This is a genomic window from Novosphingobium sp. BL-A-41-Hi4B-X5A (genome assembly GCF_055521705.1).
Map to the genome: position 1 here is coordinate 1360009 of NZ_CM145500.1, position 221882 is coordinate 1581890.

Genomic DNA, 221882 nt, shown 5'->3' on the forward strand with positions numbered 1-221882 from the left:
AGCAGGCCGAAGCGCTGGCGAAGAAGAACGATGCCGAAGTGACGATGGAGCTGACGATCGTCGGCCCGGCATGGTGCGACGGATACTTCTACAAGGGCTATGCGCTGATCGATCTTGGCCGTGGGCGCGAAGCGCTGCCGTGGCTGCAACTGGCGCATGACCGAGCCCCGCTCAACGCGCACTACACCAACGAACTCGCGGAATGGTTCAAGGCGCAGCGCGATTGGAAGCGTTCGTTCGGACTGTTCGAAGAAGCGCTGAAATCAGCCGACACCGCACCGGAGGGCCAGCGCGCGCCATACAAGGCGCGGGCACTGCGTGGCATGGGCTTCAACAAGATCGAGATGGGCCAGCTCGACGATGCCGAAAAGCTGTTCAACGAGTCCCTGACCTACCAGCCCGACAGCCCGGCGGCAGCCAACGAGCTCAAGTACATCAAGCAGATGCGCGGCGAGCCCAATACCTGATCAGGCAGTACGGCGGTTTTCCATTGCTGCTGGCTCCAGCAGGGCGCGCGCTTCCTCCAGCGGCATGGCCTGCCAGAACAGGTGGCCCTGGATCATCTGGCAACCGGCCGCCTGAACCAGCGCGCGCTGCATCGGCGTTTCGACGCCTTCGGCCACGACTTTCATGCGCAAGGTGTGCCCCAGAGAAACGATCGCGCGCAGGATCGAGTGCGCATCAAGATCGGCTTCGATGTTCTGCACGAACGAACGATCGATCTTGATCCGGTCAAACTGGAACGAGCGGAGGTAACTGAGCGACGAGTAGCCGATCCCGAAGTCATCGAGGGCGATGCGGAAGCCGCGATACTTCAACCCTTTGAGCACGTCGACCACATGCTCGCTGCGATCCAGCATGACCCCTTCGGTGACTTCGAGCACGAACCGGCGCGGATCGGCCCCGGTTTCGCGGACCAGTCGGTCGATCTCCGGCAGGAAATCGCTCGCCATGATCTGCAGCGGCGACAAGTTCACCGAGATGTCGCAATCCGGCCAGTCGCGGCAATCCTCGAAGACCCGGCGCAGGACCCATTGCCCCAGCGGCATCATCAGACCCGCCTGCTCGGCAATCGGCACGAACAGTCCCGGACGGATCGGTCCGCGCTCGGGATGCGACCAGCGCAGCAGCGCCTCGAAGCCCTCCACTGCACCATCCGTGGCGTTCACGATCGGTTGATAGGCCAGCGCCAGTTCATCGCGATTGATCGCGCGACGCAGCTCCATCTCCATGTCGCGCCGCAGCTTGACCGAAGCATCCATGTCGCGCGTGAACCTGCGGTAGCGCGCCCGGCCCCGCTGCTTTGCCCGATAGAGCGCGATGTCGGCACGGCGCAGCAACTCGCCGGGATCCTCGCTCTGCTCCGGCCCCCAGCTTATCCCGCAGGACAGGCTGACTTCGAGATTGTTGCCCGAAATCACGAACGGTTCGAGGGCCAGCGCCATCAATTGCCGCCCGAGCATGTCGGCTGCGGCGCGCCCGCCCGTGGAGCGCCGCAACAGCACGAATTCGTCGCCCCCGAAGCGGGACAGGAAATCGCCCGGTGGAAGCGAACGGCGCAAGCGCAGGGCCACCTGCCGCACCAGCTCATCGCCGACATGGTGGCCAAGCGTATCATTCACGACCTTGAAGCGGTCGATATCCAGATAGGCGATGAAAACGTCGCCCAGTTCCGGCCGCTCGATACAGGCCGACAGTTCCTGTCGCAGCCGCTGCATGAAATGGGCGCGATTCGGCAGTCCCGACATCGCATCGTGCAAGGCGTTGTGCTGCGCCTGCGCTTCACTGGCAATGAGTTCGCTGGTCGTCCGCCGCATCCGGCGCACGATGATCGCGCCGCCGGCCACGACACCCATGAAGAACAGGATATAGACTGCAAGCAGCGGAGCCGTCTGGCGCAGGATCGCCGGCCCCGGGGGCTTTGCGATCCACGAAAACCATCCGATGCTCTCGCCCTCCAGGTTCGTGACTTCGAGCGAGTTGCGCTTGGCGTCCTCATCCGGTGCCTGGTCGAACCGGACATCGTCGAGCAACAGCGCCGATTGGAGATCGGCAATCATGCGCGCATCGACCTGGCGCACAAGGACAATGTAATCCGGGGGACCCTTGAGCAACGAGGCCGTCACGTCCGGCACTATCGAGGCTACCGCTATAAGTGCGGGCTGCTTGTCAAAATTGTCCATCGAAGCTGCGGCGCGGCCGATCGGCAGGCCCTTGTCAGTGTACGGCCAGCGTACATCGCCCAACTGCCGCCATTCGCCGACTTTCTCTGATCCCGGATCGTCCTTCAGGGATTGTCCGATCAAGCCTGCAACCTTTGACCCGATCTGTTGGTAGCGGCAGTCTTGCGTGATCTTGCCGGCCTTCCAGCAGCGCACCAGCGTGCCGTCGAACCTGACATGGTAAATCCGGTCGATGCGATGGCTGCCCCAGAAGTAGCCCGCCAGGTAGTTGCGCGCCCAAGCCTCGGCGTCGGGCGAGTTGAGCTTTACAACGGCCTCGTCCCACATGATCTGAAGCCGATCGGCTTCCATGATCTGGCGCTCGCTCCGCTCGATAAAGCGATGGACCAGCCGCTGCTCTTCCTGGCGGGTGAAAACATCGGCAATGTTGGTCGAATTGACGAAAGCCGCAACCAGCGCGGTTGTCAGCGCGACAAGCGCGAGAAAAGTGCCCACGACGATCCATACGGCGCCGCGTGCCCCGGTGTGGCGATGCCGCGGCGCGGCGCGACTGAGGGTAGGTCCCGTCCCCATCCGACCTTCTCTAGAGGCCGCTTCCGAAGAAATCGTTATCAATCCGGAAGTTCGTTCTCGTAGACGCCATCGGAAGCGCTATTCGGAACCCGGCGCGAATTGGCGGGTTGGGATATCAGGCGGGCGCGGGCGGGAGGAACGCAGCGGAGATCGTCACATGCTTCTCACCCTTGCCTTGATTCTCTTTGTCCTTTGGGCGCTTGGCGTGTTCGCCTTCAAGGTTACCGCAGCCTTCATTCATGTCGTCCTGGTCATCGCCATCCTGATCGGGCTGGTCCACCTCTTTCGCGGGCGCAGGATTTGACGCGGCAATTTGACATGATCCGGCAGGCCTGACCGGTTGCGGAATGCAACGCACGCACCTACTTTTCCGAAGGCAAAGGGCCGGACGATCGCTTCGGCCCGCTCACTTCGGGAGAGACGGCAATGCGCGAGAGGCTGCAGCACTACATCGATGGCAAATGGGTCGACAGCGAAGGTGGCACGCGCCACGAAGTGATCAACCCGGCAACCGAAGAGCCGATTTGCGCAATCACGCTCGGGACGCAGGCCGATGTCGACAAGGCAGTGGCCGCTGCACAGCGTGCGTTCAAGACCTTCAGCAAGACCACGCGTGAAGAGCGCCTTGCCCTGATGGATCGCATTGTCGCCGAGTTCAAGAAGCGCGCACCCGAGCTTGCTGTCGCAATGGCCGAGGAAATGGGCGCTCCGGTCAGCTTCGCCGGCACGGCACAGGTCGGCGCGGGAATCGGCGGATTTCTGGGCACGATGGCTGCGCTCAAGAACTTCAACTTCATGGAAGACAACGGCGCCTACAAGGTCGCTTACGAGCCGATCGGCGTTGTCGGCATGATCACCCCGTGGAACTGGCCGCTCAATCAGATCGCGCTGAAGGTTGCACCTGCGCTGGCGGCAGGCAACACGATGATTCTGAAGCCTTCCGAAGAGTGCCCCACCAATGCGGCCATCTTTGCCGAGATCCTTGACGCGGCAGGCGTTCCGCCCGGCGTCTTCAACCTCATTCAGGGCGATGGGCCGGGCGTAGGCACGGCAATCAGTTCGCACCCCGGTATCGACATGGTCAGCTTCACGGGTTCCACCCGCGCCGGCATTCTCGTCGCCAAGGCAGCCGCTGACACGGTCAAGCGCGTGCATCAGGAGCTTGGCGGCAAGTCGCCCAACCTCGTCCTGCCCGACGCCGATTTTGCCAAGTATCTCCCGTCGACCGCTTCGGGCCCGTTGGTCAACACCGGCCAGTCGTGCATCTCGCCAACCCGCATCCTTGTGCCCAAGGAGCGCGAGGCCGAAGCCGCAGCGTTCGTTTCGGCGATGTATTCCGCAACGCCAGTCGGCGATCCGCTGCAGGAAGGCCAGCACCTTGGCCCGGTGGTGAACAAGGCGCAGTTCGACAAGATCCGCGGGCTGATCCAGTCCGCCATCGACGAAGGCGCGAAGCTCGAGACCGGTGGGCCCGACCTGCCTGCGAACGTCAACCGTGGCTACTACATCAAGCCGACCGTGTTCTCCGGCGTCACGCCGGACATGCGCATCGCGCAGGAGGAGATCTTCGGCCCCGTTGCCACGATCATGACCTACGACGATCTCGAACAGGCCATCGAGATTGCCAATGACACCGCCTATGGCCTTTCGGCCTGCATCACCGGTGACCCGGCCAAGGCGGCGGAAGTGGCCCCTGCCCTGCGCGCCGGCATGGTCGCGATCAACAACTGGGGTCCGACGCCGGGCGCTCCGTTCGGCGGCTACAAGCAGTCGGGCAATGGCCGCGAAGGTGGCCTCTACGGCCTGAAGGACTTCATGGAAATGAAGGCGATCAGCGGTTTGCCGGCCTGATCCACCACAATAAACGAAAAGCTGGAGGGGCTGCTCGCAAGAGTGGCCCCTTTCGCTTTGTGGGTATCAGTAGTCCTTGCTGACCTTGAGGTTGAGGCTTTCGTCGCCAATCGTCGAAACCGTACCCAGCAGGGCTAGCCAGCGGGTTATCCGAAATTCGACGGATGTCGCGTTGTAGCCCGCGCCATCGGTCACGAGTTCGACGAAGAAGCGGCGTCCGATGTACTTGCCCACGGCAATACTGGTCCCCGATCCCACTGTCGGGTCGGCGCCGACAATACGCAGACGGTCGAGGCCAATCGCGGCACGCAGCTTGTTGATCGGGTCTAGCCCGCCACCACCGCGCAAACTGGCCAGGGCCGAAGCCAGTTGCACAGCTTCGGGCGCGGAAATCTGCGAGATCGAGCTGCCGAACAGAATGCGGCTGAGCAGTTCCTCCTCCGGCAGCGAGGGTGTCGACGAGAATGCGATGATCGGCTTGTTGCCGGTGCCGGTGATCGAAATCTTGGCGTTGATATTGTTGGCATCGCCCTCGGCGACGATGTCCAGTTGCGGGTCTACCGGGACTTCACCGGTAAAGCGGATGCGCCCGCGCGTCAGTTCAAAGCGCTTGCCGGCAAATTCATAGCCACCTCGCACCAGATCGGCGGTGCCGATGATCTGCGGCGCGGCGGTCGTGCCGCGCAGGCGAATATCGGCGCCCCACTCGCTTTCAAGACCAAGCCCGCGCACATCGATGCGATTGGCGCCCGATGCGTCGATCAGGAAGCGCCAGGGCGCTGCGGCAGCCCTGGCCGGGGCGGCATCGGCAGGGGCATTGATCTGGCGCGTCGCGATGACCGGCAGTTCCTGCACCGCGCTCGCCCGGCCCAGTGCCCAGCGCGCACTTTCGATCCGCACCCGGCCAGCAATGGTTCCGCCCACGCCATTGCTGACGATGCGCAAGGGCCCGGTGACGGTCGCCGCCATGTCATCACGCGAGATCAGTTGCGCGTTACGTGCAGAGAGCTTGAGATCGATCGTCGGACCATGTTCGGATAGTTCCGCAAGCCCGATCGTGCCACTTCCGCTGACCCTGCCGCCATTGGTGGTTACCCCGGAGAAACTCGCCAGTTGCAGGCGGGAATCGGTAAAGGTGCCCGTCACTTCGACCTGCCGGAGATCGGTGCCGGTAAGCGTGCTCTGCACACGCAACCCTTTCGAGGCGACTGCGCCCTGCAGTACCGGCGCGGTAATGGAACCCGAGATATCGGCCCGCACGCCCAATGGCCCGGTAAGATCGAAAATCTCCACGCCTGACAGGCGCCAGAGCGATTCCGCTGGTCCGGAATAGCGCAGTTGCCCGGCAAGCCGTCCGCTCTCGAGCCGGTCCATGAAACCGCCGCCGCGCGGCAAGCCATTGACCACGGCCTGCAGGCGACCGCGAATGTCATTGCCCTCGCGGATCACGGTTCGCATCTGCAAGGTTTCCGGATCGAGCTTGGCGACAAGCGCCAGATCGACGGGACGCGAGGTGAGGACCAACCCCGAGCGCGACAGGCCCCGCACCATCAGCGCAGCATTACCCGAAGGCGCGCCTTGCCCGTCATTGTTGTATTCAACGATGCCGGACGCGACGCCGCCAAGGCCAAGATCGGCCACGACGATGTCCGCCACTGAAAGCGGCATGCGCGAAAGCAGAAGACGCAATTGCGTCGGCCCGCCCAGAACGTGGCCTTCGGCAATCAGGATACCGCGCCCGAAGCCGATCTGGGTGGGGGAAAGACGCCAGCCGTCACCCTCACGCGTCAGGATCGCACGGCGCGGCATGCTGACTTGGCGCCCGGCGTATTCGCCCGAAACATAGGTCACGATCTGGTCGGGCGAGAAGGCAGCAGTGCCTTGCAGCGCGAACTGCGTACCTCTCCGGCCCGAGACCGAAGCGGTTACCGAACCACTCCCGTCCTGCAGATAGGCCGAGGCGGCAAGCTTGCCGATGAAGACCTTGCCCATGCCGATACCTTCGGCAAGCAGCGTGCCCTCGATGGTCGAATGCCCATCCTTGATCAGGCCGGTTGCGTCGATCTTGGCGTTACCGATGGACAAGGGCCGCGCCCCGCCGAACCGCGCATTGCGGGCGATGACGTTGGCATCGAAGCCTTGTCCGCCTTCACGCGGGCTGAGCAGCACCGTACCATTAAGTCCGCCGCCTGCCAGCGCGATCTGTCCGGCGACGCCGTCATTGCCAAACGTGACACCGCCGGTCACGTCCGTCTGCCATACCCGGAACTGCTGGATGTCTATCCGGGTGCCCTGCCCAGGTGGCATGAACAGGCCCAGTGTCCCGGTGAACGGCCCCAGCGTGGAATCGCCTGCCGTCTCGATACGGAACCCGTCCGCAATGGGCGAGAGCGCCACGCGCACGTCTTTCAAACCAGCAGCGGGAAGCGGGCTCGCGAACACCAGCACGGCGTTCGGACCTTCGTTGGTCATCGCCGCCTGCACGGTGAACGCCCCGTAATCGGCATGACGGCCACTGCCGGCCAGCGATGCCGCGCCGCCCGGCAACACCTTGCCATCCAGCGCCATCTGCAGCTTGGCCGAACTTATCCGAGCCTTGCGGAACGTCACTGGAATGCGCTCCCCCAGCGCAAGGCCGCCGGTGAAGCGCACTCCACCACCGGTGAGCGTCTGCAATGTCGCGTTGTCGATCCGCGTCATGCGCCCGGCGAGGTTTGCCTGCAGGGTCCACGGCACGCCATTGCCGATCTTGAACAGGATCTTGGCCGTGCCGTCGACTGCGCCAAGGTTCTGAATCGCGAATCCTCGAGCCACAACCGGCCCTGCCAGGGCATAGCCGCCGCGGGCCATGTCGCCGCTCAGCGCAAGGCGCGCGGCCAAGCCCTTCATCGTCAGCGCCAGATTGTCCGAAGTCAGGCGATTGCCGGCAAACACCAGATCACCATTGACGCGCGCGCCGGGGAAGCGCGGATCGATCATGGCATTGCCGGTGACGACCCGCTGCGCGCTGACATTCAACGGCAGTACAAACCGCTTGCCGTCCCATGTCGCCGTGCCGGACGAGCGCAGGCCCTGCGCATCGAGAGTGCCGAGCCGCAGCCGCTGCACCGCCACTTGATGTTCGATGGCAAGATCGGAGAACGCACCATCAAGCGTTGCGTCGATCGCCACCCCAGCAAGCTGCGGGGCAGAAACCAGCCGTTCGGGCCTGAGCACCAATGCCCTGACCTTCAGATCTTCAGCCTCGTTGTTCGCAAGATCAAGCTTGCCCTCGGCCCGGACCTTGAAGGCATCACCTGCGGCGCGCAGCGTGCCGTTAAAGGTCTTGTCGGCAAAGGTTCCGTCATACAGCAGCGAGAGCGTCTGCCCGACCGCTTGCCCCGCCGTGCCCTTGAGCATCTCGCCCGGCCAGACCTGGCCACCAAGGCTGTAGGCACCAGCGCGATTTGCGAGTTGAAACGCGGCCAACCGTTCCTCGCCAATGGTCGCGTAAGCCACGCCGTCCCAGCGCGTCCAACCGCCCTTGCCGCCAACACGCGCACGAATGTCGCTATCCGCGCCCAGCATCTTGGCCATCATGCCGTCGCGTGGCGCGTCGTAGGCAAGCTGGAGATCGAACTTGTTGCGATCAGGCTCGCTGTCGAGCCTGAACACCACGCGATCGCCCGCGACCTTTCCGTTGACGTCGACGATGGCGTGGCCCCCGCGGATATCCGCCTTGGCAAGCACATCGACGCGGCGCTTCTGCCCTGCCATGGCCGGAGATAACGTGAGGTTGTCGATGACCAGTCTATCAACACGGATGTCGAAGTTCGGGAGAATCGGCGCGTCAGGATCTTCGCTGGGCCGCAGCCGGGGCGCCCGGCGCAGCACGCCGCGATGCAGGGCAAGCAACCGCACGTCGAGCCCGGTCTTCAGCCAGGCAAGCGGTCGCCAGTCCAGTTCAGCCTCGGGCACGGTCAGGAAAACGCCTTCCGGATCGCTCACCCTGATGTCGCGCAGCTTCGCGGCTCCGTAGATGGACCCGTCGATCCGGCCGATCTCGATCCTGAGACCCGAACCTGGCGTGATGGCGGCAATGCGGTCCGCAAGCAGCCGGTGGCCGAGCGAGGAATCGAGAATGACCAAAGCAGCCAGCACCAGCGCGATGCCCGCCACGAACAGGATTGCCAGCCGCCGCGCCGCGCCGCGCACGAAACGCGACCTGCGCGATGGTATCGGCTTTGCCGGCTCGGCTGCAGGCTGGTCTGGCAGAGGCACTTCGTCCGCCATCAGAACGCCTGACCCAACGCGACATAGACGCCGATGCGGCTGTCGCCCTTCGACGGATTGAGCGGCGTTCCCAGATCGATGCGGATCGGGCCGAAGTTTGTTTCATAGCGCAGGCCGATGCCCGCGCCCACCTTGATGTCCCGCAAGCGCGGCGTCGTCGTCGTGTCCACTGCACCGGCATCAACAAACGGCACCAGGCTTACCGCGCCGCCCAGCAGTCCGGTTTTCACGCGCGCTTCAAGCGAGAATTCGCTCAAGGCGCGGCCTCCGCTCGGTTCGCCCGCCGTGTCGCGCGGGCCGATGAGCTGGAAGCCATAACCTCGCACCGACCCACCGCCGCCGGCATAGAACCGGCGCGATGGCGCGATGTTGGTGATGTCGGTTCCAAGGATCGTGCCGAACCGCACGCGCCCTGCCACGACCAGCTTCTCGCCCACCGGTTGGTAATAGCTGGCATCAAGTTGCGCCTTGCCGTAGCTCGACTTCACGCCATTCTGCACCGAGATTTCCGGAGAGACGCGCAGGCCCACGCGGAAACCGCGCGTCGGATCGAGCAGGTCGTCACTGCCGTCATAGGCTGCCCGCATCGGCAATGCGCCGATGAAATAGGTCTTGCGCGCCTGGCGGGCGAGGATCGCCGCAGCATCGCGTTCTCCCGTGGCCAGTATCTCGAGGCCTGCCGAGAACACCCATGGCTTCTGGAACAGCAGGGTCTGCTGCCGCTCAAGCCCGGCGGTGAACGAAACCGTCCGCGCCTCGAAAGCGCTGCTCGTCTGGTTGCGCGCATAGAGATCGGCATTGAGCACGAGATCGCGCGTCAGGAAATTGTTGCGGCGGAAGGTCAGGCCGGCAAGCTGCTCCTGCGTGCCTGCAACCCCGCGTACGCGCACCATGCCTTCGGGCGGGAAGAAGTTGCGGTGCTCCCAGCTGGCCTCGACACGGAAGCCCTCCCCGCTCGAATAACCGATCAGCCCGGCAATGGTCCTCAAAGGCGCAGGGGTGAGCGTTACATCGACATCGACCGTGCCGGGAGTTTGCCCGTCAGACTTCGCCACCTCACGAGCCTCGACCGTCAGCGAGGAAACCAGCCCGGTCGCCAGAATTGCCTGCCGCAGATCGTCGACTTCCGACCGTTTGAAGCGTTCACCCGGATCGAAGCGCGCAATCCGCTGCAGATGCTTGGCACTCAGGAAGCGATCGCGCGAGGAGTTGATCTTGCCGAACTGATAGACCCCGCCCGGCGTCACAGGCACCGTCAGATCGCCCTCGCGCCGTTCATGGTCGATCAGCAGGTCAGGGTCACCCAGCTTGGCGAAGGCATAGCCTGTCTCGCCCAGCGCCGTCTGCAACGAGAGGCGTTCGGCCACGATCCTGTCGCCGTTGATCGCGTCGCCGGGCTGGATCTTGAATGCCCCGCGCAGGGCCTCGTAATCGGGACCTGTCGACGAAAGCTCGCCCAGCGCAATCTGGCCGACCTTGTATTGTGGCCCCGGTTGCACGTCGAAGCGCACGATCACCTTCTCGACATCGATCGGCCCTGCAGCTTCGCCCTCGGCGCGATCCCCAAGTCCCCCGAGGGTCTGGTAGATCTGCGCATCGTAATAGCCGTAGACGCGCATGACCTCGGCCAGCGTCTCGCGATCGGTCCGGGCGCGCCGGACGATCTGGGCAAGGTTGTCCTCGTCGTCGTCGAAGGATTTGAGGCTCGACAAGCCGGCAAACCGGTCGACGATGTCGCCTGCATCGGCAATGGCGTCCGTGCCGCGCGGGAACGCGACCTCCACCTGCTTACCCACGCGCGATACATCGGCATCGGCCAGCCGGACGCTGGCGGGCGCGTCACCCTCTTCCTGCCCCGGCAGGGCGTCGACCGCCGCATCGGTGGACTGCTCGGCCACGTCGATATCGGGATCGGGCGTGAGAGGCTGAATATCGGGAATTTCACTCCCGTCCGGCCACGGAATGGTCATGCCGGGAAGGTCCGGCATGGCGGTATCGGTCTCGATCTGCTCGATCACGGTCGCAGGCGGCGCACCCGTGCGCGCGGCTTCGGTATCAAGCGCCCAGGCATCCGCATTGTCGAGCGCGGAATCGGGGATCAGCGCCTCAAGCTCCTGATCCGCATCGCGCGATTGGGCAAAAGCCTGCACCGGCAGGGCCAGCAGCAGGACCGCCGCCAGGATGCGCGCCAGCGAAAGGTCAGGTGTGGGCGTAGCGCTCCTGCGCGCCATGAACCCCATCCTTGAGGCTGCCTTCGATGCCGCTTCGGGCAAGCTCGGCATCGGCCCCCTGCCGTGCAGCGACGGCGCGCTCGATGGCGCTGGCCTGTTCAGCAGGTTCGAACCGTTCCCAGCCATCGCGGCCCAGTTTCTCCATCGGGCGGAAGCGCACCTTGTATTGCATGCGCTCCGATCCTTCGACCCAGTAGCCGAGATAGACATACGGCAGGCCGACCTGGCCTGCTCGCTGGATATGGTCGAGGATGATGAAAGTGCCAAGCCCGGACCGCGTCTCGTGTTGTGGATCGTAGAAACTGTAAATCATCGAGAGGCCATCGCCCTGCTCGTCGGTCAGACAGGCCCCTACCAGTCTGCCCTGCGAACCGTCGGTGGTCGGCTCCCTGTATTCGATCACGTAACTCTTGACCGGGGTGTGTTCCACCATGTCCGCGAAGTCCATCTCGTCCATGGCTGCCATCCCCCCGCCCGGGTGACGCACGGCGAGATAACGCTGCAACAGCTCGAACTGTTCCGGAGTTGACCAAGGTTTGCACACACTTACGACAAGATCGCGGTTGCGCTTCCAGATCCGCTTCTGCGTTGACGAGGCGGTGAACGAACCGGCCACCACTCGCACCGAGATGCACGCGGTGCATTCGACGCAGCTGGGACGGTAGGCAACGGTCTGGCTGCGACGGAAGCCGATGCGGCCCAGCGCATCGTTCAATTCATCCGCATTGGGGCCTTTCAGCTCGGTAAACACCTTCCGTTCGCTTCGCCCCGGCAGGTACGGACACGGCGCGGGGCTGGTTACGAAAAAGCGCGGGAAACGGACGGGCGCGGTCACGGCGGGGCTGATGCTCCTGAGGCCGGACTATCCGGCGTGTCAGCAACAAACATGCCTCAGCCGGGCAAATCCTAAAAGCCCGTTAACTACCTTTTCCTGCACAAATCCGCGCCATTTCCCGACCGGAATGGGGATTTGACCAAGGCCGAAGGCACGAGTCCCCGGTCAGGACAGTCCTCGCTGCAAAAGTTAACGCCGCCCGCCGCAGCTGCGCAAGGTCAGCCCAGTTCGACCTGCTCGAGATCGTAGCCCTTGGCACGCAGCCCTGCGACCAGCCTGTCGATCTGCTCGCGGTCCCGCGCCTCGCACTCGATCTCTGCCGTGAGCCCCTTGGCGGGCAGCGAGGTGAAGATGCGCTGGTGCCAGACTTCGAGGATGTTGACCTGATGCCGGTTGAACTCCTCGACCACCTTGAACAGCGCGCCCGGGCGATCCTGCAAGGTGATGCGCAGGCGGCCAAGTCGGCCGGACCGTGCCAGATCGCGCAGCAGCACGTTGGCCAGCAGGCGCGTATCGATATTGCCGCCGCACAGCACGATGCCGACCTTGCGCCCGGCAAACCGCTTCTTGTGCGTCATCACGGCGGCCAGTCCGGCTGCGCCGGCGCCTTCGACAACGGTCTTTTCGATCTGCAGCAGCACCGCAACGGCGCTTTCCAGCGCGGCTTCGCTGACCAGCACGACATCATCGACGATGCTTGCCAGAACCTTCGAGGTAAATTCGCCCGGCTCCTTCACCGCGATGCCTTCGGCCAGCGTATCGCCACCGCAAGGCAGATCGAGATGCTTGAGCTTGGCATACATCGACGGGAACAGTTGCGCCTGCACGCCGACCAGCCCGATGCCCGGCTTGATCCCGCGCGCGGCAGTGCCCATGCCCGAAAGCAGGCCGCCGCCGCCGATCGGAACCACCAGCGTCTCGATTTCCGGCGCGTCTTCCAGCATTTCCAGCGCGACGGTGCCCTGCCCGGCCGCGACACGCGGATCGTCGAACGGGTGAACGAAGGTCAGGCCCAGTTCGCCTTCCAGCTTGCGCGCATGCGCGTAGGCTTCATCGAAGGTTTCACCCTCGAGCACGACCTTGCCGCCCACGGATTCGGTCTGCATCACCTTAACCGTCGGCGTCGTGCGCGGCATGACGATGGTGACGGGCATTCCCAGACGCGTGCCATGATAGCTCAGGCCCTGGGCGTGGTTCCCGGCCGAAGCCGCGATCACCCCGCGCGAACGCTGCTCCTCGGTCAGCTGCAACAGCGCATTGAGCGCACCGCGCTCCTTGTATGCGGCCGTGAACTGCAGGTTCTCGAACTTGAGCCAGATGTCGGCCCCGGTGATGTTGCTGAGCGTCTTGCTGTAGAGCGTGGGCGTCCGCACTACCTGGCCCGAAATTCGCTCCGCCGCCGCACGAACATCGGCGAGGGTCAGCAGGGATGATCCCTGGGTTTCGGGTTTGAGCGCTACGTTTTCCATGGCCGCGCCCTAACGGAAAGCGGCCTCCAAGAAAACCTCAAGCTTTGGCGGAATCGGACCCCAACTCTGTCAGCCAGCGAAAACCGGCCACTGGAATCATGGCAACGAGGATCGCCGCGCTGTCTGCCACCCAGTCACGCCAGTCCGAGTCGCGGTGAAGGAAGGGGATCAACTGCACCACTTCGATGCCGGCCCCGACAACCGAAAGCCACACCGTGGCACGCAGCAGCGATGCCCTCGGCCAGCCCACGCCAGCGAGCAGCGAGAGCGTGAAGAACGCCAGCATATGTGCGAACTTGTCGCCAAGATTATCGATCGGCAGGCTCGGCGGCTTGGGCAAGACTGCCATGACCAGCGCGAACACGAACGCTGGCCAGAAGGCAAGCCGGGCGACGCGGGAGAGGAGGTCGATCAGGCGCTGCATCGCCAACAGGTATGCTTTGCCCTCGCCCGGCAGGCAAGCAGCCACTCTCGCTCAGCCACTGGCGCTCAGCCACTGGCGCTCAGCCACTGGCACTCAGCATCTGGCACTCAGCATCTGGCACTCGGCAGCAAACCGGATATGAATGCGTATCATGAGCGACCAGACACCAGCATCGACCGGGGCAGCAACCGCCCCCGCAAACGTTTCCTTCCTCGGCCTTGGCGTGATGGGCGGCGCGATGGCGCGGCATCTCGGCCAGGCGGGACACACCCTCACGATCTACAACCGCACCACCGCGCGTGCCGAAGCCTGGGCGGCGGCCAATCCCGGCATTTCCGTCCGCATTGCCACCAGCCCTGCCGAGGCTGCTGAAGGCGCCGATGCCGTCATCACTTGCGTCGGCAACGACGATGATCTTGCCGATGTCGTGCTCAGCCCCAACGGCGTGTTCTCGACCCTGAAGCGCGGTGCGCTCTACATCGATCACACCACTGTCTCGGCCCGCATCGCCCGTCAGATTGCGGTCGAGGGGCGCGACAAGGAGCTGCTCTGCGTCGATGCCCCCGTGACCGGCGGGCAATCGGGTGCCGAAGCGGGCACGCTAGCCATCATGTGCGGCGGCAGCGCCAAGGCGGTCGATGCCGCGAGGCCCATCCTTGCAGCTTATGCCAAGCGCGTCGTCCATGTCGGCAAGTCGGGTGCCGGGCAGACCGCCAAGATGGCCAACCAGATGTGCATCGCGGGCACGCTTGCCGGCCTGTCCGAAGCGATCCGCTTTGCCCAGATCGCCCATCTCGATCTCGAAAAGGTGTTCGAGGCGATCTCCGGCGGCGCTGCGCAGTCGTGGCAGATGGACAACCGTTTCCACACCATGGCCAAGGACGAATTCGACTTCGGCTTCGCGGTTGATTGGATGCGCAAGGATCTCGGCCTTGCCATGGACGAGGCGCGGAACCTTGGCGCCAGCGTGCCGGTCACGGCGCTGGTCGACCAGTTCTACGTCGACGTGCAGGCCATGGGCCATGGGCGTGAAGATACCTCGGCGCTGATCCGTCGCCTCCCGCGCCGGGCCAAGAAAGCATGAAGCGCCTCACGCTCGCCGCTCTTCTTCTTGCCACAGCTCCATCCGCCTATGCCGACACCCTGATCGACAACGTGCGCGGCACCACGATTGGCGCCGATGGCAAGCCGGAGCAATTCACCGGCCTCCTGTTCGACAGCACAGGCATCGTCACGCGGGTGATCCACGCCGGGGACAAGAAGCCCAAGCCGCGCAAGGAATACCAGTACCACATCGACGGCAAGGGCAGGGTCATGCTTCCGGGCATGATCGATGCGCACGTCCACGTGATGGACATCGGCTTTGCTGCGTTGAGCCTCGACCTTTCCGACACCACCTCGCTTGCCGACGCTCTCAACCGGATTGCCAAGTTCAGCGCCGAACACCCCGATCGGCCGTGGATCATCGGACGTGGCTGGAATCAGGAAAAGTGGCAGCTTGGCCGTTTCCCCACCGCTGCCGAACTTGACGCGGTTACTGGCGGCAGGCCGGTCTGGCTGCAGCGCGTGGATGGTCACGCTGGCTGGGCCAACAGTGCGGCGCTCAAGGCTGCAGGTGTCACGGCTGCAACCAGCGACCCGGCAGGCGGCAGCATCGATCGTGCCCCCGATGGTGCCCCGCGCGGCGTGCTTGTCGATGCCGCGATGGAGCTGATCGAGGCAAAGGTCCCCGCACCGCGCCCCGAAGACCGCGATCTGGCGTTCGCCAATGCCCAGCAGATCCTGTTCAAGCGCGGCGTCACCGCCGTGGCCGACATGGGCACCGGGATCGAGGACTGGCAGGCCTACCGCCGCGCGGGCGATGCCAACAAGCTCTATGTCCGGATCATGGCCTATGCCCGCGGACCTGAGCAGATGGTTCTGATCGGCGGCCCCGGCCCCTCACCGTGGCTCTATCAGGACCGCCTGCGCCTCAACGGCGTGAAGCTCTATGTCGATGGCGCGCTCGGGTCGCGCGGCGCCTGGCTCAAGGCGCCCTATGCCGATGCACCCGCCACGCGTGGTCTCCCGCAACTGAACCAGACCCAGCTCGGCAACCTGATGAGCCGTGCGGCGATGGACAACTTCCAGGTTGCGATCCACGCCATCGGTGATCAGGCCAACGCCACTGTCATCGGCGCAATCGCCGACCTTTCCGAAACCTACAAGGGCGACCGGCGCTGGCGCATCGAACATGCCCAGATCGTCGATCCGAAGGACATCGCCCGTTTCGCGGCGAGCGGCGCCATCGCCTCGATGCAACCGACCCACCAGACGTCCGACCGCGTGATGGCGCAAGCGCGGCTCGGCCCTGATCGCCTGGCCGGCGCCTATCCGTGGAAGTCGCTCAAGGCCGCCGGCGTGCGCCTTGCCTTCGGGTCTGACGCTCCGGTCGAACTGGCGGACCCGTGGGCCGGGCTTGCCGCAGCCGTCAGCCGTCAAGGGGTGGACGATCAACCCCCGGGTGGCTGGCAGCCACAGGAGCGCGTGACGCCTGCCGAAGCACTGGCGGCCTACACCGCCGACGCGGCCTATGCAGGATTTGCCGAAAGAAAGTTCGGCCGCCTTGCGCCCGGACTTCGCGCGGACTTCGTGCTGGTCGATACCGATCCGCTCACCGCAAATCCTGCACAGCTCAGGGCGACGAAAGTCATGGAAACGTGGATCGGCGGGGGCATGGTGTGGTCTGCCGAAAAAGGGCTGGAAACCGAAACGCCTTCAAAGCGTTAGGGTGGCGACGCGGAAGGCTTGGGGGGCGCTCTTTCCGGATGCTGCCCAACGGCTGCGTCGCGGAACCCGCCCTCTCACCCAAGGTTTCGCGAGTCCCGATGGGCTCTGATTGCCGATTACCGAAACGGGGGCCTGACCGCCCCCGTTTCTTTCTGTCAGGGCAGGAGAGGCGGTGTCTCGCCCGCGGCCAAGGCCGCAGCTTCAGCTTCTTCCTCGGCCCTGCGCTTTGCATCGGCCTTTTCGGTGAAGCGCATGAGCAGCAGCGTCCCCTCGAACAGGATCAGCAGCGGAATCGCCAGCATCAATTGCGAGACGACATCGGGCGGCGTCGCCACCGTTGCCACGGCAAAGATCACCACGATGGCATAGCGCCGCGCCTTGACCAGCTGGTCACGGCTAACGATGCCCGCGCGGTTCAGCAGCATCAGCAGCACTGGCAGCAGGAAGCTGATCCCGAAGGCGAGGATGAACTGCATGACCAGGCTCAGATAATCGCCCGTGCCCGGCAGCGCCTCAAGTTGCAGGCCACCCTTGTTGCCCTCAAAGCCCAAAAACCATTTGAACGCGGTCGGCATCACCACGAAGTAGGCAAGACTCGCCCCCGCCGTGAACAGCACCGGCGTTGCCAAAAGGAAAGGCAGGAACGCCCGCTTCTCGCGCGCATAGAGGCCCGGTGCGACGAACGCCCAGAGCTGGTTGGCGATCACCGGGAAGCTGACGAAGAACGCCGCGAACATCGAAACCTTCAGCTCAACGAAGAACGCCTCGTAAAGCTTGGTGTAGATCAGTTTGCCCTGCCCCGGCGGGAAGGCATGGACCAGTGGTTGCGCCAGCAGCGCGAAAATGTCGTCGGCAAAGTAGAAGCTGACCGCAAAGGCAATCGCCAGCGCATAGACACAGCGCAGCAGCCGGGTGCGCAATTCCAGCAAGTGATCGAGCAGCGGGGCCTGCGTCTCGTCGATGTCCGAGATCATGGCAGCGGCGCTTCCGGTCTGGCGGTCTTTTCCTCAGGCGGCATCGGCCCGATCATCACCGGATCGGCGGGCGCATCAGAAGGCAGCGGATTCGGGAACGGATCGTTCTGATCCTCGGCGGCAGCCACGGTCTGGCCTTGCGCGGCGGCGGCGGCTTCCTGGGCCGCGGTCTCACGCATGATCCGCTCGTTCTGTTCCTTCCACTTGCGCTCCATCTCCTCCATTTCCGCCTCGCGGATCATGGTCTCGATGCCGGACTTGAAGTGGTTGGAGACGCGCCGCATCTTCGCCACCCACCGCCCTGCGGTGCGCAGCGCCATCGGCAGGTCCTTCGGGCCGATCACGACGATCGCCACGATGACCAGCACCAGAAGTTCGGACGCGCCGATGTCGAACACGGCCCTGTCGCCTTGTCTTACAGGAGCTTACTGGGCCTGGTCGGTGGACGTCGGCGTGGGCGCAGGGGCAGGAGGCGGCACCTGCTGCTGCTGGATTTGCGCAGGCGGCGGCGTGACCGGCTTGTTGTCCTCGTCGTTCATGCCCTGCTTGAAGCTTTTGATGCCCTTGCCGAAATCGCCCATCATTTCGGAAATGCGGCCACGGCCGAACAGGATCAGCACGACCAGCGCAAGCACGATCAGGTGCGGAAGGGAAAGACCACCCATGTCACTAACTCCTTTGCGTTCCCTAGATAGGGACCGCGCGCCCCACATGCCAGTTTTTCCGTCGCGTCAGTCGGCGTCTTCCCCGCCTGACGGATCAATCGCCCCCGTGTCCCCATCCTCGCCCCCCGTCAAGACGGCAAACGCTTCCTCGACCGGGTCAAGCAACCCGGCAGCACGCAATTCCTCGATTCCGGGCAGGTCGCGCCGCGAACTCAGGCCGAAGTGCGTGAGAAATTCCGGAGTCGTCGCATAGATCGTCGGCCGCCCGGGCACCTCGCGCCGCCCGGCGATGCGAATCCAGCCCGCCTCCAGCAGCACATCCAGCGTGCCCTTCGCCGTCTGTACGCCGCGAATCGCCTCGATCTCGGCACGGCTGACGGGTTCGTGATAGGCAACGATCGCCAGCGCCTCGGTCGCCGCCCGGGAAAGCCGACGCGGCTCTTCCTTTTCGCGACGCAACAGATGGGCAAGATCGGCTGCCGTCTGGAAGTGCCAGCGCCCGCCGCGCTCGACGAGATTGATCCCGCGCTCGGCATAGGTCTGCGCCAGCGTTGCCAGCGTATCGCCCACCGCCGCGCCGCCCAGATGCGCAGAGATTTCCAGCGCGGTCATCGGCTGCTCGGCGGCGAACAGCGTTGCTTCCACCGCACGTTCCAGATCGTCGGGCTGCCCACTCATGCCGCTCGTCCTGAGCTTGCCGAAGGGGCGGCCCTCAGCATCAACGGCCCGAACGCTGCATCCTGCGCCAGTTCGGCGCGGCCCTGCTTGGCCAGCTCCAGCGCCGCGAGAAAGCTCGAGGCCAGGGCAGACTTGCGCAAGGCAGGATCGGCCTCCAGCGGCAGGAAAGCCCGCAGGTCGGTCCATTCCACCGCGATGCCCAGCATCTGCGACACCCGCGCCAGCGCGGCGTCAAGCGTCACCACCGCCCGCTCGCGCACCATGTGAACCACGGGCTGGCTGCGCAGCTTGATCGCCCCGTAGGCCTGGATCAGCGAGAACAGATCGGACTTCCACAGCGCCTTGCGGTCAACGCGAAGGCCCTCGGGACGGCCCCGCAGGAACACGTCGCGGCCGGTGCGGTCCCGCCCCATCAGCCGCGCGCCTGCCTCGCGCATCGCGCCCAGGCGCTGCAGCCGCAACTGCAGCTTGAGCGCCAGTTCCTCGGGACTCGGCTGCACCTCGGGATCGCGCGGCAGCAGCAGCAATGACTTGAGATAGGCCAGCCACGCCGCCATCACCAGATAGTCCGCCGCCAGCTCCAGCTTCAGCGCCTTGGCACGATCGATGTAGTCGAGATACTGGCCGACCAGCTCAAGGATCGAGATCGTGCGCAGATCCACCTTCTGCCGTCGCGCCAGTTCCAGCAGCAGGTCAAGCGGCCCTTCCCAGCCATCAAGCTCGAGATAGAGCGCCGCGTCGCCGGTTGGTGCAGTGGCAATGCCGTCCCAGACCTCGTCTCCGTCAAACAGCGCGGGGGCGACGTCGCCTGCCATCACGCAAGTTCCAGCAGCCGGTCACGAGTGGCAAGGAGCGCAGTCTGGGCCGAGATATCCGCAGGTCCATCGAACGCTGCCGTGCCCTGCAAGGCGCGCTCCAGCCGCTCTGCCGTCTTCGCACTCATCGGCGCGAGACCTGCGGCAATGCCGATCATGTCGTCCATCTTCGCCCAGCAATTGAGCGCAAGGTCGCACCCCGCCGCCTGCGCGCGCACGGCCCGTTCGGGCACCGTGCCGCCCAGCGCCTGCATATCGAGATCATCGGTCAGCAGCAGTCCGTCAAAGCCGATCGCCTTGCGGATCACCTCGCCTATCACGAAAGACGAAAGCGTTGCCGGGTTCTCGGCATCCCACGCGGTGAACCGCAGATGCCCGGTCATCGCAATCGGCGCATCCTTCAGCGCGCGGAACGGCGCGAGGTCCAGTTCCAGCTCCTCGGCACTCGCCGTAACAACCGGAGTTTCCTTGTGGCTGTCGACCATCGACCGGCCATGGCCCGGCATGTGCTTGACCACCCCTGCAACCCCTGCCCGCGCCAGTCCGTCAAGCGTTGCCCGGCCCAGCGCTGCCACGCGCATCGGCTCGGAACCCAATGCACGGTCGCCGATCACGTCATGCGCGCCGGGCTGGCGCACATCGAGCAGCGGCAGGCAATCGACGCTGACGCCCACCTCGGCCAGATCGAGCCCCAGCGCATGGCCATTGGCCCGCGCCGCCTCGATCGCGCTGGCAGGAGCCACGTCGTAAAGCCGGTCAAAGCGCTCGCCCGGCGGGTAAGCCGCCCAGACCGGAGGCTTCATCCGCGCAACGCGCCCGCCTTCCTGATCGATGCAGATGAAGGTACGGTCCCGCCCGTGCAGCGCGCGCAGGTCATCGGTAAGCGCACGGACCTGCGCCCGGCTTTCGACGTTGCGCCCGAACAGGATGTATCCCGCCGGGTCCGCATCGCGAAAGAAGGCGCGCTCGTCATCGGTCAGGGTCAGGCCCGAAAGCCCGAAGATCGCTGGCAGCATGGCTTTGAACTTGCGGTTTTCAGGCACTTTGACAACCCTTCCCGGCGCACTCACCGGGGATAATTCACCGGCTTGCCACCGGCATGAGTACAGGCCCGATCATGTGTGAGATGGCGCGCTCGATCCAAGCCTCGTCGGATGGCTCGGCTCCGGTCATGCTCCGCACAAGCTCGCTATTGCCAAATGTGATGAGCGCGGACCCGATCAGGCTGAAATAGGCCACCTCGGGTCCTGCCCCGGCCAGCCGCCCCTGCCTTGCCAGCGCTTCGAAAAGCGGGGCAAGCAGTTCCCAGACTGGGCGCCCGAATGTATCGACAAGCCATTCGTGGCGCTCGGACGCGACGGAGAATTCCTGCAACATCAGCCGCGTCAGGCGTGGCTCCTCGGCGAAGGTGCGCAGGAAACCGGGCAACACGCGATGGGCGGTGGCAACCGCATCGATCAGCGTATCTCCCGACAGATTCTCTCGCAGATGGGCCTCACCCTTGCGCGCAAAGGCGTCCAGCACCTGCCGCCATAACATGAGCTTGGTGGGGAAGTAGTAGGCCAGATGCCCCTGCTCGATCCCGGCAGCCGCGGCAATCGCCCGCGTGCTGGCGGCGGAAAACCCGACCTCGGAAAACACCCGCAACGCTGCCTCGAGCACGACGCGACGGTTCTCCTCCCCATCATAGCGGGCAGGCTTGAGAATCCGGTTCTGCGCATTGTGCTTCATGGCCCTTGGCATGGCTGGTGGCGGGCAGGTTGGCAAGACGTGTTTGTCGCTTGACAAATATCCTTGTCGAGCGACAAACAAAGCATAGCAAAAGCCGATTCATGGGAGCCAGGAATGTACCCGCTGACCACCACGCAGCACTATCCCCGCAATCAGTGGTGGGTCGCCGCCTACTCGGCCGAGGTCGGGGAAGCGCTGATGATGCGCGAGATCCTGGGAGAGCGCGTGCTGCTCTATCGCACGCAAGCCGGAGATGCGGTGGCGATGAGCGCGATCTGCCCGCACCGTGCCTATCCGCTGGAACAGGGCCAGCGCGTTGGCGATGCGGTACAGTGCGGCTACCACGGCTTCACCTTTGGCCCGGATGGCACATGCCTGCGCGTGCCGAGCCAGACCGGCGTGCCGCAAAGTCATCGCTGCGCCGCTATCCTGTGGTCGAAACTGCTGGCCTGGTCTGGGTGTGGACCGGCGATGTTGACATGGCCAGTTCCGCCCAGCTTCCCGACCTTGGCGCGATGGGGCTTGGCCGCAACGACTGGGCGGTCGAACAGCATGCACTTGTGACGATCAATGCGCGTTACACCCTGCTGATCGAGAATCTTCTCGATCTGAGCCACGTCAGCTTCATTCACGCCACGACCATCCCGGGCGGTGAAATGGTTGCCTCGATCCCGGTGTCGGTCGAGGAAACCGCGCAAAGCATCACAGTTGTCCGCAAGGGGCAGAACCTGCCCGCCAATCCCCTGATAAAGATGCAGTTTCCGGGTCAGGAAGATCCGGTCAACCAGGACTTCGACGCCGAATACATCTCACCCGTGCTGGTGCGGACCGGCGGCGCCATGTCCGATGCAGCCAGTGGCCGGTCGCTCGGCACGCAGAACTATATTCACCTGATCACGCCCGCATCGCCAACGCGCGTGCACTACTTCGTGAACACCGCCCGCGACTTTGCCGTGAACAACCCCGCGATGGGCCAGATGCAGATCGCCATGGGCACGAAAATCCAGCCGGAAGACATTGCCGCAATCGAGGCAATCGAACTGGTCCTGCAATCGGACGCGACGCTGCCAACCGAAATCAGCGCCCGGGTGGACAACGGCGCTTTGAAAGTGCGCCGCCGCCTCGAAATGCAGATCAAGAGCGAGCAGGCGACCGCCTAGCGCCTGCAGAAGCGCTGGCAGGGGGACACGATCAGCGCTTCACCTGGCACTTCAGGCCACCGGCCTGCAACCGTGAGCAGAGCGCGCTGGCCGAGGCGAGATCACCGGCTACGGCCTGAAGGCGATAGACAGTGCCGATGTCGGCCTTGCCCTCGACCACGCGGTGCGAGAGGCCCTTAAGGGCTTCATGGTTGGCAATGAGCTTCTGCCAGCCGGCTTCCGCCGCTGCATTGGACGAGAACGCGCCAACCTGCACGCCGACGCCGCCGGTCGCAGCGGCCTGTGTGGGCTTTCGCGCCGGCGTCGCACCAGCGCTCGGCTTGGCCGAAGGAGTAGGCGACGGAGCGACCGCCGGGGTTGGCGAGGCGGAACCGGCAAGGTTGGCGACGGGCTTCTCACCCTCGCTGACCTTGAAGCTGGAATCGCCGGTGCCTTCGAAAGTCTTGCCGCCGGGGTCCTTGGGCGCGACCTTGTAGGGTTCGCGGCTTGCCTCGATCAGGCTTCCGTCAGCTCCGGCAGGCCCTGCCGTTCGGTTGCTGGCATACCAGATCCCGCCGACCAGCGCCGCGAGCACAAAAAGGCCCATCACGGCAAAGCCGATCAGGCGACCGTTGCCGCTGTCTTCGTCCTCACCATCGATATCGTCAGCGCTTTCGAGCCAGGGAAGGCGCTCCTCGTCACCCAGGGCAAGACGATCCCCTGCGGGTTCCGCCATCTCGGCAGAGACATCGAACGGTTTGCCCGGCTCTTCGTCCCACGAATTCTGCCCGTTTTCCCCGTTCATGCCAGACCCGTTCATGAGTGACCTGCCCCGATTGACGTCAAAGTTCTTGCGCTGCCTCAACGCCCAATAGCGCCAGACCGTTACGAATTACCTGCCCGATTTGTTGGGCGAGGAAAAGGCGGGCTGCAGTCATTGCGGAGTCTTGTGCCACAATGAAGCGCTTCTCGGGCCGGTCATTCCCGAGATTGTAGTAGGAGTGGAACGCCGAGGCGAGATCATGGAGGAAGAATGCGATGCGGTGCGGTTCGCGCGCAACGGCTGCGGCTTCGACCGTGCGCGGGAATTGTGCCGCCAGCTTGACCAGCGCCAGCTCCTCCTCGCCCAGCAGCGACAGGTTTTCTCCTGACGGCGCAAAGCCTTCGTCGGCGCCCTTGCGAAGGTTCCTGCAGATGCGCGCGTGGGCATACTGCACGTAGAACACCGGGTTGTCCTTGCTGGCTTCGACCACCTTGTCGAAATCGAAGTCCATCTGCGCGTCGGGCTTGCGGGTGAGCATGGTGAAGCGCACCACGTCCTTGCCGACCATCTCGACAACATCGGCCAGCGTGACGAAATTGCCGGAACGCTTGGACATCTTGAAGGGCTGGCCCCCCTTCATCAACTGCACCATCTGCACCAGCTTGACCTCGAAGGGCTTGGCCGTGCCGCCCTCGGCGCTGGTCAGCGCGGCGACGGCGGCCTTGATCCGCTTGACCGTGCCGGCATGGTCAGCCCCCCAGATATCGACGAGGGCATCGGCCGTCTGCGCCTTCTGGAAGTGATAGGCGAGGTCGGCCCCGAAGTACGTCCAGGCGCCGTTCGACTTCTTGATCGGACGGTCCTGATCGTCACCGAACTTGGTCGAGCGGAACAGCGGCAGTTCGACCGGCTCCCAGTCCTCCAGCGTCTTGCCCTTGGGTGCTTCGAGAATGCCATCATAGACCAGATCATGCGCACGCAGCCATGCTTCGGCCGCGTCCACCTTGCCCGAGGCCTGAAGCTCCGCTTCGGATGAGAAAAGGTCGTGATGGATGCCGAGCGTGGCAAGATCGGCACGGATCATGTCCATCATTGCCGCCACGGCGCGGGTGCGGAACAGGATCAGCCAGTCCGCTTCGGGCGCACCGACATACTTGTCGCCAAACTCCTCGGCCAGCGCCTTGCCCACCGGGACAAGGTAATCACCGGGGTAGAGGCCTTCGGGAATCTCGATGCTTTCGCCCAGCGCCTCGCGGTAGCGCATGTGCACCGATCGGGCGAGGACATCGACCTGCGCGCCGGCATCGTTGACGTAGTATTCCTTGGTAACCTTGTGCCCGCTGAACACCAGCAGGTCCGCCAGCGCATCGCCGACCACCGCGCCACGGCAGTGGCCCATGTGCATCGGGCCGGTGGGATTGGCCGAGACATATTCGACGTTGACGACCTTGCCGCCGCCCATGGTCGAGCGGCCATAGTCCGCCCCCGCCGCAGCGATCAGCGCGAGTTCGCCGCGCCAGGCATCGTCTGTCAGCCGCAGGTTGATGAAGCCAGGCCCGGCGATCTCGGCGGAGACGACGCGCGGTTCCTTCTCGAGTTCGGCAACGAGTGCCGTCGCCAGAGCGCGCGGATTGGTGCCCGCAGGCTTGGCCAGCACCATCGCGGCGTTGGTGGCCAGATCGCCGTGGGAAGGATCGCGCGGCGGCTCGCACGTCACCGCGCCTTGGTTCAGGCCGGCGGGGAGAGTCCCTGCGGTTTCGAGCGCGGTCAGCGCGGTGTCGATTACCGAGGCGAAGTCGGCGTGGAGGTTGATCCGGGCGTCAGTCATGGGCGGGCGGTTAGCCCAATCGCGGACAAAGCGAAAGGGCATCGATTTGCCTGCCGTTCAGCGCGCCGAGTTGCCGCTCTGCCCCCGAGACTTGACCGAGAGTTGGGGGAGAGTTGCCCCTCTGCCCCCGAGAGTTGGAGACTTACTTGCGGACGTTGTACTGCAGCTGCGCCTCGGTCAGCTGGAAGCCCACGAGCAGTTCAAAGTTGGCCTTGGCCAGGGCAGCCTTGACCTCGGGCTGCGACAGCGGATCGACCGCGGCGTCTTCGTCGCCGGCGCGACGCTTGCGCGAGATGCGCTTGACGATGTCTTCAGGCAGCGATGCCTCCGCCTTGTCCACATCGGCGCCGGCCTGCGCCCGCCCGGTGGCGCGGTCCTGCCCGTCGGCGAAATCGATCACGACCTTGCCTACGCGCTTGGCGACGACGATGTTGCCGCCGCGCATGACGGTGGAGAAATAGGGCAGTTCCACACGGCGTGCGCCGACTTTGCTCGACCGACGGGCAAGTACGTCGAAGCTGGCGACAGAGTGGAGCTTCGAACCATCGGTGCACTGGGCGCGCAGGTTGGTGATGGTCGCCTCGATATCGATAGCCGCCGAATCGGTGCGGGACGGATCGCTGAATACCGTGACGTCGCCCGTGTAGTCAGGAATGCCGACGCGCGGGCAAGGATCGCGCAGCGCCGTGACGCCTACCGCGTCATCAACGACGAGTTCCCCTTTCTTGCCGCCGCAGGCCGAAAGCGCGAGGGCTGCCACGAGCGGGGCGCCCAGAATTGCGATACGGCGGGCACTTGCGTTCATGGGCACTCGATCCTCGATACTTGCAGCGTCTGATCGACCGGAAACCGAACTCCAGCCAACATTTCGGCCACCTCTACCCACCCCGGCCGCTTTCGGCAATGGCGGTAGGGCGCGGTTGCTGCTAAGGGCCGCAGGATGAACGCCAGCTTGCCAGATGTCGCTGCCGAAACGGCCCCGTTACGCCTTCTGATTGCCGCCCCGCGCGGCTTCTGCGCCGGGGTCGACCGGGCGATCGAGATCGTTGAGCGCGCGCTGCAGCGCTATGGCGCGCCGGTCTATGTCCGGCACGAGATCGTGCACAACCGCTTCGTCGTGGACGGCCTCAAGGCCAAGGGCGCGATCTTCGTCGAGGAGCTGGACCAGGTGCCCGATGGCGCACCGGTGGTGTTTTCCGCGCATGGCGTGCCCAAGGTCGTGCCGCAGGACGCAACCGCGCGCGGGCTCGACTGGCTGGATGCCACTTGCCCGCTGGTGTCCAAGGTGCATCGCCAGGCCGAGCGGCAGGTGGAGGCCGGGCGGCACATCCTGTTCGTGGGCCACAAGGGCCATCCCGAAGTGATCGGCACGATGGGTCAGGTTCCGGAAGGCGCAATCTCGCTGGTCGAAACCGTGGAAGACGTCGCCAAGCTGGCGTTCGCGGCTGACACGCCGCTGGCATTCCTGACGCAGACGACGCTTTCCGTGGACGATACTGCCGAGATCGTGGCCGCCCTGCGCGCCAAGTTCCCGCAGATCACGGGCCCCAAGGCCGAGGACATCTGCTATGCGACTTCCAACCGACAGGAAGCGGTCAAAGCGATTGCCGGCGAATGCGATCTGCTGCTGGTGATCGGCGCGCCGAACAGCTCCAACTCGCTCCGCCTGGTCGAAGTGGCCGAGCGCATGGGCACGCGCTCGCGCCTGATCCAGCGCGCGAACGAGATCGATCCTGCATGGCTTGATGGCGTGAACACGCTGGGGCTCACTGCCGGAGCTTCCGCGCCTGAAGTGCTGGTGCGCGAGGTTGTTGCCAAGGTCGGTGAATTGCGATCCATCACGGAAGAAACGGTGACCACCGCCGAGGAAAAGATGGTGTTCAAGCTGCCGCGCCAGCTGCTCGACTAAGGCGCAAGAAACATGGCGGTCTATACCCAGATCGGCGCGGAAGAAATGGCCGCGCTTGTCAACGAATTCGACGTGGGCGCGCTGGTTTCGGCGAAGGGCATTGCCGAGGGCGTCTCCAACTCCAACTGGCTGCTGGAAACCACCGGCAAGGACGGAGGCGGTGCGCGCTTCATCCTGACGATGTACGAATTCCGCATCGAGCTGGAGGACCTGCCCTACTTCCTCTCGCTGCTCGATCATCTGGCCGCCAAGGGCTGCCCGGTGCCGCGCACGATCCATGATCGCGAGGGCGCGCTGTTCCGGCGGCGAGGTGAAAAGGCGCTGGCCCTGATCGAGTTCCTCCCCGGCATTTCGGTGAGCGAGCCGACCGTGGGGCAGGCCCGCGCGGTGGGAGCCGCTCTGGCGCAGATGCATGCAGCTTCGGCGGATTTTGCCGGCTCGCGCGCGAACGGCATGGGCCTTGCCGAATGGCAGCGGCTGTTCGACGCTTGTGGTCCTGACGGGCTGGCGGCGATCGATCCGGAACTGGCGGGGCTGGTGGCCGAGCACATGCCGAAAATCGCCGCAGGTTGGCCACGGGACCTGCCCCGCGCGGTGATCCATGCCGATCTGTTCCCCGATAACGTGCTGATGCTGGGCGACACGGTTACCGGGCTGATCGACTTCTACTTCGCCTGCAACGACCTGATGGCCTACGACGTGGCGGTGACCCACGCGGCGTGGTGCTTCGACGCGACGGGCCGGAACTTCAGCGCCGAGCTCTCGAAGGCGCTGCTAGATGGGTACGAAGCGGTGCGGCCGCTTTCGGCAGAGGAGCGCAGCGCCCTGCCCTTGCTGGCGCAGGGGGCGGCAATGCGCTTTACCTCGAGCCGCGCCTACGACTGGCTCAACACGCCTGCCGATGCGCTGGTCGTGCGCAAGGACCCGATGGCCTTTGCCCGGCGGCTGCAGTTCTATGCCGCAAATCCCGCCATATTCGACAAGGGGGTCTTCGCGTGAAGCACGTCGAGATCTTCACCGACGGCGCGTGCAAGGGCAATCCCGGCAAGGGCGGTTGGGGTGCGCTGCTGCGCATGGGCGAGCATGAGAAGGAAATGGCCGGCTCCGAAAAGGAGACGACCAACAACCGCATGGAGCTGATGGGCGCGATCATGGCGCTGCAGGCCTTGAAGCAGCCCTGCCGGGTGACGCTCCACACTGACAGCAAGTACGTGCTCGACGGCATCACCAAGTGGGTGTTCGGTTGGCAGAAGAAGGGCTGGAAGACGGCCGATAACAAGCCGGTAAAGAACGAGGATCTGTGGCGCGCGCTGGTGGAAGCCGTACGCCCGCACAAGATCGAATGGGTCTGGGTCAAGGGCCACGACGGCCACCCCGAGAACGAGCGGGTGGACAAGCTCGCCAGCGACGCGGCAGTGGCGGCCTGAAGGTTCCACGGGAACGCACCATACCGTTTGCCCGCCCCCGGCATCTGGCACGCGCGCTGCGGCCTTCGCGTTACCCGAGGCTGGACGCCATTCTGCTTCTGTCCGCAACGTGGCCAGTGATGATCTCGAAAGCACGGGCCGCCTGTCCAATGACCATGCCGATACCATTGATGGTGCGGCAGCCCCGCTGTCTGGCCAGGCGCAGCAATTCCGTCTCGGGTGGGAAGTAGATGATGTCGGCGACCCAATGCCGTGCTTCGACGGCCGCTTCGCCAATCGGCATGCCAGGTTTGCCGTTCATGCCGATGGGCGTGGCGTTGACGATACCGTCGGCAACCGCCGTCTCGACCGCATCGGGAGTACGGGCGATGATCCGGGCCGAGATGAAGCGTGACGCCAGATCCTCGGCCAGAAGCCTTGCGCGGTCCTCATCCACATCGACCAGTTGCAGCGTGCCGACACCCAGCGAGAGCAGGGCATTGGCGACGGCGGCCCCTGCCCCTCCTGCGCCTAGCTGGACCACGTTGCCCAGAGCAACGCCCGGCAATCCCTCGGCAACGGAATCCCGGAAGCCGGCCATGTCGGTATTGAAGCCGTAGAGCTTGCCATTGCGGATGGACACGGTGTTGACTGCGCCCACGGAAACCGCAGTCTCGTCAAGTTCGTCAAGCAGCGAGACGACGGCCTGCTTGAACGGATAGGTCACATTGAAACCGCTGTAGCCCTGATCCTGCAGGCGCTTCAGGACCAGCGGGAGATCGCTGTCAGCCCATCCCCGCGCGGAAAAATCGTAAAGATCATAGCGCAAGGCCATGCCCTGCGCCTGTGCTTCCTTCTCGTGCAGCTCGGGCGAGCGCGAAGCGAGGATCGAACGTCCAAGAAGGCCGGAAAGGATCATTTGTGCCTTCGAAAAGTGTCCCGGCACCACGGGGATGCCGGGACATAGGGTGGATCAGAAGTTTACGCGGGCGCCAAGGTAGAACGAGCGCCCGATCGGATCGTAGAGCGCAACGTCCGTTCCGTTCTGCGAGCTCGCCACGAAGGGCAGGCCGCGGTCGAACAGGTTGTTCACGCCGGCGCGGAATTCGATCGACTTGTTGACGCGGACGGTGCCGAACATGTCCCACAGCGCATAGGCACCCACGCCGACCTGGGCAGTCGCCGGTGTCAGGACCGAGGTCGTGTCCTTCATCGCGCTCTGGTAGCGCCAGCGCAGGCCCAGCGTGGTGGCGTCAGAACGGTAGCCGAAGCTGGTGACCGACTTCCATTTCGGCGTTGCGCGCGGCGGAAGGCTGCTGACGCCTGCCGCACCGTTGCTGATGCCGGTGTAATCAAGTTCTGCCGCACCGGGGATCAGCTGCAGCTTGTACTTGTGCAGCCAGCCCACGGCAGCGTTGACGAACAGACGACCGCTGTCGCCACGCAGGATCGGTGAGGGCACCGTCCAGTTCACTTGCGCCTCGACGCCATCAGTCTTGACCGAGCCGAGGTTGAGGAACGGCGTGGCGACGTTGACCAGCTGACCCGAGTTGTCACGCGAGAGCAGGCCGCAATAGAGGTTGGTCTTGTCGTAGCTGGGGTTCGAGCCATCGAGGTTGAAGCACTTCGACAGCACCGTCAGGCCCGGCACCGTCGAGATCACGTTCTTGACCGAGATGTTGTAGTAATCGACCGACAGCGTGAAGTCGGACAACAGCCCGCTCTGGAATGGCGAGTTGAGCACGAAGCCGAAATTGTAGGTATCGGCACGCTCGGGCGTGAGGTTGGTGTTGCCCGAAACGAGCTGACCGGTGGCTGTGGTCGGGAAGGTGTAGCTGGAGATTGCTGCCTGCGGGATGCCCTGCGCCACGCAGAGATCGGCCACCTTTGCACCGTTCGCCCCGGTGCGGGCGGTGGAGCGGACGTCGCACGGATCACCGAGCGCACCCGGGGGCGTGCCGATCACCAGCTGGTTGCCCTGCTGCGGCGAGAACAGCTCGCCGATGTTGGGCGCACGCACCGCGCGCTGGTAGCTACCACGGAACAGCAGCGGTTCCACCGGCTTCCAGCGGGCATCGACTTCATAGCTGGTAACGCCGCCGGTGACCGAATAGTCCGAGTAACGGACCGCGCCGCCGATGCCGAATTCCTGGATGAACGGCTTGTCGGCGATCAGCGGAACGTCAACCTGCGCAGCAAATTCCTTCACGGAGATGCGACCCGAGGCGGGCTGCGAGGCAATCACGGATTCAATGTTCTGGGCGCGAAGATCGCTGTCGGGAATGTAGTTGTAGTTGTTCTTGCGATACCCGGCGACGAAAGCGATCTGGGCTGGCCCGGCGCCGAGATCGAACAGCTTGCCGTTGACCTGCAGCTGGGCCTGCGTCTGCGAGAGCTTCTCCTTAGAGAAGGCGGTCTTGGTGATGTAATCGACGCAAGCCTGCGACAGCGAGCGGGCGTTGGCATCGCCGAAGATATTGAAGCCGCCGGTGCACAGCGAACGACCGCCGTCTGCTGCGTTCAGCAGGGTCTGGACGCGGCTCTTGACCACGGCATCGTTGAGCTGCTGGTCATGAACCGACTGGTCGTAGGAAGCATAGAGATCGAACGACCAGCCCGAGGTGATGTCCCCCTTCACGCCGGCCATGTACTGCTGGACGACGTAGTTCTCGTCCCAGTTCTTGTAGGGCACGCCAACGTAGCGGCCGTTCCAGGTGAACGGTGCGTTCGGGTTCGGACGCGAGGCGAGAATCGTTGCCAGGTCCTGCGGAATGAACGGGTTGGTGACCGGGATGGTAGTCAGCGAACCGAACTGGGTAAGGCTGCCGCCCGATGCAGTCTTGACCGAAAGGTCGACGTACATGAACTGGCCATAGGCGGTCAGGCCGGGGGTCAGTTCGTAGTCCGCCTTGACGAAAGCGGTCTTGCGCTTGAGGCCGTTGGCGAAATCGATCTGCTGGCCAACCGGCATGCGCACATTGTTGCCGACGATCAGATAACCGTTCGAGCCGTTCGGACCCTTGTAGTTGCGCGCGCCGGTCTGGGTGAACAGCGTACGGTCGTTGTTGAAGCCGAGGTTCAGCAACTGGAAGTTGGCGGGCAGATTGGTGACGCCATAGCCCGCGAATACGGCCGAGACGACCGCCGCGTCAGGAGCATTGGTCGCGCTCGGCACGAAGGTGCCGTTGCCGATGAACGATGACGGGGTCTTGTCGAAGAAGAAGTCGCGCGTCGAGCCGTTCACCTGGTCCTGATGAGCATAGCTGAAGGCGGCCATGACATGGCCGCGGTCTTCGGCAAAGCTGGAGCCAAAGGCGAGCGAGCCGTTGAACTTGTAGGCATCGCCGCGGTCGCTGATTGCGTTCTGCACGTCCATACGCACGCCGTCGAATGCACGCTGGGTCTTGAAGTTGACTACGCCCGAAATCGCGTCGGAACCATAGATTGCCGAAGCGCCGCCGGTGATGATGTCGACCCCGCCCATGATGGATTCGGGCAGGATGTTGATGTCGACGTTGCCGTTGATGTCGGACAGCGGCAGGCGCTTGCCATCAAGCAGCACGAGGTTGCGGTTCGTGCCGAGGCCGTGGAGGTTGACCGACGCGCGGCCACCCGTGCCCTGCCCGCCGGTGTTGGCATTGCCTGCCGTGGTGAAGCTTGGAAACTGGTTCAGCGCGTCCTGCAGGTTGACCTGCCCGGTCTCCTTGAGCGCGGCCTCGCCAACCGAGACGATCGGGCTGACGGCGGTGTTGTTCGGGCGCGCGATCAGCGAGCCGGTAACAACGATCTCCTTGGCATCGACCGGCGCTTCAGCAGCCTGATCGCCTGCACCATTCTGGGCCGCTTCCTGTGCGAGCGCAGGCGCGGAGAGCGCAGCAGCTACGGTCAACAGGGACGCGGAAAACGCAAGGCGAGTGCCCCTCAAATTCATGGTCATCCTCCTCCAGGGGCAGCTGGATTCGCCGCCCTTCACCGGGGGTCCATTTATGTGACGAACTAGTCCCTGTCAAATAACTTGTGACTGGTTAGTTACACTTTGTGTCGTTCAACCAGAAAGGCAGCGGCCGCGCAGATCAGCAAGGGCACGCAGTATGCCGCGAAAAGTGCAGGTAATGGTGCGTTTGCCGCCATGAGATAGCCGCCGAGCATCGGGCCGATCACGGCACCGCCACGGCCGACGCCGATGGCCCAGCCCACGCCGGTTGCGCGCACCTCTCCGGGGTAGGCGCCTGCCGCAATCGGCCAGACGCCGTTATATCCGCCCTGCAGCAGGACCCCGATCAGGAAGGCGACGACCAGCGTGAGCCATACCGGCATCGTGACAGACCCGAACACGACCATCGCCACGCCTGCCCCGGTCAGCATTGCCGGAACGAGCTTTCCCAGTGGTACGCGCAAGGCAAGAAAACTCATTGCCATGGTGCCCACGAACGCACCGAGATTGTAGAGCGCGCCCGCATAGATACCGTTGGTTTCCGAAAGCCCCGCCGCGATGGCGAGCTTGGGGATCCAGCTGACGATGAAATAAAGCACCATCAGCCCGAAGAACACCGCGCACCACAGCGCGACGGTCCGCGCGCGCAGTTGGTCGGCAAAAAGGTGGCCGACCTTGCCCGCCGATCCTCGCCCTTCTCCGGCACTGGGCTGCCCATGCGGGAGAACCAGCCACGCTGCCGGGAGCAGTGCAACAGTGAGCAGTGCAGCGCCCAGAAGCATGGCCTGCCAGCCATGGATCGGAAGCGCCTGTGCCACGATCAGTCCGGTAAACACGGCCGCAAACGGATACCCCGCCTGGACCACGCCGACCGCGAGATTGCGTTGCGTGGGCGGCGCACTTTCGGCAGCCAGCGCCGCCATCGCCGCAAGGACCGTGCCGATTCCCGACCCGACAATCACGCGCATCGCAAAGAGCACAGGCACGCTTGGCGCGAAACTGCTGGCAAACATGCCGAGCGACATCAGGCACAGCGCGGCAAGGATGACAGCGCGCCGCCCCAGCTGGTCCGCAAGCGGAGCGATGAACATTCCGCCGATCGCCATCCCGATCAGCCCGGCGCTGAACAGGTTGCCCATCGTTGCGGAATCGATGGCCCATTCCGCCTGCAAGCGGGGCGCGATGAACGACAGGATCGTGACGTCAACCCCATCCGCCATATTGATCGCAAAGCACAGCGCGACGATTCCGAGCGCCTTTCGCGTCCACGATTCAGGGCCATCCGCGCTCTCGGCGCCAGTGGGGGGAAGTGCCATTCGTCCTCTCCTTTTAGCGCAAGGGCAGACGTCCGGCCGATCCATGGGTGAGCAGCAAAGTGCTGCCCAGCAGGTCAGTCCTTTTTCGTCACCCAGGCCAGAATGATGTCCGCCACCTGCCCGGCCCGACGCTCGATTGCATCGGGGCTGGTCATGTCCACCCCGAAGTTGTGCGCGAAGGTGAACTGGTTGGAGACGTTGTAGAAGCTCAATGCGGTCAGGTTGAGGTGGAGGTCGACCGGGTCGATGCCCTCACGGAACACACCCTCCGCCTGCCCACGCGCGATAATGCTCTCGAGAATGCCGATGACCTTGCGGTTGCCCTGCGGCAGGCCCTCGATCTGCTTGAGATGTTCGGCGCGATGGATGTTCTCGTTCATCACCAGCCGCACCAATTCGGGATGGCGTGCGTGATAGCGCACGTCATGCTCGATCAGGCGGCGCAGGGCATCGCTGGCACTGCCGCTCTCGATGTCGACTTCGGCCTCGCTCTCGCGCACGCGGGCATAGGCGCGCTGAAGCACCGCACGGTAGAGCTCGTCCTTGCCCTCGAAATAGTAGTAGATCTTGCGCTTGGTCGCCTTGCCCGCAATTTCGTCGATCCGCGCCCCGGCGAGGCCCTTTTCCACGAACTCGTTGGTCGCGATGTCGATGATCTGGTTGATCGCCTGCTCGCGGCTTTCCGCGCGGCTACGGCGGGCCGGCTTCGCGCTCTGCTCTGCGGTGGCATCTGTTTCGGGCAAGGTGGCATTCTCCGCGACTGGCGTCGGGTGCAGCAGCTTCGCCTGAAGCGCCCGCCCCGTATCGCGCGATGCTAGCGCCATTTCCGACTGCGGTCTGCCCATGACGCGGCGCGCGCGCGGGTTTTCCCCACCCGTCACCGCCGCTCCGGCCGCCGCATCGGAATTTCCTTTCACAATCCTCCCCTTGCGCCCAAACCGCATTTGTGTAACGAACTAGTCCCTAACATTTAGATATGTCAACCTCGCAAGAGTCGGGGCGCCGGAGAGCCTGAAGCCGCCATGAAGACGTCAATCGCCACGGTTTCGATCAGCGGCACGCTCGATGCCAAGCTGCAGGCCATCGCTGCTGCCGGATATGACGGGGTCGAAATCTTCGAGAACGACCTGCTCTCCACACACTTCTCGGCGCGCGACATCTCGAGCATGATGGCCGACCTCGGCCTTGCCTGCACCATGTTCCAGCCGTTCCGCGATCTCGACGGCTTGCCCGAACCGCAGCGCACCCGCGCCTTCGATCGGCTCGAGCGCAAATTCGATGTCATGCAAGAGCTTGGCACCGACCTCCTCCTGCTCTGCTCAAGCTGCTCACCGATTGCTTCAGCCGACAGAGCCATGACCATCGCCGACCTTCACGAGGCAGGAGAGCGCGCTGCGGCGCGCGGCCTGCGCATCGGCTACGAGGCGCTGGCGTGGGGGCGCCATGTCAACGATCACCGCGATGCCTGGAGCATCGTTCGCGATGTTGACCACCCCTCGATCGGCCTGGTCCTCGACAGCTTCCACTCGCTTTCGCGCCGCATACCCTCCTCCAGCATCGGCGATATCCGCGCCGACAAGCTGTTCATCGTGCAAGTGGCCGACGCCCCGGTGCTCGACATGGACCTGCTACAGTGGAGCCGCCATTTCCGCTCGATGCCCGGCCAGGGCGATTTTCCGCTGGACGAGTGGGCCGATGCCATCCGCAAGATCGGCTACCAGGGCTACTGGAGCCTCGAGATCTTCAACGACCGCTTTCGCGCCGGTTCGGCGAGCGGTGTGGCGCTGGATGGCTATCGCTCGCTCCGCCTCCTTGAAGGCGGCATCACCAAGCCGTCCGCCTCTGCGTCGGCACTGCCTGCGCGCGTGAGCACAACGGGCGTCGAGTTTATCGAATTTGCCGCAAGCCACGAAGAAGCCGAAGCGCTGGGCGCGATGCTCCGTCCCCTCGGCTTCCGGCCCGCCGCGCGGCATCGCAGCAAGGATGTCACCCGCTGGACGCAAGGCGGGGCGAGCATCGTCGTCAACTGCGAACCCGAAGGCCTCGCACACAGCTTCGACATGGTCCACGGCGCTGCCGTTTGCGCACTGGGTCTAACGGTGCCCGACGTTTCCGCCGCCCTCGCCCGCGCCGATTTCCTTCGCATCCCGCGGTTCGAGCAGGCAGTCGGCCCCGATGAGTGGCCCATCCCGAGCGTGCGCGGCGTTGGCGGCAGCCTGATCTACCTCGTCGACAAAGCCAGCCGAGAGGCAATGTGGGCACATGAGTTCCCCCACGCGCTCGAACCCGAAGCCGCGCCGCTGCTGACTGGCATCGACCACATCGCACAGACCATGCAGTACGAGGAATTCCTCAGCTGGCTGCTATTCTACGTCGCCCTGCTCGATGTCGAGAAGACACCGCAGCTGGAGATCGCCGATCCGATGGGGCTCGTGCAAAGCCAGGCTGTGGAGAATGCCGACCGTTCAGTGCGCTTCACGCTCAACGGTTCTCTCGCCAGCCAGTCGCTCACTTCGCGCTTCGTGCAGAACTACTTCGGCGCAGGCGTGCAGCACATCGCTTTTGCCACCACGGATGTCTTCGCCGTGGCCGAAGCCGCCCAGGCCGATGGTCTGCCGATGCTGGAAATCCCGCGCAACTATTACGACGACCTTGAAGCACGCTGGGGCCTCGATCCCGCTCTGATCGAGCGGATGGCCCGGCTCGGCATACTATACGACTGCGACGGCGAAGCGGAATACTTCCAGTTCTACAGCCGCGCCTTTGCCCGCCGCGTGTTCTTCGAAGTGGTCGAGCGCCGTGGATACGCGGGATACGGTGCAGCCAATGCACCGATCCGCCTTGCCGCACAAGCCCGGCACAAACCCGAATATCTTGGTTGAGGACTCCGATGCGCCCGATCGCCCTACTCGCCGCTCTCTCGCTCATTGCACCAGTCAGCGCCCAAGCCACGGAACCTTTGCTTGCATTCGCGTTCGAGGAAACGGTGACGCTCGATGCCGACGTGCCTGTTGGCCAGACCTCGCTTGGCACGCGCAACATCGTACCCATCACCGGGGGCACGTTCGAAGGGCCCGGTCTTCGCGGCACGATCATGGGCGGGGGCTGGGACTGGCAATTGCGGCGGGCCGATGGCTGCCTGCAGATCAAGGCGGACTATATGTTGCGCACCGATGATGGGGCAGTCATCAATGTCGTCAACACCGGCGTCAGCTGTCGCGCCAAGGACCCCAAGGCGGTTGTCCGCACCCACCCCGTCTTCGAGGCACCGCAGGGCAAATACGACTGGCTCTCGCAAGGCTGCTTCATCGGCACGCTCGATCCGGTGAGCCTTCCCGGCGGCAAGCGCGCGGTGCGGATCCGCTTCTACCGCGTCACCTGATCGCCCAACGACAACAAGATCAAGGAGAGGACAAGATGGCCCGTTTCACCCCGCTGCTGGCGCTCGCCTGCGCCACACTCGTCACCGCTCCCGCCTGTGCGAAGGCGCCCAGCGAGCGCCAGGTCCCGGTCAACCCCGAGCCCTCGATGGCCGACAAGTTCCCGCAAGTGCCCGTCGCCTTCCCCGGCGGGGTCAAGGCGTGGCGCGACGTGACCTATCAGGTCAATCCCGGCTACCGCCCGCAGATCGTCGACATCTATGTGCCCGCCGGCAAGGGCCCGCATCCGCTGGTGCTTTACATCCATGGCGGTGGCTGGATGGGCGGCCACACCCGCCAGTCTGGCGCCTTCGACGACTTCCCGAAGATGCTCGCCGCCTTCGCCGCCGAAGGGTTTACCGTGGCCAGCGTCGAATACCGCCTCTCGGGCGAAGCCACCTTCCCGGCGCAAGCGAAAGACGTCTTCGCCGCCGTGCGTTTCCTTCGCCAGAACGCCGGGCAGTATCACATTGACCCGGCCCGCGTCGGTGTGTTTGGCGGTTCTGCAGGCGGTCATCTGGCAGCGCTTGCCGGCCTTGCCTGTACCGGTGGCAAGATCGACGCCACGCTGGATCCCGCTTCTGCCGAGGATCCCTGCGTCCAGGCCACCGCCGCATGGTACGGAATCTACGATTTCGCGACGATGCCGCGCATCACCCAGAAGGATTCCGCCGAACAGCGCCTGCTCGGCTGCAAGGACGGGGCGTGTGCTCCCGAGGCAATCCGCGCCGCCAGCCCGATCACGTACGTCGATGCGAAGGATCCTCCGTTTCTCCTGCTTCACGGTGTTGACGACAAGGTCGTGCCCGTCGCGCAGTCGCACCAACTCGAGGCCGCGCTGAAGTCTGCCGGCGTGCCGGTCAGCGCAACCTATTACTCGGCCACCGACCACAGCTTCATGGGCCAGACGCCCGACGACACCCGCAAAACTTCGATCAAGGCGATGAATGCCACTTTCGATTTCTTCCACGACAAGCTGGGAGTGGCGCGCAAGTGATCCGCAAGCTGATCGCGGCGCTGCTCCTCGCCGTAGCACCTCCGGCTCTGGCCGAACCAATCGCCGTCGACGGGGGGCAGATCGAAGGCGTCACCCTTGCCTCCGGCGTCGAGGCCTGGCTCGGCGTGCCCTTTGCCGCGCCCCCCTTGCGTGACCTGCGCTGGAAGGCGCCGCAGCCGGTGCAGCCGTGGCAAGGCGTGCTCCACGCTGATCGCTTCGCGCCGGAATGCCTGCAACCCTTGCGCGGCGCATTGCAGAACCACTACTTCGGCAACGAAGCGACCAGCGAGGATTGCCTCTACCTCAATATCTGGGCGCCGAAGAATGCCGCCAAGGCTCCGGTCGTGGTGTGGATTTACGGCGGCGGATTCAATATCGGCTCGGCTTCGATGGCCAACTACTCCGGCGAGCCACTGGCACGCGATGGAGTGGTCCGGGTCAACCTGGCCTACCGCGTCGGTGCGCTGGGCTTCCTGGCCCATCCAGGCCTTACCGCCGAAGCCGGGGCTTCGGGCAACTATGGCCTGATGGACCAGATCGCGGCGCTGCAATGGGTTCAGCGCAACATCGCCAGGTTCGGCGGCGATCCTGCCAATGTCACGATTGTCGGCCAATCGGCCGGGGCGATGTCAGTCTCGTTGCTGCAGGCGTCGCCGCTGGCCAAGGGCCTCTTCGCGAAGGCCGTGGCGATGAGCGGCAGCGCCTTTGGCGGGATGCTCGGCCCGGTGTCGCTGGCCAAGGCCGAAAAACAAGGCCTTGCCCTGCAGCAGGAATTGGGAGCGGCCTCGCTCGCCGAACTGCGCGCCCTGCCCGGTGACCGCATTGTCGCCGCGACGACACGGCGCGATCCCGTCGTCCGCGATGGCAAGGTCGTCACCGGCTCCAACGAAGAGGTTTTCGCCGCACGTCAGCAGTCCGACATCCCAGTACTGATCGGCTACACCCGCGACGAGAGCTTTCGTCCCTTCGCACCTGTGGAGAACAGCCTTGGTCTCGCTACGGCTGTGCGCGAACGCTATCCCGCGAGCGCCGATGCAATCCTGAAGGCATATGCTGCAAGCGGTCCGCGCGCCGCCACCGACATCGCGCGCGATGGCACGGTCGGCCTGCAGATGGGCGACTGGGCGCTGGCACAGCGCAAGTCCGGCACCGCGCCTGCCTACGCTTACCTGTTCACGCGCCGGCAGCCTTATGCACCGGGAATCGTCTTCAGCGATCACGATCCGGCCACGGCCGGTGCTTACCACACCGGCGACGTGCCCTATTGGCTGCGCACGCGCGATGCCCTGAACCTGTTCCGCGCCACCCGCATCTGGGAACCGGCCGACCAGTCTCTCGAAAACGAAATGGCCGGCGCGCTGCTGTCCTTCGCCCGCACCGGCGTGCCACTTAGCGCCACGATCGGCGCCTGGCCTGCCTTCAACCCGGACCGCCCGCAACTTGTCTGGCTGGGGGAAAAATCGTCGGTGGTGACCTGGCCGCATCTAGCGGACTTCACCTTGCTGCGGGGCGGCAAGACGCCAACCCGCCCGGCAACCTCTCGGCCAAGGGACTGATGCGCCCATTCTTCCGGTCCTTCTGCGCGGCGATCGCGGCACTGCTCGCCTCCGCATCCGCGCGGGCGCAGCCTGCTGACTGCAGCGCGGATGCAGAACTCACCTATGTGTGCGGCCTGCAGAAGCCGGAGGATTTACTGGCCCTGCCCGGCACCTCATGGCTGGTCGTGAGCGGATTTGCCAAAGGCGGCGGCCTGAAGCTTGTCGACGCCCGGGCACGATCCTACCGACAATGGTACACCGGCGACGAAAGCCAGCTTGCCCACGACGCGGAAGCCTTCCCCGATTGCCCGGGCCCGCCGGACCCTGCATTGTTCAACACCCGCGGTCTGTCATTGCGCCCCTTGGCGGTCGGCCATTTCCGCCTGCTTGTGGTCAACCACGGCGGGCGGGAATCGATCGAGGCATTCGATGTCTTGATCGAGCAGGGCAAGGAGCCCAACCTGCAGTGGCGCGGTTGCGCGGCCATGCCTGCAGGACAGGTCGGCAACAGCGTGGCGCAGTTCGCGGATGGGACAATGCTGGTCACCGTCCTCACGCGGCCCGGCACCTCCATTGGCGATTTCATGCTCGGTCGCAGGACTGGCGCCGTCTGGCAGCGTAGTCCCGGCAAACGGAATTTCCGGCTCCTGCCCGGCACGGACCTTCCCGGCAACAACGGCATAGAGATCGATCCCGACCAGCGCCGCTTCTATGTCGTGTCCTTCGGATGGCACGCCGTGGTCGTCTTTGACCGTAAAGACACCCGCCGCCCCCTCGCCCGCATCACTGCGCCCGATTTCATGCCCGATAACATTCACTGGACCGGAGGACGCCTCCTGCTTGCCGGAATGCGGCTAGACGAACCGGCCTGCGGCGGCTTGCGCAAGGTCGTGAACGGAGAGGCAGACCCTATGCTCTGCAAGCGAGGCTGGGTCGTCGGCGAGGTCGACGCAAGCGCCGGACGCATTGCCAGTTTCGCCTATGGCACTCCGCGCCAGTACTTCAACGGCCTGTCGGCAGCCGCCTTGGTGGGACAAGAACTCTGGCTCGGTTCCTTCCAGAGCGAACGGTTGGGATTCACAGAAAGGTCCCAGGGCCCGAGATAGATGTGAGCTGTTTTTGCGACAGCCAGCCTGACCGCATCACATCTTGCAATGGCCCATTTGCACCTTGCCGATGATTTTCCTTGGGAAAGCACCTTAAAGAAGGTGGTGCCGCTTACGTGACTCGAACACGTGACCCCATCATTACGAATGATGTGCTCTACCAACTGAGCTAAAGCGGCGTGCCTCTTGGGCAGGGGCGCCGTTTAGCCAGCACCTGGGTGCTAGGCAACCCTTTTTCGCCGGTGCCGGATCGATTCAAGTTGCCCGGTCGGCGCTCCATTCGCTGACAGCCGAAACCATGGCGTTGGCGATGTGCGCAACATCCTCCTCGCTGGCGATGAGCGGGGGCGTGGTGTACAGGATATCGCGGAACGGACGAAGCCAGACACCGCTTGAAATGCAGCTTGCGGACAGGCGATCGGCGGGCGCAGGACCATCCAGCTGGATCACGCCGATGGCACCGCGCACACGCACGTCCCTTACCCCAGGCAAAGCGCGGGCAGGTTCGAGCAACGTCTGGAGTTGCCGACCGATCGCGCTGGCTTGAGCCAGACGCGGCTCCTGTTCGAAAAGATCAAGCGAAGCATTGGCGGCAGCGCAACCCAGGGCATTGCCCATGTAGGTCGGCCCATGCATCAGCGCATGCATCGGATCGTCGGACAGGAAACCTTCGTGAATGCGCCGACTTGCGATCGTGGCGGCAAGCGGCAGGCTCCCGCCGGTCAAGGCCTTCGACAATGTGACAATGTCAGGCTGCACGCCGGCGATCTCACAGGCGAACATCGCATCGCCAAGTCGCCCGAGCCCCACGAAGATTTCATCGAAGATCAGCAGGAGTTCGTGCGCATCGGCAAGGCGACGCAGCGCGTGCAATGTAAACGGATCGTGAAACACCATGCCGCCCGCGCCCTGCACCAAGGGCTCGACAACAATGCCGGCAAGATCATGGCCATGACGATCTAGCAGTTCGCCAAGCGCAGCCTCTTCCGCAGGATCTGTTGGGAGGTTGACCACGATCTGATCGAGCAATGCCCCCTTGAACAGGCTGTGCATGCCTTCATCCGGATCGCAAACGCTCATCGTTGCAAAAGTGTCCCCGTGATAGCCGCCTTTGAAGCAGAGGAACTTCACTCGGCGCCGTCCGCGATTGAGCCAATATTGCGAAGCCATCTTCATTGCGACTTCGACTGCGACCGAGCCGGAATCGCTGAAGAACACGTGGTCCAGATCGCCGGGCAGCAATGCAGCGAGCCGCCGCGCGAGGGTATAGGCCTGCTCGTGGGCCAGACCGCCGAGCATGACATGGGGCAGCGTTTCTAGCTGGCGGCGCACCGCTTCTTCGATGTGGGGATGGCGGTAGCCATGGACGCAGGCCCACCAGCTGGAAATGCCATCTATCAGTTCCCTTCCGTCGGACAGACGAAGTCGAGTACCGGCCGCCGAAGCCACCGGAAGCGGCGCTCTGGCAGTTTGCATCTGGGTGTACGGGAGCCACACATGCTTCCGACCCGTGTCGAACCAGTCTGGGGCGGTCATGTGACTGTCCTTGTCCTCTTGAGTCTGTGCTGAGGGGCCGCTCGGAAGGGCCAGCGTCCGGTCGCCTCCCATGGCCCGCCCAGATAACGGTGCAGCGCCAGTCCGGCAAAGGCAAAGCGGGACGGCTCGAAATTGCTTGTCAGCAGCTTTTGCAATGCGCGCGCTTCGCCTTGCGAGACCTTGTTCTGGACGGTCACATGGAGACGGGGGCGATGGCTGTCCTGCAACGTCAGCATTCCATGAAAGTGCTCGGCAATCGCATCGCGCAAGGCGCTCATGGCAGGGCTTTCGATCAGGAACGCGGTGCCTGTGCCAAGATCCATGACCTGCCGCACCTGCGCATCGATTGGCGGCGTGGAGCTTGCCATCCGGGACAGCAGATCGCGCGCCTCCGCCTCAACCTGCGGGGGCAGGGAATGGAACAACGTGACGTGCGCTGCGATCCAGTTGCGCTCTGCGGGAAAGTGGGCGCGGCGCAGACGGTCGAACCGGGCCTGCAAGTCTGGCGGCAGGGTAGCTGTCACCACCAGCGGAGCTGTTCGGAAAGAAGGCGAGACCACGTCGTCTGCCTGAGCAACATTCACAGTTATTTCAAGTGGATTGGAGAAGTGGGAACATTCGGCAAAGTCGAAACGGCGGCATGCGCCCGCTGCCCGGCACAGCCGGAATGTTCCCTGGATACTGGAGAAGCAAGCTCCTCCCGTGCCTCCGGTGTGTACACCTAAGCGATGTCACTTAAGAATGGAAGAACCCATGACTAACGCAAATCCTGCCGGAATGGCGCGGTATCACAGGTCGCCGCGTGCCTTCCGCAGGGCGAACCATTTGGCAACATTGGCATTATGCTGTTGCAAGGTGTCCGCAAAGACGTGACCGCCGGTCCCATCGGCAACCATGAATAAAGCATCCGTTTCGGCAGGATCCAGCACCGCAGCGATCGAATCGCGTCCAGGATTGGTGATCGGTCCCTTTGGCAGGCCTACCATCGTGTAGGTGTTGTACCCGTTCACCGCCTGGATTTCGGATTGGCGAATACGCCGGCCGAGCGGCTTGCCCTTCGTGATCGGGTAGATGATCGTCGGATCGGCCTGCAGCAACATGCCCTTGCGCAAACGGTTGGAGTAGAGCCCGGCAACCATGCGACGCTCTTCAGGCTTGCCGGTTTCCTTCTCGACGATCGAGGCGAGGATCAGGGCTTCCTGCGGCGTCTTGGCGACAGTCCGTGCAGTGCGCTTGGCCCAAAGCTCGGCCAGCGTCTTGTCCATTGCTGCTTGCATCCGCTTGAGCACTGCGGCGCGTGGTTCGCCCTTTTGCCAATCGTAGCTGTCCGGCAGGACCGAGCCTTCCTCGGGAGCCGAAATCTCGCCGGTCAGGTCCTTGTTGGCTGACAGGCGCTCTGCCACGAGGATCGACGGCATGCCTTCTGGAATGGTGATCAGGCGGCGGATGACCTTGTCACCCTTGAGGATTTCGAGAACCGTCGCTTCGCTGGCCCGCTTGGGGATCAGAAAAGAACCCGCCTTGATCTCAGTGCCGCCGCCGAGCAGCTTTGCCCGCAGCTTGAACAGCATGGCCGAACCGATCGCGCCTTGTGCCTGCAGATCATCGGCCAGCAGGCTCAGTCCCTCGCCTTCGCCGACATCGAATTCGAGCTGCTTCTCGAGCGGGCCGGACGCATACCAGCCACTGACCAGCCACGCCGCAGCGGCCAGAAGGACGAAGGCTGCCGCAAACAGCGGCAGCCTTGATCGACGACGGCGGGCCATCGCTTGCGTCCTTAGTCTTCGATCGCCTTGACGATCACGCTGGCATTGGTGCCGCCAAAGCCGAACGAGTTGTTCAACGCCGCGCGGACCTTGCGCTGGCGGGCCTTGAGCGGCACGAGGTCAACACCCTCTGTGCCTTCGTCAGGATTGTGCAGGTTGAGCGTAGGCGGAACGATCTGGTCGCGAATCGCAAGGATGCAGAAGATCGTCTCGACCGCGCCGGCGCCACCGAGCAGGTGGCCGATGGCCGACTTGGTGCTGCTCATCGAAGCACCCGCGAGGTCGTCACCCAGCACGCGCTTGACTGCGGCGAGTTCGATGGTGTCGGCCATTGTCGAGGTGCCGTGGGCGTTGACATAGTCGATGTCGCCCGGCTCCATGCCCGCCTTGCGCATAGCCATGCGCATGGCGAGTTCGGCGCCCTTCCCTTCCGGGTGCGGCGCAGTGACGTGATAGGCATCGCCCGACAGACCGTAACCGACGACTTCGGCGTAGATCTTTGCACCGCGCGCCTTGGCGTGCTCATATTCTTCAAGCACGACGACGCCGGCGCCTTCGCCCATCACGAAGCCGTCGCGGTCCTTGTCATAAGGACGGCTCGCCTCTTCCGGGCGGTCGTTGTAGCTGCAGTTGAGCGCGCGGGCCTGGGCAAAGCCGGCAACGCCGAGCGGGTTGATCGTGCTTTCCGCACCGCCTGCCAGCATCACGTCGGCATCGCCATCCTTGATCATGCGCGCGGCATCGCCGATCGAGTGGGCGCCAGTCGAGCAAGCCGTGACAACAGCATGGTTCGGTCCCATCAGGCCGTACTTGATCGAGACCTGGCCGGAGATCAGGTTGATCAGGCGGCCGTGGACGAAGTGCGGAGAAACACGGCCCGGCCCCTTCTCGTGCAGGACAATCGATTCGCTCTCGATGCCGGGAAGGCCGCCGATGCCAGAGCCGATCGAGCAACCGGTGCGCATCTTGAGATCGTCGTCCATGTCGGCGAGACCGGCGTCTTCCAGCGCCTGACCGGCCGCATCGATGCCGAAGACGATGAAGGGATCGACCTGGCGCTGGATCTTGTGATCGACGCGCTTGCCGGCATCGAAGCCGTACTCGTGGTCAGCCGGCTTCACTTCGCAGGCGATCTTGCACTTCTGGTCGCTGGTGTCGAACTTGGTGATGAGCCCTGCCCCGCTCTTGCCGGCAAGCAGGTTCTTCCACACGGTTTCCACGTCCGCGCCCAGCGGGGTGACGAGGCCAAGTCCGGTTACGACGACACGACGCATTGAATTCTCCGGAAAATAAGCAAACAGGCCCAGCCCCTGAATTAGGGCTGAGCCTGCCGAAGTCCTCCCCTGCCCGACATCGAGTGCCTTGGCAGCCCTTCGACACGCTCAGGGCAATAGGGGAAAGGGGCGATCAGCCCTTGTTTTCGTCGATGTACTTGATCGCGTCCGAAACGGTCGAGATCTTCTCGGCCGCATCGTCGGGGATCTCGACGCCGAATTCTTCTTCGAACGCCATCACCAGCTCAACGATGTCGAGCGAGTCAGCGCCCAGATCGTCGATGAAGCTGGCTTCTTCGGTGACCTTGTCAGCCTCGACGCCGAGGTGCTCGACAACGATCTTCTTAACGCGGTCGGCGGTATCGCTCATGAAATGCCCCTTCGAAGGAAAGCGGTTGGTTATCTGTTTCGGTCTTCGCCCTAATCAACGCAAAGGGCGCTGGCAAGAGGCGCGCTGTGGATCACCTCAGCGCACGCCCTGTCCGTCTCAGCCTTTTGTCTGCTCGACGACGCGGATGTTGAGCTCGCGCAGCTGCTTGAGTGCGGCCGGAGAGGGTGCGCCCATCAGCAGATCCTCGGCACGCTGGTTCATCGGGAACAGCGTGATTTCGCGCAGGTTCTGCGCTCCGCAGATCAGCATGACAATGCGATCGACGCCTGCGGCCATCCCACCGTGCGGCGGCGCGCCATACTGGAAGGCGCGGTAGAGGCCGCCAAAACGCTCTTCGACGTCCGCCTTCGAAAGCCCAACGATCTCGAATGCCTTGACCATCGTTTCGGGCGACTGGTTGCGGATCGAGCCTGAGGCGATCTCGAAGCCGTTGCAAACGAGGTCGTACTGGAAGGCGTTGATCGTCAGTGGATCCTGCGTGTTCAGCGCCTCGATTCCGCCCTGTGGCATCGAGAACGGGTTGTGGCTGAACTCGACCTTCTTGTTTTCCTCGTCCCACTCATAGAACGGGAAGTCCACGATCCAGCACAGCTCGAAGCGGTCCTTGTCGATCAGGCCAAGCTGGTCGGCGACGCGGGTGCGGGCAGCGCCTGCAAGCTTGGCGGCCTGGCTCTCCTTGCCAGCGGCGAAGAAGCAGCCGTCATCCGGGCCGAGACCGAGCCTATCGAACAGCGCGGCCATCTTGTCGGCCCCGTGGTTCTTGGCAATCGGGCCGCCGAATTCGCCGCCCTTGCGGGTGACGTAGCCAAGCCCTGCATGGCCTTCGCTGCGCGCCCAGTCATTCATGTCGTCGAAGAACTTGCGGCTCTTGTCCGCGGTGCCCGGCGCCGGGATCAGGCGCACGACGCCGCCGGTGCCGACGATCTTCTCGAACAGACCGAAGCCCGACTGGGTGAACTCCTCCGAGACATCCGAGATGATGATCGGGTTACGCAGGTCCGGCTTGTCCGAACCGTACTTGAGCATCGCTTCGGCATAGGGAATGCGCGGGAAGCTGCCGGTCGGAGTGACCGAACGACCGCCCGCAAAGGCTTCGAACACGCCGCCGATGACCGGCTCCATCGTCTCCCAGACTTCTTCCTGGGTGACAAAGCTCATCTCGAGGTCGAGCTGGTAGAACTCGCCCGGCAGACGGTCGGCACGCGGGTCCTCGTCGCGGAAGCAGGGGGCGATCTGGAAGTAACGGTCGAAGCCCGCAACCATCAGCAGCTGCTTGTACTGCTGCGGTGCCTGCGGCAGCGCATAGAACTTGCCCGGGTGGATGCGGCTCGGCACGAGGAAGTCGCGCGCGCCTTCGGGCGAGGACGCGGTGAGGATCGGCGTCGAATATTCGGTGAACCCTGCGCCTTCCATCCGGCGACGCATGTCAGAAATGACCTTGGTGCGGGTTATGATGTTGGCGTGCAGCGTCTCGCGGCGCAGGTCGAGGAAGCGATAGCGCAGGCGGATGTCTTCCGGATATTCCTGCTCACCTGCCACCGGCATCGGCAGCTCCTCGGCAGCCGACAGCACGGTTGCGCCGCGCGCGAAAACTTCGATCTCGCCGGTCGGGAGGTTGGCATTGACCGTGCCTTCCGAGCGCGCCTTGACTTCGCCGTCGATCGTCACGACCGATTCCACACGCAGCGCTTCCAAGATCGGCAGCGCCGGGCTGTCGGCGTCCGCGACGATCTGGGTCATACCGTAATGATCGCGCAGGTCGACGAACAGCACGCCGCCATGATCGCGCTTGCGGTGTACCCAGCCCGAAAGGCGGACGGTCTGCCCGACATCACCGCGCTTAAGGGCGCCGCAGGTATGGGAACGGTAAAGGTGCATCGAAACTCTTTCCAATCGGTCTGCAATCGGGCAGGGGGAATGGGCGGCTAACAGGCGATGGCCGCGCTTTTGTCAAGCCACGCCCCTACCAACGCCGACTAGGCCGACGAAGGAGGGCGGGCCAGCCGAAGCCCCCGGCAGGGAGCACCACCTGGTCGCCCTTATCGGCGCGCCATACAGAAAAGACCGATGAAGATACATCCCCTGATCACGACGACCGACGCTCTGGCCGACTTGTGCGAGCGTCTGGCAAAGGCCGATTTCATCACGGTCGACACCGAGTTCATGCGCGAGAACACCTATTGGCCGGAACTGTGCCTGGTGCAGATCGCCGATGACAAGGAAGCGGCGGCGATCGATCCGCTGGCCCCAGGCATCGACCTGTCCCCCCTGCTCGACCTGATGTGCGAGAACGAGGACGTGCTCAAGGTCTTCCACGCTGGCGGGCAGGACGTGGAGATCATCTACAACCTCACCGGCAAGACCCCTCACCCGATCTTCGATACCCAGATCGCGATGATGGCGGTCAGCCAGTCCGAACAGATCGGCTACTCCAACCTCGTCGAATCGTGGCTCGGCTTCTCTATCGACAAGGGCGCGCGCTTTACCGATTGGTCGCGTCGCCCGCTGACCGAACGCCAGATCGAATACGCCATCGGCGACGTTACCCACCTGTCGAAGATCTTCCCCAAGCTGCTCAAGCGTCTGATCAAGACGGGCCGTGGCGAATGGCTCGACATCGAGATGGAGAAGCTCGCCGATCCGGAAAATTACCGGACCGACATGGACACCGTCTGGCAGAAGATCCGCGCGCCCAGCCGCAATCCCGGCGTGCTCGGCCGCCTCAAGGCGCTTGCTGCCTGGCGCGAGCGTGAGGCGATGGACAAGAACATCCCGCGTGGGCGGATCATGCGCGATGAAACGCTGGCCGATATCGCCAGCCACCCGCCCAAGGAGCAGCAGGACCTTGCCAAGGTGCGCGGGCTGTCGACGGGATGGAAGGATAACGACATCGGCCGCCGCCTGATGCAGACGCTGGCTGACGCCAGGCCGCTGACCGATGCCGAGATGCCGCCCAAGGCACCGCGCGGTGCGCCGCTCGGCAAGGAAGGCGCGCTGGTCGCCGATCTGCTCAAGCTCCTGCTCAAGATCCGCAGCCGCGAGATCGACATCGCGGCGCGCCTTCTCGCGCGGACGGACGATCTCGAACTGCTGGCAGCCGGTCAGCGCAAGAACCTCCCGATCCTCGAAGGCTGGCGCTTCGAACAGTTCGGCCGCGACGCGCTTGAACTTGTAGAAGGCAAGCTGGCATTCGCCGTGGTCAACGGCCGGCTCAAGATGGCGCATATCGACGACATCGGCGGCACGTCGGAGCAGCCCGAAGTCGTCGTCCACGTGGATGAATAGGTCAAGATGAGCACATACCTGCCCACGCTCAAGCAGTTGCAATACCTAGTGGCCCTGCACGAGCATGGGCATTTCGGGCGTGCGGCGGATTCGTGCTTCGTATCGCAATCGACGCTGTCAGCCGGCCTGCGCGAACTGGAATCGCTGCTGGGCGTCGTGCTGGTCGAACGCACCCGCCGCGTCGTGCGCTTCACGCCGCTGGGCAATCAGGTGGTCGCCAAGGCACATCGACTGCTGCGCGAGGCCGAGGAGCTTTCCGAACTGGTGCAGAGCCACGGCGCCCCGCTGGCGGGTGAATTGCGCATGAGCGTAATCCCGACGATCGCGCCGTTCCTGCTGCCGCGCATCCTGCCGCGCCTGCGCAAGGAGCGCCCTCAGCTCAAGCTGTTCCTGCGCGAGGAGCCGAGCGCCGCAGCGATCGAATCGCTCCACCATGGCCGGGCCGACTGTGTGCTGCTTGCCCTCCCCTATGCCACCGGCGAAGTGGAAAGCGAGTTCCTGTTCAAGGACGAGCTGCTTGTCGCCTTCCCGAAGGACGATCCGCGCGATCCTCCGGCAACGATCACCGCAGACCTGATCGACGAAAACCGCCTGCTCCTGCTCGAAGACGGCCACTGCCTGAAAGAGCATGCCCTGGCCGCCTGCAACCGCCCCGAAATGCGCGCCAGCGCCACGATGATCGGCACATCGCTGCACACGCTGGTGCAGATGGTCGACAATGGCCTCGGCCTCACCATGCTGCCACAGATGGCAATCGACGCTGGCATCCTGCACGATACCCAGATCGTCGCCCGCCCGCTGAAGGCTGACCACGCCTGGCGCGATATCGCCCTCGTCTGGCGCCGCAACAGCCCGCGCGCGGAGGAGTTCAGGATGCTGGCGCAGGAACTCCGGACCAATTGATCTCCTAGGCGGCGTGGACAAATTCCACAACGCCACGGTTGCCCTGTAAAAGGCCTTGGCGAGGCGCGAGGACGCAGGAAGAGTGGGTCTCTTTCAAGGCCGAGCAACGCTGCCAAGGCCTTTTACAGGGCAACCCCTGCGGGGCTGGACCAAAAACCGCCATTTCGGCGCCGGCTCGTCGCACAATATTCCCGATATTGCGCTTCCTCGCCTCCTTGAACTGGCGGTTTTTGCCTCCAGCCGTGGCGCTGTGGAATTTGTCCACGCCGCCTAGACCCCCGCCAGCACGAGCCCCGCCAGCGCACAGACGCCTAGCGTAGTGATGATGCCCATGCGCAGACGGAAGATCATCACCGCGCTTGCAACCGTGATCACCAGCGCTTTCCAGTCAAGGGAGGCGATGTCAGGCAAGTCCAGCGTGATAGGCCCTGCGCTGATCGGCGCAATGCGTGCAAACAGCACGTGCAGGACGAACCACAGCGTGAGGTTCGCAATCACGCCCACCACCGCCGCAGTGATCGCCGCCAGCCCGCCCTTCAGACGCGGCGCGTTCTCCAGCCGATCCAGCCATGGGCTGAAAGCGAAAATCCACATGAAGCACGGCACGAATGTGACCCACGTAGTCAGCACGGCCCCCAGAAATCCGGCAAGGTAGGGGCCGAATGGCTCCGGCGAGCGGAACGCGGCAAGGTAGCCCACGAACTGAGTGACCATGATGAGGGGCCCCGGCGTTGTCTCGGCAAGGCCCAGCCCATCGGCCATTTCGCCGGGCCGCAGCCAGCCAAACCCGTCGACCGCCTGCTGCGCCATATAGGAAAGCACGGCATAGGCCCCGCCGAAGGTAACGACTGCCAGTTGGGAGAAGAACACGCCGATCTTCCACAGCACGTGGTCGGCACCCAAAGTTGTCAGCACCAGAGCCAAGGGCAGTGCCCAGATCATCCCGCCCACGGCAATAGTGCGCATCGTTGCGCCCCAAGGGCGCGGACCGCTGGGCTCGACCGGCGCGCTGGCCTTGACCCCGAGCAAATCCGGCCGGCGCTTTGCAAGCACCATCCCGAACAATCCTGCTCCCAGAACGACCACAGGGAACGGCACGGCGAATGCTGCCAACCCAATGAAGGCCGCCATCGCAATGATCTTCTTGGTCGGCGTGCCAAGCGCGCGCCCGGCAATGCGCAAAAGCGCCTGCACGACAATCGCCAGGACGGCGGCCTTGATGCCGAGAAACAGGGCGGAGAACCAGCCCAGACCCGCAGCGGCCGCATAGAGCATCGACAGCGCGAGAATCACTACGGCCCCCGGCAGGACGAAGAGCAGTCCCATGGCCAGCCCGCCGCGAGTGCCGTGCAGTTTCCAGCCAATCCACGTGGCCAGCTGCTGCGCTTCCGGGCCTGGTAGAAGATGGCAGAAATTCAGCGCGTGAAGGAACTGGTCCTCGCTTACCCAGCGGCGTTCGTCCACCAGTTCGCGATGCATCAGGGCGATCTGCCCGGCCGGACCGCCGAAACTGAGGCAGCCGATCCGCGCGCCCACGCGCACCAGCTCGGAGAAATCGAGTGTATTCAACAGATCTGCACGTTCACTCATGAGCGGCCCATTCACCTGCGGCCCGCAAAGCGGGCCGTACAGGCAACGCTTGGGCTTCTGCCATGGCAGAACGCCTGACCGGGAGGTTGCATCGCCCCGGACATCCAGTGGCGCTCATTTAACTGTCGTCATCGCGAACCGCAAGCGGCTCAATCCATGTGCTTGAGGCCGACGCGCAGGTAGTCCCACCCCGTGACTACGGTCAGCACTGCAGCGCCCCACAGCGTGGTGAGGCCGACGGTATGCGGCACGTTCACCGTCAGGCTTCCTGCCGTCATGAGCCATTCCGGCAGGGCCTGCCCGAGGATCAGCGCGCCAAGCGAGACCATCTGGAACGTCGTCTTCCATTTGGCGAGGCGGCTGACCGGCACCGAGACCCGCAGCCCCCCGAGAAACTCGCGCAAACCGGACACCGCAATCTCGCGCAGCAGGATCACCAGTCCGGCGATCACGTGCATGTCGCCAACGTAGGGCCCGCGCAGCACGCCTTGCGCCGTCAGCACAAGGATCACCGCCGCCACCATGATCTTGTCGGCAATCGGATCGAGGAATACGCCAAGCTTGCTTACGGCCCCTTGGGCGCGGGCAAGATAGCCGTCGAAATAGTCGGTGATCCCCATCAGGCAATAGACGCCGAATGCAAGACCGTAGCCAAGGCGCCACTCAGGCCACCACAGCAAGGCCGCCAGCAAAGGCACGGTCACGATCCGGGACAGGGTGAGCAGGTTGGGCAACGTCAGCATCGACGACAGGCATAGCCTGCATTGGCGCCAAACGGAATCGCAACATTCACCGCTTAGGGCAGCCACCGCAAAACCTCTTGCCCGCAATCCTCACCGGGCTAAGGGTGCGCTCAAGAAGAGATGTCGGCAAAGGGTTCATGACAACATCGACGCATCTGGTGCGCACGCGCCGCTTCCTGCCGCTGTTCGTCACCCAGTTGCTGGGGGCTTTCAACGACAATCTCTACAAGAACGCGATGGTCCTGTACGTGGTGTACAGCGTCTACAATTCGGAAGCCGCCGAAGCGCGTTTCTCGGCCATCGCTTCTGGCCTGTTCATCCTGCCGTTCTTCATGCTTTCTGCCTTGGCAGGTCAACTTGCCGACATGCGCGACAAGGCGAAGATCATCCGGATCGTCAAGGCCTGCGAAATCGCCATCATGCTTGTTGGCGGAACCGGCCTGGTACTCGCGTGGATGGGCGTCGAAGTCGAACAGATCGCCATTCCTCTGATGCTTGCAGCCCTGCTGGCGATGGGCGTGCACTCCACCTTCTTCGGCCCGATCAAGTACGCCATCCTGCCGCAGCATCTGCACGACGGCGAAGTGCTGGCGGGCACCGGACTGGTCGAAGCCGGCACCTATATCGCGATCCTTGCCGGCACGATTCTGGCGGGCTGGATCCCCGTCGAAGTGGCGGCAGGCGGCGTGGTCGTCACTGCATTGATTGGATACTTCTCCGGTCGGCAGGTCCCCCCTGCCCCGCCGATGATCGAGGCACAGAAGATCGATTTCAACGTCTTCACGTCATCGTGGAGACTGATCCGTAACACGACGCGACACCGACAAGTGTTCATGGCGATCGTGGCGATCAGCTTCTTCTGGACCGTCGGCACCGTGCTGTTCATCCAGTTCCCGCCCCTTGCCAAGAACGTGCTTTCTGCCAGCAAGGAGGTGGCAAGCCTCTTTCTGGTGATGTTCTCGATCGGCATTGCCATCGGTTCGATGTCGATCAACGCGCTGCTCAAGGGGACCGTCTCGGCGCGCTATTCGCCCGCGTCGGTGATCGTGATGGGCCTGTTCATCGCCGCCTTCCATCAGGTATGTGATTATTGGCCCGCGCATCCCGGCATGCCGCTGATGGACGTGTCGACTTTCATCGCCCAACCCCTCGCCATCCCTCTGCTGCTATGCCTGCTCGGCATCGCCGTGGCGGGCGGGATGTTCGTCGTACCGCTCTACGCTTTCCTGACGACCGTGGTCGACAAGTCGGAAACAGCCCGCACGATCGCTGCCAACAACATCGTTAATTCCGGGGCCATGGTGGTAGGCTCGCTGCTCGCGGTGGGCCTCAGCGCAGCAGGGGTTGCCATTGTCGATCAGTTGCTGCTTGGCGCCGCGATGTGCGTCGTCTCGGCTTGGCTGGGCTACCTGCTATACCGCGCGGAACGAGCCGCCAAGGCAGCCTGATCAGGCGATAAACACCATGACTGCCAGGAAGCAGGCACAGTAGGCGATCAGGAAGTCGCGCAAGTCCTGCATGGATATGTGCCGCAGATTGACCGGCTCCGACCGTATATCTGTTTCGCGCAGCAGAGCCTCCGCCCGCTTCATCGCCGCCAGCACTTCCGGTTCATGGCGTGGCAGTTCGCGCAAGGCATGGCGGGGCAGTTGGGCGCGGAACGGGTGGCGTGCGGTGCCGTAGGCGGTGCTGGGCGACATGGTCATGACCGAACCTTAACGCTTTATTCACCTTTCGGTATCCCGCCATCTCGCGCTTTTTGCGGGCGTGCCTGTTCGGGACAGTCTGGCGCAAAAAGAAAGAGGCCGCCCCATCAGGGACGGCCTCCGGTGACCGGCCTGCCGATCAAAACTGTTCTGGCAACAGATCAGATGTCGTCGCCAAGCGCACCCTTGACCTTGCCGGCCGCCTGCTGCGCCTCACCCTTGCGCTCCTGCGCGACGCCTTCGCCATGAAGGCGGGCATTGTCGGTCGCCTTGCCCGCTGCCTGCTTGGTGTTACCAATGGCTTCGTTGGCGAGGCCCTTGGCCCGATCGGTCAGTTCACCCATCTTGGATCTCCTTGAATCTTCAGCGACGTTTCATCGCTCCCACGGAGATCAATACGCGCCGAATCCCCCTCGGTTCCGGCTCAAACCGCTCCTGCCATGCGCAGGATAAGGTTCCATTCGTCCGGCCGCACCGAGCCCACGGACAGTCGCGAAAGACGGATCAGATCCATCTCCTGGAGCTCCGGCGTCGCCTTGATCTGCTTGAGGGTGACCGTTTGCGGCAGCTTCTCGACAGGCTTGACCTTGACCGCCGCCCACTTGCCTTCAGGGTCGGTCGGATCGGTCAGCCCACCTTCGCTGATCACGATCACGCCGACCACTTCAACGCCAATGTTGGAATGATAGAAGAACGCCAGATCACCCGCCTGCATCGTGCGCAGGTTGCGCGCAGCCAGGTGATTGCGCACGCCGTCCCATGTCCCCTCGCCCTCGGCGATAAGGTCATCCCAGCCGTAGACGTCCGGTTCGGACTTCATCAGCCACAAGTTGCGGCCAGCGGTGTCGGCAATGTTGATTTTGGTCATGAAACCCCACGCGAATCCCGTTACAGGCGGTTTCCATAGCGACAATTTTCCGAACTGGAACACCATGCCCCTGCAAACCCTGCCGGTGATCTCGCTCAAGAGCGAGCCCGCAACGCTTTCCCGTGACCTCGGCGAATCCTTTCAGAGCTTCGGCTTTGCCATGGTGCGTGACCACGGTATCGATGCCGACCTGATCGCACGCGCCTGGGCGCTCACTGCCGAATTCTTTGCCCTGCCCGAGGATGAAAAGCGCAGCTACCACATCGATGGACTCGGCGGCGCACGCGGCTACACACCGTTCGGCACCGAGATCGCCAAGGGCGCCAAGCGCCACGACCTCAAGGAATTCTGGCACGTCGGTCGCGATCTGCCGGCGGACCATCCACTCGCTGCGATGTCGATGTTCCCAAACATCTGGCCAACCCGCCCCGCTGGCTTCCGCGAGACTTTCGAAGCGCTCTATGCCGAATTCGACCGCGTCGGCGCGCGCATTCTCTCGCGCATCGCGGTGTGGCTGGGACTCGATGAGCACTGGTTCGATCCGGCGATCGAGGATGGCAACTCGGTCATGCGCCTGCTGCACTATCCGCCGCTGCCTGCCGATGCGGAGCCCGGTGCAATTCGCGCCGGCGCGCACGAGGATATCAACCTGATCACGCTGCTGCTGGGCGCCGAGGAAGCGGGTCTCGAACTGCTGACCAAGCAGGGCGAATGGATCGGCGTCTCGCCACCCGAAGGCGCGCTGGTCGTCAACATCGGTGACATGCTGCAGCGCCTGACCAACCACGTCCTGCCCTCGACCACGCACCGCGTGCGCAACCCCGAAGGCGAGCGCGCCCGCCACAGTCGCTATTCCATGCCCTTCTTCCTGCACCTGCGCAGCGACTTCCCGTTCAAGACGCTGGACCAGTGCATCACGCCGCAGAACCCCGACCGTTACCCGGTCTCGATCACCGCTGATGACTACCTGCAGGAACGCCTGCGCGAGATCGGGCTGAAGAAGTGAAGGTGAGCGACGCCGCGCTTCATCCCTAAGCGCGGTGTCGCACCCTCACCCCGCAGGCCGCTCCACCGGGACGACGTTGTACTTCCGCACCTCTTCCTGGCTCAGGCAATAGCGCGTCGAAGGGTTCTCCTTGGTCGCCACTGCCTGCTGTTTGTACATCACCTCGGTCAGCAGCTTGCGGCTGATACCCATGCGGATCAGGAAATCGTTGTCCTCGCTGGCGAGAAGCGCACTCGCCTGCTCGATCTCTCCGATCAGCCGCGTCGTCTCCTCGGTGCCTTCGTCGACCGATATCTCGATCACGTCGCGGTCGCCGGTGTGCGTAAACATGTGGACCATGAACATGCCGCCGGGCTCCACAAAGCGGCGATCGCCCCCCATGAACACGAAATTGCAGGCAGAAAAACAGGTCCACCCCGCAGGAATGCGGGTGACCATGCCGGGGTAGGACCGAATCACCTTCCCCGCACGATTTCCGGCCGCAGCATCCCCCCCGCGCGATTTCAGCCAGACCTCCTCGATCCGCTCGTCCGCATCGATTGCCGCCTTCAGCCGTTCAGGCAGGCGCGAATCGATGATGCCATCGGCGATCAGCACCCGCTTGCCGCCCTTGTCGACGGGGGTCAGCGTCATCGCCTTGGCAACGCCCCAATCCGGCTTTTCAGGGCATGTCGGGTTCCGTGGGTCCATTGCGACCGGTTTTGCGGCCCCGGTGCCCAGCAGCAAGGCAAGAAACGGGAGAACCAGCCGCATCAGGCCGCCAGCGAGTAACGTGCCGAGCCCGGCGCGCGACACATGCGCTTGTTCGCGGTGGTCTCCTCACCGTTGACGATGATGACGTCGGTCACGGTGATGCACTGGCGTCCAACCGCTCCGTTCGAAGCTACCTCGTCATTACGCGCGGTGATTGTCGAAGTGCCAGAGACGTTCTCGCGCGTGTTCGACGTCCATGACGAGCTGCTGCCCACCTCTTCGCCACGTGTCGCTTCCACCGTTGCCTCGGCAGCCTGCTTCTGCTCCTCGGGATCGAGGCGGCAGGCGATCGCATTGGTGAGGGTGTCCGCAAACTCGGCGGAGGGAAAATAGCTGCCAATGCCAGCCGAACTGGCTGCACGGCCAATGCCCTGCCCGAGCAATCCCCCAAGGACAGACGACCCGGCACTCTTGCTCTTGCCCTTGGGGCAGCCGTCCGTGCTTTTCTGCGATGACGACGAACTGCGCGGGATGGACGGGATGCTGAAACCCCCGAACTGCGCCGAAGCCTGGCTTGCCACCAGAGCAATGGCGGCGAAAGTTGCCGCGATGCGGCAGGAGGTGGCGAAAGGCGTGGGGGCGCGACGCATGACAAGTCTTTCCAACAATGTAGCTTGTGCGGCCCTTTAGTTGATTGAACGCTAGCAAGGCTGTGATCTTCGTCAATCGCGGCGCGACGGGCTGATCACATCGCCGGCCTCGAAAGCCTGGTGCACCAACGCAAAAGGCCGCCCGAAGGCGGCCTTTCGAAGGAGGGATGGTGGAGCCTAGCGGGATCGAACCGCTGACCTCCTGCATGCCATGCAGGCGCTCTCCCAGCTGAGCTAAGGCCCCATTTCCCATCAGGTTCGCCCTGGGAGGCGAACCGCTCCGGCGGTGTATCTCGCCGGGAGCCGCGCCTCTAAGGGAGGTTGTCTTGGCTGGCAAGACGAAAAAACCGTCCCGGGAAATTTTTTGGGGCCGGCCCGAAAACCGGCCCCGAAAACATCAAACTTCGTCGTCGTCGCCGTCGTGGCCGGCAACGCCCAGATCATCGTCACCGCCGAGGTCAACGTCGTTGTCCGGCGAATCGCCGTCCTCGTCGATGTCGAGATCCTCGTCGGCCAGATCGACGTCAGGCGCGACGTCGGCCTTTTCCTTCTGGATCTCTTCGTACGGAATCGGCTGCTTCGACTTGAGCACCGGCTCGGCGGTCCAGGTGTACTTGCACTCGACGCAGGTGATCGGGTCAGCATTGCCCAGATCGTAGAAGCGGGTGCCGCACTTCGGACAGCTGTGCTTGGCGCCCCATTCCGGCTTGACCATGAAACTTCCTCAAGACTGGCCCGGCAGGACAGAACATCGCCGGGCGGAGAAACTGCACGCTTGATGGGTCCGCGCTCCCGCGGAATCAAGAGAGCGCGCGCCTTGCCATAGCGGCGCGCTGCTGTCAAAAGCCGCGCGCTTTATCGGCCCTCCCCGCTTCGAAAGTAGAGATTCCGTGTCCTCTCACGATCCGGCGCAGATGCGCCCCCGCCGCTTCACTGCCAACGGACCGCTCAAGGGCGGCATCCGCGTGCCCGGCGACAAGTCGATCAGCCACCGCTCGATCATGCTCGGCGCCCTGGCCGTTGGCGAAACGCGCGTGACTGGCCTGCTCGAAGGCGAGGACGTCCTCTCCACCGCCGCAGCGATGCGCGCCATGGGCGCGACCATCGAGCGAGATGCCGATGGCATGTGGCACGTCCACGGCGTCGGCGTTGGCGGCCTCCTGCAGCCGCAACAGGCGCTCGACATGGGCAACTCCGGCACCTCGACGCGCCTGCTGATGGGCCTCGTCGCCAGCCACCCAATCACGGCAACGTTCGTCGGCGACGCCTCGCTGTCCAAGCGCCCGATGGGACGCGTGATCGACCCGCTCTCGACCATGGGCGCGGAATTCACCGCCAGCCCCGGCGGCCGCCTCCCGCTCACGCTGCGCGGCATCTCGCCCGCCGTGCCGATCGAATACCGCCTCCCGGTCGCCTCGGCGCAGGTGAAGAGCGCCATCCTCCTTGCAGGGCTCAACACCCCCGGCGTGACCACCGTCATCGAACCAATCCCCACCCGCGACCATTCCGAGCGTATGCTGCGCGGTTTCGGCGCGGAGTTGACGGTCGACGTGGCAGATGACGGCACGCGCGTGATCAAGGTCCGCGGCGAGGCCGAGTTCAAGCCGCAGGACATCGTCGTCCCCGGCGATCCCTCCTCCGCCGCCTTCTTCGTCGTCGCCGCACTGCTGGTCGAAGGCTCTGACCTGATTGTCGAGAACGTCGGCCTCAACCCCACCCGCGCCGCGCTGTTCGACGTGCTGCGCCTGATGGGCGGCAGCATCGAGGAACTCGACCGCCGCGACGTTGGCGGCGAACCCGTGGCTGACCTGCGCGTGCGCCATTCGCTGCTGACCGGCATCGACGTCGATCCCGCCGTGGTCCCGAGCATGGTGGACGAGTTCCCGATCCTCTTCGTCGCCGCCGCGCTCGCCAAGGGCCGCACCGTCACCACCGGGCTCGAGGAACTGCGCGTCAAGGAGAGCGACCGCATCAGTGCCATGCGCGCCGCGCTGGAACTCGCCGGAGCCAAGGTCACCGAAACCGAGGACGGGTTGATCATCGACGGCACCGGCGGCGATCCGCTCCCCGGCACGGCGGAAGGCGCCAGCGTCGTCACCCACCTCGATCACCGCATCGCCATGTCGATGGCCATCGCCGGCATCGCCAGCAAGCGCGGCGTCGAAGTGGACGACACCCGCCCCATCGCCACCAGCTTTCCGGTCTTCGAAAGCCTGCTCGAGGGCGCAACGCGTTGACCAGCCACGATCTGGCCAACCTCGTCGGCTTCTGCGGCACCGCCTGCATCATCTTCGCCTACGGCTATGCCACCCGGCAGGACCAGCCCAATCCCTTCGTGCAGCACGGCGTCAACCTGCTTGGCGCCGCGCTGCTGACGATCTCGCTGCTGTTCAACATGAATCCCGCCTCGTTCGTGCTGGAGTTCTTCTGGGCGGCAATTGCGGTATGGGGGCTGGTGAAAGCCTTCCGCAACCGGAGTTCGAACCCGTGATCATCGCCGTCGACGGCCCGACCGCCTCGGGCAAGGGCACCATCGCCAAGGCGCTCGCCGCGCATTACGGCCTGCCTCACCTCGACACCGGCCTGCTCTATCGCGCCGTGGGCCGGCAGGTGTTCCTGAGCGGCGGCAACCCGGACGATCCCGCAGCAGCCCTCGCCGCCTGCGCCTTTCCGGAAAGCCTGCTGGCTGACCCCGAACTGCGCAGCGAAGAGACCGGTGGCTATGCCAGCCGCGTCTCCATCCACCCCGCCGTCCGCGCCGCGCTGCTCGAACGCCAGCAGGCCTTTGCCGGCCAACCCGGCGGCGCCGTCCTCGACGGCCGCGACATAGCCACCGTCATCGCCCCCCAAGCCGACGCCAAGCTCTTCGTCACGGCCAGCGTAAGCGCACGCGCGATGCGCCGCTGGGTCGAGATGAAGCAGCTAGGCAAGGACGTGGAGCGCACCGAAATCGAAGCTGACCTCGCCGAACGAGACGAACGCGACCGCAACCGCGCCGAAGCCCCGCTGCGGCAGGCGGAAGGCGCAGCGCTGCTCGATACCTCGAACCTGACCAAGGAAATGGCCATGGCGACGGCGATTGCTCTGGTCGAAAAGCAGATCGCGGCGAAGGGCTAGGCCGCAGCCTTGCCTTCGCCGGTGGCGTCCACCACCGCAGTCTGGAAAACACAGGTTTCGCCGACACCTTTCAGCGCGATCATGTTCGGCGGGCCGAACGACGACCGATCGGTTGCCCGCAGCCAGGTGCTTTCGGAAATGGCGATGCCATTGGCGGCGGCAGTGCCTTCGAGGCGCGCGGCAATGTTCACGGTGTCGCCCCAATAGTCATAGGCCATGCGGGTCGCCCCGATCACGCCTCCGACGACTGGCCCGGAATGGATGCCTGCTCTCAGCCCGACTTCGTCAACGCCGGCAACCCTGCGCAGTTCGTCGACGCCGCAAAGCACGGCACGGGCAAAGGCAATGGCCGCATCTGCACTGTTGCCACTCGGTACGTTGCCGCCTGCAATGGCGAGGTAGGCGTCTCCTACCGTCTTGACCTTCTCCACCCCATGCTCGCGCGCGCAGGCGTCGGCGTGGTTGAAGAAGCTGTTCAGCAGCTCCACCAGATGCCCCGGCGACACCCGCTTCGCCAGCTTCGAGAAGCCGACCATGTCGATGAAGATGACGCTCGCATCGGCATAGGAATCGGCCACCATCTGCCCGGTGCGGATGCGCTCCACCGCGGTCGGCGGCAGCATGTTGAGCACCAGTTCCTCGTTCCGCGCGCGTTCTGCATCCAGTGAATCCGCCAGCATGAATGCGGCCCTGCTCGTCCGGCCGACGGCAAGATTGATCGCGGCCATGACCAGCGCGCCGCTCAGATAGCTGAGCAGCGCATAGGCCAGTGCGGCGTCTGCCGCCTGTCCGGGAAGGACTTGCCCGAGCCAGCCGATCAGGTCGCAACCCAGCCACGCCAGGAACAATCGCGGACGGCCGGCCAGCGTTACCGCAGCAAATGCCGTGATGGCGAGGCGGTTGACCACGCCCACCGCATGAAGATCGTCGTGAATGTGCAGGAGGTGATCGAACAGCACGAAGTTGATCCGGGCCACGATCAACGAAATCGCCAGCAAGGCAGCGAAATCGACCATTGGGTGGCGGACATAGTCCCGCCAGAAGGTGGCGCCGATGTAGATGCCGGTCGTCATCAAGGCCACGCCCAGCCAGAATGCCAGACGGGCGTTTTCGACCGGGTCCAGATAGAGCGGATTGACCACCGAATAGGCGAGCATGACAGACATGAACAGGACCGCGTAGAGCCGCACGAACGGCGTGCGCAGCGTTCGCGCAGTCTCGTTGTAGCGGGCTTCCGTGGCCCGGTCGCCAAACGTGCTGAACACCCCCGGTTGCTCCATGGCGGTTCTCCTCGCAATGTTCTGTATCAGCCGATACTTAACAGGTTCTCCCCGCCCCGAGCCAAAGCCGCAAAGCGCCCCATTTTCCTTGCTTTTCCCGGCCCATGCGCCTAAGCGCCGCCCGTCCGTGAAGGCTTTCGCCCGATCGGATGCCTTCGGCAGCATTCGGCTCCGGGGGCGGTTCGGCCCTTTTTGGCCCACGGCCCGCATGGGGCGGTACGTGGAGGAAAGACCGGCGGAAACAACCGCCTGGCCGGGATACCTAGAAACAGGAAGCTTGGATAATGGCTACCAACCCGTCGCGCGACGATTTCGCCGCGCTGCTTGACGAATCGCTTGGCGGAGCCGCCAACGGTGGCTTTGAAGGCCGCGTCGTCAAGGGCACCATCACTGCCATCGAAAACGACAAGGCCGTCATCGACGTGGGCCTGAAGAGCGAGGGCCGCGTTGCCCTGCGCGAATTCGCCGCCCCCGGCCAGGCGCACGGCCTCAAGGTCGGCGACGAAGTCGAAGTCTATGTCGACCGCGTCGAGAACGCTGACGGCGAAGCAATGCTCAGCCGCGACCGCGCCCGCCGCGAAGCCGCCTGGGACAAGCTCGAGAACGAATTTGGCGAAGGCAAGCGCGTTGAAGGCGTGATCTTCGGCCGCGTGAAGGGCGGCTTCACCGTCGACCTCGACGGCGCCGTTGCCTTCCTCCCCGGCTCGCAGGTAGACATCCGCCCGGTCCGCGACGTGACCCCGCTGATGGACATGCCGCAGCCGTTCCAGATCCTCAAGATGGACCGCCGCCGCGGCAACATCGTCGTCTCGCGCCGTGCGGTGCTGGAAGAAACCCGCGCCGAACAGCGTTCGGGCCTGATCCAGAACCTCAAGGAAGGCCAGATCATCGACGGCGTGGTCAAGAACATCACCGATTACGGTGCGTTCGTGGACCTCGGCGGCATCGACGGCCTGCTCCATGTCACCGACATGAGCTACAAGCGCGTCAACCACCCGTCGGAAGTCATCGCCATCGGCGATACCGTCAAGGTGCAGATCATCCGCATCAACCAGGATACGCAGCGCATCAGCCTCGGCATGAAGCAGCTTGAAAGCGATCCGTGGGATGGCGTTGCCGCCAAGTACCCGGTCGGTGCGAAGCTCTCGGGCACCGTCACCAACATCACCGAATACGGTGCGTTCGTGGAACTCGAAGCCGGCATCGAAGGCCTCGTCCACGTTTCGGAAATGTCCTGGACCAAGAAGAACGTCCACCCCGGCAAGATCGTCTCGACCTCGCAGGAAGTCGACGTGCTGGTTCTGGAAGTCGACAGCGACAAGCGCCGCATCAGCCTCGGCCTCAAGCAGGCCCAGCAGAACCCCTGGGAAGCTTTTGCAGAAAAGCACCCGGTCGGTTCGACCGTGGAAGGCGAAGTCAAGAACGCGACCGAGTTCGGCCTGTTCATCGGCCTCGATGGCGACGTCGACGGCATGGTCCACATGTCGGACATCGCCTGGGGCATCTCGGGCGAAGACGCTCTGGCCCTGCACCGCAAGGGTGAGCAGGTCTCGGCCGTGGTTCTCGACGTCGATGTCGAGAAGGAGCGCATCAGCCTCGGCATGAAGCAGCTTGAAAAGGGCGCTCCGGCTGCTGGTGGCGTTTCGGCTGCCGGTGCTGGCTCGCTGCGTCGCGGCGAAGTCGTCACCGTCACCGTACTCGAAGTCCGCGATGGCGGCCTCGAAGTGCAGGCTGGCGAAGACGGCGCAACCGGCTTCATCAAGCGCTCGGATCTGGGCCGCGACCGTGACGAACAGCGTCCGGACCGCTTCCAGGTCGGCCAGAAGCTCGATGCCATGGTCACCGGCTTCGATCGTTCGAAGAAGCCGAACTTCTCGGTCAAGGCCCGTCAGCTGGCCGAAGAGAAGGAAGCCGTGGAACAGTACGGTTCGTCGGATGCCGGCGCTTCGCTGGGCGACATCCTCGGCGCCGCTCTGAAGGCGAAGCAGTAAGCTTCACCGCCTTCTGGCAACGAAAAGCAAGGCCCGTCCGGAGAAATCCGGGCGGGCTTTTGCTTTGTCCGGAAGGCGGCGCTAAGCTTGCCCCATGACCCTACAGATCCACCAGTTCCCCTGCCTGTCCGACAACTACGGCTTCCTCGTCCACGAGCCCGCAAGCGGCGAGACCGCCTGCATCGACACGCCGGACGCTGAAGCTTACCTGCGCGAGGCCGCGGCCAGGGGCTGGCGCATCACCCAGATCTGGAACACCCACTGGCACCCTGACCATGCGGGCGGAAACGAAGCGATAAAGGCCGCGACGGGCTGCATCGTCATCGCCCCCGAAGACGACGCCGGAAAGATCGCCGCCGTCGACCGCACCGTGGGCCAGGGCGATACCGTCCAGCTTGGTAGCTTCACCGCGACCATCATCGACGTCGGCGGCCACACCATGGGCCACTGCGCCTACCACCTGCCCGCAGCATCGGTAGCCTTCGTCGGCGACGCCCTCTTCCCGCTCGGCTGCGGCCGGATGTTCGAAGGCACCCCGCCGCAGTTCTGGGCGAGCCTCCTGCGCCTCAAGGCCCTGCCCGCCGAAACGACGCTCTACAGCGCCCACGAATACACCCAGTCCAACGCCCGATTCGCTCTCTTCGCAGATCCGGACAACAAGGCCCTCTCCGCCTATGCCCGGGGCGTCGATGAAAAGCGCGAGCGTGGCGAATGGACCGTGCCCACCACGCTCGCCGCCGAACTCGCCTCCAACCCCTTCCTGCGCGCCGACGATGCCGACATGGCCGCGCGCTGGGGCGGATCGTCGCCGGAAGAGACATTTGCCGCCCTGCGCAAGGCCAAGGACACTTTCCGCTGACGCCGATCCTGCTAAAGCGTGAGTTGACTTGGGGGAACGCATGGCCGGCGAGAGAAAGATCATCCGCGTAACGTCGTTCGACGTGGCCGAAGCCGCAGGCGTAAGCCAGTCCACCGTCAGCCGCGCCCTTGCCGGTGACACCTCGATCAGCGAGCCGACCCGCCAGCGCGTGATGGAAGCCGCGCGCCGCCTGAACTACCAGGTGGACGAGAACGCCGCCCGCCTGCGCCGTGGCCGCACCGGCACGCTCGCCGTCGTGATGATCTGCCGCGAGGCGCAGGACCGCAAGGACATCAACCCCTTCTACTTCTCGCTGCTCGGCTCCACTTGCGCTGCAGCCTCGGCCAAGGGCTACGAAACCCTCGTCTCCTTCCAGGATGCGCCCGAAAACTTCTGGGGCCACTTCCAGGAGCGCCGCAAGGCCGACGGCATGATCGTGATCGGCACGACCACCAATACCAAGGCATGGGACTATTTCCGCGACATGCCGGAAGGCACGCACTGGACCTGCTGGGGCTCGCCCGACAACGACATGCCGTGGGTGCGCAGCGACAACCTCTCGGGCGCAACGCTGGCCACGCGCCACCTCTTGGTGCGCGGCTACCGCCAGATCGTCTGCATCGGCTCGGCCACCTCACCCCAGCGCCAGTTCCAGGAACGCTACGAGGGTTACGCCGAAGCGATGCGATCAGCGGGACTCGAACCCGTCCTGCAGCAAGTCGAAAGCGGCCTCGCCCGCGAAGAGCAGGGCCGCCGCGCCGCAATAGCCCTGGCCGAGAGCGGCACCCCGTTTGACGCGATCTTCGCCGTCTGCGACGACATGGCCTTGGGCGCGCTCAAGGAACTGACGGCACGCGGGCTATCGATCCCGGACCAGATTGGCATCATCGGCTTTGACGGCATCCGTGCAGGCGCATGGTCCACGCCGCCCCTCACCTCTATCGAACCGGACTTCCAGATGGCCGGCACTCTGCTGGTCGAACAGTTGCTGGCGAAGATCAACGGGACCGAAGGCTCCGGGCGGCGCGTGCCGGTGAGGCTGGTGATCAGGGGATCGACGCGGCCCTAGCGCCCGCTGATGACGAGCCGATATCCCGCATCGTACGTGTCGGATGCACACAGGTCGCCATAGCGTTTGTGCCACGCACCTGACGTCAGATCGTCCTCAAGCATCTGCAGCCCCGGGGCCAACGATTCTCCCAGCGCCCAGAATGACGAACTCCCCTTGCGATACCGGGCATCAAGATAGACCTCGGGTCGCCGCCAGAAAGCGTAAAGGAACCCGTCGACGCAGTCATGCGGCACCGCCACCGGCGCGATGCTGACTGGCCCGAGCTGCTCCTCATAAAATGACATCTGCGGCATCTGCGCATCGTCGAGAGCCGCCAACTGCGGCAAGTATTCCGTCAACCATGGACGTTGTGCCGGATCGTACGTCAGTATGACCACCGGCCCGCGAGCCACGCGACGCATCTCGCGCAAGCCCTTGGCCTTCTCGGCCCAATGATGCACCGTCAGAACTGCCATCGCCGCATCGAATGCGCCATCGCCAAAGGGCAATGCTTCGGCACTCGCCTGAACCACGGGCACGGCATTTGAGGACCGCTTGGCAATCATTTCCGACGATGGTTCGACGGCGGTGACCTTCCGGTCGCATGGCTCATACGAACCCGTTCCAGCGCCGACATTCAGGACTGTCTCAGCACCCCCAAGAGCAGCGTGTATCAATCGCGCAATGCGGGGGTCGGGTCGACGCAAACGATCATAATCCACACCAATGGTGTCGTAGAGCGCCATGCCTTCCTCGTGTCCGAATATTCCTGCGGTCCTAACGCAAGAAGTGGAGAAACAAAAACCCCTCCCGGCTCGCACCGGAAGGGGTCTTCGTGTTCTGTAAGCCCTGAAGCGGCTTGAAGCCGATCAGTTCACCAGCCCGGCAATCGCGCCATCCACCAGCGCCTTGTCGGCACCTGCGGAGTGGTTCTTCGCGATCAGGTCGCGTGCGGCGGCAGTCGCAGCCTCGGCGGCCTTGGCGCGCAGGTCGTCAACCGCAGCGCGCTCGGCAGCGGCGATCTTGTCCGACGCCATCTTCTCGCGGCGGGCGATGACGGCGGCGGTGTCGGCCTCGGCCTTGGCGACAATGGCTGCCGCTTCGGTCTTGGCGTGCTCGACCATGGCCGCCGCGTCCTTCTCGGCGTTGGCGATCTTGGCGGCGTATTCGGCGCGCAGCTTTTCGGCTTCGGCGCGCAGCACCTTGGCTTCATCGAGCTGCTTGCGGATCGCATCGATCTGCTTGTCCAGACCACCGACGATCGCGCCGGGGACCTTCTTCGAGACGAGGATCGCAAGGAAGATTGCCATCGACAGGGCGACCCATGCGCCCGGCCCGAGGCCGAGTGCCGAAGGTTCGACGTGGTGTTCGCCGCCAGCAGCTTCGTGCTCGACGACAGCGGTCGTCTCTACAGCGTTAGCCATTTGCGAGAACTCCCTTCACGGCGGCCTGCGCCTCGGCAGCGGGGATCGACAGGCCGGCGAGGCGGCTTGCGATGTCCTGCGCGGCTTCGGCAGCAACGCCTTCCACTTCACCCAACGCGGCGGCGCGGGCAGCGGCAATGCGGGCTTCGGCAGCCGTGACGGTCTCGTCGATGCGAGCCGAGGCGGTAGCGAGCTTGGCGTCTGTGGCCTTGGCCGCGTCCGCCTTGGCAGCGGCAATCACGGCCTGGGCTTCGGCGCGCTGCTTGTTCGCCTGGACGCGCCATGCCTCTTCCTCGGCATCGGCGGCGGCCCGTGCGGCTTCGGCAGCGGCAAGGTCGTCGGCGATCTGCTTGTCGCGGCCGTCCATCGTGGAGACGACCTTGGGCAGCATGCCCCGGCCGATCACGAAGAAGACAATGCCGAAGAACACCAGCAGCCAGAAGACCTGGCTGGAATAGGTGGTGGCAAGCTGTTCAATCTGAGGCATCGCGGGTGTCCGGGCGTCAGGCGGCCGGGGCGGACCCCGGCCAGCATTTTCAACAATCAGTGAGCTTCGTGTGCCTTAGGCAACGAAGATCAGGATCATCGCGACGACGAACGAGAGCAGGCCCAGAAGTTCGGCGGCGGCGAAGCCGATGAACAGGCGGCCCTGCTGACCGTCAGCGGCGCCGGGGTTGCGCAGCGCGCCTTCGAGGAACTTGGCAAACACGTTGCCCACGCCCAGCGAGGCGAGACCGGCGCCAACAGCGGCGAGACCAGCACCGAGCAGCTTTGCGCTTTCTGCGTCCATGTCAAAAACTCCTTTTATCAATTCCGTATGGGAAAATGTTGCGGGTATCAGTGAAGGTTCTCGGCGTCGTTCAGGTAGACGCAGGTGAGCAGGGCAAAGACGTATGCCTGAATGCCTGCCACCAGAAGTTCCAGCGCGCAGATGCCGATCATCAGCACGAAGCTGGGAACGGCGGCGAGGAAGAAGGTCCCCACCCCGGCATTGGTGCCGGAGATGACGAAGCCCGAGAGCACTTCGAGCAGCACGTGCCCGGCCATCATCGCCACGAAGAGACGCAGGCCAAGGCTGAACGGACGCACCATGAACGAGATCAGCTCGATCGGGAAAATGATCGGGATCATCGGAACGGGCGTGCCGTGCGGCACGAACAGGGAGAAGAAGTGGAAGCCGTGCTTGGCAAAGCCGACGCCGAGCACGATGGCAAAGCTCATGATTGCGAGCACGCCGGTGACGGTGAAGTGGCTGGTTGCCGTGAACGGGTGCACGCCGACGAGGGCTAGCGGCAGAAGGCCGAGCATGTTGGCGAACAGGATGAAGCCGAACAGCGAGAACACGTAAGGCAGGTACTTGCGGCCAGCCTTGCCGATGTTGGCCTGAAGCAGATTGTCGACGAAGCCGGTCAGGCCTTCGACAGCCATCTGCCAGCGGCCCGGAACCAGCTCGCGCTTGGCACCACCGGCAACGAACGCGACCAGCACCACCGTAGTGATCGCCATCCACAGCGACGAGTTGGTGAACGCGATGTTGTAACCACCAATAGACCAGCGATCGGTCCCGAAAAGGGTCTCGATCGTGAACTGGTGAACCGGATCGACCTTGCCTTCGGCCACGCGCTTAACCCCGTATCACTCGAATACAACAACAGCGCCCTATTCGGGGCGCCGGCTCGAAATTCGGATGATGTTCCGGAATGCCACGACGACCCCCATGAACAGCATCACCAAGAGACCCCAGGGGCTCGTTCCGGCAAACTGGTCAATGACCCAGCCGATGAACGCGCCGCCCACGAGGCCGCCGATCAGTTCCGCCAGCACGCGGTTGCCCATGCGGTAATTCGCATCGGTTTCCCCACCTGCCTTTGGCCGGTTGCGCTCCTCTTCCCGCTCGCGAAGGGCTTTCAGCCGCTTGTCGAGCGCGTCGATCCGCGCATCCTCGCCGATTGGCTCCGTCCCGCCGGTTTCGTCATTCATGCTTGTTCCCCTGATCAGTCGCCCGACCGAAAGTGCAGCACAAACGACGGATGACCGCCGAGAGCGCCGCCCCCTTAGGCGGGGGGTATTCTTGAGTCAACCGTCACGAACCGTGTCTGATCCCCTGTCTGACCCAAGGTATCATCGCAAATGCGAACGCCCTCCCCCGCAAGTGCGAGGAAGGGCGCGAAAGTGGCTGAAACCGGCCAGCGATTCGTATGCGGAAATTTGCGTCAGGGGCAGCGCGAATCACGCAACGGCGCGCCTGCACCACGGGTCTGCCAGGAACCGTCGGGCGCCTGGTACTTCTCGCCCGGCTTGGTCTGGGCGATCAGCAGGCAGCCCGAGGTGAGTGCATATTCCTCCACCGTTGCCTTGTTGGCCTGGGCCTTCTCGGCGTAGACTGCCTTGCGCTTGATGTTGATGTCCTCGACCACCGCGCGCAGCGCCGGAGCGGGCGGCGTGACGTAGCCGAGATAGCCGTCCATCTTCTCGCCGACCTGGCCCGCAGCGCGCGCTGCAGCATAGGCCGGATCGCGGCTCTGCGCGAAGGCGGGCACCGCGATCGTGCCGAGCACCAGCCCGGTTGCAGCGAGCGTTGCGAAGGTCTTGCGCATCGAAACCTTGGTCATCGTCTTCGTCCTCAGAACGCCTCGGCACATCAGAAGATGTCCGGGTTGCTTTCGATCGTGTTGTTCGCATCCTGCGCGAGCCGGTACACGACCTCCTGCTTGATGTTGATGTTGAGCTCGATCACGATCGGCTTGTCCGGTGCCTTCACCGAAATGCAGCCGCCCAGTGCCAGGGCCCCCATCATTGGCAGCACCAGCAGGTGGCGCGGCCTGAACTGAAATCCGTTTTTCCCCATGCCCCTGTTGGTCGCAGGGTTCGCGGATCGGGTCAATTCCACCTTCCTCATGGCATTTTTCCGCTTTCTGCAGGCTGAATATTGGTGGGGCTTCCGGGCAGTACGATCACCGGAGCGCCGCCGGGACGGACGCCGTTTGCCGAGCGATAGAGCGGCCGCCCTTGCGCATCGACCAGGCCCAAGGTTCTGGGATCCTTGACGAAAGCGGGATCGTACATCGCCTTGAACGAGGTTATGATCTGGTAGAACGGTGCGCGGATGTTGACGTTGAACTGGATCGGCAGGTTGGCGACCTGCTTGGTGATGAAGTTCTGCTTCGTGCCCGCGCCCTGCTTGACCCCGCCGAACCGCACATTGGTGACGATCTCGCCCTCGAGATCGCCGCGCATGGCGATGGTCATGGTCTTGTAATCCAAGGATTTTAGAGCATCGAAGGCAAAGTTGGCCATCGCTCCCATGTTCTCGTAGGTGAGCGCGCCGATGTAGGACACGTTGCCTCCCGGTGCGCGCGAGACGAGCGTTCCCTCCTCGATCCGACCGCCGTTGGCGTCGAAAATCAGCGGGAACTGTCCGTCGAAAGTGCCTGTTGCGGCTAGATTTCCCAGCTCCATCTTCTCGATGAACTTGGCCGCGTCGATGCCGATGACGCTCAGCGTATAACGGCGCGCTTCGGCGAGACCGAGGCGCAGGTCGGTCGGTTCGAGGACGAGCGTGCCGCCGAGGAACGGCCAGCGCGCGTCGTGCAGTCTAAGCACTTGATCCGGCAGCAGACTTATGTCGACGACGCCTTCGGTCACCTCGATGCCGGGGTTGATCGAGGCGACGGTCAGCTTCTGGTGCGGGGCGGTGACCATGCCGAGAAGGTCGGTGAACACGAGCTTGCCCTTCAGGCCCTTCACGGGGCCGAAAGCTGCTGCAAGATCAAGGTTTTCGGTGCCGAACGTGCCGGAACTTGTCACCCCGCGCGCCGTCCAGTCGATCACGCCGTCGCCGGTCACCTTGCCGTTGACATTGGCGACGACGCCGAGCGCCAGGCGCGTGAGCTGCGCGGGCTGGAAAGCCTTGTCGAACAGGAGGTTGTCGACACTGATGTCGGCGTGGCCCCGTGCGGTCGACAGGTCGTGGCGGATGCTGACCGCGCCGACTTCGCGCGAGGTCTTTGCTTCGCGCAGCAAGGCGTTGGCAGTTATGCGATTATCCGCCAGCGTCAGCGTTGCGCCGGTGGAATGCAGCTTTTCGAAGCGGGCAGGGTCGAGACGATCGGTGAGGTCAAATTCGGTGCCGGAAAGTACAAGCTTTCCATCGACATAGCGCCATTCACCCGAGGCATTGGAGATGTCGAGCGGAACGGCGGCGAGCTTGGCTCCAACTCCCCCATAACTCCCCCCCAACTCTCCCCCAACTCTCGCGTCCAGATTGGCAACTGTGAGGTGCGTTGCGGTAGCAGGCGGACCCAGCGTTACGTCGACGGCAGTGGCCTTCAGGACACCCGGCCAGGCAAATCCAACAGCGCCGGTGCGCAGCGCAAGTTGGGTTTCACCCAACTTGCCGGTGAGATCGAGTCCGGGCGTGCCGGCAGCGACCTGCAGCCCCCCGGCCCCGTTGCGGACGATGGCGCTGCCGCCCGGCGGACAGAACTGCAGCGCGTTGCCGTCCACCGCCATCTGGCCGAGTTCCAACCGGTCGAAGCGGGCGGTGACGCAGTGGCGCCAGAGCGCGAGTTCGCCGCGCGCGCCGTAGGCACCGTTGACGGGGAGGACGAGGTTCTGAACGGAACCGCCCGGAATCGCGCCGGACACCTGGGTAGTGCCGGAAAAACCCAGCGATCCGTCAGCGATCTGGGCGATCATCATCTCGGGGATGGCCAGCGACCCACCGGCCGCGCGCCACGGCGCCATGGTCAGGCGGAACAGGGCCTGCCCCGCACGACCGCGCTCCATCCGTCCGACGATTCGCGGAAAGCCTGCACCGCCGGTGGCAAAACTGCCCGCCAGCAGGGGTGGACCGCCCTTGGTGCCGCTGGCCATTTGGAAGCGCGACAACGTGAGCAGCGTCTGCCCGGAGCCCCCGGTCAGGCGCGCCTGCGGGATCACCACCGACATCGCATCGCCATTGCGGCGCAGCGCGATTTCGCCACCGAGGCGGCTGCCACGTTCCTCGCGCTTGAGGCTGGCGCGCAATTGGGCGAGCATCGGTGCAAGGAGCGTGCCCGAGGCACTGCGCTCACCCGAGGCCAGGGCATTGTCGAGAGCCGCGCCCTGCCGCAGGCCCTGCCCGTCGATCGTGCCGCGAAATTCGGCCTTGCGGAAAGCCTCGCGGGTGCGGACCGAGCCTTCGAGCCCGAGCAGGCCGAAGCGGACGCCGCCGCTGCCGACTCCGCCGGCGTTGGCAGCGATCCGCCCGGTCAGGGCACTGTCGCGGTAAGCAAGGCGCGTATCGAGTGCCAGCGTTTCGGCAGAGAGGCCGGGCACAGCCAGCTTGTTTCCGCGCACCGTGGCGGCACCGGCAAGTCCTGCAAAACCCTTGTCCGCCCGCGCATCGAGATCGGCCACCAGCGGACCGCTGCTCGCACCGCTATCGCAGGCAATGCGGTCCAGGCGCAGCGGCCCGGTCAGCGATGGCCGCTCCTCGCGCACTGCGATCTTGCCGACGAAGCGGGCGCCGTCCGCCTTGCAGCCGCTACCCGAAAGTGACGGCGCAACCGCCGCCAGCGTCCCGGCAAAACCGTTCTGCAAGCCGCCCCGGCCTTCGATCGAGAGGCCGATTTTCCCCCCATCGGTGACGATCAGGCCGCGACCATCCTGAACCTGCAGGTCAAGCTTGGGCAGCAAGAAGGGCTGGTTGTCGGTCTTGGGCGCATAGATGACCTTGTCGAGCGAGCCGAAACTGACCCTGCCATCACGATAATGCCCATAGATGCGCGGCGCGACCAGCTTGACCGAACCGAGATAGGGCGCACCAAGGCCGTAGCGGATACCGACCTCCACGCGCTCGATCGTGAGATCCGGACGGCGCGGATCGCCGACGACCACGTTGCGCAGGATCTGCTGACCGGGGCCGATGCTCTCGATCTCGTAAGTCGCGGGCAGCCCATAGGATTTGAGCTGGCCGACGATGATGCGGTCAGCAATTGAATTGCGCGCAAGCCACAGGCCGCCCAGGCCCGCCACGGCCAGGACAAGCACGGACACGCCGACGCGCCGCAGCCCTTTGCGCGAGCGCACGGGCTCTGGCGGCGTATCCGGTTCCGCCAATTCGAAACTATCTGCCATCTGCCCCCTTCTTGCGCACTCCCCCCGCTTGGGCAATGCACGGCAAGTACATCTCACGTGTACGAACTGTTTGTACCGATTGGCGAACACTTGAGCGCCGAAGTGGTGCCCGGATAGGATCAATGACGGATCAAACCGGACTCTTTCCTGAACAGAACGGCAATAGCGGCAGCAGGATGAGCTTCGACGGCGGCGATGCCAGCGGCCACCGCGCCCGCCTGCGCAAGCGCCTGATGACCGGGGGCGAAGATGCGCTCGCCGATCATGAAGTCATCGAATACCTGCTGATGGTCGCGCGCCCGCGCATCGATACCAAGCCTATCGCCCGGTCGCTGATCCAGCGCTTCGGCAGCCTCGCGGGCGTGCTCAACGCCGATCCGCAGGCGCTCGCGCTGCATCCCAACATGGGCGAAACCAGCGCGGCGGCGTTGCGGATCGTCGCGCTTGCCGCGCGCAGGCTGGCCAAGACGGTCGTGCGTGAACAGCCGGTGCTTTCAAACTGGCAGGCCCTGCTAGATTATCTGCACATCGACATGGCGCATCTCAACGTAGAGCGCGTGCGGGTGCTTTATCTCAACACCCAGAACATGCTGATCCTCGATCATCTGGTCGGAGACGGCACGCTCGACGAAAGCCCGATCTATACCCGCGAAGTGGTGAAGAAGGGGCTGGACGTGGGCGCGGCGGCGATGATCCTTGTCCACAACCACCCTTCGGGCAGCCCCAAGCCGAGCCGCGCCGACATCCAAGTGACGCAGAAGATCATGGAGGCCGCGCGCCTGATGGGAATGACCGTGCACGATCACATCGTCATCGGGCGTGAAGGCTACACCTCGCTCAAGGCGCAAGGCCTGATCTAGGGCCTGATCTAGGGCCTGATCTGACGGATCAGATCGCCTTCTCGCCCGCCTTGCCGACCGATTCGATGTCGCGGCCGATGCCCTGGACGGTGTTGCAGGCCGCCAGGGCCAGTGAACAGCCAAGAGCGACGAGGACCAGAACCTTGCGAGCCATGTGCATTCTCCGTGCAATATGCGCGGACGCGGATATAGCGCGCCCGCCTCAGATGCAATCTTGCACAAAGGCCACGGCGCCGGGTTCGGCAATCTTAACCATGAAAGGGACGACGTGACAGGAATTGCGTGATCGGCCCGGTTTGGCCATCGTGCTCCTGAGGACGGTTGGGCGGGCAGGCATTGCAATACAGGCGGGAATCGAAGGGCTGAGAGCGCTCGCCGTAATCCCGGTAGTGCTGTTCCACGGGACAACGTCGCCTGCACCTGTGGTTTGCTGCGCTGGCGGGTATCTGCGGTGCCTCGCATTCGTCAACGCGCTCTGCCCGCAGCACCTGCCTCGCGAAAGTGCGGAAGGCTTTGCATTCAACCCCCTGCTTGCCCGCTACGCCGCAACGCACCCCGGCGTCAGATTCTTCGATCCGCAGGAAGTGCTGTGCGGGCCGCAGGCCTGCGACATCGTGCAGAACGGAAAGGCGCTGTACTTTGACGATACCCACCTGAACCCTCTGGGCGCAGACCGGGTGATCGTGCGGATGCTGGAGCGGATCGGGCCGATTTAGAGCCTCGGCCCTTGCGTTCCGGCCCCCTTGCCCCTAGCGGCCCCGGCAAAGCCTGCAGCGCCAAGATTCACGGAGTCGAACATGGTCCCCCGTTACGCCCGCCCCGCCATGACCGCGATCTGGGAGCCGGAAGCCCGCTATCGCATCTGGTTCGAGATCGAAGCGCACGCCACCGAAAAGCTCGGTGAACTGGGCGTGGTGCCGCCTTCGGGCGCCAAGGCGCTGTGGGACTGGTGGGCGACGAACCCGACCATCGACGTTGCCGCCATCGACGCGATCGAAGCCGTGACCAAGCACGACGTGATCGCCTTCCTCGACTGGGTTGCGCAGCAGGTCGGTCCCGAGGCGCGCTTCATGCACCAGGGCATGACCAGCTCGGACGTGCTCGACACGACGTTGAGCGTCCAGCTTGCGCGCGCTTCGGACCTGCTGCTGGCTGACCTCGACGCCCTGCTCGAAGCAATCAAGCGCCGCGCGTTCGAACACAAGTACACCCCGACCATCGGCCGCAGCCACGGCATCCACGCCGAGCCGACGACCTTCGGCAAGAAGCTCGCCGAGGCCTATGCCGAGTTCACGCGCTGCCGGGCGCGCCTTGTTGCGGCGCGCGCAGAAGTTGCGACTTGCGCGATTTCGGGCGCGGTCGGCACCTTCGCCAACATCGATCCCTCGGTCGAGGAATATGTCGCTGACAAGCTGGGCCTTGCGGTAGAGCCGGTCTCGACCCAGGTCATCCCGCGCGATCGTCATGCGATGTTCTTTGCGACGCTGGGTGTGATCGCCTCGTCGATCGAGCGCCTTGCCGTGGAGATCCGCCACCTCCAGCGCACCGAAGTGCTTGAGGCAGAAGAATACTTCTCGCCCGGCCAGAAGGGTTCGTCGGCAATGCCGCACAAGCGCAACCCGGTGCTGACCGAGAACCTGACCGGCCTTGCCCGCATGGTCCGCTCGGCCGTTACCCCGGCGCTGGAGAACGTGGCGCTGTGGCACGAGCGCGACATCTCGCACTCCTCGGTCGAGCGTTTCATCGGCCCGGACGCGACGATCACGCTCGATTTCGCCCTCGCCCGCCTGACTTCGGTGGTCGACAAGCTGGTGATCTATCCCGAGCGGATGCAGAAGAACCTCGACAAGATGGGCGGCCTTGTCCACTCGCAGCGCGTGCTGCTGGCATTGACGCAGGCCGGGCTGGAGCGCGACGCCTCGTACCGCCTGGTGCAGCGCAACGCGATGAAGGTGTGGGAATCCGACGGCCAGCTTTCACTGAAGGAACTGCTCAAGGCCGATCCGGAAGTTGCCGCCGTGCTGAGCGCCGAACAGATCGAGGAGAAGTTCAACCTCGATTACCACTTCAAGGCGATCGACACGATCTTCGCGCGGGTGTTCGGGGAAGCCTGAGCCCCTTCCTGCCGGGACTCGCCAAGAGACTTAACCTGTCCTAATCATCGGGGCAGGACGGGTGGCTCATGGAGCGAAAGGCATGCGAATGCTGCGCACGGTTTTCTGGGTTCTCGTCGTGGCGGTCCTCGCCGCGTTTACCGCCGCCAACTGGCAGCCAGTCGAAGTGCGCATCTGGGAAGGCCTTTTGCTGGAGACCAGGCTGCCCGCGCTGGTGATCCTTGCCTTCCTGCTTGGCCTGGTGCCGATGTGGCTGCTGTACCGGACGACGCGCTGGCGGCTGACGCGGCGCATAGCCAACCTCGAGACATCGCTGGGCGCCAAGGCCGCGCCTTCGCTGTCCTCGACCAATCTCGAAGCCGCGCGTGACGCGGACACATTCAAGAGCGAGACCCCGTGAGCAACCCGATCTACCTTGCCCTCGACCTGCCCCGGCTCGACGCCGCCATTGCGCTTGCCCAGAAGGTCAAGGGCCACGTCGGCGGGCTGAAGCTGGGCCTCGAATTCTTCTGCGCCCACGGTCATCATGGCGTGCACGAAGTGGCCAAGGTGGGTCTGCCGATCTTTCTCGACCTCAAGCTGCACGACATCCCGAACACCGTCGCGGGCGCGATGCAGTCGATCCATGTGCTGGAGCCGGCGATCGTGACGATCCATGCTGGCGGCGGCCGGGCAATGATGGAAGATGCGAAGGCAGCGGCGGGCGAGCATACCAAGGTTGTCGCCGTGACCGTGCTGACCAGCCTCGACGATGGCGACATGACGGCGATGGGCGTGGGCGGATCGGCCTATGACCAGGCGCTGCGGCTTGCTGATCTGGCACAGGAAGCAGGGCTCGATGGCATCGTCTGTTCGGGCCACGAAGTCGGCGCAATCCACAAGCGCTGGAAGAAGGGCTTCTTCGTAGTGCCGGGCCTGCGCCCTGCCGATGGCACTCTGGGCGACCAGAAGCGCGCCGTCACGCCGCGCGCCGCACGCGATGCTGGCGCCAGCGTGCTGGTGATCGGCCGCCCGATCAGCCGCGCCGAAGACCCGGTCGCCGCCGCACGCGCGATCGAGGCGACACTCTGATCCCATGATTCGCTTCCGCTTGGCCAAGGCTGGGGACGTGCCGGCGCTGCGGACGCTGGTCGAGAAGGCCTATCGCGGCGACACCGCCAAGCGCGGTTGGACGCACGAGGCCGATCTGCTCGACGACGAGCGCACGAGCGACGCGGAACTGGCCGAGACCATCGCAGCGGAGACCTCTCGCGTGCTTCTCGCCGAAATCGACGGTGTGCTGGCAGGTACGGTGACGATCACCGATGTCGGCCAGGCCCGCGCCTATCTCGGGATGCTGTGCGTCGATCCGGACCTGCAGGCCGAGGGTCTGGGCCGGGCGCTGATCGCCGATGCCGAGGACATGGCCACCGAGGCGTTCGGCGCGCGGCTCATGGAAATGACGGTGATCGACGCGCGGCCCGAACTGATCGCGTGGTACGAACGCCGCGGCTATGCCCGCAGCGGCGAAACGCGACCGTTCCCCAATGGCGAGGCCGTGCCGTTCCGCATGGTGGTGCTGGAAAAAGACCTTAGCTGAGCGGTCTATTCGGGCAGTGGTTCGGAACCGGCGCCCGAATCGCCATAATCGCTCGGCACTTCGACCTGTGCTTCGTTTGCAGCCTGCTCGGCCTCGGCAATATCGCGGTGCATTTCGGCATCCTGCTTCAGCGCCTTGCCAGCAGCACCGGCAAAGCTGCCATCGACACCGTCGCTTGGCCAGCGGGAGGCAGTTGCGCCACCGGCAAGCTCGGGGTTGAACGGACGGTCCTTCAGCGTGGCATCGACCAGTTCGATCACGCGGTTGCGGATCATGTTGTGGGCCATGCCTGCCGCTGCGCCTTCGCCGGCGCCACCGCCCTCGCAGGTCACCTTGACCTTGGTCAGCTGTGGCTCAAGCTCGGTCAGATGCATGTGGCAGATGCGGTGGGCCATATCGCCCAAGGCATCATAAGTGACTTCAGAACCGCCATTGCCGGTGATGGTCGTCCGCAACCGGAAGAATGGGCCGTCACCGGACGACGCGATGCGGGCGGAGAGCAGCTTGTCGTATGCCTGCTTGCGGCTGAGCGGATATTCGTCAGGCTCGGCGGCGCAGCCAGCAAGCAGACTGGCCAGCGCAGCTCCAAGGATCAGTCCCGCACGCTTCATGTATTCCCCCCTCGTCCAACATTAACGGGACATAACCGCGAAGGATTAATCCCATGTTTCGCGTTTAAGCGGGCACCAGTTCAGGTGTGCGACAGTTGGACTGGGCAAGTCTTGCCGCAATCCATCAGGAGACAAGCCCCGTGAAGTTCTTCAAATCCGCTACCGTTCTTGCCGCATTGCCGCTGGTCGCGCTTGCCGGCGCAGGCCTTGCGCAGAGTGCGCAAGCGCAGACCGTCTCGTCCGGCCCCGTCGTCGCCGCTGGAAACACCCTGCTCAACATCTCGGCAGAGGGCAAATCGGCCCGCACGCCCGACCTCGCCGTGTTCAATGCCGGCGTCACCACACAGGGCAAGACCGCAGGCGAAGCGCTGACCGAGAATGCGCAGCGCATGACCGCCGTCATCGCCGCCCTGAAGAAGGCGGGCATCGCCGAGCGCGACATCCAGACCAGCAACCTTTCGGTCAATCCGGTCTACGGCCAGCCCAAGCGCCTGCCGGACGGCTCCTTCGAACAGCAGGACCCGGTCATCATCGGCTACCAGGCGACCAACCAGGTTTCGGTCCGCCAGCGCAAGCTGGACCAGTACGGCAAGGTCATCGACACGCTGGTTTCGGCCGGTGCCAACCAGGTCAATGGCCCGACCTTCCAGATCGACAGCCTCGATGGTGCGCTCGACGAGGCGCGGCTTGAGGCGATGAAGAAGGCGCGCGCGCGGGCCGATCTCTATGCCCGGGCCGCTGGTCTGCGCGTGGTGCGCGTGCTGTCGATCAGCGAGAACGGTGGTTGGGCGCCGCCACAGCCGCCGATCATGTTCGCCCGCGCAGAAAAAGCCATGGTGCAAAGCACTTCGCCGGTGGCAGCAGGCGAACTTGAAATGACCGTGACAGTCAACGTCAGCTACGAACTGGCGCCCTGAGGCGTGATTGACATGGGCGGCGCGCCTCTCCTAACGCGCCGCTCATGCCTGGACCTTCCATCAAGATCTGCGGGGTGACCACCCGTGGCGCGCTTTCCGCAACGATCGAGGCGCGGGCAAGCCATGTCGGGTTCAACTTCTTCCCACCGTCACCGCGCTTTCTGACGCTGGGCGATGCTCCGGCACTGGCCATGCAGGCAGAGGGACGACTGACTCGAGTCGGCGTGTTCGTTGATGCCGATGATGCAGCGCTGGGCGATGCTGTGGCCGCAGCCCGACTCGATGCGATCCAACTGCACGGGAAAGAAGATCCGGCGCGGGCCGCAGCGATCCGCGCCCGTTTCGGCAAGCCGGTGTGGAAGGTGATCTCGGTAGCGGGGCCGGGGGATGTGGCCAAGGCCGATGCCTATGCCGGTGTTGCCGATTTCATCCTGTTCGATGCCAAGACGCCCAAGGGCGCCGCGCTGCCCGGCGGACTTGGCCTTGCGTTCGATTGGGACCTGCTGCGTGCCTACAAGGGGCCGCTGCGCTGGGGCCTTGCCGGAGGTCTTTCGCCCACGAACGTGGCAGAGGCCGTGCGCGGAACCGGTACGACGCTGGTCGACGTTTCGTCAGGCGTCGAAAGCGCGCCGGGCGTCAAGGATGCGGACCGCATACGCACCTTCTGCTTCAACGCGCGGACAGTCTGATCCCGCTTCGCGCTCGGCGTGCTGACGGGGACAGTCAGGAAAGTGCATCTCCCCATATGAAAACGGGCGACCTCATGGAGGCCGCCCGCTTCATTTCGCTTGTTGCGAAGTTCGATCAGAACTTCACGCCAAGACCGACAGCAACTGCGTCGACGTCGATCGTGCTGTCCTTCACGAAGAAGTGACGGTACTCGACCTTGCCATAGAGCTTGCCGAACGAGTGCTGGTAGCCAGCGCCGGCAGTCCAAGTGCCATCGCAGATGTCGCAGAATTCGGTGTTGTAGCCGCCAACAGCGTAGAGCTTGCCAGCTTCGGCGATCTTGGCACCGACGCGGCCGTTGAAACCGAACGAAACCTTGGTGCCTTCGGTGAGCAGCTTGTCAGCCGAAACTTCGGCGCCGACGAATGCGGTTTCACCGAGGTCGTAGTCGTAGCCAGCGGCAATACCGGCGATCGCTTCGCTTTCACCATCGCTCCATGCAACGCCGCCGCGTGCTTCGACGCGGGTTTCGTTGGCGAGAGCCGGGGTAGCTGCAACAAGCGAGGCAGCGAGAGAGATAAGAACCAGACGCATAGATTTTACTCCTGACTTTTTGGCCCCTTCTGTGAAGGTGGCGAGGCGTCAGGTAGGTCTGGTCCAGTTCGGTGGCAATGACGAAAATCACAAGAATATCAAAACGCAGAATGGTTGTGACATAGCTGCAACATTCGGCAGACTAACAAAACTCGTTACTTTTGAGATTTACTTGGCCATTATTATAACGCCAAAAGGCGACCCCTTTCGGAGCCGCCTTCACGACGTTGCAAGGACGCCCTAGTCTGATCAAGATTGCCCGCACATGAACGGATCGTGCAGGTTGCCGCAATGCAGCATGGTATCTTTGCGCCGCCCCTGCCCCAAAGGTGCAGGCATTGCAATTCTGGACTTTCCGTAAAGGCTCTGCCAAGCGCTGCGCCATGAACGCGCAGACTCCCAACAGCTTCCGCAACCAGCCCGACGAACGCGGCCACTTCGGCCAGTTCGGCGGCCGCTATGTCGCCGAAACGCTGATGCCGCTGATCCTCGATCTCGAGCAGGAATATCGCAAGGCCAAGGCCGACCCGGCGTTCCAGGCAGAGTTCGATGACCTGCTCGAACACTATGTCGGCCGCCCGAGCCCGTTGTACTTCGCGCCCCGGCTGACGGAAGAGTTGGGCGGGGCACAGGTGTGGTTCAAGCGCGACGAACTGAACCACACCGGCGCGCACAAGATCAACAACTGCATCGGCCAGATCCTGCTTGCCATGCGCATGGGCAAGACGCGGATCATCGCCGAGACCGGCGCGGGCCAGCATGGCGTCGCCACCGCCACGGTCTGCGCGCGCTTTGGCCTGCCCTGCGTGATTTTCATGGGCGCGACCGACGTGGAGCGGCAGAAGCCCAACGTGTTCCGCATGAAGCTGCTCGGTGCCGAAGTCGTGCCGGTGACGGCGGGCGCGGGCACGCTCAAGGATGCGATGAACGAGGCGCTGCGCGACTGGGTGGCGAACGTCCACAACACGTTCTACATCATCGGCACTGCTGCAGGGCCCCACCCCTATCCCGAACTGGTCCGCGATTTCCAGAGCGTGATCGGCAAGGAAGCGCGCGCGCAGATGCTCGCCCGCACCGGCCGTTTGCCCGACGTTCTGGTCGCCGCGATCGGTGGTGGCTCCAACGCCATCGGCCTGTTCCACCCGTTCCTCGATGACGCCAGCGTGAAGATGCTCGGCGTGGAAGCGGCGGGCCACGGGCTGGACAAGGAACATGCGGCCAGTCTTGCAGGCGGACGCCCCGGCATCCTCCACGGCAACAAGACCTACCTGCTGCAGGACGAGGACGGCCAGATCACTGAAGGCCACTCGATCTCGGCGGGCCTCGATTATCCCGGCATCGGCCCTGAGCATTCGTGGCTCAAGGAAATCGGACGCGTGGACTATACCTCGGTGACCGACAAGGAAGCATTGGACGCCTTCCAGCTGCTCTGCCGCACCGAAGGCATCATCCCCGCGCTCGAACCCGCCCACGCCATCGCGGCAGTGAAGAAGGTCGCGCCGACAATGGGCAAGGACCAGATCATCCTCGCCAACCTCTGCGGCCGCGGCGACAAGGACATCTTTTCGGTTGCGGAGCATCTGGGGGTTTCGTTGTGATTTAGCCCTCCCCCCTTCAGGGGAGAGGGTTGGGAGAGGGGAAATTGCGCGACGCCCGCCTCACGGAATTCGCCCGCGAAAACCGCAAGGCCATGTCAGAACCGGAAACGCGAATCTGGCTTGCCTTGCGCGCTGGACGGTTCGAAGGGGTGAAATTCCGGCGGCAGAAGGTTATCGGCCAATACATTGCCGATTTCGCTGCCAACGAACCTCGCATCGTGGTGGAGATCGACGGCCACACGCATGACGTCGACGACCCTCGCGATGCGGAAAGAACGAAATATCTGAACGAGCGCGGCTACCATGTGGTCCGCTTCACGAACGGCGATGTTATGACGAACCTTGAAGGTGTGCTGCAGATGCTTGCCATGACGCTGAGCGAAGCGCGGGAAGCCCCTCTCCCAACCCTCTCCCCTGAAGGGGAGAGGGCTTGATGTCGCGCCTCACCTCCGCCTTCGCCAAGGGCCGCCCCGCCCTCGTCACTTTCGTCACGGGTGGCGATCCGACGCCTGACGCCACTGCTGCCATCCTTGACGCGCTCGTCGAAGGCGGGGCCGATGTGATCGAACTGGGCATGCCGTTCACCGATCCGATGGCCGATGGGCCGGCGATCCAGCTGGCCAATCTGCGCAGCCTTGGCGCTGGCACCAAGACGGCTGATATCCTGCGCATCGCTACCGAATTCCGCGCGCGCCACCCGGACGTGCCGCTGGTGCTGATGGGCTATGCCAATCCGATGACCATTCGCGGGGCCGACTGGTTTGCCGCCGAATGCGTCAAGGCGGGCGTCGATGGCGTGATCTGCGTCGACATTCCACCAGAGGAAGACGCCGAGCTTGGCCCTGCCTTGCGCGCTGCGGGCGTCTCGCTGATCCGCCTCGCCACGCCGACGACCGATCATGCGCGGCTGCCTGCCGTGCTCGAAGGCTCGTCGGGTTTTCTCTACTACGTGTCGGTCGCCGGGATCACCGGCATGCAGCAGGCAGCGCAATCTTCCATCGAAGAGGCCGTCGCGCGGATCAAGGCTTCGGCGACGATCCCTGTCGCCGTCGGCTTCGGGGTGCGCACGCCGGAACAGGCCGGGGCCATCGCCAAGGTCGCTGACGGCGTCGTCGTCGGCTCGGCCTTCATCGATCTGGTCGAAAAGCATGGGCTTGACGCTGCCGGGCCGGTGAAGGAATTGACCGCCGCACTCGCCGCTGCCGTCCACTCTGCCCGCAAGGAAATCTCATGAGCTGGCTCAACAAGGTCCGCAACGCGCTCCCCTTCACGCCAAAGCGGGACACGCCGGACAATCTGTGGATCAAGTGCCCTTCGTGCAGCGAGATGCTGTTCACCAAGGACTATGAGGACAACCTCTCGGTCTGCCCGCATTGCGACCACCATGGCCGCATCGGTGCCGACGCGCGGTTCGACCAGCTGCTCGACGCCGGCTATGAACTGCTGCCCGCGCCGAAGGTCAAGGAAGACCCGCTCAAGTTCCGCGACAGCAAGAAGTACGTCGACCGGATCAAGGCGGCCCGTGCGGCAAACCCGCACCCCGATGCCCTGACCAACGCCTTCGGCCGGATCGAGGGGCAAAAGGCTGTGGTCGGCGTGCAGGAATTCGCGTTCATGGGCGGATCGATGGGGATGGCCGTGGGCAATGCCTTCGTCGCCGGGTGCGAACGTGCGGTGCGCGAGAAGTGCCCTTACATCGCGGTGACCGCTGCTGGTGGCGCGCGCATGCAGGAGGGCATTTTGTCGCTGATGCAGATGCCGCGTTCGACCGTGGCGATCTCACGCCTTCATGCGGCGGGCCTGCCCTACATCGTCGTGCTGACCGATCCGACGACCGGCGGCGTTACGGCGTCCTACGCGATGCTCGGTGACGTGCAGATTGCCGAGCCCGGTGCGCTTATCGGCTTTGCCGGACAGCGCGTGATCCAGGACACGATCCGCGAGAAGCTGCCCGAAGGCTTCCAGCGCGCCGAATACCTCCACGCCCACGGCATGGTCGACATGGTGACGCACCGGCGCGACCTGAAGGTGACGCTGGCGCAGGTGATCGACTACCTGATGGCGGGCAAGGCGGCGGCGTGAGGCTTCTCCCCTCCCGCAAGCGGGAGGGGTCGGGGGTGGGCTGTTCCAAGGCCTGCGCCTGCCTCTGCCCACCCCAAACCCCTCCCGCTTGCGGGAGGGGCTTCCATTGAAAGACTTCGCGATCTCCGAGAACGCCGCGGTCCAGGCGCAGCTTGATCGCCTCGGCGCGCTGTCGCTGCCATCGGGGCGGCTAGGGCTCGATACCGTGCGCGAACTTTGCGCGCGCCTGGGCAATCCGCAGGACCGTCTGCCGCCCGTGTTCCATGTTGCCGGGACCAACGGCAAGGGTTCGACCTGCAGCTACCTGCGGTACATTCTCGAGGCCGAGGGGCTGACGGTCCACTCCGCCACCAAGCCGCACCTCGTCCGCTACAATGAACGCATCCGCATCGCTGGCAAGCTAATCGAGGACGAGCTGCTCGCCGCGCTGCTCAAGGAAGTGCTGGACGCGAGCGAAGGGCTGGAGCCGAGCTTTTTCGAGGTGACGACGGTCGCCACCTTCCTTGCCTATGCACGGCATCCCGCCGATGCCTGCGTGATCGAGACCGGGCTGGGCGGCAGGCTCGATGCCACCAACGTCATGCCGACGGCTGCGGTATGCGGGATTGCGACGCTGGGCTTTGACCACGAAGCGTTCCTGCTTGCACCCGAAGACGGCGTGCCAACTGACCCGCTAGCCCGGATCGCGTTCGAGAAGGCGAGCATCGCCAAGCCCGGCGTGCCGCTGGTGACGATGGCCTATCCGCAAATCGCCGCCGATTCGGTGGCCGAGACCGCAGCGCGGATTGGTGCGCCGCTCATCATGCGCGGGCGCGATTGGGACGCGGAAATCGCTGGCTCGATCCTCTATCGCGACGAGCACGGCGAACTGCCCCTGCCCCTGCCCGCGCTGCCCGGCACGCATCAGGCAGAGAACGCAGCACTGGCCGTGGCGATGATCCGGCACCAGAACGCGGTACGTGTCAGCCTGGGCGCGCTTGGCAAGGGCATCGTCGATGCGCGTTGGCCGGCGCGGTTGCAGCGCCTCGGCGCGGGTCCGTTGACCGCGCTTGCGGGCGGACGCACCGTCTGGCTGGACGGTGGACACAATCCCGATGCCGGGCGTGCCATCGCGCGGCACCTCGAAGGCCAGCCGCCGGTGCACCTGATCATGGGCATGCTGGCGAACAAGGATCCTTCGGCGATCCTCAAGCCGCTGGCGGACCGCGCCTTGTCGATCTCGGTCGTCCCTGCTCCCGGGCACGATGCGCACAAGCCTGCGGACTTTGCGCCGTTCACCAGCCTGCCGGTCGGCAGCTTTGCCACCGTGCCCGAAGCGCTGGCGGCGCTCCCGGCAGAAGGCGACGTGCTGATCGTCGGCTCGCTCTATCTCGCGGGCGAAGTGCTGCGGTTGAACGAGGAAGTGCCGGACTAGCCCTCTTCCTCCCCCGCCGTGCCGATCGCCGCATCGACAAGGCCGCTGCGGCTCATCCACCAGAACAGCGCGATGCCCGGCAGCGCCAGCACGGTGGTGAGCAGGTAGAAGTTCACGTAGCCCATGCTCTCGATCAGCGCACCGGCTGTGGTGCCCGTGGCGAAGCGGCCGACGATGCTCGCGGCAGCAGAGATCAGGGCATACTGGGCGGCTGTGTAGCGCAAATCGCAAAGCGCCGAGAAGTAGGCGACGACGACAACCCCGCCATAGCCGGAGGCGATGTTCTCGAAGCCGATTGCGCCTGCCATGCCGATGTTGGAATGGCCCGCAGCCGCCAGCGCCGCGAACGACAGGTTCGACACCGCCATCAGCACCAGCGCCAGCAGGACCGAGCGCTTCAGCCCCATCTTCGCATAGGCCACGCCACCGATGAACACGCCGATCAGATAGGCCCAGAAGCCGACGCCAACGTCCCACAGTGCGATCTCGTCATTGCTGAAGCCAAGGTCATCGAACAGCAGGCGGAAAGTGAGGTTCGCCAGCGTATCGCCGACCTTGTGAACAAGGATGAACAGCAGCACGAGCCATGCGCCGTGGCGGCGGAAGAACTCACCGAACGGGCCGATGATCGACGCGAACACCTCGCCCACGCCCTTGCGCGCGGTCGGTTCACGGTGGCGTTCAGGCTCGCCGAGGAAGAGTGCAGTCAGCATCGCCGGAAGTGCGAACAACGCGCAGGCAAGGTAGGCCGCGCTCCAGCCGGAACGCGCGGCCATGAACAGCGCCAGCGCGCCCGCACCCGCCGAGCCGATGCGCCAGCCGTACTGGCTCATGCCCGAGCCGGTGCCGAGCTGGTAGGGTTTCAGTGTCTCGATGCGGTAGGCGTCGATCACGATGTCGAACGTCGCACCCGCGACGCCGACCAGCACTGCCGCCAGCACCGTGGCGCCAAGGTCAGCGCTCGGATCGACCAGCGCGAGATTGGCGACCGCGGCCATGACCAGCGACCCCGCCAGCAGCATCCACGAAACGCGTTGCCCCAAGCGCCCCAGCAGCGGCAGGTGCACGCCATCGACCAACCAGGCCCAGAAGATCTTGAGGTTGTAGACAAGGAACGCCAGCGTGAAGGCCGTCACCGTCTTTTTGTCGATCCCGTCCTGCGCCAACCGGGTCGTCAGCGTTGCCCCGATCATCGCATAGGGAAAGCCCGAGGACACGCCGAGGAAGAACGCGGCGAGCGATTCCTTTTCGAGATAGGGGCGCACCGAGTCCCACAGGTTACGGTCACTGGCATCGGTGCTCATCGAAGATTTCGCTCCCTCAAATGTTGCTGGCAACCTAGCGGCCAAATCCAACCGCGCCAGAGGTAGATGACTCGGGGTGACGGATAGCGCGTTCTCGCGTAAGGGCTGCGCCATGACTTTTCCCCCAAGAAACGGTGGCGATCGGCCGAAGCGGTTAAGCCCTCGGCCCGGTACCACCGAAAAGAAGCCTTTTTCGATGCGCAGCGGTGCGCCGCGCACCTCGCAACCGGTCGTGCCCGCCAAGCGCGCGCCCAATGCCGACGGCTCCGAGCGCGAGGGCGATCGGATTGCCAAGCTGCTCGCCCGCGCCGGCATTGCCAGCCGCCGCGAGGTGGAACGCATGATCGAGGAAGGCCGCGTCAAGATCGGCGACGAGGTCGTCACCACGCCGGCCACGCTGCTGACCAGCCTCAAGGGCGTGAGCGTCGACGGCAAGATGGTTGGCCCGATTGCCCCCCCGCGCCTGTTCCGCTTCCACAAGCCCGCAGGCCTTATCACTGCCGAGCGCGATCCCACCGGCCGCCCGACGATCTACACCGCTTTGCGCAATGCCATGCCCAAGGACGCCCCACGCGTCATGCCGGTCGGCCGCCTCGACGTGAACACCGAGGGTCTGCTGCTGATGACCAACGATGGCGAATTGAAGCGCGCGCTGGAACTGCCCTCAACCGGCATTCCACGCACCTACCGCGCCCGCACCTTCGGCGACATCACGCAGGCGCGGCTCGAGGAACTGATGGAGGGCATCGAGATCGACGGCGTCCGCTATGGTCCGATCAACGCCAACCTCGAACGCAGCGCCAATCGCAACAAGTGGATCGAATTGACCCTGACCGAGGGCAAGAACCGCGAAGTGCGCCGCGTGCTCGAACATCTTGGCCTCGAAGTCTCGCGCCTGTTGCGCACCAGCTATGGCCCGTTCGAACTGGCCGACCTGCAGCGCGGCTCGGTCGAGGAGATCCCGCAGGTCATGGTCGAACGTTTCCGCAAGACGCTGAAGACGAAATGAGAATCCCAAAGTGAGGATCATTGCCGGAGAATGGCGCGGCAGGCCTTTGCGCGCGCCCGAGGGGGACACCACCCGCCCCACCGCCGACCGCACGCGCGAGACGCTGTTCTCGATGCTCGCCAGCCGCCTTGGCAGCTTCGAGGACCTGACCGTGGCCGACCTGTTCGCAGGATCGGGCGCGCTTGGCCTCGAAGCGCTGTCGCGCGGGGCCGCTTCGGCAATCTTTGTCGAGCAGGATGCCGGCGCGATCCGCACAATCCGCGCCAACATTGCAGCGCTGCGCTGCGCCCCGCAGTGCGACGTGCGCGCCTCGTCGGTGCTCAGCCTTGGCCCGGTCAAGCAGCCGCTCGACCTCGTCATGCTCGACCCGCCCTATGGCACCGGCGCGGGCGCCGTCGCGATCGACCGGTTGACCCGGCTTGGCTGGATCGGCGAGGCGACGTGGATCTGCCTTGAGACCGCAGCCAAGGAAGTGCCTGATGTACGGGTGTGCGAGGTCGACGCCGAGCGGAAGGTCGGCAAGGCGCTGATCACGCTGATGCGGCTGAAGGCCTAGCCCGCCCGCTTGGGCGAGAACTGCACCCCCGCCAGCGTCATGGCCCCTGCCAGCGTCAGGAACAGCCCGACATAGGCCGTGCCGCCGATCCCGGCGAGCCATGCCGCTGCGAACGGGGCGAGCGCGCCGCCGATGATCCCGCCCATGTTGAACGCCACCGAAATGCCGGTGTAGCGGACTTCGACCGGGTAGAGCGTCGGCAGCCAGGCGCCGAGCGGGCCGTAAGCCAGCCCCATGACGAACAGCGCGCTGGCCAGCGTTGCAAACACCACCGGCAGCGAGGCCGAGCCAAGGCCAGTGCCGAACACCATGCCCACGATGATCGTGAGCGCCGCGCCAGTGCCAAGGACGAGCCGTGCCGAGGCCTTGTCGGCCCAGTACCCGGCAACCAGAATGCCGAGCGCAAGGAAGGTGTTGGCGCCAAGCTGGATGCCGAGAAACTCCTGCTTGGCATAGCCGAGTTTGGTCGTGGCGAAGGACAGCGCGAAAGTCGTCGCCAGATAGAAGATCGCAAAGCACGCAACGACGCCCGCGATCCCGGCCAGCACGGCGCCGAGATGATTGCGGAACAGCAAGCCTACCGGCACCTTGGGCGGCTCGGCCTTCTCGAGCGCTTCCTTGAACGCGGGCGTTTCGCCGATCTTCAACCGCACCCACAGCCCGAGGCCGACCAGCAGCGCGCTTGCCAGGAACGGCACGCGCCAGCCCCAAGCGGCGAAGTCGGCATCGGAAAGCCCCTTGCCGAGCAGCAGAAACAGCCCATTGGCACAAAGGAAACCCAGCGGCGCACCCAGTTGCGGCGCACTGCCGAAGCGGGCTTCCCAACCCTTCGGCGCATTCTCCACGGCGAGCAGCGACGCTCCGCCCCACTCTCCGCCAAGCCCGAAGCCCTGTCCAAAGCGCAGCAGGCAAAGCAGCGCGGGCGCGACCCAGCCGACCATGGCGTACGTCGGCAGGAAGGCGATCAGGAAGGTGGATCCGCCCATCAGCATCAGCGAGGCGACCAACGTCGACTTGCGCCCGATCCGGTCGCCGAAGTGACCGAACGCAATCGCGCCCACGGGCCGTGCAAAGAACGCAAGGCCGAAGGTCATGAAAGACAGCAACGTCTGCGCTGCCTCTGATTCTGTGGGGAAAAACAATGGCCCAATGACGAGCGCGGCCGCTGTTGCGTAGATGTAGAAGTCGTAGAACTCCACCGCCGTGCCAACGAGGCTGGCAGTCAGCACGCGACCCTGCTGTCGAATCGGATTCATCGGCGCGCTTCTCCCCTCGTTCGCGGCGCGCGTTGTTCCGTCTCAAGCCTGCCGGGTCAACACCACAAGCGAAAAGGGGCGCCGGCAACCCGGCACCCCTTTCACGCGACGATCGTCGGAAGCGTTCAGATACCGCCGCGATTGCGGCAGCTGTCGGTAACGGTCTTGCTGCAGACCGTATACTTCTTGTTCATGGCCGAGGCGGGCGGCGGGGTCATGTTGCCGGGCGTGCTGGCGCTCATCCCGCCTGAGGGAGGGGTTGCGGGCTCTGCCGGCGTAGCTGGCGTTGCCCCCGTACCCATGCCGGGATTGGGCTGGGCGGGCGTAGCACCGGATGATGGCACGGCGTTCCCTGAAACCTGCGCCACGATCGAGGGCCAGACTTGTGTGCGCTGCTCCGGCGTCATGGCGTATATCTGCGCCTTCTGCTCGTCGGTCAGAGCCCACCAGCCCTTCTGCTGATCAGTGTCGAGGCTCCAGAAGTATTCCTGATAGGTGGACGGCCATGCTGCGTACTTGGTCTTTTGCTCGGCGGCCCAGGCGTCGATCTGAAGCTGCTGGTCAGGCGTGGGCGAGAAGGTGCCGGTCACCGTGGTGGCAGCGGTGGTGTCCGATGTGGTTGCCGTGGCGGTCGTGGAAGTCGACTGGGCCGCCACGAACGTGGGACTCGAAGCGATGGCAAGCGCAAGCGCGCTTGCGGCAAAAAGATTTCGCATGGAATTCTCCTGATTTTGTTTTCGTACCCGAAGTCTTGAGGCCAAGCCCTGCCCCGCTGGCCCGGTTCCCGGCGCTGCGACGGCTGCGCCCGGATTCAAGACGAAGCGAACATGCGCAGAATGGGCGGTTAGCGATTGCCGCGACAGCGTTTGGTCCCTATCTGTTCGCCTATGTCTTCCCCCCAACCTGTGAATCCCGGCAATGCCGAAGCGTGGCTCGATGGCCTGAACCCGCCCCAGCGCGAGGCGGTGACGACGACCGAAGGGCCGGTGCTGATGCTGGCGGGCGCGGGCACGGGCAAGACCGCCGCGCTCACCGCGCGCCTCGCCAATCTGCTGCGCCAGCGGCTCGCCTGGCCGAGCGAGATCCTGTGCGTCACCTTCACCAACAAGGCCGCGCGCGAAATGCGCGAGCGGGTGGGCAACCTGATCGGCCCGGCGGTGGAAGGGATGCCGTGGCTTGGCACGTTCCATTCGATCGCCGCCAAGATGCTGCGCCGCCATGCCGAACTGGTCGGCCTGCAGAGCAACTTCACGATCATCGACACGGACGACCAGTTGCGCCTCCTGAAGCAGCTGATCGTGGCCGAAGGCGTGGACGACAAGCGCTGGCCCGCCAAGCAGCTTGCCGGACTCATCGACAAGTGGAAGAACCGCGGCCTCAACCCCGGCGATCTCGATGCGCTGGAGAACGAGGCCTATGCCAACGGCAAGGGCCAGCGCTTCTACGCGCTCTACCAGAACCGCCTGCGCGAGCTGAACGCCTGCGATTTCGGCGACTTGCTGATGCACATGCTCAACATCTTCCGGCGCGAGCGGGACGTGCTGGAATCATGGCAACAGCGCTTCAAATACGTGATGGTGGACGAATATCAGGACACCAACGCGGTGCAGTACCTGTGGCTGCGCCTGCTTGCCCAGAACCGCAAGAACATCTGCGTGGTGGGGGACGACGACCAGTCGATCTATTCGTGGCGCGGTGCCGAAGTCGCCAATATCCTGCGGTTCGAAAAGGATTTTCCCGGCGCCAAGGTGATCCGCCTCGAACAGAACTACCGCTCCACCCCGCACATCCTCGGCGCGGCCTCGGGCCTGATCGCGGAGAACTCCGAACGCCTCGGCAAGACGCTGTGGACCGAGGTTGACGGCGGCGACAAGGTCCGCGTGATCGGCGTGTGGGACGCTCCGGAAGAAGCGCGGCGTATCGGCGAGGACATCGAACGGCTTGAGCGTGAGGGCGCCCCGCTCGATCGCGTCGCCATCCTCGTGCGTGCGCAGTTCCAGACGCGCACCATCGAAGACCGCTTCATCCAGATCGGCCTTGGATACCGCATCGTCGGCGGCTTCCGCTTCTACGAGCGCGCCGAAATCCGCGATGCGCTGGCCTACTTGCGCCAGATCGCCAGTCCGCAGGACGACCTTGCGTTCGAGCGGATCTACAACACCCCCAAGCGCGGCCTTGGCGACAAGACGCTGGAAAAGCTCCACCGCCATGCCCGCGCGCGCGGCATCCCCCTCTCGCTGGCGGCGGTGGAGATCCTCGATACCGACGAGCTGCCAGCCCGCGCGCGCAACACGCTCGCCGCGCTGATGCGCGATTTCGCGCGCTGGCGCGATGCGGCCAAGCAACTGGTGCCCGCCGAACTCGCTCGCACGATCCTCGACGAAAGCGGCTACACCGCCGCGCTGCAGGCCGAGAAGACGGCTGAAGCCGCCGGACGCCTCGAAAACCTCACCGAACTCGCCCGCGCGATGGAAGAGTACGAGACGCTTGGCGATTTCCTCGAACACGTCAGCCTCGTCATGGACAACGAGAACACTGCCGACGAGGACAAGGTCACGATCATGACCATCCACGCCGCCAAGGGGCTTGAGTTCGAAAACGTGTTCCTGCCCGGTTGGGAAGAAGGTGTGTTCCCCTCGCAGCGCTCGCTGGACGAGGGTGGACTCGCTTCATTGGAGGAAGAGCGCCGCCTCGCCTATGTCGCGATCACCCGCGCCCGGCGGCGCTGCACCATCATCCACGCCGCCAATCGCCAGATCTACGGCCAGTGGACCAGCTCGATCCCCTCGCGCTTCATCGGCGAACTGCCCGCCGAGCATATCGAGGAGGAAACCACCCTCTCGGGCGGCGCATCGATGTGGCGCGCCAACTGGAGCGAGCGCGACGATCCCTTCTCCCATGTCGCACAGGCCAATGCCAACCGCGCCGCCTCACGCGGCCCCGGTTGGCAACGCGCCGCAGCCCAGACCTTCAACCCAGCCCCCCGCCGCATCGCCGAACCCACCCGCAGCGCCGCCAGCTTCGCGGCCAAGCCGCGCGGCGACATCACCGTGGGCGCGCGCGTCTTCCACGAAAAGTTCGGCTACGGCACCGTGGCCGAGCAGGAAGGCAACAAACTGGAGATCGACTTCGAAAGCGCGGGGCGCAAGCGGGTGATTGATAGCTTTGTTAAGGTGGCTTGAGAGCGTTGGCTTTGTCGCTCACTGTTGTGGGACGACCGGATTCGTCCACTTGCCGACATTGCGCGTCCGTGGTCAATTGAACGCATGAGCGGCAACCCTGCCTACAATGCCCTGATGCACGAGGTCTGTGTCGGCAGAGGTTGGTGCGGCGGGATCGTCAACGGCAAGCCATCGCATGTAGATGATTTCATTCCTGAAACGGGACCTGTAAGCGCGGATCAGTTCGTCGAATGGCTATTTCTTGCCGATGGCGTCGATCCATCGTCCGACCCTGCCAAGTGGGAGCGACATAAGGCTGGCCTGCGGGAAGCGTTCGTCCGCCATATGGGGGCAGAGATGCTCGACGCCTCGGCACTTAAATGGGATGTTAGCTGACCACTATTCGCGGCCATTCCGTAAATTTGCGGTGATCGTCCTGCCGTCACCCCGTGCTTGACACGGGGTTGGGCTGTTCTTCCGGCGCAGCGCCCGAAGAGAAAAGCCAAGGCCCGGATCAAGTCCGGGCCGACGATGAAATGGGCTGTTATTTTGCGCCGAGTGCTCTTGCTCTCTCCCCTTCAGGGGAGAGATACGCAGGGTTGGCGGCTTGCCGCCTAGCCGAAGTTGAGCGGGGCTTGGGCAGAACAGCCCCTCTCCCAACCCTCTCCCCTGAAGGGGAGAGGGCTAAAGTGCCGAAACCGCCAGAAACTCCGGAATCGGCCCGTTCCACTCGCCCGGCTTCGACGGCGGTTCGGAGTGGTCGCGGTAGCTGGGCTGTTCGCGCCGTGGAGCGCGTTCCTGCCGCGGTTCGCGTTCGGCACGCGCCTTTCGCTCCTCGCGCGCCGGACGTTCGCGGCGGCTTTCGCGCTTGGGCTCTTCCTCGCGGCGCTCGGTTTCGCGCGCTTTCCGCTCTTCCTTCTCGGCGATCTCGAGCTTGAACTCGGGGATCTTGGTTCCCTGCAGCTTCTCGACGTTGTCGATCGCCTCGGCATCTTCCGACGCCACCAGCGTGAACGCCCGGCCCGTCGCCCCGCCACGACCGGTGCGGCCGATGCGGTGGACGTAGTCGTCGGGGTGCCACGGCGTGTCGAAGTTGAAGACGTGGCTCACGCCCTTCACGTCGAGCCCGCGCGCGGCGACGTCGGACGCGCACAGGATCGAGATGTCGCCGTCCTTGAACTTCTGCAGTTCGGCATTGCGCGCGCTCTGGTCCATGTCGCCGTGGATTTCGCCGGCGGCAAAGCCGTGGCGCTGCAGCGACTTGGCGAGTTCGCGCACGGTCGTCTTACGGTTGGCGAAGACGATGGCGGTGGAGACGTTGTCGGTGCGCAGCAACTGGCGCAGCACTTCGCGCTTCTGGCGCGAGGTGCAGCGGACCTTGAACTGGGCGATGTTGGTGTTCGTAGCGGCAGGGCGCGCCACTTCGATCGACTTGGGGTTCGACAGGAACTTGTCGGCCAGCTTCTTGATCGGCGGCGGCATCGTTGCCGAAAACAGCAGCGTCTGGCGCGTGGTCGGCAGGCGCGAGCAGATCGTCTCAATATCGGGGATGAAGCCCATGTCGAGCATGCGGTCCGCCTCGTCGATCACCAGCATCTCGCAGCCGGTGAGCAGGATCTTGCCGCGTTCGAACAGGTCCATCAGGCGCCCGGGGGTGGCGATCAGCACGTCGACGCCGTCCTGCAGCGCCTTGACCTGATCGCCCATCTGCACGCCACCGATCAGCAGCGCCATCTTGAGATCGTGGTTCTTGCCGTACTTCTCGAAATTCTCGGCAACCTGCGCGGCGAGTTCGCGCGTCGGTTCGAGAATCAGCGAGCGCGGCATCAGCGCGCGGCGGCGGCCGTGGGCCAGAATGTCGATCATCGGCAGCACGAAGCCGGCCGTCTTGCCGGTGCCGGTCTGGGCAATGCCGATGATGTCCTTCATCATCAGGACAGCGGGAATTGCCTGCGCCTGGATCGGAGTGGGCTCATCATAGCCGGCGTCGAGCACCGACTGGAGCAATTCATCCGAGAGGCCGAGATCGGCAAACTTCATGCAGGCAATTTTCCGAGAACTAGAGACGGCACGAACGCAATTGTGCCCGCTGGACAGCCTGCATCGCAAAATGCCGCCAGCACTGACAGCGCGCTAAGACGATATGGCCCGAAAAGTCAAGAATTCCGCGACGAGACGGGACCGTCAGTCATCTTCCAGTACGAGTTCGCGCATCTTGGTAATCGCACAGTTCGCTCCGGCCCGCGAATGGATCGTATCCCGGCCAGCGCAGAGCTGCCCATCCTCGTTCCGTTCGACATAAAAGCCCGAATAGAAATCGCGGGCGCGGCAGGATTTGTCGAGGCTGGCGCCGATCAGCTTTCGCCCGCGCGTGACCAGCAGGAGGCGATCCTGCGATTCGATCTGCACGCCGGCAATGCTGGTGATCGGCAGGCATTTGCTGGTCTTGCGCTCATAGAAACGCGGCGGTTGTGGCGCGGCCGGCATGGGCGTGTACATCTGGCCGGGCAGGCGCGGCGCAATACGAATGATCATGCGCTGTTCGATGCGCACCTGATTCCACGACTGGTCGCCCAAGCCATCGGCAATGAAGCTGTTCAATGCGCCTGATCTGAAATCATCGTCGATCAGGGGCGATCCTGCAGGAATGGTGGCAGTCGCCCATTGCGCATCGCTGTCATCGACCACCACAGGTGCACCAACCGGTACGGCCAGCAGCATGCCCAATGAGGCCAAGAGATTGAATACACTGGGCATTTCGATGTTAAAACTCTTGAAGTCCCCTCAACGGCCCAGCGGCCCTGACCCCGCCCGATCCGCTCCTCACACCCCTAGCCTGCGGGGTTGAACCGTTGCTTAACCTGCCAGCAATGAAAAATGAATTGCCCTTGCCGCAGGGTCGCAATAGCCGATGCGCCAATGAGCGATACGTTTCTGGCAGAAGCGGCCCGCCTGCTCGGGCCAAAGGGGTTGACCGCCGACCCTGACGACATGGCACCCTGGCTGACCGATTGGCGCGGCCGCTATACCGGCGCGGCGCGGGCAATCGCCTCGCCAGCCAATACCGCCGAGGTCGCCGCCCTCGTCAAGCTCTGCGCCAAGCATGGCGTGCCGATTGTGCCGCAAGGCGGCAACAGCGGCATGTCGGGCGGCGCCACACCGTTCGAGAGTGGCGCCGAGATCATACTCTCCTTGCGCCGCATGAACCGGATCACCGCGCTCGATGCCGCGGCGCGTTCTGCCACGTGCGAGGCGGGCGTCATCCTGCAGGTCCTGCACGAGGCGGCGGAGAAAGAGGGCCTGCGCTTCCCCCTCACGCTTGGCGGCAAGGGCTCGGCCACGATCGGCGGCCTCGTCTCGACCAACGCCGGCGGCACGCAAGTCCTGCGCCATGGCTCGATGCGGGCGCTGGTACTGGGGGTCGAAGCTGTCATGGCCGATGGCAGCGTGCTCGACTTGTTGACCCCGCTCAAGAAGGACAACCGGGGTTTCGATCTCAAGCAGGTGCTTATCGGTTCCGAAGGAACCCTCGGCATCGTCACGGCTGCGACCTTGCGGCTCGCTCCGGCAATTGCCGGCAGGACGGTGATGTGGGCGGGCACGGCCTCGCTGCACGACGCGCGCAGCCTCCTGCTTCTGGCCGAGGACATGGCGCCGGGGCTGCTCGAAGGATTCGAGGTCCTGCCCCAGCACAGCCTGGAGGCGGTTCAGGCCTATACTCCCGGCACGCGCGCGCCGCTGGCGGAACCTCATGCCTGGCACGCCCTGATCGAACTGGTCGCAGGCGACGAGGGCACTGCCGCAAGGTTGCCCGAACTGGCCGAGCGCATCCTCGCCACGGCATTCGAACGCGATCTCATCGCCGATGCCACGATCGCCGCCAGCGAAGACCAGGCCGAGCGCATGTGGCTGATCCGCGAGACCATATCGCCCGCCGAACGCGCGCTCGGCCCGGCGATGCAGCACGACATCTCCGTTCCGGTCGAGAAGATGCCCGCCTTTGTCGAGGCCGCCGTCCCTCGCCTCGAGGCCGACTGGCCGGGCACGCGCGCCGTCTGCTTCGGGCATCTCGGCGACGGCAACGTCCATTTCCACGTGATCGCCCCGTCGGGCAGCGATCGGGCCTCGTGGGAAGCGGGCGACGGCAAGGCCATCAGCGCGCAAGTCCACGACATGGTGGCGGCGTGGGGCGGCTCGATCTCGGCAGAACACGGCATCGGCAGGCTGAAGCGCGACGAACTGGCGCGCCTCGCCGATCCAGCGATGCTGGGCACGATGCGCGCAATCAAGCAGGCGCTTGACCCGCATGGCCTGCTAAACCCCGGAAAGCTTGTCTGACGCGGCTTGCGCGGCCTTCTGGCAGTCCCTAAGAACCGGCGTTCCCGCTAAGCCGCGGCCAGAGTGAATTTTGCCCGCGCGAATGTTTTGATTCTTGGAGAGATGCAAAATGGCCAGCGCGCCGCAAGCGAACCTGCCGATGTTCTACAACGACCTGATGCCGCTCAACAGCCGGGACCATGCAACGTGGAAGGCCAAGAACGCGGATGCAGCGCCCTGGCTGATCGGACAGCATGCCATCCCCCTGACGGCTGAGGAGTTTCCGCAGGCTGCGCGCCATTATCCGATCATCTTTGCATCGGGTGACAATCCGGTTCCGCTGGCGCTGATGGGCCTCAACGAAGGCGTGAACGTCTTTGTCGACGAAGAAGGCAAGGTCACCCAGCCGATCTACATCCCGGCTTACGTCCGCCGCTATCCGTTCCTGCTGGCCAAGCTGAACCCGAACAGCGAAGAACTTTCGCTGTGCTTCGATCCTTCTGCCGGCCTGCTTGGCGATTCGGTGGAAGGGCAGGAGCTCTTCACCGACGGCCAGCCTTCGGAAGCGACGCAGGCCGCACTCGGCTTCTGCGAACAGTTCGAACAGGCAGGCCAGCGCACGCAGGCCTTCATCGACGAGCTGAAGAAGCATGACCTGCTCATGGAAGGCGAAGTCGCCATCCAGCAGCAGGGCAACGAACAGCCCTTCATCTATCGCGGCTTCCAGATGGTAAATCAGGAAAAGCTGCGCGACGTGCGCGGTGACGTGCTGCGGGGCTGGGCACAGAGCGGCCTGCTGCCCCTGCTCTATGCGCACCTGTTCTCGCTCGAACTGATCAGCCAGATCTTCGGCGCCCAGGTTCAGCTGGGCAAGGGACCGATCCCGGCGATCCAGGTTCCGGCCGAGTAAGCCAGACACGATTTGACACGAGGCTTGAGTAATCAAGCCACAGGTCAACAGAAAAGCGCGGTGAGCCACTCGGTTCATCGCGTTTTTTCTTGGGGTGTTGCAAAAATCCCTCGAAAGCCCTTGCAGGGTCAATGCCCCTCACCTATCTTGTGATTGTTGCGTTGCGGCTCCCCTCATGGCCCAGCGTAACTGGTGCACTCACGTGCACCTCCTCCCTGAACCTTGGCCACCTGGAGCTTGCTCCAGGTGGTTTTTTCTTGGGTTACATGAGCTTGGCCACTCTGGCCGGCGCGCTTCGGCTAATTCGGGCGCAGTCTACTCGGCAGCAGTGCGCCAGCGGCCGCGGTCGGACGCACGGCCAAGGTCGGCCACGTCGACTGCGAGTCGGCGCACCAGGCCCACCAGCAATTCGATCGTGGCATCGAAGCCGGGGCCGGGTTCGGCCATTCGTGCATCGAGATAACAGGTGCGGTCGATCTCGAGCTGCATGCAGTGAAGCCCTTCGGCGCGCCGTGCGTGCCGCTCCAGCACATAACCCCCGGCATATGGCCGGTTGTGCGATACCCGTCGTGCCGCTTCGGTGAAGAAGCCGAATGCAGACGCCACCACGCCGCCGTCGCACGAAGCGCCGAAGCGATCGCCGACGACGAATTCCGGTGCGCGCTCTCCGGGCGAACGCGCCGCCAGCGGCGGCATCGAATGAAGATCGATCAGCAGGGCAGCGCCCCAACGGTCACGGATTGTTTCGAGCGTGGTGGCGAGCGCTGTGTGATAGGGCTGGTGCACCGCGGCAATCCGCTCTGCCAGCTCGCTATGATCTAGCCTGCGCTTCCACAGCTCTCCCAGGCCCGGCAGACGACGCGGCACCAGCCCAAGCCCGCTGCGGGCGCGCCTGCCGAAACCGCTGGGCGATGCCGAAGCGTCTGCCGGCGGACCGCCGACCATCTCCCAGTCGACATCGTCGCTGGCGCGGTTGAGGTCGAGCATGGCCCGGGGTGCATGGGCGACGAGCAGTGCCGCACCGGTCTGGCGGGAGACCGCCTGCCCGAGCAGATCCGCGTAGCGATCCTCAAGTCGGGGCGCCGCAAATGCGGGATGACGCATCCGGTCAAGCAGTGACTTGGCATAGGCCCTTCCTGCATGCGGCACGGCAATGACCACCGGGATCGGCGAAGGGTCGATAGTCGTCAGGCTGTAGGCCGGCACACCGGGATTGCCCGGCACCGACCCGCCATGGACCGAAGCCGAATCGCCCTGGTGCTCACCCTCATGCTGCATCACGCAAAGGTGCAACCGATTCGCACGCAAGTCAAAGCAAGGTCCAAGAACGATTGCTCCGCTTCCAGGACGGTGGGGAAAAAGCGGTTTGCGCGAAGCTTCGGACGGGAGATTGTTAACTCCATCTGCGTTATAAGCCATCGAACTGAAGCCCCACTATAAACAACAGGTTCGCCATGATCCGGATCCTGCTCGCCGAAGACGAAGAGGCGATGCGCACTTACCTGACCCGCGCGCTCGAAAACGCAGGTTACGCCGTGACGGCCGTGGACCGTGGCACCGCTGCGATCCCCCTGCTCGAAAGCGAGCACTTCGACCTTCTCCTGTCGGATATCGTCATGCCGGAAATGGACGGAATCGAACTGGCGCAGCGGTGCAGCGAGATCAGCCCTGCTACCAAGGTCATGTTCATCACCGGCTTTGCCGCGGTGACGCTCAAGGCAAATCGCGAAGCACCTCAGGCCCGGGTCCTGTCTAAGCCGTTCCACCTCAAGGATCTGGTGCTCGAAGTCGAGCGCGTGTTCGAGGATGCGCAGTTCGCCGGGAGCCGCTGAAGCCCGGCTGCAAATTTCCCCCTTGCCATGAATCGGGACGGGGGCTAATGGCGCGCTTCCCGACGCGATCAGCGGTTCGCCGCCAGCCCAGGGACAAGCAGATGGTGCGGGCGTATAGCTCAGTGGTAGAGCACTATGTTGACATCGTAGGGGTCGCAAGTTCAATCCTTGCTACGCCCACCATCGCATAAGAAACCCCGCCATTGGCGGGGTTTTTTGTTGATCGCTGCGGACCAAAATGGCGGGAGCGACCAGCGCCCCCGCCCTGTCGGTCTTACTTGCCCTGCCAGTTCGGCTTGCGCTTTTCGGCAAATGCGGCGGCACCTTCGCGGGCATCGCTCGAAGTGAACACCGGCGCGATGTAGGCCTGCTGCTTCTGCCACATTTCCGCCTCCGTCCATTCGTGCGAATCGCGGATAATGCCTTTCGACGCGATCAGCGCCAGCGGTCCGTTCTCGGCGACCTTCGCGGCCAGGGCCTTTGCCGCATCCAGCGACGGACCTTCGACGATCTGGTTGATAAAGCCGAGTTCATAGGCGCGCTGGGCAGTGATGAAGTCCCCCGTCAGCGCCAGTTCCATCGCGATGCGCGGCGGGATCTGGCGCGGCAGCTTGATCAGGCCACCGGCAGCAGCGGCAAGGCCGCGCTTGGCTTCGGGAATGCCGAACTTGGACGAAGCGCTCGCCACGATCAGGTCGCACGACAACGCCAGTTCCATGCCGCCCGCCAAGGCGTAGCCATCAACCGCCGCGATGATCGGCTTCTTTGGCGTCCATTCCGACAGCCCGCCAAAGCCGCGCCCCGGTATCGAGGGCGATTCCCCGCGCAGGAAGCCTTTGAGGTCCATGCCCGAACAGAACGTGCCGCCCGCACCGGTGAGGATCGCGCAGCGCAGGTCGGCCTCTGCATCCAGCCGATCCATCGCTGCCGAGATGCCCTCGGCCGCAGCCTTGTTCATCGCGTTCTTCGCATCGGGCCGGTTGATCGTGACGATCAGCACGTTGCCATCGACTTCTGTAAGGACTTCCGCCTCGCTCATCGCATCTCTCCAAAAGGGCTTGCACCCGGATTTAACCGGTCACTTAAATATCTGCATTGTCCATGAGCGGATGTCCAGCGCAAAGCCTGCAAAAATTGCGCGAATCGCCTACCTGCCTTGCGCGCAGGGAAGCCTCTGCTAAGGGAAGGCGCAATTTCTCTCCCCAGCTTGAAAGACAGGACGGACATGGCGAAGATCAAGGTGAAGAACCCGGTCGTCGAACTCGACGGCGATGAAATGACCCGGATCATCTGGGAATGGATCCGTGAACGCCTGATCCTTCCCTACCTCGACATCGACCTCAAGTACTACGACCTCTCGGTCCAGAAGCGCGACGAGACGGACGACCAGATCACCATCGATTCCGCCAACGCGATCAAGCAGTACGGCGTCGGCGTGAAGTGCGCCACGATCACCCCTGACGAGCAGCGCGTCGAGGAATTCAACCTCAAGTCGATGTGGAAGTCGCCCAACGGCACGATCCGCAACATTCTCGGCGGCGTGGTGTTCCGCGAGCCGATCGTGATTCAGAACGTGCCGCGCCTGGTCCCTGGCTGGACCGATCCGATCGTCGTCGGCCGTCACGCTTTTGGTGACCAGTATCGCGCCACCGACTTCGTCGTCCCCGGCCCCGGCAAGCTGCGCCTCGTCTGGGAAGGCGACAACGGCGAGACGATCGACCGCGAAGTGTTCAACTACCCCTCGGGCGGCGTCGCCATGGCGATGTACAACCTCGACGATTCGATCCGCGACTTCGCGCGCGCCTCGTTCAACTACGGCCTGTCGCTTGGCTGGCCGGTCTACCTGTCTACCAAGAACACGATCATGAAGGCCTATGACGGCCGCTTCAAGGACCTGTTCCAGGAAGTGTTCGACAGCGAAGGCTTCAAGGAAAAGTTTGCCGCCGCCGGCATCAGCTACGAACACCGCCTGATCGACGACATGGTCGCCTCGGCGCTCAAGTGGTCGGGCAAGTTCGTCTGGGCCTGCAAGAACTACGACGGTGACGTGCAGTCCGACACGGTTGCACAGGGCTTCGGTTCACTCGGCCTGATGACCTCGGTCCTCATGTCGCCCGATGGCAAGACCATCGAGGCCGAAGCTGCCCACGGCACCGTGACCCGTCACTACCGCCAGCACCAGCAGGGCAAGCAGACCTCGACCAACCCGATCGCCTCGATCTTCGCCTGGACCCGTGGCCTCATGTACCGCGGCAAGTTCGACGAGACCCCGGAAGTCGTGAAGTTCGCCGAAACGCTCGAGCGCGTCTGCATCGAAACTGTCGAAAGCGGCAAGATGACCAAGGACCTCGCCCTGCTGATCGGCCCCGATCAGGCGTGGATGACCACCGAGAAGTTCTTCGAAGCCATCGTCGAGAACCTCGAAACCGAAATGAAGAACTGGGCGTAAGCGCAGGTTCCTTCATGGTAACAGCAAAGGGCTCCGGTTCACGCCGGGGCCCTTTTGCTTTGGCAACAGTTCGACATGCGGAAACGGATGACACCACTGCCCCCCTCCCCTAACCTTGCGGAATGGCAGGCAATCTCGAACCGACGACCGCACTTTCCGACGCCCTCGTAATTCTCGGTGCGGCCGGCATCGTCATCCCGGCCTTCGCGCGCTTCCGCATCACCCCGATCATCGGATTCATCCTCGTCGGACTGGTGGTCGGTCCGTTCGGCCTCGGTGCGCTCGTGCCGCAGTATCCGTGGCTTTACCACATCACGATATCCGATCCCGCAGCAATCGCGCCCTTTGCCGAATTCGGCATCATCCTGCTGCTGTTCGAGATCGGCCTGGAACTCTCGTTCAACCGCCTGTGGGACATGCGTCGACTGGTCTTCGGTCTCGGCGCGATGGAGCTCGGCATCTCAGCCCTGCTCCTGTCCGCCGCGCTTCTGGCGACAGGACTGCAGATCAGCGGCGCCTTCGGCCTCGGCCTCGCCCTTGCCCTGTCATCGACCGCGCTGGTCCTGCCCATCGCTGGAACCCATGGCCCGGTCGGCCGCGCCGCGCTTTCCATGCTGCTGTTCGAGGACATCGCGCTTGTCCCGATCATCTTCATCCTCGGCGCGATGGGCCCGGTCGCCGCCCATTCCGATGGCCCGACGCTGGGCGAGACGCTGCTCTACGGCGGCATAGTGGTCACGGTCCTGCTGGTCGGGGGACGCCTGCTGCTGCCCCGCCTCTTCGCGCAGGCGGCTCAGACCAAGAGCCCGGAGCTGTTCCTTGCCGCCACCATGCTGGTGGTCATCGCCGCCGCGCTCTCCACCTCGCTCGTCGGCCTCTCGCCGATCATGGGCGCTCTGCTTGCCGGCCTGCTGATTGCCGAGACCGAGTACCACACGGAAGTCGAATCGATCACCAAGCCGTTCAAGGGCCTCGCGCTGGGGGTCTTCCTGATCACCATCGGCATGGGCATCGACTTGCGCGTGGTCTGGGCGCAAATCGGCCCGCTGACGCTCGCCGTGGTCGGCGTCGTCGTCCTCAAGGCGCTGGTCACGATGTTCGCCTTGCGCTTCATGGGCAAGGAACGCGCCACCGCGCTCGAAGCAGGCATCCTCATGGCCAGCCCATCGGAAACCACGCTGATCGTGCTGACCACCGCCGCCGAGGCCGCCCTGATCGACCGTGAGACCGCGCAATTCTGGCAGATCGTCACAGCCATCGGCCTGACGATCACGCCCTTGCTGGCCAAGCTGGGCGAGACCTGGGGGCAACGCGTGGCGCGCGGCACCGCCGACGTCGGCCAGAACACCTTTGTCGAAGAACCCGAAGGCGAACGTGTCGTGGTGATGGGCTTCGGCCGCGTCGGCCGGCTCATCGCCGAGATGCTGACCGTTCACAAGGCAGCATGGCTGGGCATCGATTCGGACCCGGGCATCGTCAGGACTGCGCGCAAGGACGGCCTGCCTGTCCTCTTCGGCAACGTCGACAGCGAAGCCGCCATCGCCCGCCTCGGGCTGGACGATGCCAAGGCGATGATCCTCACCATGGACGAGCCGGTCCTGATCCTGCGCATGGTCAAGCGCCTGCGCAGCGCCCACCCCGATCTGCCGATCATCGTCCGCGCCCGCGACGCTGCCCATGCGGCGGCGCTGTACAAGGCCGGGGCCAGCCACGCCGTGCCTGAAACGCTGGAAAGCTCGCTCCAATTGTCCGAAGCCGTGCTCGTTGACCTCGGCTTCCCGATGGGCCCGGTCATCGCCTCGATCCACGAGAAGCGCGACGAATTGCGCCAGAAGATCAAGGAGGAAGGCGAGCTCAACTCGCTGCCTAAGCTCAAGTCGGCCTCGCTCAGGGAACGCCCTGCCTGACGAGCCGCAACCGATCTCCTGCCCCTGCGTTTTTCAGAGGCAAGGAGAGCGAAAAATGACCCACCGCAGCAACAAGCCCGATCTCAACCCGGCAACGCAGGACGATCAGCCGAACAAGGGCCCAATCACCAAGCCTCAGCAAACTGACGCCACGATGCGCGAAAAGGACCTGCCCCGCGGCTCCGAACCGGAAACGCGCGGTGCGAGTGGGCGCCGATAACCGCGCCTACTCGGCCAGGTCTGGATTGCGTCTGGTGAAGGCAGCCGCCGCGAACCACAGGCCAAATGTGATCCAGACCAGTAGATACGGTACGGTTAGCGGATCGACAGGATAGGTGCACGCACGCCAAAGGCACCAGAAAGTCCCGACGACCGCGAGTCGACGTGATGTAGGTCGGCGACATGATGTCCAAAGATAAGAAGCAAGTCTCAGGAACGGTAACAGCAATGCAAGCGCCACGGCCGGAGCGAGCATCTCAAGCAGAGGCAAGTAGTCATTGAAGCACTCGTCGAAGCTGCGGGTGAACACACGCCCACGGCAAGCAACCTCCCGCTTGGCACTCTCACCGAAAAGCGGGAACGTGGAGATCGTGATCCACAATACACCACCAATCCATCCGGCCAAGGACCGAACCCTCATGGCGATGCTGGATGAAGTCACCCCGCCAGCACCGCCTTCGCCGCAGCAATGGCATCAGCTGCCTTGGCACCATCCGGACCACCGCCCTGCGCCATGTCGGGGCGACCGCCGCCGCCCTTGCCGCCCAGCGCTTCCACGCCTGCGCGCACCAGATCCACCGCGCTGACCTTGCCGGCAAGATCCTCGGTCACGGCGGCCGCGATCGAGGCCTTGCCCTCGTTGACTGCCACGATCACCGCTACACCCGAACCCAGACGCTGCTTGGCCTGATCGAGCAACCCGCGCAGTTCCTTGGGGTCGAGCCCGTCGAGCACTTGCCCTGAGAACTTCACGCCGCCCACTTCCTCGTCGGCGTTCTCGGCCTTGGCTGCACCGCCGCCGAGCGCCAGCGCCTTCTTCGCTTCGGCAAGTTCGCGTTCGAGCTTCTTGCGCTCGTCCATCAGCGCCGAAACGCGCGCTTCGACGTCTTCGGGCGTCGTGCGCAGGATCGCTGCGGTGTGCTTGAGCGCCTCTTCCCGCGCCACGAACCACTGCCGCGCGCCCTCGCCGGTCAGCGCTTCGATGCGGCGCACGCCTGATGACACTGCACTTTCGCTGACGATGCGGAACACGCCGATATCGCCGAGCGCCCGCACGTGCGTACCGCCGCACAGTTCGACCGAATAGTGCTTGTCCGTCGCGCGGCCCATCGAGAGCACGCGCACTTCCTCGCCGTACTTCTCGCCGAACAGCGCCATCGCGCCCGCCTCGATCGCATCGTCGGGGCTCATCAGGCGCGTCGTCACCGCCTCGTTGGCGCGGATTTCAGCGTTCACTTCCGCCTCGATCGCGGCAATGTCCTCAGGGGTCAGTGCCGTCGGCTGCGAGAAGTCGAAGCGCAGGCGGTCCGCCGCAACCAGCGAGCCCTTCTGCGTGACGTGCCCGCCCAGGCGGTTGCGCAGTGCCGCATGCAGCAGGTGCGTGGCCGAATGGTTGGCACGGATCGCATCGCGGCGTTCGACATCGATGTCGAGCTTCACAACGTCACCGACCTTGATCGAACCCGCTTCAACCTTCGCGTTGTGCGCGTGCAAGCGGCCCAAGGGCTTGGCGGTGTCGCTCACCGCCAGCTTCAGGCCATCGGCACTGGTGATCGTGCCGGCATCGCCGGTCTGGCCACCGCTTTCGCCGTAGAACGGCGTCTGGTTGACGATCACGGTCACGTCATCGCCCGCCGCAGCGCTCCCAACTTCCTTGCCGTCCTTGACCAGCGCAACGACTTGCGCCTCGCCGGTCGTGGCGGTGTAGCCGGTGAACTCGGTTGCGCCGACGCGTTCGGCAATGTCGAACCACACTTCGCTGTCGGCGGCTTGGCCCGATCCCTTCCACGCCGCGCGCGCCGCCGCCTTCTGCTGCGCCATCGCCGCATCGAAGCCCTCGCGGTCCACGGCAATGCCGCGCGCGCGCAGGGCGTCTTCGGTCAGGTCATAGGGGAAGCCGTAGGTATCGTAGAGCTTGAACGCGGTCTCGCCCGGCAGCGCGTCGCCCTCGCCCAGCGCGGCGGTCGCCTCGTCGAGCAGCTTGATGCCGTTCGACAGCGTGCGGCGGAACTGGACTTCCTCGCGCAGCAGGGTTTCCTCGATCAGTGGCTGCGCACGGCCGAGTTCGGGATAGGCAGCGCCCATCTCGGCAACCAGCGCGGGCACCAGGCGATGCATCAGCGGGTCCTTCGCGCCGAGCAGGTGGGCATGACGCATCGCACGGCGCATGATCCGGCGCAGCACGTAACCGCGCCCCTCGTTCGACGGCAGCACGCCATCGGCCAGCAGGAAGCTGGTCGAGCGCAGGTGATCGGCAATCACGCGATGGCTGGCGCGCTGCTCGCCCTCGGCCTTGACCGAAGTCAGGCTTTCGGACGCCGCGATCAGCGCCTTGAACGTGTCGGTGTCGTAGTTGTCGTGCTCGCCCTGCAGCACGGCGGCGATGCGCTCGAGGCCCATGCCGGTATCGATGCTCGGCTTGGGCAGGCTGCCGGTGATCTCACCCGCCGTCTGCTCGAACTGCATGAACACGAGGTTCCAGATCTCGATGAAGCGGTCGCCATCTTCCTCCGGCGATCCCGGAGGGCCGCCCCAGATGTGATCGCCATGATCGAAGAAGATTTCCGAACACGGGCCACACGGGCCATCATCGCCCATCGCCCAGAAGTTGTCCTTCGTTGCGATGCGGATGATGCGGTCTTCCGGCAGGCCCGCAATCTTCTTCCACAGCTCGAACGCCTCGTCGTCGGTGTGGTAGACCGTGGCGAGCAGCTTGTCCTTGGGCAGGCCCCATTCGCGCGTCAGCAGCGTCCATGCATGGGTGATCGCCTGTTCCTTGAAATAATCGCCGAACGAGAAATTGCCGAGCATCTCGAAGAACGTGTGGTGCCGCGCGGTGTACCCCACATTGTCGAGATCGTTGTGCTTGCCGCCAGCGCGCACGCACTTCTGCGAAGAGGTCGCACGAGGCACCGCGCGCGTCTCGAGGCCGGTGAACACGTTCTTGAACGGCACCATCCCGGCGTTCGTGAACATCAGCGTCGGGTCATTGTACGGGACCAGCGGCGCGGACTGCACCACATCGTGCCCGTTCGAGCCGAAGTATTCGAGGAAGGAGCGGCGGATTTCGTTCGTCGAAGTCATGAAAGGCCGATTAGGCGAGCGTTCGGCGCGCTACAAGCACGTTTCATCCATCATTGTGATCGGACGTGGCGCTTACCAGCCATGCCGCAGCATTGAATGCCACCTGACCGTCCCGATGATGGGCCTCCACAAGGTCGGCGAGCCGCCTTTCTATCTCTGCGCGCTCGGCATCAGGCAAGGTTCGCAAGGCCGCTGCGGCGGGCCCGATGCGGCGGAACAGCGCCATCGCTTCGGCTACGGCGTCGGGGCCGGTTCCAGCGATGTACCGGAAGTCTACCGGCTTGAACTCCACGGCCTGCCACCCTGCCATGCAGCGCAGCACGTGCTCGGGCAGGGCAAAGGCGAAAGGCCCAGGCGCGGTCGGCGAAGCTTGCGGAGAATCACCCTTCGGCAGGAGCGCCGCAACGGCCGCCGCCCAATCGTTCTCCGCAGCCTTGCGAAAGCACGAGAACACCATGCGTGCACCCGGAGCCGCCTGCGCGGCCAGATGGGCGAAGGCAGCTTGGGGATCGGAGAAAAACATCACGCCGTGGCGGGAGATGTACAGGTCGGGCCTCGATGCGGGCTGCCACTGCGAGGCATCGGCAAGTTCGAACGCGAGATTGGCCTGAACAGCGCGGGAGCGTGCCGTCTCGACCAGATCGCCCGAGATATCCACGCCGGTCACCCGTGCCTGCGGCCTCGCCGCGGCCACTGCAATCGACAGCTCCCCGGCACCGCAGCCGATATCGACCACGGTGGCGCCAGGCTCTCGAGCGATCGCAGCCAGCAATTTCGGTGTCAGGTCGGAAAAGCTGACATCGGTGCGACGCCATTCGCTGGCCCAGCTCCTGCCGACCGTGCCCTGCCAGTCACTTGCGCTGGTCATGCCTCACATCCCGAAATAGTCGCCGCCCTTCTCGCGAGCGCGCTGCCAGGCCGGCCGCGCGTGGATCGCCGCGACGAATGCCGCCAGCTTGGGGAAATGCTCACCCGCCCCTTGCATCACTGCGATTTCCGCCGGGAAGCTCATCATCACATCGGCCCCGGTCCAATCATCGCCGATGAAGTGGCCGGACGGGCGCAGGATCTGCTCCATGTAGCCGAAGTGCGCCGCCAGTTGCTCGTCAATGCGCGGCTTCAGCGGTGCAGCAGCCTCACCAAGCCGCGAGGTGTAAAGCTGCAGGAGGACGGGAGTCATGGCCGAGCCTTCCGCAAAATGCATCAGCTCCAGATGACGGAGGGCATCGTCACTTCCGTCTGCGGGCAACCAGGTGCCCTTGCCATAGCGTTCACACAGCACCTGCACGATCGCGCCCGATTCCTCGATCACCCGGCCATCGATTTCGAGCAGGGGCGATTTGCCCAGCGGGTGCACGGCCTTCAGTTCGGGCGGAGCCAGGTTGGTCACGGCATCGCGCTGATAATGCCGAATCTCGTAATCGACGCCCAGCTCTTCCAGCAGCCAGAGCACCCGCTGCGAGCGGCTGTTGTTAAGGTGGTGAACGATGATGCTCATGGCGATTCTCCGTGCGGTTTAAGTGGAAAGTTAACTCGCAACCGCCGACACGCAAACAAAAAGCCCGCGCGATCCTGCCGGGGAACGCGCGGGCTCTTTGTCTGGCTGGCGGGCCCGGCTTGCGCCGGTGGGTGGAGGCTGCCCGCCGCCTTGAAGATCAGACGTCGTCGTCCGCGTCCGGACCGACCATCAGACCTTCGGCAACCTTGTCGGTGCGGCCGCGGATCGCAGCTTCCAACCGGTCGCAAAGTTCGGAATTCTCACGCAGGAAGTTCTTGGCGTTCTCGCGGCCCTGACCGATGCGGATCGAGTCATAGCTGAACCAGGCGCCCGATTTCTCGACCAGCCCGGCCTTGACGCCCAGGTCGAGGATTTCGCCGATCTTCGAGATGCCTTCGCCATACATGATGTCGAATTCGACCTGCTTGAACGGCGGGGCAACCTTGTTCTTGACCACCTTCACGCGCGTGGCGTTGCCGACGATCTCGTCACGATCCTTGATCTGGCCGGTGCGGCGGATGTCGAGGCGGACCGACGCGTAGAACTTGAGCGCATTGCCGCCCGTCGTCGTCTCGGGGTTGCCATACATCACGCCGATCTTCATGCGCAGCTGGTTGATGAAGATCACCATGCAGCGCGAACGGCTGATCGAACCGGTCAGCTTGCGCAGCGACTGGCTCATCAGACGAGCCTGCAAACCGACGTGACTGTCGCCCATTTCGCCTTCGATTTCGGCGCGAGGCACGAGCGCGGCCACCGAGTCCACCACCAGCACGTCGATCGCATTGGAGCGCACCAGCGTATCGGTGATTTCGAGCGCCTGCTCACCGGTATCCGGCTGCGACACGATCAGGTTGTCGATATCGACACCCAGCTTCTTGGCATAGACCGGATCGAGTGCATGCTCGGCATCGATGAATGCCGCCGTGCCGCCGGTCTTCTGGGCCTGGGCGATGACATGCAACGCCAGCGTGGTCTTGCCGGAGCTTTCCGGCCCGTAGACCTCGATCACGCGCCCGCGCGGCAGGCCACCAACGCCGAGTGCGATATCAAGTCCCAGCGATCCGGTGGAGATCGCCTCCACCTGCATCGCTTCCTTCGAGCCCAGCTTCATTGCCGAACCCTTGCCGAACGCACGGTCAATCTGCGCAAGGGCTGCGTCGAGCGCCTTCTGACGATCCATGTCCTTGATCTTACCTTCCTCGATGAGCTTGAGCTGAGCCGCCATGGCTTCGTTTCCCTTGCTAGAGTTGGCTGACATGAGCCGTCAACAAGGGTTATGTACCTGTTGTGTTCTCATAGAACAAGAGGGGAACGACGCATTCGCGCCGATTTGGCAACGACTGGCCGCAAATGCTTACCCGATCAGGCTTTTCTCGCAATATGCGACGCCGGCAGAAGCAGGCTTGGACGACGTTATCCACGACGCAGGTCTATTTCGCGCCAAATCGGAGGCGCTTTCTTGAATCACCGGCCGTCATCGAATCGCCGCGATCCGGCTTGCGTGGGGCGCGACACTGCCCAGCATCATTGCAAGAACAGATAATATCTATAAAGTTATAGCTTAAGCCATATCGAAAGTTATTAAGGCATGTCTCAATCCCGTAAGCCGCAGCTTGCGGCCGATGGCGGCGGCGGGGGCAGTTCCATCCCGGGCAGCCCGCCTTCTGGCGCCAGGCCGAAAAGCCCGCGCTTGGAAGTCATCAGCGCACGGGCGCTGTATTTTGGCAATGGCGATCCTGGGCCGGAAACCGCGTTAGCCCGCGCCATCTCCGGCCGGGTCCAGTTCCACCGCATTACCGACGATTACGTCGGCCATGTCGACGACAGCCGGGAGTACTACAACACGCTGTTCGTTACGGGCAGCGACCCGGTACGGATTCGCAAGCTCATTCGCATTTATCGGCCTGTGCTGAAAACCAAGGCCAAGATCGTGATCATCCGCGAGGTTCGCCCCGGCGTAAGGGCGCAACTGCTCAACGCCGGTTTCGACGACGTTTTCGATGGCGATATGTCAGCTGCCGAAGGCGCCGCCCGCGTACGTGCCGTGCTCGGCCGTATCGCGCAAAGCCGGCAAGCGAAGGTGATCGAGGAAGTGAGGGACCTGCATCTTCAGCACTTCACCCGGGAGCCACTGCTCGGCCGCGAGGCGCGAGTCCTGTCCATGCTCGTGGCCGCACGGGGATCGCCGGTGCGTAGCAACCAGCTCGCCATCAGCGGTCGTTCGACGCATCGGCCGATCAGCACGAAGTCGCTGCAAGTCCTGATTTCCGGCTTGCGCGCCAAACTGCATCCGAACCTGCGGATCGTCAGTCAGGGTCCGGCAGGATACTCCCTGCAGGAAATCTCTCCGGCCCGATCGCTGCTGGACAGTGCCTTGAGAAGGACTTGAGCAAGCGGCAGCCTCACCCGGGGGTGCCGCGTTCGGCGCCCCCGGATGTCCGCGCTGGCTTTGCGGATCAGACGACGCCGAAGGCCAGCATCGCGTCGGCTACCTTCTTGAAGCCAGCGATATTGGCTCCCTTCACGTAGTCGATATAGCCGCCGCCCTGATCGCCATAGGCAAGGCACGACTTGTGGATGCCTGACATGATGTCCTTGAGCATCTGCTGCAGTTCCTCCTCCTTCCACGAGCGGCGTTCGGAGTTCTGGCTCATTTCGAGGCCAGAGACAGCCACGCCGCCAGCGTTGGAGGCCTTGCCCGGAGCGTAGAGGATCTTGGCTGCCTTGAAGACATGCACGCCGTCGAGGTCGGTCGGCATGTTTGCCCCCTCGGCCACCGCTTTGCAGCCATTGGCTATGAGCATGCGCGCATCATCGCCGAGCAGTTCGTTCTGGGTCGCGCAAGGCAGCGCGACGTCGCAAGGCACGCCCCACGGCGTCTTGCCCGCCACGAACGTCGCCTTCGGGAACGCCGTGACATATTCCTCGATCCGGCCGCGACGGTGGGTCTTGTGCGTCTTGACCCAGTCGATCTTCTCCTGGTCGATGCCGTCCGGGTCGTGAATGTAGCCCCCCGAATCCGACAGCGTCAGCACCTTGCCGCCCAGTTGCACGATCTTCTCGGCAGCATGCGTCGCCACGTTGCCGGAGCCCGAGATCACCGCTGTCTTGCCCGTAAGGTCCTCGCTCTCGGTCGCCAGCATGTTGGCAAGGAAGTAGACCGCACCATAACCGGTCGCCTCGGTGCGGATCAGCGAGCCCCCCCATTCGAGTCCCTTGCCGGTCAGCACGCCGGTAAAGTTGTTGGTGATGCGCTTGTACTGGCCGAACATGAAGCCGATCTCGCGCCCGCCGACGCCGATGTCACCGGCAGGGACGTCGATGTCGGCCCCGATGTGGCGGTAGAGTTCGGTCATGAAGCTCTGGCAGAAGCGCATGATCTCGCGCACGCTCTTGCCCTTGGGATTGAAGTTCGAACCACCCTTGCCGCCGCCCATCGGCAACCCGGTCAGCGCGTTCTTGAAGGTCTGCTCGAACGCGAGGAACTTCAGCACCGATTCGGTGACCGAAGGATGGAAGCGGATGCCGCCCTTGTAGGGGCCGATCGCATTGTTGTTCTGCACGCGCCAACCGCGTTGCACGCGAACGTTGCCGTTGTCGTCCTCCCAGCAAACGCGGAACGAGACCACGCGATCCGGCTCGGCAATGCGGCGCAGGATCTGCTGCGAGTGATACTCCTCCTTGTCCTGCATGAACTCGAAGATGTCTTCGGCAACTTCCTGAACTGCCTGGACGAACTCCGGCTGATAGGGGTTGCGCTTCTTCACACCCTCCATGAAGGTCGGCAGGTCAACATGATCGGATACGGCCACGGTACTCTCCCCCAGATCGGAACCAGTCGGTTCTCGATGTGCATGCCTGAAGCGGCGGGTGCGGCCCGTGCCGCGCGTCATCGGAGTGGACCGATTCGCGCTGTCGTTGCCTGAAAGATTAGCGCGTTTTGTGCGGGGTGAAAGCGCCGATAGCACCACTCAACGTCCGGCGGGCAGCTTGTCGTCCTTCTTCTTGAACAGCTGGTCCAACGCCGACTTCACGGACTCACCTGCTGCTGCATCGTCCTTTGTCGGATCGGGCGTGTAGGACGGTCCCTCGCCTTCCGGCGATTGATCCATCTCTGATGCGGACGAACCATCGTTCGCGTCAGGGCTCGAGCCCGCAATCGAAGCCTCAGGAATCACCGGTTCGGTCGGAAGAAGCTTTGCCTCGACAGGACTCGCCGGGCCGATCAGTTTGGTTAGTCCGCTGATCTGCTCTCCCAGAACCTTGTCGACGGCCCCGGAAATGGTTTCGGTCTTGTAGCGCATGAAGCCACCGACAACGTATTCCCAGAGAATGCGTGTCGACTTTCCGCCACTGCCCTCCACCGCCTTGAAGGTGACGGTCATGGTCCCGTTCACCGCCTCGGACTGCAGCGGGCCCAGCCCGCCCACCAGCCTGAGCGCACGGTAAGGTTCGGCGTAGACGATGCGCATGTGCATGACGGATCCCGGCTTCTGCGTTGCCGGAGCGCCTTTCGGAACAGGCAGCTTCTCGCAGAAGCAGCCGTTGGCACTCGCGTCCATGGAAAGGTTGGCCGCCTCGCCCGAGAAAGTGTGCTGCGGATTCCACCACAACGACGGGGTCGTGAAGACCTTCCATGCCTCTGCCGGGCTGGAGGCAACTTCGCCAGTCACGCGGATCACGAAACCGGTGTCGGTCCGCGCCGTCACTTCAGCCCGGGCAGGCGCGGATGCAACAACGGCGAGGCCGCCAAGCCCCGCCGTCAGGAGATACAACAACTTGCCCATCACGTGCCTCCGCCCGCACCGGGACGGGCGGGTCACGCTCGGGTGTTAGCGCTTGCCGAGGATAGCCTCAATGGCTGCCGTCACGTCGTCCATGTCGGCCATGCCATCAACCCGCGAGACAATGCCCTGCGCTTCGTAGATCGGCAGGATCGGCGCAGTTTTGGCACGATATTCCGCCATGCGCGTGCGCACGGTTTCCTCGTTGTCGTCAGGGCGGCGCTTGAACTCATGCCCACCGCACTTGTCGCAGGTGCCGTCGACTGCCGGCTTCTCGAACGTGTCGTGATAGCCCTTGCCGCAGGTGGCGCAGGTGTAACGGCCGGTGATGCGCTCGACCAGCGCGTCCTCGTTGACGTCGAGCTCGATGACATGGTCCAGCTTCTTGCCGCGCGAGGCCAGCAGTTCACCCAGCGATTCGGCTTGGGGTGCAGTCCGGGGATAACCGTCGAAGATCGCGCCCTGCCCTTCGGGCATTGCATCCAGCTCATCACCGATCAGTGCCGACACGATCTCGTCAGAGACCAGCTCACCTGCTTCCATCACGGCTTTGGCCTTGAGACCGACCGGCGTCTGGGCCTTGACCGCGGCGCGCAGCATGTCGCCCGTGGAGAGCTGCTTCATGCTGTGGCGTTCAACCAGACGCTGGGCCTGCGTGCCCTTGCCCGCGCCTGGAGGCCCCAAAAGGATGATGTTCAAGGTACCGTCCCCCTCATGCGGCTGCTGCAATCAGCGCAGCCTGCCTTTCAGTTTCGCCTTCTTGATCAGGTCGCCATACTGGTGTGCCAGCAGGTGCGACTGGATCTGCGTGATGGTGTCGACCGTGACGTTGACCACGATCAGCAGACTGGTGCCGCCGAAGAACAGCGTCCCCATGCCCGTCTCCGCCATGATGAATTCCGGCACGACGCAGACCACGGTGATATATGCCGCACCCAGCACGGTGATGCGAGTTAGCACATAGTCCAAGTAGTTCTGGGTGTTCTTGCCCGGACGGATGCCCGGAATGAACCCGCCGTTCTTCTTGAGATTCTCGGCAGTCTCTTCTGGGTTGAACACAACTGCGGTGTAGAAGAACGCGAAGAAGATGATGCCCAGCGCATAGAGCAGCATGTAGAGCGGCTTGCCATGCCCGAGGTACTGGTTCAGCGTCACGATCGCCTGGCCCATCGTCGTGTCGGGCGAGATCGAGTTTCCGGCAAACTGCGTGATCGTCAGCGGCAGCAGCAGCAGCGAGCTGGCGAAGATCGGAGGGATCACGCCTGCGGTGTTGAGCTTGAGCGGCAGGTGGCTGCGATCGGCATTCATCATGCCGCGCTGCGTCGCGCGCTTCGGATACTGGATCAGCAGTCGCCGCGTCGCCCGCTCGAAGAAGCAGATGCCAAGCACCAGCGCGACCAGCATGATGAAGATGCCGACAATCAGGAACGGCGAGATCGAGCCGGTGCGGCCACCCTCGAACAGGTTGCCGAAGAACTTCGGCAGCTGCGCCACGATGCCGGCCATGATGATCAGCGAAACGCCGTTGCCAATGCCGCGCGAAGTGATCTGCTCACCCAGCCACAGCAGGAACATCGTGCCGCCGATCAGCGAGATGACCGCCCCGACACGGAACAGCACGCCGGGGTTGACCACGGCCTGCAGCCCGCTCGACGCGCCGTATGCTTCAAGCCCGGAGGCGAGCACCCAGCCCTGGATTGCGGTCAGCAGCACCGCGCCATAACGCGTGTACTGATTGAGCTTCTTGCGCCCGCTTTCACCTTCCTTCTTCATCGCGGCGAGTGCCGGATGGAGCGAGGCGGCAAGCTGAACCACGATCGAGGCCGTGATGTAGGGCATCACGCCGAGCGCGATCAGGCTCATGCGCTCGAGCGAACCGCCAGAAAATGCGTTGAAGATGTCGAGAACGCCACCACGCGTCTGGTCGTAAAGCGTCTCCAGGATCAGCGGATTGACGCCGGGCAGCGGCACAAAGCTGAGGAACCGGAAGACGATGAGCGCGCCCACCGTGAACCAGATGCGCTTCTTGAGCTCGGTTGCCTTGGAGAAGTTGGCCAGGCTGAGGTTGCTGGCGATGTTGTCGGCGCGTGATGCCATTTCGGGGTTCTAAGCCTTGCTGCGAAACCGGGCCTTGGGCCAACCTGTTTCGGACGTCTTGAGCCAGCCCATATAGTGCGAGGCCCGCGAAAGTCGAACCCCTGCAATGCCGAAATCCCCGCCCGACTGGCGGGCGGGGACCGGAATTGGCTTACTTGGCCTTGTTGGCCGCAGCGCGAGCTGCCTTCTTCTCGGCTTCGCTCGGACCGGTTTCGATGACCGAGACCGAACCGCCAGCCTTCTCGACAGCCGCCACAGCGCCCTTCGAGGCACCAGCGACCGAGAACGCGACCTTGGTGGTCAGTTCACCCTTGCCGAGCAGACGGACGCCATCCTTGCCACCACGGGCCAGACCAGCAGCCTTGAGCGCGGCGTGATCAACGGTGCCCGAGACGTCGAGCTTGCCGGCATCGATCATCTTCTGGATCATGCCGAGGTTCACTTCGGCGTAGTCCTTGGCGAAGATGTTGTTGAAGCCGCGCTTCGGGATGCGCATGTGAAGCGGCATCTGACCGCCTTCGAAGCCGTTGATGCTGACGCCCGAACGTGCCTTGGCACCCTTCTGGCCGCGACCGGCAGTCTTGCCCTTGCCCGAGCCAATACCACGGCCGACGCGCATGCGGCCCTTGCGGGCGCCGTAGTTGTCGTTGAGTTCGTTCAGTTTCATGTTCTGCACTCGCTTTCGCTTTGAGACGCGCTTTGGAAAGGGCGCCGCCTAGCCGATCAGGCCGGGCTTGTCACCCCCTCACGGGACTGGGAGGCACCGTGCCACCTAGCCCCAAAGGAAAACCCCGGCACTCGGCCGGGGCGTCCTTTTTCCGTCGGGGAGCAATGGTCAGTCGACCACGGCCACCATGTGGGGAAGCTTGGCAATGGCGCCACGCACTTCGGCCGTGTCTTCCAACTCGACCACGCGGTGCATCTTGCCCAGGCCCAGGCCGATCAGAATCTTCTTCTGGCTTTCCGGGCGACGGATCGGCGAACCGATCTGCTTGATCTTGATCGTTGCCATGACCGATTACTCCGTGATGGCTTCGGCAGCGGCTTCGGCTTCGACCTGCGAAGCGCCACCACGGCCGAGGAGATCGGCGACCTTCTTGCCACGACGCTGCGCAACCGACTTCGGCGAAGTCTGGTCGGTCAGCGCGTCGAAGGTTGCGCGGATCATGTTGTAGGGGTTCGAGGTGCCGACCGACTTGGTCACCACGTCGGCAACGCCAAGGCTTTCGAACACGGCGCGCATCGGGCCACCGGCGATGATGCCGGTACCGGCCGGAGCCGAACGCACGTTGACCTTGCCAGCGCCGAAGCGGCCCTTGCCGTCATGGTGCAGGGTGCGGCCTTCCTTGAGCGGCACGCGGACCATCGCGCGCTTTGCAGCGGCAGTAGCCTTGGTGATCGCCTCAGGCACTTCGCGAGCTTTGCCCTTGCCGAAGCCGACGCGGCCCTTGCCATCGCCGACCACGACCAGTGCTGCAAAGCCGAAGCGCTTGCCGCCCTTCACGGTCTTGGAGACGCGGTTGATGTGGACGAGCTTTTCGATCAGCTCCTCGCCACCTTCCTCGTCGTTGTTGCCACGACCGCGACGGTCGTCGCGACGGCCACGGCCACCACGCTCGCCACCACGGTCATTGCCGCCACGGCCGCGGCCACGACCGCGACCTTCGCGCTGCTCACCGCCGGTCGATTCGACCGCGGCTGCGCCTTCCAGGTTGGTTTCGTCAGCCATTGTCAGAACTCCAGCCCGCCTTCACGGGCGGCATCGGCCAGCGCCTTGACGCGGCCATGGAACAGGAACCCGCCGCGATCGAACACGACAGTGGTGATGCCGGCGGCCTTGGCCTTCTCGGCGATCTCGGTGCCAACCTTGGCGGCGGCATCGACATTCGCGCCGATCGACTTCTGGCCCTTCACCAAGGTCGAAGCGGCAGCAAGGGTCTTGCCTTCCGCGTCGTCGATGATCTGGGCGTAGATGTGACGGCCGGAGCGATGCACCGACAGACGAGGACGACCACCCGAGCGCGCCTTGAGCGCAGTGCGGACGCGACGGCGGCGGCGTGCGAAGAGAGACAGCTTTGCCATTACTTCTTCTTCCCTTCCTTGCGGAAGATAAACTCGCCGCGGTACTTGATGCCCTTGCCCTTGTACGGCTCGGGCTTGCGCCAGCGACGGATCTCGGCGGCAACCTGGCCGACCTTCTGCTTGTCGATGCCCGAGATTTCCACCGTGGTGTTGTCAGGGGTCTTGATCTCGATGCCTTCCGGCACCGCGAAGTCGACGTCGTGGCTGTAGCCAAGCTGCAGCTTCAGGTTCTTGCCCTGAGCGTTGGCGCGGTAGCCGACACCGGTGATCTCGAGGACCTTGGTGTAGCCCTGCGTCACGCCAGTGACGAGGTTGTCGACGAGCGTGCGCTGCATGCCCCAGAACGCACGAGCGCCCTTGGTGTCGTTTGCAGGCTTCACGAGGATCGTGTCGCCATCAACGGTGTAGCTGATCTCGTCGCGCAGCGTGAGCGTCAGGGTGCCCTTGGGGCCCTTCACGGTCAGCACGCCGTCCGCGATGTTCGCGGTGACGCCACTCGGGATCGCCACCGGCTTCTTGCCGATGCGGCTCATCAGAACACCTCCGCCAGCACTTCGCCACCGACGTTGGCAGCACGTGCTTCGGCATCCGAGAGCACGCCCTTCGGCGTCGAGACGATGGTGATGCCAAGACCGTTGCGGATCACCGGGAGTTCCTTGGAACCCGAGTAGACGCGGCGGCCAGGCTTGGAGACACGGGCAACATGCTTGATCGCAGGCTGGCCTTCGAAATACTTGAGCTCGATGCGCAGCTGCGGGTGGGCGCCGGTGGCGTCCTCCGAGAAACCACGGATGTAGCCTTCACGCTGAAGGACTTCGAGCACGTGCGCACGCAGCTTGGAAGCGGGCGAAAGGACCGAGTCCTTCTTCGCCTGCTGGCCGTTGCGGATGCGGGTGAGCATATCACCCAGGGGGTCGGTCATAGCCATCGGATGATCCTTACCAGCTCGACTTCGTCAGGCCGGGGATAAGGCCCTTGTTGCCCTTGTCCCGCAGCTCGATGCGGCAAAGGCCGAACTTGCGATAGTAGCCACGCGGGCGGCCGGTGGTTGCACAGCGGTTGCGCACCCGGGTCGGGTTCGCGTTGCGCGGCAGCTCGGCCATCTTCAGGCGGGCGATCAGACGCTCGGTTTCGTCGAGCGATTCGTCGTCGGCCTGGGCCTTGAGCGCAGCGTACTTGGCCGCGTACTTCTGAACGAGCTTCTTGCGCTTCTCGTTCTTGTTGATGGAACTCAGTTTCGCCATGGACTTAAGCTCTCTTCTTCAATTCTGGATCACGCGGCCTGCTGCTCTTCAGCAGCTTCCTGCGGGAACGGGAAACCGAACAGGCGAAGCAGCTCGCGAGCTTCCTCGTCCGTCTTCGCGGTCGTGGTGACGATGATGTCCATGCCACGCACCTTCTCGATCTGGTCGTAGCTGATCTCTGGGAAGATGATCTGCTCCTTCAGACCCATCGCGTAGTTGCCGCGACCGTCGAACGACTTCGGGTTCAGACCACGGAAGTCGCGGATGCGGGGCATTGCGATGGTGATGAGACGGTCGAGGAATTCGTACATGCGTTCACGGCGTAGGGTGACCTTGCAGCCGATCGGCATGCCTTCACGCAGCTTGAACTGCGCGATCGACTTCTTCGCCTTGGTGATGACGGGCTTCTGACCGGCGATCAGCTCCATTTCGGCAGCTGCGGTCGTGACCTTCTTCTTGTCCTGGCTCGCTTCGCCCACGCCCATGTTGAGCGTGATCTTCTCGATGCGCGGGATCTCGAGCGCGTTCTTGTAGCCGAACTTTTCCTGCATCGCCTTGGCAATGTCGGCGTCGTACTTGCCCTTGAGACGCGGAGTGTACTTGTCAGCCATCGATGGCCTCCCCGGACTTGACGGCCACACGGACCTTCTTGCCGTCCTTGGTCTCGAAGCGGACGCGGGTGGGCTTGCCATCCTTGTCTGCGACCGAAACCTTGGAGATGTGCAGCGGAGCCTCGAAGCGGTCGATGCCGCCCTGGGGGTTCTGCTGGCTCGGCTTGCGGTGACGGGCAGCGATGTTCACGCCCTGCACGACGACCTTCTCATCCTTCGGAAGGACCTGGAGCACGGTGCCGGTACGGCCCTTGTCCTTGCCCGAACGAATGACGACAGTATCGCCCTTCTTGATCTTGGCGGCGGCCATTACAGCACCTCCGGAGCGAGCGAGATGATCTTCATGAAGCCCTTGCCGCGGAGTTCGCGAACCACTGGGCCGAAGATACGCGTGCCGATCGGCTCTTCGTTCTTGCCGACCAGGACGGCGGCATTGCTGTCGAAGCGGATGACCGAACCGTCGGTGCGGCGGACGTCCTTCTTCGTGCGAACGATGACGGCGCGGTGCACGTCGCCCTTCTTAACGCGGGCGCGCGGCTGCGCTTCCTTGACCGACACCACGATGATGTCGCCGACGCTTGCGAACCGACGCTTCGAGCCACCCAGCACCTTGATGCACTGGACGCGCTTTGCGCCGCTGTTGTCCGCCACGTCGAGATTGGATTGCATCTGGATCATTGATCCGGTTCCTTCTCACTGGCTTGCCGGAACCAGTCCGGCAGTTCCAAAACAGTAGCCGGGGCCGCTACACGACTTTAGCCGTGAAGCAACCCCAAACTTTGGCTGACGACCTATCAGACGTCCGCTTCGATGGCGGTGCCCTTGCCGGCCTGGACGCGGTCGATGACCTTCCACGTCTTCAGCTTCGAGATCGGCGCGGTCTCTTCGATGCGCACGGTCTCGCCGGTCTTGAAGGCATTCGCCTCGTCGTGGGCGTGATACTTCTTCGAGCGGCGGATGATCTTCCCGTAGAGCGGGTGCTTCACCTTGCGCTCGACCTTCACGACCACGGTCTTGTCGGTCTTGTCGGACACCACGGTGCCGATCAGAATACGCTTGGGCATATTGGCTTCCTTACGCCTGGGCCGACTGAGAACGCTCAGTCTGCAGCGTCTTGATGCGCGCGATGTCGCGACGGACTTCCTTGATGCGCGCGGGGCGCTCAAGCTGGTTCGTCGCGCCCTGGAAACGCAGGTTGAACTGCTCGCGCTTGAGCTCGGCGAGTTCAGCGTTCAGCTGGTCGTCGCTCTTGGCGCGAAGGTCTTCGATCTTGGCCATCATTCGACTCCCAATCACTCGCCGCCAAGGTGCGAAGTGTCACCCAGGCGGGCAACGACCTTCGTCTTGATCGGCAGCTTCATCGCGGCGCGGCTGAATGCCTCGGCCGCAAGCGGACCGGGGACGCCGTCCAGTTCGAACAGGATGCGACCCGGCTTCACGCGGGCTGCCCAGTATTCGATCGAACCCTTGCCCTTGCCCTGGCGGACTTCGGCGGGCTTCTTCGAAACCGGCACGTCCGGGAACACGCGGATCCACAGACGGCCCTGACGGCGGATGTGGCGCGTGATCGCACGACGGGCCGCTTCGATCTGGCGAGCGGTGACGCGCTCCGGCTCAAGGGCCTTGAGGCCGTAGGAGCCGAAGTTCAGGTCCGTACCACCCTTGGCGACGCCGTGGATGCGGCCCTTGAAGGCCTTACGGAACTTGGTCTTCTTCGGTTGCAACATGGTGCTTCTCTACCCTCTGGGCTCAGCGTGCCGGACGGACGCCGGAAGTCTGGGCTTCCATCATCAGTCGGTCCTGCGCCATCGGATCGTGACCGAGGATCTCACCCTTGAAGATCCAGGTCTTGATGCCGATCACGCCATAGGCGGTGTGGGCTTCGGCTTCCGCGTAGTCGATGTTCGCGCGCAGCGTGTGCAGCGGAACGCGACCTTCGCGGTACCATTCGACGCGGGCGATTTCCGCACCGCCGAGACGGCCGCCGCAGGTGATCTTGATGCCTTCGGCACCAAGACGCAGGGCGGACTGCACGGCGCGCTTCATCGCACGACGGAAGGCAACGCGGCGGACCAGCTGGTCAGCAACGCCCTGTGCGACGAGCTTGCTGTCGATTTCCGGCTTGCGGATCTCGACGATGTTCAGCTTCACGTCGCTGCCGGTCATCGTGGCAAGCTTCGAGCGAAGCTTCTCGATGTCGGCGCCCTTCTTGCCGATGATGACGCCCGGACGAGCGGCATAGATCGACACGCGGCACAGCTTGGCAGGACGCTCGATCACCACCTTCGAAATCGCTGCCTGCGGCAGGTTCGTGACGATGAACTTGCGGATCTCAAGGTCTTCCTTGAGCATCTGCGCATAGTTGCGACCTTCCGCGTACCAGCGGCTGTCCCAGGTGCGGTTGATCTGCAGGCGCAGACCGATGGGGTTCGACTTGTGACCCATGATCAGGCCTCCTCAACTTCGCGGACCACGATCCGCAGCCGCGAGAACGGCTTGAGGATGCGGGTCGACTTGCCGCGACCACGGGTGTGGAAGCGCTTCATCGTGATCGACTTGCCGACCGAGGCTTCCGCCACGACCAGAGCGTCGACGTCGAGGTTGTGGTTGTTTTCCGCGTTGGCGATCGCCGAAGCGAGCACCTTGCGGGCGTCAACAGCCATGGCCTTCTTCGAGAACGCGAGGATGTTCATCGCGTCTTCGGCCTTGTGACCGCGGATCAGCGCAGCCACGAGGTTCAGCTTCTGGGCCGAACCGCGGATCTGCGTGCCGACCGACAGCGCTTCCTTGTCGCCAACGCGACGGGGTGCCTTAGGCTTGCTCATCAGCGCTTGCCCTTCTTGTCAGCGGCGTGACCCGGGAAAGTGCGCGTGGGTGCGAACTCGCCGAGCTTGTGGCCGACCATCTCTTCCGAGACGGAAACCGGGATGAACTTGTGCCCGTTGTAGACGTTGAACGTCAGGCCAACGAACTGCGGAATGATGGTCGAACGACGCGACCAGGTCTTGATGGCGCCAGCGCGCGATCCTGCATCGTGAGCGGCTTCCGCCTTCTTCAGCAGATGCAGGTCGACGAAGGGGCCCTTCCAGACGGAACGTGCCATGTGGTCTTACCTCTTCTTCTTCGCGTGGCGCGAACGGATGATCATCTTGTCCGTCGACTTGTTGTGACGGGTGCGGGCGCCCTTGGTCGGCTTGCCCCACGGAGTCACAGGATGACGGCCACCCGAAGTACGGCCTTCACCACCACCGTGCGGGTGGTCGACCGGGTTCTTGGCAACGCCGCGCGTCAGAGGACGCTTGCCCAGCCAGCGGTTGCGGCCGGCCTTGGCAAGGTTCGTGTTGGCGTTGTCGGGGTTCGACACGGCACCGACGGTGCCCATGCAGTCACCACGCAGGTAGCGCTGCTCGCCCGAGTTCAGGCGAACGATGACCATGCCGCGGTCACGACCGACGAGCTGGACATAGGTGCCTGCCGAACGTGCGATCTGCGCGCCCTTGCCCGGCTTCATCTCCACGTTGTGGATGATGGTGCCGACCGGCATCTGCGACAGCAGCATGGCATTGCCAGGCTTCACGTCGGTCTTCTCGCCGGCAACAACGGTATCGCCAACGGCAAGACGCTGCGGAGCGATGATGTAGGTCTGCTCGCCGTCCTCATACTTGATGAGAGCGATGAACGCCGTGCGGTTCGGGTCATATTCCAGACGCTCGACGGTAGCCGGCATGTCCCACTTGCGACGCTTGAAGTCGATGTAGCGGTACTTCTGCTTGTGACCACCGGCGATGCCACGCGAAGTGACATGGCCCTTGTTGTTGCGGCCGCCGGTCTTGTTCTTGCCTTCGGTCAGCGCCTTGACCGGCTTGCCCTTCCACAGCGACGACTTGTCGACGAGGATCAGGCCGCGCCGGGCGGGGCTGGTCGGATTGTAGCTCTTGAGTGCCATGGTCTAGCCTCAGATCCCGCTGGTGACGTCGATCGACTGGCCAGCAGCCAGGGTCACGACAGCCTTCTTGACGTCGGAGCGCTTGTAGGGCTTGCCCTTCCAGCGCTTGGTCTTGCCCTTCTGGGTCAGGGTGTTCACCTTGGTGACCTTGACGTTGAAGAGAGCTTCGACCGCGGCCTTGATCTCCGGCTTGGTCGCCTTGTCGGCAACCTTGAAGACCACGGCGTTGTTTTCGCTGAGCAGCGTCGCCTTTTCCGTGATGTGGGGAGCCACGATCACGTCATAGTGACGCGTGTCGATTGCGTTAGCCATTGAAACGCGCCTCCAGCTTTTCGACAGCAGAGCGCGTCAGCACCAGCGTGTCATGCTTCAGGATGTCGTAGACGTTGGCGCCGATGGCAGGCAGCACGTTCACGCCGACGATGTTGCGGGCGGCCTTGGCGAAGTTGTCGTTCACGGCGTCACCGTCGATCACGAGAACCTTCTTGCCCCAGTTGGCCTTCGAAAGCTGGCCAACCAGCGCCTTGGTCTTGGCGTCGATGTCGAGCGAGTCGACCACGACGAGACCGGCCTTGGCCTTGCTCGAGAGAGCCATCTTGAGGCCGAGTGCACGGACCTTCTTGTTCAGCGAGATGTTGAACTCGCGAACGCGCGGACCGTGAGCCTTGCCACCGCCGATGAAGATCGGTGCCTTGCGGTCACCGTGACGAGCCGTACCGCCGCCCTTCTGGCGACCGAACTTCTTGCCGGTGCGGGCAACGTCCGAACGCTCGCGCGCCTTGCGGGCAATGCCGCGACGGTTTTCGAGCTGCCAGGTGACGACGCGATGCAGGATGTCAGCACGCGGTTCGAGACCGAACACGTCATCCGACAGTTCCACTTCGCCCTTGCCGGCGGTGCCGTCGAGATTGAGGACCTGAACCTTCACGACTTAGCCCTCCTGACCTTCGGTGGCTTCGACGCCTGCGACTTCCGCCGGGGTGTCGGCAGCTGCCGAGTCATTGCTGTTTGCGGCCTGCTTGAGGCCTGCGGGATAGGGCGCTTCAGCGTGACGCGAGACCTTCACGGCGTCACGCACGAGGAGCCAGGCGTTCTTCGAACCGGGCACAGAGCCCTTCACGAAGATCAGGCCACGCTCGTCGTCGGTGCGGACGACTTCGAGGTTCTGCTGGGTGCGCTGACGGTCGCCCATGTGACCGGCCATCTTCTTGTTCTTGAAGACGCGGCCCGGATCCTGGCGGTTACCGGTCGAACCGTGTGCACGGTGCGAGATCGAGACACCGTGGGTGGCGCGCATACCGCCGAAGCCCCAGCGCTTCATCGCGCCCTGGAAGCCCTTGCCCTGGGTGTTGCCGGTGATGTCGACATACTGGCCAGGGACGAAGTGCGAAGCAGCGATGGTCGAGCCGACGTCGAGCAGCGCATCTTCAGCAACGCGGAACTCGGCGACTTCCATCTTCAGCGGAACCTCTGCCTTGGCAAAGTGCTCGCGCTGCGGCTTGGCAACGTTCTTCTGCTTGGCTTCGCCTGCACCGAGCTGAACCGCGACGTAACCGTCACGATCTTCAGTGCGAACCGAAACCACCTGGCAATTTTCTAGCGACAGGACAGTAACCGGCACGTGCCGACCATCTTCCTGGAAAAGGCGGGTCATCCCCACCTTCTTCGCGATCACGCCGGTGCGCATGATCCATACTCCATAACAGAGGCATGCCGGGCCCATCCCGACATGCGTGTTCAGCCCGTATGTGAAGCGCGCCCCCGACCGGGCTGAATGCCACCGCCTGGACGGTAGCAATCGGGGGACGCTTGCCCGGCAAGGTCCGAAAAGGACGGTGCCGGAGGTATCCCATTGTCAACGGGGCTTTTGTTACCCCGGAAACTCTGGCCTTTCACCGGACCTTGGCCTTGGTGAAAGTCTGGGCCGGAACAGGTCCGGCCAGAAACCCTGGGTCGATGCGGACGACCCGGCCGGAGCGGTCACTGCCTGGGCAGCTCGCTCGATCAGCGGCCTCAAGCCAGCTTGATCTCGACGTTGACGCCGGCCGCGAGGTCCAGCTTCATCAGCGCGTCGACAGTGGCCGCATTGGGCTGCACGATGTCGAGCAGGCGCTTGTAGGTGCGAACTTCGAACTGCTCACGCGACTTCTTGTCGATGTGAGGACCGCGGTTCACGGTGAACTTCTCGATGCGCGTCGGGAGCGGAATGGGGCCCCGGATCAGCGCGCCGGTGCGGCGGGCGGTATCTGCAATTTCTCCAGTGGCCTGGTCGAGCACACGATGATCAAAGGCCTTGAGGCGAATGCGGATATTCTGGGCGTCCATGTCCGTTTACCGATGCGAAAGAGCAAAACAAAAAAGCCAGTCGACCTGCCCTCTACCCCACCCCTTTCACGAAGCTCGGGGAGAGCGGGCCGACTGCCTGGAAGCGATCAGTCAGTAAAAAACCGACCGGCGAGGAGAGCGAATCTCCCCGCCGGTGCGCGGCCTATATTACTTCGTGATCTTGCTGACAACCCCCGAACCGACGGTGCGGCCGCCTTCGCGAATTGCGAAGCGGAGACCTTCGTCCATGGCGATCGGAGCGATCAGCTTGACCGACAGGGTGACGTTGTCGCCCGGCATGACCATCTCGGTGCCCTCAGGGAGGATCACTTCGCCGGTCACGTCGGTGGTGCGGAAGTAGAACTGCGGGCGGTAGTTGGCGAAGAACGGCGTGTGACGGCCACCTTCGTCCTTCGACAGCACGTAGACCTCAGCCGAGAACTCGGTGTGCGGCTTGACCGAACCGGGCTTGCAGAGGACCTGGCCGCGCTCGACGTCTTCACGCTTCACGCCGCGAACCAGCGCACCGATGTTGTCGCCGGCTTCACCCTGGTCGAGCAGCTTGCGGAACATTTCGACGCCGGTGACGGTGGTCTTGGTGGTGTCCTTGAGGCCGACGATTTCGACTTCTTCACCAACCTTGACGATGCCGGTTTCGACGCGGCCGGTCACAACCGTACCACGACCCGAGATCGAGAACACGTCTTCGACCGGCATCAGGAACGGCTTGTCGGTCGGGCGCGGCGGCTGCGGGATGTAGCTGTCGACAGCTTCCATCAGCGCGTTGATCGAATCGCGACCGATGTTGTCGTCACGACCTTCGAGAGCGGCCAGAGCCGAACCCTTGACGATCGGAATATCGTCGCCCGGGAAGTCGTACGACGACAGCAGTTCGCGAACTTCGAGTTCGACGAGCTCGAGGATTTCTTCGTCGTCGACCTGGTCGACCTTGTTCATGTACACGACCAGAGCCGGCACGCCGACCTGACGGGCGAGCAGGATGTGCTCGCGGGTCTGCGGCATCGGGCCGTCAGCAGCGTTCACGACCAGGATCGCGCCGTCCATCTGGGCAGCACCGGTGATCATGTTCTTGACGTAGTCAGCGTGACCCGGGCAGTCGACGTGCGCGTAGTGGCGGTTGGCGGTCTCGTACTCGACGTGTGCGGTCGAGATGGTGATGCCGCGCTCGCGCTCTTCCGGAGCCTTGTCGATGTTCGCGTAGTCGGTGAACGTTGCACCACCGGTCTCTGCGAGAACCTTGGTGATGGCAGCGGTCAGCGTGGTCTTGCCGTGGTCGACGTGACCGATGGTGCCGATATTGCAGTGCGGCTTGGTCCGCTCAAACTTAGCCTTGGCCATTGTTCAAACCTTCTTTTCGTATGTGTGCAGATACTGCGGGAAATGGACGGCACCCGCTGAATCGAGCGCCGCCCCTAATGCTATCCGTGCTCTTATGCAAGCTTCGCCTTGAGCTCGGTCGCGACGTTCGCCGGGACTTCGTCGTAGTGGTCGAAGAACATCGAGTAGTTTGCACGGCCCTGGGTGAACGAGCGGAGCTGGTTCACGTAGCCGAACATGTTTGCCAGCGGGACCATGGCGGTAACAGCCTGGGCATTGCCGCGGCTGTCGGTGCCCTGGATCTGGCCACGACGCGAGTTGATGTCGCCGATCACGTCACCGAGGTATTCCTCAGGCGTGATCACCTCGACCTTCATGATCGGCTCGAGCAGCTTGATGCCGGCCTTCTGGGCGGCTTCGCGCATGGCACCGCGGGCGCAGATTTCGAAGGCCAGAGCCGACGAGTCGACGTCGTGGTACGCACCGTCATAAAGCAGGACTTCGAAGTCGATGATCGGGAAGCCGATCAGCGAGCCCGTCAGAGCGGTTTCACGGAAGCCCTTTTCGATCGCGGGGATATATTCCTTCGGAATGTTACCGCCCTTGATCTCGTCCTTGAAGACGAAGCCCGAACCACGCTCGCCCGGCGTCACCTTGACCTTGACGCGGCCGAACTGGCCGGTGCCGCCCGACTGCTTCTTGTGGGTGTGGTCGAGGTCGATCGGCTTGGCGAGGTATTCGCGGTAGGCCACCTGCGGCGCACCGACGTTCGCCTCGACCTTGAACTCGCGCTTCATGCGGTCGACAAGGATTTCAAGGTGAAGTTCGCCCATCCCCTTGATGATCGTCTGGCCCGATTCGTGGTCGGTCGAAACGCGGAACGAGGGGTCCTCTGCCGAGAGACGGTTGAGCGCGATGCCCATCTTCTCCTGGTCGGCCTTGGTCTTGGGTTCCACCGAGAGCTCGATGACCGGCTCGGGGAATTCCATGCGCTCAAGGATGATCGGGTGCTTTTCCGAGCAGAGCGTATCGCCCGTGGTCGTCTCCTTCAGACCCGCGATGGCAACGATGTCGCCGGCGTAGGCCGCATCGATGTCTTCACGGTTGTTGGAGTGCATCAGCAGCATGCGGCCGACCTTCTCCTTCTTGTCCTTCACCGAATTCAGGTAGCTGCCCTTGGTCAGCGTGCCTGAATAGATGCGGGTGAAGGTCAGCGAGCCGACGAACGGGTCGTTCATGATCTTGAACGCCAGCGCCGAGAACGGCGCGTCGTCCGCCGTCGGGCGGCTGTCGGGCTCTTCAGTGTCGGGGTTGATGCCCTGCACGTCCTCGATGTCGAGCGGCGAAGGCAGGTAGTCCACCACCGCGTCGAGCAGGCACTGGACGCCCTTGTTCTTGAACGCCGAGCCACACAGCACCGGCACGAAGGCCTGGCCGAGCGTACCCTTGCGGATCAGCTTCTTGAGCGTCGCCACGTCGGGCTCGTTGCCCTCGAGGTAGGCTTCCATCGCCTCGTCGTCCTGTTCGACGGCGAGTTCGACGAGCTTCGAGCGATAGTCGGCAGCTTCGTCGGCCATGTCGGCCGGGATGTCCTCGTAGAAGAACTCGGCACCGAGCGATTCATCCTTCCAGATGATGGCGCGCTGCTCGACGAGGTCGACGAGGCCCTTGAAGTCGCTTTCCGCGCCGATCGGCAGATACAGCACCGCAGGCGTTGCACCGAGGCGGTCGATGATCGTCTGGACGCAGTACTTGAAGTTCGCGCCGGTGCGGTCGAGCTTGTTGATGAAGCACATGCGGGGGACGTTGTACTTGTCCGCCTGGCGCCAGACGGTTTCCGACTGGGGTTCGACGCCGGCGACGCCGTCGAAGGCGGCGACGGCACCGTCGAGCACGCGCAGCGAGCGTTCGACTTCGATGGTGAAGTCAACGTGGCCGGGGGTGTCGATGATGTTGAGGCGGTGGTCCTGCCAGAAGCAGGTGGTGGCGGCCGACGTGATCGTGATGCCGCGCTCCTGCTCCTGCTCCATCCAGTCCATGGTGGCGGCGCCGTCATGGACTTCGCCGATCTTGTAGGACTTGCCGGTGTAGTAGAGGATGCGCTCGGTCGTCGTCGTCTTGCCGGCGTCGATGTGCGCCATGATGCCGAAATTGCGATAGCGCTCGAGCGGATGGCTGCGTGCCATGGTGCTATTCCTTGGGTCTATGGGGGAGCCGGGGAGGCTCCGCCCATATGGTTACGGATGTGACCGTTTAAAGACTTACCAGCGGTAGTGGCTGAACGCGCGGTTGGCGTCGGCCATGCGGTGGGTGTCTTCACGCTTCTTGACGGCGTTGCCACGGTTGTTGGCAGCATCGAGCAGCTCGGCCGAGAGGCGCGCGGCCATCGTGGTTTCCGAACGGTTGCGTGCAGCCGTGATCAGCCAGCGGATGGCGAGGGCCTGGGCGCGCTCGGGGCGAACCTCGACCGGGACCTGGTAGGTCGCACCACCGACGCGGCGCGAGCGCACTTCGATCTGCGGACGGACATTGTTCAGCGCATCGTGGAAGAGCTGGACCGGGTCCGCCTTCGCACGGGTCTGCATGGTTTCGAGAGCGCCATAAACGATGCTTTCGGCAACCGACTTCTTACCATCGAGCATGAGGTTGTTCATGAACTTCGACAGAACCTGATCACCGAACTTCGGATCGGGCAGGATGACCCGCTTTTCCGGACGACGACGACGTGACATATCTTGTACTCCTTCGGAGTGCGGCCCACCCATCCGGGTGTGCCTTGCGGCACCGGCCCGCTCCCCCTCCCGGCCACCCAGAGCTTACCCGCGTAGGGTAGCCGGGAGGGGGAGCGGTCCGGCGCCGGACCTTGCTAAACCTTACTTCGGGCGCTTGGCGCCGTACTTCGAGCGGGACTGCTTGCGGTCCTTGACGCCCTGCGTATCGAGCACGCCGCGCAGGACGTGGTAGCGAACGCCGGGAAGGTCGCGAACGCGGCCGCCGCGGATGAGCACGACCGAGTGCTCCTGCAGGTTGTGGCCTTCACCCGGGATGTACGAGATGACTTCGCGGCTGTTGGTCAGGCGGATCTTGGCGACCTTGCGGAGAGCCGAGTTCGGCTTCTTCGGGGTGGTCGTGTAGACGCGGGTGCAGACGCCGCGCTTCTGCGGGTTCTGCTCCATCGCAGGGACCTTGGACTTGGCCTTCTGCGGTTCGCGGCCCTTGCGGACCAGCTGATTGATAGTGGGCATGTGAAAACTTCACCTGTAGTTCTGGCGCTTCGGCAGAAGGTGAAGGATGCGGGCACCGCAAATGCGCAAAACGGGAAGGCTGGCCCAAAGGCCCCTCCCCCAAACGCAATCACGAACCGAAACGCTCCACCCGCAACTTTCGTCACCGGGTTACTTTGACGGATTACCTGAGAGACCCAGACGCACCGGCAATGTTCAGCTCAAGCCATAGGCACAGCGAGGCCGCACCTGTGGAAGGACGCGCCCTTAGGCGGGTTTGGGGGTGGGGTCAAGGGGTGGGGTGGGCAAGTACACTGACCTCCTCAAATCGCATGTCAACTTAACTGAGCCTGCAGCACGATACAGGGCGATACCCGGGTCAAAATCAATGGGTGCGTGACCAAAACAACAAAAAGGATGCTTTAGCTTTTGACCGCGCACAACTGCAGTCAGCAGCGTTCAGCACATGCTATCGGATTGACCTACTCCTTCAGAAAAGTTTTGCTAACACTGCGATAAGCGTCACATGGCCGTTGACAACAATGCTCCAATTATGATCAAGAATTGTGCAGTGGCGTAGTATGCCGATGGCGGGACCAAAGATAACTGGAGGTTACAGGCTTCCAACGCCTTGAGAGTGACACCCTTCCTTCTGGCAAGTGTCACAATCGAGAACACTAATGCTGAGATGCAGAGGTGGCCCTTTCTTCTCTGGTTCCGCCGAAACGGTGTGGGGAAATATGCAGACCGAGATTAAGCGGGAAATAAAGCGAGTCTGTGATCGAGTTTTTTCCCGGAACTCTTCGAAAGAAAGCACCAGAGCTGAATATCAGAGCCGTATAGCTCGACGAACTGGAACTCCTGCCAAAAAAGCGACTTCAAAACCGTCGCAATATGTGCATCGGCATTTCGATCCAGTTTTTTGTAAGCGGAATGCAAATTTCTTAGCCAAGACTTTATGGCATAAAGTCCTGACGAAGGCATACAGGCCGTTGCCTGCTCAGCATTTCCAGATAGACAAACCCAATGGAGGAAAGCGCGATATTATGGCGTTTTCGATTCCAGATACCGCTTTAGCCAACGTATTAATGCGCCGAATCCGCGAGAGAAATTTGAAACGTTTCTCGCCACACTCTTTTGCCTATCATCCTGATAAAAATATTTTTGATGCTATTTTGGACCTTAAAAGCTACATGATTTCTACTGACAAAGTTTACTCCGTACAAATAGACTTTAAGAATTATTTTGAGTCCATACCAAGTAAGTATATAAAAGAACTTCTGAATGACAGAGAACTTCTCACGGCCACTCTGTTTGAGAAAGAAGCTATTCGGTCATTTATGTTTCATAAATATGCAAACGAAAATCAATATGGAAAAAATGATTTTTCTACGAGGCGAATGGGGACCCCGCAGGGTTCATCTATCTCACTACTACTGGCTAATCTTGCGAATCATCAACTTGATGTTCGACTTGAACGAATGCCTGGCAAGTTTGTTCGCTTTGCGGACGACGTCACCGCTCTTTGCAATAGCTATGAGAGCGCGGTAACAATTGAAGGATGCTTCGCTGAGCACTGTAGACAGACCGGCATTAAGATTAATCAAAAAAAATCTCCTGGAATCGCTTTAGTTGCTAATAAGGAAGCTGAAATAAGAACAGTCGGCTTCATAGATTACCTCGGCTACCGCTTTACGCCGGCCGGCCTTACGCTGTCTGAAGCTAGCGTCTTAAGAATTAAGCGCAGATTGTCGCGGCTAATTCACCTATATCTATTTCATTATGGAGACAAATTCGCGTACAATCCAAAGAGGTTCAGCCGTCCGAAGGGATATGATTGGGATCTCTTAGGTCTTATAATGGAAATTCGAAATTATTTATACGGTGGACTTTCTGAAATTGAACTATCTTCGATGATATTTGATGGCAAAAAGCTAAAAAAAATGCGCGGCCTAATGAGTTTTTATGCACTTCTCGATGATCAAGATACTCTTCGATCGTTGGACGGCTGGCTTGTTAATTCCCTTAGACAAGCTTTGCGTAAAAGGAACAGCATTCTAATCTCGAAATTTGGATGGGGTACCGTAATGCCAAGCAACCGGGATCTTATTTTGGGGACGTGGATCGATCCCAGCTCTTGGGATGGCGAAGATAAACCAGACTTTCGCCTTCCTAGCTTTCGCCGTGGCTGGCGTGCAGCGAGAAAATATTACTACACATTTGGCCTGAAGGACGTGCAACCGCCAAAATATGGCTATCAGTATTCGGCTTAATTTTAGGCCGTAGACTCATAAATGCGGAGCCAGATCCGCATTGAAGCCAACTGGACCATCGCGAGGAAGTTCTCGGCCAGGAATTACGGTGACACTTTACGAAATCTCTAATCTTCTTCGCAAATTGCAGGCTGGCCCACCTAAAGCCCTCGTTCAGGCAGAGTTAGCGGCGTAAGGCGAGTTCACCGTTCATTGCGGCCATGCGTGATGGGTTGATGATGTGGCGCTTGCGGGACGTCGGTTTGATAGTGCCCCACCCCCGACCCCTCCCGCCTGCGGGAGGGGGGTGGCGGGGTGCTTGGGTGCTGCTGCCCCTTCCACCATCCTGCGGATGGTCCCCCTCTCCGGGGCGGGGAGGAACTTGGGGTGCGGCTTGCTCCGACTCATGGGAGCGCGAGGGTTATGACCCTCGCATTTTTCCTTCTCTCCTGACCCTTCCTAGTTTTCGCTTTCCTACATTTAACCGTATAGGTTAATTGTGAGGGATGGATGAGATTGAGAGAGATGCGCGTGGGGAAGTGCTGAACGGCGCGTGCCCCTCCACCACCTTCGGTGCTCCCCCTCCCCCGGCGGGGGAGGAAAAGCGGACGTCTCGGGTGCGGCGGGTGGATGTTGTCGAGGAGTCGGCGCTGGAGTTTGCGCCCTATCTGCATGTGGCGCCGCGGCGAAATTCGATCACGCCGGAGAAGCAGCGGCGGTTCATTGCGACGCTGGCGGCTACGGGGATCGTGAGTCAGGCGGCGCTTTCCATCGGGGCTTCGGTGGAGGCGCTTTACAAGTTGCGGCATCGGGCGGGCGCGGAGGACTTTGCGCGGGCGTGGGATGCGGCGGTGGAGCGGGGCTATTCGCGGCTGGAGGATTGCGCGCTGGAGCGGGCGATTGCCGGGGAGGAGCGGCCGGTGGTCTCGCGCGGGAAGGTCGTCGCCACGTGGACGCATCACAATACCGGGCTGCTGATGTTCCTGCTTCGCGCGCGACGGCCGGAGAAGTATGGCGCGGTCAGGGTGAACGACCTGCGCGAGGGGCATCCGGTCTATGACGCGCTGAAGGTGCGCTGGGAGGCCGAGCGTGCGGCGGCGGATGCGGCGCGGGCCGATGGGGCGCGGGCTTCGCTGCGGGCCAAGTTGCTGGGGATGCGGGAGGCGGTGTTGCGGGAGGCAGGCTTGCGGGAGGGGGTGCTGCGGGAGGAGGTGCCGGGCGGCGCTGGCCCCTCCTCCGCTGGCCCCTCCCCCGCTGGTGACAGCCTTATTCCCCCTGTCGGGGAGGAATGAGCGTTCAGTCTTCGGCGGTTGGCGTGAGGATCTTGTCGGCGATGTCCTCCATGCGCTGGCACATCAGGGCGAGCGTGGCGTCCATGGCGGCGAGCCCGGCGGGACTGAGGTGGACAAAAGTGCGGCGGCCATCGCGGCCATCGTCCTCACGCTCGACCAGGCCGCGCGCCTCGAGGATGCGCAGCCAGCGCAGCGCGGTCGTCGGCGGGACGTGAGCGCCGATGCAGGCGCTGGTGGTCGGCACGCGGCGGTTCTCGCGCCCGGCGACGTAGAGATCGAGCAGGATGTCCCAGGTCGGCTCGCCGAAGAGATCGGCGGGCAGGTGCTTGTGGCGGCGGCGGCGGGCGTTGTAGAATTCCCGCGCGGCGACGGTGTGGCGGGCAATGGTCGCCTCGTCGAGCGCCGGGGCGGCGGGCGCGGCGAAGGCGGGCGCTGCCGGAGCGGACGGGGCGCCGACGATGGCGAGGCTGGCCCGGCGGCCGACGGAATCGCGCCGGGGCGGCGCACTGCGCATGGAACGTACGGTCATGTCTGTGGCTCCCGTGAAATGGGATGAATGGTAAGGCGGCGATGCTGTGCGGTGACCGGCGGCGAGCCGGGGTGCCTAGGGCGTCAGGTGAGGCGCCAGGCGTGGTAGCGGCCGATGCGGTCAGTCCGCTGGAGATGGGCGGTGGTGCCGAGGAGGAGCGCGGCGCTCTGTATCGCGATGGGCAGCTGGCTCATCGCGAAGTAGCCGTAGCGGACGAGCGAGAGGTCGACCATCTTGGCGAGGTGGGCGAGGATCACGATGACCTGTCCCGAGCAGGCCCAGAGCGGCCAGCCGCGGTTGGCGCGCAAGGCCACCCACAGCAGGCCGGCGAGGGCCCAGCTGTCGATGATCAGGTGCCCCGGGTCGATCGCGAAGAAGGCGGGACTGCCGAACAGCGCGTGGTTGGCGAGATCGAGCAGGATGGTCGCGATCAGGATGGTCGCGACCATGCGCTCCGGCTCCTCGCCCTTGCGCAAGGCAAAGACGAGGATGCCGACAAAGGCGATGCGAGCGGCCCAGATCATGAGCATTGCTTCAACCCCTGCCCGCTGCCGTAACCACCAGCGCCCGATTCACCAGCACTCGGCGCTCAGGCCGCATCGACCAGCGCGACCGGGTGGGCGGCATCGCCGAGCGAGCCCGTGGGCGGGCAATCGTCGACCAGGCCCGAGCCCATTTCGCGGCCGACGTCGAGCAGCTTGCCATGGACGCGGGCGAGTTCGCCGCTGGCATCGAGCACCGCCTTCTGGCTGGCGGCGAGACGGAGCAGCGCATCCTGGCCGGTGAACGGACCGACCGGCGTCTCGCGGCGGGCGCGGACCATTGTGGCGAGCAGGTTGGCCTGGCGGATCAGCGCCTCATCCAGCGCCGCCTCGGCATCGTGGAGATCGCGGGTGATGCGCAGGCCGTGGACGGCCGTGGCATTGCCGGAAGCAGCGGCGGCGGCGCGGCCATTGGCCTGTGCACCATTGGCTTTCCCGAAAGGCATCGCGATCGTGTTGTCAGTAGCTTTCATCTTCACACCCTGTCCCGCCCCGTTGCCAGAACGGACCCCTTCATGTGGACGCCGACGCCCCCGCGCCGGAAATCCGGTTCATGGAAGGAGATGGTCGGTGAAGGACCTCGCCCTACTGGTCGAGCATGGTGGACAGTTGCATGAACATGCTCAGCCCGCCCAGCACGATCAGGATCAGGAACACCGTTATGCCGCCAATATAGCCCAGCCGCAGAAGGGTGCCATTCGGCCCGTCGAACATCTCCGGGAGGACATGATGATAGACCATCCCGTCAGCCTCGGCCGGCGCCTGGCGCCTGCGTTCGACCGGAGCAGCGGCCCGACCCTCGATCCCGGGTGCATCATGCACTGGAAGCCTGGCCTCTGCTCCTGACGGTCCGACATCGATGTCATCCCGAGAGCTGTTTTCGACGGGAAGTGGCGGAAAACCTATATGGGAATCTTCATATACGGGTTGTTCGTATGTCTCGACCAGACGGCGATAGGCCTGGGCGACCTCACCGCGGGTGGCCACGCCGAGCTTGGCCCGGGCCAGCATGATGCGCTGATCGACGGTGTGGGGCGATATCCCCAACTGTCGCGAGATCTCCTTGGAGGTCATATGCTGAATCAACAGATCGAGAACCTCTCTCTGCTTTGCAGTCAGCTCGACCAGCGGATTTTCGCAAAGTTCGCCCGTCACAATCATTGCAGTGATGAATCCCGACTGTTCCCGGTCATCCAAAAAGGTAAACGCCCGGTGCAATCAATTCTGCACGAACGCCCCGGATTTGCCAAATATTCTTTCATTAACCGCACTATAAACGTGATCGACCAGTTAAAACCCGCTTAACATCTGACCGTGCCGGACTGGCACAGCCAAATGACTGTTCAGAGCGCGCACGGCGTGCAAAAATGGTGTGGGGAGTCCGAATCAGGACAGGACGGGCAAGAAAAATGCGCAGGCGTAACACGGGGCGAGTCGTTGCGACCGGACGAGCCATCCTTGCGCTTGCGTTTCTGCTCGCCCTGGTGCTGGACCCGACCGTGCCGGTGCGCGGCGAGTTCTACGGCTACAGCCTGCTTTCCGCCTACACGCTGTGGACGGCGGCCCTCATGGTCCTGGCCTGGCGAAGCTGGTGGTTCGATTTCCGTCTGGCCCCGGCCGCACAAGCAATCGACGTGGCGATCTTCATCGCGGCGGTCTATTTCACCGAGAGCCGGTATACCGAGTTCCAGAGCCCGTTCCTCGCGCTGGCCGCGTTCCTGCTGGTCGTCGCCATGGTCAGATGGAACTGGCGAGCCACGGTCGTCACAGCCATCGTGCTGCTGGTCACGAACCTGCTGTTCGGAATGATCCTGTATTCCTGGGGTTTCGACATCGACCCCTATCGCTTCGTGCGGCGCACGATCTACATGATCCTGCTTGCCTCGATGCTGATCTGGCTGAGCATGTCCCGCTCCACTGGGCGCATGGCCGTGCTGCCCGAACCGGCGGGCATTCCCGGCGAGCGGCGTGACCTCGTGTTCGATGGCGCTCTGAATCTGGTCATACAGTCGTTCGGGGCGCGCAACGCGGCATTCGCCTTCGCCAGCAGCGAGGAACCGTGGATCGACCTGCGCCGGATAGACGACGGGCAACCGGACAGGCAGCGCCTTTCGCCCGAGACCTTCGCCGAGGAACTGCTTGCCCCCCTGCCCGCCTCGCTCATCGACATGAAGCGGGGCCGGCAACTGGTCGAGGCTTCCGCCGACGACACCATTGAGGTCCGCGCAGAACAGCTTGATTCGCGCCTGGCCACCCTCCTCGGCGTCGAGAACGGGATGATCGCTTCGGTGCGCAGCGTGATGGGGTCAGGCCATCTCGTGGTGTGGAACGCCCACGCCCTGAGCTTTGACGATATCGGCCTGATGTCGGCGATAGCCCGCGAGTTCGGGCAGGCGCTGGACCGGGAGGAAATGGCCTCGCTTGCGCGCACAGCCGCAGAAACGGGCGTCCGGCACGCCGTTGCGCGCGATCTGCACGACAGCGTGGCCCAGTTCCTGGCGGGCACGCTGTTCCGTCTCGAAGCGCTGCGCCGCTGGATCCGCGAAGGCAACGATCCCGAAGGCGAAATCGATTCGATCAAGAATGCGCTGCGTCGCGAACAGGGACAGCTGCGCCTGTTGATCGAAAGACTGAGGCGGGGCCAGGAAAGCGACCGACGGACTGATATCGCCGAGGAGCTGCGCGATCTTCTGGCCGAGGCGGGTGCGCATTGGCACATCTCGACCGAGCTTGCCCTGACAAGTGACCCTCAGCCGGTTTCGGTACAGCTTTCGCACGAAATCCGCCAGCTCGTGCGCGAAGCAATTGCCAATGCGGCGCGCCATGGCAAGTGCAGCAAGGTGCTGGTCACCCTGACCGAATGTGACAGCGAGCTGCGCCTGAGCATCACCGACGATGGTGTCGGCTTCCCCACGTTCGGCAATGCCGCGCGGCCACGCTCCATTTCGGAACGTGTCGAGGCACTGGGCGGAAGCTTCAGACTTGATTCCAGCAGAGGCGGCGCCCGTCTCGAAATAGCCTTACGATCCGGAGAACTTGCATGATTCCAGTCCTAGTGGCCGATGACCACGGCTTCATCCGCGCCGGCGTGGAAGCGGTGTTGCGCGGCACCCGGTTCTCGGTGGTGGCTGCCACCGCAAGTGGCGAGGAGACGCTGGATGCGATCAAGACCCACGATCCGGCCATCGTCCTGCTGGATATCAACATGCCCGGCATGAACGGGGTTCAGACGCTGGAAGTGTTGCGCGATCGCGGCGACAAGCGCCCGGTTGTGCTGCTGACTGCCGAGATCAATGATCGTCAGCTGATTTCGGTGATGCGTGCTGGGGTAGAGGGCATCGTTTCCAAGGACGGGGCGGAAGACGGCCTGGTCGGCGTGCTGGAGAAGGTCCATGGCGGCCAGAAGGCCATCGAGCCGATCTTCCTGCAGCGGGCCATCGATCTGTCGCTGCGCCCCGATGCGCAAGGGCCGCTGGCCAAGCTCAACCCGCGCGAGCGCAAGATCGCCGCACTTGTCGCCCGTGGCCTGCGCAACCGCGACATCGGAGCGGAACTGGGCATCGGCGAAGGCACGGTGAAAGTCTACCTGCACACGATGTACCAGAAGCTGGGCATCGACAATCGCACCGAACTCGCACTGCTGGCGGTGAACGAGCAGGACAACTGAGCGGAGTCTATGGCTCGGAAGAACAGCGGGACCCCGGGTCAAGCCCGGGGTGACGGCAGGTTTTGGGGCTGCAGGTAGGTGGTTTGAACGGCTGGAATGGGGTGGATTGCAGCCATTCGGAAAACAGTTTGACTTCGCTTTGCGACGAACGTTCTCTGCGCCTATGAACGATACTGATCGCGAAAGGCTGCTTGATCTCTTCGACGTCTCTCCCGCAACGGTCGAGGAGTTTCAGCAAATCGTACGTGCTCTCGTTGTACATGTCCCTTGCTTGAGCCCGTTAGAGACGGAGATCCTCGAATGGGACAGGGATGGCCGGGATGCGGACCATCTGGCACGTCTTGCAATCAAGGTTTGGGCATTTTCTGAAAGCGGAGAGCTCGCTTTCCGCGAGCGGCTTTTTGCAGGCTTTGTAACGTCGCAAGAGTGCCTCGATGGTTATGGAGCAGACTATCTGATCGACTTTGCTCTGGCGGCGGGCGTTCCCGCAGATACTGTGCTGAGAGTCCTCCGGTCACGAGGCACCTGCTGAATGTCCGCAATGGTGTCGTGTCCTGACTGGCTGCTTTTGCTCCCTCGACAACGCCGCGAAAGTCAGTAGCTCCGCGGCAACCCCAGCACGTGTTCGGACAGGAACGACAGGATGAGGTTCGTGCTGATCGGCGCGACCTGATAGAGGCGCGTTTCGCGCAACTTGCGTTCCACGTCGTATTCCTCGGCAAAGCCGAAGCCGCCGTGGGTCTGGACGCAGGCGTTGCCCGCTTCCCATGAGGCATCGGCGGCGAGCATCTTGGCCATGTTGGCCTCCGCGCCCATCGGCAGGCCAGCCTCGTACATCCGTGCCGCCTCGCGCACCATCAATTCGGCCGCGCGCATGTTGGCATAGGCCTTGGCGATCGGGAAGGCGACGCCCTGGTTGGCGCCGATGGCGCGGCCGAACACCTGCCGCTCCTTGGCATAGTCGACCGATTTGCGGGTGAACCACTTGGCATCGCCGACGCATTCGGCCGCGATCAGCACGCGTTCGGCGTTCATGCCCGAGAGGATGTAGCGGAAGCCCTTGCCCTCCTCGCCCAGCAGGTTCGCGGCCGGGATGCGCATGTTGTCGAAGAACACCTCGGTCGTCGCGTGGTTCATCATCGTGCGGATCGGGCGGATGGTCAGCGATTTGCCCACCACCTCGCGCATGTCGACGATGAACACCGAAAGCCCGTCGGTCTTCTTCGCCACCTCCTCGCGCGCGGTGGTGCGGGCGAGCAGCAGCATAAGGTCCGAATGCTCGGCCCGGCTGGTCCAGATCTTCTGGCCGTTGACCACGTATGCGTCGCCCTCGCGCCGGGCGAAGGTGCGCAAGGATGTGGTGTCGGTGCCGCTGGTCGGCTCGGTCACGCCGAAGGCCTGCAGGCGCAACTCGCCGCTGGCGATCTTCGGCAGATACTGGCGCTTCTGCTCTTCCGAACCGTGGCGCAGGATCGTGCCCATGATGTACATCTGCGCATGGCAGGCCCCGCCATTGCCGCCCTCGGACTGGATCGTCTCGAGGATCGCGGCGGCGGCGGACAGGCCAAGGCCCGATCCGCCGTATTCCTCGGGGATCAGCACCGAAAGCCAGCCCGCCTGAGTCAGCGCATTGACGAATTCAGTGGGGTACTCGCGCTTCTCGTCGAGCTTGCGCCAGTATTCGCCCGGAAAATGCGCGCAGAGCTTGCGCACGCCTTCGCGGATCTCGCCGTGGTCCTCGGCATCGTAGGGGGAAAGGATCATCGCGCGGCCTCGAACACCGCGGCGATGCCCTGACCGCCGCCGATGCACATCGTCTCCAGCCCATAGCGCTGCCCACGCCGCTGCAACTCGCGCGTCAGGTTGGCAAGGATGCGCCCGCCGGTCGCGCCGATGGGATGGCCCAGCGAAATGCCCGAGCCATTGACGTTGAGCATGTCGTGGCGGCTGTCATCGTCCGACCAGCCCCAGCCCTTGAGGCAGGCGAGGACTTGCGGCGCGAAGGCCTCGTTCAGCTCGATCAGGCCAATGTCGTTCCACGACAGGCCGTTGCGGGCAAACAGGCGCTCGGTGGCGGGCACCGGGCCATAGCCCATGCGCGAGGGATCGCAGCCGGCCGCCGCCCAGGAGTGGAACCAGGCGATCGGCTCCAGCCCGAGCTCGTCGAGCTTGTCCTCGGCCACGACGAGGCAGGCGGCCGCCGCGTCGTTCTGCTGGCTGGCGTTGCCTGCGGTGACGACGCCCTTTTCAAGCGGCTTGAGCTTGGCCAGCGACTCCATCGTCGCATCGGCGCGATAGCCCTCGTCGTGCGCGAAGATCACCGGGTCGCCCTTTTTCTGCGGGATGCTGACCGGTACGAGTTCGTCGTCGAACAGGCCCTTGGCCCAGGCTGCGGCGGCACGCTGGTGGCTGCGCGCGGCGTAGGCGTCACAGGCCTCGCGGCTGATGGCGAAGTCGCGCGCGAGGTTTTCCGCGGTTTCGATCATGCCGGAGATGACGCCATAGCGCTCGATCGGCTGGCTCATCACGCGGCCGCGCGTCAGCCGGTCATGCAGGGTCAGCGAACCTGCGCGCACGCCCTTGCGCACGTCGGTGGTATAGTGCTCGACGTTGGACATGGATTCCACGCCCCCTGCCACGACAACGTCAGAGACGCCGGTCTGCACCATCATCGCGGCATTGACGATGGCCTGCAGGCCGGAACCGCAGCGCCGGTCGAGCTGATAGCCGGGCACTTCCTCGGGCAATCCGGCCAGCAGCCAGGACCAGTGCGAGATGCACGGCGCCTCGCCGCTGCCGTAGCCTTGCGCGAAGATCACGTCGTCGACGCGCGTGGGGTCTATCTTCGTCCGCTCCATCAGCGCGGTGAGGATGGTCGCGCCGAGTTGCCCGGCGGTGAGCGAGGACAGCGAGCCGCCGAACTTGCCGACAGCGGTGCGGATCGGGGTGACGATGGCGGCGCGGCGGAGGGTCATGCGGATTCCTTGTCTGAAGTGGCGACGACGCCCTTGTCGATCAGTGCGGCGATCTCGCCCGAGGCCATGCCCAGCCGCTGGCTGAGCACTTCCTCGCTGTTCTGGCCGAGGTAGGGCGCGGGCTGCGGATCGCCGGCTTCGCGGCCGGGGATGTTGGCGAAGCTGCGCGGCGCGGGATAGGCGAAGCCGCTGGGATTGGCGGGCGATGGTCCGAACAGCGGGTTGTTGGTGACGAGGTCGGGATCGCGCGCCATTTCGTGCATCGTGCGATAGCGTTCGAAGGTTGCTCCGGCCTTGGTCAGACGCTCGGCAAGCGCAGCATAGGTGAATTGCTCGGCCGCTTCCTGGAACATCGAGAACAGGCGGTGGCGGTGGACGAAGCGGTGATGATCGCTCAGCCCAAAACTCACGCCCAGTTCCGCTTCGACCGCGGCCAGATCGTCGGTCAGCCCGAACGCCTCGACAGTGGCCTTCCATTGCTTCGGCGTCAGCGCGGCGACCATGAAGCGCTTGCCGTCAGCGCTTTGGAAATCGCGCCCGAACGCGCCCCAGATGGCATTGCCGATGCGTTCGCGATCGTCCCCGCGATAAAGCATTTCCGCCGCCGCACCGGCGTTGAACGCCGTGCCGATGGCAACGTCGCCCAAGGGCACGCGCAGTTCGCTGCCCTCACCCGTGGCATCGCGATGCCTGAGGCCCGCCAGCAGCGCGAAGGCGCAATAGGCGCCGGTGATGAAGTCCCAGGCGGGCAGGATCTGGTTGACCGGAGGCGCGGTCCTTGCGTCCCAGTCCTCCGGCCCGGTCATCAGCGGATAGCCCGATGCGGCGTTGACGGTGAAGTCCATCGCCTGCCGCCCGTCATGCCAGCCCATGATCCGCACCGAGACGAGATCGGGCCGACCTGCCGCGATCCGCTCATGCGCCATGAAACTTTCCAGCGGCAGGTTGGTGATCACCTGCCCCACCTGTCGCGCCAGCTCGACGGCCAGTTCGCGCCCCTCAGGCGTCTGCAGATCGAGCGCCACGCTCTTCTTTGCGCGGTTGAGGTTCTCCCACGACAGCGAGCGGCCCTCGCGCGTCATCATGTAGCGCTTGTAGTCCAGCCCTCCGCGTCGGTCGTCGATGCGGATCACCTCCGCGCCCATCTGCGCGCAGTAAAGGCCTGCGGTCGGCGAGGCGACGAAGGACGAGACCTCGACGATCGATAGCCCGGAGAGCAGCTGGTACATGGTCTACCAGACGGTCCCTTCGCTGGCGAATTCGCGCAGCAGGTGCTTGGCGATCTGCAACTGCATGATCTGGCTTGTGCCTTCGTAGATGCGCAGGATGCGGGCATCGCGGAAGAAGCGCTCGGCCGGATATTCGGCGAGGTAGCCCGCCCCACCGAACACCTGAACGCAACGGTCGACCACGCGCCCGCAGGCCTCGGAGGAGAACAGCTTGGCCGCAGCCGCCTTGCGCTGGATGTTCTCGCCACGGTCGGCGCGGGCGCAGGCATCGGCGACCATGCATTCGGCGGCGTAGAGGTCGGCCTCGCTGTCGGCCAGCATCGCCTGGATCAGCTGGAAATTGGCGATCGGCTCGCCGAACGCCTTGCGCTCGTTGGCATAGCGGATCGCGGTATCGAGCGCGCGGCGCCCCATGCCCACGCCCATGCCCGCCACCGAAAGCCGCCCGTTATCAAGGCTCTGCATTGCGATCTGGAAGCCCCGCCCTTCCTCGCCACCGACCAGCGCCGAACCCGGAATGTAGACATCCTCCATGATCACGTCGGCGATGTGTGCGCCCGATTGACCCATCTTCTTGTCGGGCTTGCCCACGGTGATCCCCGGCGTCGACATGTCGACGATGAAGGCCGAGACGTGGGCGTTCTTGGGCAGGGCCTCCTTCGAGGTGCGCGCCATGATCAGGCCGATCTTCGCCGAAGGGCTGTTGGTGATGTAGCGCTTGGTGCCGTTGAGGCGGTAGCCATTGCCGTCACGCACCGCGGTGGTCTGCATCGCGGCGCTGTCCGATCCCGAACCCGGCTCGGTCAGCCCGAAGCAGGCAATCTCGCCACTGGCGATGCGCGGCAGCCATTCGGCCTTCTGCTCTGGCGTGCCGTAATTCTTGATCGCGCTGCCGGTCATGCCGATGTTGATCGACACGGTGGAGCGGTAGGCGGGCGAGGCATAGGCCATGTGCATCACGGTGGTGATGTACTGGCTGATGTTCATGCCGGCCCCGCCGAACTCCTCGGGGATGGTGATGCCGAACAGGCCCATCTCGCGCATTTCGTCGAGGATGTCGTCGGGAATTCGGTCATTGGCGATGACATCGTCTTCTGCCGGGATCAGCCGCTCGCGCACATAGCGGCGCAGCTGTTCGAGGAACTGCTCGAAGATGTCCGGGTCCATTCCGGGATTAGCCATGTCGAAAATTCCTCAAACAGGATCGTAGGGGAAGACGTGCGCCGAAACTTCGTCGGCACGTGCGAACGAGGGGCGGAACGCCGGGATCAGTTCCTCGGCAATGGCTGTGGGCGTCCAGCCCTCAAGCTTGACCATGGAGCGCACCGGGCGCGGCTTGTCGAACAGCAGGATCTCGTTCTTGCGCACCGAGAAGATCTGGTTGGTGACGTCCCTGGAAAGGTCCGAAGCGAGGTAGGTGACGAGGGGCGCGATCTTGTCGGCGCTCATCGTCTGCATCCGCTCCACCCGCAGCTTCTGTTCAGGCGTTTCCGCCGGAATCGAGGCGGTCATGCGGCTCCACGCGAATGGTGCGATGCAGTTTGACCGCACGCCCCAGCGCGCCATGTCGAGCGCGATTGACTGCGACATCGCCACCAGCCCCAGCTTCGCCGCCGAATAGTTGGCCTGGCCGATGTTGCCGATCAGGCCCGAGGTGGAGGTGAAGTGGATGAAACTGCCCGAGGACTGTTCGCGGAAGTAGGGCGTTGCCGCCTTCGAGACATTGAACGCGCCCGTGAGGTTCACATCGATGACGCTGGTCCAGTCCTCGTAGGACATCTTGTGCCAGATCGTGTCGCGCAGGATGCCGGCGTTGTTGACCACCGCGTCGATCCGCCCGAACCGCTGCACCGCATCCTCGACGATGCTTGCCGCGCCCACCGGATCGGCGACGCTGGCGAGATTGGCCCAGGCCTTGCCGCCTGCTGCGACGATATCGTTGACCGTGGTCTGCGCCGGGCCTGCATCGCCGCCGTCGCCGCCCTGCGCCACGCCCGGATCGTTGACGATCACCGCCGCACCTTCGCGGGCGCAGAGCAGCGCGATTTCACGCCCGATTCCGCGCCCGGCGCCGGTCACGGCAACGACCTTTCCATCCAGCACGCCGGCCATCCGAATCTCCCAAGAGTGTCTTGTTGACACTCTTGTTAAGCGACCGGTTAAACCATTTCAACCGCTACCATCACCGCCGTTGGCAGCACCTTTGGAACAGGTCTTCACAATTACCCGCAATTGTGGTGTGGGAGTTCAACCAATCACCTTGTGATTGAACCAAGGGTGGCTGCCGATGCGCTTCAAGGGCCTCGATCTCAACCTGCTCGTCGTGTTCGACGCGCTGATGGAAACCCGCAGCGTGACCCGCGCGGCAGAGCGTATCGGCCTGACCCAGCCTGCGACAAGCGCCGCGCTGCGCCGCTTGCGCGACTACTTCAATGACGAGATCGTCGTCGCCGTAGGCAAGCGCATGCACCCCACGCCGTTCGCCGAAGGGCTGCACCCGCAGATCCAGCTGGCCCTGCGCGGGGTAGAGCGTGCGATCACCACGCCCACCGCGTTCGATCCGACGACCTCGACCCGCCGCTTTCGCATCGTCAGTTCCGACTATATCATGGTTGCCGTGCTGGTCCCCCTGATCGAGCGCTTTGCCGTGACGGCGCCGGGCGTGCGGGTGGAGATCATCCAGCCGACCGAACAGGCCGTGTCCGAACTGGAATCGGGCAAGGCCGACCTCCTTGTCACCCCCGAACCGTTCCTTGCCGCCTGGCATCCTCATGAAGTCCTGTTCGAGGAGGAGCAGGTGGTAGTCGGCTGGGCGGAGAACCCGGTGCTGCAGCGGGGCCTGACCGAGGATGACTTTTATGCCGCCGGTCACGTCACCGTGGCCTTCGGGGCCAATCGCACCGCCGCCTTTGCCGATTCCACGCTATCGCGCATGGGGCGCGAACGGCTGGTCGAAGTTACCGTGTCCAGCTTTGCCTCGGCGCCGTGGTTCATCGAGGGCACGGCGCGCCTTGCCGTTCTGCACGAGCGCCTCGTCCGCCAGATCGCCCGCCGCTTCAACCTGGCCTGGGCGCCGATGCCGTTCGCCTTCCCCAAGATGCACGAAATGATGCAATTCCATGAATCGCGCGCCGACGACGCCGGGCTCAGCTGGTTGCGCCAGCAGATGCGCGAGGTTGCCGCAGAGGCGGCTTGAAACCCGGCAAGGGAATGCCCGATTGCACGGTGAAGTTGTGAAGAGCATATTGGCATCATGGACAAGACAGAAGCAATTGCCAGGTTGAAGCCGCTCGAACGCCGTCTTCGTGCGCGAGGCATCAACGCGCTTTATGTCTTTGGATCGACCGCGCGCGGCGATGCCGGCAAGTCGTCTGACCTTGATCTGCTTTACGAGTATGACCCGTCCACGAGATTCAGCCTGTTTGATCAGGCGAGTGTGATGCTTGAATTGTCTGATGAGCTGGGCACATCGATTGACCTCGTTTCACGCAATGGCCTGCGACCACGTGTGCGGGCGCGGATCGAGAATGAAATGGTCCGAGTGTTCTGATGGCGAGTTTGCGTGATACGCTGGACGATCTGCAGCTGCTGATTGCCAAGGCGGAGTAATCTGTCGAAGGCAGATCTTACGAAGATCTCGTTGCCAATGACGAAGCCTATGATGCTTTGACCTACCGCTTGGCAATGATCGGCGAGACGAGCAAGAAGCTGCCGGAAGAGCTGAAGGAGCGCTATCCGCATCTGCCATGGCGCGAAATGGCCACGTTCCGCAACTTCGCCAGCCACGACTATTTTGGCGTCGATGCTCAACTTGTCTGGCAGGCTGCCATCAGCCTCGAACCGATCAAGGCGATGACGCGAGCCGAATTGGCAAGGCTCGGCGCCTAATCAAAATGCTCTAGTGTGAAATCCGCCGCGATCGCTTGATCGTGCCGGAAAAGCTCAGCACGGCTTCCTCCTGCCCGTCCGCGCCGATGCGCAGGATCGTGCCACGGGCAAAGACGAGGCTGCCTCCGGCGCGGACGCATTGCCCACGCGCCGTCAACATCTCGCCCGCCTGTGCGCCGCTGACGAATTCGCAGTTCATCGTCACGGTCACGCCGCTGACTTCATCGCCATTCGAGGCCGCGACCATGAACAGCGAGAAGTCGGCAAAGGTCATCAGCGACCCACCGTGGACGATGCCGTGGCCGTTCAGGTTCTTGGCCTCGGGAATGAAGCCCGTGACGATTCCGCGCGCGTCCCTTTTGACGAAGAACGGACCGGTGCCGTCCTCGAACGGGTCCTTGCCCGACCATTTCCACCAGCCGGCCCAGGGACCGTCGTTGACCTGTTCGAAGTTGCCCTTGATGGGTGAAGTTTCCGCCGCGTTCATGGCCGCCTTCTTAAGCGGACGTCCGAACCCCTGTCGATAGCGATCAGGCGACTTCCTCGCGTTCGCGCGCCATCATGCGGGTGGCCAGCGTCCTTCCCGAGATCCATGCATTTTCAACGCGCGGGCCCAGCAGCCAATCACCACACACGCCGATTTTCGACTGTGCACTCCACAGTGCGCCAAGGTTGCTGCCAGTCGACATCGCATAGCGCCAGCGATGGGCCGAGGCGGTGACCGGTTCCGGCAGGGTTTGCTCCAGCGCTTCGCCCAGGGCGGCAAGCAAGGCGGCCGAGACGTTCTCCACGCTGTCGTCGATATGCTGGGTCGACCAGTGCGGGCTGGCCTGCACCACCCAGGTTTCCGGGCCCTTGCGGCCGGGCTTGGCGCCATTGCGTGCGGCCCAGCTGATCAGCCCTGCCTCGCGCACGGTGTCGTGCCTTGTCGGCAGACGTTCGGCAAAGGCGAACATGCCGGTCCAGCACGGCTGCGACCGGGCCGCGAGCGCGGTTGCCGCCAGCGAAAGGTCATGCAGCGCAACGATGGCCGAGGCTTGCTCGGGCGGGATCGACACGACCACGGCATCGAACGGCCCGGCCTGCATACGCTCTCCCGCCCCGGTCTCCCCGGTCAGGAACCAGCGGTCCTCGCGGCGGACAAGGCCGCGCACGTGCCAGCCGAAGGTGACATCGTGCTGGTCGGCCATCTCCTTGATGACGGCGTTCATCGTCGGCACGCCGACCCAGGCGCCGGTTCCGGCGGCAGGCCAGGGCGCAGCGACGCCGCTGGCCGACCAGCGCGCGACTTGAGCCATGAACGCCGGATCGCGCACGGTGAAATACTGCGCGCCGTGGTCGAAATGGGCATCGCCGAGCGGCGTCGTCATGCGGCGCGTCGACATGCGTCCGCCAGGGCCGCGCCCCTTGTCGTAGAGCGCGACGGTGTGGCCCGAGCGAACGAGCTGGGAAGCGCAGGAAAGACCGGACATTCCTGCGCCAACAATGGCAACATGCATTTTCATCGGTGTTTTCGCGGGCTCAACCACGTCCCATCAACGCCAGGACTTCCTTGCGGCTGCTGGCATCGTCGAGGAAGCAGCCGAGCATCCGGCTCGTCACCATCCCCACGCCATGCGTCCTGACCCCCCGGCCAGTCATGCAGCCATGCTGCGCCTCGATCACCACCGCGACCCCTTGCGGCTGGAGATTGTCCCAGATGCACTTGGCGACTTCCGCGGTCAGCCGCTCCTGCACCTGCAGCCGGCTGGCATAGCCGTGCAGCACGCGCGCCAGCTTGGAGATGCCGACGACGCGGTCCTTGGGCAGGTAGGCAATCGACGCCGTGCCGATGATCGGCGCCATGTGGTGTTCGCAGTGGCTCTGGAACGGGATGTCGCGCAGCAGCACGACTTCATCGTAGCCGCCCACTTCCTCGAAGGTGCGCGAGAGGTGCAGGCCCGGGTCCTCGGCATAGCCGCGGCAGTATTCGCGCCAGGCCCGCGCCACGCGCTTGGGCGTATCGAGCAGGCCTTCGCGCTCGGGCTCGTCGCCCGACCAGCGGATCAGCGTGCGGATCGCCTCTTCGACATCGGCAGGGACGACGATCTTGCCGTCCTCGCCGATCACGTCTGCCATGCCCGAGGAGGCGGCGAGGGAGGGTGACAGGACGTTCATCGGTAAAGGCTCCGATCCGGCGCTAAAGAGGTTGCGGAATGATGTCCGGATGCGCCGCAGCCCCATCGGGAACAACACGGACCAAAGGGCACGGACTGGAAACCGGCGGAAAAGGGCGTATATGTGCACCCATGTCCATAGCCGAGATGATCGCCTCCAGCCCGACGGCCGCCGTCATCAGCAATCCGCGTTTGCCGGACAACCCGATCATTGCCTGCAATGACGCGTTCGTCGAACTGACCGGATACCCGCGAGAGGAGATCATCGGCCGCAACTGCCGGTTCCTGCGTGGCACAGGCACGGAGGACGACAAGGCCCGCGTGCTGCGCGACGGCATTCACCGCAAGCAGCCGGTGATGGTCGAGATCATCAACTACAAGAAGGACGGCACCCGTTTCCGCAACGCGGTGATGGTTGCGCCGATCTTCGATGCCGAAGGTGAAGTGGAATACTTCCTCGGCTCCCAGGTCGAACTGCCCGAGGAACAGGGCGCGGCCAACGACCTGCGCCGCAATGGCGCCGCCGAACGCGTCGAACGCCTCAGCCGCCGCCAGAAGGAAATCCTCGTGCTGATGGCCGCCGGAAAGCTCAACAAGCAGATCGCCTATGAACTGGGCCTCAGCGAGCGCACCGTGAAGATGCACCGCTCCGCCGTGCTCAAGGGGCTGGACGTGAAGACCAGCGCCGATGCCATCCGTGTGGCGATCGAAGCCGGCTTCTGATTTTCGTCAGCGGTTCAGGGGCCTGACACCCTCGATCCGCAGTTCGCACCACACGCCCGCCGGATCGAAGTTCAGTTCCAGTCCTTCGATCCCCGGTTGCGGGACCAGCAGCCGCGAGCCGATGCCCGGACGCGCGGGGCTGGTCACAGGCGGACCGCCTTTCTCTGCCCACAGCATGTACAGCGTGGAACCGGAGGGGCCGATGAACCAGCTCAGCTCGACATGGCCGCGCTCGCCCGATAGCGCGCCATATTTGACTGCGTTGGTGCACAACTCGTGCAGGGCCATGATCAGCGGGATGCAGCTTCCTGCCGGGAGCACGCAGGGTTCGCCGGTCATGCGAATGCGGTCGTCGTGCTCGAACGGGGCAACCGTGTCGCGCACGAGTTGCGGCAGCCGTCCTTCCGCCTCTGCGCCGATCTGCAAGAGGTCGCTCGCAGCTGCCAGCCCTTCGATACGCAGGCTGAATTCCTTGTAGAAATCCATCGGCGATGCCGCCTTGGGCCCGCGCGAGGCGAGCGCCTGGATCAGCGTCAGCATGTTGCGCACGCGGTGGCGGAGCTCGCGGTTGTAGCGCTCCTGCTCGGCATTGACGACGGCGATCCGCCGCATCGCCCCGCGCAGCATGCTGCCGATCAGGACCGTCAGCCCGCCCGAGAACACGAACAGCACGAAGATCAGGCTGCGCACGACACCGACCTGCGAGAACCATGGGTCCCCACCGAAAAGCCGCTGCGCCAGGAGGGAAGCAAGCACCATGTACGTGAGCGCGTAGCGCAGTTCGAGCGCGAGCGATGCAATCAGCAAGGGGGGCCAATAGGTGACGAACGGCCGCCCGAGTGCCCCCATGTCGAGCGAGGCCCGCAGTATCGTGGGGATGACAAGCAGCACCGCAATCCACGCCAGCGATTCCGCAGGGGTGCGATCAGGATCCACCAAAGCGCGCACGACACGCGCCTGACGTGTCTCGCCAATTGCCAAGTTCGCACCCCCATGTTCAATTGGACCGGCTCTTTTCAGGCAGTTCGGTCCAATCCGGACCTTAATAGCGCCGCAAAAACTATAACTGCAAGATTATTCGAGCTTTTTTCTGTTCCGCCAATCACATCAATCGACGCCAGCCAGGACGGCAAAGTCCACCTTAGTGGGTGCTGAAAGCCGCAAGACGTCGGCCAATGCGATGACCTCTGCAATCGCGGTCGCCTCCTCAACCGTCAGGCCGGAGAAATCGGGCAGGAACGCCCGGCAGGTCTGCAGGAGATTGGCGGGCGAACGCTCCAGCTCGGAACGGTAGGCTTCGAGCGTCCGGCAGCCATCGATTTCGCTCCACGCAATGCCGCTGGGCGACGGGCGTTCGTGATAGGCCCAGAGCGCGTGGATCGCGCGCTCAACCGCCAGTTGCGCCTGTTCGACCACCAGCGCACCCGAGGCGCGAGCCTTGAGCCTTTGGCGATAGCGGCGCTGACGTTCGGCGTTCGAAAGTGGCATGGGCTTGATTCTACACGGTAACTCGCGCTGATCAAACTCCGTTACGTTACTTATGGCGCTAACCCAAGTTTGACCTGCGTCAAGGTCGAGATTGTATGTGTTGCATATGATCTTGAACAGGCGCCGCATCGAAGGCCTGTTCGATTCGGCGACAAGATCGCTTGGGAGACCAGATGCATGGAACACCATCAGACCCCGTCCGCCGCCGCCCGCGAACAGGCCTTGCGCCGCGCCATCCCCCTGTTCGACGGCGCCCCGGCCTCGCGCGGCTACGAGCTCAACGCGATGTGCTTTTCGTTCAACGAGAAAGCCAACCGCGATGCTTTCCTTGCCGATGAGGAAGGCTATTGCACCCGCTTCGACCTGACGCCGCAGCAGCGCAAGGCCGTCGCCGAACGCGACGTGCTGGCCATGCTCGAGGCGGGTGGCAACGTCTATTACCTCGCCAAGCTTGCCGGGATCTTCGGCCTTGGCGTGCAGGACCTCGGCGCCCTTCAGACCGGCATGTCGGTCGATGCATTCAAGGCCATGCTCGTCGAATGGGCCAAAAAAATCCCCACCAAGGAGTGTGCATGATGGCACAGATCATCGGCGGCTATTTCACCAGCCACGTCCCCGGCATCGGCGGCGCGATCATGCGCGGCGATCAGGACACCCCCTACTGGAAGCCGTTCTTCCAGGGCTTCCCCCCGATCCGCGAGTGGTTGGCGCATGCGAAGCCCGATGTTGCCGTGGTCTTCTCCAACGACCATGGCCTGAACTTCTTCCTCGACAAGATGCCGACCTTCGCGGTGGGCGCCGCGCCCTCGTATGACAATGCCGACGAAGGCTGGGGCCTGCCGGTCTACAAGAGCTTCGAGGGCCATCCCGCGCTTTCCTGGCACCTGATCGACAGCCTGGTGCGCGACGAGTTCGACATCACCACCTGCCAGAAGATGCTGGTCGATCACGCCGTGTCGATCCCGTTCGAGCTGGCATGGCCCGGTGTCGAAAGCTGGCCGATCAAGCTCGTGCCGATTTCGATCAACACCGTGCAGTACCCGCTGCCCAGCCCGAAGCGCTGCCTTGCGCTGGGCCGTTCGGTCCACCGCGCCCTGCAATCGTGGGGCGGGGACGAGCGCGTGCTGATCTGTGGCACCGGCGGGCTTTCACACCAGCTGGACGGCCCGCGCGCCGGGTTCATGAACCCGGACTACGACCTGTTCTGCCTGGATAACCTCGCCAGCAACCCGGATGCACTGACCGGCCACACTGCCGAGGAAGTGGCAGAACTGGCGGGCACGCAGGGGGTCGAGATCCTCAACTGGATCGCTGCCCGCGGCGCCATGGGCGATCAGGGGATGACCGAAGTCAGCCGCAACTACCACATCCCGATCAGCAATACTGCTGCTGCCAGCCTGCTTCTGGAACCGGCTTAGCCCCTGCGGCGGGGCTTGCGCGTAGTCTTCGCCGGAGCCTTGCGCTTCGGCGGAGGCGCGACCTTTGGCTGGATGTCCGGCCAGGCATCGACGATCGCCGCCTTCACCACCATGCGGCCCTGCAGGGTCTTCGCTTCGTCATGGCTGGCGAGATAGGCTGCCACCACATCGCGCACCTGCCCCGCACTCACGTCGTCCGGCACCTTGGGCGGGCGCTCCATGCTGCGGAACCCGTCGAGCACGCCGATCACGTAGGACAGGCACATGGCCCTGTCGACCGGCGCCTTGGCCGAGCACGCCTCGTTCAGCTGCGCGCCGCTCATCCACTCGGCGCGCGCAGGTGTGGCAAGCGTTGCGACAGTGGCAAGGACGAGAAGGTAACGGATCAAGGTCAGGCAACTCCACGGCGATCACCCCGCCAGAACCCATGCGATGGTGTTTTGATCCGGTGCGCCGGTGGAACCTTCTGAGGTGCGGCGCGCAGCGCTGAAGGAGGGGTAAAGAACACTACCCCTCCACCACCCGCTGCGCTGGCGGTCCCCCTTGTATCTTGAAAATGGTGCATGATGCGATTGCGGGAGGCTCCGCTAGCGGAGCCTCCCGCCCGTTCGCGAGCCCGTGTCCCCCTTGGTCGTAGCAGCCCGCTGGGGAGCTTGGGCCCGGACGGATCTTCATCAACCCGAACGGTTGCACGGGGCGTTGACCCCGCACACGCAAGGATGGGAACGGAGATATGGCACAGCACGATCAATTTGTCGGTATCGATGTCAGCAAGGCGCGGCTTGATGTCTGTCTGTGGCCGCAGAATGAGGCCTGCGCTTTTGCCAACGACCGGGATGGCTTGCGAGCCTTGATCCGGTGGCTTCGCCGCGTCAGACCCCACGCAGTCGGCTTCGAGGCTTCGGGTGGTTATGAACGCGCTCTGCTGACGGCTCTATGCGAGGCAGACCTGCCCGCTCGACGCGTCAACCCGATGCGCGTGCGCCAGTTCGCCCGCGCTGCCGGGATTCTGGCCAAGAACGACAGGATCGATGCTGCAGCGATCGCGCATTTCTGCGCTGCGCTGCCCCAGCGCGAGGTGGTCCACGATCCTGCCCGCGCCATGCTCGGCGAACTCGTCACGGCACGCCGCCAGCTGTGCGAGGAGCGCACCCGCTGCGCCAACCAGGCCGAGCAGACTGCCAGCGCGCTGCTCAGGCGGATCGCTGCACAGCGGATCAAACGGCTGTCAGCCGAGATCGCGCTGGTTGAAGCAGAGATCGCACGCCTGATCGCGGATCACCCCGAACTTGCCGAGCGCAACGCAATCATGCGCTCGGTGCCAGGCGTCGGGCCGACAACCGCGGCAACGCTCCTCGCGTTCATGCCGGAACTCGGTGCAATGAGCGCCCGACAGGCCGCATCGCTCGTCGGCGTCGCGCCTTTCGATTGCGAAAGCGGGGCCTTCAGGGGCAAGCGACGCATCGCCGGAGGGCGCAAACCTCCCCGCGATGCACTCTATATGGCCGCCCTCGTCGCAAGTCGGCGCAACACCACAATGGCCGTCGCATACCACAATCTGAAAAACGCCGGAAAACCAGCAAAAGTCGCCCTCGTTGCGATCATGCGAAAACTCATCACAGCTCTCAACGCCATGATCCGAAACAAACAGAAATGGGCTGCCACATAGACGGTTGCTCCCCATTTGCACCTGCGGTGAAAACGGGGAGGATCTGGGGCCGCTATCGCCCCATCGCCTTCATAAGCTGCCGTTCCAGACACGACCCCATTGCGGACGTTGGTACTTGCGCGCATCATCCAAACCGTCACCCCGGGCTTGACCCGGGGTCCCGCTTTTTCGTCGCTCAAACCAACCAACAATCACATTATGAAGATCCAGCCAGTCGGGATTGCCGCGCTCGATCAGGTCGAACTTGAACTCCCTGCGCCAGCGCTTCAGGCGCTTCTCATGCGTGATGCAGTCTTCAATCCGGTCACCGCGCTCGGCCCAGACCAGCCGTTTTAAACCATACCGAGCGCAGAAGTCCGATCCTCTGTCGTTGAGGTGCTGATGGATGCGCGCAGCAAGGTGTGAGGTCACGCCAACATACATGGCGCCTCGGTAACGGTCGGCCATGATATAGACCCAGCCACCGATCCTCTCCTAGTCCATGAGGTGAGCAGGAAGAAAGCGGGACCCCGGGTCAAGCCCGGGGTGACGGGAATAGTGCTGTTATGGAAGCGATTTCCACAATCCCCCCCATTCCGGCCACTTGAGTCCAAGGTCGATAGCACCAAAATCCGCCGTCAGCGGGTGGTCCCCTCCCCGGTTGTGCTTGGCAAAAACGGGGAAGATCTTGGGATCAGAACTTGTTGTCGCGGGGGAAGCCGTTGGGGGGCAGGCGGCCTGCGGCGCCGCGGGCGACCTTCCACGGCAGGAGGTCCTTCTCGACGCGGGTGCGGCCGCTCTCGCCGCCCATCGTCCATGACAGGCCGTCCTCCAGCTTCAACGTGATCACGTCCGACATCTCGCCGTCCTTGTAGCGCTGCAGGGTCACGCCCTGCCCCTTGGCGAGGAGCGGCACTTCGGACAGGGCGAAGATCACCAGCTTGCGGTTTTCGCCGATCACCGCGACGTGATCGTGCTCGGGCGCGATCTCGCGCACCACGGCGAGCTTCACGCCGGGCTTGGTGGAGACGACGCCGCGCCCCTTTCGCGTTTCGGCGAGCAGTTCGTCCATCTCGGCGGCAAAGCCACGCCCGGTGTTGGCGGCGAGGAGAAGCTGGCCCTTGGGCTTGTACACCGTGACGCTGACGATCTGCGCATCGGGATCGATATCGACCATCGTGCGGATCGGTTCGCCAAAGCCGCGCGCGCCGGGCAGCTTGTCGGCGCCGACGGTGTAGAAGCGGCCATTGTCGACCGCGACGAGCAACTTGTCGGTGGTCTGGCAGTGGAAGGCGAAGGCCGGGCCATCGCCTTCCTTGAACTTGAAATCGCCATCAAGCGGCACATGGCCCTTGGCCGCGCGGATCCAGCCCCTGGCGGAAAGGATCACCGTCACCGGCTCCTTTTCGATCATCGCGTCCATGCTGAATTCGCGCGTCGGCGCGGCTTCGGCGATGGTGGTGCGGCGGCGGCCGAGCGGGGTGTCCTCGGCGTAGTCCTTGCGCAGGGTATTCAGATCGCGCTTCAGTCGGGTGCGCTGGCGGGCCGGGCTGTCGAGCAGCTTCTGCAGTTCCTCCTGCTCGGCCAGCAGTTCGTCGCGCTCCTTGCGCAGTTCCATTTCCTCGAGCTTGCGCAAGCTGCGCAGCCGCATGTTGAGGATGGCTTCGGCCTGGCGGTCGGTCAGTTCGAACTCGGCCATCATCACCGGTTTGGGCTCGTCCTCGGTGCGGATGATCTCGATGATCCGGTCGAGGTTGAGATAGGCGATGATGTAGCCGCCGAGCAGCTCAAGGCGGCCCGCGATCTTGTCGAGCCGGTGCTGCGAGCGGCGCAGCAGGATGTCGATCTGGCTGATCACCCATTCCTGCAGCACCAGCTTCAGCCCCAGAACGCCTGGCGTGCGGTGCGAATCCAGCACGTTGAGGTTGAGGCCGAAGCGGTTTTCGAGATCGGTCAGCTTGTAGAGCGATTCCTTGAGCAGTTCGGGATCGACGTTGCGGCTCTTCGGGATCAGGACGAGGCGGATCTGCTCGTCGGATTCGTCGCGGATGTCCTCGAGAATCGGCAGCTTCTTGTCGGCGATGAGCTGCGCGATCTGTTCGATCAGCTTGCTCTTGGGCACCATGTAGGGGATTTCGGAGACGACCAGCTGCCACTGCCCGCCGCCGAGCTTTTCGACGCCGGTCTCTTCCCAGTTGCCCGCCTCGTCACGGCCCGTGGAGAAGCGCCCGCGCACGCGGATCGCACCGCGCCCGGTTTCATAGGCGTGCGAGATGACGGCGGGGCTGTCGACGATCACGCCGCCGGTGGGGAGGTCCGGCCCGTGGAACACTTCCATCAGCTGGCTGTGTTCGGCATGCGGGTTGTCGATCAGCAGCAGCGCGGCGTCGATGATCTCGGCGACGTTGTGGCTGGGGATGTTGGTCGCCATGCCGACGGCGATGCCGCTGGAACCGTTGGCGAGCAGGTTCGGGAACAGGCCGGGGAAGATTTCCGGCTCCTCGTCCTCGCCGTTGTAGGTGGGGACGAAGTTGACGGTGCCTTCGTCGAGCCCGGCCATCAGCTGCATCGCGGTGCGCGTCAGCCGCGCTTCGGTGTAGCGGTAGGCGGCGGCGTTATCGCCATCGACATTGCCGAAGTTGCCCTGCCCCTCGACCAGCGGGTAGCGCAGCGACCAGTCCTGCGCGAGGCGGACCATCGCGTCATAGACCGAGGCATCGCCGTGCGGGTGATACTTGCCGATCACGTCGCCGACGACGCGCGCCGATTTCTTGAAGGCGTCGGTTGGGTTGAGCTTCAATTGCCGCATCGCCCAGAGCAGGCGGCGGTGGACCGGCTTCAGCCCGTCGCGCAGGTCGGGCAGCGAGCGCGCGGTGATCGTGCTCAGCGCATAGACGAGGTAGCGCTCCGACAGCGCGGAATCGAACGGGGCATCGACAATTGCGTCGAAGGGATCGGGCTCGGTCGTGTCTGTCGCCATGGTTGGAACGTCCTAGCAACACGTTCGGCAGAGCGAAAGTCACGGAACAACCACAGTCCCCGGCTATTCTTGGGGGGAGCGGGCGAATCCCGCCCCCGATATTCCCCAAAGGAGAACCATATGAGCAAGCGCGTGCTGATCGTCGCGACCGACGGATTCGAACAGTCGGAACTCGAAGGCCCCAAGAAGGCACTGGAAGACGCCGGAATCGAAACCGTGGTCGCCAGTCTGAAGGCCGGGTCCATCACCGGCTGGAAGGACAAGAACTGGGGCGATGCCGTGGCTGTCAACATCACGCTCGACGAGGTGGATGCCAAGGAATACGACGCGCTGCTCCTGCCGGGCGGGCAGATGAACCCGGACATCCTGCGCATGGACGATCGCGCCATCGATATCGTCAACGATTTCGACGACCTCGGCAAGCCGATCGCCGCCATCTGCCACGCGCCGTGGCTGCTGGCCGAAGCCGACATCCTCGATGGCCGCACCGTGACGGGCTGGCCTTCGATCCGCACCGACCTTGCCAATGCCGGGGCGGACGTGGTGGACGAGGAAGTGGCGGTGGATGACAACCTCATCACCAGCCGCAATCCGGATGATATTCCGGCGTTCTCGAAGGCGCTGATCGAGATGCTTGCCGAGGGCTGATCCTTGCGCTGACTTGCCCCCTCCCCGGCGGGGAGGGGTTGGAGGTGGGGGAGCGAGGCACGGCCACGCTGGCGGCGGCACACCCCCACCCGGCCTCCCCCTCAAGGGGGAGGGGAAGCTACTTCGGTCTGTAGGGACAGATTACGGCACACGCGGTTTCCGGGGTTCACCCCGCTCTCTGGAATCGCTAGGGTCGTATCAGATGAAACAGCTTACAGTCACAGAACAGGCGATCGTCGGGAGAATTGATGCCGCTGCCATGCTTGCGCAGGTGGAGGCTTGGTGCCCGTTGAATACGGGGACCGGCAATCTCGATGGGCTTGCCGCACAGTGGAATTTGCTGGCTGAAGCCTTCTCGGCGCTACCCGGCGAAATCCGCAAGGTCGAAGCCGCCCCTGTCACGGCGATGGGTGCCGACGGGCGCGAGGTGGCAACCACGAATGGCGCGCACTTTGTGCTGTCGGTCAGGCCGGATGCACAGCGGCGCTACCTGCTCACCGGCCACATGGACACGGTGTTCCCGCCTGCCCATGCGTTCCAGACGCTGCGCTGGCTTGATGCCGAAACACTGAACGGCCCGGGCGTGGCCGACATGAAGGGCGGCATCGCGGTGATCCTCGCTGCGCTGACGGCGTTCGAGCAAAGCCCTGCTGCGGCCGGTGTCGGCTATGACGTGCTGATCAACTCCGACGAAGAGACCGGCAGCCTGTCGTCCGCCCCGCTGATCGCGCAGCTGGCGCAGGGCAAGGCGGCGGCGCTGACCTATGAACCGTCCGCCCTGCCCGATGGCACGCTGGCCGGTGAGCGGCCGGGGAGCGGGAACTACAGCGCCGTCATCAAGGGACGTTCGGCCCACGCCGGGCGCAATCCGCAGGACGGGCGCAACGCGATCATCGCGGCGGCGGACATGGCTCTGAAGCTGAAAGGTCTGGAGCGGCCGGGGCTGTCGATCAACCCGGCGAGGATCGATGGCGGGAGCGCCAACAACGTCGTGCCCGACCATGCCGTGCTGCGCTTCAATGTCCGGCCTCGGCTGCCGGGAGTTGCCGTGGAGTTCACGGAGAGTCTGCGAGAGTTGGTGCAGAGTCTCGAAGCGTTGCACGAGGTTGGCATCCACCTCCACGGCGGCGTCTCGCGGCCGCCGAAGCCGATGACGCAAGAGGCCGAGGCACTGTTCGGGCTGGTTCGTGAGTGCGGAGAATTGCTCGGCCAATCAATCCGTTGGCAAGCCTCGGGCGGAGTCTGTGACGGCAACAACATCGCCGCCTGCGGGGTTCCCGTGGTCGATACCATGGGCGTGCGCGGCGGGGCGATCCATTCCGATCAGGAATACCTGATCGTGCCGTCCCTGGCCGAGCGCGCCGCCTTGTCCGCGCTCGTCCTGCATCGCCTTTCCGGGGGAAATCCATGACATTCCGTATCCGCGCGGCCCGCGCGAACGATCTGCAACCGCTCTACGAAATGGCCAAGCTGACCGGCGGCGGTTTCACCAACCTGCCGCCCGATCGCAAGGCGCTGACGGCAAAACTGTCCCGCGCGGCAGAAGCATACGGCAACACCGAGGAAGGCGATCCGAAGAACCCCAGGGACGAACTTTTCGTTCTGGTTCTGGAGGATACCTCCACCGGCGAAGTGCGCGGCACGGCGCAGATCTTCACCTCGGTCGGCCGCCGGTGGCCGTTCTATTCCTACCGCATGGCGACGCTGACCCAGCATTCCAAGGAGCTGAACCGCACCTTCCGCGCCGAGATGCTCAACCTTGTCACCGACCTTGAAGGATCGAGCGAAGTGGGCGGGCTGTTCCTGCATCCCTCGGAACGCGCAGGTGGCCTTGGCATGCTGCTCGCGCGCAGCCGCTACCTGTTCATCGCGATGCACAGAAAGCGCTTTGGCGACAAGATTCTGGCGGAGCTGCGCGGGGTGATCGACGAGCGTGGCGGATCGCCATTCTGGGACGGTGTGGCCGGGCGCTTCTTCGGCATGAGCTTTCAGGAAGCGGACTATTTCAACGCGATCAACGGCAACCAGTTCATCGCCGACCTGATGCCCAAGCACCCGGTCTATATCGCGATGCTGCCCGAAACCGCACGCTCGGCCATCGGCCTGCCCCACCCCTCGGGCCGCGCGGCGATGCGCATGCTGGAGGAAGAAGGCTTTGCCTACGAGGGTTATGTCGACATCTTCGACGGCGGCCCGACGATGACCGCGCGGACCGACCGCGTGCGTTCGATCTGCGAGGCGAAGGAAGTGGCCGTGGCCCACATTCGCGCGCCCGAAGGCGGCGGCAATGTGACCAAGGCGCTGGTGGCGACCGGCAAGCTGGCCGAATACCGCTGCGCCTTCGCCGAGATCGCCGAGACCGACGATGGCCTGACGCTGGACCCGGTGGCCGCTGCCGCGCTGGGTGTGAGCGTGGGTGACCCGGTGTGGTTCGTCGGCCGGTAAGGAAGAGACATGCCTCTGATTGAAATCAACTTTGACGGCCTTGTCGGGCCGAGCCACAACTACGCGGGGCTGAGCCTTGGCAACCTTGCTTCGGCCAGTAACGCTGGCGAGGTGTCCTACCCACGCGCCGCCGCGCTGCAGGGCCTGGGCAAGATGCGGCACAACATCGGGCTGGGGCTGGCGCAAGGGCTGTTCGCCCCCCTGCCCCGGCCCAACCCGGTGCTGCTCGGCGCGCTGGGGCTTGGGACCATTGACCAAAGCGATGCGGCGCAGCGGCGCTTGCGGGCGGCGGCATGGTCTGCATCCTCGATGTGGACGGCCAATGCGGCGACGGTCAGCCCCGCCCCGGACACGGCGGACGGGCGCTGCCACCTGACGGCGGCGAATCTGGTGACGATGCCGCACCGGTCGCAGGAGTGGCCCGATACGGTGCGCCAGTTGCGCGTGGCCTTTGCCAATAGCGCGGCCTTTGCCGTGCATGATGCCGTGCCGCCGTGCTTCGGCGACGAGGGCGCGGCCAACCACATGCGGATGTGCGCGCACCACGATGCGCCGGGGCTGGAAATTTTCGTCTACGGCACGACAGGCGGGGCTTTCCCCGCACGCCAGCACGAGCAGGCGAGCCGGGCGGTGGCGCGGCTGCACGGGCTCGATCCGGCGCGCTGCCTGTTCGTGGAACAATCGCCCGATGCCATCGCGGCCGGGGCCTTTCACAACGATGTGGTGGCAGTCGCCAACGAACGGGTGCTGTTCACGCACGAGCAGGCCTTTGCCGATCCGGACGGCACTTATGCGGCGATCCGCGACAAGCTGCCCGAGGCCGAGATCGTGGTGGTTCCGGCGAGCGTCGTCAGCCTTGGCGATGCGATCAGGAGCTACCTGTTCAACGCGCAACTGCTGACGCTGCCATCGGGCGAGATGGGCCTGGTGATCCCGCTGGAGGCTTGGGAAACCCCTTCGGTGCGCGGCTGGCTGGAGGGCCATGTCGCTTCGAACGGGCCGATCCGCAAGGTGCTGCCGGTGGACGTGCGCCAGTCGATGGCCAATGGCGGCGGGCCGGCGTGCCTGCGTCTGCGGGTTGTCGCCGATCCTGCCACTGTCGATCCGCGCTTCCTCCTGGACGAGGCGAAGATCGCCCGGATTGAAAGCGTCGTCGCCGCGCATTGGCCCGAACAGATCGATCCTGCTGATCTTGGGCAGAAATCCCTGGCAGATACGGTAATTGCAGCACGCATGGCCTTGCTTGACGCGCTGTCGCTGTCGGAACTTGCCTGAGGCTTCCGGCGTATCCTCTGAAAGGGTCGCTCCGCGGGTTGTCGCTTCGCTTTACAGTGAAGATTGGATTAACCAGTCTATTGCCAGCGTTTAATGATCTGGCACGATGCTTGCGGAAAGACTCAACGACGGGGGCGCCTCGTCAAAAGAGGATAGAGCTTCGGATGTTTCGCAAGATCGGTCGCCTGTTTGTCATCAAGACCCGCTTCGAAGCGTTCGCGGTGATCTACGCGCTGGCGCTCGGCGCGGTTGAGCGCGGGCACGCCTATCTCGGCCAGTATCCGGGCTTTGCCGGCAAGATGCTGTTCGTGGCGGCGACGGGCGCGGTGTTCATCGCCGGGGCGAAGATCCTCGACTCGCTGCGCATGGAGCAGCGGCTCAAGGAGCTTGAGGGTTCTGGCGAGGTGTAGTTTTGCAAGGTCATGGGCCCCGGCTTTCGCCGGGGTGACGACTTGAATTTGAGAAATTCTGAAGCGAGTAGGGCGATTCTGTTGCTAGGCTCGCCCCCAGCCCCCGGTTTCCGATTCTGTTACCCGGTTCGGTCCGAACCGTGCTTTCGCTTTATAACTTCAGGGCGTTAGCCCCTAGAATTATGCGGCGAGAGCAAGTGCTTCGTTGTCGTTGGCACTTGTGAGTTTTGAGCCTTGAACGGGTTACTCAGCCCGGGCAAAAACAGCGCTTTTCAACACACGTCGATCCTAGTTCGGCCCCATCAACACCCTTGCGACAACAAGGCCCGCATCCCGAAAGACACGGTAGTGATGGTGGAGCCGCCGGGTACCGCCCCCGGGTCCGCTGTGCCTATTGCACGCCGCAGTTTATCACCATAGCCGGCCGAAACCGGCAGGAACCCATATAGGGATGCGGGCGCAAATGAAAAGGGGCGGGATTGCGCCCGCCCCTTGAATTGTCCCGATCTACCGGTTCAGCCCTTGGCCTTCAGCGCATCGCGGATTTCGGCGAGGAGTTCGACCTCGGTCGGCCCAGCAGGCGCGGCGGGTGCTTCCTCGGCAGGCTTTTCGAAGGCCTTATTGATCGCCTTGACCAGCAGGAAGATGATGAAGGCGACGATCACGAAGTTGACTGCCTGAGTGATGAAATCGCCATAGCCGATCATCGGCACGCCCGCGGCCTTGAGATCAGCATAGCTCGCCGGATCGCCCTTGTAGTCTGCCGGGACCGGGCCGAGGCGAACGAAATAGCGGGTAAAGTCGACCCCGCCCGTGATCCAGCCGACGACGGGCATGATCACGCTTTCGGTAAGCGAGGTGACGATCTTGCCGAATGCGCCACCGATGATCACGCCGACCGCAAGATCGAGCACATTGCCGCGCGCGATGAACTTTTTGAACTCTGCGAACATGCCGACCACTTCCCCCTTTACGTGCGTGTTTACCATGATCCCTTTTCCGTTGGTTGCCATCACGCGCGGAACGTCACAAGTGGCAATCGGTTGCAGCATGGGGGATACTTGAACCGTTTCGGCGGGCCGCTATCTCTGCTGTACAATCCAAGGGGAACTTACGTCGATGGCCGCTACCCGCTTTACGCAGATCGCTTTTGCCACCGTTGCCGCTGCCAGCCTTTCGGCCTGCGGGATCAACTCCGTCCCCGCGGCCGAGGAAGAAGCCAAGGCGCGCTGGGCCGATGTCGAAAGCTCGTATCAGCGCCGGGCTGACCTGATCCCGAACCTGGTGGCCACGGCCAAGGGCGCGGCGGCTTCGGAAACGACGATCCTGACCAATGTGACCAACGCGCGCGCGGCGGCGACCTCGATCAACATCACCACCGATGATCTTTCGAACCCTGCCGAGTTCGAGAAATTCCAGAATGCGCAGAACCAGTTGACCCAGGCGCTGGGCCAGCTGCGCACGGTGGTGGAGAACTATCCGCAGTTGCAGAGCCAGGCGCGCTTTGCCGACCTGATGGTGCAGCTTGAAGGCACCGAGAACCGCATCAATGTGAGCCGCACGCGCTACAACGAGGCGGTGCAGGCCTACAACACCACGATCCGAACGTTCCCGGATGCGATCGGGGCGAAGCTGATACACGGTGCCAAGCCGATGGTGCCGTTCAAGGCTGCGGCCGGTTCGGAAGTGGCGCCGACGGTGAACTTCGACATGAACGCTCCGGCACCTGCTGCATCGGGCAAGTGAGGTGACCCGCCAGTTGCGGGGTTTCTGGCAAGCTTTTGCGCTGCTGTTCCTGCTGATGGCGGGCGCAGCGCATGCGGCCATGCCAGCACGGCCTGCCGGGTCGGTGCTCGATCAGGCCGGGATCATCCCCGACGCCGAGGAAGCGGCGCTGGCGCAGAAACTGTCTGCCTACAATGCGCAGACCGGACGGGCGGTGATCGTGGCGACGGTGGCCTCGCTCGACGGGCAGGACATCGAGAGCTACGCCAACACGCTGTTCCGGACCTGGGGCGTGGGCGGGAAGGAGACCGATCAAGGCCTGCTGTTCCTGATCGCGCCCAATGACCGCAAGGTGCGGATCGAAGTCGGCTACGGGCTTGAGGAGTTCCTGCCCGACCTGCTGGCGGGCCGGATCATCACTGGCGCAGTTACACCGAAGTTCAAGGCGGGTGACTATCCGGGCGGCATTAACGCCGGCATCGACCAGATCCTGACGCAGCTGAACCGCACGCCGGCCGAGGCCAAGGCCGTGGCAGAAGCGGCAAAGGCTGGCGCCCGCGAGGAAAGCTCGGGCGGCGGTTCGACCATTGGCGGCGCGATTTTCTGGGTCGTGCTGATCGTGGTGATGATCGCAGTGTTCGGGCGGCGCAGGCAGGGTTACGTGCAGCGGCGCAGCGGCATCGATCCGGGCATCGTGTTGTGGGGCCTCAGCGAAATCGCACGCGCGGCGTCCGACAACCGCCATTCGGGCGGCAGTTGGGGCGGCGGCTCCGACTGGGGCGGCGGCGGTGGCTTCGGTGGCTTTGGCGGCGGCGATTCCGGTGGCGGCGGCGCTTCGGGGGACTGGTGATGAGCAGGCTCGTGCAGATGACCGAGGCCGATCACAAGATCGTGTCGGACGCGGTGGCAGCGGCCGAGGCGCAGAGCGCGGGCGAGATCGTGACGATCGTGACGCCGCGTTCCGACAGCTACCGCGACGTGGCGCTGGTGTGGAGCGCGCTGGCGGCCTTCGTGGCGCTGGCGGTGGTGGACATGTTTGCCGGGTTCTACTTGCCCATGGTCGAGCAGGTCCTGGGACTGTGGGCGTACGAATGGACTCCGCGCGCGGTGCTGGGCCTTGCACTGACGGTCATCACGCTGAAGTTTGGAGCGATGTACCTGCTCATGCGGTTCACCCCTCTGGGGCTGTGGCTGACACCGCGCCGGGTGCGCAATGCGCGGGTGCGCGAGCGGGCGCTGACCTGCTTCCGCGTCGGTGCCGAGAGCCGCACCTCGGGCCACACGGGCGTGCTGATCTACCTCAGCCTTGCCGAGCATCGCGCCGAGATCATCGCCGACGCGGCGATTGCCTCGAAAGTCTCGCCCGAGACCTGGGGGCTGGCGATGAAGGCCATGCTCGACCCGCTGCGGCAGGGGCGCATGGCCGAGGGCATGGCAGCGGCGGTGGCCGAAGTGGGCAAGGTCCTGAGCGAGCATTTCCCGCGCGATGCCGATGACAAGAACGAATTGCCGGACAGGTTGATCGAAGTATGAGTCTTGAAGAAGAATACCGCGACCATCCCGAGCAGGTGCACTGGCAGGGCCGCTTCATCGTGGCGAAGACGCGCGGGCGGTGGGAATATGTCTCGCGCAATCGCAACATCAAGGCGGCGGTGATCCTTGCGATCGAAGACGGGCACGTGCTGCTGGTCGAGCAGTTCCGCGTGCCGCTGGGGCGCCCGTGCATCGAACTGCCCGCCGGGCTGATCGGTGATGAAGCGGGCGCCGAGAACGAGGACCCGGCTGCTGCGGCCGCGCGCGAGCTGGAGGAAGAGACCGGCTACCGCCCCGGCAAGATCGAATCGCTGGGCGAGTTCCATTCCTCGCCGGGCATGGTGACCGAGGCTTTCACCCTGTTTCGCGCGCGCGATCTGGAAAAAGTTTCCGAAGGCGGCGGCGTGGAGGGCGAAGGCATCACCGTGCACCGGGTTGCCCTTACGGAAATCGAGAGCTTCCTCGCTGAGAAGCGCGGCCTGGGCTATGCCATCGACGTGCGGATGCTGCTGCTGCTCGCACCCGGGATCATGGGCTGACATTTCCAGGACTTGCGCGGATCGGCGCGAGTTGCTTGTCTGATCGTCGAAGCTGGGAAAACCCACCCCCAACCCCTCCCGCCTGCGGGAGGGGAGAACTGTGCCCTCCCGCAGGCGGGAGGGCCGCGAGACTTGCTGAACGCAGTGAAGCTAGTCGCAGCGGGGTGGGCATCAGCGACAAGGAGAGGACAAAAGATGGGCAGGGTTCAGGGCAAGAAGGCACTCGTGACGGGCGCGGCCCAAGGGCTGGGTGCGGCGCATGCGTGGATGCTGGCGCGGGAGGGCGCGCGGGTCCTGCTGACCGACATCAACGGCGATGGCGCAACGGCTCAGGCCGAGGCGATCAACGCCGAGCTGGGTGCCGGGACGGCCTTTGCCATGCGCCATGACGTGACCAGCGAGGCAGACTGGGACGCGGCGGTTGCGCTGGCGGCGGAGAAGCTGGGCGGGCTATCGGTGCTGGTCAACAACGCGGGCGTCGGCGTGCGCGGCAACATCGAGACCTGCACGCTGGAAGAGTGGCATCGCGGCTTTGCGATCAACGTCGATTCCGTGTTCCTCGGTTGCCAGAAGGCCCTGCCCTTGCTGCGCGACAACCAGCCGGGGTCGATCATCAATATCAGCTCGATCGCCGGCCTGATCGCGTCAGATACCATGCCGGGCTACAACGCGAGCAAGGCGGCGGTGTGGATGCTGAGCAAGTCGGTCGCGCTCTACTGCGCCAAGCGCGGCTGGGACGTGCGCTGCAATTCGGTGCACCCGACGTTCGTCGACACGCCGATCCTCGACGGCATCGCGACCAACGCCAATATCGACAAGGACGTGGTCATGGGCAAGCTGGCCCGCCAGATCCCGTTGGGCCGCGTCGGCGAGCCGAACGACATTGCCGCGGGCGTGCTCTACCTTGCGAGCGACGAAAGCCGCTTCATGACCGGGGCAGAGCTCAAGCTGGACGGCGGCATTTCGGCAATGTGAATTGCCAATCGGCATGGGATATGCCAAGATATCCTTAGTGGAGCTTTTGCCATGACCAATGTCGTCGTCGGGAAATGGGGCAAGAGCCTCGCGGTGCGCGTGCCGGTGGACGTGGCAGCAGCGGCGGGGCTTGTCGATGGAGAAGCGGTCGAGATCAAGGCTGTGGACGGCACCGTCGTCATCCGCCGTGACCCCGCCAAGGCTGAGGCACGGCGCAAGGCGCAGGCGGCCGTGGCCAAGATCAAGAATCTGTCCAAGAGCATGACTTTGGGCGGAATTTCGATTCGAGAACTGATCGATGAAGGGCGGCGCTGATTGAGGGTTGTCCTCGACGCCTCCATGACTGCTGCCTGGCTGTTTTCCGACGAGCAGACCGAGGCATCAATGGCGCTGCTGGATCAAGTAGCAGCCGATGGGGCTGTCGTCCCTTCCCTGTGGCACCTGGAGGTTGCCAGCCTGCTGCGATCCGCGGAACGGCGCGGACGATGCGATCGGAGGATCGCTGATGCCATGATCGCAGAGCTCGAAGTGCTGCCGATCGAGGTCGATCAGCGGACTCATCTCACTGCCTGGCGTGAAACGCGCAGTCTGTCAGTGGAACACGGCCTGACGCCTTATGACGCTGCCTATCTCGAGCTGGCACTCCGCCTGAGCCTGCCACTAGCAACCGGCGACGGCGCGCTGATTGCGGCGGCCAGGCAACTGAACGTCGCGGTGTTGACGCCATAGCCAAGGGGGAGAGAGCGCCTGCCCCCTCCCCCTCGTCATTCGGTAGACTCTTTCTCTCAGAAAACGACGACCGAGCGGATCGACTTGCCGGCGTGCATCAGGTCGAACGCGGTGTTGATTTCCTCGAGGCCCATGACGTGGGTGATCATCGGGTCGATCTCGATCTTGCCGGTCATGTACATGTCGACGATCTTCGGAACGTCGGTGCGGCCCTTGGCGCCGCCGAAGGCGGTGCCGCGCCAGTTGCGACCAGTGACCAGCTGGAACGGGCGGGTTTCGATGGTCTTGCCGGCCTCTGCCACGCCGATGATGATGGAAGTGCCCCAGCCGCGATGGCAGGCTTCAAGCGCGGTGCGCATCACTTCGGTGTTGCCGGTGGCATCGAAGGTATAGTCCGCGCCGCCGTCGGTCATCTGGACGATCTTCGCCACGGTGTCTTCGCGGCTCATGCCCTTCGAGTTGAGGAAGTCGGTCATGCCGAACTTGCGGCCCCATTCCTCGCGATCAGGGTTGATGTCGACGCCGATGATCTTGTTGGCACCGGCAAGGCGTGCGCCCTGGATGACGTTAAGGCCGATGCCGCCGAGGCCGAAGACGACGACATTGTCGCCCACCTGGACCTTGGCGGTGTTGATCACCGCGCCGACGCCGGTGGTGACGCCGCAGCCGATGTAGCACGAGGTCTTGAAGGGTGCGTCCTCACGGATCTTGGCGACCGCGATCTCGGGCAAGACGGTGAAGTTCGAGAAGGTGCTGCAGCCCATGTAGTGGAACACGGTCTGGCCCTTGTAGGAGAAGCGGCTGGTGCCATCGGGCATCAGGCCTTGCCCCTGCGTGGCGCGGATCGCGGTGCACAGGTTGGTCTTGCCGGAAAGGCAGCTTTTGCACTGGCGGCATTCGGGGGTGTAGAGCGGGATCACGTGATCGCCGGGCTTGACCGAGGTCACACCGGGGCCGACTTCGCGCACAATGCCTGCGCCTTCATGGCCAAGCACGCTGGGGAAGATGCCTTCGCTGTCGAAGCCATCAAGCGTGTAGGCGTCGGTATGGCACACGCCGGTCGCCATGATCTCGACCAGAACTTCGCCCGCCTTCGGGCCTTCGAGATCGAGCTCGACGATTTCGAGCGGCTGCTTGGGCGCGAACGCTACGGCGGCGCGTGTCTTCATGGTGCGGGGTCTCCCTTTGGGTGTGGCGGCGCGTTAGCATAATTGCTAGGGCAGTGTTAAATTGCACAATATGCGAAACACTGTTGCAAGACGAGAATAATGAGCAATCGCTGGGACGGGATAGATGAGGTTGTCGCGGTTGCAGATACCGGCACCTTCGTGGCAGCGGCGAAGCGCCTGGGGACATCGACTTCGCATGTGAGCCGGGCCGTGGCGCGGCTTGAGCAGGGCCTTGGCGCGCAGTTCTTCCACCGCACGACGCGGGCTGTCAGCCTGACGGACACCGGGCGCACGCTGGTCGACCAGTTCCGCCGCCTGATCGCCGAGCGTGATGAAGCAATCGCGATGTTGGACCTTCAGGGCGAGCCGCAGGGGCACTTGCGCATCACCTGCCCGACCGCGCTGGGCGAGCGCTTCGTGGCGCCGATCGTGCGCGCCTATGTGCAGGACTATCCGAAGCTTTCGGTGGACCTCGACCTGTCGAACCGCGTGGTCGAACTGGTTTCGGAAGGGTACGATCTTGCCATCCGCACCGGCACCCTGCCCGACAGCCGCCTGATCCGCACGCAGATTGCGACGCGGGGGATCGTGACCTGCGCCTCGCCCGCCTATCTTGCCGCGCATGGCACGCCCGAGACCGTGGACGACCTCGAAACGCATGACTGCATCCCGGCCACGCTCGACATGTGGCGCTATCTGGTGGACGGCGAGGTGCGCACGGTGCGGCCGCGCGGGCGCTGGCGGTGCAGCAACGGGACGGCGGTGTTCGATGCGGCGATGGCCGGGATCGGGCTGTGCCAGTTGCCCGAATTCTACGTGAGCCGGGCGATTGCCGAAGGCGCGCTGGTCGAAGTGCTGCCGCAGTTCAGGCCCGAGGACGACCCGATCTGGGCAGTCTACCCGCAGCGTCGCCATCTGCTGCCCAAGGTCCAACGGCTCATCGAAAAGTTGCGGCGCGAACTGGCCCCGGCGATGGCGGCGGGTTGAAACGCCGAGCGTTTTGTGAGAACGTTCACAGGAATAGCTATGCAACAAGCATGACAAGGCTGTCAGCGGCGGCTAGAGAAACGATACGCCAAATATGGCAGGGTGAGGAGAGATACGTGGCGGGCAGCAATGCACATTCGGGATCGCAGAAGGCCGCGTTCATCGCGGTTACCGTGCTGTTCTTTGCCTGGGGCTTCATCACCTCGCTGATCGATCCGCTGGTCGCAGCGGTGAAGGGCATCTTCACGCTGACGACGCTCGAGGCGCAGCTTTCCGCCTTTGCCTTCTTCATCGCCTATGGCGTGATGAGTTTCCCGGCAGCAGCGATCATCGGCAAGCTGCGGGCCGTCCCGGCGATCCTGCTGGCGCTGGCGACGATGGTGGTGGCCTGCCTCGTCATGCTTGCGGCGGCGAACATCGCGTCATACCCGCTGGTGCTGGCCGGGCTGTTCATGCTGGCGGCGGGCATCACCGTGCTGCAGGTTGCCGCGAACCCGCTGGCCGCAGCACTGGGCAAGCCCGAAGGCAGCCACTTCCGCCTGACGCTTTCGCAGACGTTCAATTCGTTCGGCACGTTCCTTGGGCCGGCTTTGGGCGCGTCGCTGTTCCTGAAAGGCGTGGAGGTGTCGGAAGGCACCGCGCTGACGCCTGAAGTGCGCGAGGCGGCGCTGGCCGGGATCGACCGCGCCTACTTCTGGATCTGCGGACTGCTGATCGTGCTGCTGGCGTTCTTCTTCGTGAACCGCGCGCGCATTTCCGCCGCCGCCCCTCCGGCACAACCGACCGGTGGCATCGGTGCGCTGCTGCGCCAGGCGTTCTCGTCGCGCTGGGCGGTGCTGGGTGCAGCCGCGATCTTCATCTACGTGGGCGCGGAAGTTACCATCGGGACGCAGATGGCGTTCTACCTCAACAATCCGGGCATCTGGAATGTCAGCCTCGAGCAGGCGGGCAAGGCCGTTTCGTTCTATTGGGGTGGCGCAATGGTTGGCCGCGCGATCGGCACGGTGCTGCTGGCCCGTTTCCCGGCGGCGCGGCTGATGACACTGTTCGCCGCGATTGCCGCGGCGATGTGCGCCTACCTCTTCCTCGTCGGCGGGGTTTCGGCGGGCTATGTCGCACTGGCGATCGGCCTGTTCAATTCGATCATGTTCCCGGTGATCTTCACGCTGACGCTGGAGCGTTCCTCGGCCAGCGAAGAGGCGACCTCGGGCCTGTTATGCACCGGCATCATCGGCGGCGCGCTGATCCCGGCGCTGGCCGGCGGAGTGACGGATGCGGCGGGCATCTTCGCGTCGTTCCTCGTGCCGCTGGTCTGCTACGTGCTGTTGGTGGTGTTCGCAGCGAGCGCGGCAAAAGCGCCGATCCTGCGCCGCGCAAGTGGCGAAAGCATGCACTGATCCGCATCCCCTGACAGCCCCATTACACGTCGGCCCCGGTCCTTGCGCCGGGGCCGAATTTTTTTCGCCACCCGAGGCCGTGCGTGCCGTAGCGTAAGGGGCTCGTTCCGGCCCGGACAGGGCGCGTCCCCTCTTTCCCTTTACGTAAACTTCCACTAGCTCTTGGGCCATAGAGTCGTTCCAGCGACAGCCGACCGGGAGAGAGCATTGGAAGCTGCAATCGGCATGGATGCGCAAGCGATCGGCACAATCGCACAAGGCATGGCGGGATCAGGCCCCGACTTTTCCGTGCGGGGCGTCGATGGCTGGCTGCAGGGCCGCACGATGTATGGCGGGGCGTCCTCGTTCCTCGCCTATGCCGCCGCGCGCAAGGCACGGCCCGACCTGCCGCCGTTGCGCGCTGGCCAGATCAGTTTCCTCGCCCCGGTTGGCTCCGACGTGGACATTACCGTTTCCAGCCTGCGCGAAGGCAAGAGCGTAGCCAATATCCAGACCGACATGGCGAGCGGCGGCACTCTGGCGCATCGCGCCGCGTGGGTGTTCGGCAGCGGGCGGCCATCGAACGGATCGGTGACGCCGCAGCGCGCGGAAAACTTCATACCCCATACCGAAATGCCGGAACTGGGTTCGCCCGAGGGGCTGCACTTCATCCAGAAATTCGAGCTGCGCCGTGGCGAGGCCAAGGAAGACCGCCGCCCCGGCGTGGTGCGGCGCTGGGTGCGCTTGCGGGATCGCAGCGGGCTGGATCCCATCGGGGAGCTGGTGCTGATCGGCGATACGCTACCGCCCGGATCGATGCGCGCGATGGAGCGGCAGGGGCCGATCAGTTCGATCAACTGGGCCTTCACCCTGCTCGGCGATGCACCGGACACGCGCGACGGCTGGTGGCTGCTGGAAACCGCATCAAACCACATGAGCGATGGTTTCAGCAGCGAGACGTTGCGGATGTGGAACGCCGATGGCGTGCAGGTGATGCACGGCCTGCAGAGCGTGGCGATCTTTGGATGAGGGGAAAGACATGGAACTGGCCGACGCACAATCGCTGGGGTTCGAGCCTGACCGGCTGGGCCGGATCGGCGCCTTCCTTGACGAGCACTACATCGCCAGTGGGCGCCTGCCGGGGCTCGACGTGCTGGTCGCGCGTGATGGCGACGCGGTCTATCGCCACACGGCCGGCCGAGCGCGCGAGGACGGCACGCCGATGGCCGCCGACACGATCTGCCGCATCGCCTCGATGACCAAGCCGCTGACCTCGGTGGCGTTCATGATGCTGGTCGAGGAAGGCAAGGTTGCGCTGGACGACCCGGTGAGCAAGGTCATTCCGGAATTTGCCAACCTCGGCGTCTATGCCGGCGGCGGGGGCGAGGTGGACTTCTTTCCGGCGCGCCCTGCCCCGGCGATGCGGATGATCGACCTGATCACGCACCAGTCGGGCCTGACCTATGGCATCCAGAACCGTACCAACGTGGACGCCGCCTATCGCAAGGCGCGGCTGGACGGGCACGCCAGCCTGCCCGGCAACGACCATTTCATCGAGCAACTGGCCAAGCTGCCGCTGGAGTTCGAGCCGGGACAGGCGTGGAACTATTCGGTGGGCACCGACGTGCTGGGCGTGGTGGTGTCGCGGGTTTCGGGGATGAGCCTTGGCGAGTTCCTGCGCACGCGCATCCTCGATCCGCTGGGCATGGTCGACACCGGGTTCCATTGCCCCGACGACAAGGCGCAACGGCTTGCCGATGCCTGGGCTTACCAGGCCGGGCAGCCGCCGCAGTTGTTCGATCCCGCCGAGAAATCCGGCACGCGCCGGGTGCCACGCTTCGAAAGCGGCGGCGGTGGGTTGCTTTCCACGACCGCCGATTACCACCGCTTCTGCCGCATGCTCGTGAACGGCGGCACGGCAGACGGGGTGCGCATCCTCAGCCCGAAGACGCTGCAGCTGATGACCGCCAACCACCTGCCCGGCGGCGCGGACCTGACGCAGGTTTCCAAGGCGCTGTTCAGCGAGGCCTACAACGCGGGCGCCGGGTTCGGCCTTGGCTTTGGCATGACCATCGATCCGGCGCGGGCGCTGGTGCCGGGCTCTGCCGGCGAGTTCTATTGGGGCGGCATCTTTTCGACCGCGTTCTTCGTGGACCCGGTGGAGAAGATCCATGCGGTCTTCATGACCCAGCTCTACCCCTCGTTCATCTACCCCATCCGGCGTCAGTTGAAGACGCTGATCTACAGCGCGCTGGCCACCAGCCGCGCCTGACATAACCTTGCAGGAGAGAGAAGCGATGTCCGACCCCATCCCCGGCGCCAAGGAACACATCGACGCGGCCCGCAAGCTTGCGGCAACGATCGACGATATTCCCGCAGACACGCAATTGCTGCCGATCAATCGCGTTGGCGTGATCGGCGCGGGCACGATGGGCGGCGGGATCACCATGAACTTCCTGACCGCGGGCATCCCGGTGACCATCGTCGAGATGACGCAGGAAGCGCTCGACCGTGGCGTTGCCACCATGCGCAAGAATTACGAGAACACCGTCAAGCGCGGCAAGATGGAAGCAGCGGACGCCGAAGCCGCAATGGGCCGCCTGACGCCCACGCTGGACTTCAATGCTCTGGCCGAGGCCGATCTGGTGATCGAGGCGGTCTACGAGAGCATGGACGTGAAGAAGGACGTGTTCGGCAGGCTCGACAAGGTCGCCAAGCCGGGCGCGATTCTGGCGTCCAACACCAGCTACCTCGACATCGACGAGATCGCCGCCGTCACCTCGCGGCCGGAATCCGTGCTGGGCATGCACTTCTTCTCGCCTGCCAACGTGATGAAGCTGCTGGAAGTCGTGCGCGGCAAGGCGACGGGCAAGGCGCAACTGGCAACGGTGATGGCGCTCTCGGTGAAGATCGGCAAGGTGCCGGTGGTTTCGGGCGTATGCCACGGCTTCATCGGCAACCGCATGCTCTCACCCCGTCAGGCGCAGGCCCATGCCCTGATCATGGAAGGCGCGAACTACTGGGACGTTGACGAGGCGCTGCTCGAGTTCGGCTTCCCGATGGGGCCGTGGCAGATGGCCGACCTGGCTGGCGTGGACATCGGCTGGCACCGCGATCCGAACCGCATCGAGACATTGCGCGACGCGTTGTGCGCGGTCGGCCGCTGGGGCCAGAAGACCAAGAAGGGCTTCTACGATTACGACGACAACCGCCAGCGCACGCCTTCGGACGAGGTCAAGGCGATCATCGCCGACTTCGCGGCCAAGGAAGGCAAGCCGCAGCGCGCAATCGACAGGCAAGAAATCCGCGAGCGGCTGCTCTATCCGATGATCAGCGAAGGCGCGCTGATCCTGGAGGAAGGCATTTCGCAGCGGGCGAGCGACATCGATACGGTCTGGCTCAATGGCTATGGCTGGCCGGCATGGACTGGCGGTCCGATGTTCTGGGCCGACCATATCGGGCTGGATACCGTTGTGGCGGGCCTGAAGAAGCACGGCTTGCCGGTGGCGCCGCTGCTCGAGCGCAAGGCTGCTGCGGGCGAGAAGTTCAACGGCTGACCGGAGAACTGCGATGCGGATCGAGGATATCATCGAGAGCGAGTTCACGCCGCTGAGCGACATCCTGCGCGCCCATGCCGCAAGGCGGGGCGATGCGGTGGCGCTGGCCGACGAGAACCGCACTGTCGGCTGGGCGGAGATGGACGCCCTGCTCGACCGCATCGCCACCGCTCTCCAGCGCGAGGGCGTGGAGAAGGACGAACCTGTCGCCATTGCGGCGATGAACGCAGTGACCACCGGGCTTGCCTTCCTTGGCGCGATCCGGGCGGGCGCGGTGGCGGCGCCGCTGACCTCCACCGCGACCCCGGAAACGATCGTTGCCATGCTGGAAGACAGCGGCAGCCGGGTGCTGCTGCTGGACAAGGAGATTTCCGACAGGCTTGCCGGGCTGGAACTGCCAGCCGGGGTCAAGCGCATCGCGCTGGACGACAGCGACGCAGGCGAGCCGTTCAGCCAGTGGATGGCCGAGGAAGGTGCAAGGCCCGAGGAGCGCACCGCCGCGCCCGGCGATCCATTCAATATCATCTACTCCTCGGGCACCACCGGCGCGCCCAAGGGCATCGTGCAAAGCCACAAGATGCGCCACGAATATGCGCGGCGCACGATCCCCGCAGGCTATGGCGACGATACGGCGGTGATCTGCTCGACCCCGCTCTATTCGAACACCACGCTGGTCAGCTTCCTCCCCGCTCTTACCGCAGGCGGAAAGGTGGTGCTGATGCGCAAGTTCGATGCGCGCACGTTCCTTGAGCTGTCCGAGCGCGAGCGCGTGACGCACGCCATGCTGGTGCCGGTGCAATACCGGCGGATCATGGAAGTGCCGGACTTCGACAGCTTTGACCTTTCGTCCTACAAGCTCAAGTCCTGCACTTCCGCGCCCTTCCCGGCATGGCTGAAGGCCGATGTGCTCAAGCGCTGGCCGGGCGGACTTACCGATGGCTACGGCATGACCGAGGGCGGCGCGACCGCAATCCTGCTGGCGCACCTCTATCCCGACAAGCTGCACACCGTGGGCCAGCCCTCGCCCGGCCACGTGATCAAGATCATCGACGAGGACGGCAACGAACTGCCTCAGGGCGAAGTGGGTGAGATTGTCGGCCATTCGCCGATCATGATGAACGGCTATCACAACAAGGCCGACAAGACCCGCGAGGTCGAATGGTACGACTCTGAAGGCCGCCGCTACATCCGCCATGGCGATGTCGGCAAGTTCGACGAGGACGGCTTCCTGATCCTGATGGACCGCGCCAAGGACATGATCATCTCCGGCGGGTTCAACATCTACCCGAGCGACCTTGAGGCCGAACTCACCCGGCAGAGCGCGGTCAAGGAAGCCGCCGTGGTCGGCGTGCCTTCCGATGCCTGGGGCGAAACGCCGCTGGCCGTCGTCGTGCTCGCCGATCCTGCCGCTGACCCCAAGGCCATCCTCGCCGAAGCCAACAGCCACCTTGGCAAGACCCAGCGCATTTCCGCGATCGAGGTGGTGGACGAACTGCCCCGCAGCCCGATCGGCAAGGTGCTGAAGCGCGAACTTCGCGACAGGTTCGGCGGCAACCCCATCCTCGCCGCCACATCCCTCGAAAAGACATCCCCAGCAGGAGCATGAGACATGCGTGACGCCGTAATCGTATCGACCGCCCGCACGCCCATCGGGCGCGCCTACAAGGGCGCCTTCAACGCAACGCCGGGCGCAACGCTTGGCGCGCTTTCGCTTCAGGCCGCCGTTGCCCGCGCCGGGATCGACCCTGCCGAGGTCGACGATGTGCTGTGGGGCGCAGCGCTGCAGCAGGGCGCGCAGGCGGGCAACATCGCGCGCCAGGTCGCCCTGCGGGCAGGCCTGCCGATCACCACCTCGGGCATGAGCATGGACCGCCAGTGCTCTTCGGGCCTGATGACCATCGCGACGGCTGCCAAGCAGGTGATCATCGACCGCATGGACGTGGTCGCCGCAGGTGGCCAGGAATCGATCAGCCTTGTCCAGACCAAGGAGATGCGCGTCGCCCCGGACAAGAGCCTGATGGCGATGCACAAGGCGATCTACATGCCGATGCTGCAGACCGCCGAGATCGTCGGCCAGCGCTATGGCATCAGCCGCGAGGCTTGCGACGAATACGCCCTGCAATCGCAGCAGCGCACTGCCGCCGCGCAAGCCGCCGGCAAGTTCGATGACGAGATCGTCGCGGTCGACACCTCGATGGGCGTCCAGAACAAGGAATCCGGCGAGATCACCTTCCAGGACGTCCACCTGACCAAGGACGAAGGCAACCGCCCCTCGACCACGCTGGAAAACCTGGCTGCGCTGAAGCCGGTGATCGAAGGCGGCATCGTGACCGCAGGCAACGCCAGCCAGCTTTCGGACGGTTCTTCCGCCGTGATCGTGATGGAGGCGGAAATGGCCGCCAAGCGCGGCCTCACCCCGCTCGGCCGCTATGTCGGCATGGCCGTCGCGGGAACCGAGCCAGACGAGATGGGCATCGGCCCGGTCTTCGCCATCCCCAAGCTGCTGCAGCGCTTCGGCCTGAAGATGGACGACATCGGCCTGTGGGAACTGAACGAAGCCTTCGCCGTGCAGGTCCTCTACTGCCGCGACAAGCTGGGCATTCCCAATGACCTGCTCAACGTCAACGGCGGCTCGATCTCGATCGGCCACCCCTATGGCATGACTGGCGCGCGCTGCACCGGCCACGCCCTGATCGAAGGCAAGCGCCGTGGGGCGAAGTATGTCGTGGTGACGATGTGCGTCGGCGGCGGCATGGGCGCTGCGGGGCTGTTCGAGGTACTGTAACGGGCAAGGGCAGAAAGCCCACCCCCGACCCCTCCCGCCTGCAGGAGGGGAGTAAGAGCGCCCTCATCTCCCCTCCCGCAGGCGGGAGGGGCTGGGGGTGGGCTCCGACGCTTGCCGTCGAACTCCACCCCGCCTACCCTTCCCCCATGAACGATAACGAGATTGAACGCCCTTGGCCGCAAGCCGGGCGCGAGAGGCTGATCTATCCCTCGCCGGTGGGCTGGAAGGGCACCGACTTCGTCGACAACGAGGCGGAACTGCTCAAGCTGCTGAACCCGAAGACGGTGTTCATGATGGGCGACAATCCCGCCCTGCCCCGCATGCCCGAACGCCCTCGGCTGCTCGATTTCTTCCGCCACCGCTTCGGCGATATCACCGTGCGGCACCTGCTGGTCAGCGCCAAGCGCGCGCTGGACGATGGGTTGCCGGAAAAGGTCGTGCTCGCCTGCCTGCTGCACGACATTTCCAACGGCTGCCTTGTCCGCTGCGACCACGGCTACTGGAGCGCGCAACTGATCGCGCCCTATGTCGATCCGGAAGTGGCTTTCGCGGTGAAGTACCATCAGGCTCTGCGCTATGTGCCCGATGAGAGCGTCGGCTATGCCTATCCCGACAGCTACCACAAGTTCTTCGGACCGGACTATCAGGTGCCCGAATACCTGCTGCGCGATGCCGAATACGCGCGCGGCCACGAATGGTACATGACGGCGCGGCAGGTCACGCTCTACGACACCTACTTCTTCGACGATTTCCCGGTGGTGGAGCCGGAGGAACTGGAAGGCGTCATCGCACGGAACTTCCGCGAGCCTGAGGAGGGGCTGGGCTTTGACAGCTCACCCACGGCGCATATGTGGCGGACGATGATCTGGCCGAATAATTTTTTGTGAGGATCAAAAGCTTGGCGCGTCCGGTCGTAGCCCTGTTGGCGTGCTTCTCGATGAGCACATGGTGCCATGCGCAAACTGCGCCTTCACGCCAAGTATGGTTCTATTCTGACGTCACTCTGGAGGCAGAGAGCGGAGCGCAGGAAACCTGGTGTGCGTTTCTATCAAAGGAGAGCGCAAAGGCAGCAATGAAAAGCGAGCGCTTCACATCGGTCGAGTCAGCCTGGTTGCAACTTCGCGGTGACACAATCACAAAGCTCGTCGTCTTCTCTCAAAGCGAAGACGCTTATGTTGAAGACACCTACACCTTTGGCGCGAACCTTACCGTCAAGGAGGTCGTGCGGAGGGGACATTACTACTCCGACCCTTTCGTCTCGGCTCGATTCAGGCCCGATGCCAAGGGCACCTTGGAGATGACCCCGGAGAGCCAGCGGGCGTTGCGGTCATGGAAGCACACGACCTACTTCTTCGAATGGCCGCTCTTTACCAAATTTTCGCAGCTGCCCTTTGCAGGTTTGGTCAAACTGAAACCGCGCATTACGGTTACGAATGGGTGCCAAACCATCCGCCGGTGAAGGTGCTCGTCACCCCGGACTTGATCCGGGGTCCCGCTTCTTCTGGCGGTGCGTAAAGGGCAAAAGCGGGACCCCGGGTCTTCGCCCGGGGCTACGATGGAAGCAGGTAGGCGAGGAATGCGATCCTCCCTGTTTTTCCGAAGGACAAACGGGGAGCAACCGTCTATGTGGCAGCCCATTTCTGTTTGTTTCGGATCATGGCGTTGAGAGCTGTGATGAGTTTTCGCATGATCGCAACGAGGGCGACTTTTGCTGGTTTTCCGGCGTTTTTCAGATTGTGGTATGCGACGGCCATTGTGGTGTTGCGCCGACTTGCGACGAGGGCGGCCATATAGAGTGCATCGCGGGGAGGTTTGCGCCCTCCGGCGATGCGTCGCTTGCCCCTGAAGGCCCCGCTTTCGCAATCGAAAGGCGCGACGCCGACGAGCGATGCGGCCTGTCGGGCGCTCATTGCACCGAGTTCCGGCATGAACGCGAGGAGCGTTGCCGCGGTTGTCGGCCCGACGCCTGGCACCGAGCGCATGATTGCGTTGCGCTCGGCAAGTTCGGGGTGATCCGCGATCAGGCGTGCGATCTCTGCTTCAACCAGCGCGATCTCGGCTGACAGCCGTTTGATCCGCTGTGCAGCGATCCGCCTGAGCAGCGCGCTGGCAGTCTGCTCGGCCTGGTTGGCGCAGCGGGTGCGCTCCTCGCACAGCTGGCGGCGTGCCGTGACGAGTTCGCCGAGCATGGCGCGGGCAGGATCGTGGACCACCTCGCGCTGGGGCAGCGCAGCGCAGAAATGCGCGATCGCTGCAGCATCGATCCTGTCGTTCTTGGCCAGAATCCCGGCAGCGCGGGCGAACTGGCGCACGCGCATCGGGTTGACGCGTCGAGCGGGCAGGTCTGCCTCGCATAGAGCCGTCAGCAGAGCGCGTTCATAACCACCCGAAGCCTCGAAGCCGACTGCGTGGGGTCTGACGCGGCGAAGCCACCGGATCAAGGCTCGCAAGCCATCCCGGTCGTTGGCAAAAGCGCAGGCCTCATTCTGCGGCCACAGACAGACATCAAGCCGCGCCTTGCTGACATCGATACCGACAAATTGATCGTGCTGTGCCATATCTCCGTTCCCATCCTTGCGTGTGCGGGGTCAACGCCCCGTGCAACCGTTCGGGTTGATGAAGATCCGTCCGGGCCCAAGCTCCCCAGCGGGCTGCTACGACCAAGGGGGACACGGGCTCGCGAACGGGCGGGAGGCTCCGCTAGCGGAGCCTCCCGCAATCGCATCATGCACCATTTTCAAGATACAAGGGGGACCGCCCGCAAAGCGGGTGGTGGAGGGGCCGCTACCCCTCCGTCAGCGCTTCGCGCTGCCACCTCCCCGTTTGCGCTTCGCGAAAACAGGGAGGATCAGGTAGTTGCCTCCGCCTCAGCCTTCCCAGCCCGCCCAGCAAAGCCCTGCAGCCCCAGCCACCACTGCAGCGCAATCACGCAGCCCTTAGCGGGCTGCAGCAGGCCAATGAGCAGCACCAGCGCCAAGACCGCAACGATCAGCATCATCGCCCAGCCCGGAAGGCCGGTGTGGAGGCCGAGTTCGATGATCACCGGGGCCATGATGTGGCCGGTCAGCAGGATCGAGATGTAGGGCGGGAAGTCGTCAGCCGCGTGGAGCGTCCAGTTCTGGCCGCACAGGCGGCAACGGTCGACCGGCTTGAGGAAGCGCGTGAACAGGTGCGTGCCGCCGCAGCGCGGACACTTGCCGCGAATGCCGCGCCACAGCGCCCCACCCAGCCCTTGCGGGAGCGAGGTGCGGTTTAGCGGGAGTGCGGCGTCGGGCATGTGCGCCTACTTCGCGAAGGGGTTCTTGGGGCTGCGCAGCGTCAGGCGGATCGGCACGGCATCGAAGCCGAGTTCGCGGCGGATGCCGTTGACCAGATAGCGGCGATAGCTTTCCGGCAGCTGATCAAGCCGGGTGCCGAACAGGACGAAGCCGGGCGGGCGCGTCTTGGCCTGGGTGATGTAGCGCAGCTTGATGCGGCGGCCACCGGGTGCGGGCGGCGGATTGGCGGCGAGCGCATCGTCAAACCAGCGGTTGAGCGCGGCGGTCGGCACGCGCTTCGACCATGCGGCGCGGATCTCGAACGCCGCCTTGAGCAGATCGTCCAGCCCCTTGCCGGTGCGGCCCGAGATGGCGAGCAGCGGCACGCCGCGCACCTGTGCGAGACCTTCATCGAGCGCCTTGCGGATGCCCTGGAACAAGCCTGAGGGGTCTTCGGCCACGTCCCACTTGTTGATTGCGATCATCAGCGCGCGGCCCTCTTCGAGCACCATCGAGGCGATCTTGAGGTCCTGATGCTCCAGCCCGCGCGTGGCATCCAGTGTCAGCACGACGACTTCGGCAAAGTCGATGGCGTGGCGCGCATCGGCGACCGACATCTTCTCGAGCTTCTCGGTGACGTTGGCCTTCTTGCGCATGCCCGCCGTGTCGATCAGGCGGACCGGGCGATAACCCTCCCGCTCGGGATCGAACCACTGCCAGTCGATGGCGATGGAATCGCGGGTGATGCCAGCTTCAGGCCCGGTGAGCAGGCGGTTTTCGCCCAGCAGCTTGTTGATCAGCGTGGACTTGCCCGCATTGGGGCGGCCGACGATGGCCAGCTTGAGGACGGATTCGGGATCGAATTCCTCCTCGTCACCTTCAACCTCGGCGTCTTCGTCCTCTTCGACCTGCTTGGGTTCAAGATGCGGGCGCAGCGCTTCGAACAGGTCGGCAAGGCCCTGGCCGTGTTCGGCGGAGAAGGCGACGGGTTCGCCAAAGCCCAAGGCAAAGGCGTCGTAGATGCCGGGATCGCCCTGGCGGCCTTCGGCCTTGTTGGCCATGAGCACGATGGGAACGCGGCTCTGGCGCAAGTAGCGAGCGATTTCCTCGTCGAGCGGGGTGACGCCGGCGCGCGCATCGATCACGAACAGCGCGACGTCCGCGCCGACCAGCGAAGCTTCGGTCTGCTGGCGCATGCGGCCGGGCAGCGTGTCGGGATCGAGATCTTCCCAGCCCGCGGTATCGACGATGGTGAAATCCAGCCCGAGCAGCGTGGCATCGCCGAAGCGACGGTCGCGCGTCACGCCGGGCTGATCGTCCACCAGCGCCAGCTTCTTGCCGACGAGGCGGTTGAACAGCGTCGATTTGCCGACGTTCGGGCGTCCGATAATGATGACCTGAGGGCGCATGGGCCTCCCGTGGCTGTTTGTGCGGCGAAAGGCAAGGGCGGCGCACAGGGCTAACTATTGTTTAGCTGACCATTAACCAATCTGCGCAACATTACATTGACCTAAACTTTCTACTCCGAGGCGTGATGAGAGGGTTCCGGATCTTTGTCGTGATCGCCGCCGCGCTGCCTTGCGGGAACGCCATGGCCGAAGCCGTGGACATGCCCGAAATGCGCGGGGAGCGGGGCTTTTCCGCCAGTTCTTCGGACTATCGCGGCGAGGACGCGCCCCTGCCCTACCTGCAGTGCGTGCCCTATGCGCGCTCGATCAGCGGCATCCAGATCTTCGGCGATGCGCTGACCTGGTGGGACCAGGCCGAGGGGCGCTATGCCCGCGGCCACCGCCCGAAAGTGGGCGCAGTGATGAGCTTTGCACCCTATGGCCGGATGGAACTGGGCCATGTGGCAGCCGTGAGCCGGGTGATCGATTCGCGCACCGTGCTGCTGCGCCATGCCAACTGGTCGCCCATCGACGGGCGGCGCGGGCAGATCGAGGACAACGTGCGCGCGGTGGACGTGTCCGAAGCGAACGACTGGTCGGAAGTGCGGGTCTGGTACGCCCCTATCGGCAACCTTGGCACCACAGCCTGGCCGGTCAACGGCTTCATCTATCCGGACAAGCCGGGCCGGAAGGAGCGGGTCACGCTGCTGGCCTCGGCGGACAAGCCCAAGGCGGTGGCAGCGCCACGCAAGGCCATAGGGGCGGATTTCCTCAAGGGCATTCGGCCGGAGGTGACGGTAAAGCCTGCGCCGGTGCGGCGCGAACTCGCCTATCGGTACGAGGCGCCCAAGGCTGCGGCGGTGAAGCCGGTGGCAAAGGCGACGGGCGGTCTGGCCAACGATCCGATCGGACGGATCATCGCAGCAAAGACGCGCTGACCAGCGCGACCGAGGCCCCCGCTTTCGCGGGGGGCACCAGCTTAGAGCGACTTGATGATGGCCGAGAAATCGAGGCCGGCGTTGCCCGCGTCGGCGAAAGCCGAATAGAGCTCTTCCGCGCGCTGGCCCATCGGCACATCGGCGCCGGCGTCCTTTGCAGCGGCCATGGCGAGCTTCAGGTCCTTGAGCATCAGTGCGGTGGCAAAGCCGCCCTGGTAGCCATTGTCAGCGGGGCTCTGTGGACCGACGCCGGGGACCGGACAGTACGAGGTCATCGACCAGCACTGGCCCGAAGCCTTTGACGAGATGTCGTAGAAGGTCTGCAGGTCGAGCCCGAGTTTCTCGGCCATGGCAAAGGTCTCGCAGGTGGCGACCATCGAGGCGCCCAGCAGCATGTTGTTGCAGATCTTGGCGGCCTGCCCTGCCCCGCTGGCCCCGGCATGGATCACCGCCTTGCCCATGGCGGCAAGGATCGGCTCGGCGCGCGCGAAGGCTTCGTCGGAGCCGCCGACCATGAAGGTCAGGGTCCCGCCATTTGCCGCAGCAATCCCGCCAGAGACAGGCGCGTCGACCATGACATAGCCCGCAGCATCAGCCGCCGTGGCGACTTCGCGCGCAGTGGCAACGTCGATGGTCGAGCAATCGAGCAGCAGTGCGGAGGTCGGCGCCTGGCCGATCACGTCCGCGCTGTAGACCGACTTCACGATGGCGCCGTTGGGCAGCATCGAGACGACCGCATCCGCCCCCTGCACCGCTTCCTTGACCGAGGTGTAGGTGGTGCAGCCGTTTTCCTTCGCGCGTTCGAGCGCCGCTTCGGCAAGGTCGAAGGCGTGAACGTCGTGGCCAGCCTTGACGAGGTTCGCGGCCATGCCGCCACCCATGTTGCCAAGGCCGATGAATGCGATTTTCATGGTATGATTCCCGATTGATCAGCCATCATTGCGATGCCCAGAAACAGCAGGACCGGGCCGAAGATGGACGCCATGATGATGTGGAATGTCTGAAGGATGCGATCCAAGCGCGTAAGCGGGAGTGGTTCTGCCCCCGTTGCCTTGAGAATCGCAGCCTCCAGCAAGTTGATCTTCTCTTCGCGCCGGTGCCGCCAATTCAGTATCGCCGTGAAGCTCAGAAAGCCTCCGAAGACGATAAAGAATAGCGAGGCTATCACCGCCCCTTCCACACGCCGGGGCGCTTTTCGATGAAGGCCTTCATGCCCTCGGCCTTGTCTTCGCTGGCGGTGAGGATCTGGAAGACGCGGCGTTCGAACAGGAGGCCCTGGTCGAGTGTGGTCTCGAACGCGGCGTTGACCATTTCCTTGTTGGCGACAGCGGCCATCGGCGGCATCGCAGCAATCGTCTCGGCGGTCTTGAGCGCATCGGCGAGCAGGTCTGCCAGCGGCACGACGCGGGTGACGAGGCCCGAACGCTCGGCTTCAGCGGCGTCCATCATGCGGCCGGTGAGGCACATGTCCATCGCCTTGGCCTTGCCCACGGCGCGGGTCAGGCGCTGCGAGCCGCCCATGCCCGGCGCCACGCCAAGCTTGATCTCGGGCTGGCCGAACTTCGCGTTATCCGAAGCGATGATGAAATCGGCCATCATCGCGAGTTCGCAACCGCCGCCCAGCGCGAAGCCGTTGACCGCCGCAATCCACGGCTTGCGCGTGGTCTTGACGAGGTGGCTGGTCCACTTCGAGAAGAAGTCCTCGTTGTAGAAATCAGCAGCGGGCTTTTCCGACATTTCCTTGATGTCGGCGCCGGCGGCAAAGGCCTTTTCGCCGGAGCCGGTCAGCACCGCGCAACGCTGCGAGGCGTCGGCTTCATAGGCGGCAAAGGCCTCGATCAGTTCGGCCAGCACCTGCGAGTTGAGCGCATTCAATGCCTGCGGGCGGTTCAGCGTGATGAGGGTGACGGCACCCTTCTGTTCGACGAGGATGGTTTCGTAAGTCATAGCGGTTTCCATTCGTCAGCAGCGCCCAGCGGCGCGAAAATCTGGTCAAGCAGGTCGTCGGTGACGCCCTGCGCCGTGGCGGGCGACCACTTGGGGGCGTGGTCCTTGTCGACAATGACGGCGCGAACGCCTTCGGCAAAGTCCGGCAGCGTCAGCACCCGCGCACCGATTCGGTATTCCATCGCCATGTTGGCTGCGAAGTCCGGCAGCGTCAGGCTGGTGGCGAGCTGGCGAAGGGCGACCTTGCAGGTCTGCGGGCTCTTGGTGTGGAGCGTCTTGAGGGTTTCGGCGGCAAAGTCCGAGCCGTCGGCTTCGAGTGCGGCGAGAATGTCTTCGTAGCGGTCAGAGGCGAACAGGCGGGCAATGGCGGCGGCGTGGGCGGCGATCTTGGGCTCGGGCGGGACCGTCGAAAGCTCGCGCAGGATTGCCGGGATGTTCTCGGGATCGGCGGCGATACGGGCCTTGGCTTCGGCCAGGTTGGACGATGGCAGGTAGTGCGTGGCAAGACCGGCCCAGACGCATTCCGCACCATCGAGCCGCGCACCCGTCAGCGCGAGGTACTGGCCGAGGCGGCCCTTGAGCCGCGAGAGGAACCAGCCGCCGCCAACGTCCGGGAACAGGCCGATGCCGGTTTCGGGCATGGCGAGCTTGGTGTTCTCGGTGGCGACGCGGAACGTGGCAGGGCCGGCAATGCCGACGCCGCCGCCCATGGTGATGCCATCCATGAAGGCGACCACGGGCTTGCCGTAGGTCATCAGCAAGTGGTTGAGCTGGTATTCGTCGTGGAAGAACTTGCGGCCAGACGTGCCGCCATCGTTCAGCGCGGAATTGCGCAGGAAGGCGATATCCCCACCGGCACAGAAACCGCGCGACAGCTTGGGATCGCCATCGGCGGGCAGCTGATGGTCGATCATCACGACCGCGACGCCATCGTCACCGCGCCATTCTAGGAGCGATGCGGTCATGGCGTGGACCATGTCGAGCGTCAGCGCATGGATCGAGCGGGGGCGGTTGAGCGAGAGGATACCAGCTGCGCCTTCTCGCCGGCCAAGAACTTCGTCGGTCACTTCAGCAGGTCCCTTCCCACGATCATGCGCATGACTTCATTGGTGCCTTCAAGGATGCGGTGGACGCGCAGGTCGCGCCAGAAGCGCTCGATCGGGTAATCACGCAAGTAGCCGTAGCCGCCGAACATCTGCAGCGCGCGATCGACGATCGACGAGCCGTTATCCGTCGCCAGCTTCTTGGCCATGGCCGAGAAACGCGTCTTGTCGGGCGCGCCAGAGGTCACCTTGGCGGCTGCCATGTAGAGCAGCGCGCGGGCGGATTCGAGGTCGGTCGCCATGTCGGCGAGGACGAACTGGGTGTTCTGGAATTCGGCAATGGACTTGCCGAACTGCTTGCGATCCTTGACGTAGCCGATCGCCTCATCAAGGCAGCGCTGCGCACCGCCCAGCGAACAGGCACCGATGTTGAGGCGACCGCCATCGAGCCCGGCCATCGCAAACTTGAAGCCATCGCCTTCGGCGCCGACCCGGTTTGCGACGGGAACGCGCACGTTGTCAAAGATCACCTGCGCGGTGGGCGAGGCATTCCAGCCAAGCTTGCGTTCGGGCGCGCCGAAGCTGACGCCGTCCATGTCCTTGTCGATGACGAGGCACGAGATGCCACGCGCACCTTCGTCGCCGGTGCGGACCATGGTGACGTAGATATCGTTGACGCCACCGCCCGAGATGAACTGCTTGGTGCCGTTGACGACGTAATGGTCACCATCGAGGCGGGAGGTAGTCTTGAGCGCGGCTGCGTCAGAGCCCGAACCGGGCTCGGTAAGGCAGTAGCTGGCGATCTTGTCCATGGTGACCAGATCGGGAAGGTAGCGCCCCTTGATCTCGTCGCCGCCGAAGGTGTCGATCATCCACGCGGCCATGTTGTGGATCGAGATGAACGCGCTGGTCGCCGGACAGCCATAGGCCATGGCTTCCATGATCAGCGCAGCTTCGAGACGCCCAAGGCCAATGCCGCCCGATTCCTCGCTGACGTAGATCGCGGCAAAACCGAGTTCGGCGGCCGCCTTGATCGTCTCGCGCGGGAAGGTGTGGTCTTCGTCCCACTGCGCGGCAAAGGGGGTAATGGCATCGGCGGTGAAGCGGCGGGCCATGTCCTGAATGGCGATCTGGTCTTCGGTCAGCGCGAACTGGTCGGTCATCTGTCTTTTCCCGTCACACGGAATTAACCGTGCCCTTAAACTGAAGCATGGGCGGCGGATATGGTCCACCGCCCAAGCTGTCCAGACCTATCCGCAGGAAATGCGGACGATCGTGTAGTTGTCATCATAGGATACCGTCAGCCGGTCGGCGCGGTAGTCCATCGTCACGGCTGAACGCGGCGGCACCCAGCGCAGGGTGCGGGCGCCGGACAGACGCATCAGCTCGGCACCGCTGGCGGCAGTGGCCTTGTGGCCGACATGCGACTGGACCGCATCGGCATTGCAGGTTCCCTGAGGCATGGCGGGAAGATCCTTTTGCGGCGGCGGTGTGGCTTGCGTGCAGGCCGAAAGACCGGCCAGAGCGGCAATGGCGATGATTGCAGGCTTCATCACGGCTCCCCTCACTTGCAACGGCTGTGGCGACGCGGGCCCTGCGGTGCGTCATCGCCAAATTCGGTCAGCACCAGCGTCTTGCCGCCGTCCTCGAGCTTGTAGCTAGCATCGCGCTGCCACTTCATGCCCTCGCCCTCGTAATCGAACACGGCGCGCACTTCGGTGGGCGTGGCGACCTTGGCGTTGGTCAGGTCAGCCACGGATTCGTAGAACTTCACCGACTTCTCGCCAATGGTCAGCGCGCCCTTGTCGGCCCCGGTGGTGGGGTCGCAGTCCGCCGGGCTCATCGCCCACTTGCCGCGCATGGCTGCAGGGAAGGTGGCGGCGGTGATCGGCGCGGCTTCGCTGGCGCCGGGGGCGACCGGCGCGGCCATCGCCTCGCTCTCGCTGACCATGGGCGCGAGGCTGGGCGTCGCCGAAGCGCTGGGCTCGGGCGAAGGGTCTGAACACGCGGCAAGCGCCAGCGGCAGGATCAGCAGGGGAAGAGCGAGATGCTTCATCGGGAGTGCTCCGGTGTGGTTGATGGCATAACCAACGCGCACCGGAGCGATCCTTTCCATGAGGCCTCAGGTCAGCCCATCGTCGGGATGACAAACGCGTTGCCGCCGTCGGGCGATCCATCCGGCCAGCGCTGGGTGATCGTCTTGACCTTGGTCCAGAACTTCACGCCTTCCATGCCGTGCTGGTTGGTGTCGCCGAAGGCAGACCGCTTCCAGCCGCCGAAGGTGTGGTAGGCAACCGGCACCGGGATCGGCACGTTGATGCCGACCATGCCGACATTGACGCGGGCAGCAAATTCACGCGCGGCGTGGCCGTTGCGCGTGAAGATGGCAACGCCGTTGCCGTACTGGTGCTTCGACGGCAGCGCGAGCGCTTCCTCGAAGTCCTTGGCGCGGACGATCTGCAGGACGGGGCCGAAGATCTCGTTGTGGTAGCTGTCCATGTCGGGCGTGACATGGTCGATCAGCGTCGGGCCGACGAAGAAGCCTTCCTCATGCCCCTGCAGCGTGAAGCCGCGGCCGTCGACGACGAGTTCGCCGCCTTCCTCGATGCACTTGCCGATCCAGCCTTCGACCTTCTCCTTGTGCGCCTGGGTCACGACCGGACCGTAGTGCGCTTCGGGATCGGTCGAGACGCCGACGCGCAGGGCTTCGATTGCCGGGATCAGCTTGGCGCGGAGCTTGTTGGCGGTATCCTCGCCCACCGGCACGACGACAGGCAGCGCCATGCAGCGCTCGCCAGCCGAGCCGAAGGCCGCGCCGCACAGGTCGTTGACGACCTGATCGAGGTCGGCGTCCGGCATGACGATGCCGTGGTTCTTGGCACCGCCCATGGCCTGCACGCGCTTACCGGCGGCGACGCCACGGTTGTAGACGTAGTGGGCAATATCCGACGAGCCGACGAAGCTGACCGCGCCGATGGCCGGGTGATCGAGGATCGCGTCGACCATTTCCTTGTCGCCATGGACGACCTGGCAGATGCCTTCGGGCAGGCCCGCTTCGATGAACAGTTCGGCCAGGCGCACCGGGACCGAGGGGTCACGCTCGGAAGGCTTGATGATGAAGGCGTTGCCGGTGGCGATGGCAATCGCGCTCATCCACAGCGGGATCATGCCGGGGAAGTTGAACGGCGTGATGCCCGCGCCGATGCCGATCGGCTGGCGCATCGAATAGACGTCAATGCCGGGGCCGGCGCCTTGGGTGTATTCACCCTTGAGCACGTGCGGGATGCCACAGGCGAATTCGACAACCTCAAGGCCGCGCTGGATATCGCCCTTGGAGTCGGCGATGACCTTGCCGTGCTCCGACGAGAGCATGTGGGCGAGGCTGTCCATGTTGGCTTCGACCAGTTCCTTGAAGCGGAACATGACGCGGGCGCGGCGCTGCGGGTTGGTGGCGGCCCAGGCGGGCTGCGCCTTGAGGGCGGCCTGCACGGCGCGCTCGAGCGTTTCGGCGGTGCCAAGCGCGACTTCGGCCTGCACGCCGCCGTTGTTGGGATCGAAGATCGGGCTCTTGCGGGCGGGCGCGCCGCCGGGGCCGCCGACGATGAAGTGGTCTACGAGACGCATCAGAAATCCTCTTTCACCAAGACTTGCGCAGCGTGATGCGCCCGCCGGAGATTGCAGGCAACAAGCGAATGTGCGAGGTCTACCTGCAAATTTGCAGGTGACCGGATGCAGTCGAGCGACTGGAACGATTTTCAGGCCTTTCTCGCGGTGGCGCGCGCCGGACAACTCGCGCGGGCAGCGGCGAGCATGGGCGTCGATGCCACGACAATCGGACGGCGGTTGCGGCGGCTCGAGACTCGCACCGGCGCCACGCTGTTCGAACAGACGCGCGAAGGACAGGTCCTGACCGAGGCGGGCGAGGCGATGCTGGCCGAGGTCGAGGCGATGGACCAGGCCGCCAGTCGCATCGCCGAGAATGCCGCGAGTGTGGGGGGAGTTGCCGGTAACTTGCGGGTGAGTCTGTCCGAAGGCTTCGGGAGTTGGATTGTTGCCCCTGCCCTGCGCAGTTTTGTCGAGGCCAACCCGAGGCTGATGGTCGATCTCGTTGCTTCTTCAGGATTTCTCAGCCCGTCCAAGCGCGAAGCCGACCTTGCGGTCACGCTATCGCGCCCGCGCGCAGGGCCGGTGATCGCGGGCAAGCTCTCGGACTACACGCTGCGGCTTTACGCGACGCGCGGGTATCTGTCGCAAAAGGGGTTGCCGGAAAAGCCAGCCGAACTCGCGCGCGGACACCGGCTGGTGGGCTATATCCCCGATCTGCTCTATGCGCCGGAACTGCGCTATCTCGCTGAAATCGAACCGGACCTGACCGCGAACCTGCGCTCGTCCTCGATCATCGCGCAGCACCGCATGATCGCGGCGGGGGCGGGCATCGGCGTGCTGCCATGCTTCATCGGCGATTCGGACAAATGGCTGGTGCCGGTCCTGCCCGCCGCCCGCGTGACGCGATCGTTCTGGCTGGTGACGCACAAGGACACGCACAACCTGGCGCGCGTGCGGGCGTTCAAGGACTGGCTTACCGCGCTGGTTACGCGGGAGCGCGGGCGGCTATTGCCGCGGTAAGGGGCAAAGGCAAAGAGTGCCCCTCCACCACCAGCCTTGCTGGCGGTTCCCCTCCCCGTTTGCACTTCGTGAAAACAGGGAGGATCGGGAAGTCAGGCCTTGGCGACGGGCGCGTCTGGCCCAAGGTCTTCGTACCAGGCTTCGACCGGGCCATTGAGCTTGATCGTGAGCGGGTTGCCCTTGCGATCCATGCTCTTGCCCGCCTGCACGCGCACCCAGCCTTCGGAGATCGAGTATTCCTCGACATTGTTGCGCACCACGCCCTTGAAGCGGATGCCGACGCCGCGGCGCAGCTTGTCCGCATCGAAATAGGGGCTGCGCGGGTTGATCGCGAGACGGTCCGGCGGGACGTCGGGACCAGAGGTTTCGGGCTGAATGGTTTCGTCGCTCATGGAGGGCGCAAATATCTTGATTGCCCCACTTGTCAATCGAAGCGGAGCGTCGTAGAGGCCCGCCCCTGTCAAGCGGTCGGAACGCCGACCTTGCTCTGACGGGCGCGTAGCTCAGCGGTAGAGCACACCCTTCACACGGGTGGGGTCACAGGTTCAATCCCTGTCGCGCCCACCAGAAACGGCCCGCGAGAGATCGCGGGCTTTTCTGTATCTGGCGGAACCGCGCGTTGCCCAGGTGGATTGGTCTTTCTCCCCCACGGAGAAATATCCATGCAAAACAAGGATGAACGCACGCCACCGCTGGAGCCGAAGAGCGACAACGCAAGCCTCAACAGCGAAGTCCACGCGACCACCAAGATCAATTCAAGCGTGACGCCCGAGCAGTATCCGGAAGAGCAGCGGCGGATGCAGGCGATTTCCTCGCAGGAGCCCAGCGAAGGGGTGCGCAAGGACAGGACGCAGGATGCATCGCGCCTTTCCCATTCGAGCGAGGAGACCAGCGAGGGTGAGAGAGAGGAATGAGTGCGGTTTGCGCGAAATCAAGGAACTTCTAATATAACGCGGCATCATGGGCTGGTTCGCAAGGAGGACCAGACCCATGTTCAAGACCAATGTTGGCGGGATCGACCGCGCGGCTCGCATCGTGCTGGGTCTTGTGCTGATCGCGCTCGTTTTCGTCGGGCCGCAGACACCCTTCGGATGGATCGGCGTGGTGCCGCTGCTGACCGGCCTGATGCGCACCTGCCCGCTCTATTCGCTGCTGGGCATGAATACCTGCCCCCGCATGTAAGAGCGCCGAGGGCGGGTTGCGCCGGGAGACGCGAGGCGGCATAGCGCTGCGCCATGCACGATATCCGCCTGATCCGCGAAAACCCCGCCGCGTTCGATGCCGCCCTCGCCCGCCGCGGGGTGGAGCCTGCTGCTGAAGCCATCCTCGCGCTCGACGCGCGCCGTCGCGAGATCGCGACGCGGATGCAGGAAGTGCAGGCCCGCCGCAATGAAGCATCCAAGGCCATTGGCGCGGCCATGAGCAAGGGCGACAAGGATACGGCCGAAGCGCTGAAGGCCGAAGTGGCGGCGCTGAAGGTGGAACTGCCCTCGCTGGAGGAGGAAGAGCGCCAGTTGACGGCGCAGCAGAACGCTGCACTGGCCGCCTATCCCAATGCGCCTGCCGCTGATGTGCCGGAGGGTGCGGACGAGAGCGAGAATGCCGAATTGCTGCGCTGGGGAAGCCCGCGCGAGATCAGCTTCACGCCGAAGGAGCATGCCGATCTCGGCCCGGCGCTCGGCCTCGACTTCGAAACCGGCGCGCTGATTTCGGGCGCGCGATTCACGTTCCTCAAGGGCGGGATGGCGCGGCTGCACCGGGCGCTGGCGCAGTTCATGCTCGACCGGCAGACCGGCGAGAACGGCTATCTGGAATGCATCCCGCCGCTGCTGGTCAAGGACGAGGCGGTGTTTGGCACGGGGCAATTGCCCAAGTTCTCGGAAGACCTGTTCAAGACCACGGACGGGCGCTGGATGATCCCGACCGCCGAGGTCAGCCTGACCAATGCGGTGCAGGGCCAGATTCTGGGCGAGGCCCAGCTTCCCCTGCGCATGACGGCCCTGACGCCGTGTTTCCGCTCGGAGGCCGGTGCGGCGGGGCGCGATACGCGGGGGTTCATCCGCCAGCACCAGTTCGAGAAGGTGGAGCTGGTTTCGATTACCAAGCCCGAGGATTCCGAAGCCGAGCATGAGCGCATGACCGCCTGCGCCGAGGGCGTGCTGCAGGCGCTGGGCCTGCCCTATCGCAAGGTGCTGCTGTGCACCGGCGACATGGGCTTTACCGCCCGCAAGACCTATGACCTCGAGGTCTGGCTGCCGGGCCAGGGCGCCTATCGCGAGATCTCGTCGTGTTCGAACTGTGGCGACTTCCAGGCGCGGCGGATGAATGCGCGCTATCGCCCGGAAGGGGCAAAAGGCACCGAGTTCGTTCATACTCTTAATGGTTCGGGCCTTGCCGTGGGCCGTACGCTGGTGGCAGTCTTGGAGAACTACCAGCGGGAGGACGGATCGGTGGACGTGCCGGAAGTGCTGCACCCCTACATGGGCGGGCTGCCCCGCCTCGAACCGCTGGCGTGATCCGCGCGCTGGCGGCAGGCCTTGCGCTGCTGGCAGCGGCACCGGCTGTTGCGCAGGGCGCGCGCCCGCCGATCGTGGCCTGGACCTATACCGTGCAGGCGGGCGATACCTTCTCGGACATCGCGCGGCGCTGGGGCGTGGACATGGCGACGCTGGGCGAGGCGAACGCGATCCCCAGCCCTTACGTCATCCGCATCGGGCAGGTGCTGAAGCGGCCAGAACCCAAAGGCGCGCCCAAGGGTGCGCCCAAGGCTCCGGCAAAGCCCTCCGCCTCGGCTGCTGCGGTCGAAACTCCGAAGGCCGTGCCCCGCCCTGCCCCGACGCTGCGACCCGCCCCGCCTGCGCGCGCGCCGCTTGCGCCGCGTGAATCCGACGCACCGAAGATCGGCTGGCCCACCGAAGGCGCGGTCGTCAGCCATTATCGCGACAAGGTGGCAGGCATTCCTTCGAACGGGATCGACCTGATTGCCCACCCCGGACAGAAAGTACGGGCGGCGGCGGCGGGCACGGTGCTCTATGCCGGCAAGGAGCCCGAGCGCTTCGGGCAGCTGATCCTGATCGATCATGGCGGCGGCTTCGTCACGGCCTATGCCTATCTTGGCATGATGACGGTGAAGGAAGGGCAGGCCGTGACCAAAGGCGAGCGCATCGCGCTGGTCGGGCAAAGCGGTGAAGTGCAGCGGCCTACGGTTCATTTCGAGCTGCGCCGCAACAATGTGCCGCGCGATCCGGAACTATACCTGCCGCCGCGGTTGTAGCGCTGATGGACCTTCACCTTCTCCGCCGTGGCGGGCGCAAGCCGATGAACGTGTTGCGGCGAACGCTGAAGGTCTCGGTCTGGGCCGACCTTGGCCTGCGGCTGGGTGCGGCTTTCGCGCTGGTGGCGATCGTGGTGGCCGTCCACTGGATCGACCGGGCCGGGCTGAAGGACAGCCATGACGGGACGATCAGTTTCCTCGACGTGGTCTACTTCACGATGATCTCGATCACGACCACCGGCTTTGGCGACATCGCCCCGGTGAGCGACCGTTCGCGGCTGATCGAGGCGGTGATCGTCACGCCGATCCGGGTGGCGGTGATCTTCATCTTCGTCGGCACGGCCTACAATTTCATCATCAAGCGCACCTGGGAGCGGTTTCGCATGGCGCAGATCCAGAAGAACCTGACCGATCATATCGTGGTGCTGGGCTTTGGCGTATCGGGGGCCGAAGCCGTGGCCGAACTGGTCGCGCGGGGCACCGATCCGGGCTGCATCGTGGTGATCGATCCTTCGGAAAGCGCGCTGGCTGCAGCGGCCAACATCGGCTGCAATGTCATGGCTGGCGATGCCACGCGCGATGCCACGCTGGTCGACGTGCGCATCGACCGGGCCTGCGCCATCCTGGTTTCGGCCGGGCGCGACGATACCTCGATCCTGATCACGCTGACCGCGCGGCACCTGGCGCCGGGCGTGCCGATCAGCACCGTGGTGCGCGCGGCGGACAACGAGGATCTGGCGCGCCAGGCCGGGGCCAGCACGGTCATCAACCCCGTGCGCTTTACCGGGCTGCTGATGGCCGGGTCCGCGCATGGCAAGCACGTCGCCGAATACCTGACCGATCTCGCCTCGGTCGAAGGCCGGGTGCAACTGGTGGAGCGCAAGGTGCGGCCCGAGGAAGTCGGCCGTCCGCTGGCGGCGCTGGCCAGCGGCGGGCGAGGCTTGAGGATCTATCGGCGCGGCACGGTCATCGGCTTCTGGGAAGCGGCTGCCGAACGGCTAGAGGATGGCGACGAGATCGTCGAGATCGCCCCGACCCCGGCTACTGGCCGAGAAGCATGAACGCGAGTCCCATCGAGAGGTAGGCGGCGAGCCAGAAGCCACCGTCGATCAATGCGAGGCGCGTGCTGATGCGCTGCTGGCTGTAGCTGATCCACAGCGAGGGGATGATGAAGGCGATGGCAAGCCCGCCCGACATCATGAAGTAGAGCCACCACTTCACGTCGAGCGTGGCCGCCCCGACGCGGGCGAACATGTGGCCCATCATGCTGGCGGAAATGAACAGCAGCGCAGCAGTGATCGCAGCGGTTCGCGCAGGCGAGCGGCGAATGCCGAGCTTGCCGGGGCCGACTTCCTCCAGCCGGGCACGGCCGAACAGCGGGCCATACCAAAGGGCTGACGCACCAAGCGCAAAAAGCGTTGCAACAACGACGGCTATCCAGTTGACCGGGCCCATCTTTTCCTTCTTTGCCAAGCCCCCGCTGCAACCATCTGCTACGCCTGAGAAACGCGGAAGGCAACGCCAAGCGGGCCAATGGTGACGTGGCGTGCTTTTTAGCCTATGGGCCGCGCCACGATGGCAAGCCAGATTCCCCCTCTCGAAATTCCCGAAGCCCCCAAAGTCGGCATGGTCAGCCTCGGCTGTCCCAAGGCGCTGGTCGATTCCGAACGAATCCTGACCCGCCTGCGCGCCGACGGCTATGCGATGAGCGCCGATTATGCTGGTGCCGACGTGGTGCTGGTCAACACCTGCGGCTTCCTCGATTCCGCCAAGGAAGAGAGCCTTTCCGCAATCGGCGAGGCGATTGCCGAGAACGGGCGCGTGATCGTGACCGGGTGCATGGGCAACGAGGCGGACGTGATCCGCGCCAAGTTTCCGCAGGTCCTCGCCGTGACCGGCGCGCATCAGTATGAAGCGGTGGTCGAGGCCGTGCACGAAGCCGCACCGCCGAGCATGGGCCCCTATATCGACCTGATCCCGCAGGCCGAGCCGGGGGACATCAAGCTCACCCCGCGCCACTACAGCTACCTCAAGATTTCCGAGGGCTGCAATCACGCCTGCGCGTTCTGCATCATCCCGAGCCTGCGCGGGAAGCTGGCCAGCCGCCGGATCGACGCCGTGCTGCGCGAGGCCGAAAAGCTGGTGGCGGCAGGCACGAAGGAACTGCTGGTGATCAGCCAGGACACTTCGGCCTATGGCGTGGACGTGCGCCATGAAGAGCGCATGTGGAAGGGCAACCCGGTCCGCACGCACATGACCGACCTCGCCCGTGAACTGGGCAAGTTGCGCACGCCGGAAGGCGAGACGCCGTGGGTGCGGCTGCACTACGTGTACCCCTATCCCCACGTCGACGCGGTGATCCCGCTGATGGCCGAGGGACTGGTGACGCCCTATCTCGACATCCCGTTCCAGCACGCCAGCCCAAACGTGCTGCGCGCGATGAAGCGCCCGGCGAACGAAGCCAAGGTGCTGGACCGCATCAAGGCCTGGCGCGAAATCTGCCCGGATATCGCTATCCGTTCAAGCTTCGTCGTCGGCTTCCCCGGCGAGACCGAGGCCGACTTCGAGTATCTGCTGGAGTGGCTGGAAGAGGCGCAGCTTGATCGCGTCGGCGGCTTCCGGTTCGAGCCCGTGGCAGGTGCCGCTGCGAACGACCTTCCCAACCCCGTGCCTGAAGCGGTCAAGGAAGAGCGCTATGCCCGGCTGATGGAAACCACCGAGCGCATCAGCGCGGCCAAGCTGGCGGCCAAGATCGGCAGGACGATCAAGGTGATCGTCGACGAAGTGGGCGAGCCGGACGAGGACGGCGACATCGGTGCCACCGCGCGGTCACAGGCCGATGCGCCTGAGATCGATGGCGCAGTCTATCTGCGCAACGTGCCAGCCACGCTGAAGGCTGGCGATTTCGCGCAGGTGCTGATAGAGGACGCGGACGCGCACGACCTTTACGGCGTGATAGCAAACTAGGATCAGGCCGCTTCCTTGCAGGCGGCGGCCAGCAGGCTTTCGCGCAGCGCGCCGATATCCGGCAGATCGAGCCCTGCAATATCGGCGATGCCTTCGATGGCATCGTCGCCGTAGCAATGGGCAAGCGCGATCGTCTCGCCCTTGAGCCGTTTGGCGAGAGGCAGCGACCAGAAGGTGCGGACCACGGGGAGCGCGGTGTCTGCCGGGTCCTCGTCTACCACCATGGCCAGGCGGTCGGACCGCAGGCGGACGAAGGAACCGATCGGGTATACGCCGACGGTTTCGACGAAGCGTTCGAGGATGGCGGGATCGAACGATCCGGGCTGTTCGCGCAGGCGGCGGACGGCGTCGGCGGGGTCCAGCTGTTCGGCACCGGAAATCAGCGTGTCATAGGTGTCGCAGATTGCGGCCATGCGGCTGAGGGCTTCGATTGCCGCGCCGCTCAACCCCTGTGGATAGCCGCTGCCGTCGAGCCTCTCGTGATGGTGCAGGATTACCCGCAGGACCGGCTCGGGAATGTCGCCAGCCGCCTTGAGGAAGGTGTAGCCAAGCACGACGTGCTGTTCGCGCAGGTCGGGGCGCAGCAGCGAATAGTCTCCCCCGACCGAGGCGAGATCGACCGGGAGCTGGCCCACGCCGACATCCATGAGCAGGCCTGCCATGCCCGCGTCGCGGATGTCTACCGGCGAGAACTTCATGTGGCGGGCCAGCGCGATCATCAGGGCGCTGACGGCGAGCGAGTGCCGATAGACCGGCTCGTTGTCGTTCTGGCAGCGCAGCAACCCGTTGAAGGCATAGAGATTGCGCTGGACCGAGGCATAGACCGCATCGAGCACAGGTTCGATTTCCTGCACCTTGATCGCCTTGCCGAGCCTGACCTGGATGAAGGCCTTGCTCACGACGCGCAGCGCATCGCCGGCGGCGCGCCTCGCCCGGCCGAATTCGCGGGCGATGGGCATCGCGGCTGGCGCGCGGCCGAAGCCGGGACCGGGCCGCTGCGGCACGGGTTCGATGGCGGCGCGCGTTGCCTGAGCGATCATCCCGGCGTTGCGCGGGCCTGAGACGATCTGCGGGGCCACCGTCGGTTCGTCCGCCGTGGCCTTGCCCAGCGCCGTATCGATGATCACGCCGTCCACCTCGCTCTCGCGCAGGCGTTCGAGCATGTCGGGATCATCGAGCAGGAACTTCCGCTTCCAGAAGGGATGGCTGAACCAGCTCCCTTCGAGCTTGTGGATGAACATGCCGAGTTGGACTTCGTCCGTGGATATGCGCTTGAGCATGGCCCGCCTGCTTGAATGACGGGCACTAACCTAGGTTATAGCGGGTGTGGCATTTCCAGCCGGGGAACTCCGGGGAAATGCGTAAGGCCCCGCCCCTTCCCGTTAGCCATTACAGCCAAGGGACGAAGCGGGGCGGCACGTCTTACTGGTTGGGGTCCTGCACCTTGAACGGATCGGTTGCGTCAGGCTTGGTCGGCAGCGGCGAGCGCGGCAGTTCCTTGTCGCTCATCGCCGCCTGCAGCAGCATGCCGGCAAGGACCACCGAGGCCTGGCGCATGTCGTCGGCGCGCATGTGGTCGAGCGTGTCGACGCTTGAATGGTGGACGCGGCTTTCGTAGTCGAGCGGGTCCTGGATGAACTGGTAACCGGGCAGGCCGATCGCCTGGAGATAGACGTGATCGGTGCCACCGGTCTTGCTCATCACCACCTTGTCGGCGCCGAGCGAATTGAACGGGCTGAGCCATTCGCGCAGGATCGGCGCGGCCGCGACATTGCCCTCGGCATAGATGCCGCGGAACTTGCCCGAGCCGTTGTCCATGTTGAAATAGGCCTTGAGATCGGCATAGCCGGGCTTGGGCGTGATCGGGTAGGCATTGCGCCAGGCCGAGTAGCTGTCGATCCCCTTGAGCGCGGGATCGACCGGACGCGAGGCCAAGTGTCGTTCGATATAGGCCTTTGAGCCCAGCAGGCCCTGCTCTTCCCCGCTCCACAGGGCAAAGCGGATGGTCCGCTTCGGCCGGACGCCCGACTTGGCGAGCAGACGCGCGGCTTCGATTACCGCAACGCTGCCGGCGCCGTTGTCTGCTGCGCCATCGCCGGCAATCCAGCTGTCGAAGTGGGCGCCGGCCATGACGTAGCCGGCCTTGGGATCGGTGCCGGGGATTTCGGCGATGACGTTGTCGGCCATCAGGTCCTTGTCATCGAAGCTGGCATCGATCGACAGCGAGAGCTGCGGGGCGGCGCCGGTCTTGGCGAGGCGCACGAGACGGCGGTAGTCTTCCTGCGCCATGTCCATGGCCGGCAGGCTAAGCGTTTCGCCGGGGATGAAATCATAGCCTTCGCCGTGGACCAGCTTGCCATCGCGGTAGGTCATCTTGACCATCGCCAGAGCGCCTTCGGCCTTGAGGAATTCCGAAAGCTTGCGGGCAAAGCCGCGGCGCGCCACCTGCATGGCGAGGCCTTCGGGATCGTGGCGCGGCAGGGTATACTTGTCGAGCTTGCCGATATCCTCGCCCGAGAGGCGTTCGAACATCGGGTCCTTGGACTCGCTGCTCTCGCCCGGGAGGCTGACGAGGACGATCTTGCCAGCGAGCTTGCCCTTCCATGCGTCAAAATTCTCGACCTTGCTCATCGGTGCGACCACGACCGGGGCGGTGATCGTGCCGTTCGTGGCGGGTGACCATGCCACCGGCAGGACGGTCAGCGGGAGGCTGCGCGGGCTCGTCATCGTGGCGGAATAGGACTTGAGGTTCCAGCCAAGGCCGAATTCGAACGGTTCGCGGTGAATGTTCTTGAGGCCATAGGACGCGAACTTTGCCGCTGCCCAGTCTTCGGCCTTGCGATGGTTTTCCGAGTTGGTGAGACGCGGGCCGATGCGGTCCATCAGCTCGGACGCCGTTTCCATTGCATCGGAGCGGTTGAGGCCTTCATCGAGCAACTGGGCGATCAGCCGGTCTTCGGCGGGGCCGGCAAGAACAGGGGCAGCAGTGGCGCAAAGCGCAATGGCGGCGACGCCGGTGGCGACGCGCGAGCGGGCAGTCATGTCTGGAAGGCTCCCTGAGCAAGTTTCTATCGCAACCAGTCTTGCCGCTGGAGCCGCGCTTGCCAAGTGCCTTTTTTACGCCGGCCTGAGCAGCCAGTGGCTGACGCCCCATTCCCTGCCGCCGCGATGGCCGAACAGGCCCGCCGTGGCGAGGTAGAACAAGCGCCAGCGACGCATCCACAAGGGCGTATCCTTGCCATAGACCAGGCGCAGCACCGGCTCAATCTCCGCCGCCTTGGCGTCGAACAGCGCAAGCCAGTGGCGCGCGGTCTTTTCGTAGTGCGTGCCATCCCACCACCATTCCCGCTCGAGCGCGAACAGATCGGCGAACTGGCCGATGAGGGCGTGGCTGGGCATGATGCCGCCGGTGAAGAAATACTGCGCAATCCAGCTCGACTTGTCGGCCGTGTCGAAGCGGTAGGGATATTGGCGGTGGCTGAAGACGTGGAGGAACAGGCGGCCATCGGGGCGGAGCCATGCCTTCACCCGGCCGAGCAGTTCGCGCCAGTTGGCCATGTGTTCGAACATCTCGACCGAGACGACGCGGTCGAACTGCCCATCGGGCGCAAATGCGTTCATGTCGGCGGTAAGCACGGTCAGGTTGGTGAGGCCGCGCGCTGCCGCCTTGGCACGAATGTGTTCGCCCTGCGGCCGTGAATTCGAGACGGCGGTGATGCGCGCATTGGGGAAGCGCGCGGCCATGAAGAGGCTGAGCGAACCCCAGCCGCAGCCGAGTTCGAGGATGTGCTGGCCGTCCTCCAGCGCCGCGTGTTCGACCGTCGCCATAAGGGCGGCAAGTTCGGCCTGTTCGAGCGTCTCGTTGCCGGTGGGATAGAGGCAGCAGGAATACTTGGCGTTCGGCCCAAGGCTCAGTTCGAAGAAGCGCGGCGGCAGTTCATAGTGCTGTTCGTTGGCGGCATCGGTGTGTTCGGCAACGGGCCGCTGCGCCATCCAAGCGGCAAACAGGGCATCGGCCGGCTGATCGCGATGGAGGGCGCGGCGGCGCTTCTCGCACATGAAGGACACGCCGGCGCGGGTCAGCGCATCGGGCAGCGGGGCGCGCTCTACGAGCGAGATCAGCGGGGCAAGGAGGCTCACGACAGGTAACTAGCCATTGGGGTGTGACTTGTGTCAACCTGTCACCACGGGAGCGGTCTATAACGGGAAACGGACAGGTAAGGTCGCGGCGGTTCGTGTCGCGGTGCCTATGGGGGTCATGGTGTGATAACAGAGTGTGGTGCGCCGGGGGGCGCGCTCGATATTGCCGTGGTGGGGAGCGGAATCTCCGGCCTTTCGGCGGCCTGGCTGTTATCGCAGCGGCACCGCGTGACGCTGTTTGAGGCGGCGGACCGGCTTGGCGGGCACAGCAACACGGTCGAGGCCGATGGCGTGCCGGTGGACACCGGGTTCATTGTCTACAACGAGCGGACCTACCCCAACCTGACGGCGCTGTTTGCGCATCTGGGCGTGCCCACGCGCGAGACGGTGATGAGCTTTGCCGTCACGCTGGACCAGGGGCGGTTGGAGTATTCGGGCGACTTGCGCGGATTGTTCGCACAGCGGCGGAACCTTGTGTCCCCGCGCTTCTGGTCGATGCTGCGAGACCTGGTGCGCTTCTACAAGGCTGCACCCCGCGACCTGCCGGAGATGGGCGAACTCGGGCTTGGCGCCTATCTGGACGGGCTGGGCTGCGGGCCGGCGTTTCGCGACGATCATCTCTATCCGATGGCGGCGGCGATCTGGTCTACCCCGGTGCGCGATATTCCGCACCATCCGGCGGCAGCCTTCGTGCGCTTTTTCGAGAACCACGGACTGCTGCAGTTCCGCGAACGGCCGCGCTGGCGCACGGTCGATGGCGGGAGCCGCGAATACGTGAAGCGCATCAGCGCACCGTTCATCGAACGCGTGCGGCTGTCTTCGCCGGTGCAACGGATACGGCGCCTGCCCGATGGTGTTCTGATAGATGGCGGGTGTGGCTGGGAGCGGTTCGACCAGGTCGTGCTCGCCACCCATGCCGACCAGTCACTGGCCATGCTCGACGATGCCGACGACGACGAGCGGCGCCTGCTCGGGGCCTTTCCCTATCGCCATAACGAAGCTGTGCTCCATGCCGATGCGCGGCTGATGCCGCGGCGGCGCAAGGTGTGGTCGGCGTGGAACTATGCGGCGCAGCGGGGGGCGGAACAGCACCAGCTATCGGTGACCTACTGGATGAACCGGCTGCAGCACCTGCCGACCGACAAGGACCTGTTCGTCACGCTCAACCCGCTGGACGAGCCTGATCCGGCACTGGTGATCCGGCGCGAGGCCTATGATCACCCGGTATTCGACGTGGCCGCCGGCCTTGCACAGAAGCAGTTGTGGTCGTTGCAGGGCCGGCGCCGCACATGGTTCTGCGGCGCGTGGTTCGGGGCGGGATTCCATGAGGACGGGCTGCAATCGGGCCTTGCCGTGGCCGAGCAGCTGGGCGACGTGCGGCGGCCCTGGAACGTCGCGGACGAATCCGGGCGCATCCATGTGACGCATCAGGCGCGCGTGCCGGAAATGGCGTGATGGACGACGGGGCGCTGTACCTCGGTCATGTGCTGCACCGGCGATTGCGGCCCTGCATCCACGTGCTGCGCTATCGCGTGCTGCACATGGCGCTCGACATCGACCGGATCGACGACCTTGCGGCGCGGCTGCGGCTGTTCTCGCGCGGGCGGTTCAACCTGTTTTCCTTCCATGACCGCGATATCGGCGACGGCAGCGCGCTGCGCCCGCACGCTGAACGCCTGCTGCGCGAAGCCGGCATCGAACCGGACGGCGGCCGCATCGTGCTGCTGACGATGCCGCGCATGCTGGGATATGCCTTCAATCCGTTGAGCACATGGTTCTGCCACGGCGCCGACGGGACCTTGCGCGCCGTGATCTACGAGGTCTCCAACACCTTCGGCGAGCGGCACAACTATGTGATCGCGGCAAAGCATGGCGGCACACTGCACCAGTCGGTGGCGAAGCGGTTCCATGTATCGCCGTTCCTGCCGATGAATCTGGACTATGCCTTCCGCGTGCAGCCGCCGGGCGAGCGGCTCGGGATAGGGATCACTGTCTCCGACGCAAAAGGGCCGGTGCTTGCCGCAGTCCATACCGCGCGGCGTCGTGAACTGACCGACGCCGCTCTTCTGCGGGCGGCGCTGGGCTACCCTCTGGCAACTCTCAAGGTAACTTCAGGCATTCACTGGGAAGCGCTCAAGCTGTGGCTCAAGCGCGTGCCGCTGTTCCGCAAGCCGACGCCGCCCGCGACGGCGGTGACGGTGGGGCAATAAGATCAGAACAGGCGGGTGAGCAGGTAAAAGGCGGCGCTGACGGTGGCGCTGGCCGGGATCGTGATGAACCATGCCATGACCACGCGCTGCGCCACGCCCCAGCGGACGGCGCTGGCGCGGCGGGCAGCGCCGGTGCCGATGACGCTGCCGGTGATGGCGTGGGTCGTCGAAACCGGGATGCCCAGCGCGCTCGCCCCGAACACCACGATCGACCCCGCAGAAGAAGCGCAGAAACCGGTGTGGTGGTTGAGCCGGGTAATCTTGGTGCCCATCGTCTTGATGATCTTCCAGCCGCCCGACATCGTGCCCAGTGAGATGGCTGCATAGCACGACAGCACGACCCATTCGGGAATGTGGAATTCACCCTTCAGATAGCCCGTCGAGTAGAGCAGCACGGTGATGATGCCCATCGTCTTCTGCGCATCGTTGCCGCCATGGCTGATCGAATAAGCCGCCGACGACAGCAGGTGCAGCCCCTTGAACACGCCTTCGGCGCGGCGCGGCTGGAAGCTCTTGAACAGCCAGCTGGTGATCAGCACGAAGAACATGGCCAGCGCCATGCCGATCATCGGCGACATGAAGATGGCAACGAAGGTCTCGATCGTCTTCTTGGATTCGATCGCGTCGAAGCCGCCATGCATCACGCCCGCGCCGAGCAGGCCGCCGATCAGCGCGTGGCTCGACGACGACGGGATGCCCTTGATCCAGGTGACAATGTTCCAGAACATCGCCCCGATCAGCGCGCCGAACACGACCGCAGGCGTAACGATGTCCTTGTCGATGATGCCTTTGCCGATAGTGTCGGCGACATGGAGGCCGACCAGCCAGTAGGCACCGAAGTTTCCTGCCGCAGCAAAGATGACGGCGGCGACCGGTGACAGCAGGCGCGTCGAGACGACGGTGGCGATGGAATTCGCCGCATCGTGCAGGCCGTTCAGAAAATCGAAGGCCAGCGCCAGCGCAATCAGGCCGACCAGCAGCGGAAAGGCGAGCTCGTGCATCGGATCAGCTCCTGTCCCGCGCCGTCAGGCGTGGTCGATGACCAGCGCGTCGATCTCGTTCGCGACGTCTTCGAAGGCGTCAGCGATCTTTTCGAGGTGCTTGAAGATCTCGCGCGAGACGATGAAGGCGATGTGATCGCCATCGGCGCGGTGGCGCTGGAAATTGGCCTTGAGGCCTGCCTGGTGGATCAGGTCGACCTCGCCCTCCAGCTTGACGATGCGTTCGGTCAGTGCATGAAGGCGGCCGCCGTTGCGCTCAATATCACGGAGCAGCGGCATGGCTTCGGCGATGAGGCCGACGGCTTCGACGATCTTGTCGGCCATCGCCTGCATCTCCGGCTCGAAGCCGACGATTTCGTAAAGCTCGATGGCCGATGCGGCAGCCTGCATCTCGTCGATGGTGTCATCCATCGCGCCGATCAGCGAAGTGATGGCCCCGCGATCGAATGGCGTGAGAAAGGTGCGGCGCACGGTGAACAGCACTTCGCGGATCACGTCATCGGCGGCATGCTCGCGGTCGCGGATCTTGCCGACCCACTGCGCGGAATCGCCTTGGGCGCGCGTCAGCCTGGCAAGGGCATCAGCCGCGTCGACGCAGGCTGCCGCATGGCGTTCGAACATGCCGAAGAAATCGCCCGACTTGGGCAGGAGACGCTGGAACCAGCCGAACATCGATAAGCTTCCCGAATTGCCGCACGCACCAGGGGAAACGACTCGTCTCCTCCTGTGCGCGCACTAGGCCAGTCATAGTGCGGTAACAATCGGAAAGCGCGTGCTTGTCCACACGATCAGAGCCAGCCGATCCGCCTGAAGCGCAACCACAGGCCGCTGCAGATGGTGATGATCACGCCCCACACCGCAAAGTAGCCATAACGCCACTTCAGCTCGGGCAGGTATTCGAAGTTCATGCCGTAGATGCCGGCAATGGCGGTGGGCACGGCGAGGATGGCGGCCCAGGCAGCCAGTTGGCGGGTCATCTCTCCCTGCCGGTGCTGTTCGAGCAGGCTGGCGGTTTCGACAATGGCCGCAAGCGTTTCCTTCAAGCCCCGCATCCGCGCCATGGCCCGACGGACATGATCGAGCACATCGCGAAACCAGATCCGCGCGGCGGGATCGATGCAGGGAAGATCAGCCGTGACGAGACGTTGGCAAACCTCCTCCATCGGCCCGATCACCCGCTCGAACCGGCGCAACTGGCGGCGCAGGCGGAAGATGCGGCGGATGACCGACTGCTCGGGAAACACGTCGATGGCGGCTTCTTCCATCTCCTGCGCGATCTCCTCGAGGCGTTCGAGCAAGGGCAGGTAGCCATCGACGATGAAGTCGAGCACGGCGTGGAGAATGTAGTCCGGCCCTTCGGAAAGCCTGTCGCCCTGCGCCTCGATTTCGGCGCGCAGAGACACGTGCGGCCGCGTGCTGCCGAAGCGCACGGTGATGAGGAAATGGGGGCCGACGAAGAAGGCTGTCTGGCCATAGCCGATTTCCTCGCCTTCCTGCAGTTCGGCGGTGCGGGCGACCACGAACAGCGTCTTGCCGTATACCTCGACCTTGGGCAGCTGGCGGGGATTGAGGGCGTCCTCGACGGCGAGAGGGTGCAGGCCATACTGACGGCGCACGAGATCCATCTCCGCCGCGTCCGGTTCGCACAGGCCGATCCAGTCAAAGCTGTGAGGCGCAAGCTCGGCCACGCAAGCGCCGGTCAGTTCAAGGGCTTCATCGTGAGCGATGCCATTGCTGTAGCGGCGGGCGGCGATAACGGTCATGCCGACATGAGTGGCAAAGTCGGGCGCCACTGGCAATCGCGCGCAAGTGTGCTAACATTTCTGTAAATAGAAACGATGGAGAGCGATCGTGGGTGCAGAGCAGTCCACATTTACGGCCGGCAAGCCGGATACAGACGTGCTGATCGTCGGCGCCGGAATTTCCGGTATCGGCATGGCAGCGCACATGAAAATGCTCTGCCCCGACCGCTCGTTCACGATCGTGGAGCGCCGCTCGCAGATCGGCGGCACGTGGGATCTGTTCCGGTACCCCGGCGTGCGTTCCGATTCGGACATGCACACGCTGGGCTTCGTGTTCGAGCCATGGAAGCACGAGAAGTCGATCGCTGACGGTCCGTCGATCCTCGACTATCTGAACCGGATTGCCGACGAGCGCGACATCCGCCGCCACATCCGCTTTGACAGCAAGGTGGTGAGCGCCGATTTCGACAGTGCCGCCGGGTACTGGGTGGTGACCTTGGAAGGCAAGGACGGGCAGCGCAGCCGGGTGACGGCGGGCTGGCTCTACCTGGGATCGGGCTACTACGATTACGACAAGCCTTACGAGGCGCATTTCGAGGGGCGCGAGGACTTCAAGGGCGAGATCGTCCACCCGCAATTCTGGCCGGAGAACCTCGACTACGCGGGCAAGCGGGTCGTCGTCATCGGATCGGGCGCGACCGCGGTGACGATCGTGCCGTCAATGGCGGACAAGGCGGCGCACGTCACGATGCTCCAGCGCACGCCGACATGGTACGTCACCCGGCCAGCCAAGGACGCGATCGCCAATTTCCTGCGCAAGTTCCTGCCCGAGGAGACCGCGTACCGGATCACCCGGTTCAAGAACGTCAAGCTGCAGAACCTGTTCTTCAAGCGGGCACGCACCCGGCCGGACAAGGTTGCCGCGTTCCTGACCAAGCGGCTGAAGTCGTTGCTGGGCGACAAGTACGATGAAAAGGCCTTCACGCCGCCCTACAATCCGTGGGAGCAGCGGCTGTGCCTGGTGCCCGACGCCGACCTGTTCGAGGCGATCAAGGCGGGCAAGGCCAGCGTGGTGACCGACCGGATCGAGCGTTTCGATGCGACCGGCATCCAGCTGCAATCGGGCAAGCATCTCGATGCCGACGTGATCGTTACGGCAACCGGCCTCAAGATGGTCATGGCCGGCAAGATCGCGATCAGCGTGGACGGCATGCCGGTCGATTTCGCCGACCGCTATTACTACAAGGGCGCGATGTTCTCGAACGTGCCGAACCTTGCGGCGGTGTTTGGCTATCTCAACGCTTCGTGGACGCTGCGGGCCGATATCAACGCGCGCTATATCTGTGACGTGCTCAACGCGATGAAGGCGCGCGGGATGGAAGTTGCCGTACCGAAGCTGGCGCCCAACCACCATCTGGACGAGGACAACATCTACGATTTCTCCTCGGGCTATATCGAACGCGCGCGCCATCTCCTGCCCAAGTCGGCAAGCGACATGCGCTGGCGATTGAACCAGGATTACGTGCGCGACGTGGCGTGGATGCGCGATGACCCGATCGAGGACGGTGTGCTGCAATTCGGCCATCCACGCCCGGCAACCGCGCACAAGGCGCACATGGCGGCAGCGGAATAAGCGCTTTTGCGGGAGCGTCCCTTGCGATACCAATCGCGCGATGACTGACGAATCCCGCATCTGGACCGCCGCGCTGATTGTCGTGGGTGACGAAATCCTGTCCGGCCGCACGCAGGACAAGAACATCGCCCAAGTGGCGACCTGGCTCGGCGTCCAGGGCATCCGCCTGCGCGAGGTTCGCGTCGTGGCGGACGACATGGTGGCCATCATCGAGGCGGTCAACGCCCTGCGCGCCCGCAACGACTACCTCTTCACGACTGGCGGCATCGGCCCGACGCACGACGATATCACGGTGGATGCAGTAGCGGCGGCGCTGGGCGTGGACGTGGTGATCCACCCCAAGGCCCGGGCGATCCTGGAAAGCTACTATGCCACGCGCGGTGGCCTGAACGATGCGCGCCTGCGCATGGCCCGCGTCCCTGCCGGCGCGGACCTGATCGAGAACCGCGTTTCCGGCGCCCCCGGCATCCGCGTGGGCAACGTGTTCCTGATGGCGGGCGTGCCGGGCATAACCGCACAGATGCTCGATGGCCTGACCGGTCAGCTCGAAGGTGGATTGCCGCTGCTCTCGACAACGGTCGGCTGCTGGGTCGCCGAGAGCGAGATCGCCGACCTTTTGCGCGAAACGGAAAAGGCGTTCGATGGCGTGCAGATCGGCAGCTACCCGTTCTTCCGGGAAGGCAAGACCGGGGCAAACTTCGTGATCCGTTCGGTCAGCGACGCGACGCTCAAGGCCTGCGCCCATGCGCTGGAAGAGGGGCTGGCTGCAATTGGCCGCTTCCCGGTTGCCGGGGGCATCTGAGATCGTGCTGACCCGTCGCCTTGCCCTGCTGGCGCCGATCGCCTTCGCTCTGGTTGCCGCCGCGCCGGTAAAGAAGCGCGCGCCCGCCCCGCGCCCGGCAGCGCCGACCTATCCCGCACCGTCGACCGCTCCCCTGCCCGACACGGTCCGTGTGGCGCTGGAGACCGAGGCCGGGCGAATCGTCGTCGAAGTCGACGTGAAGCGCGCGCCCGCGACGGCGACGAACTTTGTCCGCTATGCCGAGACGAAGCGCTTCGATGGCACAGTGTTCTACCGCGCGATGCATCTCAACTGGGGAGAGCAGCCCAACGGCCTGATCCAGGCCGGAACGCGCGGCGACCCGAAGCGCAACCTGCCGGCAATCGCGCATGAGCCGACCAATGTGACCGGCATCCTGCACAAGGCCGGCACGCTTTCGATGGCACGCTATGCACCGGGCACGGCAACCGGCGACTTTTCGATCATGGTATCGGACCAACCGGGACTGGATGCCCAGCCGGACTCCACAGATCCCGAGGCCAGGGCAGGATATGCCGCATTCGGCCAGGTTGTTGAAGGCATGGACGTGGTGAAGGCAATCTTCGCCGCTCCGATCTCGGAGACCGAGGGCGAAGGGATCATGCGCGGCCAGATCCTGGCAAAGCCGGTGAAAATCCTGTCGGCCCGGCGCGTGACCGTTGTTGCGCCCGATGCGCCGCCCGCGCCTTGATCGCCTGCTGCTGGCCCTGCTGCCAGCGCTTACGGGATGCTCCCCGGCCCTGAATGACTTCGAACGCACGCTGGCCGCAAACGACAGCGCTACGGCGGCACTCGGCCAGTGGTGTGAACGGCGGCGGCTTGCCGAACCTCCCGTGATCCGTGCCTTGTCCGATCCTGCTGCTTCACTGGTCTCGGCCATAATCCGCCAAAACCTCGAGATTTCCCGCGACGAGCCAGTGGCCTACCGTCATGTGCGGCTGGTCTGCGGCGAGAGAACGCTGTCGGTAGCGCACAACTGGTATGTCCCGTCACGCCTGACGCCCGACATGAACCACACGCTGGTCACGACCGATACGCCGTTCGGGAAAGTCGTGGCGCCGCTCCGCTTCCAGCGTGAACGCCTGGCGCAGACGCGCGGGGCGATGGAACAGTGCCCACAAGGGACAATCCTCTCGCACCAGGCCCGGCTGCGCACGGCGCAGGGCGAACTGATCAGCCTGGTTATCGAGTGCTATACGAAGGAAAACATCCGGTAACTTTTCTTTACGCAAGACGGGAACGCAATGGCGGCCTGAGGATTTCCTGCGTCGACGGGAGTACCACCTTACGATGCCGACGACGCCGACCTACGCTTTCTCGCGCGATGCGGGGAACAACCGGCTTATCCTGCTGCTGCTCGCAATCGGCTTCGCCGCCGTGGTTGCGGCGGTTGCCGCCGTGGTCATCGTGCAGAGGCAGGCAGAGAGCGATGCCTACTGGGTGGAGCACACGCTGGACGTGGAAGCCTCGCTCAATCGCTTTGTCCGCCACGCCGAGCGGACGGAGACGGCCCGGCGCGGGATCATCATTGCACCCACCGAGACAACTTTCACGACCATCGCCGAGAAGGCCATCGCCGACGCGAATGCCGAACTGACGCGGCTCGAGGCTTTGGTGCTGGACAACTCGTCGCAAGTCCGGTCGGTCGAGGGCTTGCGCAAAGCTTTCGACAGGTATTCCAGACAGGCGCGCACCACCGAGGCGGAAGCCAAGCTGGGCATTCTCAAGGTGGAATCGCTCGACAGCGACGAGACCGTTGCCGCCATCCGCTACATCCGCGCTTACGTCGACGAGATGCTGGCTCGCGAGGACAAGCTGCTGCGCGAGCGGAACCAGGCGCAGGACAACACCCGCACCCTGCTTTCGGCAATGCTGGCGCTGTGCGCCGCGCTGGTGATCGGTGTCGCCATTGCGGCAGTTCAGATCATCCGTCGCAACATTGCCGAGATCGACGGCAACCGGCGTGAACTCCACCTGCTCAATCAGGAGCTCGAATCGCTGGTCGACGAGCGTACGGCTGAATTGCAGCGCGCCAACGCCGAAATCCAGCGCTTCGCCTACATCGTCAGCCATGACCTGCGCTCGCCGCTGGTCAACGTCATGGGCTTTACCGCGGAGCTTGATGCGGCGCGCAAGGTCATCGGCGAACACGTGCTGAAGGACGGCGAGGAAGTGCCGCAACAGGTGCGTCTGGCGGTGGAGGAAGACCTGCCCGAATCCATCGGCTTCATCCGGTCGTCCACGCAGAAGATGGACCGGCTGATCAACGCAATCCTGCGCCTTTCGCGCGAGGGCCGCCGTACCCTTGCCCCGGCGCGCGTGGCCATTGCCGAGGTGGTTCAATCCATCGTCGAGTCCCTGCAGCACCGCATCGACGAGACCGAAACGCGCGTGGAACTGGGCGAACTGCCCGTGGTCGAAACGGACCGGCTGGCGATCGAACAGATCCTGTCGAACCTGATCGAGAATGCGCTGAAGTACCTGCAACCGGGCCGCCCCGGCGAGATCCGCATTGCCGGCAGCATTGCGCACGGCCGCGCCATCATCACGGTGACCGACAACGGCCGTGGCATATCCGCCCGTGATCACGAGCGCATCTTCGATCTGTTCCGCCGATCGGGCATGCAGGACCAGCCGGGCGAAGGCATCGGTCTCGCCCATGTACGCGCGCTGGCCTATCGCTTGGGCGGGCTGGTCGAAGTATCATCAGAAGAAGGACAAGGTTCGACCTTCACGGTCAGCCTGCCGATCAAGTTTCAATCCGGAGTAGCCGATGCCTGATCAACTCGCCGTCAACATCGTCATGGTCGAGGATGACGAAGGTCATGCCCGGCTGATCGAGAAGAACATCCGCCGCGCCGGTATCTCGAACATGATCCATCATTTCACCGATGGCACCAGCGCGCTCGACTACCTGTGGAACGATCCGCACGGCCCGGCACACAATGGCCCCGCCCTTGTCCTGCTCGACCTCAACCTGCCGGACATGAGCGGGATCGACATCCTGGCCAAGATCAAGAGCGATCCGCATCTGCGGCGCACGCCGGTGGTGGTGCTGACCACGACAGACGACAAGGTGGAGATCCAGCGTTGCTACGACATGGGCTGCAACGTCTATATCACCAAGCCGGTCAACTACGAGAACTTCGCCGAGGCGATCCGCCAGCTCGGCCTGTTCCTCTCGGTCATCCAGGTGCCGGACGCCGAGGAGGCCCATTGAGCGCGGAACCCGTCCGCCTCCTTTATATCGATGACGATCCGGCGCTGCGCCGGCTGGTGCAACGTCGCCTCGGCACGCTGGGCTTCGAGATCACGCTGGCAGCCGACGGGCACGAGGGCCTTGCGGCGGCGCAGGGCGAAGATTTCGACGTGATCGCAGTGGATCACCACATGCCGGGCATGGACGGGTTGCAGACGCTTGAGCGGCTGCTTGAGCTGCCCTCGTGCCCGCCCGTCGTCTACGTCACTGGTGCCGATGACGGCCGCCTTGCCGCAGCGGCCTTGCGCGCTGGTGCTGACGACTATGTGGTCAAGTCGATCGGCGAGGACTTCATCGAGCTGCTGCGCTCGGCCTTCGCGCAGTCACTCGACAGAGTGCGGTTGCGCCGCGCCAAGGAACAGGCCGAGCGAGACCTGATCGCCAGCAACGAGCGGCTCGGCGCACTGCTGCGCGAGGTCAACCATCGCGTCGCCAACAACCTGCAGATGACGATGAGCTTCATCAACATGCAGGCTTCGGTCCTGCCCGAAGGTGAGGCGCGCAACGCGCTGCTGGCCTCGCAACAGCGCATCGGCGCCATCGCGCACGTCAACCGCCACCTCTATGCCACCGGCAATGTCGAGAGCGTGGCGCTGGACGAATATCTCGCCAATCTCGCCCGCGATCTGACCGAGACCTGGACGTCGCCACACGCGCCGCGCACCGTCGTGGCCCGGACCCAACCGATGGAATTGCAGACGGACAAGGCGGTCACGCTTGGCATCATCATCTGCGAGCTGGTGGCAAATGCCTGCAAGTACGCCTACGGCGCGGACTGCGCGGGCGAGGTGCGGATCATCCTGTCGACCAGCGCGGATGGCCGCGTTCGCCTGACCGTGGAAGACGATGGTGCGGGGTTTGGCGAGAACGCCGAGACCAAGGGCACCGGCCTTGGGCAGCGACTGGTCAAGGCCATGGCGCGTGGCCTTGGCGCCTCGATCTGCGCGCAGAGTGCCAACCCAGGCTTTCGGGTCAGCCTCGAGTTCGATCCGGGCTGACCGTCCAGTCGCCAATCGCGCCTTCCATGGCGGCGTCGGCATAGGCTTCGAGTTCACGCCAGTGGCGATCCCAGCCGGGCCCGCGCTTTTCGGGCGGAATGATCGCTTCCACCTGCAGGCGGGCAACGGTGACCGGGTTCTTGGCGAGTTCGGGATCGGGCATCCGCCGCTCCTAGACGAGTGGCGCTGGCAGAAAAAGGGCCGGAGAGGTTTCCCTCCCCGGCCTTCTTTTTTATTGGCTTCGATCGTTGAAGATCAGCCGCCGTGAACCTGGGCAACGTCGATCTTGAGGCCGGGGCCCATCGACGAGGACAGGCCGACCTTGCGGACGTACTTGCCCTTGGCGCCAGCGGGCTTGGCCTTGACGACCGCATCGACGAAAGCGTCGAAGTTGGCGCGCAGCGCTTCGTCCGAGAACGAGAGCTTGCCGATGCCGCCGTGGATGATGCCGGCCTTTTCGACGCGGAATTCGATCTGACCGCTCTTGGCAGCCTTGACCGCATCGGCGACGTTCGGCGTGACGGTGCCAAGCTTCGGGTTCGGCATCAGGCCCTTGGGGCCCAGCACCTTGCCGAGGCGGCCGACGATGCCCATCATGTCGGGCGTCGCGATCACGCGGCCATAGTCGAGGTTGCCGTTCTGCATGTCCTCGAGCAGGTCTTCGGCGCCAACCTTGTCGGCACCAGCGGCGAGAGCGGCTTCAGCCTTGTCGCCACGGGCGAAAACGGCGACCTTGACGTCCTTGCCGGTGCCCGAGGGCAGCGTGACCATGCCGCGGACCATCTGGTCGGCGTGGCGCGGATCGACGCCGAGGTTCAGCGAAACTTCAAGGCTCTCGTCGAACTTGGCGCTCTTGAGGTCCTTGAGCAGCGCGATGGCTTCATCGATTGCGTAAAGCTTCTGGTTGTCGCCCAGCTTGGTGGTCAGGGCCTTCTGCTTCTTGGTCTGCTTGGCCATGGAATCAGCCCTCCACCACGGTGAGGCCCATCGCGCGCGCGGAGCCTTCGATAATCTTCGTTGCGGCGTCGATGTCGTTCGCGTTCAGGTCCTTCATCTTGGCCTGGGCGATTTCCGCCAACTGCGAACGCTTGATCGAACCAGCCGAAGCCTTGCCCGGGGTCTTCGAACCCGACTTGATGCCAGCGGCCTTCTTGATGAAGAAGGTGGCGGGCGGGGTCTTGGTCACGAAGGTGAACGAGCGGTCCGCATAGACCGTGATCACGGTCGGCAGCGGGGTGCCCTTTTCCACTTCCTGCGTCGCAGCGTTGAACTGCTTGCAGAATTCCATGATGTTGACGCCGCGCTGACCCAGCGCCGGACCGATCGGCGGAGCAGGCTTTGCTTCACCGGCTGCAACCTGCAGCTTGATATAGCCTTCAATCTTCTTGGCCACGATGGCCTCCTTTCTTCCTGTCGGCCCGCCTGTTGGAGCAAAGCCTCAGAGTGAGCGGTCAAACGTCCCCGAAGGAACTCCCGCACGGAATCACTACCCTTTCAGGCAGCGAAGCGCGGGCCGATAAGACTATCGGCCCGCAAAAGCAAGTGTTGCCTGTAACCCTTGGCGGATCAGCCGCGAACCAGTTCGACTTCCTCGAAGCCCAGTTCCACCGGCGTTGCACGCCCGAAGATCGACACCGAGACCTTCACGCGGCTCTTGTCGAAGTCCAGTTCCTCGACCACGCCGTTGAACGAGGCAAACGGGCCTGCGTTGACCTTGACCTGATCGCCGATCTCGTAATCGACCGAGACGTTCTTGCGTGGTTCGGCAGCGGCCTGCTCGCGCGCGCCGAAGTAGCGGGCGGCTTCCTTGTCGGAAATCGGCTGCGGCTTGTTGTTGGTGCCGAGGAAGCCGGTCACCTTCGGGGTGTTCTTGACGAGGTGGTAGATGTCGTCATTCATCGCCAGCTTGGCGAGAACGTAGCCCGGCATGAACTTGCGTTCGACCTGGACCTTCTTGCCGCGCTTGACTTCAGTGACGGTCTCGGTCGGCACTTCGACCGCTTCGACCAGCTGCGAAAGGCCGATACGCTCGGCTTCGGAGATGATGGCTTCCTTCACCTTGTTCTCGAAACCGGAATAGGCGTGAATGATGTACCAGCGGGCCATATCGTTTCTCTTGGTTCTTTAGGTGGTCAGGCAAGCGAGAGCAGGAAGCGGACGGCTGCGCTGAACAGCGAGTCGATGCCGAGGAAGAACACCGCGAGGATCAGCATCATGATGCCGACGAAGATCGCCGTGGTGGTGGTTTCCTGGCGGGTCGGCCAGACGACCTTGCGTGCTTCGGCCTTCACCTGATTGAAGAACTCGCCGGGGCTGGTCTTGGCCATTGCTCTGGTGCCTTGCTTGCTGCGGCAGAAGCCGCGTGGAATCTCGTTTCTTCCGGCTAGGGGTCATCGCCGCCCCGGACAAGTCCGGGAGGGGCTGGCGATTTTCCGATGTCGGAAGTTCTGTTCATTTAGTCCGCAAGGGCCCCGTTGGCAAGTGCAGCGATGGGGTGCGGTAATGGGATGGCCTGCTCCCAGCCCCGGGCGACCCGAGCCACGGGCAGGAACGCAGCCACCTGCGCCCCGTTGAACGCCTGCACGAAAACGGGGCGCAAGATGGGGCGAAAGGAACGAGAACCATGAAAAAGATCATTCTCCCGCTGGTGGCTCTTGCCATGGCCGGCACTGCGCAGGCCCAGAGTGGGCAGGCCCAGAGTGGGCAGGCCCAGAGCGGCCAGGCCAAGGCCGAAGGCTCGGCCAACGCCGGTGCGCAGGTTTCGACCGGCAACGGCGCGGTCAATGCCAATACCGGTGTCGGCGCAGACGTGAGCACGACAGCCACCACGCAGCGCGATGCGACAACGAAAGGCATCGGTGGAGATGTTTCCACCACCGTCCAGACCCGCAACGAGGTTCGCGCAGACACGCGGGCAGCAGATCGCGCAGAACGCAAGGCCGCAACAACCGCTGAGCGCACCAAGCGCAAGGCCGAAGCTACCGCAGAGCAAACCCGTCGCGCGGCAGAGCGGACGACTGGTCGCGTGAAAGACCGCGCCACTGGCACGATCGACGACGTGGCGACGTCGGGCGCAGTCGATGCGGCCGTATCGGGCCGGGGTTCGCTGGGCGGCAGCCTGGGACAGACCAGTGCTGGCGCTGCCGGGTCGCTGCAGGGCGGCGTAGCCGGCGGTGCGTTGGGCGGCCTGCATCGCAAGTAACCCCCAGCCTCGAAACGGCATGGAAAGGGCGGGCCAGAGACGGCTCGCCCTTTTTCGTGCCGGTTTCGTCCGCTCACCGGACATTGCCACTGGCGTTGCGCAGTCGCGGTGCTAGCATCCTGCCACTCTCAAGCGAACCAGACGCGTGAGACGACTGGGGGCGGGCGCTTAGGCGTTCCGCCTCTTTTTTCGATTGCGGCAAACGGCCTGACGCATCCTGTATGGCTGCACAGTGACCGCCAGTACTTCGCGCTGTCTTCAAGGTGATTCGCGGCGCCGAACCTCGCCTTGGTGGCGAGTGGCAGGAGTGGAGGGACTCGAACCCACGGCCCTCGGTTTTGGAGACCGATGCTCTACCAACTGAGCTACACTCCTGTGCTCTGAGCGGCCCCTTAAAGACTTGACGGCGGGAGCGCAACCGACCGAAACAGATTATTGAAGATTATGGCCCGCAACGATCCCCATGCCATCCCGCCCGAGCTTCTGCTCAAGGCCTATCGTGCCGGGATTTTCCCGATGGCGGACAGTCGCGACGATCCCGAAGTCTTCTGGGTGGAGCCGCGAATGCGGGCGATTCTGCCGCTTGAGGGGTTCCACCTTTCGAAATCCCTGGCCCGCACGTTGCGGCGCGGCAAGTTCACCGTGACCTGCAATGCCGCGTTCGAAGCGGTGATCGACGCCTGCGCCGCGCCCCGCCCCGGTGCCGAGGAAAGCTGGATCAGCGCGCGGATTCGCGAAAGCTACATCGGGCTTCACGAGCATGGCCACGCTCATTCGATCGAATGCTGGAGCGAAGGACGGCTGGTCGGCGGGCTCTATGGTGTCGGATTCGCGCGCGTGTTCTGTGGCGAATCGATGTTCAGCCGCCAGACCGATGCCTCGAAGGTCGCACTGGCCTGGCTGGTTGCGTCGCTGCGGGCGGTTGGCGCGGAATTGCTCGACTGCCAGTTCACCACGACTCACCTGGCGTCACTGGGTGCAATCGAGATCCCGCAAAGCCAGTATCTGCAACTGCTGTCGCAGGCTCAGCGGCCTTATTCCCCGGCCGAAGTTGCTGCGGGTCGCGCGCTTGTCGCAGCAGTTGGCGAAGGACTGGGGGCAGGCTTTCGAGCGGGACCGGGCGCAGGATCGGGCGAAGCCGCCGCGCTGGCATTGCCGCTGGGCTTTGCCGCACTGCGCGCCGAAGCGAGCGGCTCTTCCTCGCCGGGGAAGGTCATCGCGCAGTCCTTGACCCATACGTCATAGACGGGGTGCTCGACCACGCTCAACGACGGGGCGTTCCGGAACAACCAGCCCGAAAACACCTTGCGCCAGGCAAGTGGCTGATCGGTGCTCGCCCGCTCTTCGACGAACAGCTGGACGAAAGCGCCGGTCTCGGGCGGATCTTCCCACGGCGCGGTCTTCTCGCACGTGGCGAGCTTGACGATGGCATTGCCGATCCGCCGCGATTCGCCGCTCTTGAGGACAACGTCCTGCGTGATGTTGTTGCGCTTGTTGAGAAAGCCGAGCGTTGCCACGCGATCCTTGATCGGTGTGCCGAATTCGCTTTCGATCGCAGCTCCCGAAGCCGTGGCAATCGCCGCACCGCTCTCGGTCGCCTCGGGTGGCGGCGAAGGTGCCTTCTCGCCGCATCCGGCCAGCATGAGCACGCCCGCAAGGACGAGCGCCCGGGTTGCCGGCGATGCGTCCGATGGCATCAGGCTTCCGGAACCCAGGCTTCGTAGTCGCCGGTTGCGGCGGCACGCTTGCCGCCACGCTCCAGCGCGCCCTGCGGACGGTAGGCCTGGACAGTGCCGGTGGCGTTCGGGGTGTATTCCGCCTCCCAGATGCGGGCAGGCGGCAGGTTGCTTTCAGGCACACCGTCAAACGAGCCGTGCAGCCAGCCATGCCATTCGGCAGGCACGCGGCTGGCATCGTTGGCGCCGTTATAGATCACCCACCGACGTTCACGCCCGGCAAAGGGGTGGCCCTTGGGAAAGGGCTTCTTCGCGCGGAAATAGGTGTTTCCTTGCGCGTCGGTGCCCACCTGCTCACCATTCAGTGCGCTGAACAGCATGGTGGTGACGGTGGCGCCATTCCACCATGTGAAGATCTTGCCGAGGATGCTCATGCTACCTGCCTTGGATATTACGGCGCGCTTAGCCGCTGATGGGGGGAGTCGGCAAGCGCGTTGATGCCGCTGCGCTTATCTTACCAGTCAACCCTGTTCACCATTCAACCCTGTTCACCATTCAACCTTGTCGCCCGGCTTGATGCCGAGCCTTGCCGCCAGCCCGCCGTTGATTTCCAGCACGGCCAGCGTCGGCCCGTCCGCGGGGAGCGGGGTTTCGTCATAAGGCCTGGCATTGGCCGCGATGTTGAGGATGCGGCGATCGAGGCCCACGAAGATGATGTCGAGCGGAATCACCGTGTTGCGCATCCAGAACGACGCAATATCCGGCGGATTGCGCAGAAAGATCATGCCTTCGTCATCACCGATCTCGGTACGGAACATCAGCCCCTTGGCCTGTTCGGCAGACGTGCGCGCGACTTCCGACCTGAATACGTGCGCCCCGTTGCCGCTGGTCACCGTCACCGGCGTGATCTGGAGGCCCGAGACCGGATGAACCGCCGCCGTTGCGGCCTGGGGCTGGGCCTTCGCCCCGGCGTCGGCCGCACCCGGCGAGCATCCTGCTATCAACGCAAGGGCAGAAAGGACGGCTAGTCTAGTCAGCTGCTTCATCGATCCACTCTTCCAGAGCTTCGGGGCTGGATGCATTCACCACCTCGCGCGCATAGGCAAGGGGGTGTCCTGCCCTTAGCATGGCTGCGACCTGCTTCTCGCGCTGTGCCGGGTCAAGCCCGCCGCCCCCGCCAAACGGGCCGAAGCGCCGCTTCCGCGCCATGACGAGTGCCGCCCGGCGCCGGTCGGCATCGCTGCCCCGCGCCTCCTCACGCAGGGTTTCGGCAATTCCCGCCGCGCCCAGCGCCTGGTCGATCCGCCGCGCCCCATAGCCCCGCCGCAGCAGGCTTTGCGCCTTGCCGCGGGCGAATCCGGCATCGTCGACGTAGCCGAGTGCGACGAATCGGCTGACGATCGCGTGAAGATCGGCCTCGCCTTCTCCCTCCCATCCCCGTTCGCGCAGCTTTCGCCTAAGGTAGTCGGAAAGCTTGCCCGCGCTAGTGGCAAAGCGCGCGACATAGGCGAGCGCCATTTCGTTCAGCCGCGCGGCATCGAGCGGCCTTTGCGGTTTCCTTTCGCGGCGGTTGCCACGGCCATCAGGGGAATTGCGGTCCATCCGCCACATTCGTGCCACAGTCCCTGCTAAATGAGAACGTCCGTACCGTGGTGGCGTTGTTTTCGCGTCACGGACCAGTAATGGGCCGTTCGAGCTAATGGACCGTTCATCGGCGGGTCTGCACAGGCCCGCAGGACGAATGAAGAGAACATCGGGGTATCGCATGACTGTTTCGGACGCTGTCGCTGAAAAGGCGGCTCTCGTTCCCACACCCAATATCGACGTGCAGCCACGTCGCTATGCGGACTTCGATACCTTCTGCGATGCGCTGGACTATGCGGCCAAGGGCAAGCTCGGGTTCAACTTCCACGATCCGCGCGGCACGCTCTCGCGCGTCTATCCCTATTCCGAATTGCGCGAGGACGCGCTGGTGGCTGCACGCCGCCTGATGGCGCTGGGCGTAGCTCCCGGCGATCGCGTTGCCCTGGTGGCCGAAACCGGCCCCGATTTCGCGGCGATCTTCTGCGGCGCGATGTATGCCGGCGCCTGGCCGGTGCCGCTGCCTCTGCCGACCAGCTTTGGCGGCAAGGAAAGCTATATTGACCAGCTCGCCGTCCAGCTGGCCAGCTCGGACCCGAAGATGCTGGTCTATCCCGGCGAGATTGCCGAGATGGCTGGCGCTGCGGCCGCACGTCAGGGCTGCGCCGGTCTTTCGTGGCACGAATTCCATGCGGGCGACCAGTCCGACGCCGCCCTGCCCACGCCCGATCCTGATGCGATCAGCTACCTCCAGTATTCCAGCGGCTCGACCCGCTTTCCGCACGGGGTCGCCGTCACGCACCGCGCGCTGCTGGCAAACCTTGCCGGCCACTCGCACGGCATGAAGATCGCCGATCCGGATCGTGCGGTTTCGTGGCTGCCGTGGTATCACGACATGGGCCTGGTCGGCTGCTTCCTCTCGCCGATCGCCAACAGCGTCTCGGTCGATTACCTCAAGACCGAGGATTTCGCCCGCCGCCCGCTGGCCTGGCTTGATCTGATCAGCCGCAACAAGGGCACCACGCTCTCCTATTCGCCCACCTTCGGCTACGACATCTGCGCCCGCCGCATCTCCAGCCAGACCCACGTCGCTGACCGTTTCGACCTGTCGCGCTGGCGCGTTGCCGGCAACGGCGCCGACATGATCCGCCCCGACGTGATGCAGAACTTCGTCAACGCCTTTGCCGAAGCCGGCTTCAAGGCCGAAGCCTTCCTGCCGAGCTACGGCCTTGCCGAGGCGACGCTGGCCGTGACCATCATGCCGCCGGGCGAAGGCATCCGCGTCGAACTGGTCGAGGAAGAGCGTCTCTCGGGCACGCCGCGCGATCTTTCGCGCCCGGCCCGCTACCGCGCCATGGTCAACTGCGGCGTGCCCGTGCTCGGCATGGAAGTGGCAATCCGGGGCGAGAGCGGCAACGAGCTTTCGCACCACCACATCGGCAAGGTGTGGTGCCGCGGCTCCTCGGTCATGCACTCCTACTTCCGCGACCCGGAAGCGACCGACGCCTGCATGGTCGATGGCTGGCTGGATACCGGCGACATGGGCTACGTCGATGAAAAGGGCTACCTGTTCATCGTCGGCCGCGCCAAGGACATGATCATCATCAACGGCAAGAACCACTGGCCGCAGGACATCGAGTGGGCCGTGGAACAGCTTCCCGGCTTCCACCAGGGCGATATCGCTGCCTTCTCGGTCGAGACCGAAAATGGCGAGGAAGCGCCTGCCGTTCTGGTGCATTGCCGCGTTTCCGACCCGGTCGAGCGGGTGAAGCTGCGCGACCAGATCCGCGACAAGGTGCGTTCGATCACCGGCATGAACTGCGTGGTCGAACTCGTGCCGCCGCGCACACTGCCCCGCACCAGCTCGGGCAAGCTCAGCCGCGCGAAGGCCAAGAAGCTCTACCTTGCCGGAGAGATCGCGCCTTACCAGCTCGCCGCCTGATTGTTCCGATCCGAAACGATTGCCCGACTCAAAGGCTTGACGAAATTGTCATCTTCCGATTCCCTGTGCTGCGGGGAATTTGGGAGAGGGTTTATGGCAACGGCAAACACGCCGGTCGATGACACACCGCACGAACTTTCGGGGGTTGTCGTCGGCTGGAAACATCGCGCCTTCGCACGCAACATCCATCTGACCGTGCAGTCGAGCAAGAATCCCCGGCCCATACCGGGAGCGATCGACACGCACCACCTGCTGATGACGCGCAACCAGGCCTTGCTGCTCGCCAATTACCTGATGCGCCTAAGCGGCCAGGAGATCCCGCCAAGGCGGCCGCGCACGCTGTGGGAGAGGTTGTTCGGCTGAACCCTCTTTTTGCCGCTTCCCTAAGCGCGCGATTAAAGTCACTCTGCGCCCGGAACTCCACATAGAACGGAGCCGGGAGAGGACATGCGTTTCACCAACTTTCGCCGCGCCCTGGCCGCCAGTGCGTCAGTGCTGCTCGTTGCAGGCCCAGCCTGGGCCGACGCACCGACCGGCGCCACCCGAAAGGCCAACGTCACGGCGCTGGCAGATCTGCCGATGGCCGACCGACAGGACTTCGATTTCGCCACCCGCGGATTCGTGGC

At 64.1% G+C, this 221882-nt stretch carries 235 protein-coding genes, 5 tRNA genes, 1 other RNA gene and 4 pseudogenes (2 of these 245 only partly in view); 108 read left to right on the top strand and 137 right to left on the bottom strand.

Features of this window, described 5'->3' with window-relative positions:
• On the top strand, nt 1-467 hold the 3' portion of the coding sequence (locus tag ACZ1JY_RS06290) for a tetratricopeptide repeat protein (RefSeq protein ID WP_465130714.1). 226 nt of this gene lie to the left of the window's left edge; 467 of the gene's 693 nt are visible here — the last part of the coding sequence; its start codon lies off the left edge, out of view; it ends in the stop codon at nt 465-467.
• Here the strand turns inward: ACZ1JY_RS06290 and ACZ1JY_RS06295 are convergent, their stop codons facing one another.
• Nucleotides 468-2798, bottom strand: a complete 2331-nt coding sequence (locus tag ACZ1JY_RS06295) for a putative bifunctional diguanylate cyclase/phosphodiesterase (protein ID WP_465130715.1) — start codon at nt 2796-2798, stop codon at nt 468-470.
• 115 nt (nt 2799-2913) lie between these two features.
• On the opposite strand from ACZ1JY_RS06295, the gene ACZ1JY_RS06300 reads away from it, so the two are divergent.
• Together ACZ1JY_RS06300 and ACZ1JY_RS06305 are read left to right on the top strand one after the other, a co-directional pair.
• Nucleotides 2914-3060, top strand: coding sequence for a lmo0937 family membrane protein (locus ACZ1JY_RS06300; RefSeq protein ID WP_118073370.1), 147 nt, complete (start codon nt 2914-2916; stop codon nt 3058-3060).
• 122 nt (nt 3061-3182) lie between these two features.
• Nucleotides 3183-4607, top strand: a complete 1425-nt coding sequence (locus ACZ1JY_RS06305; protein WP_118073369.1) for an aldehyde dehydrogenase family protein — start codon at nt 3183-3185, stop codon at nt 4605-4607.
• A 66-nt stretch (nt 4608-4673) separates the two neighbouring features.
• Here the strand turns inward: ACZ1JY_RS06305 and ACZ1JY_RS06310 are convergent, their stop codons facing one another.
• From ACZ1JY_RS06310 to ACZ1JY_RS06330, 5 genes are all read right to left on the bottom strand, one after another.
• The gene (locus ACZ1JY_RS06310) at nt 4674-8879 is read right to left on the bottom strand and encodes a translocation/assembly module TamB domain-containing protein (protein ID WP_465130716.1); all 4206 of its coding nucleotides are present in this window, start codon (nt 8877-8879) and stop codon (nt 4674-4676) included.
• The gene (locus ACZ1JY_RS06315; RefSeq protein ID WP_465130717.1) at nt 8879-11110 is read right to left on the bottom strand and encodes an autotransporter assembly complex protein TamA; all 2232 of its coding nucleotides are present in this window, start codon (nt 11108-11110) and stop codon (nt 8879-8881) included. The genes ACZ1JY_RS06310 and ACZ1JY_RS06315 overlap by 1 nt, the downstream gene beginning before the upstream one ends.
• Entirely contained in the window at nt 11079-11945 is an 867-nt protein-coding gene (locus ACZ1JY_RS06320; protein WP_168903648.1) for an arginyltransferase, read from the bottom strand. Before ACZ1JY_RS06320 ends, ACZ1JY_RS06315 begins: the two co-directional genes overlap by 32 nt.
• A gap of 218 nt (nt 11946-12163) precedes the next feature.
• Nucleotides 12164-13414: a threonine ammonia-lyase gene (locus tag ACZ1JY_RS06325; RefSeq protein ID WP_118073367.1), complete on the bottom strand. Its 1251-nt coding sequence runs from the start codon at nt 13412-13414 to the stop codon at nt 12164-12166.
• Between the two features lie 37 nt (nt 13415-13451).
• Nucleotides 13452-13838, bottom strand: coding sequence for a VanZ family protein (locus ACZ1JY_RS06330; protein ID WP_465130718.1), 387 nt, complete (start codon nt 13836-13838; stop codon nt 13452-13454).
• A gap of 151 nt (nt 13839-13989) precedes the next feature.
• Here ACZ1JY_RS06330 and ACZ1JY_RS06335 point away from each other — a divergent pair, with 151 nt between their 5' ends.
• Together ACZ1JY_RS06335 and ACZ1JY_RS06340 are read left to right on the top strand one after the other, a co-directional pair.
• On the top strand, nt 13990-14922 hold the full coding sequence (locus tag ACZ1JY_RS06335) for an NAD(P)-dependent oxidoreductase (protein ID WP_168903647.1): 933 nt from the start codon (nt 13990-13992) through the stop codon (nt 14920-14922).
• A complete protein-coding gene (locus tag ACZ1JY_RS06340; RefSeq protein WP_465130719.1) occupies nt 14919-16607 on the top strand; it encodes an amidohydrolase in 1689 nt (562 codons plus the stop codon). Before ACZ1JY_RS06335 ends, ACZ1JY_RS06340 begins: the two co-directional genes overlap by 4 nt.
• A gap of 155 nt (nt 16608-16762) precedes the next feature.
• Here ACZ1JY_RS06340 and tatC read toward each other — a convergent pair whose 3' ends face one another.
• The 7 genes from tatC to ACZ1JY_RS06375 form a co-directional block, all read right to left on the bottom strand.
• Nucleotides 16763-17581, bottom strand: coding sequence for a twin-arginine translocase subunit TatC (tatC, locus tag ACZ1JY_RS06345; RefSeq protein ID WP_118073364.1), 819 nt, complete (start codon nt 17579-17581; stop codon nt 16763-16765).
• Nucleotides 17578-17979, bottom strand: coding sequence for a Sec-independent protein translocase protein TatB (gene tatB / locus ACZ1JY_RS06350; protein ID WP_118073363.1), 402 nt, complete (start codon nt 17977-17979; stop codon nt 17578-17580). The genes tatC and tatB overlap by 4 nt, the downstream gene beginning before the upstream one ends.
• Before the next feature lie 27 nt (nt 17980-18006).
• On the bottom strand, nt 18007-18246 hold the full coding sequence (locus ACZ1JY_RS06355) for a twin-arginine translocase TatA/TatE family subunit (protein ID WP_118073362.1): 240 nt from the start codon (nt 18244-18246) through the stop codon (nt 18007-18009).
• 66 nt (nt 18247-18312) lie between these two features.
• Nucleotides 18313-18924, bottom strand: a complete 612-nt coding sequence (gene scpB, locus ACZ1JY_RS06360) for an SMC-Scp complex subunit ScpB (protein ID WP_465130720.1) — start codon at nt 18922-18924, stop codon at nt 18313-18315.
• Nucleotides 18921-19739, bottom strand: a complete 819-nt coding sequence (locus tag ACZ1JY_RS06365; RefSeq protein ID WP_465130721.1) for a segregation and condensation protein A — start codon at nt 19737-19739, stop codon at nt 18921-18923. Before ACZ1JY_RS06365 ends, scpB begins: the two co-directional genes overlap by 4 nt.
• Nucleotides 19739-20755, bottom strand: coding sequence for a beta-N-acetylhexosaminidase (nagZ, locus tag ACZ1JY_RS06370; protein ID WP_465130722.1), 1017 nt, complete (start codon nt 20753-20755; stop codon nt 19739-19741). The genes ACZ1JY_RS06365 and nagZ overlap by 1 nt, the downstream gene beginning before the upstream one ends.
• A 64-nt stretch (nt 20756-20819) precedes the next feature.
• Nucleotides 20820-21470 (bottom strand): TetR/AcrR family transcriptional regulator, encoded by a 651-nt coding sequence (locus ACZ1JY_RS06375; protein ID WP_162895980.1) that lies wholly within the window; start codon nt 21468-21470, stop codon nt 20820-20822.
• 114 nt (nt 21471-21584) lie between these two features.
• Here ACZ1JY_RS06375 and ACZ1JY_RS06380 point away from each other — a divergent pair, with 114 nt between their 5' ends.
• Nucleotides 21585-22034 carry a Rieske 2Fe-2S domain-containing protein gene (locus tag ACZ1JY_RS06380; protein WP_465130723.1) on the top strand — a complete coding sequence of 150 codons (450 nt, stop codon included), beginning with the start codon at nt 21585-21587 and terminating at the stop codon, nt 22032-22034.
• The gene (locus ACZ1JY_RS06385; RefSeq protein ID WP_465130724.1) at nt 21950-22630 is read left to right on the top strand and encodes a hypothetical protein; all 681 of its coding nucleotides are present in this window, start codon (nt 21950-21952) and stop codon (nt 22628-22630) included. Before ACZ1JY_RS06380 ends, ACZ1JY_RS06385 begins: the two co-directional genes overlap by 85 nt.
• A gap of 31 nt (nt 22631-22661) precedes the next feature.
• On the opposite strand, the gene ACZ1JY_RS06390 is transcribed toward ACZ1JY_RS06385, so the two are convergent.
• The 3 genes from ACZ1JY_RS06390 to ACZ1JY_RS06400 all read right to left on the bottom strand — a co-directional run bounded on the left by ACZ1JY_RS06390 (nt 22662) and on the right by ACZ1JY_RS06400 (nt 26005).
• Nucleotides 22662-23429, bottom strand: coding sequence for an SPOR domain-containing protein (locus tag ACZ1JY_RS06390; protein WP_465130725.1), 768 nt, complete (start codon nt 23427-23429; stop codon nt 22662-22664).
• Between the two features lie 22 nt (nt 23430-23451).
• Nucleotides 23452-25200: an arginine--tRNA ligase gene (gene argS, locus ACZ1JY_RS06395; protein WP_465130726.1), complete on the bottom strand. Its 1749-nt coding sequence runs from the start codon at nt 25198-25200 to the stop codon at nt 23452-23454.
• Between the two features lie 142 nt (nt 25201-25342).
• On the bottom strand, nt 25343-26005 hold the full coding sequence (locus ACZ1JY_RS06400) for a hypothetical protein (RefSeq protein WP_118073356.1): 663 nt from the start codon (nt 26003-26005) through the stop codon (nt 25343-25345).
• A gap of 135 nt (nt 26006-26140) precedes the next feature.
• On the opposite strand from ACZ1JY_RS06400, the gene ispH reads away from it, so the two are divergent.
• The 3 genes from ispH to rnhA are packed head-to-tail and all read left to right on the top strand — an operon-like array spanning nt 26141 to nt 28536.
• Nucleotides 26141-27109, top strand: coding sequence for a 4-hydroxy-3-methylbut-2-enyl diphosphate reductase (ispH, locus tag ACZ1JY_RS06405; RefSeq protein ID WP_118073355.1), 969 nt, complete (start codon nt 26141-26143; stop codon nt 27107-27109).
• Between the two features lie 12 nt (nt 27110-27121).
• Nucleotides 27122-28108: a homoserine kinase gene (thrB, locus tag ACZ1JY_RS06410; RefSeq protein ID WP_168903638.1), complete on the top strand. Its 987-nt coding sequence runs from the start codon at nt 27122-27124 to the stop codon at nt 28106-28108.
• Nucleotides 28105-28536: a ribonuclease HI gene (gene rnhA, locus ACZ1JY_RS06415; RefSeq protein ID WP_118073353.1), complete on the top strand. Its 432-nt coding sequence runs from the start codon at nt 28105-28107 to the stop codon at nt 28534-28536. Before thrB ends, rnhA begins: the two co-directional genes overlap by 4 nt.
• Nucleotides 28537-28606: 70 nt before the next feature.
• Here rnhA and ACZ1JY_RS06420 read toward each other — a convergent pair whose 3' ends face one another.
• The 4 genes from ACZ1JY_RS06420 to ACZ1JY_RS06435 form a co-directional block, all read right to left on the bottom strand.
• Nucleotides 28607-29434, bottom strand: coding sequence for a shikimate dehydrogenase (locus tag ACZ1JY_RS06420; protein WP_465130727.1), 828 nt, complete (start codon nt 29432-29434; stop codon nt 28607-28609).
• A 54-nt stretch (nt 29435-29488) separates the two neighbouring features.
• Nucleotides 29489-32404, bottom strand: coding sequence for a TonB-dependent receptor domain-containing protein (locus ACZ1JY_RS06425; RefSeq protein ID WP_465130728.1), 2916 nt, complete (start codon nt 32402-32404; stop codon nt 29489-29491).
• A 140-nt stretch (nt 32405-32544) separates the two neighbouring features.
• Nucleotides 32545-33765 (bottom strand): MFS transporter, encoded by a 1221-nt coding sequence (locus ACZ1JY_RS06430; protein WP_465130729.1) that lies wholly within the window; start codon nt 33763-33765, stop codon nt 32545-32547.
• 74 nt (nt 33766-33839) lie between these two features.
• Nucleotides 33840-34682, bottom strand: a complete 843-nt coding sequence (locus ACZ1JY_RS06435) for a TetR/AcrR family transcriptional regulator (protein ID WP_346766686.1) — start codon at nt 34680-34682, stop codon at nt 33840-33842.
• 105 nt (nt 34683-34787) lie between these two features.
• Between ACZ1JY_RS06435 and ACZ1JY_RS06440 the strand changes: the two genes are divergently transcribed.
• Genes ACZ1JY_RS06440 through ACZ1JY_RS06460 form a run of 5 tightly spaced genes read left to right on the top strand, consistent with a single transcriptional unit; the run spans nt 34788 to nt 40825 of the window.
• Nucleotides 34788-36647: a bifunctional sugar phosphate isomerase/epimerase/4-hydroxyphenylpyruvate dioxygenase family protein gene (locus ACZ1JY_RS06440; RefSeq protein WP_465130730.1), complete on the top strand. Its 1860-nt coding sequence runs from the start codon at nt 34788-34790 to the stop codon at nt 36645-36647.
• Nucleotides 36648-36655: 8 nt separating this feature from the next.
• Nucleotides 36656-37147 carry a DUF3237 domain-containing protein gene (locus ACZ1JY_RS06445; RefSeq protein WP_465130731.1) on the top strand — a complete coding sequence of 164 codons (492 nt, stop codon included), beginning with the start codon at nt 36656-36658 and terminating at the stop codon, nt 37145-37147.
• Nucleotides 37148-37182: 35 nt separating this feature from the next.
• Complete coding sequence (locus ACZ1JY_RS06450) at nt 37183-38181, top strand: alpha/beta hydrolase fold domain-containing protein (protein WP_465130732.1); 999 nt, start codon at nt 37183-37185, stop codon at nt 38179-38181.
• Nucleotides 38178-39737, top strand: a complete 1560-nt coding sequence (locus ACZ1JY_RS06455; RefSeq protein WP_465130733.1) for a carboxylesterase/lipase family protein — start codon at nt 38178-38180, stop codon at nt 39735-39737. The genes ACZ1JY_RS06450 and ACZ1JY_RS06455 overlap by 4 nt, the downstream gene beginning before the upstream one ends.
• Nucleotides 39737-40825 carry a hypothetical protein gene (locus tag ACZ1JY_RS06460; RefSeq protein ID WP_465130734.1) on the top strand — a complete coding sequence of 363 codons (1089 nt, stop codon included), beginning with the start codon at nt 39737-39739 and terminating at the stop codon, nt 40823-40825. The genes ACZ1JY_RS06455 and ACZ1JY_RS06460 overlap by 1 nt, the downstream gene beginning before the upstream one ends.
• Before the next feature lie 103 nt (nt 40826-40928).
• Here the strand turns inward: ACZ1JY_RS06460 and ACZ1JY_RS06465 are convergent.
• The 7 genes from ACZ1JY_RS06465 to aspS all read right to left on the bottom strand — a co-directional run bounded on the left by ACZ1JY_RS06465 (nt 40929) and on the right by aspS (nt 47670).
• Nucleotides 40929-41004: transfer RNA gene (locus ACZ1JY_RS06465), tRNA-Thr, on the bottom strand.
• 76 nt (nt 41005-41080) lie between these two features.
• A complete protein-coding gene (locus tag ACZ1JY_RS06470; RefSeq protein WP_465130735.1) occupies nt 41081-42361 on the bottom strand; it encodes an adenosylmethionine--8-amino-7-oxononanoate transaminase in 1281 nt (426 codons plus the stop codon).
• Nucleotides 42358-42921: a 2'-5' RNA ligase family protein gene (locus ACZ1JY_RS06475; RefSeq protein ID WP_465130736.1), complete on the bottom strand. Its 564-nt coding sequence runs from the start codon at nt 42919-42921 to the stop codon at nt 42358-42360. Before ACZ1JY_RS06475 ends, ACZ1JY_RS06470 begins: the two co-directional genes overlap by 4 nt.
• A gap of 228 nt (nt 42922-43149) precedes the next feature.
• Nucleotides 43150-44127 (bottom strand): endolytic transglycosylase MltG, encoded by a 978-nt coding sequence (gene mltG, locus ACZ1JY_RS06480; RefSeq protein WP_465130737.1) that lies wholly within the window; start codon nt 44125-44127, stop codon nt 43150-43152.
• An 11-nt stretch (nt 44128-44138) separates the two neighbouring features.
• Nucleotides 44139-45401 carry a beta-ketoacyl-ACP synthase II gene (gene fabF, locus ACZ1JY_RS06485; RefSeq protein ID WP_118073327.1) on the bottom strand — a complete coding sequence of 421 codons (1263 nt, stop codon included), beginning with the start codon at nt 45399-45401 and terminating at the stop codon, nt 44139-44141.
• Between the two features lie 133 nt (nt 45402-45534).
• The gene (locus ACZ1JY_RS06490; RefSeq protein WP_011444997.1) at nt 45535-45771 is read right to left on the bottom strand and encodes an acyl carrier protein; all 237 of its coding nucleotides are present in this window, start codon (nt 45769-45771) and stop codon (nt 45535-45537) included.
• A gap of 117 nt (nt 45772-45888) precedes the next feature.
• Nucleotides 45889-47670 (bottom strand): aspartate--tRNA ligase, encoded by a 1782-nt coding sequence (gene aspS / locus ACZ1JY_RS06495; protein WP_465130738.1) that lies wholly within the window; start codon nt 47668-47670, stop codon nt 45889-45891.
• Nucleotides 47671-47859: 189 nt separating this feature from the next.
• Here aspS and rnd point away from each other — a divergent pair, with 189 nt between their 5' ends.
• Together rnd and ACZ1JY_RS06505 are read left to right on the top strand one after the other, a co-directional pair.
• Nucleotides 47860-49077 carry a ribonuclease D gene (gene rnd, locus ACZ1JY_RS06500; protein ID WP_168903627.1) on the top strand — a complete coding sequence of 406 codons (1218 nt, stop codon included), beginning with the start codon at nt 47860-47862 and terminating at the stop codon, nt 49075-49077.
• Between the two features lie 6 nt (nt 49078-49083).
• Complete coding sequence (locus tag ACZ1JY_RS06505) at nt 49084-49980, top strand: hydrogen peroxide-inducible genes activator (protein WP_465130739.1); 897 nt, start codon at nt 49084-49086, stop codon at nt 49978-49980.
• 270 nt (nt 49981-50250) lie between these two features.
• Here the strand turns inward: ACZ1JY_RS06505 and chrA are convergent, their stop codons facing one another.
• Both chrA and pgsA read right to left on the bottom strand, forming a co-directional pair.
• Nucleotides 50251-51570 carry a chromate efflux transporter gene (chrA, locus tag ACZ1JY_RS06510; RefSeq protein WP_465130740.1) on the bottom strand — a complete coding sequence of 440 codons (1320 nt, stop codon included), beginning with the start codon at nt 51568-51570 and terminating at the stop codon, nt 50251-50253.
• A gap of 149 nt (nt 51571-51719) precedes the next feature.
• Nucleotides 51720-52313: a CDP-diacylglycerol--glycerol-3-phosphate 3-phosphatidyltransferase gene (gene pgsA, locus ACZ1JY_RS06515; RefSeq protein WP_118073323.1), complete on the bottom strand. Its 594-nt coding sequence runs from the start codon at nt 52311-52313 to the stop codon at nt 51720-51722.
• A 137-nt stretch (nt 52314-52450) separates the two neighbouring features.
• Here pgsA and ACZ1JY_RS06520 point away from each other — a divergent pair, with 137 nt between their 5' ends.
• Complete coding sequence (locus ACZ1JY_RS06520; RefSeq protein ID WP_465130741.1) at nt 52451-53761, top strand: MFS transporter; 1311 nt, start codon at nt 52451-52453, stop codon at nt 53759-53761.
• Here ACZ1JY_RS06520 and ACZ1JY_RS06525 read toward each other — a convergent pair whose 3' ends face one another.
• The 3 genes from ACZ1JY_RS06525 to ACZ1JY_RS06535 form a co-directional block, all read right to left on the bottom strand.
• Entirely contained in the window at nt 53762-54019 is a 258-nt protein-coding gene (locus tag ACZ1JY_RS06525) for a hypothetical protein (RefSeq protein WP_168903624.1), read from the bottom strand.
• A gap of 161 nt (nt 54020-54180) precedes the next feature.
• A complete protein-coding gene (locus ACZ1JY_RS06530) occupies nt 54181-54363 on the bottom strand; it encodes a CsbD family protein (protein WP_118073321.1) in 183 nt (60 codons plus the stop codon).
• Between the two features lie 80 nt (nt 54364-54443).
• Nucleotides 54444-54887, bottom strand: coding sequence for an EVE domain-containing protein (locus ACZ1JY_RS06535; RefSeq protein ID WP_118073320.1), 444 nt, complete (start codon nt 54885-54887; stop codon nt 54444-54446).
• Nucleotides 54888-54951: 64 nt separating this feature from the next.
• On the opposite strand from ACZ1JY_RS06535, the gene ACZ1JY_RS06540 reads away from it, so the two are divergent.
• The gene (locus ACZ1JY_RS06540; protein WP_118073319.1) at nt 54952-55893 is read left to right on the top strand and encodes an isopenicillin N synthase family dioxygenase; all 942 of its coding nucleotides are present in this window, start codon (nt 54952-54954) and stop codon (nt 55891-55893) included.
• A 45-nt stretch (nt 55894-55938) separates the two neighbouring features.
• Here the strand turns inward: ACZ1JY_RS06540 and ACZ1JY_RS06545 are convergent, their stop codons facing one another.
• From ACZ1JY_RS06545 to ACZ1JY_RS06560, 4 genes are all read right to left on the bottom strand, one after another.
• A complete protein-coding gene (locus ACZ1JY_RS06545) occupies nt 55939-56583 on the bottom strand; it encodes a COG3904 family protein (RefSeq protein WP_465130742.1) in 645 nt (214 codons plus the stop codon).
• A 62-nt stretch (nt 56584-56645) separates the two neighbouring features.
• Nucleotides 56646-57236 carry a hypothetical protein gene (locus ACZ1JY_RS06550; RefSeq protein WP_465130743.1) on the bottom strand — a complete coding sequence of 197 codons (591 nt, stop codon included), beginning with the start codon at nt 57234-57236 and terminating at the stop codon, nt 56646-56648.
• A 168-nt stretch (nt 57237-57404) separates the two neighbouring features.
• Nucleotides 57405-57480 (bottom strand) — tRNA-Ala (locus ACZ1JY_RS06555).
• 153 nt (nt 57481-57633) lie between these two features.
• Nucleotides 57634-57951, bottom strand: a complete 318-nt coding sequence (locus tag ACZ1JY_RS06560) for a TIGR02300 family protein (protein WP_118073317.1) — start codon at nt 57949-57951, stop codon at nt 57634-57636.
• Between the two features lie 199 nt (nt 57952-58150).
• Between ACZ1JY_RS06560 and aroA the strand changes: the two genes are divergently transcribed.
• From aroA to ACZ1JY_RS06575, 3 genes are read left to right on the top strand one after another with little or no spacing between them, the layout of a single operon-like run.
• Complete coding sequence (gene aroA, locus ACZ1JY_RS06565; RefSeq protein WP_465130883.1) at nt 58151-59473, top strand: 3-phosphoshikimate 1-carboxyvinyltransferase; 1323 nt, start codon at nt 58151-58153, stop codon at nt 59471-59473.
• The gene (locus ACZ1JY_RS06570; protein WP_465130744.1) at nt 59470-59727 is read left to right on the top strand and encodes a CBU_0592 family membrane protein; all 258 of its coding nucleotides are present in this window, start codon (nt 59470-59472) and stop codon (nt 59725-59727) included. Before aroA ends, ACZ1JY_RS06570 begins: the two co-directional genes overlap by 4 nt.
• A complete protein-coding gene (locus ACZ1JY_RS06575) occupies nt 59724-60353 on the top strand; it encodes a (d)CMP kinase (RefSeq protein WP_465130745.1) in 630 nt (209 codons plus the stop codon). The genes ACZ1JY_RS06570 and ACZ1JY_RS06575 overlap by 4 nt, the downstream gene beginning before the upstream one ends.
• Here ACZ1JY_RS06575 and ACZ1JY_RS06580 read toward each other — a convergent pair.
• Nucleotides 60350-61633 carry an adenylate/guanylate cyclase domain-containing protein gene (locus ACZ1JY_RS06580; protein WP_168903620.1) on the bottom strand — a complete coding sequence of 428 codons (1284 nt, stop codon included), beginning with the start codon at nt 61631-61633 and terminating at the stop codon, nt 60350-60352. The genes ACZ1JY_RS06575 and ACZ1JY_RS06580 overlap by 4 nt on opposite strands.
• 284 nt (nt 61634-61917) lie before the next feature.
• On the opposite strand from ACZ1JY_RS06580, the gene rpsA reads away from it, so the two are divergent.
• The 3 genes from rpsA (at nt 61918) to ACZ1JY_RS06595 (ending at nt 65552) form a co-directional block, all read left to right on the top strand.
• Nucleotides 61918-63624: a 30S ribosomal protein S1 gene (rpsA, locus tag ACZ1JY_RS06585; RefSeq protein WP_039334259.1), complete on the top strand. Its 1707-nt coding sequence runs from the start codon at nt 61918-61920 to the stop codon at nt 63622-63624.
• A gap of 94 nt (nt 63625-63718) precedes the next feature.
• Entirely contained in the window at nt 63719-64483 is a 765-nt protein-coding gene (gloB, locus tag ACZ1JY_RS06590) for a hydroxyacylglutathione hydrolase (RefSeq protein WP_465130746.1), read from the top strand.
• Nucleotides 64484-64523: 40 nt separating this feature from the next.
• Nucleotides 64524-65552 (top strand): LacI family DNA-binding transcriptional regulator, encoded by a 1029-nt coding sequence (locus tag ACZ1JY_RS06595; protein ID WP_206065589.1) that lies wholly within the window; start codon nt 64524-64526, stop codon nt 65550-65552.
• Here ACZ1JY_RS06595 and ACZ1JY_RS06600 read toward each other — a convergent pair.
• The 9 genes from ACZ1JY_RS06600 to ACZ1JY_RS06640 all read right to left on the bottom strand — a co-directional run bounded on the left by ACZ1JY_RS06600 (nt 65549) and on the right by ACZ1JY_RS06640 (nt 73078).
• Nucleotides 65549-66280, bottom strand: a complete 732-nt coding sequence (locus ACZ1JY_RS06600) for a class I SAM-dependent methyltransferase (RefSeq protein ID WP_118073311.1) — start codon at nt 66278-66280, stop codon at nt 65549-65551. The two genes, ACZ1JY_RS06595 and ACZ1JY_RS06600, sit on opposite strands and share 4 nt — an antisense overlap.
• A 123-nt stretch (nt 66281-66403) precedes the next feature.
• Nucleotides 66404-66958, bottom strand: a complete 555-nt coding sequence (locus tag ACZ1JY_RS06605) for a F0F1 ATP synthase subunit B family protein (RefSeq protein ID WP_118073310.1) — start codon at nt 66956-66958, stop codon at nt 66404-66406.
• A complete protein-coding gene (locus ACZ1JY_RS06610; RefSeq protein ID WP_168903616.1) occupies nt 66951-67445 on the bottom strand; it encodes a F0F1 ATP synthase subunit B family protein in 495 nt (164 codons plus the stop codon). Before ACZ1JY_RS06610 ends, ACZ1JY_RS06605 begins: the two co-directional genes overlap by 8 nt.
• Nucleotides 67446-67520: 75 nt before the next feature.
• Nucleotides 67521-67748, bottom strand: a complete 228-nt coding sequence (locus ACZ1JY_RS06615; RefSeq protein WP_011444975.1) for a F0F1 ATP synthase subunit C — start codon at nt 67746-67748, stop codon at nt 67521-67523.
• Between the two features lie 47 nt (nt 67749-67795).
• A complete protein-coding gene (locus tag ACZ1JY_RS06620) occupies nt 67796-68578 on the bottom strand; it encodes a F0F1 ATP synthase subunit A (RefSeq protein WP_465130747.1) in 783 nt (260 codons plus the stop codon).
• Nucleotides 68579-68617: 39 nt separating this feature from the next.
• Entirely contained in the window at nt 68618-68938 is a 321-nt protein-coding gene (locus ACZ1JY_RS06625; RefSeq protein WP_118073307.1) for an AtpZ/AtpI family protein, read from the bottom strand.
• 233 nt (nt 68939-69171) lie between these two features.
• Nucleotides 69172-69570 (bottom strand): YdbL family probable chaperone protein, encoded by a 399-nt coding sequence (locus ACZ1JY_RS06630; protein WP_168903615.1) that lies wholly within the window; start codon nt 69568-69570, stop codon nt 69172-69174.
• Between the two features lie 29 nt (nt 69571-69599).
• A complete protein-coding gene (locus tag ACZ1JY_RS06635; RefSeq protein WP_240946627.1) occupies nt 69600-69857 on the bottom strand; it encodes a YnbE family lipoprotein in 258 nt (85 codons plus the stop codon).
• The gene (locus tag ACZ1JY_RS06640; RefSeq protein ID WP_465130748.1) at nt 69854-73078 is read right to left on the bottom strand and encodes an intermembrane phospholipid transport YdbH family protein; all 3225 of its coding nucleotides are present in this window, start codon (nt 73076-73078) and stop codon (nt 69854-69856) included. Before ACZ1JY_RS06640 ends, ACZ1JY_RS06635 begins: the two co-directional genes overlap by 4 nt.
• A gap of 122 nt (nt 73079-73200) precedes the next feature.
• Between ACZ1JY_RS06640 and radC the strand changes: the two genes are divergently transcribed.
• Nucleotides 73201-73938, top strand: coding sequence for a RadC family protein (gene radC / locus ACZ1JY_RS06645; protein WP_465130749.1), 738 nt, complete (start codon nt 73201-73203; stop codon nt 73936-73938).
• Between the two features lie 28 nt (nt 73939-73966).
• On the opposite strand, the gene ACZ1JY_RS06650 is transcribed toward radC, so the two are convergent.
• On the bottom strand, nt 73967-74092 hold the full coding sequence (locus ACZ1JY_RS06650; protein ID WP_082013356.1) for an entericidin A/B family lipoprotein: 126 nt from the start codon (nt 74090-74092) through the stop codon (nt 73967-73969).
• A 151-nt stretch (nt 74093-74243) separates the two neighbouring features.
• Between ACZ1JY_RS06650 and ACZ1JY_RS06655 the strand changes: the two genes are divergently transcribed.
• The 5 genes from ACZ1JY_RS06655 (at nt 74244) to ACZ1JY_RS06675 (ending at nt 77631) form a co-directional block, all read left to right on the top strand.
• Nucleotides 74244-74654, top strand: a complete 411-nt coding sequence (locus ACZ1JY_RS06655; protein ID WP_465130750.1) for an SGNH hydrolase domain-containing protein — start codon at nt 74244-74246, stop codon at nt 74652-74654.
• 81 nt (nt 74655-74735) lie between these two features.
• Entirely contained in the window at nt 74736-76052 is a 1317-nt protein-coding gene (purB, locus tag ACZ1JY_RS06660) for an adenylosuccinate lyase (protein ID WP_465130751.1), read from the top strand.
• A gap of 82 nt (nt 76053-76134) precedes the next feature.
• Complete coding sequence (locus ACZ1JY_RS06665; RefSeq protein ID WP_465130752.1) at nt 76135-76452, top strand: lipopolysaccharide assembly protein LapA domain-containing protein; 318 nt, start codon at nt 76135-76137, stop codon at nt 76450-76452.
• A complete protein-coding gene (gene pyrF / locus ACZ1JY_RS06670; protein WP_118073299.1) occupies nt 76449-77123 on the top strand; it encodes an orotidine-5'-phosphate decarboxylase in 675 nt (224 codons plus the stop codon). The genes ACZ1JY_RS06665 and pyrF overlap by 4 nt, the downstream gene beginning before the upstream one ends.
• Nucleotides 77124-77127: 4 nt before the next feature.
• Complete coding sequence (locus ACZ1JY_RS06675) at nt 77128-77631, top strand: GNAT family N-acetyltransferase (protein WP_062348479.1); 504 nt, start codon at nt 77128-77130, stop codon at nt 77629-77631.
• 5 nt (nt 77632-77636) lie between these two features.
• Here the strand turns inward: ACZ1JY_RS06675 and ACZ1JY_RS06680 are convergent, their stop codons facing one another.
• Nucleotides 77637-78242, bottom strand: coding sequence for a hypothetical protein (locus ACZ1JY_RS06680; RefSeq protein WP_168903609.1), 606 nt, complete (start codon nt 78240-78242; stop codon nt 77637-77639).
• Between the two features lie 140 nt (nt 78243-78382).
• Here ACZ1JY_RS06680 and ACZ1JY_RS06685 point away from each other — a divergent pair, with 140 nt between their 5' ends.
• The gene (locus ACZ1JY_RS06685) at nt 78383-79159 is read left to right on the top strand and encodes an SIMPL domain-containing protein (RefSeq protein WP_465130753.1); all 777 of its coding nucleotides are present in this window, start codon (nt 78383-78385) and stop codon (nt 79157-79159) included.
• Nucleotides 79160-79203: 44 nt separating this feature from the next.
• Nucleotides 79204-79848: a phosphoribosylanthranilate isomerase gene (locus tag ACZ1JY_RS06690; RefSeq protein WP_465130754.1), complete on the top strand. Its 645-nt coding sequence runs from the start codon at nt 79204-79206 to the stop codon at nt 79846-79848.
• Nucleotides 79849-79963: 115 nt separating this feature from the next.
• Here the strand turns inward: ACZ1JY_RS06690 and ACZ1JY_RS06695 are convergent, their stop codons facing one another.
• Nucleotides 79964-80422, bottom strand: coding sequence for an outer membrane protein (locus tag ACZ1JY_RS06695; protein ID WP_448996631.1), 459 nt, complete (start codon nt 80420-80422; stop codon nt 79964-79966).
• Nucleotides 80423-80805: 383 nt separating this feature from the next.
• On the opposite strand from ACZ1JY_RS06695, the gene trpB reads away from it, so the two are divergent.
• The 5 genes from trpB (at nt 80806) to ACZ1JY_RS06720 (ending at nt 85516) form a co-directional block, all read left to right on the top strand.
• On the top strand, nt 80806-82020 hold the full coding sequence (trpB, locus tag ACZ1JY_RS06700; protein ID WP_465130755.1) for a tryptophan synthase subunit beta: 1215 nt from the start codon (nt 80806-80808) through the stop codon (nt 82018-82020).
• Between the two features lie 92 nt (nt 82021-82112).
• Complete coding sequence (locus ACZ1JY_RS06705; RefSeq protein ID WP_370073111.1) at nt 82113-82454, top strand: endonuclease domain-containing protein; 342 nt, start codon at nt 82113-82115, stop codon at nt 82452-82454.
• Nucleotides 82454-83254: a tryptophan synthase subunit alpha gene (trpA, locus tag ACZ1JY_RS06710; protein ID WP_465130756.1), complete on the top strand. Its 801-nt coding sequence runs from the start codon at nt 82454-82456 to the stop codon at nt 83252-83254. The genes ACZ1JY_RS06705 and trpA overlap by 1 nt, the downstream gene beginning before the upstream one ends.
• Complete coding sequence (accD, locus tag ACZ1JY_RS06715) at nt 83251-84102, top strand: acetyl-CoA carboxylase, carboxyltransferase subunit beta (RefSeq protein WP_465130757.1); 852 nt, start codon at nt 83251-83253, stop codon at nt 84100-84102. The genes trpA and accD overlap by 4 nt, the downstream gene beginning before the upstream one ends.
• Nucleotides 84103-84208: 106 nt before the next feature.
• Nucleotides 84209-85516: a bifunctional folylpolyglutamate synthase/dihydrofolate synthase gene (locus ACZ1JY_RS06720; protein ID WP_465130758.1), complete on the top strand. Its 1308-nt coding sequence runs from the start codon at nt 84209-84211 to the stop codon at nt 85514-85516.
• On the opposite strand, the gene ACZ1JY_RS06725 is transcribed toward ACZ1JY_RS06720, so the two are convergent.
• The gene (locus tag ACZ1JY_RS06725; RefSeq protein ID WP_465130759.1) at nt 85513-86820 is read right to left on the bottom strand and encodes an AmpG family muropeptide MFS transporter; all 1308 of its coding nucleotides are present in this window, start codon (nt 86818-86820) and stop codon (nt 85513-85515) included. The two genes, ACZ1JY_RS06720 and ACZ1JY_RS06725, sit on opposite strands and share 4 nt — an antisense overlap.
• A 196-nt stretch (nt 86821-87016) precedes the next feature.
• Between ACZ1JY_RS06725 and ACZ1JY_RS06730 the strand changes: the two genes are divergently transcribed.
• Together ACZ1JY_RS06730 and rsmD are read left to right on the top strand one after the other, a co-directional pair.
• The gene (locus tag ACZ1JY_RS06730; protein ID WP_465130760.1) at nt 87017-87829 is read left to right on the top strand and encodes a pseudouridine synthase; all 813 of its coding nucleotides are present in this window, start codon (nt 87017-87019) and stop codon (nt 87827-87829) included.
• A 10-nt stretch (nt 87830-87839) separates the two neighbouring features.
• Entirely contained in the window at nt 87840-88385 is a 546-nt protein-coding gene (gene rsmD / locus ACZ1JY_RS06735) for a 16S rRNA (guanine(966)-N(2))-methyltransferase RsmD (protein ID WP_465130761.1), read from the top strand.
• On the opposite strand, the gene ACZ1JY_RS06740 is transcribed toward rsmD, so the two are convergent.
• Nucleotides 88382-89641: an MFS transporter gene (locus ACZ1JY_RS06740; RefSeq protein WP_465130762.1), complete on the bottom strand. Its 1260-nt coding sequence runs from the start codon at nt 89639-89641 to the stop codon at nt 88382-88384. The genes rsmD and ACZ1JY_RS06740 overlap by 4 nt on opposite strands.
• 125 nt (nt 89642-89766) lie before the next feature.
• A complete protein-coding gene (locus ACZ1JY_RS06745) occupies nt 89767-90357 on the bottom strand; it encodes a hypothetical protein (RefSeq protein WP_465130763.1) in 591 nt (196 codons plus the stop codon).
• A gap of 171 nt (nt 90358-90528) precedes the next feature.
• Between ACZ1JY_RS06745 and ACZ1JY_RS06750 the strand changes: the two genes are divergently transcribed.
• Nucleotides 90529-92823, top strand: coding sequence for an ATP-dependent helicase (locus ACZ1JY_RS06750; protein ID WP_465130764.1), 2295 nt, complete (start codon nt 90529-90531; stop codon nt 92821-92823).
• Nucleotides 92824-92907: 84 nt separating this feature from the next.
• Nucleotides 92908-93198 (top strand): hypothetical protein, encoded by a 291-nt coding sequence (locus ACZ1JY_RS06755; protein ID WP_118073283.1) that lies wholly within the window; start codon nt 92908-92910, stop codon nt 93196-93198.
• Between the two features lie 288 nt (nt 93199-93486).
• Here the strand turns inward: ACZ1JY_RS06755 and ACZ1JY_RS06760 are convergent, their stop codons facing one another.
• Both ACZ1JY_RS06760 and ACZ1JY_RS06765 read right to left on the bottom strand, forming a co-directional pair.
• Nucleotides 93487-94842, bottom strand: a complete 1356-nt coding sequence (locus ACZ1JY_RS06760) for a DEAD/DEAH box helicase (RefSeq protein WP_465130765.1) — start codon at nt 94840-94842, stop codon at nt 93487-93489.
• A gap of 144 nt (nt 94843-94986) precedes the next feature.
• A complete protein-coding gene (locus ACZ1JY_RS06765) occupies nt 94987-95523 on the bottom strand; it encodes a hypothetical protein (protein WP_118073282.1) in 537 nt (178 codons plus the stop codon).
• 198 nt (nt 95524-95721) lie between these two features.
• Between ACZ1JY_RS06765 and ACZ1JY_RS06770 the strand changes: the two genes are divergently transcribed.
• Entirely contained in the window at nt 95722-97140 is a 1419-nt protein-coding gene (locus ACZ1JY_RS06770; protein WP_465130766.1) for an FAD-binding oxidoreductase, read from the top strand.
• Nucleotides 97141-97249: 109 nt separating this feature from the next.
• Entirely contained in the window at nt 97250-98029 is a 780-nt protein-coding gene (locus ACZ1JY_RS06775) for a SapC family protein (protein WP_118073280.1), read from the top strand.
• Between the two features lie 315 nt (nt 98030-98344).
• Here ACZ1JY_RS06775 and ACZ1JY_RS06780 read toward each other — a convergent pair whose 3' ends face one another.
• Nucleotides 98345-99307, bottom strand: a complete 963-nt coding sequence (locus ACZ1JY_RS06780; protein WP_465130767.1) for an N-formylglutamate amidohydrolase — start codon at nt 99305-99307, stop codon at nt 98345-98347.
• 176 nt (nt 99308-99483) lie between these two features.
• On the opposite strand from ACZ1JY_RS06780, the gene cpdR reads away from it, so the two are divergent.
• Nucleotides 99484-99861: a cell cycle two-component system response regulator CpdR gene (cpdR, locus tag ACZ1JY_RS06785; protein ID WP_118073279.1), complete on the top strand. Its 378-nt coding sequence runs from the start codon at nt 99484-99486 to the stop codon at nt 99859-99861.
• Nucleotides 99862-99969: 108 nt separating this feature from the next.
• A tRNA-Val gene (locus ACZ1JY_RS06790) sits at nt 99970-100044 on the top strand.
• Nucleotides 100045-100135: 91 nt separating this feature from the next.
• Here the strand turns inward: ACZ1JY_RS06790 and ACZ1JY_RS06795 are convergent.
• Nucleotides 100136-100900 carry a crotonase/enoyl-CoA hydratase family protein gene (locus ACZ1JY_RS06795; RefSeq protein ID WP_118073278.1) on the bottom strand — a complete coding sequence of 255 codons (765 nt, stop codon included), beginning with the start codon at nt 100898-100900 and terminating at the stop codon, nt 100136-100138.
• Between the two features lie 186 nt (nt 100901-101086).
• Between ACZ1JY_RS06795 and ACZ1JY_RS06800 the strand changes: the two genes are divergently transcribed.
• From ACZ1JY_RS06800 to ACZ1JY_RS06810, 3 genes are all read left to right on the top strand, one after another.
• Entirely contained in the window at nt 101087-102310 is a 1224-nt protein-coding gene (locus ACZ1JY_RS06800) for an NADP-dependent isocitrate dehydrogenase (RefSeq protein WP_118073277.1), read from the top strand.
• Between the two features lie 122 nt (nt 102311-102432).
• Entirely contained in the window at nt 102433-104217 is a 1785-nt protein-coding gene (locus tag ACZ1JY_RS06805) for a cation:proton antiporter domain-containing protein (protein ID WP_465130768.1), read from the top strand.
• Between the two features lie 55 nt (nt 104218-104272).
• Nucleotides 104273-104437, top strand: coding sequence for a hypothetical protein (locus ACZ1JY_RS06810; protein WP_465130769.1), 165 nt, complete (start codon nt 104273-104275; stop codon nt 104435-104437).
• 437 nt (nt 104438-104874) lie between these two features.
• On the opposite strand, the gene alaS is transcribed toward ACZ1JY_RS06810, so the two are convergent.
• The 4 genes from alaS to recA form a co-directional block, all read right to left on the bottom strand.
• On the bottom strand, nt 104875-107520 hold the full coding sequence (alaS, locus tag ACZ1JY_RS06815) for an alanine--tRNA ligase (RefSeq protein ID WP_465130770.1): 2646 nt from the start codon (nt 107518-107520) through the stop codon (nt 104875-104877).
• A gap of 43 nt (nt 107521-107563) precedes the next feature.
• Nucleotides 107564-108388: a class I SAM-dependent methyltransferase gene (locus ACZ1JY_RS06820; RefSeq protein ID WP_465130771.1), complete on the bottom strand. Its 825-nt coding sequence runs from the start codon at nt 108386-108388 to the stop codon at nt 107564-107566.
• 3 nt (nt 108389-108391) lie between these two features.
• Nucleotides 108392-109018, bottom strand: a complete 627-nt coding sequence (locus tag ACZ1JY_RS06825; RefSeq protein WP_465130772.1) for a glutathione S-transferase family protein — start codon at nt 109016-109018, stop codon at nt 108392-108394.
• Between the two features lie 157 nt (nt 109019-109175).
• The gene (recA, locus tag ACZ1JY_RS06830; protein ID WP_039334323.1) at nt 109176-110246 is read right to left on the bottom strand and encodes a recombinase RecA; all 1071 of its coding nucleotides are present in this window, start codon (nt 110244-110246) and stop codon (nt 109176-109178) included.
• Here recA and ACZ1JY_RS06835 point away from each other — a divergent pair.
• Complete coding sequence (locus ACZ1JY_RS06835) at nt 110245-110484, top strand: hypothetical protein (protein WP_465130773.1); 240 nt, start codon at nt 110245-110247, stop codon at nt 110482-110484. The two genes, recA and ACZ1JY_RS06835, sit on opposite strands and share 2 nt — an antisense overlap.
• 227 nt (nt 110485-110711) lie before the next feature.
• Complete coding sequence (locus ACZ1JY_RS06840) at nt 110712-111410, top strand: response regulator transcription factor (protein ID WP_465130774.1); 699 nt, start codon at nt 110712-110714, stop codon at nt 111408-111410.
• Nucleotides 111411-111477: 67 nt separating this feature from the next.
• On the opposite strand, the gene gdhA is transcribed toward ACZ1JY_RS06840, so the two are convergent.
• The 29 genes from gdhA to rpsL all read right to left on the bottom strand — a co-directional run bounded on the left by gdhA (nt 111478) and on the right by rpsL (nt 130693).
• A complete protein-coding gene (gene gdhA / locus ACZ1JY_RS06845; RefSeq protein ID WP_465130775.1) occupies nt 111478-112833 on the bottom strand; it encodes an NADP-specific glutamate dehydrogenase in 1356 nt (451 codons plus the stop codon).
• A 159-nt stretch (nt 112834-112992) separates the two neighbouring features.
• The gene (locus ACZ1JY_RS06850; protein ID WP_465130776.1) at nt 112993-113808 is read right to left on the bottom strand and encodes an SRPBCC family protein; all 816 of its coding nucleotides are present in this window, start codon (nt 113806-113808) and stop codon (nt 112993-112995) included.
• 45 nt (nt 113809-113853) lie between these two features.
• Nucleotides 113854-114504 carry an adenylate kinase gene (locus tag ACZ1JY_RS06855; protein ID WP_118073269.1) on the bottom strand — a complete coding sequence of 217 codons (651 nt, stop codon included), beginning with the start codon at nt 114502-114504 and terminating at the stop codon, nt 113854-113856.
• 30 nt (nt 114505-114534) lie between these two features.
• Nucleotides 114535-115902 carry a preprotein translocase subunit SecY gene (gene secY, locus ACZ1JY_RS06860; RefSeq protein WP_168903585.1) on the bottom strand — a complete coding sequence of 456 codons (1368 nt, stop codon included), beginning with the start codon at nt 115900-115902 and terminating at the stop codon, nt 114535-114537.
• A 151-nt stretch (nt 115903-116053) separates the two neighbouring features.
• Complete coding sequence (gene rplO / locus ACZ1JY_RS06865; RefSeq protein ID WP_039334443.1) at nt 116054-116569, bottom strand: 50S ribosomal protein L15; 516 nt, start codon at nt 116567-116569, stop codon at nt 116054-116056.
• Between the two features lie 168 nt (nt 116570-116737).
• Nucleotides 116738-116914 carry a 50S ribosomal protein L30 gene (gene rpmD, locus ACZ1JY_RS06870; protein ID WP_039334338.1) on the bottom strand — a complete coding sequence of 59 codons (177 nt, stop codon included), beginning with the start codon at nt 116912-116914 and terminating at the stop codon, nt 116738-116740.
• 6 nt (nt 116915-116920) lie between these two features.
• Nucleotides 116921-117631, bottom strand: a complete 711-nt coding sequence (rpsE, locus tag ACZ1JY_RS06875) for a 30S ribosomal protein S5 (RefSeq protein WP_039334340.1) — start codon at nt 117629-117631, stop codon at nt 116921-116923.
• Nucleotides 117632-117633: 2 nt separating this feature from the next.
• The gene (rplR, locus tag ACZ1JY_RS06880; RefSeq protein ID WP_168903583.1) at nt 117634-117984 is read right to left on the bottom strand and encodes a 50S ribosomal protein L18; all 351 of its coding nucleotides are present in this window, start codon (nt 117982-117984) and stop codon (nt 117634-117636) included.
• Nucleotides 117984-118517: a 50S ribosomal protein L6 gene (gene rplF / locus ACZ1JY_RS06885; RefSeq protein WP_039334344.1), complete on the bottom strand. Its 534-nt coding sequence runs from the start codon at nt 118515-118517 to the stop codon at nt 117984-117986. The genes rplR and rplF overlap by 1 nt, the downstream gene beginning before the upstream one ends.
• Entirely contained in the window at nt 118517-118912 is a 396-nt protein-coding gene (gene rpsH, locus ACZ1JY_RS06890) for a 30S ribosomal protein S8 (protein ID WP_039334346.1), read from the bottom strand. The genes rplF and rpsH overlap by 1 nt, the downstream gene beginning before the upstream one ends.
• Nucleotides 118913-118922: 10 nt before the next feature.
• Nucleotides 118923-119228, bottom strand: coding sequence for a 30S ribosomal protein S14 (gene rpsN, locus ACZ1JY_RS06895; RefSeq protein WP_039334348.1), 306 nt, complete (start codon nt 119226-119228; stop codon nt 118923-118925).
• A 29-nt stretch (nt 119229-119257) separates the two neighbouring features.
• A complete protein-coding gene (rplE, locus tag ACZ1JY_RS06900; protein ID WP_118073266.1) occupies nt 119258-119839 on the bottom strand; it encodes a 50S ribosomal protein L5 in 582 nt (193 codons plus the stop codon).
• The gene (rplX, locus tag ACZ1JY_RS06905; RefSeq protein ID WP_118073265.1) at nt 119832-120149 is read right to left on the bottom strand and encodes a 50S ribosomal protein L24; all 318 of its coding nucleotides are present in this window, start codon (nt 120147-120149) and stop codon (nt 119832-119834) included. The genes rplE and rplX overlap by 8 nt, the downstream gene beginning before the upstream one ends.
• Nucleotides 120149-120517 (bottom strand): 50S ribosomal protein L14, encoded by a 369-nt coding sequence (gene rplN / locus ACZ1JY_RS06910; protein WP_039334354.1) that lies wholly within the window; start codon nt 120515-120517, stop codon nt 120149-120151. Before rplN ends, rplX begins: the two co-directional genes overlap by 1 nt.
• A gap of 116 nt (nt 120518-120633) precedes the next feature.
• Nucleotides 120634-120903, bottom strand: coding sequence for a 30S ribosomal protein S17 (rpsQ, locus tag ACZ1JY_RS06915; protein ID WP_039334356.1), 270 nt, complete (start codon nt 120901-120903; stop codon nt 120634-120636).
• Nucleotides 120904-120913: 10 nt separating this feature from the next.
• Nucleotides 120914-121120, bottom strand: coding sequence for a 50S ribosomal protein L29 (gene rpmC / locus ACZ1JY_RS06920; protein ID WP_039334358.1), 207 nt, complete (start codon nt 121118-121120; stop codon nt 120914-120916).
• An 11-nt stretch (nt 121121-121131) separates the two neighbouring features.
• Nucleotides 121132-121566 (bottom strand): 50S ribosomal protein L16, encoded by a 435-nt coding sequence (gene rplP / locus ACZ1JY_RS06925; RefSeq protein WP_039334360.1) that lies wholly within the window; start codon nt 121564-121566, stop codon nt 121132-121134.
• Nucleotides 121567-121588: 22 nt separating this feature from the next.
• A complete protein-coding gene (rpsC, locus tag ACZ1JY_RS06930) occupies nt 121589-122284 on the bottom strand; it encodes a 30S ribosomal protein S3 (protein ID WP_039334362.1) in 696 nt (231 codons plus the stop codon).
• 2 nt (nt 122285-122286) lie between these two features.
• The gene (rplV, locus tag ACZ1JY_RS06935) at nt 122287-122664 is read right to left on the bottom strand and encodes a 50S ribosomal protein L22 (protein ID WP_039334363.1); all 378 of its coding nucleotides are present in this window, start codon (nt 122662-122664) and stop codon (nt 122287-122289) included.
• Nucleotides 122664-122942: a 30S ribosomal protein S19 gene (gene rpsS / locus ACZ1JY_RS06940; protein ID WP_039334365.1), complete on the bottom strand. Its 279-nt coding sequence runs from the start codon at nt 122940-122942 to the stop codon at nt 122664-122666. The genes rplV and rpsS overlap by 1 nt, the downstream gene beginning before the upstream one ends.
• Nucleotides 122943-122948: 6 nt before the next feature.
• Nucleotides 122949-123785, bottom strand: coding sequence for a 50S ribosomal protein L2 (rplB, locus tag ACZ1JY_RS06945; RefSeq protein ID WP_084278978.1), 837 nt, complete (start codon nt 123783-123785; stop codon nt 122949-122951).
• A 9-nt stretch (nt 123786-123794) separates the two neighbouring features.
• Complete coding sequence (locus ACZ1JY_RS06950) at nt 123795-124097, bottom strand: 50S ribosomal protein L23 (protein ID WP_118073264.1); 303 nt, start codon at nt 124095-124097, stop codon at nt 123795-123797.
• A complete protein-coding gene (rplD, locus tag ACZ1JY_RS06955; RefSeq protein ID WP_039334370.1) occupies nt 124090-124713 on the bottom strand; it encodes a 50S ribosomal protein L4 in 624 nt (207 codons plus the stop codon). The genes ACZ1JY_RS06950 and rplD overlap by 8 nt, the downstream gene beginning before the upstream one ends.
• 3 nt (nt 124714-124716) lie before the next feature.
• Entirely contained in the window at nt 124717-125472 is a 756-nt protein-coding gene (rplC, locus tag ACZ1JY_RS06960; RefSeq protein ID WP_118073263.1) for a 50S ribosomal protein L3, read from the bottom strand.
• A 326-nt stretch (nt 125473-125798) separates the two neighbouring features.
• Nucleotides 125799-126110, bottom strand: a complete 312-nt coding sequence (gene rpsJ / locus ACZ1JY_RS06965; protein ID WP_039334374.1) for a 30S ribosomal protein S10 — start codon at nt 126108-126110, stop codon at nt 125799-125801.
• Between the two features lie 168 nt (nt 126111-126278).
• Nucleotides 126279-127469 (bottom strand): elongation factor Tu, encoded by a 1191-nt coding sequence (gene tuf / locus ACZ1JY_RS06970; protein WP_039334376.1) that lies wholly within the window; start codon nt 127467-127469, stop codon nt 126279-126281.
• A 92-nt stretch (nt 127470-127561) separates the two neighbouring features.
• Nucleotides 127562-129634 carry an elongation factor G gene (fusA, locus tag ACZ1JY_RS06975; RefSeq protein ID WP_118073262.1) on the bottom strand — a complete coding sequence of 691 codons (2073 nt, stop codon included), beginning with the start codon at nt 129632-129634 and terminating at the stop codon, nt 127562-127564.
• Nucleotides 129635-129709: 75 nt separating this feature from the next.
• Nucleotides 129710-130180: a 30S ribosomal protein S7 gene (gene rpsG, locus ACZ1JY_RS06980; RefSeq protein ID WP_039334380.1), complete on the bottom strand. Its 471-nt coding sequence runs from the start codon at nt 130178-130180 to the stop codon at nt 129710-129712.
• Nucleotides 130181-130321: 141 nt separating this feature from the next.
• A complete protein-coding gene (rpsL, locus tag ACZ1JY_RS06985) occupies nt 130322-130693 on the bottom strand; it encodes a 30S ribosomal protein S12 (protein WP_011444902.1) in 372 nt (123 codons plus the stop codon).
• Between the two features lie 719 nt (nt 130694-131412).
• On the opposite strand from rpsL, the gene ACZ1JY_RS06990 reads away from it, so the two are divergent.
• Entirely contained in the window at nt 131413-132945 is a 1533-nt protein-coding gene (locus ACZ1JY_RS06990; RefSeq protein WP_465130777.1) for a reverse transcriptase domain-containing protein, read from the top strand.
• 485 nt (nt 132946-133430) lie between these two features.
• Nucleotides 133431-134216: a hypothetical protein gene (locus ACZ1JY_RS06995; protein WP_465130778.1), complete on the top strand. Its 786-nt coding sequence runs from the start codon at nt 133431-133433 to the stop codon at nt 134214-134216.
• 4 nt (nt 134217-134220) lie between these two features.
• On the opposite strand, the gene ACZ1JY_RS07000 is transcribed toward ACZ1JY_RS06995, so the two are convergent.
• The 4 genes from ACZ1JY_RS07000 to ACZ1JY_RS07015 form a co-directional block, all read right to left on the bottom strand.
• Nucleotides 134221-134745: a hypothetical protein gene (locus ACZ1JY_RS07000; RefSeq protein WP_465130779.1), complete on the bottom strand. Its 525-nt coding sequence runs from the start codon at nt 134743-134745 to the stop codon at nt 134221-134223.
• Between the two features lie 83 nt (nt 134746-134828).
• Complete coding sequence (locus tag ACZ1JY_RS07005; RefSeq protein WP_465130780.1) at nt 134829-135275, bottom strand: hypothetical protein; 447 nt, start codon at nt 135273-135275, stop codon at nt 134829-134831.
• Nucleotides 135276-135334: 59 nt separating this feature from the next.
• A complete protein-coding gene (locus ACZ1JY_RS07010) occupies nt 135335-135760 on the bottom strand; it encodes a hypothetical protein (protein ID WP_465130781.1) in 426 nt (141 codons plus the stop codon).
• A 112-nt stretch (nt 135761-135872) separates the two neighbouring features.
• Nucleotides 135873-136484: a helix-turn-helix domain-containing protein gene (locus tag ACZ1JY_RS07015; protein WP_465130782.1), complete on the bottom strand. Its 612-nt coding sequence runs from the start codon at nt 136482-136484 to the stop codon at nt 135873-135875.
• Nucleotides 136485-136696: 212 nt separating this feature from the next.
• Between ACZ1JY_RS07015 and ACZ1JY_RS07020 the strand changes: the two genes are divergently transcribed.
• From ACZ1JY_RS07020 to ACZ1JY_RS07030, 3 genes are all read left to right on the top strand, one after another.
• Nucleotides 136697-138331 (top strand): sensor histidine kinase, encoded by a 1635-nt coding sequence (locus ACZ1JY_RS07020; RefSeq protein ID WP_465130783.1) that lies wholly within the window; start codon nt 136697-136699, stop codon nt 138329-138331.
• Nucleotides 138328-138954: a response regulator gene (locus tag ACZ1JY_RS07025; protein WP_465130784.1), complete on the top strand. Its 627-nt coding sequence runs from the start codon at nt 138328-138330 to the stop codon at nt 138952-138954. Before ACZ1JY_RS07020 ends, ACZ1JY_RS07025 begins: the two co-directional genes overlap by 4 nt.
• 163 nt (nt 138955-139117) lie before the next feature.
• Complete coding sequence (locus tag ACZ1JY_RS07030) at nt 139118-139486, top strand: hypothetical protein (RefSeq protein ID WP_465130785.1); 369 nt, start codon at nt 139118-139120, stop codon at nt 139484-139486.
• A gap of 62 nt (nt 139487-139548) precedes the next feature.
• Here ACZ1JY_RS07030 and ACZ1JY_RS07035 read toward each other — a convergent pair whose 3' ends face one another.
• Genes ACZ1JY_RS07035 through ACZ1JY_RS07055 form a run of 5 tightly spaced genes read right to left on the bottom strand, consistent with a single transcriptional unit; the run spans nt 139549 to nt 145270 of the window.
• A complete protein-coding gene (locus ACZ1JY_RS07035; RefSeq protein WP_465130786.1) occupies nt 139549-140718 on the bottom strand; it encodes an acyl-CoA dehydrogenase family protein in 1170 nt (389 codons plus the stop codon).
• Nucleotides 140715-141929, bottom strand: coding sequence for an acetyl-CoA C-acetyltransferase (locus ACZ1JY_RS07040; RefSeq protein ID WP_465130787.1), 1215 nt, complete (start codon nt 141927-141929; stop codon nt 140715-140717). Before ACZ1JY_RS07040 ends, ACZ1JY_RS07035 begins: the two co-directional genes overlap by 4 nt.
• Nucleotides 141926-143158: a CoA transferase gene (locus ACZ1JY_RS07045; RefSeq protein ID WP_465130788.1), complete on the bottom strand. Its 1233-nt coding sequence runs from the start codon at nt 143156-143158 to the stop codon at nt 141926-141928. Before ACZ1JY_RS07045 ends, ACZ1JY_RS07040 begins: the two co-directional genes overlap by 4 nt.
• A gap of 3 nt (nt 143159-143161) precedes the next feature.
• Nucleotides 143162-144340, bottom strand: coding sequence for an acyl-CoA dehydrogenase family protein (locus tag ACZ1JY_RS07050; protein ID WP_118073253.1), 1179 nt, complete (start codon nt 144338-144340; stop codon nt 143162-143164).
• 12 nt (nt 144341-144352) lie between these two features.
• Nucleotides 144353-145270: an SDR family NAD(P)-dependent oxidoreductase gene (locus tag ACZ1JY_RS07055; protein WP_465130789.1), complete on the bottom strand. Its 918-nt coding sequence runs from the start codon at nt 145268-145270 to the stop codon at nt 144353-144355.
• A 175-nt stretch (nt 145271-145445) separates the two neighbouring features.
• On the opposite strand from ACZ1JY_RS07055, the gene ACZ1JY_RS07060 reads away from it, so the two are divergent.
• The 3 genes and pseudogenes from ACZ1JY_RS07060 to ACZ1JY_RS07070 form a co-directional block, all read left to right on the top strand.
• Complete coding sequence (locus ACZ1JY_RS07060) at nt 145446-146354, top strand: LysR family transcriptional regulator (protein ID WP_465130790.1); 909 nt, start codon at nt 145446-145448, stop codon at nt 146352-146354.
• A gap of 57 nt (nt 146355-146411) precedes the next feature.
• Entirely contained in the window at nt 146412-146708 is a 297-nt protein-coding gene (locus ACZ1JY_RS07065) for a nucleotidyltransferase family protein (protein ID WP_465130791.1), read from the top strand.
• Between the two features lie 77 nt (nt 146709-146785).
• Nucleotides 146786-147046: pseudogene (locus ACZ1JY_RS07070) on the top strand (HepT-like ribonuclease domain-containing protein); the annotation flags it as partial.
• A gap of 10 nt (nt 147047-147056) precedes the next feature.
• Here the strand turns inward: ACZ1JY_RS07070 and ACZ1JY_RS07075 are convergent.
• Genes ACZ1JY_RS07075 through folE form a run of 3 tightly spaced genes read right to left on the bottom strand, consistent with a single transcriptional unit; the run spans nt 147057 to nt 149164 of the window.
• Nucleotides 147057-147533: a PaaI family thioesterase gene (locus tag ACZ1JY_RS07075; protein WP_465130792.1), complete on the bottom strand. Its 477-nt coding sequence runs from the start codon at nt 147531-147533 to the stop codon at nt 147057-147059.
• A 43-nt stretch (nt 147534-147576) separates the two neighbouring features.
• Nucleotides 147577-148551, bottom strand: coding sequence for an NAD(P)/FAD-dependent oxidoreductase (locus ACZ1JY_RS07080; protein WP_465130793.1), 975 nt, complete (start codon nt 148549-148551; stop codon nt 147577-147579).
• Nucleotides 148552-148567: 16 nt separating this feature from the next.
• A complete protein-coding gene (gene folE / locus ACZ1JY_RS07085; protein WP_118074675.1) occupies nt 148568-149164 on the bottom strand; it encodes a GTP cyclohydrolase I FolE in 597 nt (198 codons plus the stop codon).
• A 170-nt stretch (nt 149165-149334) separates the two neighbouring features.
• Here folE and ACZ1JY_RS07090 point away from each other — a divergent pair, with 170 nt between their 5' ends.
• Complete coding sequence (locus tag ACZ1JY_RS07090) at nt 149335-149925, top strand: PAS domain-containing protein (protein ID WP_240344498.1); 591 nt, start codon at nt 149335-149337, stop codon at nt 149923-149925.
• A gap of 6 nt (nt 149926-149931) precedes the next feature.
• Here ACZ1JY_RS07090 and ACZ1JY_RS07095 read toward each other — a convergent pair whose 3' ends face one another.
• Nucleotides 149932-150873 carry a sensor histidine kinase gene (locus ACZ1JY_RS07095; RefSeq protein ID WP_465130794.1) on the bottom strand — a complete coding sequence of 314 codons (942 nt, stop codon included), beginning with the start codon at nt 150871-150873 and terminating at the stop codon, nt 149932-149934.
• A gap of 159 nt (nt 150874-151032) precedes the next feature.
• On the bottom strand, nt 151033-151413 hold the full coding sequence (locus tag ACZ1JY_RS07100) for a hypothetical protein (RefSeq protein WP_465130795.1): 381 nt from the start codon (nt 151411-151413) through the stop codon (nt 151033-151035).
• A gap of 177 nt (nt 151414-151590) precedes the next feature.
• Here ACZ1JY_RS07100 and ACZ1JY_RS07105 point away from each other — a divergent pair, with 177 nt between their 5' ends.
• Both ACZ1JY_RS07105 and ACZ1JY_RS07110 read left to right on the top strand, forming a co-directional pair.
• On the top strand, nt 151591-151989 hold the full coding sequence (locus tag ACZ1JY_RS07105; RefSeq protein WP_465130796.1) for a protocatechuate 4,5-dioxygenase subunit alpha: 399 nt from the start codon (nt 151591-151593) through the stop codon (nt 151987-151989).
• On the top strand, nt 151989-152831 hold the full coding sequence (locus tag ACZ1JY_RS07110; protein ID WP_465130797.1) for a class III extradiol dioxygenase family protein: 843 nt from the start codon (nt 151989-151991) through the stop codon (nt 152829-152831). Before ACZ1JY_RS07105 ends, ACZ1JY_RS07110 begins: the two co-directional genes overlap by 1 nt.
• Here ACZ1JY_RS07110 and ACZ1JY_RS07115 read toward each other — a convergent pair.
• The gene (locus ACZ1JY_RS07115) at nt 152828-153220 is read right to left on the bottom strand and encodes a Rap1a/Tai family immunity protein (protein ID WP_465130798.1); all 393 of its coding nucleotides are present in this window, start codon (nt 153218-153220) and stop codon (nt 152828-152830) included. The genes ACZ1JY_RS07110 and ACZ1JY_RS07115 overlap by 4 nt on opposite strands.
• Before the next feature lie 344 nt (nt 153221-153564).
• Between ACZ1JY_RS07115 and ACZ1JY_RS07120 the strand changes: the two genes are divergently transcribed.
• Entirely contained in the window at nt 153565-154500 is a 936-nt protein-coding gene (locus tag ACZ1JY_RS07120; RefSeq protein ID WP_465129402.1) for an IS110 family RNA-guided transposase, read from the top strand.
• Nucleotides 154501-154689: 189 nt separating this feature from the next.
• Here ACZ1JY_RS07120 and ACZ1JY_RS07125 read toward each other — a convergent pair.
• Nucleotides 154690-154968: pseudogene (locus tag ACZ1JY_RS07125) on the bottom strand (GIY-YIG nuclease family protein); the annotation flags it as partial.
• Between the two features lie 205 nt (nt 154969-155173).
• The gene (gene parC, locus ACZ1JY_RS07130) at nt 155174-157459 is read right to left on the bottom strand and encodes a DNA topoisomerase IV subunit A (protein WP_465130799.1); all 2286 of its coding nucleotides are present in this window, start codon (nt 157457-157459) and stop codon (nt 155174-155176) included.
• A 120-nt stretch (nt 157460-157579) separates the two neighbouring features.
• Here parC and ACZ1JY_RS07135 point away from each other — a divergent pair, with 120 nt between their 5' ends.
• From ACZ1JY_RS07135 to ACZ1JY_RS07155, 5 genes are all read left to right on the top strand, one after another.
• Entirely contained in the window at nt 157580-158107 is a 528-nt protein-coding gene (locus ACZ1JY_RS07135) for a type 1 glutamine amidotransferase domain-containing protein (RefSeq protein WP_465130800.1), read from the top strand.
• A 202-nt stretch (nt 158108-158309) separates the two neighbouring features.
• Nucleotides 158310-159518 (top strand): hydrolase, encoded by a 1209-nt coding sequence (locus ACZ1JY_RS07140; protein WP_465130801.1) that lies wholly within the window; start codon nt 158310-158312, stop codon nt 159516-159518.
• Entirely contained in the window at nt 159515-160552 is a 1038-nt protein-coding gene (locus ACZ1JY_RS07145) for an arginine N-succinyltransferase (protein WP_465130802.1), read from the top strand. The genes ACZ1JY_RS07140 and ACZ1JY_RS07145 overlap by 4 nt, the downstream gene beginning before the upstream one ends.
• Before the next feature lie 9 nt (nt 160553-160561).
• A complete protein-coding gene (locus tag ACZ1JY_RS07150; protein WP_118073240.1) occupies nt 160562-161827 on the top strand; it encodes an N-succinylarginine dihydrolase in 1266 nt (421 codons plus the stop codon).
• A 164-nt stretch (nt 161828-161991) separates the two neighbouring features.
• Entirely contained in the window at nt 161992-162237 is a 246-nt protein-coding gene (locus tag ACZ1JY_RS07155) for a hypothetical protein (RefSeq protein ID WP_118073239.1), read from the top strand.
• 105 nt (nt 162238-162342) lie between these two features.
• Here ACZ1JY_RS07155 and ssrA read toward each other — a convergent pair.
• Nucleotides 162343-162711: a transfer-messenger RNA gene (gene ssrA, locus ACZ1JY_RS07160) on the bottom strand.
• Nucleotides 162712-162752: 41 nt separating this feature from the next.
• Complete coding sequence (gene mscL, locus ACZ1JY_RS07165; protein WP_465130803.1) at nt 162753-163226, bottom strand: large conductance mechanosensitive channel protein MscL; 474 nt, start codon at nt 163224-163226, stop codon at nt 162753-162755.
• A gap of 130 nt (nt 163227-163356) precedes the next feature.
• Between mscL and ACZ1JY_RS07170 the strand changes: the two genes are divergently transcribed.
• The 7 genes from ACZ1JY_RS07170 to ACZ1JY_RS07200 all read left to right on the top strand — a co-directional run bounded on the left by ACZ1JY_RS07170 (nt 163357) and on the right by ACZ1JY_RS07200 (nt 167738).
• Nucleotides 163357-163983 (top strand): LemA family protein, encoded by a 627-nt coding sequence (locus ACZ1JY_RS07170; RefSeq protein ID WP_118073238.1) that lies wholly within the window; start codon nt 163357-163359, stop codon nt 163981-163983.
• A gap of 1 nt (nt 163984) precedes the next feature.
• Nucleotides 163985-164812, top strand: coding sequence for a TPM domain-containing protein (locus ACZ1JY_RS07175; protein WP_465130804.1), 828 nt, complete (start codon nt 163985-163987; stop codon nt 164810-164812).
• Entirely contained in the window at nt 164812-165495 is a 684-nt protein-coding gene (locus ACZ1JY_RS07180) for a TPM domain-containing protein (protein ID WP_118074671.1), read from the top strand. Before ACZ1JY_RS07175 ends, ACZ1JY_RS07180 begins: the two co-directional genes overlap by 1 nt.
• Nucleotides 165492-166034 (top strand): NUDIX hydrolase, encoded by a 543-nt coding sequence (locus ACZ1JY_RS07185; RefSeq protein ID WP_168903557.1) that lies wholly within the window; start codon nt 165492-165494, stop codon nt 166032-166034. The genes ACZ1JY_RS07180 and ACZ1JY_RS07185 overlap by 4 nt, the downstream gene beginning before the upstream one ends.
• 195 nt (nt 166035-166229) lie before the next feature.
• On the top strand, nt 166230-167009 hold the full coding sequence (locus ACZ1JY_RS07190) for an SDR family oxidoreductase (RefSeq protein WP_118073236.1): 780 nt from the start codon (nt 166230-166232) through the stop codon (nt 167007-167009).
• A 51-nt stretch (nt 167010-167060) separates the two neighbouring features.
• Entirely contained in the window at nt 167061-167324 is a 264-nt protein-coding gene (locus ACZ1JY_RS07195) for an AbrB/MazE/SpoVT family DNA-binding domain-containing protein (protein ID WP_118073235.1), read from the top strand.
• The gene (locus ACZ1JY_RS07200) at nt 167325-167738 is read left to right on the top strand and encodes a type II toxin-antitoxin system VapC family toxin (RefSeq protein WP_118073234.1); all 414 of its coding nucleotides are present in this window, start codon (nt 167325-167327) and stop codon (nt 167736-167738) included.
• Nucleotides 167739-167794: 56 nt separating this feature from the next.
• Here the strand turns inward: ACZ1JY_RS07200 and ACZ1JY_RS07205 are convergent, their stop codons facing one another.
• On the bottom strand, nt 167795-168907 hold the full coding sequence (locus ACZ1JY_RS07205; RefSeq protein WP_118073233.1) for an S-(hydroxymethyl)glutathione dehydrogenase/class III alcohol dehydrogenase: 1113 nt from the start codon (nt 168905-168907) through the stop codon (nt 167795-167797).
• 99 nt (nt 168908-169006) lie between these two features.
• On the opposite strand from ACZ1JY_RS07205, the gene ACZ1JY_RS07210 reads away from it, so the two are divergent.
• The 9 genes and pseudogenes from ACZ1JY_RS07210 to ACZ1JY_RS07250 all read left to right on the top strand — a co-directional run bounded on the left by ACZ1JY_RS07210 (nt 169007) and on the right by ACZ1JY_RS07250 (nt 179071).
• Nucleotides 169007-169894 carry a LysR family transcriptional regulator gene (locus tag ACZ1JY_RS07210; protein WP_118073232.1) on the top strand — a complete coding sequence of 296 codons (888 nt, stop codon included), beginning with the start codon at nt 169007-169009 and terminating at the stop codon, nt 169892-169894.
• 116 nt (nt 169895-170010) lie between these two features.
• The gene (locus ACZ1JY_RS07215; RefSeq protein WP_465130805.1) at nt 170011-171291 is read left to right on the top strand and encodes an MFS transporter; all 1281 of its coding nucleotides are present in this window, start codon (nt 170011-170013) and stop codon (nt 171289-171291) included.
• A gap of 207 nt (nt 171292-171498) precedes the next feature.
• Nucleotides 171499-172299: a thioesterase family protein gene (locus ACZ1JY_RS07220; protein WP_465130806.1), complete on the top strand. Its 801-nt coding sequence runs from the start codon at nt 171499-171501 to the stop codon at nt 172297-172299.
• 10 nt (nt 172300-172309) lie between these two features.
• Complete coding sequence (locus tag ACZ1JY_RS07225; protein WP_465130807.1) at nt 172310-173542, top strand: serine hydrolase domain-containing protein; 1233 nt, start codon at nt 172310-172312, stop codon at nt 173540-173542.
• A gap of 46 nt (nt 173543-173588) precedes the next feature.
• Nucleotides 173589-174827 (top strand): annotated as a pseudogene (locus ACZ1JY_RS07230) (3-hydroxyacyl-CoA dehydrogenase); the annotation flags it as partial.
• Between the two features lie 13 nt (nt 174828-174840).
• Entirely contained in the window at nt 174841-176433 is a 1593-nt protein-coding gene (locus tag ACZ1JY_RS07235; protein ID WP_465130808.1) for a class I adenylate-forming enzyme family protein, read from the top strand.
• 3 nt (nt 176434-176436) lie between these two features.
• Nucleotides 176437-177612 (top strand): acetyl-CoA C-acyltransferase, encoded by a 1176-nt coding sequence (locus ACZ1JY_RS07240; RefSeq protein ID WP_465130809.1) that lies wholly within the window; start codon nt 176437-176439, stop codon nt 177610-177612.
• A 146-nt stretch (nt 177613-177758) separates the two neighbouring features.
• The gene (locus tag ACZ1JY_RS07245; protein ID WP_465130810.1) at nt 177759-178499 is read left to right on the top strand and encodes a hypothetical protein; all 741 of its coding nucleotides are present in this window, start codon (nt 177759-177761) and stop codon (nt 178497-178499) included.
• Nucleotides 178500-178510: 11 nt separating this feature from the next.
• Nucleotides 178511-179071: a hypothetical protein gene (locus ACZ1JY_RS07250; protein ID WP_465130811.1), complete on the top strand. Its 561-nt coding sequence runs from the start codon at nt 178511-178513 to the stop codon at nt 179069-179071.
• Nucleotides 179072-179234: 163 nt separating this feature from the next.
• On the opposite strand, the gene ACZ1JY_RS07255 is transcribed toward ACZ1JY_RS07250, so the two are convergent.
• The 3 genes from ACZ1JY_RS07255 to der form a co-directional block, all read right to left on the bottom strand.
• Complete coding sequence (locus tag ACZ1JY_RS07255) at nt 179235-180170, bottom strand: IS110 family RNA-guided transposase (protein ID WP_465129402.1); 936 nt, start codon at nt 180168-180170, stop codon at nt 179235-179237.
• A 290-nt stretch (nt 180171-180460) separates the two neighbouring features.
• The gene (locus tag ACZ1JY_RS07260) at nt 180461-180889 is read right to left on the bottom strand and encodes a DUF983 domain-containing protein (RefSeq protein WP_465130812.1); all 429 of its coding nucleotides are present in this window, start codon (nt 180887-180889) and stop codon (nt 180461-180463) included.
• 6 nt (nt 180890-180895) lie between these two features.
• Complete coding sequence (der, locus tag ACZ1JY_RS07265; protein ID WP_118073224.1) at nt 180896-182278, bottom strand: ribosome biogenesis GTPase Der; 1383 nt, start codon at nt 182276-182278, stop codon at nt 180896-180898.
• 125 nt (nt 182279-182403) lie between these two features.
• Here der and ACZ1JY_RS07270 point away from each other — a divergent pair, with 125 nt between their 5' ends.
• Nucleotides 182404-183195, top strand: coding sequence for a CHAP domain-containing protein (locus ACZ1JY_RS07270; protein ID WP_465130813.1), 792 nt, complete (start codon nt 182404-182406; stop codon nt 183193-183195).
• A 41-nt stretch (nt 183196-183236) separates the two neighbouring features.
• Here the strand turns inward: ACZ1JY_RS07270 and mmsB are convergent, their stop codons facing one another.
• Nucleotides 183237-184106 (bottom strand): 3-hydroxyisobutyrate dehydrogenase, encoded by an 870-nt coding sequence (gene mmsB, locus ACZ1JY_RS07275; RefSeq protein WP_465130814.1) that lies wholly within the window; start codon nt 184104-184106, stop codon nt 183237-183239.
• Between the two features lie 14 nt (nt 184107-184120).
• Here mmsB and ACZ1JY_RS07280 point away from each other — a divergent pair, with 14 nt between their 5' ends.
• Nucleotides 184121-184351 (top strand): hypothetical protein, encoded by a 231-nt coding sequence (locus ACZ1JY_RS07280; RefSeq protein ID WP_465130815.1) that lies wholly within the window; start codon nt 184121-184123, stop codon nt 184349-184351.
• 8 nt (nt 184352-184359) lie between these two features.
• Here the strand turns inward: ACZ1JY_RS07280 and ACZ1JY_RS07285 are convergent, their stop codons facing one another.
• The 6 genes from ACZ1JY_RS07285 to ACZ1JY_RS07310 form a co-directional block, all read right to left on the bottom strand.
• Nucleotides 184360-185142, bottom strand: coding sequence for an enoyl-CoA hydratase-related protein (locus tag ACZ1JY_RS07285; RefSeq protein WP_465130816.1), 783 nt, complete (start codon nt 185140-185142; stop codon nt 184360-184362).
• Nucleotides 185139-186209, bottom strand: coding sequence for an enoyl-CoA hydratase/isomerase family protein (locus tag ACZ1JY_RS07290; protein ID WP_465130817.1), 1071 nt, complete (start codon nt 186207-186209; stop codon nt 185139-185141). Before ACZ1JY_RS07290 ends, ACZ1JY_RS07285 begins: the two co-directional genes overlap by 4 nt.
• A complete protein-coding gene (locus ACZ1JY_RS07295) occupies nt 186206-187348 on the bottom strand; it encodes an acyl-CoA dehydrogenase family protein (RefSeq protein WP_465130818.1) in 1143 nt (380 codons plus the stop codon). Before ACZ1JY_RS07295 ends, ACZ1JY_RS07290 begins: the two co-directional genes overlap by 4 nt.
• A gap of 87 nt (nt 187349-187435) precedes the next feature.
• Complete coding sequence (locus tag ACZ1JY_RS07300) at nt 187436-187738, bottom strand: I78 family peptidase inhibitor (RefSeq protein WP_465130819.1); 303 nt, start codon at nt 187736-187738, stop codon at nt 187436-187438.
• Nucleotides 187739-187749: 11 nt separating this feature from the next.
• Entirely contained in the window at nt 187750-188301 is a 552-nt protein-coding gene (locus ACZ1JY_RS07305; RefSeq protein WP_118073219.1) for a hypothetical protein, read from the bottom strand.
• Nucleotides 188302-188312: 11 nt separating this feature from the next.
• A complete protein-coding gene (locus ACZ1JY_RS07310) occupies nt 188313-189809 on the bottom strand; it encodes a CoA-acylating methylmalonate-semialdehyde dehydrogenase (RefSeq protein WP_084280332.1) in 1497 nt (498 codons plus the stop codon).
• A gap of 105 nt (nt 189810-189914) precedes the next feature.
• Between ACZ1JY_RS07310 and ACZ1JY_RS07315 the strand changes: the two genes are divergently transcribed.
• A complete protein-coding gene (locus ACZ1JY_RS07315) occupies nt 189915-190811 on the top strand; it encodes a LysR family transcriptional regulator (RefSeq protein ID WP_118073217.1) in 897 nt (298 codons plus the stop codon).
• 92 nt (nt 190812-190903) lie between these two features.
• Here the strand turns inward: ACZ1JY_RS07315 and ACZ1JY_RS07320 are convergent, their stop codons facing one another.
• Nucleotides 190904-191203, bottom strand: coding sequence for a DUF3297 family protein (locus ACZ1JY_RS07320; RefSeq protein WP_118073216.1), 300 nt, complete (start codon nt 191201-191203; stop codon nt 190904-190906).
• A gap of 100 nt (nt 191204-191303) precedes the next feature.
• On the opposite strand from ACZ1JY_RS07320, the gene ACZ1JY_RS07325 reads away from it, so the two are divergent.
• The 6 genes from ACZ1JY_RS07325 (at nt 191304) to ACZ1JY_RS07350 (ending at nt 195146) form a co-directional block, all read left to right on the top strand.
• Nucleotides 191304-191378: transfer RNA gene (locus ACZ1JY_RS07325), tRNA-Val, on the top strand.
• A gap of 95 nt (nt 191379-191473) precedes the next feature.
• Nucleotides 191474-191725, top strand: a complete 252-nt coding sequence (locus ACZ1JY_RS07330; protein ID WP_465130820.1) for a hypothetical protein — start codon at nt 191474-191476, stop codon at nt 191723-191725.
• A 76-nt stretch (nt 191726-191801) separates the two neighbouring features.
• Nucleotides 191802-191993 carry a YgaP family membrane protein gene (locus tag ACZ1JY_RS07335; protein WP_118073214.1) on the top strand — a complete coding sequence of 64 codons (192 nt, stop codon included), beginning with the start codon at nt 191802-191804 and terminating at the stop codon, nt 191991-191993.
• 53 nt (nt 191994-192046) lie between these two features.
• Nucleotides 192047-193327, top strand: a complete 1281-nt coding sequence (serS, locus tag ACZ1JY_RS07340; protein WP_465130821.1) for a serine--tRNA ligase — start codon at nt 192047-192049, stop codon at nt 193325-193327.
• Nucleotides 193324-194085, top strand: a complete 762-nt coding sequence (locus ACZ1JY_RS07345; RefSeq protein ID WP_465130822.1) for a peptidoglycan DD-metalloendopeptidase family protein — start codon at nt 193324-193326, stop codon at nt 194083-194085. The genes serS and ACZ1JY_RS07345 overlap by 4 nt, the downstream gene beginning before the upstream one ends.
• Nucleotides 194086-194090: 5 nt before the next feature.
• On the top strand, nt 194091-195146 hold the full coding sequence (locus ACZ1JY_RS07350; RefSeq protein ID WP_465130823.1) for a potassium channel family protein: 1056 nt from the start codon (nt 194091-194093) through the stop codon (nt 195144-195146).
• Here ACZ1JY_RS07350 and ACZ1JY_RS07355 read toward each other — a convergent pair.
• The gene (locus ACZ1JY_RS07355; protein ID WP_465130824.1) at nt 195127-195558 is read right to left on the bottom strand and encodes a DUF1761 domain-containing protein; all 432 of its coding nucleotides are present in this window, start codon (nt 195556-195558) and stop codon (nt 195127-195129) included. The genes ACZ1JY_RS07350 and ACZ1JY_RS07355 overlap by 20 nt on opposite strands.
• Before the next feature lie 87 nt (nt 195559-195645).
• Between ACZ1JY_RS07355 and rimO the strand changes: the two genes are divergently transcribed.
• Nucleotides 195646-197052: a 30S ribosomal protein S12 methylthiotransferase RimO gene (gene rimO / locus ACZ1JY_RS07360; protein ID WP_465130825.1), complete on the top strand. Its 1407-nt coding sequence runs from the start codon at nt 195646-195648 to the stop codon at nt 197050-197052.
• A gap of 2 nt (nt 197053-197054) precedes the next feature.
• Here the strand turns inward: rimO and ACZ1JY_RS07365 are convergent, their stop codons facing one another.
• The 3 genes from ACZ1JY_RS07365 to ACZ1JY_RS07375 all read right to left on the bottom strand — a co-directional run bounded on the left by ACZ1JY_RS07365 (nt 197055) and on the right by ACZ1JY_RS07375 (nt 201192).
• The gene (locus ACZ1JY_RS07365; protein ID WP_465130826.1) at nt 197055-198332 is read right to left on the bottom strand and encodes an HD-GYP domain-containing protein; all 1278 of its coding nucleotides are present in this window, start codon (nt 198330-198332) and stop codon (nt 197055-197057) included.
• 142 nt (nt 198333-198474) lie between these two features.
• On the bottom strand, nt 198475-200094 hold the full coding sequence (locus ACZ1JY_RS07370; RefSeq protein ID WP_465130827.1) for a M20/M25/M40 family metallo-hydrolase: 1620 nt from the start codon (nt 200092-200094) through the stop codon (nt 198475-198477).
• Between the two features lie 75 nt (nt 200095-200169).
• Complete coding sequence (locus ACZ1JY_RS07375; protein WP_465130828.1) at nt 200170-201192, bottom strand: SAM-dependent methyltransferase; 1023 nt, start codon at nt 201190-201192, stop codon at nt 200170-200172.
• 171 nt (nt 201193-201363) lie between these two features.
• On the opposite strand from ACZ1JY_RS07375, the gene ACZ1JY_RS07380 reads away from it, so the two are divergent.
• Together ACZ1JY_RS07380 and ACZ1JY_RS07385 are read left to right on the top strand one after the other, a co-directional pair.
• Nucleotides 201364-202647 (top strand): NAD(P)/FAD-dependent oxidoreductase, encoded by a 1284-nt coding sequence (locus ACZ1JY_RS07380; protein ID WP_465130884.1) that lies wholly within the window; start codon nt 201364-201366, stop codon nt 202645-202647.
• A complete protein-coding gene (locus ACZ1JY_RS07385; protein WP_465130829.1) occupies nt 202647-203402 on the top strand; it encodes a DUF1365 domain-containing protein in 756 nt (251 codons plus the stop codon). Before ACZ1JY_RS07380 ends, ACZ1JY_RS07385 begins: the two co-directional genes overlap by 1 nt.
• Nucleotides 203403-203404: 2 nt before the next feature.
• On the opposite strand, the gene ACZ1JY_RS07390 is transcribed toward ACZ1JY_RS07385, so the two are convergent.
• The 3 genes from ACZ1JY_RS07390 to ACZ1JY_RS07400 form a co-directional block, all read right to left on the bottom strand.
• Nucleotides 203405-204403: an inorganic phosphate transporter gene (locus tag ACZ1JY_RS07390; RefSeq protein WP_118073208.1), complete on the bottom strand. Its 999-nt coding sequence runs from the start codon at nt 204401-204403 to the stop codon at nt 203405-203407.
• Nucleotides 204404-204427: 24 nt separating this feature from the next.
• The gene (locus tag ACZ1JY_RS07395) at nt 204428-205075 is read right to left on the bottom strand and encodes a DUF47 domain-containing protein (protein WP_118073207.1); all 648 of its coding nucleotides are present in this window, start codon (nt 205073-205075) and stop codon (nt 204428-204430) included.
• Between the two features lie 116 nt (nt 205076-205191).
• Nucleotides 205192-206166: a magnesium and cobalt transport protein CorA gene (locus tag ACZ1JY_RS07400; protein WP_465130830.1), complete on the bottom strand. Its 975-nt coding sequence runs from the start codon at nt 206164-206166 to the stop codon at nt 205192-205194.
• Between the two features lie 88 nt (nt 206167-206254).
• Between ACZ1JY_RS07400 and ACZ1JY_RS07405 the strand changes: the two genes are divergently transcribed.
• From ACZ1JY_RS07405 to ACZ1JY_RS07435, 7 genes are all read left to right on the top strand, one after another.
• Nucleotides 206255-207778 carry a flavin-containing monooxygenase gene (locus ACZ1JY_RS07405; RefSeq protein WP_118073206.1) on the top strand — a complete coding sequence of 508 codons (1524 nt, stop codon included), beginning with the start codon at nt 206255-206257 and terminating at the stop codon, nt 207776-207778.
• Between the two features lie 40 nt (nt 207779-207818).
• Nucleotides 207819-208580: a competence/damage-inducible protein A gene (locus ACZ1JY_RS07410; protein WP_465130831.1), complete on the top strand. Its 762-nt coding sequence runs from the start codon at nt 207819-207821 to the stop codon at nt 208578-208580.
• Nucleotides 208581-208584: 4 nt separating this feature from the next.
• Entirely contained in the window at nt 208585-209289 is a 705-nt protein-coding gene (locus ACZ1JY_RS07415; protein WP_465130832.1) for a peptidylprolyl isomerase, read from the top strand.
• On the top strand, nt 209270-209815 hold the full coding sequence (locus tag ACZ1JY_RS07420) for a hypothetical protein (protein ID WP_465130833.1): 546 nt from the start codon (nt 209270-209272) through the stop codon (nt 209813-209815). The genes ACZ1JY_RS07415 and ACZ1JY_RS07420 overlap by 20 nt, the downstream gene beginning before the upstream one ends.
• A 73-nt stretch (nt 209816-209888) precedes the next feature.
• Entirely contained in the window at nt 209889-211379 is a 1491-nt protein-coding gene (locus tag ACZ1JY_RS07425) for a sensor histidine kinase (protein WP_465130834.1), read from the top strand.
• Nucleotides 211372-211818, top strand: coding sequence for a response regulator (locus tag ACZ1JY_RS07430; protein WP_465130835.1), 447 nt, complete (start codon nt 211372-211374; stop codon nt 211816-211818). The genes ACZ1JY_RS07425 and ACZ1JY_RS07430 overlap by 8 nt, the downstream gene beginning before the upstream one ends.
• Complete coding sequence (locus ACZ1JY_RS07435) at nt 211815-212855, top strand: sensor histidine kinase (RefSeq protein ID WP_465130836.1); 1041 nt, start codon at nt 211815-211817, stop codon at nt 212853-212855. The genes ACZ1JY_RS07430 and ACZ1JY_RS07435 overlap by 4 nt, the downstream gene beginning before the upstream one ends.
• Here the strand turns inward: ACZ1JY_RS07435 and ACZ1JY_RS07440 are convergent.
• The 5 genes from ACZ1JY_RS07440 to secE form a co-directional block, all read right to left on the bottom strand.
• Nucleotides 212830-213018, bottom strand: a complete 189-nt coding sequence (locus ACZ1JY_RS07440; protein ID WP_118073199.1) for a hypothetical protein — start codon at nt 213016-213018, stop codon at nt 212830-212832. The two genes, ACZ1JY_RS07435 and ACZ1JY_RS07440, sit on opposite strands and share 26 nt — an antisense overlap.
• Nucleotides 213019-213110: 92 nt before the next feature.
• Nucleotides 213111-213812 (bottom strand): 50S ribosomal protein L1, encoded by a 702-nt coding sequence (gene rplA, locus ACZ1JY_RS07445; protein ID WP_118073198.1) that lies wholly within the window; start codon nt 213810-213812, stop codon nt 213111-213113.
• A gap of 4 nt (nt 213813-213816) precedes the next feature.
• Entirely contained in the window at nt 213817-214248 is a 432-nt protein-coding gene (gene rplK, locus ACZ1JY_RS07450; protein ID WP_039331852.1) for a 50S ribosomal protein L11, read from the bottom strand.
• 173 nt (nt 214249-214421) lie between these two features.
• Nucleotides 214422-214961 (bottom strand): transcription termination/antitermination protein NusG, encoded by a 540-nt coding sequence (nusG, locus tag ACZ1JY_RS07455; RefSeq protein ID WP_039331850.1) that lies wholly within the window; start codon nt 214959-214961, stop codon nt 214422-214424.
• A 26-nt stretch (nt 214962-214987) separates the two neighbouring features.
• Nucleotides 214988-215182 carry a preprotein translocase subunit SecE gene (secE, locus tag ACZ1JY_RS07460; RefSeq protein ID WP_118073197.1) on the bottom strand — a complete coding sequence of 65 codons (195 nt, stop codon included), beginning with the start codon at nt 215180-215182 and terminating at the stop codon, nt 214988-214990.
• Between the two features lie 296 nt (nt 215183-215478).
• On the opposite strand from secE, the gene ACZ1JY_RS07465 reads away from it, so the two are divergent.
• Nucleotides 215479-216057: a hypothetical protein gene (locus tag ACZ1JY_RS07465; protein ID WP_465130837.1), complete on the top strand. Its 579-nt coding sequence runs from the start codon at nt 215479-215481 to the stop codon at nt 216055-216057.
• Between the two features lie 299 nt (nt 216058-216356).
• Here ACZ1JY_RS07465 and ACZ1JY_RS07470 read toward each other — a convergent pair.
• Nucleotides 216357-216432 (bottom strand) — tRNA-Trp (locus tag ACZ1JY_RS07470).
• 69 nt (nt 216433-216501) lie between these two features.
• Here ACZ1JY_RS07470 and aat point away from each other — a divergent pair.
• Nucleotides 216502-217302 (top strand): leucyl/phenylalanyl-tRNA--protein transferase, encoded by an 801-nt coding sequence (aat, locus tag ACZ1JY_RS07475; protein WP_465130885.1) that lies wholly within the window; start codon nt 216502-216504, stop codon nt 217300-217302.
• A 35-nt stretch (nt 217303-217337) separates the two neighbouring features.
• On the opposite strand, the pseudogene ACZ1JY_RS07480 reads toward aat, so the two are convergent.
• The 4 genes and pseudogenes from ACZ1JY_RS07480 to ACZ1JY_RS07495 all read right to left on the bottom strand — a co-directional run.
• Nucleotides 217338-217754 (bottom strand): annotated as a pseudogene (locus ACZ1JY_RS07480) (DUF2155 domain-containing protein); the annotation flags it as partial.
• On the bottom strand, nt 217754-218167 hold the full coding sequence (locus ACZ1JY_RS07485; protein WP_465130838.1) for an NADH:ubiquinone oxidoreductase subunit NDUFA12: 414 nt from the start codon (nt 218165-218167) through the stop codon (nt 217754-217756). The gene ACZ1JY_RS07485 and the pseudogene ACZ1JY_RS07480, both read right to left, overlap by 1 nt.
• A gap of 114 nt (nt 218168-218281) precedes the next feature.
• Entirely contained in the window at nt 218282-218779 is a 498-nt protein-coding gene (locus tag ACZ1JY_RS07490) for a DUF192 domain-containing protein (protein WP_118073193.1), read from the bottom strand.
• Complete coding sequence (locus ACZ1JY_RS07495; protein ID WP_465130839.1) at nt 218763-219335, bottom strand: regulatory protein RecX; 573 nt, start codon at nt 219333-219335, stop codon at nt 218763-218765. Before ACZ1JY_RS07495 ends, ACZ1JY_RS07490 begins: the two co-directional genes overlap by 17 nt.
• Nucleotides 219336-219498: 163 nt before the next feature.
• Here ACZ1JY_RS07495 and ACZ1JY_RS07500 point away from each other — a divergent pair, with 163 nt between their 5' ends.
• The 3 genes from ACZ1JY_RS07500 to ACZ1JY_RS07510 form a co-directional block, all read left to right on the top strand.
• Nucleotides 219499-221256: a fatty acyl-AMP ligase gene (locus ACZ1JY_RS07500; RefSeq protein ID WP_465130840.1), complete on the top strand. Its 1758-nt coding sequence runs from the start codon at nt 219499-219501 to the stop codon at nt 221254-221256.
• 93 nt (nt 221257-221349) lie between these two features.
• Nucleotides 221350-221619, top strand: coding sequence for a hypothetical protein (locus ACZ1JY_RS07505; RefSeq protein ID WP_118073191.1), 270 nt, complete (start codon nt 221350-221352; stop codon nt 221617-221619).
• 84 nt (nt 221620-221703) lie between these two features.
• A protein-coding gene (locus ACZ1JY_RS07510; protein ID WP_465130841.1) for an alkyl/aryl-sulfatase crosses the window boundary here: on the top strand, nt 221704-221882 show its 5' portion. The gene runs 1759 nt beyond the window's last position; 179 of the gene's 1938 nt are visible here — the first part of the coding sequence; its start codon is at nt 221704-221706; its stop codon lies beyond the right edge, outside the window.

Coding starts and splice junctions, on each gene's coding strand:
- ACZ1JY_RS06300 (WP_118073370.1), top strand. CDS start 2,914: ATGCTTCTCACCCTTGCCTTGATTCTCTTTGTCCTTTGGGCGCTTGGC.
- ACZ1JY_RS06305 (WP_118073369.1), top strand. CDS start 3,183: ATGCGCGAGAGGCTGCAGCACTACATCGATGGCAAATGGGTCGACAGC.
- ACZ1JY_RS06310 (WP_465130716.1), bottom strand. CDS start 8,879: ATGGCGGACGAAGTGCCTCTGCCAGACCAGCCTGCAGCCGAGCCGGCA.
- ACZ1JY_RS06315 (WP_465130717.1), bottom strand. CDS start 11,110: ATGGCGCGCAGGAGCGCTACGCCCACACCTGACCTTTCGCTGGCGCGC.
- ACZ1JY_RS06325 (WP_118073367.1), bottom strand. CDS start 13,414: ATGGAAAACGTAGCGCTCAAACCCGAAACCCAGGGATCATCCCTGCTG.
- ACZ1JY_RS06330 (WP_465130718.1), bottom strand. CDS start 13,838: ATGCAGCGCCTGATCGACCTCCTCTCCCGCGTCGCCCGGCTTGCCTTC.
- ACZ1JY_RS06335 (WP_168903647.1), top strand. CDS start 13,990: ATGAGCGACCAGACACCAGCATCGACCGGGGCAGCAACCGCCCCCGCA.
- ACZ1JY_RS06340 (WP_465130719.1), top strand. CDS start 14,919: ATGAAGCGCCTCACGCTCGCCGCTCTTCTTCTTGCCACAGCTCCATCC.
- tatC (WP_118073364.1), bottom strand. CDS start 17,581: ATGATCTCGGACATCGACGAGACGCAGGCCCCGCTGCTCGATCACTTG.
- ACZ1JY_RS06355 (WP_118073362.1), bottom strand. CDS start 18,246: ATGGGTGGTCTTTCCCTTCCGCACCTGATCGTGCTTGCGCTGGTCGTG.
- scpB (WP_465130720.1), bottom strand. CDS start 18,924: ATGAGTGGGCAGCCCGACGATCTGGAACGTGCGGTGGAAGCAACGCTG.
- ACZ1JY_RS06365 (WP_465130721.1), bottom strand. CDS start 19,739: ATGGCAGGCGACGTCGCCCCCGCGCTGTTTGACGGAGACGAGGTCTGG.
- nagZ (WP_465130722.1), bottom strand. CDS start 20,755: ATGCTGCCAGCGATCTTCGGGCTTTCGGGCCTGACCCTGACCGATGAC.
- ACZ1JY_RS06375 (WP_162895980.1), bottom strand. CDS start 21,470: ATGAAGCACAATGCGCAGAACCGGATTCTCAAGCCTGCCCGCTATGAT.
- ACZ1JY_RS06380 (WP_465130723.1), top strand. CDS start 21,585: ATGTACCCGCTGACCACCACGCAGCACTATCCCCGCAATCAGTGGTGG.
- ACZ1JY_RS06385 (WP_465130724.1), top strand. CDS start 21,950: ATGGCCAGTTCCGCCCAGCTTCCCGACCTTGGCGCGATGGGGCTTGGC.
- ACZ1JY_RS06390 (WP_465130725.1), bottom strand. CDS start 23,429: ATGAACGGGTCTGGCATGAACGGGGAAAACGGGCAGAATTCGTGGGAC.
- argS (WP_465130726.1), bottom strand. CDS start 25,200: ATGACTGACGCCCGGATCAACCTCCACGCCGACTTCGCCTCGGTAATC.
- ACZ1JY_RS06400 (WP_118073356.1), bottom strand. CDS start 26,005: ATGAACGCAAGTGCCCGCCGTATCGCAATTCTGGGCGCCCCGCTCGTG.
- ispH (WP_118073355.1), top strand. CDS start 26,141: ATGAACGCCAGCTTGCCAGATGTCGCTGCCGAAACGGCCCCGTTACGC.
- thrB (WP_168903638.1), top strand. CDS start 27,122: ATGGCGGTCTATACCCAGATCGGCGCGGAAGAAATGGCCGCGCTTGTC.
- ACZ1JY_RS06420 (WP_465130727.1), bottom strand. CDS start 29,434: ATGATCCTTTCCGGCCTTCTTGGACGTTCGATCCTCGCTTCGCGCTCG.
- ACZ1JY_RS06430 (WP_465130729.1), bottom strand. CDS start 33,765: ATGGCACTTCCCCCCACTGGCGCCGAGAGCGCGGATGGCCCTGAATCG.
- ACZ1JY_RS06440 (WP_465130730.1), top strand. CDS start 34,788: ATGAAGACGTCAATCGCCACGGTTTCGATCAGCGGCACGCTCGATGCC.
- ACZ1JY_RS06445 (WP_465130731.1), top strand. CDS start 36,656: ATGCGCCCGATCGCCCTACTCGCCGCTCTCTCGCTCATTGCACCAGTC.
- ACZ1JY_RS06450 (WP_465130732.1), top strand. CDS start 37,183: ATGGCCCGTTTCACCCCGCTGCTGGCGCTCGCCTGCGCCACACTCGTC.
- ACZ1JY_RS06460 (WP_465130734.1), top strand. CDS start 39,737: ATGCGCCCATTCTTCCGGTCCTTCTGCGCGGCGATCGCGGCACTGCTC.
- ACZ1JY_RS06470 (WP_465130735.1), bottom strand. CDS start 42,361: ATGACCGCCCCAGACTGGTTCGACACGGGTCGGAAGCATGTGTGGCTC.
- mltG (WP_465130737.1), bottom strand. CDS start 44,127: ATGGCCCGCCGTCGTCGATCAAGGCTGCCGCTGTTTGCGGCAGCCTTC.
- fabF (WP_118073327.1), bottom strand. CDS start 45,401: ATGCGTCGTGTCGTCGTAACCGGACTTGGCCTCGTCACCCCGCTGGGC.
- ACZ1JY_RS06490 (WP_011444997.1), bottom strand. CDS start 45,771: ATGAGCGATACCGCCGACCGCGTTAAGAAGATCGTTGTCGAGCACCTC.
- aspS (WP_465130738.1), bottom strand. CDS start 47,670: ATGCACCTTTACCGTTCCCATACCTGCGGCGCCCTTAAGCGCGGTGAT.
- rnd (WP_168903627.1), top strand. CDS start 47,860: ATGAAGATACATCCCCTGATCACGACGACCGACGCTCTGGCCGACTTG.
- ACZ1JY_RS06505 (WP_465130739.1), top strand. CDS start 49,084: ATGAGCACATACCTGCCCACGCTCAAGCAGTTGCAATACCTAGTGGCC.
- chrA (WP_465130740.1), bottom strand. CDS start 51,570: ATGAGTGAACGTGCAGATCTGTTGAATACACTCGATTTCTCCGAGCTG.
- pgsA (WP_118073323.1), bottom strand. CDS start 52,313: ATGCTGACGTTGCCCAACCTGCTCACCCTGTCCCGGATCGTGACCGTG.
- ACZ1JY_RS06520 (WP_465130741.1), top strand. CDS start 52,451: ATGACAACATCGACGCATCTGGTGCGCACGCGCCGCTTCCTGCCGCTG.
- ACZ1JY_RS06525 (WP_168903624.1), bottom strand. CDS start 54,019: ATGACCATGTCGCCCAGCACCGCCTACGGCACCGCACGCCACCCGTTC.
- ACZ1JY_RS06530 (WP_118073321.1), bottom strand. CDS start 54,363: ATGGGTGAACTGACCGATCGGGCCAAGGGCCTCGCCAACGAAGCCATT.
- ACZ1JY_RS06535 (WP_118073320.1), bottom strand. CDS start 54,887: ATGACCAAAATCAACATTGCCGACACCGCTGGCCGCAACTTGTGGCTG.
- ACZ1JY_RS06540 (WP_118073319.1), top strand. CDS start 54,952: ATGCCCCTGCAAACCCTGCCGGTGATCTCGCTCAAGAGCGAGCCCGCA.
- ACZ1JY_RS06545 (WP_465130742.1), bottom strand. CDS start 56,583: ATGGACCCACGGAACCCGACATGCCCTGAAAAGCCGGATTGGGGCGTT.
- ACZ1JY_RS06550 (WP_465130743.1), bottom strand. CDS start 57,236: ATGCGTCGCGCCCCCACGCCTTTCGCCACCTCCTGCCGCATCGCGGCA.
- ACZ1JY_RS06560 (WP_118073317.1), bottom strand. CDS start 57,951: ATGGTCAAGCCGGAATGGGGCGCCAAGCACAGCTGTCCGAAGTGCGGC.
- aroA (WP_465130883.1), top strand. CDS start 58,151: ATGCGCCCCCGCCGCTTCACTGCCAACGGACCGCTCAAGGGCGGCATC.
- ACZ1JY_RS06580 (WP_168903620.1), bottom strand. CDS start 61,633: ATGGAGCAACCGGGGGTGTTCAGCACGTTTGGCGACCGGGCCACGGAA.
- rpsA (WP_039334259.1), top strand. CDS start 61,918: ATGGCTACCAACCCGTCGCGCGACGATTTCGCCGCGCTGCTTGACGAA.
- gloB (WP_465130746.1), top strand. CDS start 63,719: ATGACCCTACAGATCCACCAGTTCCCCTGCCTGTCCGACAACTACGGC.
- ACZ1JY_RS06595 (WP_206065589.1), top strand. CDS start 64,524: ATGGCCGGCGAGAGAAAGATCATCCGCGTAACGTCGTTCGACGTGGCC.
- ACZ1JY_RS06600 (WP_118073311.1), bottom strand. CDS start 66,280: ATGGCGCTCTACGACACCATTGGTGTGGATTATGATCGTTTGCGTCGA.
- ACZ1JY_RS06605 (WP_118073310.1), bottom strand. CDS start 66,958: ATGGCTAACGCTGTAGAGACGACCGCTGTCGTCGAGCACGAAGCTGCT.
- ACZ1JY_RS06610 (WP_168903616.1), bottom strand. CDS start 67,445: ATGCCTCAGATTGAACAGCTTGCCACCACCTATTCCAGCCAGGTCTTC.
- ACZ1JY_RS06615 (WP_011444975.1), bottom strand. CDS start 67,748: ATGGACGCAGAAAGCGCAAAGCTGCTCGGTGCTGGTCTCGCCGCTGTT.
- ACZ1JY_RS06625 (WP_118073307.1), bottom strand. CDS start 68,938: ATGAATGACGAAACCGGCGGGACGGAGCCAATCGGCGAGGATGCGCGG.
- ACZ1JY_RS06630 (WP_168903615.1), bottom strand. CDS start 69,570: ATGACCAAGGTTTCGATGCGCAAGACCTTCGCAACGCTCGCTGCAACC.
- ACZ1JY_RS06635 (WP_240946627.1), bottom strand. CDS start 69,857: ATGAGGAAGGTGGAATTGACCCGATCCGCGAACCCTGCGACCAACAGG.
- ACZ1JY_RS06640 (WP_465130748.1), bottom strand. CDS start 73,078: ATGGCAGATAGTTTCGAATTGGCGGAACCGGATACGCCGCCAGAGCCC.
- radC (WP_465130749.1), top strand. CDS start 73,201: ATGACGGATCAAACCGGACTCTTTCCTGAACAGAACGGCAATAGCGGC.
- ACZ1JY_RS06650 (WP_082013356.1), bottom strand. CDS start 74,092: ATGGCTCGCAAGGTTCTGGTCCTCGTCGCTCTTGGCTGTTCACTGGCC.
- purB (WP_465130751.1), top strand. CDS start 74,736: ATGGTCCCCCGTTACGCCCGCCCCGCCATGACCGCGATCTGGGAGCCG.
- ACZ1JY_RS06665 (WP_465130752.1), top strand. CDS start 76,135: ATGCGAATGCTGCGCACGGTTTTCTGGGTTCTCGTCGTGGCGGTCCTC.
- ACZ1JY_RS06675 (WP_062348479.1), top strand. CDS start 77,128: ATGATTCGCTTCCGCTTGGCCAAGGCTGGGGACGTGCCGGCGCTGCGG.
- ACZ1JY_RS06680 (WP_168903609.1), bottom strand. CDS start 78,242: ATGAAGCGTGCGGGACTGATCCTTGGAGCTGCGCTGGCCAGTCTGCTT.
- ACZ1JY_RS06690 (WP_465130754.1), top strand. CDS start 79,204: ATGCCTGGACCTTCCATCAAGATCTGCGGGGTGACCACCCGTGGCGCG.
- ACZ1JY_RS06695 (WP_448996631.1), bottom strand. CDS start 80,422: ATGCGTCTGGTTCTTATCTCTCTCGCTGCCTCGCTTGTTGCAGCTACC.
- trpB (WP_465130755.1), top strand. CDS start 80,806: ATGAACGCGCAGACTCCCAACAGCTTCCGCAACCAGCCCGACGAACGC.
- ACZ1JY_RS06705 (WP_370073111.1), top strand. CDS start 82,113: ATGTCAGAACCGGAAACGCGAATCTGGCTTGCCTTGCGCGCTGGACGG.
- trpA (WP_465130756.1), top strand. CDS start 82,454: ATGTCGCGCCTCACCTCCGCCTTCGCCAAGGGCCGCCCCGCCCTCGTC.
- accD (WP_465130757.1), top strand. CDS start 83,251: ATGAGCTGGCTCAACAAGGTCCGCAACGCGCTCCCCTTCACGCCAAAG.
- ACZ1JY_RS06725 (WP_465130759.1), bottom strand. CDS start 86,820: ATGAGCACCGATGCCAGTGACCGTAACCTGTGGGACTCGGTGCGCCCC.
- ACZ1JY_RS06730 (WP_465130760.1), top strand. CDS start 87,017: ATGCGCAGCGGTGCGCCGCGCACCTCGCAACCGGTCGTGCCCGCCAAG.
- ACZ1JY_RS06740 (WP_465130762.1), bottom strand. CDS start 89,641: ATGAATCCGATTCGACAGCAGGGTCGCGTGCTGACTGCCAGCCTCGTT.
- ACZ1JY_RS06745 (WP_465130763.1), bottom strand. CDS start 90,357: ATGCGAAATCTTTTTGCCGCAAGCGCGCTTGCGCTTGCCATCGCTTCG.
- ACZ1JY_RS06750 (WP_465130764.1), top strand. CDS start 90,529: ATGTCTTCCCCCCAACCTGTGAATCCCGGCAATGCCGAAGCGTGGCTC.
- ACZ1JY_RS06755 (WP_118073283.1), top strand. CDS start 92,908: ATGAGCGGCAACCCTGCCTACAATGCCCTGATGCACGAGGTCTGTGTC.
- ACZ1JY_RS06760 (WP_465130765.1), bottom strand. CDS start 94,842: ATGAAGTTTGCCGATCTCGGCCTCTCGGATGAATTGCTCCAGTCGGTG.
- ACZ1JY_RS06765 (WP_118073282.1), bottom strand. CDS start 95,523: ATGCTGCTGGCCGTACCGGTTGGTGCACCTGTGGTGGTCGATGACAGC.
- ACZ1JY_RS06770 (WP_465130766.1), top strand. CDS start 95,722: ATGAGCGATACGTTTCTGGCAGAAGCGGCCCGCCTGCTCGGGCCAAAG.
- ACZ1JY_RS06775 (WP_118073280.1), top strand. CDS start 97,250: ATGGCCAGCGCGCCGCAAGCGAACCTGCCGATGTTCTACAACGACCTG.
- ACZ1JY_RS06780 (WP_465130767.1), bottom strand. CDS start 99,307: ATGCAGCATGAGGGTGAGCACCAGGGCGATTCGGCTTCGGTCCATGGC.
- cpdR (WP_118073279.1), top strand. CDS start 99,484: ATGATCCGGATCCTGCTCGCCGAAGACGAAGAGGCGATGCGCACTTAC.
- ACZ1JY_RS06795 (WP_118073278.1), bottom strand. CDS start 100,900: ATGAGCGAGGCGGAAGTCCTTACAGAAGTCGATGGCAACGTGCTGATC.
- ACZ1JY_RS06800 (WP_118073277.1), top strand. CDS start 101,087: ATGGCGAAGATCAAGGTGAAGAACCCGGTCGTCGAACTCGACGGCGAT.
- ACZ1JY_RS06805 (WP_465130768.1), top strand. CDS start 102,433: ATGGCAGGCAATCTCGAACCGACGACCGCACTTTCCGACGCCCTCGTA.
- ACZ1JY_RS06810 (WP_465130769.1), top strand. CDS start 104,273: ATGACCCACCGCAGCAACAAGCCCGATCTCAACCCGGCAACGCAGGAC.
- alaS (WP_465130770.1), bottom strand. CDS start 107,520: ATGACTTCGACGAACGAAATCCGCCGCTCCTTCCTCGAATACTTCGGC.
- ACZ1JY_RS06820 (WP_465130771.1), bottom strand. CDS start 108,388: ATGACCAGCGCAAGTGACTGGCAGGGCACGGTCGGCAGGAGCTGGGCC.
- ACZ1JY_RS06825 (WP_465130772.1), bottom strand. CDS start 109,018: ATGAGCATCATCGTTCACCACCTTAACAACAGCCGCTCGCAGCGGGTG.
- ACZ1JY_RS06835 (WP_465130773.1), top strand. CDS start 110,245: ATGGCTTCGTTTCCCTTGCTAGAGTTGGCTGACATGAGCCGTCAACAA.
- recA (WP_039334323.1), bottom strand. CDS start 110,246: ATGGCGGCTCAGCTCAAGCTCATCGAGGAAGGTAAGATCAAGGACATG.
- ACZ1JY_RS06850 (WP_465130776.1), bottom strand. CDS start 113,808: ATGGGCAAGTTGTTGTATCTCCTGACGGCGGGGCTTGGCGGCCTCGCC.
- secY (WP_168903585.1), bottom strand. CDS start 115,902: ATGGCATCACGCGCCGACAACATCGCCAGCAACCTCAGCCTGGCCAAC.
- rplO (WP_039334443.1), bottom strand. CDS start 116,569: ATGAAACTGAACGAACTCAACGACAACTACGGCGCCCGCAAGGGCCGC.
- rpmD (WP_039334338.1), bottom strand. CDS start 116,914: ATGGCAACGATCAAGATCAAGCAGATCGGTTCGCCGATCCGTCGCCCG.
- rpsE (WP_039334340.1), bottom strand. CDS start 117,631: ATGGCTGACGAAACCAACCTGGAAGGCGCAGCCGCGGTCGAATCGACC.
- rplR (WP_168903583.1), bottom strand. CDS start 117,984: ATGGCAAAGCTGTCTCTCTTCGCACGCCGCCGCCGTCGCGTCCGCACT.
- rplF (WP_039334344.1), bottom strand. CDS start 118,517: ATGAGCCGCATCGGCAAGAAGCCGGTGGCGATCCCGAGTGGCGTCACC.
- rpsH (WP_039334346.1), bottom strand. CDS start 118,912: ATGGCTATGACCGACCCCCTGGGTGATATGCTCACCCGCATCCGCAAC.
- rpsN (WP_039334348.1), bottom strand. CDS start 119,228: ATGGCGAAACTGAGTTCCATCAACAAGAACGAGAAGCGCAAGAAGCTC.
- rplE (WP_118073266.1), bottom strand. CDS start 119,839: ATGGCTGACAAGTACACTCCGCGTCTCAAGGGCAAGTACGACGCCGAC.
- rplX (WP_118073265.1), bottom strand. CDS start 120,149: ATGGCCGCCGCCAAGATCAAGAAGGGCGATACTGTCGTCATTCGTTCG.
- rplN (WP_039334354.1), bottom strand. CDS start 120,517: ATGATCCAGATGCAATCCAATCTCGACGTGGCGGACAACAGCGGCGCA.
- rpsQ (WP_039334356.1), bottom strand. CDS start 120,903: ATGCCCAAGCGTATTCTGATCGGCACCGTGGTGTCCGACAAGACCGAC.
- rpmC (WP_039334358.1), bottom strand. CDS start 121,120: ATGATGGCCAAGATCGAAGACCTTCGCGCCAAGAGCGACGACCAGCTG.
- rplP (WP_039334360.1), bottom strand. CDS start 121,566: ATGTTGCAACCGAAGAAGACCAAGTTCCGTAAGGCCTTCAAGGGCCGC.
- rpsC (WP_039334362.1), bottom strand. CDS start 122,284: ATGGGTCACAAGTCGAACCCCATCGGTCTGCGCCTGCAGATCAACCGC.
- rplV (WP_039334363.1), bottom strand. CDS start 122,664: ATGAGCAAGCCTAAGGCACCCCGTCGCGTTGGCGACAAGGAAGCGCTG.
- rpsS (WP_039334365.1), bottom strand. CDS start 122,942: ATGGCACGTTCCGTCTGGAAGGGCCCCTTCGTCGACCTGCATCTGCTG.
- rplB (WP_084278978.1), bottom strand. CDS start 123,785: ATGGCACTCAAGAGCTACAATCCGACCAGCCCCGCCCGGCGCGGCCTG.
- ACZ1JY_RS06950 (WP_118073264.1), bottom strand. CDS start 124,097: ATGGCTAACGCAATCGACACGCGTCACTATGACGTGATCGTGGCTCCC.
- rplC (WP_118073263.1), bottom strand. CDS start 125,472: ATGCGCACCGGCGTGATCGCGAAGAAGGTGGGGATGACCCGCCTTTTC.
- rpsJ (WP_039334374.1), bottom strand. CDS start 126,110: ATGGACGCCCAGAATATCCGCATTCGCCTCAAGGCCTTTGATCATCGT.
- tuf (WP_039334376.1), bottom strand. CDS start 127,469: ATGGCCAAGGCTAAGTTTGAGCGGACCAAGCCGCACTGCAATATCGGC.
- fusA (WP_118073262.1), bottom strand. CDS start 129,634: ATGGCACGCAGCCATCCGCTCGAGCGCTATCGCAATTTCGGCATCATG.
- rpsG (WP_039334380.1), bottom strand. CDS start 130,180: ATGTCACGTCGTCGTCGTCCGGAAAAGCGGGTCATCCTGCCCGATCCG.
- rpsL (WP_011444902.1), bottom strand. CDS start 130,693: ATGCCCACTATCAATCAGCTGGTCCGCAAGGGCCGCGAACCGCAGAAG.
- ACZ1JY_RS06990 (WP_465130777.1), top strand. CDS start 131,413: ATGCAGACCGAGATTAAGCGGGAAATAAAGCGAGTCTGTGATCGAGTT.
- ACZ1JY_RS06995 (WP_465130778.1), top strand. CDS start 133,431: ATGGATGAGATTGAGAGAGATGCGCGTGGGGAAGTGCTGAACGGCGCG.
- ACZ1JY_RS07000 (WP_465130779.1), bottom strand. CDS start 134,745: ATGACCGTACGTTCCATGCGCAGTGCGCCGCCCCGGCGCGATTCCGTC.
- ACZ1JY_RS07005 (WP_465130780.1), bottom strand. CDS start 135,275: ATGCTCATGATCTGGGCCGCTCGCATCGCCTTTGTCGGCATCCTCGTC.
- ACZ1JY_RS07010 (WP_465130781.1), bottom strand. CDS start 135,760: ATGAAAGCTACTGACAACACGATCGCGATGCCTTTCGGGAAAGCCAAT.
- ACZ1JY_RS07020 (WP_465130783.1), top strand. CDS start 136,697: ATGCGCAGGCGTAACACGGGGCGAGTCGTTGCGACCGGACGAGCCATC.
- ACZ1JY_RS07025 (WP_465130784.1), top strand. CDS start 138,328: ATGATTCCAGTCCTAGTGGCCGATGACCACGGCTTCATCCGCGCCGGC.
- ACZ1JY_RS07030 (WP_465130785.1), top strand. CDS start 139,118: ATGAACGATACTGATCGCGAAAGGCTGCTTGATCTCTTCGACGTCTCT.
- ACZ1JY_RS07035 (WP_465130786.1), bottom strand. CDS start 140,718: ATGATCCTTTCCCCCTACGATGCCGAGGACCACGGCGAGATCCGCGAA.
- ACZ1JY_RS07040 (WP_465130787.1), bottom strand. CDS start 141,929: ATGACCCTCCGCCGCGCCGCCATCGTCACCCCGATCCGCACCGCTGTC.
- ACZ1JY_RS07045 (WP_465130788.1), bottom strand. CDS start 143,158: ATGTACCAGCTGCTCTCCGGGCTATCGATCGTCGAGGTCTCGTCCTTC.
- ACZ1JY_RS07050 (WP_118073253.1), bottom strand. CDS start 144,340: ATGGCTAATCCCGGAATGGACCCGGACATCTTCGAGCAGTTCCTCGAA.
- ACZ1JY_RS07055 (WP_465130789.1), bottom strand. CDS start 145,270: ATGGCCGGCGTGCTGGATGGAAAGGTCGTTGCCGTGACCGGCGCCGGG.
- ACZ1JY_RS07060 (WP_465130790.1), top strand. CDS start 145,446: ATGCGCTTCAAGGGCCTCGATCTCAACCTGCTCGTCGTGTTCGACGCG.
- ACZ1JY_RS07065 (WP_465130791.1), top strand. CDS start 146,412: ATGGACAAGACAGAAGCAATTGCCAGGTTGAAGCCGCTCGAACGCCGT.
- ACZ1JY_RS07075 (WP_465130792.1), bottom strand. CDS start 147,533: ATGAACGCGGCGGAAACTTCACCCATCAAGGGCAACTTCGAACAGGTC.
- ACZ1JY_RS07080 (WP_465130793.1), bottom strand. CDS start 148,551: ATGAAAATGCATGTTGCCATTGTTGGCGCAGGAATGTCCGGTCTTTCC.
- folE (WP_118074675.1), bottom strand. CDS start 149,164: ATGGCAGACGTGATCGGCGAGGACGGCAAGATCGTCGTCCCTGCCGAT.
- ACZ1JY_RS07090 (WP_240344498.1), top strand. CDS start 149,335: ATGTCCATAGCCGAGATGATCGCCTCCAGCCCGACGGCCGCCGTCATC.
- ACZ1JY_RS07100 (WP_465130795.1), bottom strand. CDS start 151,413: ATGCCACTTTCGAACGCCGAACGTCAGCGCCGCTATCGCCAAAGGCTC.
- ACZ1JY_RS07105 (WP_465130796.1), top strand. CDS start 151,591: ATGGAACACCATCAGACCCCGTCCGCCGCCGCCCGCGAACAGGCCTTG.
- ACZ1JY_RS07110 (WP_465130797.1), top strand. CDS start 151,989: ATGGCACAGATCATCGGCGGCTATTTCACCAGCCACGTCCCCGGCATC.
- ACZ1JY_RS07120 (WP_465129402.1), top strand. CDS start 153,565: ATGGCACAGCACGATCAATTTGTCGGTATCGATGTCAGCAAGGCGCGG.
- parC (WP_465130799.1), bottom strand. CDS start 157,459: ATGGCGACAGACACGACCGAGCCCGATCCCTTCGACGCAATTGTCGAT.
- ACZ1JY_RS07135 (WP_465130800.1), top strand. CDS start 157,580: ATGAGCAAGCGCGTGCTGATCGTCGCGACCGACGGATTCGAACAGTCG.
- ACZ1JY_RS07140 (WP_465130801.1), top strand. CDS start 158,310: ATGAAACAGCTTACAGTCACAGAACAGGCGATCGTCGGGAGAATTGAT.
- ACZ1JY_RS07145 (WP_465130802.1), top strand. CDS start 159,515: ATGACATTCCGTATCCGCGCGGCCCGCGCGAACGATCTGCAACCGCTC.
- ACZ1JY_RS07150 (WP_118073240.1), top strand. CDS start 160,562: ATGCCTCTGATTGAAATCAACTTTGACGGCCTTGTCGGGCCGAGCCAC.
- ACZ1JY_RS07155 (WP_118073239.1), top strand. CDS start 161,992: ATGTTTCGCAAGATCGGTCGCCTGTTTGTCATCAAGACCCGCTTCGAA.
- mscL (WP_465130803.1), bottom strand. CDS start 163,226: ATGGTAAACACGCACGTAAAGGGGGAAGTGGTCGGCATGTTCGCAGAG.
- ACZ1JY_RS07170 (WP_118073238.1), top strand. CDS start 163,357: ATGGCCGCTACCCGCTTTACGCAGATCGCTTTTGCCACCGTTGCCGCT.
- ACZ1JY_RS07180 (WP_118074671.1), top strand. CDS start 164,812: ATGAGCAGGCTCGTGCAGATGACCGAGGCCGATCACAAGATCGTGTCG.
- ACZ1JY_RS07185 (WP_168903557.1), top strand. CDS start 165,492: ATGAGTCTTGAAGAAGAATACCGCGACCATCCCGAGCAGGTGCACTGG.
- ACZ1JY_RS07190 (WP_118073236.1), top strand. CDS start 166,230: ATGGGCAGGGTTCAGGGCAAGAAGGCACTCGTGACGGGCGCGGCCCAA.
- ACZ1JY_RS07195 (WP_118073235.1), top strand. CDS start 167,061: ATGACCAATGTCGTCGTCGGGAAATGGGGCAAGAGCCTCGCGGTGCGC.
- ACZ1JY_RS07205 (WP_118073233.1), bottom strand. CDS start 168,907: ATGAAGACACGCGCCGCCGTAGCGTTCGCGCCCAAGCAGCCGCTCGAA.
- ACZ1JY_RS07210 (WP_118073232.1), top strand. CDS start 169,007: ATGAGCAATCGCTGGGACGGGATAGATGAGGTTGTCGCGGTTGCAGAT.
- ACZ1JY_RS07225 (WP_465130807.1), top strand. CDS start 172,310: ATGGAACTGGCCGACGCACAATCGCTGGGGTTCGAGCCTGACCGGCTG.
- ACZ1JY_RS07235 (WP_465130808.1), top strand. CDS start 174,841: ATGCGGATCGAGGATATCATCGAGAGCGAGTTCACGCCGCTGAGCGAC.
- ACZ1JY_RS07240 (WP_465130809.1), top strand. CDS start 176,437: ATGCGTGACGCCGTAATCGTATCGACCGCCCGCACGCCCATCGGGCGC.
- ACZ1JY_RS07245 (WP_465130810.1), top strand. CDS start 177,759: ATGAACGATAACGAGATTGAACGCCCTTGGCCGCAAGCCGGGCGCGAG.
- ACZ1JY_RS07255 (WP_465129402.1), bottom strand. CDS start 180,170: ATGGCACAGCACGATCAATTTGTCGGTATCGATGTCAGCAAGGCGCGG.
- ACZ1JY_RS07260 (WP_465130812.1), bottom strand. CDS start 180,889: ATGCCCGACGCCGCACTCCCGCTAAACCGCACCTCGCTCCCGCAAGGG.
- der (WP_118073224.1), bottom strand. CDS start 182,278: ATGCGCCCTCAGGTCATCATTATCGGACGCCCGAACGTCGGCAAATCG.
- ACZ1JY_RS07270 (WP_465130813.1), top strand. CDS start 182,404: ATGAGAGGGTTCCGGATCTTTGTCGTGATCGCCGCCGCGCTGCCTTGC.
- mmsB (WP_465130814.1), bottom strand. CDS start 184,106: ATGAAAATCGCATTCATCGGCCTTGGCAACATGGGTGGCGGCATGGCC.
- ACZ1JY_RS07285 (WP_465130816.1), bottom strand. CDS start 185,142: ATGACTTACGAAACCATCCTCGTCGAACAGAAGGGTGCCGTCACCCTC.
- ACZ1JY_RS07295 (WP_465130818.1), bottom strand. CDS start 187,348: ATGACCGACCAGTTCGCGCTGACCGAAGACCAGATCGCCATTCAGGAC.
- ACZ1JY_RS07300 (WP_465130819.1), bottom strand. CDS start 187,738: ATGAAGCCTGCAATCATCGCCATTGCCGCTCTGGCCGGTCTTTCGGCC.
- ACZ1JY_RS07305 (WP_118073219.1), bottom strand. CDS start 188,301: ATGGAAAGGATCGCTCCGGTGCGCGTTGGTTATGCCATCAACCACACC.
- ACZ1JY_RS07310 (WP_084280332.1), bottom strand. CDS start 189,809: ATGCGTCTCGTAGACCACTTCATCGTCGGCGGCCCCGGCGGCGCGCCC.
- ACZ1JY_RS07315 (WP_118073217.1), top strand. CDS start 189,915: ATGCAGTCGAGCGACTGGAACGATTTTCAGGCCTTTCTCGCGGTGGCG.
- ACZ1JY_RS07320 (WP_118073216.1), bottom strand. CDS start 191,203: ATGAGCGACGAAACCATTCAGCCCGAAACCTCTGGTCCCGACGTCCCG.
- ACZ1JY_RS07330 (WP_465130820.1), top strand. CDS start 191,474: ATGCAAAACAAGGATGAACGCACGCCACCGCTGGAGCCGAAGAGCGAC.
- ACZ1JY_RS07335 (WP_118073214.1), top strand. CDS start 191,802: ATGTTCAAGACCAATGTTGGCGGGATCGACCGCGCGGCTCGCATCGTG.
- serS (WP_465130821.1), top strand. CDS start 192,047: ATGCACGATATCCGCCTGATCCGCGAAAACCCCGCCGCGTTCGATGCC.
- ACZ1JY_RS07350 (WP_465130823.1), top strand. CDS start 194,091: ATGGACCTTCACCTTCTCCGCCGTGGCGGGCGCAAGCCGATGAACGTG.
- rimO (WP_465130825.1), top strand. CDS start 195,646: ATGGGCCGCGCCACGATGGCAAGCCAGATTCCCCCTCTCGAAATTCCC.
- ACZ1JY_RS07365 (WP_465130826.1), bottom strand. CDS start 198,332: ATGCTCAAGCGCATATCCACGGACGAAGTCCAACTCGGCATGTTCATC.
- ACZ1JY_RS07370 (WP_465130827.1), bottom strand. CDS start 200,094: ATGACTGCCCGCTCGCGCGTCGCCACCGGCGTCGCCGCCATTGCGCTT.
- ACZ1JY_RS07385 (WP_465130829.1), top strand. CDS start 202,647: ATGGACGACGGGGCGCTGTACCTCGGTCATGTGCTGCACCGGCGATTG.
- ACZ1JY_RS07390 (WP_118073208.1), bottom strand. CDS start 204,403: ATGCACGAGCTCGCCTTTCCGCTGCTGGTCGGCCTGATTGCGCTGGCG.
- ACZ1JY_RS07395 (WP_118073207.1), bottom strand. CDS start 205,075: ATGTTCGGCTGGTTCCAGCGTCTCCTGCCCAAGTCGGGCGATTTCTTC.
- ACZ1JY_RS07400 (WP_465130830.1), bottom strand. CDS start 206,166: ATGACCGTTATCGCCGCCCGCCGCTACAGCAATGGCATCGCTCACGAT.
- ACZ1JY_RS07410 (WP_465130831.1), top strand. CDS start 207,819: ATGACTGACGAATCCCGCATCTGGACCGCCGCGCTGATTGTCGTGGGT.
- ACZ1JY_RS07420 (WP_465130833.1), top strand. CDS start 209,270: ATGCGCCGCCCGCGCCTTGATCGCCTGCTGCTGGCCCTGCTGCCAGCG.
- ACZ1JY_RS07425 (WP_465130834.1), top strand. CDS start 209,889: ATGCCGACGACGCCGACCTACGCTTTCTCGCGCGATGCGGGGAACAAC.
- ACZ1JY_RS07430 (WP_465130835.1), top strand. CDS start 211,372: ATGCCTGATCAACTCGCCGTCAACATCGTCATGGTCGAGGATGACGAA.
- ACZ1JY_RS07440 (WP_118073199.1), bottom strand. CDS start 213,018: ATGCCCGATCCCGAACTCGCCAAGAACCCGGTCACCGTTGCCCGCCTG.
- rplA (WP_118073198.1), bottom strand. CDS start 213,812: ATGGCCAAGCAGACCAAGAAGCAGAAGGCCCTGACCACCAAGCTGGGC.
- nusG (WP_039331850.1), bottom strand. CDS start 214,961: ATGGCCCGCTGGTACATCATTCACGCCTATTCCGGTTTCGAGAACAAG.
- secE (WP_118073197.1), bottom strand. CDS start 215,182: ATGGCCAAGACCAGCCCCGGCGAGTTCTTCAATCAGGTGAAGGCCGAA.
- ACZ1JY_RS07465 (WP_465130837.1), top strand. CDS start 215,479: ATGAAAAAGATCATTCTCCCGCTGGTGGCTCTTGCCATGGCCGGCACT.
- aat (WP_465130885.1), top strand. CDS start 216,502: ATGGCCCGCAACGATCCCCATGCCATCCCGCCCGAGCTTCTGCTCAAG.
- ACZ1JY_RS07485 (WP_465130838.1), bottom strand. CDS start 218,167: ATGAGCATCCTCGGCAAGATCTTCACATGGTGGAATGGCGCCACCGTC.
- ACZ1JY_RS07490 (WP_118073193.1), bottom strand. CDS start 218,779: ATGAAGCAGCTGACTAGACTAGCCGTCCTTTCTGCCCTTGCGTTGATA.
- ACZ1JY_RS07495 (WP_465130839.1), bottom strand. CDS start 219,335: ATGGACCGCAATTCCCCTGATGGCCGTGGCAACCGCCGCGAAAGGAAA.
- ACZ1JY_RS07500 (WP_465130840.1), top strand. CDS start 219,499: ATGACTGTTTCGGACGCTGTCGCTGAAAAGGCGGCTCTCGTTCCCACA.
- ACZ1JY_RS07505 (WP_118073191.1), top strand. CDS start 221,350: ATGGCAACGGCAAACACGCCGGTCGATGACACACCGCACGAACTTTCG.